Genomic DNA, 224,067 nt, shown 5'->3' with positions numbered 1-224,067 from the left:
ACCACTGGTCCTCGGCGAACAACGCCGCATCCCAACGTTCCAGATTCGCTTTATTGATGGCGCGGGCCGGGTTCTCGGTTTTCTGTAAACGGTACTGGGCGCCCACCGTCATTACATGGCGATCAAACGGCAATACCGTGGAGGTATTGGCGGTGGTGCGTTCGTACAGCGCGCTCTGAGTACGGTTCAGCATCTCCTCATGCTGCACATAGCTCTTGGTGGTGAAATCGTTGCCCCAGGCGAAATCGTGGGACAGCGCCTGATGGCGCCGCACCGTGTTCAATTCGCTGTCGCTGCCGGTGCGCGCCGCCGTACCGACAATATCCTGGGTGGCATACCCGGCCTCCAGTTGCAGGGACTGGCGCTCACTCGGAGTCCAGCCCAGCCGCACCGTGGTGTTGTCACGATCCAGGTCGCGATATCCGCTGGGAATATCGTCTTCGTCCCGCACATAGCGGGAGCCGAACACAGTGAACGACAACCGATCCTGAACCAGCGGCCCACTCAGATAGTAGCGGTTCTGATGGTAATCACCGGCATCGTGGCTTTCCTGCATGACCCGATCCAGCGTTACCGAACCGCTCCACTGGTCCGGTGTTTTTCTGGTGATGACGTTGATGACGCCCCCCAAGGCGTCGGAGCCGTACAGTGAGGACATGGGCCCGCGAATCACTTCGATACGTTCGATGGCGGAAACCGGCGGCAGCCAGCCGTACTCGGCACCGGCGCCGAAACCATTGTAATAGCCCTGTCCCGACCCCTGTGGTTTGCCGTCCACCAGGATCAGGGTGTACTTGGAATCCATGCCGCGAATGGAAATTTCTTCCGTGCCGCCCTTGCCGGACGGGCCGTCATCCACGTACACGCCGGGTACCGCCTGCAGCGCCTCGGTAATGTCGCGATACGCCTTGCCTTCCAGTTCCTCGCGGGTGATCACCGAAATACTGGCCGGGGCGTTGGTCACATCCACCGCCTGCCCGGACGCGGAGGCGGACGTGACGGTGACTTTTTCCAGCGTATGAGGAGAGCCGGACCGCGGCGGACGCGCCCGCAGACGATAGCTGCCATTCCTCTGGGCCACCGCCTCCAGCCCGGAACCGGCCAGCAGCACCCTCAACCCTTCCAGTGGCGAGTACTGACCGCTCAATCCGGCGCTATGCTTGCCCTCGGTAAGACGGCCATCGATCACCAGGGTCAGGCCGGCGGCACCGGCGAATTCAGCCAGGGCGCCGTCCAACGGCCCGGAAGCCACCTGGTAGAGGCGGCTACCGGCGCTTTCCTTGGCCATCGCGGGCGCACCAACCATGGCCGCCCCGGCCACCACGCCACACAGGGACAGCGTCAGCGGCAGGTGTCGAAAACGGGAAAAACACGTCATGTTCCGATCCTTAACAGGGTGTATTACCTGTTATCCCGAACGGGAGCCGGAAAAGTGCTACCCCGAGTTGGATTTTTTTCGGATCCCGATTCGTGCACGCCATTGGATGGCCGAAACGCTAAACCGCCCCCACGCGCACCAGCCAGGGGGTGCGGTAATGAATCGCCACCGGCAGCGCCCGGGCCAGGGATTCCAGCACATAGTCGGTATCCCTGACCGGGTAAGCGCCGGAAACGATCAGATCCGCCACTTCATCGTCGCAATAAAGCACGCCGTTGCGGTAACGGCTCAGCTCATCGAGAAAATCCGCCAGCCGCCAACGGTCCGCCTGCAATACGCCCCGGGTCCAGCCCAGCGCCCGCTGCCGGGACAACGGCGTCACCGACAGCCCGCCCGGATCAAAATGAACCTGCTGGCCGGCATTCAGAGTGATGGCGCCCTGCCGCGGATAGGCGGTAACCAGTTGCGCTCCGCCGGCCAGCACAGCCACCGTGCCGGCCCCCTGCCCCAGGTCACGCGCGGTCAACCAGGCGTTTTGCAAGCTCAGCAATGCCGCCGGCAAAGCCAGCGACAACGGGCCGGTGTCATGCAGGGCGGAGGGACGCGTATCCAGGGCTATTTCACTTTCCGGCACCAGGGAGATCCGCCGCCGGCCATGGCCAAAATCCACCGACACGGCGCTGGCGGTATTCAGTATCAATGACGAACCATCTTCCAGCCGGAACCGCTGCTGCTCACCACGGGCGCAACGGTAATCCGCCATCGCTCTTTGCCAGAGCCCGCCCCCCGTCCCGGCGAACATCAGCATTGAGCCCAATCCCGCCAGCGCCAGGGTACCCAGCACCCGGCGCCGGCCGGCCGAGGAGGGCTGCTTCAGAGTATGGCGCGCCACCCGCGGACTCAGCGCCCCCAAGGTGCCCGCCATTCGCGCCACCGCGTCCCAGGCGTGACGATGTTCCGCTTTGGCGTTGAGCCAGCGGTGCCAGCGCTCCTGGTCCGCTGGCTGCTGCTCCCCGGACCAGAACAACACCTGCCAGTCCAGAGCGGCTTGCAGGCTGTCGACGTCCAGGCCATGGCGGTCGGCGTACTGGCGCAGGGAACCAGGTAAAGCGTCGCTCATACCGGTTCTAATTCGTTCAGCGCCAGCAGACAGGACCGGGCGGCACGCAGCATGTACTTGCGAACGGACCCATGGGAGACGCCCAACCGCTCGGCGATGCGGCTATAGGTCAGCCCCTCGAAACGGGAACAAAGAAACGCCTCACGCACCTTGGATGGCAGACCGTCCAGGGCCTGATCAACGCGGGTCAGGGTTTCCAGGGTCACGGCACGCTGCTCGGCGGAAGGCGCGCTTTCTTCCGGCAGTGCCGCCAGGGCTTCCCGGTAGGCAAGCTCCAGCCGGCGCCGGCGATGCATATCGATCATCAGGCCATTGGCGATGCGGGCCAGGAACGCTCGCGACTGCTCTGGCGCGGGAAAGCGGCCGGAGACCATCAACCGGACATAGGTATCCTGGACCAGATCGGCGGCATCAGCGCCGTCACCACCCAGGCGCCGGCGCAGCCAGCCCTGTAACCAATGGGCGTGATCGCGATACAGCGAACCGATGTCGGTTTGCATGGCGTTCGTCATCATCAGCGGGTCATCGTCCGGACATGGCAGCAAATAGAATCGAATAACGGATAGTAATAATTATCAATAACGAATGAAGTCTAGGGACCGATTCTCACAGGGGCAAGCCCTGCCCTGCACATTTCTTACACATTCTCGATATTGATTTACCGATAGCAACAATTATCATTCACTAGCCAAAACGGCACCAATCTCCGCCGATCCGACTAGAGAAACACCATGTCCCAATTAAAGAACGCCACCCGGCTGTCGGTGGCGTCGCGCGTCATCGCCGCGGTGCTGGGGGGATACGCGCTGAGCGCCGCCGCCACCGCCGCGCTCAGCCTGGGGCTGCCGATGCCCCGTGTGGATGCGGTGATCACCGCCTCGGTGCTGTCGTTTCTCATCTACAGTGCGGCGGTGATCTGGGCCTTCGCCTGTGCCACCACCGCCCGCGCCTGGGCCGGCATCGCCATCCCCGCCCTGCTGTGCGGTGCTCTGGTCTGGCTGCTGGGGCCGGCATCATGAACGGGTCCCTGCGGCAGTCCATGGCCTGGCTGCATACCTGGAGCGGGCTGTTGCTGGGCTGGCTGTTGGTGGCCGTGTTCGTGACCGGCACCAGCGCCTACTACCGCGAGGAAATTTCCCTGTGGATGGAACCGGAACTGCACCAGTCCGTTCGCTCCGGCGACACCGTGGATCTGGCCTGGCAAACGCTGGGGCGGATCGCCGCCGATGCCCGTTCCTGGGATATATCCCTGCCGGATGCCCGCAATCCGGCGGTACAACTGCGATGGCAGCCCGCCGGAGAGGAGCAGCCGCGTCAGGGCGGGGGCCGTAACCGTGGCGAGCAGGTGTGGATGGACGCCGGCAACGGCGAAGTGCTCACGCCGCGAGAAACCCGCGGCGGCCATTTCCTCTACCGCTTCCACTTCGAACTTTACGGCGTGCCACGTCTATGGGCGCGCTGGCTGATTTGTATCGCCACCATGTTCATGCTGGTGGCGATCATCAGCGGGGTGATCACCCACAAGAAGATCTTCAAGGATTTCTTCACCTTCCGCCCGGGCAAGGGACAGCGATCCTGGCTCGACGCCCATAACGCCAGCGCCGTTCTGGCGCTGCCGTTTCACTTCATGATCACCTACTCGGGGCTGCTGCTGTTCATGGTGATGCTGATGCCGTGGGGTATCGACGCCGCCTACGATGGCGACCGCCGCGCCTTCTTCGATGAGGCGTTTCCGCGCTCCACCGAGGCGCCCGGGCCGGCCGGCGAACCGGCGGACATGGTTGCTATCGGACCGCTGGCCGAGGCCACCGCCGCCCGCTTCGAGCGCCCGGTGAGCCGTATCGAGGTGCAGCACCCCAACCGCGAAAACGCGCGGATTCGCATCAGCGTCGAGCAGGACGTGGCCATTAGCGGACGGCGGCGCGGCGGCTCGCCCACCCAGGTATTCCAGGGCTCCAGCGGCGATCTGCTGGAAACCATCGAGCCATCGCAAGCGCCGGCTCCGCTGATGGGCAAGGTCTACAATGTTATGACCAACCTTCACCTGGTGCGTTTCGCCGACCCGGTGGTGCGGCTGTTGTTCTTCTTCTCCGGGCTGGCCGGCTCGGCCATGGTGGCCACCGGCATGTTGCTCTGGGTGTCGAAACGCACCCAGCAACTGCGCCGGCAACAGCCGGGCGCCGCGCTGAAACTGGTTAACGGTCTCAACATGGCGTCGATCACCGGCCTTCTGGCTGCCATCGGCGCCTACTTCGCCGCCAACCGGCTGCTACCGACGGCCCTGGCTGAGCGCTCCTCCTGGGAGATCCGGGTGTTTTTCCTGGTCTGGCTGGTGAGTCTGGTGCATGGCCTGCTGCGCCCGCATCGTCGCGGCTGGATCGAGCAACTGGCGGTCATCACGGTGTTGTGGCTGGCCCTGCCGTTCGTGGATATGGCCACCACCGACAGCCACCTATTCAGTGCCGCCGCCTGGCGCCTGGGCGCTCTGGCCGGCTTCGATCTGATCTGCCTGTTGCTCGGCGCCCTGTGGGGCTACACGCTTTGGCAGGTGGCGCGGCCCAAACCGGATAAACGGAAACCAGCGCGTGCCCGCCAACCGGCTCTGGCGGAGGGCAACACATGACGATCCTGCTGGCTCTCGCTCTCGGTTATACCGGTCTCACCTGTCTTGCGCTGGGCATGAAGCGTCACCACCAGGAACTGCTTGGACGCAAACCCACCGAAGCACGGCTGCGGTTGTTCAAGGCCATCGGCTGGCTGTTGCTCCTGGCCACCACGGCTGCCTGCCTGATGCTTTGGCCGCTGGGGCTGGCTTTGTCCATGGTGCCCATTCTGGTGACCCTGGTGGGGCTGCCGCTGATCTTTCTGTTGCCCTACCGGCCAGCGCTGGCACGCCATCTGGCCTGGGCGCTGCCGCTGGTTGCCGGCGGCCTGGCGGTGGGCGGCCTGGGCTGAATCATGACAGTGCCCTGCCCACTGTATAGACTGGTCTAGATTATTCGTTGACGGACCACGCCATGGCTGCCCGCCCCAAACATCGCGACCGCCTGATCCACAGCGCCGTGACCCTGTTCCGCAAACAGGGTTACGCCGCCACCGGCATCAACGACATACTGGCCGCCGCCGGCGCCCCCAAAGGCTCGTTTTACCATTACTTTCCCAACGGCAAGGAGCAGCTTGGCGAAGCCGCCGTGCGCCACGCCGGGGAGCGGGTACTGGATACATTGCGTGACCTGCGCCGCCAGCATGGCAATAGCGCCGACGCTTTACGTGCCTATGGTGAGCTGCTGGCCGGCTGGATGGCGCAGTCCGGTTTCGCTGATGGCTGTCCGCTGGCCACCACCCTGCTGGAAACCACCCCTGCTTCCCGCCTGATCACCGACGCCGGCCGCGAAGCCATACAAAACTGGCGCCGGGAATGGGAAGCCCTGTTGATCGACGATGGTATCCAGGCCGACCGGGCCCGCCCCCTGGCATCGTTGATCCTCTCCGCTCTGGAAGGCGCCCTGGTCCAGGCCCGGGTGGAATGCCACGGCCAGGCCATCGCCGACGCCTGCGCCAGCCTGGCGGACCAGATCAAGGCCCTGCGCCCCTGATGCCCCCCTTCGATGTTCATGCAAGGCTTGTCGTCGCCTCAAAATTATATAGACTGGTCTAATTAAAAATAATTGGAGACCTGTCATGTCCGACCTCGCCGTTCCCGCTGGTTATCAGCGGCACCGCCGCGCCAGCGGGCTCACCGCGCCCTGGGAGCCGATTTTCATCCGCCATCATGATCACGGGCTCAGCCTCGCCATCCGCGCCGACCAGCCCCATGCCAACAGCCGGGGCTTTGTTCATGGCGGCCTGATCTCAGCACTGGCGGACAACGCCATGGGGCTCAGTTGCGCCGACCGGCTGGGAGGTATTTCCGGCCTCGTCACGGTGAGCATGACGCTGGATTTCCTGGGCAGCGCCCGCCTCGGCCAGTGGGTGGAAATCCGCGCCGAGGCCACCCGGACCGGACCTTCCCTGAACTTCGCCGCCGCCCAGGTATGGGCGGACGATACCCTGTGCGCCCGCGCCACCGCCGTCTTCAAGGCGTTGGCACCGCGCCCTTCAGCGGAGACCTCAGCATGAGCGACACCCCAGAGATACTGGAACGCATCCGCGACCTTTCCCGTCTGGCGCCCTTCAATAACTGGCTCAATCTCGAGGTATACCGAATCGAATCCGGTGAGGCGGAGCTGCACTTGAGATGGCGCGACGAGTTCGCCCAATACAGTGGTTTTTTGCATGCCGCTCTGATTGGCGGTCTGATCGATACCGCCTGCGGCTTCGCCGCCGCGTCACAAGTCGGCAACGTCACCGCTTCACAATTTTCCGTGCGCTGCCTGAGACCGGCGGTGGCGGAGACTTTCGTGGTACGTGCCCGGGTGCTCAAGGCCGGCCGTCGGCAGGTGTTCGTGAATGCCGAGTTGGGGGATCTGGCCGACACCGATGAAACACCGTTCGCGGTCGGCGAGGCCTTGATGGTACCCATCCCGTCCTGACCCCCTCAGGTCGCCTGTCGCCGTCTTCCTGCCGCTTTCGACATGCGGGTTTTCCACCGGAATCCGCTACAGTAGAGAGCGAACCTCAACGGAGACACGACAGATGCGGGATGAACAACTGGCCGGCAAGGTCATTCTGATCACCGGTGCCGGCGGCGGTATCGGCCGGGTCACGGCGGAAAGCCTGGGCGCGGCGGGAGCACGATTGATGCTGTCCGATATCGACGCACACGCGGTGGAGTCCACCGCCGCCGCCATCCGCGAAGCCGGCGGCACCGCCAGAGCCATGGCCGTGGATGTCACCCGCGCGGATCAGGTGTCCGCCCTGGTGCAGGCCACGCTGGAGGCCTATGAACGTCTGGATGGCGCTTTCAACAACGCCGGCGTGGAGGAAGAAAACGCCAAGATCGTGGCCGTGGAAGAGAGCCTGTTCGACCGCATCATCGATATCAATGTCAAAGGCGTGTGGCTGTGCATGAAATACCAGATCGCCGCCATGGCCAAACAGGGTGACGGTGGCAGCATCGTCAATACCGCGTCCATCGCCGGCCTGGTGGGCGCTCCCAAGCGCGCCGCCTACGCCGCCAGCAAACACGCGGTGGTGGGATTGACCAAGAGCGTGGCGGCGGAATACGCCCGTCAGAACATTCGCGTCAACGCGGTCTGTCCAGGCATCATCCGTACCGCCATGATGGAGCGTGCCATCTCTCAGGTGGAGCGCGACGACGGCATCGACGCCGAACAGCAACGGCGCCTGCACGCGGCGCTGCATCCCATGGGCCGTGTCGGTGAAGCAACGGAAGTGGCGCAGGCGGTTCAGTGGTTGCTGTCGGACGCGTCCTCTTTCGTCACCGGTCATCAACTGTCGGTGGACGGTGGCCTGACCGCGCTATAAAAACGGACTGTTCAGGAGAACAACAATGCTCAAACTGCATGGCTTCAGTGCCAGCAACTACGTCAACATGGTGAAGTTCGCGCTGCTGGAAAAAGGCATGGCCTTCGAGCAGGTCAACGACTACCCGTCCCAGGAAGCCTCCTTTCTCGACATCAGCCCCATGGGCAAGGTGCCGGTGCTGGAAACCGACCAGGGCTTTCTCGCCGAAACCAACGTGATCCTGGAATACATCGATGAAACCGGCGAGGGCCCGGCGCTGTATCCCGCCGATCCGTTCCAGCGCGCCCAGGTCAAGGAGTTGGCCAAGCTGATCGAGTTGTATATCGAACTGCCGGCCCGCCGCTGCTATCCGGAGGTGTTCTTCGGCGGCAAGGTCAGCGACGAAACCAAGCAACAGACACGGGACGCGCTGATCAAAGGCGCCGCCGCCCTGAAGCGGGTGGCGAAGTTCGATCCGTTCGTGGCCGGCGCCCAACTTACCGCCGCCGACGCCGTCCTGCTCTACAGTCTGGATCTGGCCGCCGGTATCGCCGGCAAGCTATTTGATCTGGACCTGCTGGCGGAGATCCCCGGCAGCAAGGCGCTGCTTGATCAACTCAACCAAAGAGACAGCGCGCGCCAGGTGGACGAGGAACGCAAAGCCGGCATGGCCGAGTTTATGGCTCATGTGCGCGGCGGCAAGTAAGGCGTTGTAAGAACTTGGTCAGGGCGGCGGGCCGCCGCAAGCGGCTCGTTTCCCAAGGATTCGCTTGCAGGACAAGCTCCCACGGCGTCCTTGTAGCGATCTCTGAATTCATGTCCGAAACTCCAGGGCGGCAGCGGTTCACGGACCGCGACACCGGCACTTTTTTGCCGCCCTCCATCCCGCTAAGCTGACCGGGCCTTTCAGCCAGGACTCTCCGTCATGCTGCTCCGCTCTTGCTTGGCGCTTCCCCTCGTTGCTCTGTTGAGCGGCTGCGCCGACGCCACCTCCCCCATTACCCCGGAAAACGGGCCACCACTCACCGTCACCGTTCTCGCTGAAGGGCTTGAGCATCCCTGGTCCCTGGCCTTTCTGCCCGGAGGCGAGGTTCTGATTACCGAAAGGGGCGGTACCCTGCGCCGTTTCCATGATGGTGTACTGGTGGAAGAACCGGTTCCCGGTGTTCCCGCCGTGGTGGCCCGGGGCCAGGGCGGCCTGTTCGATGTGCTGCCTCACCCCCGCTTCGAGGATAACCGGCGGCTGTATCTGAGCTACGCCAAAGCCTGTGACGGCGGCGCCACCACCGCGGTGGGCCACGGTGAATATCGTGACGGCGAACTACATGGCTTCCGCGATGTGTTGGTGGCCGACGCCTGCAGTGATACCGGCCAGCACTTTGGCGGACGGCTGCTGTTCGATGACGACGGCCATCTGTTTCTCACCATCGGCGACCGGGGACAACGGCAGCGGGCCCAGGACACCGGCGATCACGCGGGCAGTGTGTTGCGTCTGGATCAGGACGGCGCCGCCGCCAGCGGTAATCCGTTCGCCAACGGCGGCAACGGCCGCGCGGAAATCTGGAGTTGGGGGCATCGAAACCCCCAGGGCCTGGCGTTACACCCCGACACCCGCCAGCCCTGGCTCAACGAGCATGGCCCGCGCGGCGGCGATGAAATCAACGCGGTGAAACCGGGAGTGAACTACGGCTGGCCGGAAATCACCTACGGCCGCGAATATTACGGCCCCGCCATCGGCGAGACCCACCAGGAAGGCTTGGCCCAACCACTGCATTATTGGGTACCCTCCATTGCCCCTTCCGGTTTCGCTTTCGTCGGGGGCGACCGGTATCCGCAATGGCGGGGCGATGCGTTATCCGGCGCGCTTAAACTGACGCATCTGAACCGGGTGCGATTCGAGGGTGAGACACCGAAGCAGGAAGTGCGTTATCTGCGGCAGCGCGAGCAACGTATCCGCGATGTGCGCCAGGGCCCGGAGGGTTACCTGTATTTGCTCACCGACAGCAATGACGGGCAACTGCTGCGGGTGGAGCCGGATTGAACGCCGCCCTGGATCCCGGCCTCGCGCCAACCGGTCAGTTCAAGGCTTCGGAATGGACCAGGTGGAAACGGACGCCACCAATGCTGACCTGGCTTTGATCCACCGGCAGGCCCCGTTCAAGAGCACGCTCCTTGATCGCCTCCAGGTCATTCACCAGAATATCCACGCCACTCAGCCCTTCACCACGTCCATCCCGATCGGCGACGAAATGCAGATAGGCGTTATCCAGCGTCACCTGATGACCGCCGCCACCGCTTTCTCCACTATTCTCCAGGGGGCGGCGCAACAGGCTTCCCCAACGGCTCGCCATGGCCTCCGGCTCTTCGCCCTGCAACTCCACACCGACCATGCGTTCCACCCGGTCGGTGTTAACGAAACTCTGCCAGTCCGGCCCCGCCGGGTTATAGGGACCGTCCAGAGATTCACCGTAACGGGTGTGATTGATTTCCAGCAAAGTGCCACCAAGATCCTTGGGGTGCAGCTGCATGCCCCGATAGTCACCGTGGCCGAGAAAAGCCGCCACCCGCACGCCCTGCGCATCCACATGGGGGCCCCAGCGGTCCACATCATCGGTATCGAGAATCACCATGTAACCGCTGTCACCGCCCCGGCGTTGCAGGAAGCGGCCGGCGGTGGTGTCCTCGCGAACCGGCGCCACCACCTCGATGAAGGTATTGCCCACCGGCAGCAGCGCATTGTGCAGACCGAACGCCCGCACCGCCGGATCCCGATGACAAACCTGGATGCCGAAAACCTCGGCCAGATCCTCCACCACCGGTTCCAACTGGCGGGCCACCAAACACAACTGACGGAAGCGAAGATAGGTCATTCATTATTCTCCTTGATCCGCGGGCTACGGCGCCCCAAAGCCTGAGAGCCTGTTGAGGATCTCTACGCCGATAAGGCCCGCGCCAGCGCGCGTACACCGACCTCAATGTCCTCATCATCAATCATACCGAAGCCGATCAGCAGTCCCTTCGTCCCTTCGGACGAAGCGTGAAAGTCGCTCAGATCTTCCGCGTTGATGCCGGCCCCTAGCAATCGGGCTTCCAGCTTGTCCACCGATTGCCGGAATGCCAGCGCCAGATGAATGCCGGCCACCTGCGGCAGACACTCCCACAGATCCGGCCGCTGCGCCAGCGCCGCCAGCAGCCGTTGCCTGCGCCGCTGATAGAGCCTCTGCATGCGGCGCAAGTGCCGGGCGAAAGCGCCCTCCTGGATCAGATTGGCCAGGGCTTTTTGCATCAGATTGGGGGCACGCCCGTCGGTCAGGCTCTTGGCCTGGCGCAGCGCCGGTTGCAGCCCCTTCGGCATGATCATATAGCCGAGTCTCAGATCCGCGTGCAGCACTTTGGAGAACGAGCCGAGATACGCTACCTGCTGGTGCCGGTCCAGACTCTTGAGCGCTTCCAGGGATCGGCCATCGAAGCGGAACTCACCATCGTAATCGTCCTCCACGATCAACACGTCACGGCCGTGAACGAAGTCCAGCAGTTGCAGCCGCCGTTCCAGGGTCATCGGCATACCCAGGGGAAACTGGTGGGATGGCGTCACATAGATCATCGAGGCCGACTCCGGCACCTGATCCACGCACAGCCCCTGCTCATCCACCGGTACTCCCACCACGCGCGCGCCATGGGACTCAAACACCCAGCGCGCCGGTGGATAGCCCGGCTCCTCCACCGCCACCACCGCTCCCGGCTCGATGCGCACCCGGGACAGCAAATCCATCCCCTGCATGGCGCCCTGAGTGACCATCACCTCGCCCGCCGCGCACGGTAAACCGCGGCTGTAGCCCAGATAATGGGAGATGCCTTCGCGCAAACCGATGTACCCCTGGCACTCACCCTGCAGAGTGCGGTCCTGGGCTTCCTCACGTAGTGCACGCATCACCGCCCGGCGCCAATCCGTCATTGGCAGCAGGCGCCGATCAGTCACGCCCCCAGCGAAGTTATAGCGCCTCGGCGCCTCCCGGTCCCCCCACACGGATAACGGACGCCAGTGGCGGCCCGGACCTACTCCCGGTTCCGCCGATTCGCCGTCCACCACCGGCGGCAGCCGGCGGACAAAGGTTCCGGCCCCCCGGCGCGCTTCAAAGAAGCCCTCGGCGACCAAACGCTCATAGGTATCCACCACCGCCTGCCGGGCGATACCCAGCTCCGCCGCCAGCGCGCGGCTGGGCGGCAACCGCTCGCCGGGGGTCAGACGCCCCTCCGCCAGAGCCGAACGCAGGTCGCGGTAGAGCCGCTGGGGTACCGTGCCGGTGCCATTCAGCGGTAGATGGATTTGCAAATTGGTCTCCCAAAATCATTCAAATTGGATCTGCCAGGCCTTCCAATTCAGCCCTAATCTGAACCGGCTTTTCAACCTCTTTGCCACCTGGCCTGTTCAACAGGCCCGCTTGTTTAACAGGAGCAACCATGAAAGCCCGTATCAACTTCTTCACCGCTTCGCCGGACACCATGAAAGCCATGCTCGGTACCTCGGAAGTGATCGAGAACACCGGCCTGGATCACCGTCTGTTGGAACTGATCAAGATACGAGCGTCGCAGATCAACGGCTGCGCCTTCTGTCTCCACATGCATGCCCGGGATGCCCGCGCCGCCGGCGTGCCCAATGAAGTCCTCGATACCGTGTCCGGCTGGCGTGAAGCCCCCTGGTTCAGTGAACGGGAACGGGCCGCTCTGGCCTGGACCGAATGCCTCACTCGCCTCGGCGAAGGCCATCGTGACGACGAGGCGGAATACGACCAGTTGGCCGCCCACTTCAGCGAAAAAGAACGCACCGATCTGACCTACGCCATCGGCGTCATCAACATGTGGAACCGGTTCAACGTTGGCTTCCGTCACGAGCCGGAATAACTTTCTTGTTGAAGGAGATAAAGATGAAAGCCCGCTTCGATTTCTACAGCGCCTCACCGGACACCATGAAGGCGGTGTTCGCCACGCAAAAAGTCATCGATGCCACCGGTCTGGAACAGCGCCTGGTGGAGCTGGTGAAACTGCGCGCTTCGCAGATCAACGGCTGCCTGTTCTGTATGTCCATGCACGCGGCGGATGCCCGTAACCGGGGCATTCCCGACGAAGTGCTGGATACTCTGCCAGGCTGGCACGAAGCGCCCTGGTTCAGCCAGCGGGAAAGGGCCGCCCTGGCCTGGACCGATCACCTGACCCGCCTCAGCGACGCCGGCCACGACGACGAGGCGCTTTACCAGGCGCTTGCGGATCAGTTCACCGAGAAGGAATGCACCGATCTCACTTATGTGATCGGCGTGATCAACATGCTCAACCGCTTCGGCGTGGGGTTCCGGCGCGCGCCGGATTGAGAAAACAACGTGGCCCTTCCTTTCATGGCAAGGACCACCGGTGTCCACCATTCGCGGGCATGTCGGAACGTTAATCGCCGTCGGTCACCGCTCCCAGGGAGGCCGACCCCACGGTGCGGGCGTACTTGGCCAGCACCCCGCGGGTATAGCGGGGTGCCGGTGCCTGCCAGCGGGCATGGCGTTCGATCATCGTCTGCTCGGAAACCTTCAGGGTGATGGTGTTGCTCTCCGCGTCGATGACGATTTCGTCACCGTCCTCCACCAAGGCGATGGGACCGCCTTCCTGCGCCTCGGGAGTAATGTGGCCCACCACGAAGCCGTGGCTGCCACCGGAAAAACGGCCATCGGTGATCAGCGCCACGTCCTTGCCCAGACCACGTCCCATGATCGCAGAAGTGGGTGTCAGCATTTCACGCATGCCCGGACCGCCGCGCGGGCCTTCGTAGCGGATCACCACCACGTCGCCGGCCACCACGGCACCTTCCATGATGCCGACGGTGGCGTCTTCCTCGGAGGAAAACACCCGTGCCTTGCCACTGAAGTGGGTGCCCTCATGGCCGGTGATCTTGGCCACCGCGCCGGTCGGCGCCAGGTTGCCGTAGAGAATACGCAGATGGCTGTCTTTCTTGATCGGGTTATCCAGCGCGCGGATGATGTTCTGCTCGTCGGGATAAGGCGCCACCTTGGCCAGATTCTCCGCCAGCGTACGACCGGTGACGGTCAGGCAATCGCCGTGCAGCAAGCCTTCCTCCAGCAGTGTTTTCATCAGTGGCTGAATGCCGCCAATGGCCACCAGTTCACTCATCAGGTAATGCCCGCTGGGGCGCACGTCCGCCAGCACCGGCACCCTTTTACCGATGCGGGTGAAGTCTTCCAGGCTCAACGGCACGCCAATGGTATGGGCCATGGCCATCAGATGGAGCACGGCATTGGTGGAGCCGGCCAGGGCGATGACCACGGTGATGGCGTTCTCGAACGCTTCCCGGGTCAGAATATCGCTGGGCTTGATGTCCCGTTCCAGCAGATCCAGCACGGCGGCCCCGGCCGCCCGGCAGTCGGCCAGCTTGTCCTCGGATTCCGCGTTCTGCGCAGAGCTGCCCGGCAGGCTCATACCCAGTGCCTCGATGGCGCTGGCCATGGTGTTGGCGGTGTACATGCCGCCACAGGAACCCGGGCCGGGCACCGCCACTTTTTCCACCTGCTCCACCTCGATCAGGCGCTTGTCGCCCTTGGTGTAGGCCCCCACCGCCTCGAACACGGAAATCAGGTCCGTATGCCCGGGGCCGGGCTTGATGGTGCCGCCATAAACGAACACCGACGGCCGGTTAAGCCGTGCCAGCCCCATCAGACAACCGGGCATGTTCTTGTCGCAACCGCCAATGGCCACCAGCCCGTCGAAGCCTTCGCAACCGGCCACGGTTTCAATGGAGTCGGCGATCACCTCACGGGAAACCAGGGAATACTTCATGCCCTCGGTGCCATTGGCGATGCCATCGGAAATGGTGATGGTGTTGAAGATCACGCTCTTGCCGCCGGCGGCGTCGGCGCCCTCGCCGGCCTCGCGGGCGAGCCCGTCGATATGCATGTTGCAGGGCGTCACCCGGCTCCAGGTGGAGGCGATGCCGACCTGCGGTTTCTGGAAATCTTCGTCGGTAAACCCGGTGGCACGCAACATGGCCCGACTCGGCGCCTTGGCAATACCGTCCACCACCGGCGCGGAATAACGGCGGCGTTTGTCTTCAGTCATCGTTGTTCTCCTGATCACGGGCAGGTTCCAGCATAACGCTTTTACCGCCACGTCACAGAGCCGTAAACAATCGGAAAGAAGTGGCGCCCGCCGCCCATCAGCGTCCTAAACAAAATCTTTTCTTTTGTTTAGGAACCAATCTGTCAAAATAGGCGTCTTCCCATACCTCATTCCCGGCCGCCGGCTTCTCCGGCGGCTTTTTGTTTGCCGCGGCAGCGAGGAGCGCGCATGTCCGTCCAGCAACCCAAGGCCGCCATGGCCCGACACCCCCGTATCGCCGAACTGGCCCTGGCGCTGGGGGGCTTTGGGATCGGCACCGGGGAATTCGTGATCATGGGCCTGCTCAACCGGGTCGCGCTGGATCTTCAGGTGGATCCGCAGGATGTGGGCTATGCCATCAGCAGCTATGCCATGGGGGTGGTGGTGGGCGCGCCGATCATCTCCACCCTGGCGGCCCGGGTACCACGCCGCGCCTTGTTGATCGTACTGATGCTGGTGTTCGCAGTGGGTAATCTGGCCAGCGCCCTGGCCCCCGGCTTCTGGTCCTTCGTGGCGTTACGGTTCATCGCCGGTCTGCCTCACGGGGCCTATTTCGGCGTCGCCGCTCTGGTCGCCGCCTCGGCGGTGCCGTTTCATCAACGGGCCAGAGCAGTAGCCCGGGTGATGACCGGCCTGACCGTGGCGATCCTGTTGGGCGCCCCTCTGGGCACCTGGGCCGGCAATCAGTTCGGCTGGCCGGTGGCGTTCGCCGGGGTCGGCGCCATCGCTCTGCTCACCGCGCTGATGGTGCGGATTTTCGTGCCGATGCAACCGGTGGATCCCCACGCCAGCCCGCTGCGTGAACTGTCCGCGCTGCTCAAGCACCGGGTGTTGTTCACCCTGGGCATCGCCAGCATCGGCTTCGGCGGCATGTTCGCGGTGTTCAGCTATGTGATGCCCACGCTCACCGAACAGGCCGGTATGGACGAATCCCTGGGCCCGCTGGTGCTGGCCATCTTCGGTATCGGCACCATTCTCGGCACCCTGGCCGGCGCCCGTGCCGCCGACGGCAATCTGATGAAGGCCATCCCCGGCATTCTGATCTGGTGCGCGGTGATCCAGGGCCTGTTCTTCGTTGCCGCCAATTCCATGTGGTGGGGATTGCTGTTCGTGGGCTTGGTGGGCACCAGCATGGCGCTCGGTCCGGCGCTGCAGACACGGCTGATGGATGTGGCCGGCGACGGCCAGACCATGGCCGCGTCCCTCAATCATGCCGCCTTCAACCTGGCCAACGCCCTCGGCGCCTGGCTGGCCGGCGTCGCCACCCGCGGCGACCTGCCCTGGTCCACCACCGGGCTGGTGGGCACCGCTCTGGCCCTGGGTGGCCTGCTGGTGTTCTTCGCCGGCCGGGCGGTGGAGCGGGCCACGGCCACGCCCGACCGCTAGCGCACCCCGGCGGAGAGTGTCTCCGGCTGTACCAATTGGCCGGTGACCGGGAAGCGGATGCGCACTTGCAAGCCGCCATCCGGGTGGTTGTCCAGCGCCATCTGGCCGTGGTGCATGTCGACGATGCGCTTGACGATGGCCAGGCCCAGGCCGCTGCCGCTGAGCGTGCGCGCTTTCTCCCCGCGAGAGAATGGCTGCAACAGCATGGGAATGTCCTCCTCGCGCACGCCCCGGCCATGGTCGCGGACAATCAGCAACACCGCGTTGTCATCCACCATGGTGTGGATCTCCACCGGCGCGGCGCCGTATTTGAGCGCATTGGTGATCAGATTGGTGAGCATGCGCTTGGCGGTGAGCCGCTTGAGCATCAGGCGCGGCACCTCAGCCAGAGCGACACGGAGCTGCTCCGCCGGGTATTTGCCGCACACTTCCTCGATCAGCGCGTTGAGGCTTTCATAGGAAGGCTGCTCGTCGGCGCCGTCGCGAATGAAGGCAATGAACTGTTCGAGGATCGCGTCCATGTCCTCGATATCGGCGATGATGCCCTGGGACAGCTCCTCGTCATCGAGAAACTCAGCGGACAACCGCAACCGGGTCAGCGGCGTGCGCAAATCATGGGACACCCCCGCCAGCAGCAACGCACGGTCACGCTGCGCCTGTTGCAGATCCCGGGTCATGCGATTGAAGGCGCGGTTCACCGCCTGGATCTCGGTGGGACCGATGGTGTCGTCCAGCACCGGCACCGCTTCCCCCCGGCCGACTTTAAGGGCGACCCGCGCCAGCCGGCGCAGCGGCCGGTTCAGGCTGCGGGCAATCAGCAAGCCGCCGATCACCGCCAACAGCGGCACGGTGACACCCCAGCCCAATAGCAGGTAACGATCATAGTCGCGGAAGAACACCATCGGCACGCGCAGCCAGGTGCCCTCGAACGACGGCGCGTTGACCCACAGCACCGGTTGGCGGGCGTCCTCCAGACGGACAATCACAGGCTCGTCCAGCAGTTCCGCCAGTTCATCACCGAATTGATTCACCACCGGCCGTGTCAGCAACAGGCTGTCCGGCTCGCGCAGATTTGGGGGTGTCCCCACGCCAATACCGGTGGTGGCGCCCAGACGTTCTTCCAGAAAGTCGCTGTCGGCGCCCTCCTCGAAGATCAATTCCGCTTGCAGGGCGGTAAGCCGGGCGTACTCGCGGATACCCGGAAGATAGGCGTTACGGGCGAAAAACCACAGAGTGATGGCCTGGCTCAAGCCGATCACCAGCCCGACGATCAGGGCAGCGCGGAAAAAGGCGGTACGGGGGTAAAGTTTGGGCATAGGTTCTCATTCCAGCGCGCTGCCAGGGCGGTGTTCACGAAGGGCCACGAAGCCGCTGCAGGCGCTTGGTCCGGGCGGCGGGCCGCTGCAAGCGAATTATTTCAGTCCGGCACGAACACATAACCCACGCCCCATACGGTCTGGATATAGCGGGGCTTGGAGGGATCCTCCTCCAACAGGCGGCGCAACCGCGACACCTGCACGTCAATGGAACGCTCCATGGCGGACCATTCACGCCCCCGGGCCAGGCTCATCAGCTTATCCCGGGTCAGCGGCTCCCGCTGATGCTGGATCAGCGCTTTGAGCACGGCGAACTCACCGGTGGTCAGCGCCTGCGGCTCACCGTCGCGGCTCAGCGTGCGGCTGGACAGGTCCAGCGTCCAGGGCCCGAAGTCCACGCTGCCCTCCGCCTTGCTCGGCGCCCCCGGCACTTCACGCACGTGACGGCGCAACACCGCGCGGATGCGGGCGCTCAGTTCCTTCGGATTGAACGGCTTGGGCAGATAATCGTCGGCACCTGCATCCAGCCCTTCGATGCGTTCGGCGTCATCGCCCTTGGCGGTGAGCATGATGATCGGCAGGTCGTTCTCGCTCTCGCGCAGACGCCGGCAGATCGACAAGCCGTCCTCACCGGGCAGCATCAGGTCCAGCACCATCAGCGAGTAGATCTCCCGGGACAAGGCCCGATCCATCTGCTCGGCGTCCGCCACCGCTTTCACCGCGTAGCCCTGCTCCTCGAGGAACCGTTGCAGCAGGCCGCGCAGGCGGGCGTCGTCGTCCACCACCAGAATCTTGTCCACTTGTTCGCTCATGAGGCTTCCCGAATCGTTTTTAACTGCCAGATGCCCCCGTCTCATACCCGTCACTGTGACGGCGGGCAAGTTTTACGATGATTAAGATTGTATATAAAGATTACTGTCGGTACCTGGTATCCCGACCTCCGGCCTGACCGGAAACGGCACCCGGCTGACGTTTTTCATCAGCTTACCTTTGCCGGACGGGCTGCTATCATTTCGTCAAAATGCCGTTTTCAGGGGGGATAATACGCATGGCCAAGATACTGGTGGTGGACGATTCACCCACCCAGCTCACCAATCTGGCGAAGATCGTTGAGGGGCAGGGGCATCAGGTGATCACCGCGGTGAACGGCGTGGAGGGCATTGAACGGGCGCGCAGCGAACGCCCGGACCTGATTCTGATGGACGTGGTGATGCCGGAACTGAATGGTTTCCAGGCCACCCGCAAGATTACCCGGGACGCGGAGCTGGGGGGCATTCCGGTGATCCTGGTGACCACCAAGGATCAGGAGACCGACAAAGTCTGGGGCGAGCGCCAGGGCGCCTCCGGCTACATCGTCAAGCCTCCCAGGGAAGCGGAGCTACTGGCGGAAATCGACCGGGTATTGCGCTGATCCGCGGCGATAACCACAGCCATCCGGGCAAGTCAATCTATGAACGGCCGGAGTCATTCCCTATGATTCCGGTCGTTTCTTATATACGTGCCGGAAACGCCGGCGTGATGCGGATCAGCGTGCAATCCAGGAATACCCATGCAGAGCATCGAACAGATCATCGCCCAGGAACTCAACGCCCAGCCGCAACAGGTGACCGCCGCCGTCGCCCTGCTGGACGAAGGAGCCACCGTGCCGTTTATCGCCCGTTATCGGAAAGAGGCCACCGGCGGGCTGGATGACACCCAGTTGCGGACCCTGGAAGAGCGACTGCGCTACCTGCGCGAGCTGGAGGAGCGCCGCGAAGCGATCCTCAAGAGCATCGACGAGCAGGAGAAGCTGACCCCGGAGCTGGAGAAGGCGATCCGCGAGGCGGACACCAAGACCCGGCTCGAGGATCTGTATCTGCCGTACAAGCCCAAGCGCCGCACCCGCGCGCAAATGGCCCGCGAAGCCGGCCTGGAGCCGCTGGCGGACGCCCTGCTGAACGACCCCGGCCTGGATCCGGAGAGCGAGGCCGCCGGCTACCTCAACGAGGAGCACAAGATCGCTTCCGCCAAGGATGCCCTGGACGGCGCCAAGCAGATCCTGATGGAGCGCTTCGCCGAAAACGCCGAGCTGCTCACCCGCATGCGCACCTTCCTTTGGGAACGGGCCCAGATCCAGTCCAGGGTGGCCGATGGCAAGGAAGAAGAGGGCGCCAAGTTCCGCGACTATTTCGAGCATCAGGAAGCCCTCAAGAGCATCCCCAGCCACCGTGCCCTGGCTTTGTTTCGCGGCCGCAACGAAGGCGTGCTGCACGTCGCCATGGTACTGCCGGAAGAATTGGAAAACGCCGAGCCCCATCCCTGCGTGGCCATGGTCCGCGAAGTGGCCGGCTGGCGTGATCAGGGCCGCGGCGCCGATAACTGGCTCGGCGAAGTGATGCGCTGGACCTGGAAGATCAAACTCAACACCCACCTGGAAACCGAACTGCTCGGCCGCGTGCGCGAACTGGCCGAGGAAGAGGCGATCCAGGTGTTCGCCCGCAACCTCAAGAGCCTGCTGATGGCCTCCCCGGCGGGCCCGAAAGCCACCATGGGCCTGGACCCGGGGCTGCGTACCGGGGTCAAGGTGGTGGTGGTGGACGCCACCGGCAAGCTGCTGGAACACACCACGGTTTTCCCGCACCAGCCGAAGAACCAGTGGGCGCAGTCCCTGGCGGTGCTGACCAAGCTGAGCATCAAGCATCAAGTGGATCTGGTGGCGATCGGCAACGGCACCGCCAGCCGCGAAACCGACAAGCTCGCCGGAGAACTGGTCAAGGCGCTCAAGGACAAACAGCAGATCCAGAAGATCATGGTGTCAGAGGCCGGCGCCTCGGTGTACTCGGCCTCCGAGCTGGCGGCGCGGGAATTCCCGGAACTGGATGTGTCCTTCCGCGGTGCCGTGTCCATCGCCCGCCGTCTGCAGGATCCGCTGGCGGAGTTGGTCAAGATCGACCCGAAATCCATCGGCGTCGGCCAGTACCAGCACGACGTCAGCCAGGTGAAGCTGTCGCGCTCCCTGGATGCGGTGGTGGAAGACTGCGTGAACGCCGTCGGCGTGGACGTGAACACCGCCAGCGCGCCGCTGCTGGCCCGCATCGCCGGCCTCAACAGCACCATCGCCGGCAACATTGTCAGCTTTCGCGAGAAGAACGGCGCCTTCAACAATCGTGACGCTCTTAAGCAGGTGCCGCGTCTTGGGGAAAAAACCTTCGAACAGGCCGCCGGCTTCCTGCGGGTCATGAACGGTGAGAACCCGCTGGATGGTTCCGCCGTGCACCCGGAGGCCTACCCGGTGGTGGAACGGATCGCCAAGAAACACGACCGCCCGATCAAGGATCTGATCGGCGACATCCCGTTTCTGAAGAGCGTCAAACCGGCCGAATTCACCGACGAGCATTTCGGTCTGCCCACCGTTACCGACATCCTCGGAGAGCTGGAAAAACCGGGCCGCGACCCGCGACCGGAATTCAAGGCGGCGGAGTTCAAGGAAGGGGTGGAAACCCTGGCCGACCTGAAGCCGGGCATGATCCTGGAAGGCGCGGTGACCAACGTCACCAACTTTGGCGCCTTCGTCGACATCGGCGTGCATCAGGACGGTCTGGTGCACGTGTCGGCGCTGGCCGACAAATTCGTCGAGGATCCCCATGATGTGGTCAACCCCGGCGACATCGTCAAAGTGAAGGTGCTGGAGGTGGATCAGGCGCGCAAACGCATCAGCCTGACCATGCGTATGGACGATCGCCATCAGGAGCGTCAGGCTGGTCAAAGCCAGGGCGCACCGGCGGGCAAGGGCCGGCGTGGCGGCGGCCAGGGCCAGCGTCAGCGTGGCGGCGGCAACAAACCGGCGGCGGCACCGCAAGGCGCTCTGGGAGCGGCTTTCGCCAAGGCTCTGGAGCAACAGAAGAAGCGCGGCTAACCTTCCGCCAAGCAGCCAGCGGGCAGCGTGCCGGCCAAAGCGGCGGCACGCCGCCGGTAAAGGATCATCAACACGGGCGGCGGACCGACACCGCCCCGATCACCGCCCAAGAATGGGACAGCCCCATGACCGACTTGCTCAGTCAACGCATTCAGGCCCTCCTGGACTCCGACGCCGCCAGCACCCTGGTGGGAATTCGCCGGGGCATCGAAAAAGAAAGCCTGCGTATCAGCACCGATGGCAACCTGGCGCAAACCGGCCACCCCGAGGCGCTCGGCTCAGCCCTGACCCATCCCTACATCACCACCGACTACTCCGAAGCGTTGCTGGAGTTCATCACGCCCGCCAGCAGCGATCTGCACAGCCCGCTGGAATTTCTCGATCAACTGCACCGCTACACCTACCGCCATATCGGTGACGAGTTGCTGTGGGTCAATTCCATGCCCTGCCGGGTGAAAGAGGACAGCGAAGTGCCGGTGGCCCGCTACGGCAGCTCCAATGTGGGCCGCATGAAGCACATCTACCGCATCGGTCTGGGCCACCGCTACGGCCGCAAAATGCAGACCATCGCCGGCATTCACTACAACTTTTCCTTCCCGGAATCATTCTGGCAACTGCATCAGGCCCAGGAGGGCAGCGAGGAGCCGCTGCAGGATTTCATTTCCCGGCGCTACTTCGATCTGACCCGTAACTTCCAGCGTTATTCCTGGCTGCTGGTGTACCTGTTCGGCGCTTCGCCGGCATTGTGCGCGTCGTTCCTGGCCGGCCGCGAGCACCACCTGCTGGAGCGCTTCGACCACAGTCTCTACCGGCCCCATGCCACCAGCCTGCGGATGAGCGATCTGGGCTACCAGAACAATGCCCAGTCGTCCCTGGCGATCAGCTACAACAACCTCGACGAATACGTGGAGACGCTGACCCACGCCATCAAAACACCGGAACCGGCCTACGACGCCATCGGCGTACTGGATGCCAAAGGCGACTATCAACAGCTCAACGCCAACATCCTGCAAATCGAAAACGAGTACTACTCCTCGATCCGGCCCAAACGGACCATCAACAAAGGAGAGCGCCCCACCCTGGCGCTCAAGCGTCGCGGCGTCGAGTACATCGAGATCCGCGCTCTGGATCTCAATCCGTTCGAACCGGTGGGCATCAATCAGCAGGAAATCCGCTTCCTCGACCTGTTCGCCACCTATTGCCTGCTGCGCACCTCGCCGCAGTTGGAAAGCTGTGATCTGAACGCCAGCAAGGACAACCTGCGCCAGGTGGTCTACAACGGCCGGGACACCTCCGTGGCCCTGAATAACTGGGGTGAGAGCGTGACACTGAAACAGTGGGCGCTGGAGAAGCTGGACCAGATGGTGCCGATCGCCGAATTGTTCGACCGCTGTCACGGCGGCAACAACTATTGCGACGCCTTGAAGCGTCAACGCTTGAAGGTGGAAGAACCGGACGCCACGCCATCCGGGCAGATCATGGATAAGCTGGAAAGCCGCGACCAGACCTTCTTCCAGTTCGCCATGAACCAGGCTCTGGCCCACAGGGACCACTTCCGCTCCCGGCCGCTGGACGCCGACCGCGAGGCGCAACTGGCCACGCTGGCTCGCCACAGCCTGACCGAACAGGCCGCCTGGGAAGCGGCGGACGACATGGATTTCGAAAGCTATCTGGAGACCTATTTCAAGGACTGATGGTTGCAAGGGCTGACGGCAATGGCGCGGGGAACCATTGTGTCCGTCCCGCACTCCATACCATCATGTCCCTGAAGTTGAAGGGGGGGAATCGCGGTCCGTGGACAGTATTCGCTGCCAAGGCAGCTTCCCACAGAGAGGGGCTACAGAGCCGCTGTGGGAGCAAGCTTGCTCGCGAATCAGCATGCCAGCGATTCGAAAAAATAAACCAGGCCCCGCCTGAGCCGGAAAGGAATCAAATCGATGTGGTCCAAACTGCCTTCGCCCCGGGCCCTTAACGGGCTCGCCCTGCTGGCCTGCGTTATCGCCATGGCCAGCGCCCTGTATTTGCAGCACGTGGATGGCCTGGAGCCCTGCCCGCTGTGTATCTTCCAACGCATCGCCGTGTTCGCGGCGATGGCCATTCTGCTGGTGGCGTTCCTGCACGGTCCGCGCGGTATCGGCGTGCGTATCTATGCCGTGCTCACCGCTCTCGCCGCCCTGGTGGGAGGCGGCATCGCCATCCGCCATCTATGGCTGCAAAGCCTGCCGCCGGATCAGGTGCCCGGCTGCGGTCCCGGCCTGGATTACATGCTCGACGTGTTCCCGCTCCATGACGTCCTGGCGCAGGTGCTGTCCGGCTCCGGCGAGTGCGCCGAGATCAGTTGGACCTTTCTTGGCCTGAGTATCCCCGGCTGGTCGCTGGTGGTGTTTACCGGACTGTTGCTGTTCGCCCTGGTACAATTGTTCCGTCCGTTACGCGCCTGACCGGTTGTCGCCGGCGGCCCTTTTCGCTGGCCGCCGGCTTCATGCCTCCGGGCCAGGCGCCACGACGCTGCAGGGAGGCACTCGACGCGGGCCTTTCGGGCCTGATTCAGGCCGTTCCGCCGATTCCCCCATTCCACCACTTCAGGTCCGCAGCGCCGTGATTCCGGGCTTTGTCCAGAGGTAGGGACTTCCGGGAGATCCTGATGATTGATGGCCTGCTGATTCTGTTGTTGTTTCAATTTCTTGGCGAGGTGCTGATCCACCTCACCGGCCTGCCCCTGCCGGCACCGGTGGTGGGCATGATCCTGCTGCTGTTCGCGCTGATGCTGGGCGCACCGGGGATGGATAAAGTCTCCGAGGCCGCCGGGGCCCTGATTCGCCATATCACCTTGCTGATCTTTCCTCTCGGCGTCGGCATCGTGCTGCAATGGCACCGCTACCAGGACAATGCCCTGGCCCTGGCGGTGTCGGTGGTGTTCGGCACTCTGATCGCCCTGGTACTGGTGACTCTGCTGCTGAAGGTGCTGCTGCGGCGCTCTTCCCATGGCAGCGGTGGAGGAGACTCGCACCATGGCTGAGTTGATGCACACTCCTCTGCTCGGTGAGCTGCTGCACACCCCTTTGTTCGGATTACTGCTGACGCTGGCCAGCTACCGTTTCGCCCAATGGGCCTACGCCAAATCCAACAGCCTGGCGCTGTTTCACCCGTTCATCGTCGCCGCCATTCCGGTCATTATCGTGCTGCCGCTGGTGGGCGTGCCTTACGAGGAATACCGTGAGCAGACCGCTCTGATTTCCTTCCTGCTCGGTCCCGCCACCGTGGCCCTGGCCTGGCCACTGTATCGTCAGCTGCATACCGTGCGCAGCGTCTGGCGGCCATTGCTGATCACCGTGGTGATCGGCGCGGCTCTGGCCTCCGGGCTGGCGGTGGGCCTGGCCTGGTGGCTGGGCGCGCCGGAAACCGTGGTCGGCTCCCTGGCGCCCAAATCCATCACCACGCCTATCGCCATCGAGGTGGCGAGGGTCACCAATGGGGATGTTTCCCTGGCCGCCGGCGCGGTGGCGATCACTGGCATCGTCGGCGCCCTGGCCGCCGGCCCGGTATTCCGGCTGTTGCGGGTGGAGGATGACCGCATCCGCGGCTTCGCCCTCGGCTTGGTGGCCCACGCCATCGGCACCGCCCGCGCCTTCGAGTTCAGCGAAAAGGCGGGTGCCTTCGGTGGTCTGGCGCTGGGCCTGACCGGCCTGCTGACCGCCCTGGCCCTGCCCTGGATCTGGCCGTGGGTTTCCTCGTTGATGGGATGAGCATCGCGGCCCTCCGGTGCAAGGGCCGCGACAAGTGGGGAAGCCTGGAGGGTTATTGCACCGACAGATCCGCCGGCACTACGTAGAGCCGGTTGCCGTCGATGGTGTTGCTGTCCAAGCGCTTCTGGACCAGCTCGCCGTCAACGGACCAGGTGGCGAAATCATCGTCGTTGAGTACGCCCAGGGTTTCACTGTCGATCACCCACAGCCCTTCCATCTTGTCGTGGGGATAGCTCACCTGGGCCACCATATCCACCACCAGGCTCTTTTCCACCGGCACGATGTTATGCGCGGCCAATGCCTGCCAGCCCTGGTTCATCACCACCTGCTCCAGGGTCTCACCGTTGATGGTCAACCCCAAGGCGTCGTCCTGGACCAGATCGCCGCCCACCGCCAGATCTTCCAGGTTGGTGCCGGTAGTCAGATCGATACGGTAGACATGCTTCTGGGCATCCGGAGTCGCGGCGTCAACGCCGTCGGGGCCGCCGTAGAGAAACTTGCCGTCCCGTTCCAGCACCAGAAACTGGTTCTCGCTCAGCGCCGCCAACTCCGAATTGGAGTTCTGCGCTTTCTGCTGCTTGTAGAGATACTGGCCGACCCGGCCGCTTTCCAGATCAACGGTAACGATACGGGTGATATCCAGCGCCCGCACATCCTTGCTGGGCAGATCCATGGTGGACTGCATGATACCCACCAGAGTCTTCTCATCCGGAGTAATCGTCAGCCCTTCCATGCCGCGATTGGCGCGCCGGTGGCCAAACTCCGCCGGCAGCGCATGGGCGTTGCGTGAGTCCGCGACAAACGGATTGATGCGTTCAATCTCCTTGCCGTCAGCATCGAAGTGCACCATGTGCGGGCCATACTCGTCGCTGACCCAGAAAGTGCCGTCACTGAGCGCCACCAGCCCTTCACCGTCCAGACCATAATCATCCAGGCGCAGGGGGTTGCTCTCTTCGTCATAGGGCGAGCTGGGGTCAACCAGAATTGGCGAACCGTCGGAGTTATAAGGTGTTTCACCAGTGCCGCCGAGACCGTCGCTGTTGGGCAAGCCTGTGATCAGGGTTCCGTCCGGACGTTTCAACAGAATTTCGTTCAGCAATACCACTTCACCGTCGTCGGTGACTTCGAAATGGCCGATACGCGGGGTGTATTCCGGCGTGGGGAATTTCTTGCCCTTGCCATAATTGCCGGTATAGGTGGCGTTGGGACCACGGTCGGTCAGCGCATAGAAACGCCGGTCCGCTTCCGGATCCGCGGTCATGGCGGAACCAAACCCCCCGTTACGTACTTCGAAAGGTTGCTGGTCGCTGGCGTCGATCAGATCGGAGCGCAGCACCGAGTATGGCAGTAACGCGCCCTCCGCCGGCACGATGTCCGCCAGGGAGGACGGATTGGCGGGCGCCGGGTCATTGTCGGAGTCGCTACCGCATCCCGCCAGTAACGAGGACGCCACCAGAGTGGCAAGCAAAGTTTTTTTGAACATGGGAAGATCCTTGGTGTTGTTGTTTCAGGGCTGACAAAAAGCGCTGTCGTACTGGTAGACGAAACCGGTCTTGGTCTGCCCGTCCGCTTCCACCCATTGCTCCAGGCCGCGCAGGGCATCAAAGGCCTGGCGGGCCCGGTTCACCACTTTGCGTGTGTAGTCCGCGGACGGGTCTTCGTATTTGAAGGACAGCTCCGCCACTACCGGTGACTGGCTGCCCGAAGGTGTGCCCTGATACCAGAGCGTGACGCTGATTTCGGCGTCGTGCTGGCCCAGATCAATATCCACGTTCCGGTACGCTCTCTCCCGTATGGTCAGCCCCCCGACCAGGGACAGAGTGAGGTTGTCATCCAGGCCGTAGTCGGACTGGAAACCGGGAAAATGGGCATGAATATCGTCCATGCGATTGAGCGTGCGAGTATTGGGCGCCTTGGTGGAGTGGCTATAAACCACCTTGAAAGGAATCGCGCTGGTGGCGCCGACATCCGCTTCCAGCTTGCTCTCCGCGCCATTGGTGGAGGACGACACATCCTCGAAGTCCGCGATGTACCGATCCGGACTGCGGAATTTCAGAGTGACCTCGGACTCGCCGTTTTCCACTCGCTCACGAAAGCTGTAGCCCAATTCCCTAAGCCGGCACGTCGAGGCGGTGTCATAAAAACGCACCTGGCGGTCGTGATCCAGGCTGATGGCCCCGCTGACATCGCGGCCAATGGCATTCTCGATGGCCGGTTTCACCGCTTGCATCAGGGCCAGCACATCACCCGATTCGGTTTGCGATTGAAACCGGCTGGCATCCAGAATCAATTTGTATTCCCGGGAAATAACATCGGGGTTGGCTTGCGCCTGCAAGGCCAGCGAACCCAACACCGCGATCAGCAATCGTCGCACGAGACCTCCTTATCCGGATTCTGGGGTGGGAAAACCCTGCAGACCCTAGAAGGTGGCCGTGACACTTTAATGACCCGGAGCCAATAACCTCTGGTATTTCAAGGCCATAGCCAGGGCTCTCCGTGGGACTTATAAGAGAGCGGGAGGGTTATGAAGAAATCATCTTTTGCAGCAACTCACTGATGGCGCGTGCTTTTTCCCCTCCACCCCGATCGTGTCCCATTCTCACCCGTTGCCAGTGGCCGCTCGCCGGCTCTAGTCTCGACTTCCCCCAAGGAAAAAAATCTGTCAGCCATGCCCGAAAAAGGAGAGCGAACAATGGCAAGTTCCAGTTCCACAGCATTGGCCCAATGGCAGCATATTGAGGCACTGGTACAAGCCTGGCTGGAGGAGCGGCGGCAATTGATCGTGCTCCTTTGCCAGGTACAAGGCATCGACCACACGCCGTCGCGGGAAGAACCGGACACCCCCGTCCATCAACGCATCCAGGACCTCTGTCAGGTATTGATGGACTATCTCAGCGCCGGTTATTTCGAGGTGTACAACGCCCTGGTGCGAGCGGCGCGCCATTACGGCAGCGGGCCACCACAGTGGGCGGAACAATTGATCCAGAGGCTGGATGCCTCCACCGAGGAAGCACTGGCATTCAATGAGGATTACGACAGCCCGACCCACTGCATGACGCGGCTGACGGAATTACCGGAACGGGTGGCGCGCTTGATGGTGGCGCTGGAGGAGCGGTTCGCGCTGGAAGATCAGTTGATAGTGAGTCTTTACCAGGAACCGTCGCCGGCGGCGCGAGCCGAGCAAAGGTAGCGGTTTCCGGCCGGCCCATCGGCGCCGGCCGGAACGGCGGTATTATTCGGCATCGTCCGCTGCGGATTCTTCCGCGGCCTGGTCATCGGCGGCGTCATCGCCCTGACCCTGAATGCCCAGCAACTCCACTTCGAAGATCAGCACTTCATTGGGACCGATGTCACCACCGGCGCCCTGCTTGCCGTAGCCCAGTTCCGCCGGCAGATAGAGCTTCCACTTATCACCGACTTTCATCATCGGCAGCGCTTCCTGCCAACCCGGGATAATGTGGGCCAGACCGAACGTGGCCGGCTGGTCCCGCTCGATGGAGCTGTCGAATACTTCACCATCGGTGGTGCTGCCTTCGTAATGGACAGTAACGGTGTCCTCCACGGTGGGGGACGGCGCGCCTTCCTCGCCGGACTTCAGCACTTCGTACTGCAGCCCGCTGTCGGTGGTGGTAACACCATCGCGCTTACCGTTCTCGGCCAGGAATTCCTCGCCTTTCTTCAGGTTGTCCTCGGCTTCCTGTTCCAGTTTGGCCTGGCGCTTTTCCACCAGACGCATCTGGAAGTCCTGGATCAGCTGGTTCAGGTCCTCATCCCCAAGGCGGGAATCCGTGCCAGTGTGACCGTCGCGGATACCGGCAATCATCGCTTCGGTATCCAGTCCCTCCATGGCACTCATCTGCTCGGCGCTGCGATAACCCAGCGCGTAGGACGCTTTCTGGTCGTCCGTTTTGATCTCCACCTTGGCGGCATCCTCACCGCCGTCCTGTTGACCGCAAGCCGCCACCAGGACGGTACCGGCCAGCACGATTCCCAACTTTTTCATTCTGCCTCCATTGGCCTGTGGTTATTTCCCGCTCGCCCGCCGAAGTAACGGCCGCGCCCCAGCACCCGGCGGCGGAATCTGGCCATACTGCCAGTTTCCCGCCCCCTCGCGCCAGCGCTAAACCGTGAACGCCGACAAGGGTCGGGGGTCGCCATGGTCCAACGGAACCGAAAACACCCCGACCAACAGGAGAAACAAAGATGTAACGTCTGAAGCTGACCGGCATTTCCCCCAAGAGTTCCAGTCAGCCTTCATTCTGCCCGTGGCGAAACGGCTGTCAAAACCCTGGCGCGGAAAACCGTGTCAATGTCGTGCAATAACAAGCATTTGGCAGGAAAAGCGGGTAGTGGGCGACGCGTAAGCACAAGAGGGGGCATGAATCAGAGTGCTCCACCGCCAATCGCGAGCCTTGGAGACATGAATTCAAAGATGGCCACGAAGCCACTGTGGGAGCTTGCTTGCAAGCGAATGGAGCTTTCGGCCCCCCAAATTCGCTTGCAAGCAAGCTCCCACAGCGGCTTCGTAGTCCGATTTGAGGGAAAGCGGCCACACGGCATCCTTAACCCTGCTGGTAATAGGCCTCGTGCTCGGAGCGAATCATGTGCTTTTGCACTTTGCCGGTTCCAGTGCGTGGAAATTCTTCCGTGAACAGCACCGCCTTGGGCACCTTGAAGCCCGCCAGCCGTTCCCGGCAGTGCTCCAGCACTCCTTCTTCGTCCGCGCGCGCGCCGGGTTTGAGGATCACCACCGCGGTAATCGCCTCTCCCCAGTGTTCATGGGGCAGCCCCACCACCGCGGCTTCCGCCACGGTTTCATGCTCCATCAGGCAGCGTTCCACTTCGATCGACGCCACGTTTTCACCACCGGTCTTGATCACGTCCTTCTTGCGATCGGTGAACCAGATGGCGCCGTCTTCGTCCATCCAGGCAATGTCGCCACTGTGAAACCAGCCGTGCTGAAAGCTCTCGCGGGTCTTGTCCGGCTGATTCAGATAACCGTTCATGGTCTGCGGGCCGCGATAGACGATTTCCCCCGGCTCGCCACGGGGCAACAGGCGGCCGTGATCGTCCATGATCGCCACCCGCGTCATGGCGGTGGCGGTGCCCCAGGTGGCGGCCTTGCTCCATTGATGCTCCGGGCGCTGCATGCAGGTGGCCGGAGTGAATTCGGTCTGGCCGGAACCGAGCACCACATCGGCATTGGGAAACAGGTCGTGCAGAGCGCGCAGCCGTTCATCCGGCATCGGCGCCATGGCATAGACCGCCCGTGTCACCGAGGTAAGGTCATGGTTGCCGCGCGCCGCGGCGTCCAGCAGCTGCCCGTACATCATCGGCAGAAACATGATCACATTGGCCTGGTGCTTTTCGATCAGAGCCAGCATGTTTTCCGGTGTATCGAACCCTGGCGCCAGAATCACCCGAGCCCCCACCGTGAACATGGGCACGGTCATGGAATTGAGCATGGCGCAATGGAACAGCGGCAGCACCACCAGTGCCTTGGTATTGTGATCGGCTTGATGGGCAAGCGCCCCGGACAACCCGGCCATGGTCACCGCCAGATGGCTGGTGAGCACGCCCTTGGGCAAAGCGGTGGTGCCGCTGGTGTAGAGCAATTGCACCGCGTCACGATCAAACACCGGCACCTGCAGTTCGGCATCGTCGCCCTGCTCCAGCAACCCGTCGAACGAACCGGCGTCCTTGGGCAGGGCCTCCGGCGCCCGCGCGCCGGTCCAATAAACACCCTGAAGCTCAGGCAACGACGGCACCAGTTCCTTCGCCACCGCCAGCAATTGGTCCTGCACGATCAGCACCTTCGCCGCGGAATCCTGGAAGCAATAGGCGATTTCCGAGGGACGCAGCCCCAGATTGGCCGGCGCGCAGATCAACCCGGCCTTGGCACAGGCCAGATAAGTGATCAGGATTTCCAGGCAGTTGCCGGCCATCACCCCGACCACGTCCTGATGCTTCAAACCCAGGCCGAGCAAGGCACTGCCCAGACGGTTCGCGCGCCGATCCAGTTCACCGTAAGTAAGGCTTTGCTCGCCACAAACCAGCGCCACTCTGTCAGGAAACAGGTCCGCGGCCCGGGTGCTCATGTCACCGACACAGACCCGGTCCACCATATGCCGGCCGAAAGCTTCTTCGTCGAGATTCACTGTCATGATACGGCTCTCCTGTTGTTGTGCTTATGGGAAGGGCGGCCAGCCCGGATATCTCACCAGTTGGTGGGATATCCGGGCTACCGCCCGGGCCAATCCGGCGCGCGCTTCTCATTGAACGCGGCCAGGCCCTCCTTGGCATCCTCGGTAAGCGCCAGGGTGGCGATCTGGGTTTCGGTGTAGGCGATGGCCTGATCGAAGGACATTGCCTCGATGGCACGTAACGCGTACTTGCCCCGGCGAATAGCGGTGGGGGATTTGTCCACCAGGCGGTCAATCAACCACTCGACCTTGGCGTCCAATTCCGCCGCTGGCGCCAAATGATTGACCAGCCCCGCCTGCAGCGCTTCGTCGGCGGCGAAAGGCTCACCGGTGAAGCACCATTCACGCAGCACCCGCTGCGGCACCAGCCGTTGCAACAAACTCAACACCTGCATCGGGAAGACCCCGACCTTCACTTCCGGCAAGCCGAAGCGCACTGTGTCCACCGCCACCGCCATATCGGTCATGCACAACAGTCCCATGCCTCCAGCCATGCAGACCCCGTTCACCCGGGCGATACTCGGCACCGTACTGTTGCTGGCGAGACGCATCAGATCGGCGTAGTCGGCATTGGGTTTGGCGTAATCGAAGACAAACCCCTCTCCGGGACGCAGATCGGCGCCTGCGCAAAAGGCCTTGTCACCACTGCCGGTGAGCACGATCACACGCACTCTCGGATCCGCCTGGGCCTGCTCATAACCCTGGCGGATACCGTCGATCACCGCCTGATTGATGGCGTTGCGTTTGTCCGGCCGGTTCACCGTGATCCACAGCGCCCGGCCGCGTTTTTCCAGTAGTACCGCTTGTTCCGTACTCATTCCGGTTTGCTCTCCTCACTGGCATCCGCTTCGATTTCCACCAGCACCCGGCCGGCGGCCACCTGATCTCCTTCGGCGGCGCTGATCACCGAGACCACACCGCCGACACCGGCCCGGTGCACGTGCTCCATCTTCATCGCTTCCAAGGTGAGGACCGCTTCGCCGGCTTCCACCCGCTGACCTTCGCTAACCGCCACCGATACCAGGCGGCCGTTCATGGACGCCCGTACCCGGCCGTCGCCACCATCGGCGGCACCCTGGGCGGCGGCGGCATAGGTGCGGTCCGTAACCGAATAACCTTCGCCGCCATGGAGGAAGTGCAGCACGTCACCGCGCCGCGCCAGCGGCACCGTCTCCACCACGCCGCCGCGCTCCAGTCGCACCCCGTCAGCGGTGAAACCGAGCAGCCCGAACTCCGTGACGACATCCTCGACGACCACTTGCAAACGATCCGCCCGCAAGCGGGTCAAGGTCGCGGCGCCGTCTTCATCACGCAGTTGATAGCGCACGATCAGCGGCAACCGGGAAGACAAACCGGATCTGGCGCTGCCGGCCCCACTGTCGGTGAGATACAACAAAGCGGCGGCCAGCGCCCGCAGTTGCTGCCCGTGTTCCTCATCCTGGTGCAGCAACCCGGCCTGCCGCTGTTCCACGAAAGCGGTAGTCGCTTCGCCGGCGGCGAACACCGGGTCGCGCAGGCAGCGCGCCAGAAAGCCCTGGTTGGTTTCGACCCCCAGCGCCACCAGTTCTTCCAGCCCCGTGGCCAGACGGCGGCGGGCTTCGTCGCGGTTCTCGCCCCAGGCGATCAACTTGGCCACCATGGAGTCATAGAACGGCGGCACCTCGGCGCCGTCCCGCAAGGCACTGTCCACCCGCAGAGTTCGCGGCGCGCGCCAGCGCACCAGAGTGCCGCTTTGCGGCATGAAGCCCTGGCGCGGACTTTCCGCGCAGAGACGTACTTCGATCGCGTGCCCCCGGAAGCGGATGTCATCCTGTTCCAAAGCCAGGGCCTCCCCGGCGGCCACCCGCAATTGCAGGGCCACCAGGTCCACACCAGTGATCGCCTCGGTAACCGGGTGTTCCACCTGCAGGCGCGTGTTCATTTCCATGAAGTAGAAGCGCCCCTCGCCATCCAGCAGGAATTCCAGGGTGCCGGCGCCTTCATAGCCGATGGCCCGCACCGCCCGCACGGCGGTCTCGCCCATCTGCTCACGCAGCGCCTGATCCACGGCCGGAGATGGCGCTTCTTCCACCACTTTCTGATGACGGCGCTGCACCGAACAATCCCGCTCACCGAAATGCAGCGCCTTGCCGTGACGATCCGCCACTACCTGGATTTCCACATGCCTCGGTTCGACAATGGCTTTCTCCAGAATCACTTCCGGATCGCCAAAAGCGCTTTGCGCCTCCGAACGGGCGCTGGCCAATGCCTCCAGAAAAGTGTCCGTGCTTTCCACCAGACGCATGCCGCGTCCGCCACCACCGGCGGTGGCTTTGATCATCACCGGGTAACCGATGTCATCCGCTTCCCGATGCAGCCGTTGTTCGCTTTGGTCCTGGCCCTGATAACCGGGCACGCAGGGCACGCCGGCCTGCTCCATCAACTGTTTGGCGCGGGCCTTGTGCCCCATGGCTTCGATGGCCTCGGCGGAGGGGCCGATGAACACCAGGCCGGCGTCGGCGCAGGCCTTGGCCAGCGCAGGATTCTCCGCCAAAAAACCATAGCCGGGATGCACCGCGTCGGCGCCAGCGCGTCTGGCGGCGTCAACGATGCGGTCGATATTCAGATAGGACTGCGCCGGCAAAGCCTCACCGATGCAAACCGCCTGATCCGCCTCCAGGACGTGGCGGGCATCGCGGTCGGCACTGGAATAAACCGCCACCGTTCGGTAGCCCAGCTCCCTGGCGCTACGTTGGATGCGCAGGGCGATTTCGCCACGGTTGGCGATCAGAATCTTGCTGAAAGGGGTCGCTTTACTCATATCGTTACCGCTCGGATCAGGGACGGGCCACGGAGAACTGCATCGGCTGGGTTTGCCGCTGCTCCGCTTCGCGGCAGATGGACAGCACATAGGCGATCACGCCGCGGGTATCGCGCGGATCGATGACACCATCGTCCAGCAGGCGGCCGCTGGTGGCGAACACGTCCATTTGCTTTTCAAAGGTCTCGATAATGCGCCCTTCCAGATCCTCCAGGGCGGCGCGATCCACTTCCTGGCCACGGCGTTTGGCCGCCGATTCGGTGACGATACTCATGGTGCGGGCGGCCTGTTCCCCGCCCATTACCGCGGTCTTGGCGTTGGGCCAGGAGAAACAGAAACGCGGGTGAAAACCCCGGCCGCACATGCCGTAATTACCGGCGCCGAAGGAAGCACCGCAGTACAGGGTGATTTGCGGCACGGTGGCGTTGGTCACCGCCTGGATCATCTTGGAGCCATGCTTGATGATGCCGGCCTGCTCATAGTCCTTGCCGACGATAAAACCGGTGGTGTTGTTCAGATACAGGATCGGTGTGCGCGACTGGCAACAGGCCTGAATGAAATGGGTGGCCTTGGTCGCCCCGGCGGGGTCGATCGGCCCGTTATTGGTAATGATGCCCAGCGCCATGCCTTCGATGCGCGCCTGCCCGCAGACGGTGGCGGGGCCGTAGTTGGCACCGAACTCGAGGAAGTCGGAATCGTCGACGATGCGCGCGATCACTTCCTTCATATCCACCGGTCTTTTGTGGTCCATGGGCATGATGCCGAGCAGTTCCTCGCCGTCGTAACGAGGCGGTGGAGCCGGTTCAGCGGGCGCCGCCGGGATATCCCGATTCCAGTCCAGCTTGCCCATGATGTCGCGTACCAGACGCAGGGCATCGCGATCATCCTCGGCCAGGTAGTCCCCCAGGCCGGATAAGGTGGTGTGCATCTCGGCCCCGCCCAGTTCCTCATCGGTGGCTTCTTCACCGGTGGCCGCCTTCAGCAACGGCGGACCGGCCAGGAAGGCCTTGGAGCGGCCGCGCACCATGATGATGTAGTCCGACAGTCCGGTCTGGTATGCGCCGCCGGCGGTGGAGGAGCCGTGGGTGACGGTCACCACCGGCAGACCGGCGGCGGACAGACGCGCCAGGTTGCGGAACGAGGAGCCGCCCAGGATGAACTCCTCGACCCGGTACTTGAGCAGGTTGGCCCCGGCGCTTTCCACCAGTTGCACGTACGGCAGCTTGTTTTCCAGTGCCAGCTCCTGCACCCGCAGCACCTTGTCCAGCCCCATGGGCTGGGCGGCACCGGCGTCGATACCGGAATCGGTGGCGAGGATCATGCAGCGCACGCCGCGGACATAGCCGATGCCGGCGATATTGCCGCCGCCGGGGATGGTTTTCTCCGGATCCGGGTTGTCCATGCCGTAACCGGCCAGGGTAGCCAGTTCCAGAAAAGGGGCGCCGGGGTCCAGCACCAGCGCCACACGCTCACGCGGCAGCAGTTGCCCGCGCTTTTCAAAGCGCCCCTTGGCGGCGGCGGACTTGTCCCGGGTCCGTTGCTCCACCGAGCGCAAACGCGTCAGCAGCGCCTCCATACCGGCCCGGTTTTCCCGGAAAGTGGTGTCCGCGGAGGACACTTGGGTTTCGAGTACTGCCATGAAAAGGGCTTCCCAGTCTGTCGGCACCGGGGATCACCGGCGCCTTGGTGTTAAAACAGTGCTGGTAGCCTACGCAGCGGCAAAGCGGCGGGTCTTGCGAAAAATAGCTATGGGGGGAAGGAAAGTTGACGGTGAATAGTGAACAGGTAACAGCGGAAATCAAAAGCGAATGATCTTTAGCCGCTGTGGGAGCTTGTCCGGGCGGCGGGCCGCTGCAAGCGAATGGGATCCCGGCCCTCAAGAAATTCGCTTGCAGGCAAGCTCCCACAGCGGCTGATAACGGGCTGTTTTGTCTCTTCGTTCTGCGCCGTCAGATCGTCATTGGCTCACCACCCGCATGGCGTGAGTCAGTTGCCTCAGTTGCTCCGGCTCGATGATGAACGGGGGCATGATGTAAAGCAGTTTACCGAACGGGCGAATCCAGACCCCCAGGTCCACCAGTTGCTTCTGCACCTGGCCCACATCGCAAGGCTGTTTGAGTTCCACCACGCCGATGGCGCCGAGCACGCGCACATCCTCCACTTTGTCGGATTCCAGGCAGGGCGTCAGTTCCGTCCATAACTGCGCTTCGATGGCCTGAACGCGCTGCTGCCAGGGGCTTTCCAACAGCAGGTCGATGCTGGCGTTGGCTACCGCGCAGGCGAGCGGGTTGCCCATGAAAGTAGGGCCATGCATCAGGACGCCGGCCTGACCGTCGCAAATGCCGGCCGCCACGCGATCATTGCAGAGGGTGGCGGCGAGGGTCATGTAGCCGCCGGTAATGGCCTTGCCAAGGCAGAGGATATCCGGCACCACATCAGCGTGCTCCAGGGCGAACAACTTGCCGCTGCGGCCGAAACCGGTGGCGATCTCATCGAAAATCAGCAGCACGCCATGCTCGTCGCACAGACGGCGGCAACCTTTCAGGAATTCCGGGTGGTACAGCCGCATACCGCCGGCCCCCTGCACCACTGGCTCCAGAATCAGCGCGGCGATCTCGTCCGCGTGCTGCTCCAGTTGCGTGCGCACGGAGTCCAGAGCGCCATCGTCCCAGACGCCGTCGAACCGCACCGAGGGCGCCTCGGCGAAGTAATGCCGCGGCAGAATGCCGCTGAACAGATCGTGCATGCCGTTGACCGGATCGCACACCGCCATGGCCCCGAAGGTGTCGCCATGATAGCCGTTGCGCAGCGCCAGCAACCGGTGTTTGCCGGTCTTGCCCTGGCTCATCCAGTATTGCAGCGCCATCTTGATCGCCACTTCCACCGACACCGAACCGCTGTCCGCCAGGAATACCTTGGTCAATTCGGCGGGCGTCAACGCCACCAGCCGCTTGCCCAGTTCCACCGCCGGCTCGTGAGTGATGCCGCCGAACATCACGTGGGCCATGCGTTCGGTCTGGTCACGCAGGGCCTGATTCAGACGCGGGTGGTTATAGCCGTGGATCGCCGCCCACCAGGACGACATGCCGTCCACCAGCCGGCGCCCGTCTTCCAGCTCCAGGTAGACGCCTTCGGCGGCGCGTACCGGGTACACCGGCAAGGGCCGGGAGGTGGAGGTGTAAGGATGCCAGAGATGGTCGCGGTCGAAATCGAGGTCGATGGAGGCCATGGGACTACCTATTTAAGAGGACGGCTGTTTACGGGGACAGCGGTTTACAGGGAAAGCCCGAGCACCATGCCAAGACCGGCGCCAATGCTCAAGCGTCGCCGTCCACCGGCTTCCAATCCAGGGTTTCCTGATCCAGCAGCCAGGTGCGCCAGCGGCCGTCGCTGTCCTGCACCCGGTAGCGATAGTCGCCGTCCCGGGTGACCTTGCGCTCGGAGATCTGATTCTTCAGGCAGCTGTCCAGCGCCAGCTTACGCCAGTCCAGCAGCCGCCATTGCGTGTCCAACCGCACGCGTACCAGGCCGCTCTCGTCGCCGGCGCCACACATGCCCAACGCATAGGGGCGGGATGGGTGTTGATAACCCAGCAAGACCACCAGACCCTGCTCGTCCTCACGCCAGTCCAGCACCTGGTTACCCGCCGTCGGCATATCGAACGCGGTCAGGTCCAGCTCCCTCTCGCGGTCGCCGTCTTCCAGATGCAGAAAAGAATACCGGCGGTATACCGACAGATCCGGGTTATACAGGCGCAAGGGGGCACTGTCGTCTTCGTCACGCCAAATCCCCACGCCCTCCTGATTCACCTCGAACCGTTCAGTCCAGCCGGTCAGCGCACGGTAGTAGGCAATGCTGTCCCAAAAGCGGCTGCCCTCGTAGGTGAAATCCAGCAACTCCCGCCCTGGCAGCGGACTGTCGAAGCGATAAAGCACCCAGCCATCGGTGTCATGCAGCCCCACCACGGGCACCCAGGTGCGCGAATCTCCACGGCGATAGGCCCCGCTGAGAGAGTAGATATCACGGTGACCAGGCGAGAATTCATGCACTCTCAGCATCAACGTCAGCGGCTGGTCTCTTTGCTCACCCCGATAAAGCCGCTCCCGGGTATCCCATTCCCGCACCAGTATCCGCGGCTGCGCCACCGATACCGCCGTCAGCAGCAACATCAGCAAGGCGATGACGCTTCGTCCTCGGGTATTCACTCTTTACGCTCCGCCGGCAATCCGCTCGCATCAGACAAGGGGCGTATTTTAAACAGTCTGGCGCGCTGTCGGGGGCGCTTTGTCGGACATTAAGGTGAACTTTTGTGAATGGCTTTTTGGGGGTCATCGCGGTTTAGAGAGAACCAGCCTTATCCTCCATCAAGGACAGCGGAGCCGCCTTGTAGACATAAATTCGGGGGCCGCTGTGGGAGCCCTTTCTGTGCTGGAGGTCCACGTTTTTGGAGCCCGCAAAGGCTTCCAGGAGATCACAGGCCGGCGTTGACCAGGGCGTCCGGCGCGCCAACCCGGCTCTGCAACAGGATCGCCAGTTTGCGCGACCCGACCAGGATGTCCTTGGGTGTCAGGCCGTAGAACTGCCGAATGGAATGACTGAAGTGGGTGGAATCCGGATAGCCCACATCCAGGGCGATGTCGGTAAGGGTGTCACGACGATTAACGTGGTAAAGCAGGCTTCGGGCGCGCTTCCAGGCGCGGAACTTGCGGAAAGTGATACCCAGGTCTTCCTTGAACAGATGAAGGAAACGGGAAAACGACAGACCGCTGAGCAGCGCCGCCTCCTCCGCAGGACAATGGCGGGAGGGATCCTCTCTCAGATACGCCAGCACTCGAGCCACGCGAGGGTCCAGTTCGCGGCGCGGCAACGTCTGCCCGAGAAACAGCGGGTCCACTTCCACGCGAGGATCAGCCCCGTCTTCCGCCAGGGCCTGAATGCGGGCGAAGCCACGTCTCAGGGTTTGCAGCAGCTCATCACGGTCGCCACAATAATCGCTGCGTAACATGGGGGGCAACGCCCCCATATTCACGGTTTCCGGCTCCACCATCACCGAGCCGAGCAAACGCTCACCGGTTTCTACCCAGTGCGGCAAATAGGGGGGCACCACCGCCACCGCGGTTTCCTGCCAATTGCGGCCGTCAATGCTGAAACGGAATGGCTGGTCCGGGCCGCAATAGACGGTCAAGGAACCAAAACTGCGCAGACGTGGCCGTCCCAGCAGACCCAGGTAGCAGACCCGCTCGGGCCCGAGCAGCATGACCCGTCCACGACGCCGACGGGAACTTGTCTTTGTTGTCATCATTGCCTCCTCCGGTGACAACGTCACCGCAGGGCCCGTATCCACACAGGCCTGCGAGGAATATAAGAAAAAGGATTTACCCTTATTCCCACACAGCCGATTGGCGAAAAAGATCAAAAACCATCGGCCAAAAATATAAATCCCGCGCCATGAAGGCGTGTTCGAACTTAAACCAAACGATCGGCTAAATGCAACGACCACTGGACCTGGTCTTTGAAAGGTTGCATCGGCTCACGGCCGCACCCTTCCGCGCCGCCCCGGCAGGGGTTCCCGACCCGCATACCCAGGCAGGACCGGCACGCTGCAATCCTTCAGCATAGTCACTGCCCCGGTCATGGACTTGTGCCAACTGGCTAATCCTTACTTTATTTCTCTTTTTTTGTTTTTCGCTTTTTTAACGCTTGATTCCCGTGTTTTTTATAGCCATACCATCATGTCGATTGCGCGCATGCGTCGTCACATCAACAGCCGCGCCGCGAATCCAAATAACAGGAGAATTTGAAAATGCTGTTCACTAACGAGCACCGGGCGCTGTCGGAATCGGTGAAGAAGTTTGTCGCCACGCAGATTAACCCCTACGTGGATGAATGGGAGAAGGAGGGTATTTTCCCCGCCCATGAGTTGTTCAAGAAAATGGGAGACAAGGGTTTTCTTGGCATTGCCAAACCGGAACAGTTTGGCGGCATGGGCCTGGATTGGAGCTACAACCTGGCCTTCTGCGAAGCCATGGGCGAAGTCAACGGCGGCTCCATTCCAATGGCGGTGGGCGTGCAAACCGATATGGCCACTCCCGCCCTGGCCAAACAGGGCTCCGATGCCCTGCGTGAAGAATTTCTGGTACCGGCCATCGCCGGCGATTACGTGGCCTGCATCGGCGTATCCGAACCGGGAGCCGGCTCCGACGTAGCGTCCATCCGCACCCACGCCCGCAAGGATGGCGACGATTACATCATCAACGGCGGCAAGATGTGGATCACCAATGGCACCCAGGCGGACTTCATGTGCCTGCTCGCCAACACCGGTGATGGCCCGGTGCACAAGAACAAATCCCTGATTGTGCTGCCACTGAAAAGCAAAGGTGTCACCATCGCCCGTAAGCTCGACAAACTCGGCATGCGCGCTTCCGACACCGCCGAAATCTGGTTCGAGGATGTGCGCGTGCCGCAGCGCTACCGTATTGGCGAAGAAGGCATGGGCTTCATTTACCAGATGCAGCAGTTCCAGGAAGAGCGACTGTGGGGAGCGGCCTGCAATCTGCGTTACATGGATATCGCGGTACAGGACGTCATCACCTACACCCGCGACCGCCAGGCCTTTGGCAAGTCACTGCTGGACAATCAGGTGGTGCATTTCCGCCTGGCGGAATTGCAAACGGAAATCGAAGCGCTGCGTTCCATGGTGTATCGCGCCGTCGAACAGATGATCAATGGCGAGGACGTCACCTATCTCGCGTCCATGGCGAAGCTGAAGACTGGCCGGCTGTGCCGCGAAGTCGCCGACAGCTGCCTGCAGTACTACGGCGGCATGGGTTTCATGAATGAAACGCCAATCACGCGCATGTATCGGGATACCCGTCTGACCTCCATCGGCGGCGGCGCCGATGAAGTGATGCTCGGCATCATCGCCAAATTCATGGGTACTTTTCCGGACAAACGCTAACAGCCCGTTCACCACCTCCACACCCATTTTGCTCGCTAATGGCCGCGCCGAAGTCTCCGCGCGACCAACCGATAAGGAGAATAAAATGAAACGATTCACCACGCTTCTGGCCAGCGCCGCGCTGGCCGGTGTGACCGCTTTGACGTCGACGGCCCAGGCCGAATCTCTGCGATTCGCCGTGGGCTTCCCTTCCGCTTCCGCCAACGTGGATGCCGCCAAGGCTTACGCCAAGGCGGTGGCGGACTATTCCGGCGGCGATCTGGAAATAAAAATCTACGAACTTTCCCTGCTCAACCTGGCCGAGATGAGCGGCGGGCTCAAGCAGGGCATTGCCGACGTGGGCTACCTGCTGACGCCCTACTTCCCGGCCGAATACCCCAATATCAACATGGCGGCGGAGCTGTCCATGCTGCTGGCGCTGAATGACCCCACCGGAAACGAAGGGCTGGCCTACGCCGGCGCCATGAGCGAATACATCATGCTGCACTGCGACGACTGCGTGGCGGAGTTGAAGCAGCAAAACCAGGTCTTTACCGGTGGCGGCGCCAGCCCTCAGTACGGTCTTCTGTGCACCACACCGGTCACCACCGCCGCCGATCTTAAAGGCAAGCGCCTGCGTGCCGGCGGCGCGCAATGGGCACGCTGGGCCAAGCATTTCGAGGCCTCTCCGGTGTCACTGCCCGGTAACGAGATTTTCGAGGCTCTGAATCAGGGCGTGGTGGACTGTACCATTCAATCGGCGGCCGAACTGAGCGGTTTGGGGCTGATGGACGCGGTCAGCGATATCACCATGTCGGTGCCCGGCGGCGTGTTCGGTGGTTCCGGGCCCGCCAATATCAACCAAAAAGTCTGGCAGGATCTCGATGCTGATCAACGCAAAGCGCTTCTGCATGCCGGTACCGTTATGTCCGCCAACGCCGCTGTTCTCTACCGGGACTATGGAGAGCGGGATCTGAAAGCCGCCGAGCAACGGGGCGCCAAACGGCATGAGGCCAGCGAGGCGCTGATCGCCGCCTCCCGTGACTTTGTTCGCCAGGATGCGAAAAACATCGTTCAGTATTATGAAGAAAAACACCAGGTCCGCGACGCGGCCGGCAAGATCGAGGTGATGCGGCCACTGGTGAAGAAATGGCTGGAACTCACCGCCGATATCGATAGCACCGAGGCCCTTGCCGATCTGTACTGGCAAGAGGTGCAATCCAAGGTCGATGTCGACCGTTACGGGCTATAGCTGTCCAATGGTTTCCGGGCGCCCCGCTGGCAGCCCCATATGCTGATTGCTCTCCCTCCATGAGAGCTACGGAGCCCCTGCAGGAGTCTGCCCTGCAAGCGAATGGGCACGGCCTCAAGAAATTCGCTTGCAGGGCAAGCTCCTACAGCGGCCTTGCAGCGGCCGTTTGACTCATGTCTCCAAGACCAGCCAGTTAACACAAGACCAGCACCGTGGCCGTTGCTAGCGTTCCTTTCTACAAAGGCGTCTTCCCGGGCGCCGCCCCATACCGATAACAACACTCGCTCAGGAGACACCAAGGTGACCCAACCCTCCTCCTTCCCAATCCACCAGGATGTGCACTATCTGGGTGGGGTCGGCGACTGGATAACCCATCACGCCACCCAGGATCCGCAACGCATGGCGCTGGTGTTCGGCGATCTGAGATTGACCTACTCGGAGCTGAACCAGCGCATCAATCGGCTCGCCAACGCCCTTACCGATCTCGGCGTCGGCAAGGGCGACCGTGTCGCCTTGCTGATGCTCAACGGCAACCACTTCATCGAGAGCTTTTTCGCCTGCGCCAAGCTGGGCGCCATCGCCCTGCCTCTGAACTACCGCCTCAGTGCCGAGGAAATCGGCTTCATCCTCGGCGACGCCGGCGCCACCGTGTTGCTCTACCAGCCGGCCCTGGCGGACCTGTTCCGCCCGATTCGCCAGAGCTCCGCCCTGCGTCACGGCATCGCCACCGAAGGCGAGGCGGAACCGGGAGATCACCACTATGATGCCCTGCTCGACGCCGCGCCCGCCAGCGAGCCCGGGGTGCCGTTGAATCAGAACGATCCACTGATGATGATGTACACCTCCGGCACCACCGGCAAACCCAAGGGCGCCCTGCTCAGCCACGGCAATCCGACCTGGCTGACCGCCGACATGGTCGCCAGCGACGCGGCCATCAGCCGTGACAGCGTGATCCTGACGATCGCCCCGCTGTTTCATATCGGCGGGCTCGCCGTGCATACCCTGCCGGCCTTGAATATCGGCGCCCAGGTGGTGCTGCACGCGCAGTTCGATCCACGACACACGCTAGCCACGGTACAGGAGGAACGAATCACGGAACTGTTCCTGCTGCCGGCCATGTGGCAGGCACTGAGTCAGTTACCCAACGTCGACGACTACGATTTGTCTTCCCTGCGCAGCCTGCTTTCCGGCGGCGCGCCTTGCCCCATACCGGTGATCGAGTTCTTCCAAAAACGGGGCCTGGCCTTTCAGGAAGGGTTCGGCATGACCGAGACCTGCGCCGGTGCCTGCATCCTCGGCAGCGCCGACGCGGTGCGCAAAAACGGCTCGGTGGGCAAGCCCCTGGTGTACGTGCAGATGCGCATCGTCGACGAAAACGACCAGGATGTGGCGACCGGCGAGGTGGGCGAACTGATCCTGCGCGGCCCGACCATGTTCCTGGGCTATTGGGGGCGACCGGACGCCACCGAGGAGGCCTGCCGCAACGGCTGGTTCCACTCCGGTGACCTGGCCCGCCGTGACGAGGAAGGCTTCTATTACATCGTCGACCGGAAGAAGGACATGCTGATTTCCGGTGGCGAAAACGTCTACCCCACCGAAGTGGAGCAGGTGCTCTACAAACACGAGCAGGTGCTGGAAGTGGCTGTGATCGGCGTCCCCGATGACAAATGGGGCGAAGTGCCCATGGCGGTGGTGGTCCCCAGGGACGGCCAGACGCCGACACTGGAATCCCTGCGTGACTTCTGCGACGGCAAACTGGGCCGTTTCAAGATTCCCAAACACCTGGCTCTGGTGGACGAACTGCCCCGCAACGCCACTGGAAAAATACTTAAACGCACCCTGCGCGACCGGTTCACCGGCGCCTGATCCCGGACGCCGTCTCGCGCCGTCCCAAGCCTGGAGTAAGTAATGAACGCAGTCAGCAGTCCGTTCTATACCGAAGAGCACGAAGCCTACCGCGACACGCTGCGCGCCTTCGTCGGCAAGGAACTGGAACCCCACGCGGCGCAATGGGATGAGGAAGGCACCTTTCCCCGTGAGCTGTACCGCAAAGCCGCCGAGGTCGGCCTGTTCGCGGCCGGTTATCCGGAGCAGTACGGCGGTCTGGATCTGGATTTGTTCTACATGTTGATCAATGCCCAGGAACTGGCCCGCGCCGGTGTCGGTGGCCTGCACGCCAGCCTGATGAGCCACCACATCGGCCTGCCGCCGATCATCCGCGCCGGCCTCCCGGCGTTAAAGGACAAATGGGTGCCGGCGGTGATTCGCGGTGACAAGATCAGCGCCCTGGCGATTACCGAGCCGGGCGGCGGCTCGGACGTGGCGGCGTTGACCACCACCGCCCGACGTGACGGCGACCATTATGTCGTCAACGGCAGCAAAACCTTTATTACCTCGGGGATGCGCGCCGATATTTATACCGTGGCGGTGCGCACTGGCGAGCCAGGCCACAAAGGCATTTCCCTGCTTGCCATCGAGCGCGACACACCCGGATTCACCCGCACTCAGTTGGAGAAAAAAATGGGCTGGTGGTGCTCCGACACCGCCACCCTGTATTTCGATAATTGCCGGGTGCCGGTGGATAACCTGCTGGGCGAGGAGAACCAGGGTTCCAAACTGATCATGCAGAATTTCAATAGCGAGCGGCTGTTCATGGCCGCCGCCTGTACCGCCTACGCGCGAGTCTGTCTGGAGGAGATGATCGAGTACGGCCAGCAGCGCAGGACCTTCGGCAAAGCCCTGATGGAACATCAGGTGATCCGCCATAAAGTGGCGGACATGTGCATGCGCATCAACGCCACTCAGGCCTATCTGGAACAACTGACGTGGCGGGTGCAGAACGGTCAGAACCCGGTGGCGGACGTCTGTCTGCTGAAAAACCAGGCGACCCAGACCATGGAATACTGCGCCCGCGAAGCGGTGCAAACCCTCGGCGGCGCCGGTTATCTACGCGGCTGCAAGTCGGAAAGAATCTACCGCGAGGTCCGCGTCAACGCCATCGGTGGTGGCGCCGAGGAAATCATGCGCGACCTGGCCGTGCGGCAAATGGGACTGTAGTAATGGGTGAAAGACCATGAGCAAAACGATCCGTATCGGCGGCGCTTCCGGCTACTGGGGCGATACCGCCATTGGCCCCGTGCAGTTGATTCGCCAGGGACAGGTGGACTACCTGATCTTCGACTATCTCGCTGAAATCACCATGTCGATTCTGGCCAAGGCCCAGGCCCGCGACCCGGCCCTGGGCTATGCCACCGATTTCATTGAACGGGTGATGGCGCCCTTGCTGCCGGAGATCCACCGCCAGGGCATCAAGGTGATCGCCAACGCCGGCGGCGTGAATCTGACCGCCTGCCGTCAGGCTTTGGAGAAGGTGGCGGCAGATGCCGGCCTGCCTTTGCGCATCGGCACCGTGGAAGGCGACAACCTGCTCCCTCAAGTGGAATCGGTACGTGCTCTTGGTCCCACCGAACTGGACACCGGCGCCCCGTTACCCGCCAAACTGATGAGCATGAACGCCTATCTGGGCGCTTTCCCGATCGCCGCCGCCCTCGATGCCGGCGCCGACATCGTGCTCACCGGCCGTTGCGTGGACAGTGCCCTGGCGGTGGGCCCGCTGATCCACGAATTCGGCTGGCGGCCGGACGAGTATGACCGGCTCGCCGCCGGCGCCCTGGTGGGCCACGTGATCGAGTGCGGCGCCCAGGCCACCGGCGGCAACTACAGCGACTGGCCGGATACCGTGGACGGCTGGGACGACACCGGCTTCCCCATCGCCGAGGTCTCCGCCAACGGCGCTTTCGTACTGACCAAACCCCGTGATACCGGCGGCACCGTCACCCCGTTCACCGCCGGCGAACAGATGCTCTATGAGATCGGCGATCCGGGCGCCTATGTGCTGCCGGACGTGATCGCGGATTTCCGCCAGGTGACCCTGGAACAGGACGGACCGGACCGGGTCCGCATCGAGGGCGCCCGGGGCCATGCCCCCACCGATACCTACAAGGTCAGTGCCACCTACGCCGACGGCTTCGGTTGCGTCGGCACCTTTGTTATCGCCGGACGCGACGCCGCCACCAAGGCCCGCCGGCAAGGTGAAGCGGTGCTGAAAAAAGTCCGCCGTCTGCTGGATCAGTCGGAATTGGGCGACTTCAGCAAAACCGCGATGCAACTGGTTGGCGCGGAAAGCAGCTACGGCGATCACGCCAGCGACAGTGCCCGGCAAGTGCGGGAAGTGGTACTGCGTCTGGGCGTGCACCATCCACGCCGGGAAGGGGTGGAACTGTTCTCCAAGGAATTCGTCGGTGCCGGCCTGTCCATGGCGCCGGGCATCACCGGCCTCAGCCCCGGGCGGCCGCGCCCCACGCCGATCGTGCGGCTGTTCTCGTTCCTGATCGACAAGGAGCGGGTGCCGGTACAGGTGGCGGTGGATGGGGAACCGGTATCTTTGGCTCAGGCAGCGGAGCGCGGCGGCGGCCGACCGGTGGCCAGCCAGTCCGATCCGGCGCCGGCACTGGAAGATAGCGCGGTCAAGGTGCCACTGTATCGCCTGGCCGTGGCACGCAGCGGCGATAAAGGCGACCACGCCAATATCGGAGTCATCGCCCGGCGGCCGGAATATCTGCCGGCACTGCGCGCGGCGCTCACCGAGGACGCGGTCGCCGAACGCTTCTCCCATACTCTCAAGGGCAAGGTGGAGCGCTTCGATCTGCCCGGCAGCCACGCCATGAACTTTCTGTTGCGCCACGCTCTGGACGGCGGCGGTGTCGCCTCCCTGCACCTGGACGCGCAGGCCAAGACCTACGCCCAGGTGTTACTGGATATGGAAATCCCGGTACCCGAAGGACTGCTGTCCGGCAGCTGACCAGCAGCACAGAGCCGCTGTGGGAGCTTTGTCCGGGGCTTTCAGGCGTCAAGCTCCCAGCCTCAGGCGGTCCGCGGGCCAAGCAGAATAATGCCGGCGCCGGCCAGGCAAACCGCCGCGCCGATCAGATCCCAACGATCCGGCGCGCGCTGCTCCACCACCCACAGCCACAACAGCGACGTCGCGATATAGACACCGCCATAGGCGGCGTAGGCACGCCCGGCGTAGTCGGCGTCCACCAAACTCAGCAACCAGGCAAACGCCGCCAGACTGAGCATCCCCGGCACCAACCAGAGCACCGAGCGATCCAGCCGCCACCAGGCCCAGAATGAGAAGCACCCGGCGATCTCCGCCAGTGCCGCCGCCAGGTATACCAGCGGTGTCACCGCGCCAACTCCGCCGCCTCGCACAACGCCTCCAGGGTGGCCTGCAAACCCTGGCAAACGCCGGCTTCCGGCGCCACCATCAACAACCAGGACAATGCCGATACCGGCTGATCCGTGGGCGGCGCCCCCTGGGCCATATCCGCCAGTTGATTCAATAGCAGGCGCTCCGCCTCCAGTTCCGCCTCCTGGATCTGCCGTTTCAGTTCCCGCGCCCAGCTCTCGGCGGCGGCCCGGCGGCGAACCTCGCGCAGCGGTCGCAGATAATCTTTTTCCATGATCTCCGCCCGCGCCAGCAAGCGCCGGCCCAGAGCCGCGTCCGCCGGGCTGGGGCGGCGGCTCAGCCACAATGCCGCCAGCACCGCCGCCACCGGTACCTGATACTCATCCTGCAGGCGCAGGCACTGGCGCTCCACATCCGCTCGTCGCCACAAACGCAGCGCGAAAGTCCAAAGCGTGTCCTCGGTCATCGGCAGTCCTTCAGTTGCGCGCGGCCATACCCTACACTGCGCCGGTTTCCACTCCATTGTCGCTGAGTCAAGAGCCTGTGTATGATCTTTACGCCACCGCGCCGGAGTTCCCTGTTCACCCGGGAAAGAGGTCGTCAGGCCGTGATTCCGATTGTGCGGTGTGGTCCTTCCACATAAACAAGCGTAATCGCGGCCTGGCGGACTCTCCACCTAAAGAAAGTGGAGCCCGGCCCTTCGGGTTGCGCAGGAAAAGGCGCCATGCTGCGTTGTGGTCTTTGCCCTTGGCCCGCCAAGGCCTTCAGCCCACGCCTTGCTTGGCGTCTTTTCCTGCGGCAACGCGGTGGCGTAAAGATCATACACAGGCTCTTATACCATGCTCTCCCTGGAACACATCAACCTGCGCCGTGGCGCCAGCCTGCTGCTGGAAGACGCCAATTTCACTCTGCATCAGGGTCAGAGAGTCGGATTGGTGGGCAAGAACGGCAGCGGCAAAAGTTCCCTGTTCAAGTTGATCAGCGGCGAGCTGGACACCGACGCCGGCCAGTTATTCCGCCCCGCCGACTGGCGTCTGGCGATGATGGCCCAGGAAGTCCCGGCCCTGCCCCAACCGGCCATCGACTATGTTCTGGACGGCCACCAGGAGCTGCGCGACGCCGAGCGGGAGCTGGCCCGCGCCCAGGACAACGACGACAGCCACGCCATGGCCCATGCCCATGCCCGCCTGGACACCCTCCGTGCCTGGGAGCAGCCGGCCCGCGCCGCTACCCTGCTGGCCGGGCTGGGCTTCAGTGAAGCGCAACAGCAACAGCCGGTCAGCGCCTTTTCCGGCGGCTGGCGCATGCGTCTGAATCTGGCCCAGGTGCTGCTCGCCAATGCCGATCTGGTGCTGCTCGATGAGCCCACCAACCACCTGGATCTGGATGCCATTCTCTGGTTGCAGCAATGGCTGGTGCAGCAGCCCGGCGCCTTGATGGTGATTTCCCACGACCGCGCTTTTCTCGACGCCACCGTGGGCGAGATCCTGCACATCGACCAGGGGCGGCTCAAGCGCTATACCGGCACCTATTCGGACTTCGAACGGCAACGGGCGGAACAGCTCTCGCAACAGCAAAAGCTGTACGAGAAGCAGCAGACCCAGATTGCTCATTTGCAGAAATTCGTGGACCGCTTCAAGGCCAAGGCATCCAAGGCGAAACAGGCGCAGAGCCGGGTAAAAGCGCTGGAAAAGCTGGAGCGTATTGCCCCGGCCCATGTGGATTCCGCGTTCCGTTTCTCGTTCCACACGCCCAAGCGGCTGCCGGATCCGATGATCGACCTGGAAGGGGTCGGCTGCGGTTACGACGGTCAGCCAGTGCTCACCAATGTCACCCTGAATCTGCGCCCGGAATCCCGGCTCGGCCTGCTTGGCCAGAATGGCGCCGGCAAGTCCACCCTGATCCGCACCCTGGTGGGCGAGCTGCCGGCCATCGGCGGCCATCTGTTGCACGGCCCGGACCTGGTAATCGGTTACTTCCATCAACAACAGGTGGACCGGCTGGACGCCAAGGACACCCCTTACCAGCTGCTCAACCGCGAGTATCCGCAATGGAGCGAACAGCAGATTCGTAATGAGCTGGGCGGCTTCGGTTTTCATGGCGACGAGGTATTCGCCCCGATCGGCCGTTTTTCCGGCGGCGAGAAGGCGCGTTTGGCGCTGTCACTGATCGTGCAGCGGAAACCGTCGCTGCTGCTGCTCGACGAACCCGCCAACCACCTGGATCTGGATATGCGCGAAGCGCTGACCATGGCGCTGCAGGACTTCGCCGGCGCCGTGGTACTGGTTTCCCACGACCGCCATCTGCTGGAAACCACCGTCGACGAGTTTCTGCTGGTGGCGGACGGCGGCGTGCGCCCCTTCGATGGCGACCTGGATGACTACGCCCGCTGGCTGCAACAGGCCCGCCGCGATGAGCAGGCCGAAGCGAAAGCGGACGACACCCGGGCACCGGTACGCGATGACGCCAAACAACGGCGCCAGGAGGCGGCCCGCCGCCGCGAACAGCTGCGGCCGTTGAAGAAAACGGTGGAGAAATGCGAGCAGCGGCTGGAAGTCGCTGGCCGGGAACTGGCCGAGGTGGAAATGCTGCTGGGTGATGAGGGCTTGTATACCGACAGCGCACGCAAACAGGAGCTGGCCGATCTGCTCGCCCGCCAGGGGCAACTGCGCAACGAGAAGGAAGAACAGGAAATGGCGCTGCTGGAGGCGATGGAAGCCTTGGAAGAGGCGGAAAAGGCAGTGAACAGTTAACAAGGAATAGTGAATAGCAGGCGCTCGCTGCCAACAGCTTCACACAGAGGAGATTCTACTAATCCCCTGCAGGAAATCTCTGTGGGAAGCTTGCTTGCAAGCGAATGGGCTCTCCCCTAAAAAGATTCGCTTGCAAGCAAGCTTCCCACAGCGGCTCTGTAGTTATCTTTGAATGCATGCTCCGAAGGCCCAATACACACCGTCAGGCGAACAAGGCGCCGGGGCGGCCCTCCTGAATCAGGGCTTCACCGAGCATGGCCAACCAGGCATCCTCGTCCCCGCCGGAAGACAGCGTCCACAACCAACGCCCCTCCGAGTCGAGCGCTTCCAGCGCTGTCAGCACCCGGCCCGGTCCCGGGCGGCGCAGACGCCACACCGATGCCACCCGTCCCATATCGAGGCTGATCAGGGTGCCGTTATGGGCCAGATGACATTGCCCTTGCTGCCAGCGTGGCGAAGACCAGGGCGCGCTAAGGCACAACCTGACGCCACGGTTACCGGTACACACCGTCAATGGCGTGGCGCGCTCGGCGGCCAGAGACAATAGTGACGGTACCGTTTCACTGCGTATCGGACAGGCGAACTTGTCCCGCACCGCCTGATACAACACCTGCCGGCGATCCCCCACCTGGCGCAGTAGTTCCTCGAACGCGTCCTCGTCGCTTTGCGACCAGCGTCGTTCCCAATCCATGAGCGAGCCTGTCGGGCGGTGCGGCGCACGAACAGCGAGCGGGCAGCCCAATTGCTGCTGATCCGGATGCAGCATGGCGCAGACCAGTTCCTCGAAGGCCAGGCCGCCGCTTTCCGGCGCCACCGCCATTTGTTGTACCGGCTCACCGTAGTCGTCGAAAAACAGCAGGCTGCGTGCCGGCAGATCCGCCACCGGTGCCAGTACCGCCAGCACCGAGCGCCATTGGCGAACGTCCAGTTCCTGACGCATGCGGCACTGCTCACCGCGGCAGTCCAGCCCAGGGCTGGAACCGGTCAGGGCCGGATAGCGTATTGACTGGGAGACCCGGCCGCCGCTGGCGAAAGTGGTTACCACCAGGGAACCAAGCCGATAGAGCCCTTTGAGAATCGCCATGGGCTCTTCCTGGAGCCTCAGTACGCGATCACCCAGGGCGGCACGACAATGTCGCAGGGTCGCCGACTGGGCAGTGCCGCCTATGGCCATTACCGTCACGATCCTACCTCCAAGGTACGCGAAGAAATTAGGGTGTGGGCAGCTGGCGGCGGCTGGCTTTCCACAGTCAGGGAGAACTGTCGGGGCCACGGGCGTGGCCGGCATTCTGGTTAGTCAGAATCAAGCTACTTGGTCAGAATCAAGCGGTCATTGGCGGTGCGCCGTAACAGGTAACGCTCGCCGCCGTGCTCGATCCAGAGTTTGCCATCGGCGTTGAGCAAGGCACGGCTGGCGACGCTGTCTTCCTGTACGGCGATGCGTCGACCACTGCGAGTGGCGATGGTCACCGGTTTTTTCCATTGCGACATGGCGGGCTCCTGTTCGCTCATCCTTTAACTGAGAATGATTATCATCACACCTCAGTAGTGCCGTCAACCTTTGTTTACAAGAAATCCGACCCTCATCATCTCGCCGCGCCGTTCGATCCTGGTTACACTCGAAATCATGATGACATCGATAGCTGCTTCCGCCATTCGTACGCCGCAAGAAAAACTGGCTGCCATCCTCGACAGCCACCAACCCCGTCGCCTGCTCACCGTCAGCCTTAACCCGGTCCCGGTCGCCGAACACTGGTGCGACGATCATGATTGCGAGTTGATCCGCATCCAGGAACAAAACCCTTTCGAGGCTCTGGATCACATCGACCGGGTGGACATGGCGATCGTCGCCGATCAGCTGGAATACATGAGTCAGCGTGACGGTGAATCCTTGATCGGCCTGCTGCGCAACCTGCACACCGATTCCCTGGTGGCGGTCTACCAACCGCACCTGGCACCGGAAAAACTGCGCTGGCCCAGCAACGGCTTCCTCGCTCTGGGGTGCCGGGAGGAAGGTCATTTCGCTCACGATCAAAGAGAACTTCTGCTCTATAGCTACGACCTGGATTCGTACAATTTCAAACGCGCCTGGAATAATCCGCGCTTCTGGGCCAATCCGGAGAACTGGGGCAAGTATTGGTGGTGATCGCGACGGCTGAGCCAGTGCGCCATTCGCCGCCAAGGCAACTTTCCACAGGAAGGGACCGCGATTTATTCCCGGCCGGTAGCCAAGACCGCGCGCCTCAAGTAAGGTGACGCGCGACCCGTCCAGACATGCAGACCGATGATCTTCGAGCGCCTCAAGGAAGCCCTTTATTTCTGGCGACGCCACCTGGCCGCCCTGTTTCTGATCAGTGCCCCTTTCGCCCTGCTCGGTGAAGCCGCGCAGTGGGTGATGGGCCCGTTTCTGATGTTCGACGGGGATCAACTGACCGGCATCAATCTGAGCGTGGGTCTGGTCATGCTGCTGATCCGGCCATTGGCGGAGGGCGCGCTGATCATGCAGCTGGCGTCGATACACCAGGGCCGTGCCCAGGGTGTGATCGCATGTACCCTGCCCGCGCTGATGCTGTACCCGGCACTGGTGCTGACCTACTTTCTGATCGGTATCGGCGTCACTCTGGGCTGGACGCTGCTGTTCTTCCCGGCTCTGTGGGTTTACACCCGCCTGTGCTTCGCCCCCTTCCGGGTCGTGCTGCACCGGCAGTCCCCAATCGCCGCCTTGCGCGGCGCCTTCCAGTACAGCGGCCCTTGCCAGTGGCCGCTGCTGGGCGCCATCCTCCTCACCGGGCTGATCATGTTCGGCCTGATCGGCCTGACCAATACCCTGTTCGTCGGTCTGCTTGGTGAAAGCGCCGGGGTCGGCCTGGTGATCAACGTGCTGGCCTCCCTGATCACCACTCTGATCAACGTCGTGGTATTCCGTTTCTGGCTCCTGAACGATCCCGGCACTCAGCAAACCTGACCCTCAGCGGCCCTGCGGCACCCAGCGCAGGGCCCGGAACCCCTGGTTCACCAAAGCATCCCGCTCCAATACCCGCCGCACCCGTTCGCGGGTCAGCTCGGCGATGGTGGGCCAGCGAGCATCGCCGGTGGGTTCGCTGCCCTGCACCAGGACGAAGCGGCGGCGGCTGCGCTGATCCCGGTTCAATTCCAACACCGCCTGCCCAGTGGTGCCGCTGCCGGCAAAGAAGTCCAGCACCAGATCCCTGGGGCCGGTGGCGATCTCGAGCAGAAAGCGGATCAAGCGGGTGGGCTTGGGATAGGAGAACGGCGCCTGACCGCCGAACAGGGCCTGCAGCTCCTGGGTACCGGAGCGCGCGGTGCCGTAGTGGTGCCCATCCAGCCAGGTCACCGGCACCTCGCCAAAAGGCGCTTTCTCGCGCAGGAATACTTTCAGTTGCGGCCGTCCCCTCCCGCGCCGCCCGAACAGGATGCGCTTCTGCCCGTTCAGCTCCTTGAACCGTTCCTCACCGGTACGCCAGCATCGTCCCTCCGGCGGCCAGAATGTTTCGCCGGTGTTTGGATTGGTGATCGCGTAGGTCAGCCCCGGGCGGCGGTTGGGCGCGTCGAAGGGGTCCAGCTTCCAGGGGCCGCGCGGATCGTCATCCGGATTGCTGTAGCGGTCATCGATCAACGGGCCGGGGCGCACCGCGAACCCCGGCAAACGATCCCATACTTCCTGATTACTGGCGGTCAGACGCCGCTGCTGGCGCCGCCGCGTCCGGGCATAGGCAAGGATGTATTCGTGCTGCACGCTGAGATCGGTGTCGTTTTGCCGTGAGGTGCGCGACTGCCAGGGAAAAGTGGCGACGAAATTGTCCGGGCCGAAGATCTCGTCGAGAATCAGGCGCAGAGTGTGCACCTCGTGATCATCGATGCTGACGAACAGTACCCCGTCATCACGCAACAGCTCCCGCGCCAGCAGCAGCCGCGGGTACATCATGTTCAGCCAGCGGGCATGCAGGCGGCCACTGTCATCGTTCTCGCCGATGTCACCGGCCAGGGCCAGATAGGCGGCCACGGAATGGCGATAATTGTCCGGATACAGAAAGCCCCGGCCGGTATTATAGGGCGGGTCGATGTAGATCATTTTCACCTGGCCGCGCAGTTCCGGCTGCAGATGATGGAGCACCGCCAGGTTGTCGCCCTCGATGATACGGTGAGGAGTCGCTCCGGTGGTCAGCGGCTGCCCCAGGCGTTCCAGGCGACCAGCGGGCACCCGGGCCAACTCGGCAAGCATGGCCTCCTTGCCTGGCCAGTAAAGGCCGAAACCACCATTGTCACGGGGGTCGTTGAGGGAAAATCCGGTTTGCGAATTTGCAAAATCATTCTTACTGGAAGGTCCATAGTAAAAATCACGAACAGTAGCCCCATCCATATCCATCAGTGCTCACTTCGCTCTTTAATTACCGACTTTTCCACGGCCCTCCGTGGAGTAACCGTAGCACGAAGCAGAGCATTTTGGTTTGCATAAACGCAATATGGAAATAAATTAGAGCGACCGATAAGTCATCGCCTTGCAGTTCAACAAATGTGACGCAGCTCTCTTTGCTCAATTGCAAATGTCGCTCTTTGCGATGTTGCAATTATGTCATTGCGCCCCGGACATCGGACTATGAAACTTTCGTCATGGATATCGGGGCACTACTCAAGGAACGGCGCGAGCGCCGCAAAGAAACTCTGGAAGAGGTGGCGTTTCGCGCGGGCACCGATCCGGGCAATTTGTCCCGCATCGAGCGCAACCGGCAGGATCTTTCCGTCAATCGTCTGATCAAACTGTGTGAAGCCCTGGAAATAAGCCTTTCCGAGTTCTTCGCGGAGTTGGAGAAACGAGACGGCGGCAACCGGCTCAGCGATCCCACCGCGGCTTTCGACAAGGAAACCCGCTGGCTGCTGAAGACGATCAAGACCGTCCCGCCGACCCGGCGGCGCCTGATTCTGGAAATCACCGAGACCATCGCCAAAAGCGGCCGGCTGGCTTGAGCACGATTTCCCTTGCGCAATGGCAAGAGCATCTGCTCTATTATTGCGTAAATGCAAATTCGCTCTTTTGCATTCTTGCAAATAGGTCATGGCGGGCAAAAGAGCGCTTCCCGACACTTATTCCATGGACACGGATATCGGCGGCATCTTGAAAAGGCGGCGGCTTAGCCGCAACGAAACTCTCGAGGACGTGGCGTTCCGGGCGGACACCGACGCGGGCAATCTGTCGCGCATCGAGCGCAATCGGCAGGACGTCACGGTACAGCGGCTGGGGCGGCTTTGCGACGCCCTGGAAATGACGCTGGCGGACTTCTTTCAGGAACTGCAAGGCCGCAGCGGCACTGCCTTGAGCGATCCCGCAGCGGCCTTCGACAAACATACCCGGGAATTACTGTCGGTGGTGGGCACCATGAGCCCGGCGGACCGTATCACGCTGGTGGAAATGGCCCGGGTCCTGGCCAAACGCACGCCCGCTGCCCGCCGCCGTCAGCGGCGGTCAAAAACCACGAAGTCGTAATCGTAAGGGTTCGGCCCTTCCGCCTTGAAGGATTCCCTTCCCCGCTCCACCCACTGCGACCGGTCCCACCGCGGGAACCAGGCATCCCCGTCCACGTCCGCCTGCACTTCGGTGATGTAGAGCCGGTCCGCCCGGGGCAGCGCCAGGGCATAGATCTGCGCGCCACCCAGAATCATCACTTCGTCCTGACCGTCGATGAACGCCACGTTCTCCGCCAGCGCCAAAGCCTGATCCAGATCCGCCACCACCCTGGCGCCCTCGGCCTGGTAGTGTGGATCCCGGCTGATGACGATATTGGTGCGGCCCGGCAGCGGCCGCCCCAGGGATTCCCAGGTCAGCCGCCCCATCACCACCGGCTTGCCCAGGGTGGTGCGCTTGAAGTACTTGAGATCGTTGGGCAAATACCAGGGCAGTTTGTTGTCGCGGCCGATCACCCGATTACGGGCCATGGCCACGATCATCGCCACTCGCACGCCTTGTTCATTGCTTGCCTTCATACCGCGATCGGCGCCTTGATCAGGGGGTGGGGGTCATAGCCTTCCAGGGTGAAGTCCTCATAACGGAAGGCGAACAGATCACGCACCCGCGGATTGAGATGCATGGTGGGCAGAGCGCGGGGCTCCCGCGCCAATTGCGTATCCGCCTGTTCCAGGTGATTGCTGTAGAGATGGGCGTCGCCCAGGGTGTGCACGAACACCCCCGGCTGCAGATCACAGACCTGGGCCATCATCAGGGTCAGCAGTGCATAGGAAGCGATGTTGAAGGGCACGCCCAGGAACACGTCGCCACTGCGCTGATAAAGCTGGCAACTGAGCCGGCCGTCGGACACGTAGAACTGGAACAGGCAATGGCAGGGCGGCAGCGCCTGCCGGCCTTGCGCCGCGTTCTGATCCGGAGACACCGCCGGATCCGGCAACACCGCCGGATTCCAGGCGCTCACGATCAGCCGCCGGGAATCCGGATTGCGGCGGATCTCGTCCACCACTTCACTGATCTGGTCGATGACACGGCCGTCCGGCGTCGCCCAGGAGCGCCACTGCGCCCCGTACACCGGCCCCAGGTCACCCTCTTCGGTGGCCCACTCATCCCAGATCGACACCCCGTTGTCCTTCAAATAGCCAATGTTGGTATCACCGGCCAGGAACCACAGCAACTCATGGATGATGGACTTGAGATGCACCTTCTTGGTGGTCAGCAACGGGAAACCATCACGCAGATCGAAGCGCATCTGATAACCGAACAGGGATAAGGTACCGGTGCCGGTACGATCCCCTTTCTGAACGCCCTGCTCGCGCACTTCGCGCAACAGATCGAGATATTGCTTCATGCCGCCGCTCTCCGTTGATCATGTCGATACGCCCAGACCACCATGGCGGCGCCGATCAGCACCATGGGGAGGCTCAACAGCATGCCCATGGTCAGCCAGCCGCCGGCCAGGTAACCGATGTGTGCATCCGGCTCGCGGAAGAATTCCACCAGTATCCGCGAAAGCCCGTAGCCAATGCCAAACAAGCCGGTGACCGAACCCGCCGGTCGCGGTTTGGCGGAGTAGATCCACAGCACCAGGAACAACACCACGCCTTCCAGAAAAAACTCATAGAGCTGGGAAGGATGGCGCGGCACGCCCATGGGGTCGGAGGGGAAGACCATGGCCCAGGGCATGTCCGAGGCACGCCCCCACAGTTCGCCGTTGATGAAGTTACCGAAACGACCGGCACCCAGACCGATGGGCACCACCGGCACGGCGAAATCCGCCACCTGGAAATAGCGCTTGCCGGTGCGACGGGCGAACAGCCAGAACGCGAACAGCACGCCCAGGGCGCCGCCATGGAAGCTCATGCCGCCGGTCCAGATCTGGAACAACCACAGCGGGTTGTCGAGAAACCGGTCGAAACCATAGAACAGAACGTAGCCCACGCGGCCGCCGAGGATCACACCCAGCGCCGCGTAGAACAGCAGGTCACTGACCTGCTGCCGGGTCCAGCCGCTGCCGGGCCGGTCCGCTCGCGTCTTCGCCAGCCACCAGCCGCCGGCGAAGCCGATCATGTACATCACCCCGTACCAGTGAATCTGCAACGGCCCCAGGGAGACCAGCACGGGATCGATTTGCGGGAAGGTCATCAAAGGCTCCCTAACCAAGCATCAGTTCAGTGCCGATCACGATCAGCACCACGGCGAAAATACGCTTCAGAGTGGCGGAGGGCAGGCGGTGACTGAGCCGCGCGCCCACCCGTGCCATCGGAAAACTGGTGACGACGATGGCCAGCGCCGCCGGAAAATACACATAGCCCAGTGCCCATTCCGGCAATTCCGGCTTGCCCCAGCCGGTGACCATGAAGCCCAGCGTGCCGGCCAGCGCGATGGGCAGCCCGCAGGCGGCGGAGATCGCCACCGCATTTTGCATCGGCAACCGGCACCAGGACAAAAACGGGACGGTCAGCGAACCGCCACCGATACCAAATAGACTGGAGATGGTGCCGATCACACCGCCGGCCCCGGCAAGACCGGCGCTTCCCGGCACCCGTTCCTCGCCCTGTTGCTGCTTGCGGCGGCCGCTGAGCAGCATCTGCAACGCCACCAGTACCGCGAACACGCCGAACAACCGGGTCAGCATCGGGCCGGACAGGCGGTCGGCGATGACCGCGCCGATCAGCGCTCCCACCACGATACCGACACCGAGCCGAAACGCCACCGGCCAGCGCACGAAGCCGGCCCGGTGGTGGGTGTGCACGGAACTGATCGAGGTGACGATGATAGTGCAAAGCGAGGTACCCACCGCCAATTGGGCCACCACCTGAGGGTCGATGCCCATGGCGTGATAAAGGTAAATCAGCGGCGGCACGATCACCACACCACCGCCGAGCCCCAGGGCGCCGCCCAACAGGCCGGCGAACACACCGATCAGGGCACAGATCAAAAACAGGGTCATGGTGGGCCCATTCCTCTGGTAAACAGGTCAGGCAAACAGATAAAGCGCCGCGCCACCGACCGCTTTCGCCAGGTACGCGCCGAGCCGGTATGCTAGCAGCTAGGGCCTGTTCACACTATTTCCATCGCGCCTGCTGGATGCCCTTTTTGCCGCAACAGGCGCGATGGAAATAGTGCGAACAGGCCCTAAGCGGACCGTTTTCCCGATTCCGTTTTCCGACCCAGAAAGAGACGCCCATGTGTATTGTTTTGTTCCGCTGGCAGCCCGGCGATGCCTACCCTCTGGCGGTTTCCGCCAATCGTGACGAATTCCACCAGCGCCCGGCGGAGCCGGCCCGCTGGCGCGGTGATGTGTTCTGCGGCCTGGATTTGCGGGCCGGCGGCACCTGGCTGGGCATCCACCGCGACGGCCGTTTCGCGGTAGTCACCAATTACCGCGAGCCGGTGGCCGAACGCACTGTCGGCGAGCTGTCCCGGGGGTTGTTGCCACAGGCCTTCCTGGAGAGCCATCAGAGCCCGGAACTGTTTTGCCTTTCGCTGGAAGCGGAGGAGCATCGTTACTCCGGTTTCAATCTGCTGGTGGGCGACCGTGAAAGCCTGTGGTACCTGAGTAACCGGGGGCCGGCGGCGCAGCCGGTGAAGCCGGGCCTGCACGGCCTTTCCAACGGCATCCTGGACGATCCCTGGCCCAAGGTGGAACGGGGCAAACAGCGGCTGGCCCGGGTGCTGGACGGCGCCGCTTCCAATCCCCCGTCTCTCCGCGATCTACTCGGCGTGGTGGTGGACCCTTACCAGCCGCCGGAAGAAGACCTGCCGGATACCGGCGTGGAGCGGGAGCTGGAGCGACTGGTGGCGCCGATCTTCATTCAGTCGCAACAGTACGGCACCCGCGCCAGTTCGGCGGTGCTGCTGCCCCGGGAAGGGGCTCCGATGATGCGCGAGCAGTGCTGGCGGGCGGATGGCGAGGCGGACGGGGCGCCCACGGACAGTTGAGCGGCAATGGATCATAAGGATTCGCCAGCAGGCTGGCTCCCACAGATTATGCGACGAAGCCGCTGTGGGAGCTTGTAGCGATCTCCGGGTTCATGTTCCCAAGCCTTCCCCCTACGCCGCCGCGGGGGCGCGATGGCGGATCAGATCGCCCAGGCCGACCTTGGTCAGTTGCAGATCCATGTAGGCGGTGATCACTTCACCGTTGTCCATGGCCAGCACCTCATTGAGCAGACGGCGCAGGAAGCCCATGTTGACCTGACGCACCGCCGCCTTGACCCGTAACAGGTTGGAAGCGTTCATGGACAGCGCGTCGAAGCCCATCGCCATCAGCAGCAGAGCGGACGCCGGATCGCCGGCCATTTCCCCGCACACCGACACCGGTTTGCCCTCGGCATGGGCCTGCTCCACCACATGCAGCAGCGCATGCAGCACCGACGGATGGAACGAGTTGTACAGGTCCGACACCTGGCGGTTGTTGCGATCCACCGCCAGCAGATACTGGGTCAGGTCGTTGGTGCCCACGGACAGGAAATCCACCCGCTGGGCCAGCGCCCGGGCCTGATAGATGGTAGCCGGCACTTCGATCATCACGCCCACCGGCGGCATTTCCACGTCCACGTTCTCTTCGCGCACCTCCAGCCAGGCGCGATGAATCAGGTGCTGGGCCTCCTCGGCCTCGAACACATTGGTGATCATCGGCAGCATGATGCGCAGATTGTTCAGGCCGGCGGCGGCCTTGAGCATGGCCCGTACCTGGACGATGAAAATTTCCGGGTGGTCCAGAGTGACCCGGATACCGCGCCAGCCGAGGAACGGGTTGTCCTCCTCAATGGGGAAATAGCTCAGTGACTTGTCGCCCCCCACGTCCAGCGTGCGCATGGTCACCGGCAGCGGCGCGAACGCCTGCAACTGCTCCCGGTACAACACACGCTGCTCTTCCTCGGAGGGGAAGCGGTCACGGATCATGAACGGAATTTCGCTGCGGTACAGCCCCACGCCCTGAGCGCCGCGCTCCAGGGAGCGGTTGATGTCGGTCATCAGACCGGTGTTCACCTGCAATTGAACACTGACCCCGTCCTCGGTTTCCGCCGGCAGATCGCGCAGCTTCTCCAGCCCTTCCAGCAGACTCTGCTCTTCGGCGATCAATTCCTCGAACTGATGTTTCAGCTCCGGAGTGGCGTTGGCCACCACCCGGCCGCGAAAACCGTCGACGATCAGCTCCTTGCCGTCCAGTTTCTTCAGCGGCAGGTTGGCCACCCCCACCACGGTGGGAATGCTCATGGCCCGGGCCACGATGGCCATATGCGAGTTACGCGAGCCGCGCGTGGTGACGATGCCGGCAATGCGCTCCTGCGGCAGCTCCATCAGCATCGGCGCGGAAATATCCTCGCCAAGCAGAATGCAGTGGTCGGGAAACTCCAGCTCACGCCGGTTGTAGCTTTGCAGTTGCGCCAGCACCCGGCGCCCCAGATCACGAACGTCCGCCGCCCGCTCACGCAGGTAAGGATCATCCATCATCTCGAAATTGTGCACATGGGCGTCCACCACGATGCGCAAGGCACCCTGCGCCCAGTGGCCTTCGCGAATCTTGGCCACTACTTCCGCCGGCAGGGCATGGCGGTCAAGCATGCGTAAATAGACATCGAACAGGGCCTGCTCCTCGGCCCCGAGGCTTGCCTTGGCGCGCTCGGCCAGGTCACGGATTTCCTTGCGCACCCGTACCAGCGCATCGTCCAGGCGGGCGATCTCGGCGCTGATGTCCTCCGCTTCCCGGTCCGGCACCGCCGACAAGTCGGCCGCCGGAAACAGCAGTTTGGCGATGCCGATGGCGGCACCGGAGGAGCCGGGCTGGCCGTCGTACATGCTGGCCTGCCGCTCGCGGGTTTCCAGTTGCTCGAACAGAATGCCGGACGCATGGGCATGAGCGATCACCGCCGACAATTGGGCGGAGATGGTGACCAGAAACGCCTCTTCGCTTTGATCGAAGCGGCGGGCATCGCGCTGCTGCACCACCAGCACGCCCAGCACCTCGCCGTGGTGCATCACCGGCACGCCGAGGAAGGCGTGGAACGGATCCTCGCCGGTCTCGGCCAGATAATGGAATTTCGGGTGGGCGAAGGCATCTTCCAGGTTGATCGGTTCCTCGCGCTGCCCCACCTGTCCCACCAGCCCCTCGGACAGGCCCAGGCTGACCCGGCCCACCGCTTCGCGCTTGAGGCCCTCGGAAGCCATCAGCACGTAGCGTTCCCGGTCGTTGTCCCGCAAGTAAATGGAGCACACCTCGGTGCCCATGGCATCGCGCACCCGCTGGGCCATAAGATCCAGGGCCGAGCGGATGTCCGGCGCGTTATTCACTTCCTGCACAATGCGGCGCAGGGTATCAAGCATGTTTGCTCCTCTTGGGTAGGGCGGGGGCCAGCTCTCTCAGGGCCCGCGCATAGACCGCGCGCTTGAAATGCACCACCTTGCGAATCGGGTACCAGTAGTTTACCCAACGCCAGTCCTGAAACTCCGGCTCCGGCCCCAGAGTCAGGTCGATGGCTGCTTCCTCCGCGTTAAGCCGCAGCAGGAACCATTTTTGCCGCTGGCCGATACAGCGGGGCCGGTTGCGTGGAGGCCGCAGGAAGCGGCGCGGCAGGCGGTAGGTCAGCCAGCCTTCGGTGTGGGCGAGAATGCTGACGTGCTCCTGGCGCAGTCCCACCTCTTCTTCCAGTTCCCGGAACAGGGTCTCTTCCGGCGTCTCCCCCGGCATCATGCCGCCCTGGGGAAACTGCCAGGCATCCCGGTTACCGACGCGGCGCCCCCAGAACACCCGGCCATCGGGCCCCGCGATCACGATACCGACATTCAGCCGGTACCCCTGTTCATCAATAATGCCAGTCATGGTCTTCCAAACCCGGGGGAGCCAGCGACATCCGGCCCGCCGGGGCCGGAGGGGCACACACAGGGCGTGCCGCGCCATGGCCATCATGGCGGCTCCGATACTCACTCATTAAACCTTGTCCCGGTAGCCTCGATCAATCGGCTGCCGAACGGATCGGCCTTTGCTATGCTCCTCGCGCCAACCTTTCTCTCTATTTCATGGGATCCAGCATGACTCTGGCCATCTTTGACCTGGACAACACCCTCATTGCCGGCGACTCCGACCATCAGTGGGGGGAATGGCTGGTAAGCCAGTCCCTGGTGGACGCCGCCGCCTACCAGGCCGCCAATGACCGCTTTTATCAGGACTACCTGGACGGCACTCTGGACATCATCGCCTACCAGGAATTCGTGCTCGGCGAGCTGGCGGGCCGTCCTCTGGAGCAGCTCCACGCCTGGCGCGAGCAATACATGAAGGAGGTGATCCAAGGCCTGTGGCTGCCGGCGGCCGAAGCGTTGTTGCAAAAGCACCGCGACCAGGGCCATACCCTGATGATCATTACCGCCACCAACGATTTCATCACCGCCCCCATCGCCGAACGGCTGGGCGTGCCGCATCTGCTGGCCACCCGGGCGGAAATGACCAGCCAGGGTTACACCGGCAGGGTGGCGGGAATCCCCTGCTATCAGGACGGCAAGGTCAAGCGCCTGCATCAATGGCTGGAGGAGCACGACGAGTCCCTGGACGGCAGCTGGTTCTACAGCGATTCCCACAATGACCTGCCCCTGCTGGGCGAGGTCGCCCATCCGGTGGCCGTGGACCCGGACGACAAGCTGGCGGCGGCGGCCCGTGAACGGGACTGGCCGATCATCTCGCTGCGGCGGAGCCAATGAGAAAAGCGGCTCTGCTGATGCTGACGGCGCTGTCCCTGGCCGGCTGCAACGAGCCGTCGAAACAGGAGGCGGAACCGGCACGCGTCCCTCTGGTGGAAACCCTGGACAGCCAGGCGGACCAGGCGCTGGCACCGGCTCTCGAGGATTGGCGACAGGCCCTGGAAGCCTTCACCAGCGGCGCCGACGACCAGACCCTCGCCACGCTGATCGAGCAGTGGCGGGCGCTGTACCGCACCACCAACCAGTTCTGGCTGGTGCTGGCCACCCGCGCCTGCGGCCGGGACCAGGTGGCCTCCCTGGAACGCGTGGACGACTGGCCGCTCTACCCGGCTTACGTGGATGCCACGCCAAGCTGGCCGGAGTCCGGCATCGTCAACGACCAGGCCCTGCCGATCCGCCGCGATACCTTGCTGGAGCAGCACCGGATGGCCGCGCCCGGCGAAGTAAGCCTGGGATTTCAGCCGCTATGGCTATTACTGCATAACAGTGACGGCTCGCCCCGGGCGGCCTCCGAATTCGATACCGGCAGCCCGATCACTCAGCGCCGCCACGATTATGTGCGCGTGGCCGGCACCCTGCTGATGGACGATCTGACGCCATTACGGGACGCTAACGGTGTCAGCGCGGCGGAGTTACGCTGCGGCTTGCGGCTGCTGGATCGGCGATTGCGTCAGGCGCGACGCTGGGCGGCGGATTCGAAAGGGGAGACAGCGGAAGGGGACCGGATGGTGCCCGGGGAAAGTCTGGCGATAGTGCACGAGACCTTACCGGATGCCGCTTTGGCACAGCTGAACGGCGACGATCTCGCCCCCTTGCGGGCGGCACTGGAAAAACAAAAACAGGGGTTCAAGAAGGCCTTGCAACAGGCCAGTGAAAGCGGGCAGTGGGCGCCGATCAGCAATTGGCTGAACAACGATCAGGGCGGGCCCTAGGGATTTTCCCGAATAGGGACCGCGGTCCCTTCGACCTGATTACGAAGCCGCTGCGGGAGCTTGCCTGCAAGCGAATGGGTTTCGATCCCAAAAGATTCGCTTGCAGGCAAGCTCCCACAGCGGCTTCGTAGCCTCCTCGGTGAGAAAGCGATATCAGCGTGCTGCTTAGAAGTTATAGCGACCGAAAACGCCGAAGGTATCCACATCATCGGCGAGGGTGATGCGGGCCCCCACATCCACCGCCGGGGTGATATTCAGCAGGCCTTGGCCATAGACACCGAACTGGTCGTCATAAATGTCCTCGTAAACCACGCCACCGGACAGCTCCACCATGTCCAGGGTACGGTGACGCAGACCCGCGCGCAGGGCATAACCCATTTCATCGTCGAAGTCGTTGTCGTCGTAAATCACATCACCCATCAGTTCCAGATCCAGACCCCGGTTCAGCGGGGTATGCATGCCGGCACCGATGTACATGCGATGGCCATCCACGTCGTCGTCCCAATGGGAGCGGTTGTAGTCACCGTCATAGAAGCTCACGCCACCACGCAGGAAGACGTGCTCATCCAGAGCGAAGGCCCCTTCCGCGGTCAGTGCGTCGACGTCCAGGCCATTGTCATAATCCCAACGATCGTAGCCGAGCTGGCCGTAGGTATAGGAAAAACCGTTATCGCGCACCGGCGCGTTCTGGGCCAGCGCATTGCCGGTCAGAGTGGCAGCGGCAAGCGCGGAAAACATCAACGTCTTTTTCATGATTCAGGTCCTCTTTAACCGGTCGAACAACGCGGGCGCCGCCTGATACAGGTTGGCCCGTCACCCAGCCTAAATAGTGCGCCCATGGTGCACCCGGGGCCGCTGCCCCGCCATGGGGCAGTCGTTGTTTTATGACGCTTTTATAAAAGTTTGCGATTTAAATCCGGCGTGCTATGCCGCTGTGAGGAAAAAGGCTGTCGGCTCGAAGCGTTTCCTTCTTGACCCTGGGGTTACCCCAAGCTTGGATAGTGCTGTCCATGGAGGACTATCCCATGAATGAACAGACTCTGCCGATTCAGGGCGCTACCTGTCAGGGCTGCGCCCGCAAGATCCGTACCGCCCTGCTGGCGGTACCCGGGGTCTCCGGCGCCGAGGTTGATCTGGAGCAACAAACGGTGACTGTCAGCGGTGACGCCGACGGCGATGCCCTGCGCGAGGCGCTGCTGGAAAGCGGCTACGGGGTGGAAGCCCCCTCTCCCTCACCGGAACAATCCGCGCCTGAGTGTCATATCGAAGCCCCGCGCCAGCCGGCGCAAGGCAGCGGCGACCACCACCATGGCGGCACCGCGGGACACGGGGACACCACCCAGGGCACCAGCGAGCATCTGCTGGCGATCACCGGCGCCACCTGCGCCTCCTGTGTGCGCACCATCGAGTCCGCGCTGAACGGGGTGGCCGGCGTTGACGAGGCCAGTATGAACCTGGCTGATCGCACTGCCCGGGTGGCCGGTGACGCCGATACCGAGGCCCTGATAGAAGCCGTAAAAGCCGCCGGCTATGGCGCCAGCGTGATCGACGATGAGCAACAGGCCGATCAGCAGCGTGATGAGCAGGAACAAGCGCATTACCGCGAGTTGATCCGCCACACCGTGATCGGCCTGGCGGTGGGTATCCCGCTGATGGCATGGGGGCTGGCCGGCGGCACCATGATGGTGACGGCGGGCACCGCCAGCCAGTGGGGCTGGCTGGCGGTGGGCCTGGTCACCCTCGGCGTGCTGGCTTGGTCCGGGCGGCATTTCTTCATCGGCGCCTGGAAAGCGGGCCGCCACCACAATGCCAACATGGACACCCTGATCGCCCTGGGCACCGGCGCGGCCTGGGCCTATTCCATGGTGGTGGTGCTGTTCCCGGACTGGCTGCCGGAGGCGGCGCGCCACGTTTATTTCGAGGCCAGCGCCATGATCATCGGCCTGATCAACCTGGGCCAGGCCCTGGAGATGCGCGCCCGCGGCAAGACCAGCGAGGCGGTCCGCCGGCTTCTGGACCTGGGCGCCCGCACCGCCCGGGTGATCCGTGACGGCGAGGAACGGGACATACCGGTGGAATCGGTACAGGCCGGCGACCTGCTGCGCGTCCGCCCCGGCGAGAAAATCGCCGTGGACGGCGAAGTGGAGGAAGGCGAAAGCCGCCTGGACGAGTCCATGCTCACCGGGGAACCAATGCCAGTGAGCAAGGGCCCCGGCGACAGCGTCGCCGCCGGCACCGTCAACGACAGCGGCACCCTGATCTATCGCGCCACCCGGGTGGGACGGGATACCGCCCTGGCGCAGATCATCGCCCTGGTAAAAAAAGCCCAGGGCGCCAAGCCGCCCATCGGACGCCTGGCGGACCGTATCTCGGCGGTGTTCGTGCCCACCATCCTGCTGATCGCGGTGGCCTCGGCTCTGGCCTGGTACAACCTGGGACCGGACCCGCGCATCGTGCACATGATGGTAGCCGCCACCACCGTGCTGATCATTGCCTGCCCCTGCGCCCTGGGGCTGGCCACGCCGATGTCGGTGATGGTCGGCGTCGGCAAGGCGGCGGAGGCCGGCATCCTGATCCGCCAGGGCGAGGCCCTGCAAACCGCCGGGGACCTGGACACCATTGTGCTGGATAAAACCGGCACCATCACCGAGGGGCATCCGGCGGTGACCGGCGTACACGCCATCGACGGCGAAAGCGAGGCCACCTTGCTGACGCTGGCGGCGTCCCTGGAAACGGGATCGGAACATCCACTGGCACGGGCCATCCTTGCCGCCGCCGAGGAACGCGGCCTGCGAACCGAAGCGGTCACCGATTTCCAGGCTCACAACGGCAAGGGCGTCAGCGCCCGCCTGGACGGCGCCCTGCTCCGGCTCGGCAACCGCCGCTGGCTGGACCGGGAAGGCGTGGCCGGCGGCCTGCAAGAGCAGGCGGAAGCGTTGGGCCGGGATGGCGCCACGCCGCTGTTCCTGGCACGGGATCAGCAACTGCTGGGCGTGATCGGCGTCGCCGACCCGATCAAGCAGGACTCCCGCGCCGCCATTCAACGCCTGCACGACCTGGGTCTCACCGTGGTGATGATCACCGGGGACGTGCGCACCAGCGCCGAGGCCATTGCCCGCCAGGCCGGGGTGGACAAGGTGCTGGCCGAGGTGCTGCCCGAGGACAAGGCCCGCGAGGTCGAGCGTCTGCAGGGCGAAGGCCGCAAGGTGGCCATGGTCGGCGACGGCATCAACGACGCTCCGGCACTGGCCCAGGCGGACGTGGGCTTCGCCATCGGTACCGGCACCGATGTGGCCATCGAGTCCGCCGCCATCACTCTGATGGGCGGCTCGCTGCACGGCGTGGCGGATGCCATGGCGATTTCCCGGGCCACCGTGCGCAACATCAAGCAGAATCTGTTCGGCGCCTTTGCCTATAACACGCTCGGCGTACCGGTGGCGGCGGGCATTCTTTATCCCTTCACCGGCTGGCTGCTCAGCCCGGTGATCGCCGGCGCCGCCATGTCACTGAGCTCGGTGACGGTGGTCACCAACGCCAACCGGCTGCGTCTGTTTCGGCCCCGTGCCGCATCCCGCGGCAACAAGGAGACCCGTGGTGAATCCTGAACAACTGGCGGCGCAACTGCGCTGCCCCCACGACGACGACGGACTCAAGGTGGCCTCCAGCATGGACCAGCGCAACGCCGAAGTGATCGAGGCGGCTTATGCCGCCCTCGATTGCCGCGCCGGCCAGCGAGTACTGGAAATCGGCCCCGGCGGCGGCGGTCATGTGGCCACCTTGCTGCGGGACCGGCCGGGGCTCGATTACACCGGCCTGGACCTGTCCCCGTTGATGGTCCGTGAAGCACGGGCCGCCAATCATGACTGGGTGGAGAAAGGCCGCGCCCGTTTCCTGCTCGGCGATCTGCTGGCCCCGCCCCTGGCGGACGGCGGCATGGACCGGATAGTGGCGGTGAACGTGGTTTATTTCTGGCAACCGCTGGCGCCAGCACTGGAACGTATCCATGCGCTGCTCGCTCCCGGCGGGCGCTGCGCCCTGGGTCTGCGCAGCCGCGCCAGCATGCGGGAACTGCCGGTATTCGAACATGGTTTCGCCCTGTATGACGGCCCCGATCTGGTCGCCGCCCTGGAAGCAGCGGGGTTCCACTCCGTGCGCCTGGAGCAGGCCCGGGAGGAGACCGTCAACGTACTCGGCCAGATGATGGATAAGGAGCGTCTGGTGGTGGTGGGCGATAAAGCGGAGACAAGCGAATGACAACCTGGCTAATCAATCTCGGCGGGCTGTTGCTGATGGCCCTGATCGTCTGGTGGTTCTGGCTATCCGGTCGCGGCCCGGCCAAGCGCGCCGGTGACGCGCCGCTGGATATTGTGGTGGACAACGGTGTCTACGAGCCGTCGGTGATTCAGGCCCGGGCCGGGCAGCCACTGACGCTGCGCTTCCTGCGCCGGGACCCGAGTCCGTGCGCGGAGCAAGTGATCTTCCATGAGCTCGGCGTCTCCGAATTTCTCGACACCGGCAAAGCCACCACCGTAACGCTGACCCCGGAGCGGCCGGGCGAGTACCGTTTCACCTGCCAGATGCAGATGTACCAGGGTACATTGATCGTCAACGAATAATTTTTTTTGAGAAAAGGAACCGCACCATGAAAAAACTACTGCTGGGCGCCGCCCTTACTCTGGCCAGCATGGCCGCCTCCGCCGCCAGCCTGGAGGTGTACAAATCCCCCACCTGCGGCTGTTGCATCAAGTGGGTGGAGCACATGCGCGAAAATGGTTTCGACGTGAAGGTACACGAAACCCAAAACCTGCAACCGATCAAGGAAAAAGCCGGGCTGCGGGCGGGACTGGGTTCCTGCCACACCGCCTTTATCGATGGCTATACCATCGAGGGCCATGTGCCGGCCAAGGAAGTAAAACGCCTGCTGGAAGAGCGGCCCGAGGCCGTTGGCCTGACCGTGCCGGCCATGCCGATCGGCTCTCCCGGCATGGAAATGGGCGACCGCCAGGATCCCTATCAGGTGCTGCTGTTCGATGACAAAGGTACCAAGGTCTACGCGCAATATTGACGGCAAGGCCCCGGCGCACTGAAATGCCCTCTTTGCCATGGGGGCCGATAGCATGTTGGATCTTCATTCCTGGCTGATTCTCGCGGCGGTGTGTCTGTTCGGCGCGATGACGCCGGGCGCCAGTCTGGCGGTGGTGACCCGCCACACGGTGCTGAGCGGTGCGCGCGGCGGGGTCGCCGCCGGTCTGGCCCACGCCGGCGGCATCGCCGTCTACGCCGCGGCCTCGGTGGCGGGACTGGCGGCGCTGCTGCACCGCTTCCCCTGGCTGGAAACCCTGATCTCGGCGGCCGGGGCGCTGTTCCTGTTGTGGCTGGCCTGGAAAAGTTGGCGCGCCGCCGCCGGACCGGCTCCCGAAGCCGAGGTACAAGCCACTCACGGTGCCGCCCGCGACGGTTTCCTCATTGCGTTGCTGAACCCCAAGGTGGCTCTGTTCTTCCTGGCGTTATTCAGCCAGTTCATCGAGGCGGATATGGGCACCCCGGCGCGGATCCAGATGGCCACCACCGCCGTGGTCATCGACGGTGCCTGGTACAGTCTGTTCGCGTTGGTCCTGGCGCGAGGGCCAGCGCCGGCCTGGCTGGCGCGGCATCACGACTGGCTGGAAAGAGGAACCGCGCTGATTCTGGCGGGACTGGCCTTGGCGGTGCTGGCGCGGATTGCTTTATGACGTGGGACGCCAGTGGGAGCCAGCCTGCTGGCGAATACGGCCCTCCGGCGTTGGGCATTCGCTTGCAGGCAAGCTCCCACAGCGGCTTCGTGGCAGGGCCTGTGGGAGCCAGCTTGCTGGCGAATTCGCCCTCCGACGTTTGGGACATTCGCTTGCAAGCAAGCTTCCCACAGCGGCTTCGTGGCAACATGTGAATTCATGCGCCGGTCGGTATGTCCGGCCTCAGACCTTGAACAGCACCCGGCTGAACCAGCTCTTCAGGTAAGCGGTTTCCGGTATCGACGGGTGGATCGGGTGATCCGGCCCCTGCCCTTCATAGCCAATCACCTGTAGACGCCGGTCAATGTGGCGGGCGCTGGCGCGCACCACATCCAGCAGCTTCTCCGCTGGCAGCAACATGGAACAGGACGCCGATACGAAGTAACCACCGGGTTTCACCAGCCGCACCGCCAGCTCATTGATGGCGTGATAGCCGGCCAGACCGTTCTTGAAATCCTTGCGCCGCTTGACGAATGCCGGCGGGTCCAGCACCACCAGATCGAACTTTTCGCCGTCGCTCACGAGTTGCTTCATGGCGGCGGTGGCATCGCCTTCCAGGGTCCGCATTTTATCCGCCACACCGTTGCGCTCGGCATTGGCGTGCACGAAATCCAGCGCCGTGGAGGAGCTGTCTATACAGGTCACTTCTCCAGCCCCGGCCACCGCCGCCTGCACGCCCCAGCCACCGCAGTAGGAAAAGACATCCAGCACCCGCGCGCCCTTCGCCAGTGGCGCCATGCGCGCCCGGGCGGCACGGTGATCGAAGAACCAACCGGTTTTCTGCCCTTCCGCCAGTGGCGCCTGAAAGTCCACCCCGTTCTCGCGCAGCGACAAAACCGTCGGCAGTTCGCCCTTTTCCGCCCGCACATAAATGGGCAGACCCTCGAGGGCGCGCACGGAGGCGTCGTTTTTGACAACGATGCAAGCCGGTTCCAGTACCGCGTCCAGGGCTTCCACCAGCAAAGGCAGATACGCTTCCATGCCGGCGGTGCCGCACTGCAGCACCAGGGTATCGCCGAAACGATCCACCACCAGCCCCGGAAGGCCGTCGGCCTCGCCGTAGATCAGCCGATAGAAAGGTTCAGCAAACAGGGTGTCGCGCATCGCCAGAGCTTCGGCAATGCGCTTCTTGAAGAAACTCTTACTGGGTTCCTGACGGACATCGCGGCTGTACAGGCGCGCGGCGATCAGGGAGTTGGGGCTGAGCAATGCCCGCCCCAGCACTTTGCCACGATGGTCTTCCACCACACAGGCGCCACCGGCGGGCAGGGTTTTCAGCGGCTGCTCGCGAGTGTCGATCTCATTGGCGTAAATCCACTCGTGCCCGGCCTTGAGCCGGCGTTCCTCGTTTTTCTTCAACCGGATCACCGGGGTCGATTCACTCATGACAGCACCTTAAAGAAATGGACCGCAAATCAGTCTTGGGAACGGGGTTTGCGCTTGAGGGTGGCATGGCCGCCCTTGAGTTCCTGGGCGGCGGGTTTTGCCTTACGGCGGAGGTTGGCGGTTTTCTTTGCGCCTTTCGCCGCTTTCGTTCCTTTCACGCCGCTTTTGGCGGCGGCCTTGCGTTTCAGCTTTTTGCTTTTGCTGCCCACCGCACGGCCATCGGCGCGCCGTTTCTTCGGCCCTTGATAGCGGGCCTTGAGCGGTTCGATGATGCGAAACTCGAACTGCTGATCGAGATAACGCTGGATGCTCGCCATCAGATTCCATTCGCTGGCACTCACCAGCGATACCGCCACCCCCTCGCCGCCGAGCCGGCCAGTACGGCCAATGCGATGGACGTAATCGTCACCGCTGCGCGGCATGTCAAAATTGATCACCAGATCCAGACCGGAAACATCCAGACCACGGGCGGCCACGTCAGTGGCCACCAGGATATCCACATCACCATTGCGTAAACGGTCCATGGCCTGTTTGCGTTCTTTCTGCGCTTTCTCTCCATGCAACACATAAACCTTGTTGCGGGCGGTGGCGCGCAGCACCCCGCCGAGACGATCCGCCTGCACCCGGGTATTGGTGAACACCATGGCCTTGGCATAGGTTTCGTGGGCCAGCAACCATTGGGTCAGGCGCTCCTTGTGCGCCGCGTCGTCGGCGGTAATCACCTGCTGGCGAATGCCATGGTGGATTTCACGGACGGTGTGCAACGCCAGAACCCGGGGTTCACGCAGCACGCCGCGCACCAGGCGCTCCATGTTGGCATCTCCCGGGGTGGCGGAGAACAGCCAGGTGTGGCGCTGTTCCGGACAGGCCGCGGCCAGACGGCTGACATCCTCGCCAAAGCCGAGATCGAGCATGCGGTCGGCTTCATCGATCACCAGCACCGCCAGATCCGCCAGGGCCAGATTACCCGCTTCCAGATGTTCCAGCAGGCGCCCCGGTGTCCCCACCAGGATTTCCGGATTCTTGCGAATGCGGGCCGCCTGGACTTTGAAATCCTCGCCACCCGTGACCACTTCCGACTGAATGAAAGTGAATCCCGCCAGCGCCTGCACCTGTTTCTGCAACTGGCTGGCCAGCTCCCGGGTGGGAGACAGGATCAAAGCACGGGTACCAGCCAGCGGCTTGGGCTCCAGCAACAGATGTTGCAGCAAAGGCAGCGCGAAGGCGGCGGTCTTGCCACTGCCGGTGCGGGCGGTGACACGCAGATCGTGTCCGGCCAACGCCTGTGGAATCGCCTCGCTTTGCACTTCCGTGGGCGTCTCCATCGAGCACGCCTCTATGCCCTTAAGCAAGCGCTCATGCAGCCCCAGTTCGGCGAACCCCGTCATGCCATTCTCTCCTCGCATCGTTACCCACCCGCCAGCGGTCGGGCCAAGAGGCGTAGTGTAACGGATTTGCGCCCGCTTTAAGGGGGTTTTACCGTGTCCGCGAGAGCCGGCCCCGCCAGCGCCGGATTTTCCCGGAGCGCGGCGTTACAATAGACGCTGTTTTCGGGCGAGACTGTTTATACAAGGGGGCGGGCATAGCCATGAGATGGTGGGTCAAAAGCGCCCCGGACCAACACGCTTTCGACGGTCTGGACGCCGTGTTTCAACTCCAGGGCCAGGTGGTCTCCGATGGCCCCATGGGAGACGTGGTGCGCCTGCGCCGTGGCGAGCGAACCTTCTTCGTCAAACGGTACCGTAACGGCGGCGGCCATCTGCACAACTGGATCGGCACCCCACGAGTGCAGCGGGAATGGCGCAACCTGGACCTGTTCCGTCGCTGGGGACTGCCGGTACCGGACGTGGTCGGCGCCGGTTTCCGCCGGCGCCGGGGCCGCTTTCATCAGGGCGCCCTGATCACCGTGGGTATCCCCGACAGCACCGATCTCGCCACTCTGGCCCGCTCCGGCGCGGGCTGCCTGCGGGACCGGGCCTGGGTGGCCGCGGTATCCGATCAGGTCGCCGACGGCCTGCGTGTCATGCATGCCCGGGGCTTCTGCCATGGCGACATGAAGTGGCGCAATATTCTGGTTACCGGTACCCCGCCCCGGGTGTTCTTCATTGATTGCCCCGCCGGACGCTTCTGGTTCGGCCCGTTCCTGCGCTACCGCGTGATCAAGGATCTCGCCTGCCTGGACAAAGTCGCCAAGCACACTCTCAGCCGCACGCAACGTCTGCGCTTTTATCTGCGCTATACCGGCCGCTCCCGGCTCAATGACGCAGACCGTCGCAGAATCCGCAAGGTGCTCCGTTTCTTCCAGGGCCGGGAATAAGCCCGCCTTGGCTTCCCACAAACCGCACTACGAAGCCGCTGTAGGAGCTTGCCCTGCAAGCGAATCGGGTTCCAGGACCCAAAAATTCGCTTGCAGGCAAGCGCCTACAGCGGCCTTGTGGCGACTTCCGACTTTATAGACCATCAAACCAACCAGTATGCCCACCACCACTTGTTGAGCTACACTCAAATGCAGCCAATATGGCAAGCGCCTTGATCCGTCTTCCCCGACCGGAGGTGACGAACCGGGAGCACGAATAAAAACATCAGATCAATCCGAGGCCACCATGCCGTTTTTCCGCCGCCGCCCGCCCTTTGTCTTGATGGTGATCAACGGGGCTTTATGCACCATCGCCATCCTGGTATTTGCCCGCCTCAGCTATGGTCTGGTGCTGCCGGCCATGCGCGACGGGCTGGGGCTGAGCAACGCCCAGGCGGCGAACCTGAGCACGGTGAACGCCCTCGGTTATTTGCTGCTGGTGATGGTGGCCGGCGTGTTCGCCGCCCGCTTCGGCGGCCAGACTTCGGTGGTACTCGGACTCATGCTGGTGACCGGCGGCTTCTTCGGCCTCGCCCACGCCAGTGACTTCGTGCCGATCCTGCTGTTGATGCTGGTATTGGGGATGGGCACGGCCTTCGGCTACACCCCTTTGATCTCGCTGCTGGCCAACACTTTCCCGCACCGGCGCGGCGCGGTGATCGGCTTCGCCAACAGTGGCGTGGGGCTGGGCATGCTGCTGGTCGGACTGATCGTTCCGGCCATGACCGAACGCAGCGCCGAGCAGGGCTGGCGCGATGTCTGGCTGCTGTTCGCCACCGGCGGGTTGGCGGTGCTGATTATGTCAGTGCTGATTCTGCGCAACCCTCTGGGCCATTCCAACGCCGCCAGACCCAAGCTCCGCACCAAGGATTTGCCGGTGTTCCGCAATCCCCATGTGATCACGGTGGGACTGGTGTACGGCGTACAGGGTCTTACCTACATCGTGCAGACCACGTTCATGTACAGTTATGCCCTGGAATCGGAAGTGCCGGCGCTGACCACCGGCCATCTGGTGTCAATGATGGGCATCATGTCCGTGTTCACCGGTCCGCTGTGGGGCGGCCTGGCGGACCGGCTGGGCTATTCCAACAGTCTGGTGCTGGCAATGACGCTGTCGCTGGTGGGCACCGCCCTGCCGGTGCTGTGGCCGGTACAGCCCATGTTCGTCGCCCACTTCCTGATTCTGGGCCTGTGCATCTCCGGCCTGTTCACGTCCATCCTGGCCGCCTCCACCGAAACCGTGGCGCCCCATCAGGCCGCCGTGGCGGTGAGTTTCGTCACCCTGTTCTACGCCGTCGGCCAGTTGATCGGCCCGGCCGCCGCCTCGTTGATCATTGAGTGGAGCGGCGGCTTTCGGGCCACTTTCGCCGCCACCTCGGTGGTGTTGGCCCTGGGTGTCTACCTGGGGCATCGCAGCCGCCGTTACCAGCGACCGCCCCCGCAAACCTGCGCCGGCCTGGCCGACTGAATCCGGCTTATTGCCCGGGAATCGCCGACGGGTCCATCCAGAACGCCTCCCAGACATGGCCGTCCGGGTCCGCCAGGTTGCGGTTGTACATGAACCCCAGATCCTGGACCGGATTGATGTCGGCGGTGCCGCCATGGGCGGCGGCGGTGTCGTTCATGGCATCCACCGCCTCGCGATCATCAAGGCTGAGCGCCAGCATCACTTCACTGGCGGTGGCGGGCGGAATCGGCCTCTGGGTGAATGAGCGCCATTTGTCATGGGTGAGCAGCATGACGTGGATCGACTCGCTCCAGACCATGCACGCGGCGGTGTCATCGGTGAAATGCGGATTGTTCTCGAAGCCGAGCGCGGCATAGAACGCCATGGACGCAGGCAAATCCGCCACGGGCAGGTTGACGAAAATCATTTTGGACATGTTCGGGACCTCTCAAGGTGGTGGTCAAAAAGATGGCCGGAGCCGCTGTTCCCGGTTAGTCGTCTCACCGCCTCGGATTTCGACAAAAACAAAACCCATGCCGTGGCGCTGTCCCTCTACTGACAGCCGCTGTCACTGGAGTTGAGCATATTGGCGGTACCACGACAGCAGGAGCCAGACCATGCCCCCTTCGTACAGCACACCACGGACCCCGCCGGCCGACATGCCCTTCCCGCCAAGTGCCCGACTGCTCGGATGGACACTGGAGCACTTTGACGACAACACCGGCTTATTACGCGTCCGCTTCGATGGCAAACCGGATTTTCTCAATCCCGCCGGCATGATCCAGGGCGGCATTCAGGCCGCCATGCTCGACGACACTCTGGGCCCGGCGCTCTGGCTCACCAGCCGAGGCAGATTGTACGCCCCGACCATCGACATGAATGTGAGCTTCCTGCACCCGGCGGCCCCGGGCCCGCTGTTCGGGGAAGGCCGGGTGGTCAAACTCGGCCGCACCATCGCCTTTCTGGAAGGGTGCCTGTACGACAAGGCCGGCACGGCCCTGACCCGGGCCACGGCAACCGCTCGTGTACAACAGTTTGATGCCTCGCGGAGCTGATCCGCGCCGATCAGAACAAAGTGCCGGTACCCGGCCCGCCGCCCTCCAGTGCCAGCAGCCGGGCCTTGCGGTCGATGCCGCCAGCATAGCCGGTCAGGCTGCCATTCGCTCCCAGCACCCGGTGACATGGGATAATCACCGAGCAGGGGTTGCGGCCCACCGCGGCCCCCACCGCCCGTACCGCCCGGGGCCGGCCGAGCCGGTGCGCCAATTCGCCATAGGTGGAGGTGTTCCCGCAACGGATTTCCCTCAGAGCGCCCCAAACTTGGCGCTGAAATTCGGTCCCGCGTGGCGCCAGCGGCAAATCGAAATCGCGGCGCTCCCCGCTGAAGTAGGCGCGCACCTGATTCGCGGCGGTCACCAGCAGTGGATGAGCCGGATTGTGCCGCCAGGGACGCGGGTCAGGATGGTATTTCTGCCCTTCGAACCAAGCGCCCACCAGGGCGTCGTCTTCCGCCGCCAGCAACAGGGCGCCCAGGGATGTGGGTAAAGCGTGATATTCGATCATGGGGTCTTGTTCTCCTGGCCACCGAACCAAAGATGCATCACCGCATAAGCGCGCCACGGACGCCAGGCCTCCGCCCGCCGTCTCACCGCCACCGCCGAAGTCTCCCCCAACGCCTTGAGCACGCCAAGGTCGGCGGCGGGAAACGCATCCGGCCAGGACAGCGCCCGCATCGCCAGATATTGGGCGGTCCAGTCACCAATGCCGGGCAGAGCCTTGAGCTCGGTCAGGGTACGCTCCACATCCGCCGCCGGCGACAGCAGCATGGGATCCTCGGCACAGGCAGCGGCCAGCGCCTGGATCGCCTTCACCCGGGCGCGAATGATGCCCAGCAATCCCAGCGTCTCCGCCTCGGCGGCGGCCACCACGGCGGCCTCCGGGAAGGTGGTGGTCAGATCCTCGAACGGCGTGTCCAGCGGCTCGCCCAGTGACGCCGCCACCCGGCCGGCCAGAGTTCGCGCCGCCTTGACCGTGATCTGTTGTCCCAGCACCGCGCGCACCGCCGCTTCGAAACCATCGAAGGCCCCCGGCACCCGCAGCCCCGGCCGCGCCGCCGCCAGCGAACCCAGCCGTTGCGCCACCAGCGCTGGCTGGGCGTCCAGATCGAACAGCCGGCGCAAGCGAACCAACACCTCCGGCACCACCGGTGCCAGAGACTCGGACAACGTCACCGTGAGTCCGTTGCGAGGCCCCGGCGCCACGGTCAGCCAGCCACGGTGAACTTTGTCGCCACGCCGGATCAACGCGGTACGCCGGTATTGTCCCCGCTCCATGCCTTCCACTCCGGGAATGGCCCGGGCGGCGAGAAAATCGCGCAGCGCCTCCCAATCAAAGGGCGGCCGATAGCTCAAATGAAAGACCAATTCGCCGTCGCTGGTGCGACGCCCTGACGCGGCCCGTCGCCATGCCGAGGGCGGCTGCCCATAACGCCCCCGGAACAGGGTGTTGAAGCGCCGCAAACTGTTGAAACCGGCGGCCAGCGCCACCTCGGTAATGGTCAGGCCGGTGTCGCGCAACAGACGCCGGGCCAGCAATAAGCGCCGGGTTTGCACGTATTCCACCGGCGCCACGCCGAACTCGGAGTGGAAAACCCTTCGTAAATGGCGATCGGTGACGCCAAGGCGTTCGGCCAGAGCCGCCAGCGATTCCCCATCGCCCGCCCCGGCATCCAGATATTCCGCCGCCTGTCTGGCCAGGCGCCGGTTCGCGTCCACGCTGGCATCCCCCGGCGCCAGTTCCGGCCGGCAGCGCAAACAAGGACGGTAGCCCTCGGATTCCGCCGCCGCGGCGCTGGCGAAGAAGCGGCAGTTTTCCCGCTTCGGCAGACGCGCCGGACACACCGGCCGACAGTACACGCCGGTGGAGGACACCGCCACGAAAAAGCGCCCGTCGAAACGAACATCGCGGGTGCGCAGGGCCTGATAACACTGATCATCGTCAATCCACATGGCATCGATCATACCCCGCCGCGGCGTCCGCTACTCGCCCTTTTCGGACCTCGAGATTTTTGTTTTTTATTCAGAAAAACTAAATTCCAAAATGACACCAAAAGAGAGAAACTCCCTTTTTTGGAAGAACAGCAATCCAATCTTTCTCAAGCATTCCACATAGGAAAACTAAATCATGAGTGCGGTTCTGCCGTTACTGGCCCTACGCGCCTTCACTGAAATCGGACGCCATGGCAGCGTCAAGCGCGCCGCCGGGGTGATGGGTTAGAGCCTGTTCACGATCTTTACGCCGCCGCGCCGGAGTTCATTTTATCGTCAGGTCGTGATTCCGATTGTGCGGTGTAGTCAATCTACATAAACAAGCGTAATCGCGGCCTGGCGGTAAAAGGGGCCCGGCCCTTCGGGTTGCGCTGGAAAAGCCGCCAGACGACGCCCCGGCCTTTGACTTTGGAACCACCAAAGCCTGCAGTCCGCGACGCCGCCTGGCGGCTTTTCCAGCAGCAACGCGGTGGCGTAAAGATCGTGAACAGGCTCTTACGCCCGGCGCGGTCAGTCAGCAACTGAAACAGCTCGAAGAGCGGATCGGGGCCCCTCTGTTTATCCGAACCCGCCAGGGCATGCAGCTCACCGAAGCCGGCGAACAGGTTTATCCCGCCCTGCTCCAGGCCTTCGAACAGATCGAACGCAGCCTGGGCAGCCTGGAAGCCCGGAACGCCCGGCAAACACTGACCGTGAGCACCACGCCGTCCTTTGCCGCCTCCTGGCTGGTGCCCCGTCTCGGCCGCTTCACCGAGCGTCACCCGGATATCGATGTTCGCGTGGAGGCCTCATCCGATCTGATCCACTTTCAGCGCGACCGGGTGGATGTGGCGATCCGTCATGGCCTGGGCGATTATCCCGGGCTGGCGTGCCAGAGACTGATGGCTTCGGTGCTGGTGCCGGTGGCCAGCCCCGCCCTGTTGGCCCAGGGCCCACCGATCCGGGAACCCGCCGACTGTCTGGCCTTTCCATTACTGCAAAACAGCAACCGGGCGGACTGGGTACTGTGGCTGAAGGCACTGGGAATAAACGAACCGGCTCATGCCGACCGGGGGCCCGCCTTCAATGACGAGCTGCTGCTGATCCGGGCGGCGGAGGCCGGGCAGGGTCTCGCTTTGATCCGGGACGTGCATGCCCGGGCGGAAATTGATGCCGGCCGGCTGGTACTGGCTCTGGATCAGCCCTGGCCATCGGATTTCGCCTATTATCTGGTGTGGCCGTCTTCGGTACAGGAAAAGCCGGCCATGACACTCTTCAGAGAATGGCTGGCACAGGAGGCATCGTGCGGCGAGGACTGATCACAACAAACTCCGCTGCGGCAGCGCGCGCTCCAGCTCAAGCAAAGCCTGCTTGCGTTCGATCCCGCCGGCGTAGCCGGTAAGGCTGCCGTCGGCACCGATCACCCGGTGGCAGGGGACAATAATGGCGATCGGATTGACCGCATTGGCACGGCCAATAGCCCGCGCCGAAGTAGGCCGGGGCAGCCGTGTTGCCAACTCGCCATAGGAGATGGTGGTGCCGTAGGGCACTCGCCGCAGATGGCGCCAGGCCTCTTGCAGAAAAGCGTTACCCAGGGGCGCCAGCGGCACGTCGAAATCCGTCAATTGCTCAGCGAAATAAGCGTCCAGTTGCTCCGCCACAGGACGGACAGCCGCCGCATCCCGAACATAGGACAGGCCGCGCCAATGCACACTGGCCGGATGGTGCTGCCCATCAACGAACTCCAGACGCACCAGAGCCCCTTGCTGATCAACCAGGGCGATCATCGGCCCCAGCGGCGTGGTTAACACATCAGCCCTGTACGTCATACCCGATTCACCTTGGAATCTGTTCTTGATTTTTATAGGTGGCGTCACGGCTCGGTGGCCGGTGCCGGCAGCATCACGCCACGCCCTACCGCCGGCCGCCGCGCCACGGCATCATGCCAGCGTGTCAAATGGCGATGGTGCTCGAATCCGAAGCCGCAAATCACGGCGATATGCGTCCAGCCGAAGGTGGCGATATCGGCGATGGAATAGCTGTCGCCAGCCAGAAAGACCCGGCTACTCAGATGACGGTCCAGCGTGGCGAAGGCTTCCTCGCTCAAGCTCCGGTAACGATCAATAGCCTCGCGCAACCGGGTCGGCGCGAACAACTCGAAATGCACGCGCTGCCCCAGTATCGGCCCCATGCTGGCGGAATGAAACTGCAGCCATTTGATGGCTTCCCAACGGGCCGTCAACGCCTCCGGCAGCAGGCGCCCGGTTTTTTCCGCCAGATACAACAGGATCGCCGAGGACTCAAAAAGCGTCACTCCGGTTTGCTCATCACGCAGGACGGGAATCCGGCCATGGGGGTTGATTGCCAGGAACGACGACTGGCGCTGCTCGCCAGCATGAAGATTGATCTGTTCCAGTGTATAAGGCAGCCCCAGCTCTTCAAGGGCAATAGTGACCTTGAAGCCGTTGGGGGAAGAATCCGTGAATACGGTGATCATGGGCCCGGCTCGCTTCTCTGTCAGAAAAACCAGAATCGCAAGGTAGCCGGACCACGGGCTCGGGGAAAACGATATGTACTGAGCTCAGAGTATAGAAAGGCTAAAGCGGCCCGTGGACCATGGATGTCCCACCGCTGAGGGCGGGCACGCCTACACGCCGGTCGCTGCCAAGGCAGCTTCCACAGCGGCTCCGTAGCGCTCATTCTGTGGGAAGCGGCCTTGGCAGCGCATCCTGTGTCAGCGGGGTGCGCGAAAATAGCGCCACAGCCACATCAGTACACCGATCAGAAACAGCGCCCCCAAGACATAAAACTCGTAGCGTTTCAGATGACCAAGCAGCCCTTCCAGCAAGGTACCGAAATGGAAGGCGGCGAAGCCCAGCGCCGTCGCCCAGATCGCGGCGCCCAGAGCGTTGAAAAGCAAATACCGGCGCGGCGGGTAGCCGGACAAGCCAATCACCACCGGCATTACGGTTCGCAGGCCATAGACGAAACGGAAACCGAGCACCCACAAATCAGGGTGACGCCGCACCAGCCTCAAAGCCTTTTCGCCCGTCGCTTCCCAGCGGGGTTTACGTCGCAACAACCGCCGGCCATGGTGGCGCCCGAGCAGAAACCAGAGCTGGTCCCCGCAAAAAGCACCGGCGAAAGCGGTGAATATCACCAGATCCAGACGCAGATAGTCATGGAACGCCAGGAACCCCGCCAGCACCAGAATCGTCTCGCCTTCCAGAAAGGTCCCCACGAACAGGGCGGGATAGCCAAAGTGTTCCAGGAAGTGTTGAAGCATGGTGAAGGCCGGCAGGGGGAAGCCGGCAGCCTACCCCGATTGCCGACACCGCACAATTGACGCCCCCTTCCGGAAAAGCACCAAAACGGACCCGGCGCCCTGCACCATAATGGCGCCACGCGTGCGGCCCGGCCCTTGATCACCCCTACCAACAAAAATAAAAACTTATTTTATATCAACAACTTAAAAACTCACTCGCGCTCCTGGTGCGGTTCTTGCTGACCCTCTCCATAGCAATAGAACGACGCTTTTAAGGGCCTTCCGCAAACATTGATGATCCAGAGAGTGCGACCATGTCTTACTTAGTGCCTTCCGAATTCGTCACCAAGATGGTGGATGCCGGTGAATCGAAGATTTACATGGCGACCCGCGACACTTTGATCCGTGCCTACATGGCCGGCGCCATCCTCGCCCTGGCGGCGGCCATGGCGGTGACCATCACGGTACAAACCGGCAATCCCCTGATCGGTGCCCTGCTGTTTCCGGTGGGATTCTGCATGCTGTATCTGATGGGGTTCGATCTCCTGACCGGCGTGTTCATGCTGACCCCGCTGGCGCTGTTGGACCGGCGCCCGGGAGTGACCACCAATCGTGTCCTGAAGAATTGGGGCCTTGTGTTCCTGGGCAATTTCGCCGGCGCGCTCACCGTGGCGTTCATGATGTCTTTCATCCTTACCTACGGCTTCAACACCGAGCCGGGAACCGTGGGCGAAAAGCTGGCAGCCATTGGTGAATCCCGTACGCTGGGCTATGCCGAGTTCGGCCTGGCTGGCTGGATCACCATTTTCATCCGCGGCATGTTGTGCAACTGGATGGTGTCCATGGGCGTGGTGGGCGCGATGATTTCCACCACGGTTTCCGGCAAGGTGATCGCCATGTGGATGCCGATCTTCCTGTTCTTCTACATGGGCTTCGAGCACTCGGTGGTGAACATGTTCCTGTTCCCCTGCGCCATGCTCATGGGCGGCGATTTCTCCGTGGCCGACTACTTTATCTGGAACGAGATCCCCACCGCGCTGGGCAACCTGGTGGGCGGCCTCGCCTTCACTGGTCTGACCCTCTATACCACCCATGTGCGCACCGCGCCGAAACGTTCCCTGTAATCCAAGGAACGAAAACCAACAGGAACGTGCTCCGGTCATGGCCGGAGCACCCAACGCCATGCCTTCCTCCCTTCAGGTATCCCTGGGACAGTACTCCGACAAAGGCCGCAAAGCCGTCAATCAGGATTTCCACGGCGCCCTGATTCCCGAAGGGATGGCGCTGATCAGCAAGGGGCTGGTGCTGGCGCTGGCCGATGGCATCGGCAGCAGCAACGTCAGCCACATCGCTTCGGAAACCGCGGTCAGCAGCTTTCTCGAAGACTACTTCAGCACCCCGGAAACCTGGTCGGTACGGCAGTCCGCGCAACGGGTGATCAACGCCACCAATGCCTGGCTGCACGCGCAAACCCGCCAAAGCCAATACCGTTATGACCTGGACCGGGGCTACGTATGCACGTTTACCGCTCTGGTCATCAAGGGGGACAGCGCCCATTGCTTCCATCTGGGTGATGCCCGTCTGTATCGGCTGAGTAACGGCGTCCTGGAACAGCTCACCGAAGACCACCGGTTATGGGTGTCACGGGAACAGAGTTACCTGAGCCGGGCACTGGGCATGAACGCCCGCGCGGAAATCGATCATCTCAGCATGCCGGTGACGGAAGGGGACTGGTTCGTGCTGGCCACCGACGGCGTCCACGAGTATCTGGATACCGACACCCTGACCAGCACTCTGGCCTCGCAAACCGATCCGCGCCAGGCGGCGCGGACCCTGGCGGCGCTGGCCTACGAACGCGGCAGTGAGGATAACCTGACCGTGCAGGTCCTGCGCGTCGACCGGTTGCCGCGGGATGAATCTTCCGCCTTGTCCGGCCGTCTTGACGATCTGCCGCTACCGCCGGAGCTGCATGCGCGCATGGAATTCGACGGCTTCCGCATCCTGCGGGAGTTGCATGCGAGCAGCCGCAGCCACGTCTACCTGGCGGAAGATCTGGACAGCGGCGCCACCGTGGTGCTGAAAACCCCGGCCATCGACCGCGCCGATGATCGCGCCTTTCTGGAACGGTTCATGATGGAGGAGTGGATCGCCCACCGCATTGACCATCCCCATGTTCTCAAGGCGCCGCCACGGCAACGGCAACGTCGTTACCTGTACACGGTGACGGACTATGTGGAGGGGGAAACCCTGACTCAGTGGATGCGCGACCACCCCAACCCTTCGCTGGAAACCGTTCGGGATCTGGTGGAACAGATCGCCCGCGCGCTGTACGCCTTTCATCGGCGCGAGATCCTGCACCAGGACCTGCGCCCGGAGAACGTGATGGTCGACGCCAACGGCACCATCACCCTGATCGACTTCGGCGCCGCCCGCGTGGCCGGATTGGCGGAGCTGGCCCCGCCCCGGGACCGGGAAGCGCCGCAAGGCACCCTGCCCTACATGGCACCGGAATACTTTCTCGGAGAACCGGGCAATACCGCCTCTGATCTGTTTTCCCTCGGTGTCATTGCCTATCAACTGCTGACCGGGGATTTGCCCTACGGTACCGCCGTGTCCCAGTGCCGGACCCGGTCCGCGCAGAACCGGCTCCGCTATCGCAGCGCCTTGCGCGATGACCGCGATCTGCCGGCCTGGGTGGACGGAGCGCTGCGCAAGGCGGTGCATCCCCACCCGGACAAGCGCTACCGGGAGTTATCGGAATTTATCCATGATCTGCGCCACCCTGGTCCGGGTCTGGCGCACCCCATCCGGCCGCCGCTGATGGAACGCCATCCGGTGCGTTTCTGGCAGAGCGTCAGTGCCGTGCTGGCCCTGCTGGTGGTACTGCTCGCCGTGCGTCTCTATGGCGCATAAGCGCGCAGGAACATGGCCACCACATCGGTGATATGGGCTTCCGCCTCCTCCGCCGTCATCGGCTCGCCGCAACCGATCAGCACCTGCATCTCATGGCAACCCTTGATCAGGGAAAAGAAATGATCGGCGGCGCGATCCGGCGCCGCCACCCGCAATAATCCGCGCCGGCCCAGTTCCGCCAGCAGCCGCTCCATATCCAGCAGCGTCTTCTGCGGCCCCACTTCGAAGAACAACCGGGCCATGGTCTGGTCCTGGCCGGCCTGAGCCGCCATCAGCCGCATCAGATTGACCGCGTCGTCCTGGGTCACCAGTTCATGGAAGGAGCGGGCGATGCGCAGCAACACCTGTTCCACCGACTGGCTCTGATCGAAATGGAAGATCGGCAAGGGCATCTGTCCCTGGCATTTGATCTCCACCGCGGCGGCGAACAGCGCCTCCTTGTCCTTGAAGTGGCTGTAAACCGTGAGCTTGGAGACACCGGCGGCGGCGGCGATGGCATCCATGCTGGTGCCGGAATACCCCTGTTCCAGAAACAGGGTGGTGGCGGCGGCCAGGATGGCGTCGCGTTTGGCGGGGTCTTTGGGGCGGCCCGGGCCGCTGCGGGTCAGATTGTTCGACATGATCTCAACAAATGGTGGACTGGCGAGTTCACTAATTTTACTATACCGGCGAGTTTACCATTCAACCGACAAAATAACGACGTTGTTGTTGCTGCTATCCGCAGGCGCTCTTTCCCGCCCGGGGGTACCAACAAGGGATAAGGTGTTCCATGACTCGCCGCAACCGATCCACATCGCATTTACCCACTCATCGCGTGGGCGCTTCCGGCCTGCCTCTGTTGTTTCTCGGCGCCCTGCTTGCCAGCGCGCTTGGCGGCTGCAGCGGTGATGCCGCCACCACCGAGCACACCATCAGTACTGCTTTGGTGGTCCAGCCGGACAGTACCCACGCCGGCCATGACAGCTTCGCCGGCGAGGTCCGCGCCCGCTATGAGCCCGATCTGGCGTTCCAGGTCGGTGGCAAGGTGATCGAGCGTTTGGTGGAAGTCGGAGACCGGGTGGAGAAGGGACAGCCGCTGGCCCGTATCGACCCTCGCGACGTGCGCCTGCGGCTGGATGCTTCCCGGGCCCGGGTGGCCGCCGCCAAGGCCGACCATGATCTGGCGCTCAGTGAGCAGAAACGCTACCAGACCCTGCTGGAACGCAAGGTGATCAGCCAGTCCCAGTACGATTCGGTGAGCAGCCAGCTCGAAGCCGCCGCGGCGCAATTGCGCCAGGCCCGCGCCGATCTGGAAGTAGCCCGGAACCAGGCCGGTTACGCCGAACTGCGTGCGCCCCGGAACGGGGTCATCATGAGCCGCCAGGTCGAAGTCGGGCAGGTGGTGGCGGCCGGTCAGACCGTGTTCACGCTGGCCGCCGACGGCGATCGTGAAGTGCTGATCCATCTCCCGGAAAACCGCGTCAATCAGGTTTCTCTCCAGCAGGACGTCAAAGTGGAGCTGTGGTCGCGGCCCGGTGACCACTATGACGGCCGGGTCCGCGAGATCGCCCCCTCCGCCGATCCGCAATTGCGCACCTACGCGACGCGGGTGGCTTTCACCAGTGGCGACGTACCCGCCGATCTGGGACAAAGTGCCCGGGTATTCTTCCCTCAGGGTGGCACCCGCATGAGCATCCCGCTTAGCGCGCTCACCGCCGAGGACGGCGCCCCTTATGTCTGGAAAGTGAATCCCGCGGACCAGACCCTGGTGAAGACCCCCGTCCGCGTGGGGCCTTACCAGGAAGACCAGGTACCGGTGCTGGCCGGCCTGCAAGCCGGTGACTGGATCGTCGCCGCCGGTACCCAGTTATTTCGCGAAGGCCAGACCGTGAAACCGGTGGACCGGCGCAATCGCCAGGTGGACTTCGGCGACGGGGGACACTGAGGATGCGTTTCAATCTGTCCGAATGGGCGCTGCACAACCGCTCCCTGGTGCTCTACGCGATGATCCTCCTGGGCGCCCTCGGCGCGCTTTCCTACAGCCAGCTTGGACAAAGCGAGGACCCGCCGTTCACTTTCAAGGTCATGGTGGTGAATACGCTGTGGCCCGGCGCCAGCGCCGAGGACGTCTCCCGCCAGGTCACCGAGCGTATTGAAAAGAAGCTGATGGAGACCGGGGACTATGACCGCATCACGTCCTTCTCCCGCCCCGGTCAGTCCCAGGTCATGTTCATGGCGCGGGACGATATGCACTCCGACGACATTCCCGATCTCTGGTATCAGGTGCGCAAGAAGGTGGGCGATATCCGCCACACCCTGCCCCAGGGTATCCAGGGCCCGTTCTTCAATGACGAGTTCGGCACCACCTACGGCAATATCTACGCGCTCACCGGTGACGGCTTCGATTACGCGCTGAAGAAAGACTACGCCGACCGCCTGCAACTGGCCCTGCAACGGGTCGAGGACGTGGGCAAGGTGGAGCTGCTTGGCCTGCAGGACGAGAAAATCTGGGTGGAGCTGTCCAATACCAAGCTGGCCGCCCTGGGCATCCCGCTCGGCGCGGTGCAGCAGGCCCTGCAACAACAGAACGCGGTTTCCGACGCCGGTTATTTTGAGACCCCTACCGACCGCGTGCGCCTGCGTGCCTCCGGTAATTTTCAAAGCGTGGAGGAGATCCGCCGCTTCCCCATCCGGTTCGAGGGCCGCACCCTGCGTCTGGCGGACATCGCCAAGGTTTACCGTGGCTTTGACGACCCGCCGGCACCACGCATGCGCTTCATGGGCGAGGACGCCATCGGCCTGGCGGTCTCCATGAAGGCCGGCGGCGACATTCTCGCCCTCGGTGAAAACCTGGAAAAGGAATTCGCGCGCCTGCAGGAGACTCTGCCGGCCGGCCTGTCACTGCATAAGGTCTCCGACCAGCCAGCGGCGGTACGCGCCAGCGTTGGCGACTTTGTGCGGGTGCTGGTGGAGGCCCTGGTGATCGTGCTGCTGGTGAGTTTTTTCTCGCTGGGACTGCGCACTGGTCTGGTGGTGGCGTTATCCATTCCCCTGGTCCTGGCGATGACCTTCGCGCTGATGAATTACTTCGACATCGGCCTGCACAAGATTTCGCTGGGGGCGCTGGTGCTGGCGCTGGGGCTGATGGTGGACGACGCCATCATCGCGGTGGAGATGATGGCGATCAAGATGGAACAAGGGCTCAGCCGGATCAAGGCGGCCAGTTTCGCCTGGACCAGTACCGCCTTCCCCATGCTCACCGGCACCCTGATCACCGCGGCCGGTTTTCTACCGATCGCCACGGCTCAGTCCGGCACCGGCGAATACACCCGCTCCATTTTCCAGGTGGTGACGTTGTCATTGCTGGTGTCCTGGATTACCGCCGTGGTGTTCGTGCCTTACCTGGGCGACAAACTGCTACCCAATCTGGCCCGCCGCGATGATGCCGGTGAAGTTCACGACCCCTACCAGAAGCCGTTTTATCGCCGTTTCCGCGCGCTGGTGAGCTGGTGCGTTTACCACCGCAAAACCGTGATCGTGATGACGGTGGCGATCTTCATTGGCGCGGTGGCGCTGTTCCGTTTCGTGCCGCAACAGTTCTTCCCGCCATCCGCGCGGCTGGAACTGATGGTGGACCTGAAGCTGAGCGAAGGCAGCTCACTGGAAGCCAGCCAGGCCCAGGCGGAGCGGCTGGAGGCGTTGCTGGCGGAAAATGACCAGGTGGAGAACTACGTGGCGTATGTCGGCACCGGCTCTCCCCGCTTCTATCTGCCTCTGGACCAGCAACTGCCGGCGGCGAGCTTCGCCCAGTTCGTTGTACTGACCCGCAATATCGAGGAGCGGGAAGAAGTACGCTCCTGGCTGATCGACACGCTGGCGGCGGAGTTCCCCACCGTGCGTTCGCGGGTGTCGCGTCTGGAGAACGGCCCGCCGGTGGGCTACCCGATCCAGTTCCGGGTATCCGGGGAACACATCGGCGAAGTTCGTGATCTGGCCAGGCAGGTGGCGGAACGGATACGCGAGCAACCACAGGTCAGCAACGTGCACCTGGACTGGGAAGAACCCAGCAAGGTGGTGCGCCTGAACATCGACCAGGACCGTGCCCGGGCGCTCGGCGTCAACACCGCCGATCTGTCCCAGGCGCTGCAAAGTTCGTTGTCCGGGGTGGCGGTCAGCCAGTACCGGGAAGACAACGAGTTGATCGATGTGGAAGTCCGTGGTGATGCCCGCGAGCGCGAGGCGCTGGGGCTGTTGCCGAGTCTGGCGGTGCAGAACGAGGACGGCCGCAGTGTGCCACTGTCCCAGATCGCCACCCTGGAATACGGCTTCGAGGAAGGCGTCATCTGGCACCGCAATCGGTTGCCCACGGTGACCGTCCGCGCGGATATCTACGGCGACGAACAGCCGGCCACGCTGGTCAACAAGATCCAGCCCACCTTGCAGGATATCCGTGATGCACTGCCGCCGGGCTATCTGCTGGAAGTGGGCGGCACCGTGGAGGAATCCGCCCGCGGCCAGAAATCGGTGAACGCCGGCATGCCGCTGTTCGTGCTGGTGGTGTTGACGCTGCTGATGCTGCAGCTGCGCAGCTTCTCACTGACGGTGATGGTGTTCCTGACCGCGCCCCTGGGACTGATCGGCGTCACCCTGTTCCTGCTGTTCTTCGGCCAACCGTTCGGTTTCGTCGCCATGCTGGGCACCATCGCGCTGGCCGGCATGATCATGCGCAACTCGGTGATCCTGGTGGATCAGATCGGCCAGGATCTGGCCCAGGGCCGTGGCCAACATGAAGCCATCATCGAGTCCACGGTGCGACGCTTCCGGCCTATCGCGCTCACCGCGCTCACCGCGGTGCTGGCGATGATTCCGTTGTCCCGCAGTGATTTCTTCGGACCGATGGCCGTGGCGATCATGGGCGGACTGATCGTCGCCACCGCTCTGACACTGCTGTTTCTGCCCGCGCTGTACGCCGCCTGGTTCAGGGTTCCTCGTCCGGCCCGCTAATCCAGGCAAAGGGTGGTCCATATGGGGGGCGCAAGCCCCCCTTTTTTTGGTTCAGGAAATGGGCGTCTCCATCGAGGGCACGGGTCTGCACGGAGGCCTTCCGGGTTCCGACAACGACAGCCGCTGACACAGAAGGGGCTACGAAGCCGCTGTGGGAGCTTGCCTGCAAGCGAATATTACAAACCGCCCGAGCTAGCCCCATTCGCTTGCAGGCAAGCTCCCACAGCGGCGTTGTAGCGGCCACCGAAGCTAGAAGAACACCAGTGTTTGCCGGTTACCTCGAAGCGGGGCTGTGTTAGGCCTTTGTGGGACCCTGTCGAACAGGGACGTTCGACCGGGAGCTTACAGGGATGTATTTACGGCGTTCCCGCAAAGGCCTAACACAGCCCCGCTGCCCTCAATGGAGGGTAATCCTGTTTCCCTCTAAACCGCGACGAACCCTTTTGCTTCAACCCGCAAACGTATCGCAGGCGCTGATATCGCCGCTATCAAATCCGCGCCGGAACCATTCTATCCGCTGGGCCGAGCTGCCATGGGTGAAGCTGTCCGGCACCGCGGCGCGCCCCGCCTGCTTCTGCAACGTATCGTCACCGATGGCGTTGGCGGCGGTCAGGGCTTCTTCCAGGTCCCCTTCCTCCAACAGCTGCTTTTGCCCGGCATCATGTCCCCATACCCCGGCAAAGCAATCCGCCTGTAATTCCTGCCGCACCGACAGGGCATTGGCGTCGGCTTGGGAAAGGCCGGACTGGGCCTGGCGCACCCGCTGGCTGATGCCCAGCAGGGTCTGCACATGATGGCCCACCTCGTGGGCGATCACATAGGCCTGGGCGAAATCGCCGGGCGCGCCATGGCGCCGGCGCAGCTCGTTAAAGAAGGTCAGATCCAGATAAAGCTTCTGGTCGCCGGGGCAATAGAAAGGGCCGACCGCGGAACTGGCGGTGCCGCAGGCGGATCGCACCCCATTACTGAACAACACCAGAGTCGGTTCGCGGTATTGTTTCCCCATACCGGCGAAGATACGCCGCCAGGTGTCTTCCGTTTCCGCCAGCACCACGGCGGAGAATTCCGCCAGTTCCTGCTGCTCGGCGGACAATGGCTGCCCGCGCTCCGCCGTCATGCTTCCCTGCCCCATCGACAGCACGTCAATTCCCAGCAAACGGGCTCCGACATATCCCACCGCGCCCACCAGAAGCAGCACCCGGCCGGTCTTGCTGCGCAACAGCCAGGGCACCACCCGGAGCAGTAACAGAGCCGCGCCGCCACCGCCACTGCCGGCGCTGAGCGGCTGGCCCCGGCGATCCTCCACATTGCTGCTTTGCCGTCTTCCTCGCCAACGCATGATGGCACCCACCTGGTCTCTGAATAAGTATGACGACGTCTGCTGGAACATCGTCATACTTATTCAGGGACGTCCCATTCGCACTTACGCTTCAATCACGCTGGTAGGGCTTTCCTTCCAGCCACAGGGTGTGGCCGTCGAAACGGCACGGCAAAGCCACCTCACTGATACCGGTACGATGCAGGACCTGTCCGCTCTCCACATGAATGTAACTGCCCTCCCCGTACTTCACATCCAACCGCTCGGGCTGCGCCTGGTATTCGAACGCGGAATAAAAACGGAACCGGCGGCTGCCGGAGTACTGCTCAAACTCCCCTTCGCCACCGGGTCCCAGCAACAACCGGCTGCGGCCGAGGCCACGGCTGAAATGGCCCTGGGCCAGCTGGCACCCGGCGGCGGGGCCGGAGGAGGAGGTCTGGCGGCTGGCCAGGCGCCGTTTCAAATCCGCTTCCGAGGACAGGCGCTGGCCATCCAGGTAATGGCATTGGCGGCTGCCACCACTACTCCGTCCACAAGGCACGGTTCCGGTAAGGGTAAGCAAATCACTGCCCGCCGGTAATTCCAGCCAGCTGCCATCGCGACGCTTGAGCACACCCGGCCCCCTCGGCATCAACAACTCCACCGAGCCGTACCAGAGATCGCCGTCGGGCAATTGCAATTTGCCCTGATCCGGCTGCAGCCCCCGGTAAGCCCCTTCGAAGCGGCGGCCGTCGGACCATTCGGACACGGTACCATCGGGAAACGAGAAGGCGCCGTTCAGCGCCTGATCCACTTTACGCTCGTCCTTGAAACGCAACTCACCGATGATCTCGTTGGCGGCGATGCGCGCCTGCTCCATGGTGGCCAGCGTGGCGCCATTCTGGATGAACTCGAGCCGCCCCGGGCCAGCCAGTTCGCCACGGTATTGGGGCCCATCAAAAATCACCCGCAGACCGTCACCGGCATGCACGGTAAACGGCTGATAGTTGCTGGAAAGGTCGCGTATCCGGGAAGGCTTGCCATACAGGCGACCGCGAGCTTCCGCGCCCACATGGGGGGTAACGGTACTCCGCAGAAAGCTCAGTTTCACCGAGATCAGCGTATCGCCACCAGCGGACACCGGCACCCATTCCTGAAACCGCACCCGCCCCAAATGCAACACCCGCACCTGATATCGATCCGCCCAAAGCTGCGCGTCCAGGCGCTCACCCGCTTCCATTGGCCGCGAGGTGAATGAGATGAAGCCCTTGTTATACTCGGCGGCGGCCACTTCCACCTGCCAGCCGTAATAGGATCCGGTATGCCCAGGCGAAATCTGGAAATGCAGGGTACCAGGCTGATCCCGCCCGGCATCGCCGGCAACGCCCGGTTCGGGCAGCGGCTCCCGCGGTAACAGCTGGCACCCGCTCAGCGTCAGTGACCACAACGCCAGCAGCGCCGTGAGCCAGCCCTCCAGCCTTCCTTGTCCCGACACCACCATCAATAACGCCCTCAATCGTCCACGCCGGAGGCCCCGGCGACGCCGCACCATCCTGTCCCTTTCCGCGATGGTAACGCAGATCATGCTGCAACATAGTGACGGCCATCGCCAGCCCCCCATCGACCGGGGTAAAGTAGGCCCTCGCCAGGAAGGGACATCGTGGAATTAGACCTCTCCATATTGCTGATATTGGCGGCGGTGTCGCTGCTCGCCGGTTTCATCGACACCCTGGCCGGCGGCGGCGGCTTGCTGACCTTGCCCGCCTTGATGCTGGCCGGCCTATCGCCCGTGCAGGCACTGGCCACCAATAAGCTGCAGGGCACTTTCGGCTCCGGCATGGCCGCGTTCACGTTGTGGCGCCGGCGACGCTTTCGCATTGCCGAGGTGCGCCGGGCCTTCCTCGCCTCTCTGATTGGCAGCGCCCTCGGCACTGTCCTGGTGCAGGTCATGCACACCGACATTCTGGAGATTCTGGTGCCGGTGGTGTTGGTGATCATCGCCCTCTATTTTTTGTTCTCAAAGGGCGCCGGCCAGGTGGAACGGGCGCCCCGGGTCAGCGACAGGATCTACGAGCGCACCCTGGTGCCGGGCATCGGCTTTTATGACGGTTTCTTCGGCCCCGGCACCGGTTCCTTTTTCGCCCTGGTGGAAGTGGCATTGCGCGGCCGCGACCTGATTACCGCCACCGCCCGCGCCAAGGCGCTCAACTTCGCCAGCAATATCGCCTCGCTCGCGCTGTTCATCGCCGGCGGCAAGGTACTCTGGGCCACCGGCGCGGTGATGGTGGCCGGCCAGTTGCTGGGCGCGCGCCTCGGTGCTCACGCGGTGATCGGCGGCGGCGCCCGGCTGATCCGGCCTTTGATCGTGGTGGTCTGCGTCGCCATGCTGGCTCGCTATCTGGCGACCACACTGGGCGGCGGCGCTTGACCCGGGAGGGCTGCGCTCCAGGGCCTGTTCACCCTATTTGCATCCCGCCTGCCGGATGCAAATAGGGTGAACAGGCCCTAAACTGACCCCTGTCATTCCCACCAGTAGGTACGGCCCTCACTATGCGTGACTACCGACGCCCGGACGGCGAAACTCTCTATTGGCCTCTCGGCCCGTTTAAACTGCGTCTGCCTTTTATCCACTATCGTTTTGAGTGGCCCGATTATCTGCAAGGGTTGTTGATGTGCGCGGTGGATCTGGCGGCCATTCCGCTGATGACCGAGCTGCTCGGCATGCCCTTCGAGGCGGCCCTCGCCGTGGTACTGCTCAACGGCATTCTGTATCTGACTCACCACCTGCTGGGCGACCCGGTGGTGCCGGGCTGGATCACTCCGGCGATCCCATTGCTGATGGCCTATTGCGGCGGCTTCCCGGAAGGCCCGGAGCGGGTGCACGCGCTGATCGCCTTCCAGCTGTTACTGGGAGGATTTTGTATTTTCCTGGGCCTCACCGGCCTGTCCCGCAAGGTGGTCAATGTGGTGCCGCCGGCCATCAAGGCCGGCATCATCATGGGTGCCGGCATCGCCGCGGTGATCACCGTGTTCAAGGTCGGCGGCCGCTTTGAAAGCTTCCCCTGGACCATCTCCATTGCCATCGGTATCGCCTTCTATCTGATCTTTTCCCGCCACTTCAATGTCCTGAAGAAACGCAATGCGTTCTGGGCCACACTCGGGAAACTGGGCATTTTTCCGATCATCGCTCTGGCCATCGTGGTGGCGCCGATCTTTGGTGAAGCGCCCTGGCCGACCATCGAATGGGGCTTCACCAAACCGGACTTCGCCACGCTCTGGAATGAGTACACCGTGTTCGGCCTGGGACTGCCCTCGGCGGGTATGTTCCTGCAGGCGATCCCGACCATGCTGGCGGCTTATATCGTGCTGTTCGGCGATGTGCTGCAGGGCAAGGCGCTGCTCACCGAGGCGGACGAAGCCCGCAAGGACGAGAAGATCGACTACGACCCCAACCGGGCGCATATGATTTTTGGCGGCCGCAATGCCACCATGAGCATCATCGGCCCGGATGTGGCCATGTGCGGCCCGCTGTGGGCGGCCATGCACGTGGTCATTACCGAGCGTTTCAAGGAAGGCCGCAAGGCCATGGACTCTATTTTCGGTGGCGCCGGCTCGTTCCGCTGGGGCACCAACACCGGCCTGCTGCTGATGCCCATCGTCAGCCTGGTGGAACCGATTCTTGGCGTGGCGCTGGCGCTGACCCTGCTGATCCAGGGTTATGTCAGCGTGCGCATTGGCATTCTGGAGGCCCGCAGTCAGCGGGATCTGGGTATCGCCGGCGTTACCGCCGCGGTCCTTGCCACCCAGGGTGCCACCTGGGCCTTCGCCGTTGGCGTGGCCCTGTGTGTTTTGATTTACGGCCGCCAGTTCTTTACTGGTGAAAACGATCAGACCTTCACGAAGGATCTGGAGCAAAAGGCTCCGGAAGAGTAAGGGGAGAGCGATGAAAACACGTGCCGCGGTATTGCGCGAAATGGGCGCCCAGCGCCCCTACAAAACATCCCAGCCGCTGAAGATCGAAGAGCTGGAACTGGATGCCCCCGGACACGGCGAGATTCTGGTGCGGGTACGCGCCGCCGGCCTGTGCCACTCGGATCTGTCAGTGATCGACGGCAACCGTCCGCGCCCTCTGCCCATGGCCCTGGGTCACGAAGCCGCCGGCGAAGTGATGGAAGTGGGTGATGGCGTCACCGATCTGGAGGTCGGCGATCATGTGGTGTTCTCCTTCGTCCCCAGCTGCGGCACCTGCGATTATTGCCTCGATGGCCGTGCCGCTCTGTGCGCGCCGGGCGCCGCCGCCAACAACGAAGGCACCCTGCTCGGCGGCGGCATGCGCCTGCACCAGAACGAGCACACCGTGAATCACCACCTGGGCGTATCCGGCTTCGCCGAGTACGCGGTGACCTCACGGCGCTCCGCGGTGAAGGTCAATAAGGACCTGCCGTTCGATATCGCCGCCGTCTTCGGCTGCGCCGTGCTCACCGGGGTCGGTGCGGTGGTGCACACCGCCGGTCTGCGCGCCGGCCAGTCCGTGCTGGTGGTGGGCCTCGGCGGTGTCGGGTTGTCAGCGGTACTGGGAGCGGTGGCCGGCGGCGCCCGTCAGATCATCGCCGCCGATATCGCCCAGGACAAACTGGACATGGCCAAGTCCCTGGGCGCCACTCATGTGGTGAATTCCAGAGACGAGGACGCGGTGGAACAGGTCAAGGCGATCAGCGGCGGCGGCGTGGACATCGCCGCGGAGTTCGCCGGGGTCGGCCCGGCGCTTGAGTTCGCTTTCGCCGCCACCGGCAAGGGCGGCAAAACGGTGACCGCCGGCTTGCCGCACCCCAGCACTCGCATGGCGGTGAGCCCGGTGCAGTTGGTGGCGGAAGAGCGCAGTCTGCTGGGCTCTTATTTGGGCGGCCATGTGCCGGCCCTGGATATTCCCGAGTACGTGGCCCTATACCTGGCCGGCCGTCTGCCGGTGGACAAGCTGCTCACCCATCGGTTGAAACTGGAAGACATCAATGAAGGCTTCGACCGTCTGGCCGATGGCGAAGCGATCCGCCAGGTGATTCTGTTCGACTAAACCCCGCATCAGGCTCTGACGCCGGCCTTCCGGCGTCAGACGCTTCTATCCTATTTCAGCTTCTCCAGCATCGCCGCCATCATCTGGTGGATCTTGTTCACCGCCTTCAATGGGCGGACCATCACCTTGAAGTCATCGATACGGCCCTGATCATCGCAGTGGATCATGTCGATGCCATTGATGTGGATCCCTTCCAGATTGGTGGTGAATTCCAGCACCGCGTTATTACCGTCAAGAATCTCCCGTTCATAACGGAAGTGCTCATTATTCAGGGTACGCAGAGCGGCGGTCAGGTACAGGGAGGTGATCGCCTTGCCTTCCTGGGGGGTATGCACCACCGGCGAATGGAATACCACGTTGTCGGCCAGAATCGCATCCAGCCCGGCGGCATCCCTAGCCTCCACCAGCTTATGCCATTCGGCGATGGTTTTTTCTATCACGGCCAGTTCCTCTCGTTGGATTTTATCGTCAGGAATTATCTTCGCGCTTTATTGTTTACGCCGTAAACATAACAGAGGCCAACAATAGCACACTGACGCGCGCTGTCACCATCGAAGGGAAAGGTTCGCCGCGGAAACCTTTCCATCGGGGCACGAAGGCCTTCCGGGCCGCAACAGCATTTGTGGGAGATTGCCTTCAAGCGAATAGGCTTCCGGCCCCCCACTATTCGCTTGCAGGCAAGCTCCCACAGCGGCGTTGGAGCGGCCTCCGGATCTATGTTTCCAAGGCCCGCGACAGGCTTGGGACTTAACGTCACGGCGATTGTGGGATACCACTGGTGGTTTGATCGCTGTCGAATTCTGCTTTCCCCGGACGATTACTCAAGGACAGCCGGGCGGGAAACGGGAGCGCCGATGAAGTACCTGTGTCTGATTTACGTGAACGAAGACGCACTGGAACGCCTGCCGGCGGATGAGCGGCGGGCGTTGCATGACAGCGCCCGGGCGTTACGCCAGCAATTGCGCCAGCATCAAAGACTGCACGCCAGCGGCACGGTGGCCTCCACACTTACCGCCACCACCCTGCGATACCGTAATGAACGGCGGCAGATCGAACCGGGGCCGGCCACGGAAGGCCCGGTGCAGCTGGCCGGCTGGCTGGTGCTGGAGGCGGCCCATTTGGATGAAGCCCTGGCCCTGGCAGCCCATCTGCCCGCCTGCCGGCTTGGCGCGGTGGAGGTGCGGCCGGTCACGACAGCGGAGGAAACCCCATGATGCGATCGGCGGTTGTTGTTAGCATGAAGACCACCCCAAAGCCCCGGCAAGCCCAGGAGCGACGCATGGACAGCCCCGCCTCACCGGCGCTGCAACGTCAGGTGGCCTCTCTGTATCAGGCGGAGTCCCGCCGGGTGCTGGCCACGCTCATCCGTCTGCTGGGCGATTTCGACTTGGCCGAGGAGGCTCTGCAGGACGCCTTCATCGCCGCCATGGAGCAATGGCCACGGGACGGTATTCCCGAGCAACCCCGGGCCTGGCTGGTCTCCACCGGCCGCTTCAAGGCCATCGACACCCTGCGCCGACGGGCCCGCTTCGACGCCTCCCAGGAGGAGATCGCCCGGCGCCTGGAAAAGGACGTGCCGCCGCCCGGCGAGGAAGAAGAGCTGGAAGATGACCGCCTGCGGCTGATCTTCACCTGCTGCCACCCGGCGCTGCCCGCCGACGCCCGGGTGGCGCTGACCCTGCGGGAAGTGTGCGACCTCACCACCGAGGAAATCGCTAGCGCCTATCTGGTGGCCACGCCGACCATGGCGCAACGCATCGTGCGCGCCAAGAACAAGATCCGCCAGGCCGGCATTCCCTATCAAGTGCCGGAACGGCAGGAGCTCAACGAACGGCTCGACTCCGTACTGCAGGTGATTTATCTGGTCTTTAATGAGGGGTATTTCGCCTCTTCCGGCGAGAACCTGACGCGTCCGGATCTGTCCCGCGAGGCCATCCGGCTCGGCGCCTTGCTGGTGGAATTGCTGCCCGAATCCGAAGCCCGTGGCCTGCTGGCGCTGATGCTGTTGATCGAGGCCCGGCGCCCGGCGCGCCTGGATCATCAGGGCGATCTGATCTTGCTGGAAGACCAGGACCGATCATTGTGGGACCAGGAGCTGATTCAACAGGGCACCGCCCTGGTGGAGCACGCTCTGGGCGAAGGCCGGTTCGGTGCCTATACATTGCAGGCCGCCATCGCCGCGGTGCACGGCGAAGCCGCCAGCGCCGACCAGACCGACTGGCCGCAGATCGTCGGCCTCTACGACGTTTTGTTGCGCACCAGCCCGTCACCGGTGATCGAATTGAACCGGGCGGTGGCGGTGGCCATGCGGGATGGCTGGGAAGCCGGCCTGAAACTGGTGGATGAGCTGCTCGCCGATGGTCAACTGGACGGCTATCTGCCAGCCCGGGCCGCCCGCGCCGATCTGCTGCGGCGGCTGGGCCGCCACCAGGATGCGCTGCGGGTCTACCAGGAGGCTCTGACACTGAGCCGCCAGGGAGCGGAGCGGCGCTTGTTGGAAAAACGGGTGGCGGAACTGTCCTCTGCCCCCCCATCTTCGTTATAACGCCCTGTTGAGGATCAATCGATGAAATACCTGTGCCTGGTCTACTGCGAGGAAGAAAAACTGCACGGCCTGCCGGAAAGCCCGGAAGACGCTGAATGCGAGGCGTACTGCGAGACCGTGGAGGCCAGCGGCCAGTTGGTGGCCGCCGAAGCCCTGGAACCGGTCAATACCGCGGTCACCGTGCGCATGCATCAAGGCACCACCTCGGTGACCGACGGCCCCTTCGCTGAAACCAAGGAGCAACTGGCGGGGTTCTACCTGATCGACGCCCGCGACCTGAATCAAGCGATCCAGCTCGCGGCACGGATTCCCGCGGCGCGGGTGGGTTGCGTGGAGGTGCGGCCGGTACGGCAGCTGCAACCCTGATTAAAGCCGCAGCCGGCTCAGACCGCGCTCGATGCCGCGTTGCAGCCCGGCCTTGATAAGCGGCCCCACCAGCGGCAATTTGCCCTGGAAAGTGATCACGTAATGCAGGCGGCTGCCGCCGTCCGGTTGCGCGGAGAAACTCATCACACCCTGGTGGTTCTTCAGCGGGCTGCCCTTGCTGATGCGGTAGGCGATCCGCTCATTGGGCACCACTTCGGTCACGGTTTCCTCGAACGGCGGCGCCAGCAGGATACGCATACGGCGCACGGAACCGACACCGTTGGGAGTGTCCTCGCCATCCTTGATCCGCCGGATTCTGGCCGGCGCGAAAATCAGCTCCAGGTTTTCGTGATCACTGAGGAAGTCGAACAGTTTCTCCACCGGAAACGGAAAGCTCCGGTTAATCTCTATACGTTGCATGGCACCCACCCGTAAGAAGAAGTCCCCGAGGGCGACGGCATGGGTGCCGTCGCCCTGGTTCAAGGCGTTCCATTGTTGTGACCCCACGCGGGTAATCACAGGTCCGCTCGGGCCATTGCGGGCGCCGTATCAGGCCGCGTCGGCTTTTACCTGAAAGTATTGGTAGATGCCGTCCAGCAAATTGCGCAAGGCATTACCCTGCAAACTGATGCGTGCCATCAGCTCCGCCACCGCATCGTCCGCCTCCATGCCGTCCAGATTCTCCTGGAACTGATCCAGCGCCTTGATGCGTTTCAGGTCCAGGCCGTCGGTCAGATCGAACTCCAGTTGATCATTCCAGGACAGGTTCACCCGCACCGGCACCATGTCGGTGTCCAGATGAGCCAGGATCTCCTCGCGGCCCAGATCCACCGCGGTGAAACGCACGCTGGCCCCCTCGCCTTTCACATCCTTCAGCTCGCAGCGGTCACCAAGCCCAAAGTCCTCCGGCAATTGCCGGTGGTCCCGTAACCAGCCCGCGAACGCGGTGGTCGGCGCGCTTTCGCCACCGGCATGGGTCACCGGCAGCGATCCCAGCGCCTCACGCAGCGCCGACACCACCTGCTCGGCACGGGTGGAGGAGGAACTGTCCACCAGAATCCGGCCGCGCTCCAGATCGATCAACACGCCGGTGCGGCGGGAGCGGGTGAACGCCCTCGGCAGCAGCTCAAAGGTAATCTGTTCCTTGAGTTCCGCCCGCTCCTTGCGGCCCACGCGACGATCATCACGCTCCTGGATCTGCTCCACCCGTTCGTCCAGTTCCTCCTTGATCACCGGGCCGGGCAGCAAACGGGTGATTTCCTGGTGCACGCAGTAGACGAACCCTTCCACCGCGAACACCATCCGTTCCTCACCCTTCAGCGGCGGCACGAAGCCCTCGCTGCTCGGGGACTGGCTACCGCAGGGTTGACAACGGGCGTTCTCCAGCTGGGCCTCCAGCTCCGACACCGGCCAGGTAAAAGGGTCCTTGGCACTAAACACCGTCAGATTCTTGATCCACATAACGTTCTACTCTCGGGGCGATCCTTGGGGGAAACCGGCAACACTAACCAAGGGAAGCCAAGGCCTCAAGCACGGATAGTCGCCGGCGAGACATCAGCCCGCCCCGGCCGCCAGCAAGTCCGCCACCCGCCGCTCCAAAGCCGGGTGATCCGGGAGCCGCAAACCGATTTCCTGCTCCAGTACCGCCAGCACTTCCGCCACGCTGCTCAGCGTCCGCCGCTGACGCTCTCCCCCTGGCGGGTAGATCGACAGGCGCTGGTTATTCAGGTTCCGGCGGCCGTCCGCATCCGCCCGGCAGGCCACCAGGTTGGTGACGAAATGGGATTGCGGGTGGTGCGACAGATACCAGCTGGCCATTTCGTAGTCCGCCTGCCACAGCTCTCGCAAATCGAACCGGTACAGGGTTTTCCAGCCATTCCCCGCGTAGGCCTCGAGCAGGAAATGATCATTCAGGTGCAGCACGCGATAGGGCTCGTGGGCGGTCTCCTGCGGTCCTACACGGTCCAGGCGCAGAGGCGCGGTGGGGGTCAGGGCGCCGAATCCGGTGTCCACCAGATAATCCACCTCGTCCAGGGTGACCCGCAGCAGCATATGGGACACCGCCGGCCGCGCCGTGTAGGGCTGCTCCCACAGTACTCGCGCCCCCAGACCGCTGACCTGAAACCCCAACTGTTCGAGGATGTTCTTGAACAGCAGGTTGTGCTCGTAACAATAACCGCCCCGTTTCTGGTCAATCAGCTTGCGCTCCAGCCCCCGCGGGGACAACTCCACCTCCAGACCGAGAAACGGTGACAAGTTCTCGAAGGGGATGGTGGCGATGTGCCGCCGTTGCAGCTCCGCCAGCAGCGACAGCCCCGGCGTGCGCGGGCCGCGATAGTCGATTCGCTCCAGATAGGCATTGAGATCCACCCGATTGGTCATTGCGTCCACTCCTTCCTCTTGGTCTGATAGGGCATCAAGGTATCGAGGGGCCAAGGCTAGGACCTCAACCGTGCTTAAGGTAAAGCGGCGGATGGCTGGTTTTGCCTATCGCCACGAAAGGTCAACCCGGCTTATTCAAATAAAGGGCCAAATCGCGCCTAAATGCCTGCGCCCCGACGCAACCCATTGTCGAAGAACCAACCAACCGTAAAAACAACAAGCCAGCTCCGGGAGAACAACAATGCTTGGCCAAATGATGCAACAGCCGCTGCTGATCAGCAGCCAGATCACCCATGCCGCCCGTTACCATGGCGACGCCGAGATCGTCTCGGTGGAGACCACTGGCGGCGTGCACCGCACCACCTGGGGCGAAGTGGAACAACGTTCACGTCAGTTGGCTTCCGCGCTGCTGCAACTGGGACTGGACCATTGCGACCGGGCCGCCACCCTGGCCTGGAATAACTATCGCCACCTGGAAGTCTATTTTGGTGTCTCCGGCGCCGGCCTGGTCTGCCATACCATCAATCCCCGGCTGTTCCCTGAGCAGCTGGTGTATATCTTCAATCACGCCGAGGACAAGGTCCTGTTCATCGACAAGACCTTCCTGCCGCTGATCGCCGCCATCCGCGACAAGCTGGATCACCTGAAACATATCGTGTTGATGGGGCCGGTGGACGAGGAAGCGGAAAAGCAGGTTCCCGGCATCATCGGCTATGACGACCTGGTGGCCCGGGGCGAGCGGAATTTCCGCTGGCCGGAGTTCGATGAGAACACCGCTTCCAGCCTGTGCTATACCTCCGGCACCACCGGCAACCCCAAAGGCGCGCTCTATTCGCACCGCTCCACGGTGCTGCATTCCTACGCCGTGGTGATGCCCGACAGCCTGGGACTCAGCGGGCGGGACTGCATCATGCCGGTGGTTCCGATGTTCCATGTGAACGCCTGGGGAATCCCCTATGCCGCCGCCATGGTCGGCGCCAAACTGGTGCTGCCCGGGCCGAACCTGGATGGCGACAGCCTGAAAAACCTGATCAACGAGCATCAGGTGACCCTGGCCGCCGGTGTGCCGACCCTGTGGCAGGGCCTGATCGGCTCACTGAAGAAGAGCGGCGAGAAAGTCCCCAGTCTGAACCGCACCGTGATCGGCGGCTCCGCCTGCCCGCCTTCGATGATCGCCACGTTCCGCGACGACTACGACGTCGACACCCTGCACGCCTGGGGCATGACCGAGATGAGCCCGATCGGCTCGGTCAGCACTCTGCTGCACAAGCACCTGAGCCTGTCGGCGGACGAGCAGGCCGCGGTGCGCGCCAAGCAGGGCCGTCCGCCATTCGGCGTGGCGTTGAAAATCATGGACGACGACGGCAACGACCTGCCCAACGACGGCGAGGCCCAGGGCAATCTGTACGCTCAGGGACACTGGGTCATTGATGCCTATTTCAACGTCGACACCCCGGCGCCGCACCGCGATGGCTGGTTCCCCACCGGGGACATCGCCACCCTCGACGGTAACGGTATTCTCACCATCAAGGACCGCTCCAAGGACGTGATCAAATCCGGCGGCGAGTGGATCAGTTCGGTGGAACTGGAGAACCTGGCCATGGGCATGGACGAACTGGCCGACGCCGCGGTGATCGCCGCCCGCCACGCCAAATGGGATGAGCGCCCCTTGCTGATCGCGGTCAAGGCGGAAGGCCAGAACCCCTCGGAGCAGGACATCCTGGCCGGCTTCGAAGGCAAGGTGGCCTCCTGGCAGATCCCCGATGCGGTGGTGTTCGTGGAACAACTGCCCCGTAATGCCACCGGCAAGGTGCTTAAGAACAAGCTCCGTGATGAGTTTGGCGATACCCTTCTGAACCAGGGCTGAACAGGCCCTAATCCCGCCGGGGCGGCAGCACCTGCCACTCCGGCTCCTCGAACTCACCGATCACGGTGATCTCACAGGTACGGGCGTGTTTTTCCAGGATACCGCGCACGATCTCGCTGCGCCGGTCATCCTTGGCGTCCCGGTGGGCCTTGGATTCCCAATGGGCAATGGCCAGCAAGGTGTCCGGCTCACCGATCTTGCGGTGCAAGTAGGTGCCGCGGGCTCCGGGAGCCTGCTGGATAATTTCACTGGCCTCGATCCACGCCTCGGCGTACTCCGCCACCGTATAACCCGGCTTCATTCTCACTTCGAAAATAAACTTCATGGTTGCTCCCTCCCTCACAGGAGATCCGCTCCCCGTGATTCCCGTCGCCGTGCCGGCCGGTTCGCGCGCACGGTATTCACCGCACTTTCTGACTTCCGTTCAAGTTCCGTTCAGGAAGGCGACAGGCTCGGTTCAGGATGACCTCTTTATGCTGACTTCATCGTTAAACAGTGTCAGCAACAAAGGATCAAAGCCATGAAAACATTCGGGAAACTGGTATTGGGCAGCACACTGGTCGGTGCTATCGGTCTGGCTCAGGCCGCCGACCATTTCGGCGGTGTCACCTGGGGTGAAACCAGTAACAACATGCAGAAATCCCACTCACTGAACGCGCAGTTGAATGATCCTGACCTGGACGGCGCCATCAAAAACAGCGGCACCTGGGGCGTGCGTCTGGGCACCGTCGAAGATAACGCCCGCTTCTACGTCACCTATGACTATGCCTCCGATACCCGGCACCAGTACAAACTGCGTCAGCAGAACCTGTTGGGCAGCTATGACGCCCTGCTGCCAGTGGGCGACCACGGCACCCAGCTGTTCGGCGGCGTAAGCGCCGGTCTGGTCAGCCTGGAACAGGAAAGCCGTGGTTTCCACCGGGATCGTGACGTGGGCCTGGCCGGCGGTGTGCAGGCCGGTATTATTCAGAATCTCGGCTACAACGTGGCGCTGGAAGGCGGCTACCGCTACCTGCGCACCAGCGCCGACGTGCAACTGAAGGAACGCGGCGTGGGCAATGCCGGTCGTGCCGATCTGCACAGCAGCGAACAGTTCTATGTCGGCGTAAACTATCGGTTCTGATCGACATCGAACACCGGGGCAATGCCCCCTGAAGGGCGGCACCGCTCGCTGCCGTGCCGCCCAGTACCCCCTCTCGCCGGCCCCGCGCCGGCGAGGCATTATCGGAGGCCCCATGAAACTGCTGGTGGTGGAAGACGAGGCGTTACTGCGCCACCATCTGTACAGCCGTCTGGGCGAGCAGGGTCACGTGGTGGATGCGGTGGCCGACGCCGAAGAGGCGCTGTACCGGGCCAGGGAATACCATCATGACCTGGCCATCGTCGATCTCGGATTGCCCGGCATGGGTGGTCTGGACCTGATTCGCGAGATTCGCCATCAGGGCTGGAATTTCCCCATTCTGATTCTTACCGCCCGCGGCAACTGGCAGGACAAGGTGGAAGGGCTGGCCGCCGGCGCCGACGATTACGTGGTCAAACCCTTCCAGTTCGAGGAGCTGGAAGCACGTCTGAACGCATTGTTGCGCCGCGCTTCCGGGTTCGTGCAATCGACCATCGAGGCCGGCCCGTTGGTGCTGGATCTGAATCGGCGCCAGGCTCGTGTCGGCGAACACAGCCTGGCGCTGACCGCCTACGAATACCGTATCCTCGAGTATCTGATGCGCCATCATCAACAAGTGGTCAGCAAGGACCGGCTGATGGAACAGTTATACCCCGACGATCAGGACCGTGACCCCAATGTGATCGAAGTGCTGGTCGGGCGCCTGCGCCGCAAGCTGGACCAGTCCGGAGACTTCCGCCCGATCGAAACGGTGCGCGGCCAGGGGTACCTGTTCATCGAGCGTTGCCGGTGAAACGGTCGCTGCGCCTGCGATTGATGCTCGGCGCCGCCACCCTGGCGGTGCTGTTCATCATCGCTCTGCAACAGGCTCTGCAGCAGGCGTTCAGCCTGGCACTGGAAGACACCATCGAACAGCGCCTGGCCGCGGACGTCAGCACCCTTATTTCCGCCGCCCGGGTGGAAGATGGCCGCTTGCACATGCCGGATCATTTACCCGACGAGGAATTCACCCTCCTCGACAACAAGCTGTTTGGCTTTATCTACGACCGCGACGGCCATCTGCTTTGGCGCTCCGCCTCCACCCACGATCTGAACATCGATTATCTGCCCCGCTATGATGGCGACAAGAACCGGGAGTTGCACCGCGTTCGTGACGCCAACGGCGTCAAGCTGTTCGTCTACGATATGGAAATCGATCTGCTGCGGGGCGAGGATGCCGCTTACAGTATCGTCACCGTGCAACCGTCCCGGGACTACGACGCCATGCTGTCCGGCTTGCGCAAGCAGCTTTACGTCTGGCTCGGCGGTGGCCTGCTGGTATTGCTGGTGTTGCTGTGGCTGGGCCTGACCTGGGGTTTCCGTACTCTGCGCGGTATGAAAGAGGAATTGGACCAGGTGGAAAGCGGCGAACGGGAGCGGCTCAGCGAGGACCACCCCCGGGAACTGCTGCGTCTGACCCGTTCACTGAACCGCTTGCTCGACAGCGAACGGCTGCAACGGGAGCGCTACCGGGATTCCCTGGCGGATCTGGCCCACGGCCTGAAAACACCACTGAGCCTGCTCCAGGCGGTGGGCGAAACGCTGTCCTCCCGTCAGCAAAACCGGGAGCAGGTGGAAATCATGGGCAATCAGATCGAGCGCATGAATCAACAGATCGGTTTTCAGCTGCAGCGGGCCTCGCTGCGCCGCAGCGGTCTGATTCGTCATCAGGTGGTGCTGGCGCCATTACTGGATACCCTGGAAACCGCGCTGGACAAGGTGCACCACGGCAAACAGGTCACTCTGGAACGAACCCTTCCCGATCACTTCACTCTGCCCCTGGAGCAAGGCGCCTTGCTGGAAGTCCTCGGCAATCTTCTGGAAAACGGCTATCGCCTCTGTCTCAGCCGGGTACGCGTCAGCGCCCGGCGGCTCAGCGACGGCGACATCCTGGTGGTGGAAGACGACGGCCCCGGCGTCGCCGAGGACCAGCGCGAACGTATCCTGCGACGGGGCGAGCGGCTGGATACCCGCCATCCCGGGCAAGGGCTGGGCCTGGCGGTGGTCAAGGACATTCTCGACAGTTACTCGGCGACCCTGACCCTGGACGACTCACCGCTCGGCGGCGCCCGCTTCACGTTGTTCTTTCCTCGCTAACCGCAAGCCGGGAACCACGCTCTTACGGCGTCCATGATTATGTCCGCGCACCGCTCCGGCCTCGCCTGAAGAATAAAGTGAGGTCCGCCGATTTCGACAACGTCCAGATTTGCAAAGGATGCCCTGAACTGCGCCGTCACGTCGCTTACCAGAACATCATTTCGAGGCCGAAGGTACAGCGCCGGCACCGTGAACCGGTGCCTTTCAAAGCGCATGCCCGCTATCTGCCCGAGCCTTTGCCCAAGCACCTTTCGCGGTACCGGCCTTACCGCCTGCCGGAACCGCGTAATCGTTTCATCGGACGCCTGCCGCCCCATCAGGAACCAGCGGATCGCCAACGACGAAGCGGGTAACGCCAGCAGTGCTTTGATCGGCAAGGCAGCCGCCAGCCTGGGGAGCAGCCAGCCGGGCCTGGAAAGAAAAGACGCCACGAAAATAACCGCCTTGAGATTGGGATCCCCCCGCAACAGGAGGGTTTCCGCGATCTTCCCGGAAAAGGACTCCGCCAGCATTACATAGTCGCTTTGGGGCAGCCGCGAGGCGACATGCCGGGCAAGGCGGTCGATATCCTGCGGCCCGGCGTGCGGCAGCGGAATCACCTCGCATTCCAACGAGGTCAGATGCGCCAGTACGTCGCGAAAAAGCAGACCGGTTCCATCCATGCCCGGCAACAGCACCAGCTTCATTTCCGGTTACCGTGCGTCTTCCGCCACTTCCCGGGCCAATCTCTGGAATAACGCCATGTCCTCCCAGGCGCGATGGTCGCCCTTGGCATAAGCGCGGGCATTGTGGTGATAGGCCAGGGCGTTGACCCGATTGGCGATGCGATTATCACGCTGGCGGCGCACTTCACCGGGAGAGCCCATGACAATCGAATTATCGGGAATCACGGTGCCTTCCTTGAGGAAGGTATGGCCGGCAATGATGCAGTTATCGCCGATCACGCAACCGTCCATGATGGTGCTGTTGATACCGATCAGACAGTTATCACCAATGGTGCAGCCATGCAGCGTCACATGGTGGGTAATGGAACAGTACTCACCCACCCGGGTACCACAGCCGCTGCCAATGTGAATCATGACGAAATCCTGAATGTTGCTGTAACGGCCGATGTGGATGTCATAGGCTTCCGCCCGCGCCGCCGCGTTGATCCACACCGATGCCCCTTCGGCGATGGTGATGTCGCCATACAGGTAAGCGGATTCGTGAACGTAGGCGCTGTCGTGAATGTTGGCGCGGGAATCGATGAACCCCATGGCTTGTTCTCCTTATGTGGATTGCGGTTTCATACTATTCGGAATTTCGTAACGTTCATGGGCCTGTTCACCCTATTTTCATCCCGCCTGTTGCGGCTAAAACGCCACCAATCCAGGCACGAGGAGAGAAGTTTGGTCATTCCAAATGAACGACGAGTAACGCGGAGTGGCGACGTTTTAGCCGCAACCCGAAGGGCTGGAACCCTTTTTACCTCCCGCGTCGTTGTCGGTTGCTCATTTGGAATAACCAAACCGCGCGCCCTCCGCCTGGCTGGAGGCAAACAGGGTATCCAGCAGACGGGATGAAAATAGGGTGAACAGGCCCTAGCATCATCAAAGGGGTCGGACAGGCCGGCCCGACAGGGAGCATAGCATGGGACAGTTCATTGATATCGAAGCCCGCGACGGCGGCCATTTCCGCGCCTATCTGGCCGTACCGGAAGGGGGCAAGGGGCCCGGGCTGGTGCTGGGTCAGGAGATTTTCGGTGTCAACGGCACCATGCGCGAGCTGGCGGAGTATTACGCCGAGGAAGGCTATGTCACCCTGGTTCCGGATTTGTTCTGGCGCATCGAACCCGGTATCGAACTGGGCTACACCGAACAGGATTTCGGTCGCGCTTTCGAACTGTTTCAGACCATTGATCTGGATCTGGCCATCGACGACATCGCCGCCACGCTGGATGCCCTGCGGCAACGGCCGGAGGTGAGCGGAGACGGTTTGGGCTTCGTCGGCTATTGCCTGGGCGGCAAGCTGGCCTATCTGACCGCCTGCCGCACCGATGTGGCGTGCAGCGTCGGCTACTACGGAGTCGGTATCGAGAACCATCTGCAAGAGGCCGGGTCGATCCGGGGGCGGCTGGTGCTGCATTTCGCCGAGTTGGACGGCTTCTGCGACGACGCGGCCCGCAACCGCATCATCACCACCCTGGGCGGCACCGTGTCACGCCTGGAAACCTTCGTCTATCCCGGAGTGGATCATGCCTTTGCCCGGCCCAAGGGCGACCACTATCACAAACCCTCCGCGCAGATGGCGCATGAACGCACCATCACCGCCCTGAAAAGGGAGATCGGCCCCGAATACGATTTGTCCGCCCTGTGGGAAGAGCACGTGCGCTACGAATTCGAGGCGCGCGATGTCCCGGCGACCATGGCCACCATGGTGTCCGAACCCTATGTGAACCACATTCCCACCATGACCGGCGGCGTCGGTTATCAACAGCTGAGCCGCTTCTACCAGCACCACTTCGTCCACGGTAATCCCGAGGACATGATGCTGACACCGATCTCCCGCACCATCGGCGCCTGCCAGATCGTCGACGAGTTCGTGCTCAGCTTCACCCACGACCGGGAAATCGACTGGCTGCTGCCCGGCGTGGCCGCCACCGGCAGGAAAGTGGAAATTCCCATGCTCGGCGTGGTGCGCTTCCGTGGTGACAAGCTGTGCCACGAACACATCTATTGGGACCAGGCCAGTGTGCTGGTGCAGATCGGCCTGCTGGACCCGGAAGGCCTGCCGGTGGCCGGCGTGGAGACGGCCCGCAAGCTGCTGGATGAATCACTGCCTTCCAACACGCTGATGGCGCGCTGGAAGGAGAGCGAAGGCCGGGACTGAGCAAGGGCCGCCGGCCGCCTTTATTCCGGGCAGCCGGCCTCCGGGTTGGGGCAATTCACCATCCAGGGGATGCCGAAGCGATCCGTGGCCATGCCGAAGCGCAACGCCCAGAACGTCTCCTCCATGGGCATGGTCACACTGCCGCCGCTGCACAGCGCCTCGAAGATTTTCTCGGCCTGCCCCGGATCGTTCACCTCCAGCGATACTGACAACCCGATGGGCGCCTGATACCGGTCCGGAGGGCTGTCCGAGCCCATCAGCACGGTGCCGTCCAGTTTCACACAGCCGTGCATGATCCAGTCCTGCTTCGCCCCGGGCATATCCTGACAGCCCTCTGGGCCGTACGGCAGCAGTGCCAGGATCTCGCCGCCCAGCAGGTCGGCGTAGAAGCGCAATGCCTCCTCGCACTGTCCTTGGAAGAAAAGATAGGGATTTACGTTCACGGGTGACTCTCCTTGTGGGTTAACGTCACCAGAGAGTCGATCGGGAAGAGGATAATTCGACAAGCCCCCGGCATTCCGTCATCGGACGGGGCCGGGAGCCAGTCGGGAGCCGCCGTCAGAACAGGGCTTTGGGCAGGTAAGTGGCGATTTCCGGGAAGATCATGATCAGCGCCAGACCAACGATCTCCACGAGCACGAACGGAATCACCGAGGAGTAGATGTCACGCATGCTCACATCCGGCGGCGCCACCCCTTTCAGATAGAAGAGGTTGAAACCGAACGGCGGAGTCATATAGCCGATTTCCATGTTGATCACGAACAGAATGCCGAACCAGATTGGATCAAAGCCCAGGCTCTGCACGATCGGCATGAACACCGGCAGCGTGATCAGCATGATGCCCACCGGGTCCAGCACCATCGCCAGCAGGAACACAATCACCATCATGGAAATAATGATCGCCCAGGGGCCACCGGGGATAGACGTCATCAGACCTTCGATCAAGGCCTGGGCACCCATGCTCTGATAAGCGGCGCTGAAGGCGTGAGCGGCAAACAGAATCCACATGATCATGCCGGTGAGCTTGAAGGTACGCAGGGACGCTTCACGCATCAAACCCCAGGTCAGCTTGCGATAGACGATGGCGGAAAGCAGGGAGCCGAGCACACCAACGGCGGCCGCTTCGGTGGGGGTGGTGATACCCTTGATGATGGAGCCCAGCACCATCACCACGATCAGAATCGGCAGGATCACCGCCCGCAGCGCGCGCATCTTCTCCGCCATGTTGCCCCGTTCTTCCTTGGGCAAGGCCGGCGCCAGATTCGGCTGGAAGGCGCACCGCACGACGATGTACAGCACCGTCAGCACCATCAACAACACGCCCGGCAACACCCCGGCGGCAAACATCTGGCCCACCGAAACGCCGGTGATCAGCGAGTAGAGGATCATCAGGATGCTGGGCGGGATCAGAATCCCCCAACCGCCGCCGGTGTTGATGACCCCCAGCGCCAGTTTCTTGTCGTAGCCGCGTTCCAGCATCGATGGCAAGGCAATGGTGCCCATGGCCACCACCGCGGCACCGCTGATACCGCACATGGCCGCGAACAGCGCGCAGATACCAAGAGTGCCGATGGCCAGACCGCCGCGCAGGCCGCCCCACCACAGGTGCATCATATGATAGAGATCCTTGGCCACCCCGGTGCGTTCCAGCACCATGGCCATGAACACGAACAGCGGGATCGCCACCAGGGTGGAACTTTCCATCGTGCCCCAGATCTGCGAGGCGACCATATAGAAAGCGTCGGCTCCCCAGGTGAAATACAGGAACACTACCGAGACACCGCCCAGTACGAACGTCAGCGGCACACCCAGAAAAACGAAAAGCAGCAGGGTGCCGAAGAACAGCAAGGTGAGCATTTCGATACTCATAGGTGGTCTTCCTCCTCGTCACCCAGAGTCTTGATCTCCGACGGATCGATCAGATTGAAGGCCACGCCCAGGTCCTGCAGCAACTTGGCCAGACCCTGCAACAGCAGCAACAAGGCCCCCAGCGGGATACAGGCCTTGATCGGCCAGATCGGCGGGTTCCAGGCGGAATAGGAGGTTTCCAGACCCTCGATCGATTCCAATGCCATGGAGCTGCCGAAATACAGCAGTGCCCCGACGAAAATAAAGAACACCGCGGAGGTGATCACATCCAGGCCGGCGCGCACCCGTACCGGCAACGCGGAATGGAACAGGTCCACGTTGACGTGGCCTTTATGCGCCATGACATAACCGCCGGCGAGCACGCCGTAGATCCCGAAGAGCATCTGCGTCAGCTCGTTGGTCCATACGGTGGGCGCACCGAACACGTAGCGGAGGAACACCTCCAGTATCAGGAACGCGAACATCGCGAACACCAGATAGGAAACCCAGCGGCCGACATGGTCGTTCAGCCAGGTGATCCCATTAATAAACGCTCGAACCGCGGACATGGGATTCCTCCAATAGGTCGAGTGAAGGGCGGGAACGAGAAAAGGGCGCCACGATGGGCGCCCTCATCATCCTGACGGTCATCCGTTACAGGTAACCGAGGTCCTTCAGGAAGCCACGCAGTTCTTCCACGATGGCTTTCGCCTCGGGGCTGCGCTCGGCTTCTTTATCCCAAGTCTTCTGGGCGGTGGCGGTCAGGCGCTTTTGTACGTCGTCGGGCAGCGTGTTGATCTGCACGCCTTCGTCACGCATTGCCGTGGCCAGGGAAACCCGCTCCTGGTACAGATACTCGTTGGTGCGCAGCCAGAACTGTTCTTCCAACGCATCCTTGACGATTTTGGCCATGCCGTCCGGCAGTTTGTCCAGGGCTTTCTGGCTGACGATGAAGACGTCGGTGCCGGCGATGTTCAGAGCCGGTTTGACGTGGTACTTGGCTACTTCATACAGGCCCATGCTCTTCGCACCCTGGGAGGCGCCCCAGTGAGCACCGTCGACCACGCCGGTGGACAGCGCCTGATACAGCTCACCGCCGGGGATATAGGAGCCAGCGGCACCGGCTTCGGTGAGGAATTTCTGCAACGCGCCGGAAGAGCGGATCTTCAGCTTGGTGAAGTCGTCCCAGCTTTCCACCGGCTTCTTGATCACCATTTCAGTGGGGTAGATCTTGTCGGTGGAGTAGTACACGCCGTACTTGGCGGCTTCCGCCCGCAGCTTGTCCTCGAACCCCATGTTTTTGTGGAAGTACACCGCTTCCCACACGTTGTGGAAGGCGAAGGGCAGACCGGAGGCAATGCCGCCCAGGCTCAGCTTGTCCTGGGCGTAACCCGGGGAGATGGTACCCATTTGAATGATGCCACGGCTGACCGCGTTGAAGGTCTCGTTGGGCTTAAACAGGGCGCCGGACTCAAACAATTGCAGTTGCAGACGGCCATCGGTGCGTTCTTCAAGCACCCGCTTGATGCGTTCCAGACTGTCCTTGTAGGAGCTGCTGGCACCAGGCCAGTGGGACTGAACCTTCCATTTGATGACATCGTCGGCGGAGGCCAGGGAGGGCAAAACAACGCTGGTCGCCACCGCCACCGCGGCGGCGGCCGTGACCAGATGCTTACGGAGTTGTGCTAATAGAACCATTCTAGTTCTCCTGCTTTTTCTTCTCGGGTGGTGAGCGCCACCGGTTTGGGTCAAAGCGACACCTATTTCGCATAGCGAAATAGGTGATCAAAATAATGAGATTCCGCGCAAATTTAACACAGGATCCCTCATCGCCATACCCACTTTTGTCTTATTTCGTTTCCACGACTACTGGGTCATTTTTAATGGAACCAGGCCGGTTTAGCCGCCCAAAGGCGGTTCTGGCAAGGCTTCCAGCCGTTCCTGCAGCAACCGGGCGAAACGCAGCACGGTACGATCCTCCAGGTAGGGGCCGATGATCTGCACGGCCAGCGGCAATCCCTCCGCGGAAACGCCGATGGGCAGCGTCGCCGCCGGCAAATAGACCGCCCCGGCCAACCCCACCCAGACCAGGATGTCCATATAAGGCTGGTCCACTCCGTTCACCGTCAGCGTACGCTGATCCGGGCCCGGCGTCTGCCGGTGGCTGAACGGCAACGTCTGTACCACCGGACACAGCAACACGTCGTGGTCCTGGAAGAACTGACGCCATTGACGCCGCATCACCGTCCTCCGCTCATTGGCGCGCAGCCAGTCCGCATGGCTCTGAGTGGTGCCACGAGCGAAGCGGGCCCGGTAACCCTGATCATCCGGAGCGGCCTCGGCGGCCCCTTCTTCCATCTGCTGGTACAGCGACGGCGGCAACCCCACCCCCATGGTGCCGGCAAGCAACTGATAGTAAACATCGTATGCCTCGGACAGACCGATCCCCTCGGGCCGCGCCTCATGGTCCACCGCCACGCCCCATTGGCCCAATTGTCCGGTCAATTGCTCCAGGGCCTCGACGATACGCCGGTCCACCGGGCAACGGGGGTCATCCAGCCAGGCCGCCACCCGGAACGACTCGAGCTGCTGGTGGCGCGGTTCCGGCAGTTGCAAGCGCCAGCCGGTACCTTCGTCCTGATCCGGACCCGCCAGAATTTCCATGGCCAGTTCCAAGTCCTCCACGTGCCGTGACATCGGGCCGGCCACGGAGATGTCCCGGGTGGACAGGGCGCCTGGTGGTCCGGGGATATGACCACGGGTGGGAATCAGCCGCCAGCTCGGCTTCAGACCCGCCACACCGCAGAACGCCGCCGGGGTACGAATGGAGCCGCCGATATCACTGCCCAGTTCCAGCGGCGTCATGCCGGCGGCCAGCGCGGCGGCGGCACCGCCAGAGGAGCCGCCCGGAGTCAATTCCGGGTTCCACGGATTGTTGGTGGTGCCATAGATCTCGTTGAAGCTCTGCAGATCGCCGGCGTAGGCCGGTATGTTGGTCTTGCCGAACAGTACCGCGCCGGCGGCGCGCAACCGCTCAATGGCATCGGCGTCCTGCCGTGGAACATGTCCGGCCAGATCCGTCACCCCGGCGGTGGTGGGCCAGCCGGCCACTTCGAAGGTTTCCTTCACCGTCATTGGCACCCCGTGCAACGGACCCCAGTGTTCGCCCCGGGCCAGCGCCTCATCCGCCTCCCGTGCCCGCTGCCGCGCCTCGTCGAAGCGCCGCACCACCACCGCGTTAAGCGGCGGATCCAGCTTCTCCACACGGGCTATGAAGTATTCCAGCGCCTCACTGGAAGTCAGTTCGCCCTCACGGATACGCCGGGCCAGTTCGGTGGTGCTCAGACGATGCAACGCCATCACAGCTTCTCCCTATCATTTGTTATGGAATCTGGTTTCATTTTCATAATCGAACCCCCTCCATGCCGCCGGGTCAAGCGATGGCGCATCCCGACCTCTTCCCTGGAGCCCGCGGGGCCGCCGTGACAAAATGGGCGCCCTGCCTGCAAAAGTGTCCTGATTCACGGAGACCAGCCAATGAAATACCTGCACACCATGGTCCGCGTCACTGACCTGGATGCCTCCCTGCGTTTCTATTGCGAGGGACTGGGACTGAAGGAAGTCCGCCGCAAGGAAGTGCCCGCCGGGCGTTTCACCCTGGTGTTCCTGGCCGCGCCGGAAAGCCCGGAAGCGGAAGTCGAATTGACCTGGAATTGGGACCCGGAAGAGGACATGGGCTCGGCGCGCAACTTTGGCCACCTGGCCTTCCGGGTGGATGACATTTATGCGTTATGCCAACACCTCCAGGACATGGGCTACACCATCAACCGCCCGCCCCGGGACGGCCACATGGCGTTCGTCCGCTCACCGGACCTGATTTCGGTGGAATTGCTGCAAAAAGGCGATGCTCTGCCGGCACGGGAACCCTGGGCCTCCATGGAGAACACCGGCAGCTGGTAAGGACAGCTGGATACCGCTGACCCCAAGCAAGGTCACATCTTCAGCGCCGGGGGGTTGCCCTCCACCGTGGTTGAGGTCTTAGCATGGGCTCAACGCCAACCCTGGAGCGCCAAGATGAAACAGATCGCCGACGACCTGTGGGAGACGGAGCCGGAATACCCTGCTCCCGGCTTGCAGACCCACGCCTACCTCTACGCCCATCCGGCGGGTAATGTGTTGTTCTACAACACCAGTCATGATGATGAGTTATCCGCTTTCGCCGATCACGGCGGCGTGCATCGCCAGTATCTGAGTCACCGCGACGAAGTCGGCGCCAGCCTGGCGGTGATCCGGACCCGTTTCAACAGTCAGTTGTGCGGGCATCGGAGCGAGCTGGAAGACATTGAAAAATACTGCCCGGTGGATGTGATACTGGCGCAACGGGAGCATCATCCGCGCGACATCGAAATCCTGCCCACCCCCGGGCACACCCCCGGCAGCACCTGTTTTCTGGTGCAATCCCCCACCGGCGACCGCTATCTCTTCACGGGTGACACTCTGTACTTCGATGAAGGCGGCCAGGGCCGCAACGGTTTCCTGCCTTCAATGAGCGACCACGAAGCCTTGATCAAGAGTTTGATTTTCCTGCGCACTCTGTCTCCGGACCTGGTGATCTCCAGCGCTTTCGGCGCTGGCGGCGGCTATCGCCGTTTCGAGGACGCGCAAAGCTGGCAAGACTGTGTGGACGAGGCACTGGCACCATTACGGGATGCGGTGGATTAGAGTCCCGGCGGGCCGTGGCGCGCTAACGGTCCGCTACCCCACAGGCATCACCGCGAAATGCAGCATGACATGGACCTGGACCTCCCCCACCAGGAAGCCCAGCAGAGCGCCCACCGCGATCAGAATCCACTCGTCCTGCTGGAAAGCCGGCCGCAACAGACCCTCGAATTCCTCTTCGGTCAGTTCCTGCATCTTGGTGACCAGCAGATTCTTCAGGTCCATGGCTTCCTGCGCATAAGCCTCCACATGACCAAGCGCCTCCGGCAACGCCGCCATGACCTTTTCCGCCACGGTTTTTTTCATCTGCTGGTAACGGCTGGTGCCCACCGCGAACACCACCAGGGGCTTGGCCAGCCCGGCCTGTTCGTCCAGGGTGCGTTGCACTTGGCGCTGAACCAGCGCGAACAGACGGTCCGATAACGGCCCCTTGAGGATTTCCTCGATGATCGCCTGCGGGGTGACGATTTCCTGGGCCACCAGTTCGCCATAACGGGCCGCCACCTGCTTGCGCCGGCGCAGAAACAACCCCTGCCATTCGAAAATACCGAAGTAGCGCACTGGCTGCTTCGGGTTGAAGATCATCTTCAGCGCCAGCCAATCGGTGAACCAGCCGGTGAACAGACCGAACAGGGGGATCACCCAGACGTTGTGGGTCAGCGCCCAGACCACCGCCTGAACACAGCCGATGGCGAAGCCAAAATAAATACCGGAGCGGGCAATGAACTTGAACTCCACATGGCCGGCCTCCAGGAACACCCGGTTGAGCAGTTCCTTGTCCCGCACCAGCGCGTTCACCACCATGTGCTTGAGATCGAACACCCGATGGATGTTGGATTTGATGTCCTCCATGATCTGCTCGACCATGTGCGGCGCTTCTTTCTGAATGCGCTGGATCACCCGCCGCTTGATCCCTTCAGGCAGGGTTTCCCATAGGCCGGGCTGATATTCCGAAGCCACCTCCCGGGTAATGTCTTCCACCACGTCGATAAGCGGATCGCGGATTTCCGCCGCCACCCGCTGCGGGTCCAGACGGTCGAACACATCCTCCGGCTTCAACAGCCGTTCCATCATCAGATCACAAGCGATGCTGGCCATGGTGGCGGCCCGGCGCGGCACGATCCCCTGCCAGCCCAGCAACGGCGGTTTACCGACGAACTCCAGCGGCTGGAACATCATACGAATCGCCACCAGCTTGGTGACATAGCCGATCAAGGCCGCCACCACCGGCATGGAGAGATAGAGAATCCAGTTGGCGCGTACGTCGGCAAGGATCAGGGACCAATCCATCTCACCTTTCCTCCTCACCCAGTTGCATCACCGCATCCCAGAGGCGCTGGCCCGCGGGGCTGATCACCAGAGTCTCGCGACAGCTCCTCAGCGGCGGCCGCTCCCCGTCCCAGCGGCGCAGCGCTTCCCGGAACGTGGCATCGCCCTCGCACAGCTCGTAATCCATTCGCAGCGACGCCCGTTCCGGCAACGCCGCCGCCAGACCATTATTGATCAGACGGGCCAGATACAGCGGCACGTATTCCTGAGCGTACACGCCGGCACTGCGGCCGATACTGGAATAGCGGTGCAGCGCTTCCCCGCTGTCACGCCAGCGGGCGCGGCGCAGGGTCAGCATTGGATAACCGGAACCGTCGGACAGCGCCGCCAGCAGACGCCATTCATCGGAAACCAGATGGCCGGCGAGGCCCTGGACGATCTCCAGCTCAAGGGTGCCGGTATCCTGCTCCAGGCTGACGGCCAGGCGGTTCTGGAACGATTCGGCATGACGGGAGGCCCCGGGATCCAGGGCATCCATCCGCTCCCTGAGACCACGAAGCACCTCTTCTTCCACATGCTGAAAACGGGCTTCGGCACGGCGTACCGGCGGCAGGCGCCGCAGTATCGCCAATACGCGGGCCCCCACCGGGGGCTGAGGCTCGGACCGGTTAGGCAAGTTGCTGCATCCTTATTCTTGTCGTGATTCTTCGGATTCGCCGGCCCCTGGCTGACGGGGAACCGGCTCGGTTATGGATTCAGCAATACCCAATTCACCGGAGGCTGTCCACAGCAGACGCGTGACAGCACGTTGCTTTTATTATGCGGCCCATATCATGCCGAGCCGCCAGCCGCGATCACGTTCCTGTCCAGAAGCGCCTGGCATTGTTCCGGCGTAAAACCGATCTGCGCCAGAACCTCCAGGGTATGTTCCCCCAGTTCGGGCAACGTATAGGGTTTCTCCATCTCACCGGCGTCGGCGAAAGTGAAAGGCAGCCCGGGGATCTCCACCTCCTGGCCCCGGCCGTCGTTCACGCGCTTGAAGATACCGGTCGCCTGGACATCGGCACTGGCCCGGACCTGACGGTAATCCCGCACCACCCCACAGACCACACCGAACTTCTCCAGTTGGGCACGCGCCTCTTCACCTTTGTAGTCACCCAGAGCGGTACTCAGAATATCGATCATCGCCGGCCGGTTTCTGACACGGTCGTTGCTGGTGGCGAAACGCTCGTCCCGGGCCAGGTCCGGCAGCTCCACGGCACGGCACAGCCGTTGCCAGTGATCCTCCATATAGGCGGAGATGACAATGTAACCGTCCTGCACGGCGATCAGATCCGCCGCTGGCGCCACCAGTGGCTGAGCATTGCCGGCCCTCTGCGGCAAACTGCCGGAGCAGGCGTACTCCGCCCAGATCTGTGACTGCAATCCGATTGCCGTGGCCAGCAGGGAGGCTTCGATGGTTTCTCCTTCGCCGGTCCGGGCAAAACGGAACAAGGCGGCGAGCACGGCGTTGGCGGTGGCCGTGGCGGTGGCCGCGTCGACCACGGCGAACCCGGTTTTCAGCGGTGTGCCTCCCGGCTCACCGGTCAGCGACATCATGCCGCTTTCCGCTTGCGCGGCGATATCCAGCCCGGGGCGCTCCCGGGAAGGGCCGCCAGTGCCGAATCCGGAAATGGAAGCGTAGATCAGGCCCGGCTTTTCAGCGCGCAGCGTGGCCGCGTCCAGACCGATACTTTCCATCACGCCCACACGAGTGTTTTGCACCACCACATCGGCCCGCAGGGCCAGCTTGCGGGCGATTTCCACGCCTTCGGGGTTGCGCAGATCCAGGGTTATGGATTTCTTGCCACGGTTATAGGCCATGAACATGCCACTGCGATAACCGCTTTTCTCACTGACACCGAACTTCCGGCTGTTATCGCCGTTGAAGCTTTCAATCTTGATCACGTCGGCGCCCAGATCCGCCAGAATCTGGGTGGCGCCGGGGCCCGCGATGAACTGGCCGAACTCCACCACCCGGACACCATCCAGCGCTTTTTTATTCTCCGTCATAGCCATTATTCTCCCTGTACTTCCTGATTAATTCGAATTAGTTGACGGCTGCCCCTTCCGCCGTTGCAGCACACGCCGCTGAATAAGCCGAATCGCAGGCCACAACAGAAACAGCGTGGTCAAAGCAAACAGCACCGCGGCAATCGGGCTGGCGGCGAAAGCGACGAAATTGCCCTGATTCAGAATCAGACCCTGCCGCAGGCTTTGCTCAATCATCGGGCTCAGCACGAACCCGATCACCATCGGTGCCAGAGGGAAGCCGTTGTAGCGCAGCAGGAAACCGGCGATGCCGGCAATCAGAACCACCAGCAAATCAAAAGGGTTGGCATTGATGCTGTAAGTACCGGTGGCGACCAGCACCACCACGCAGGCCATCAGTAGCGGCTCGGGGAGACGCAGAATCCGCGAAAACAATGGCGACATCAGCATCCCGCCGAGAAACATGCAGATATTCGCCACGAACAGCATCATGAAGATGAACAGCACCAGCGACTGATTCTCGAGGAACAAACGAGGGCCCGGTGTGACGCCTTGCAGCACCAAGGCACCGAGCATCACCGCGGTGATCGGATCACCGGGCACACCGAGAGACAAGGTCGGCACCATGGCACCTGAGCTGACCGCGTTATTGGCCGCCTCGGAAGCAATCAGGCCATCTGGCTCACCGGTGCCAAATTTGTCCTTGTTCGGTGAGCTTCGCTTGGCTTCCGCATAGCTGACCATGGAAGCGGAGGCGGCCCCGACACCCGGCAAAGTACCAATCCAGGTTCCGATCAGTGATGACTTGATCAGCACCGAGGCACGCTGGCGCAGATCCAGCAGTGTCGGCAGTTGGAAGGCGGAGCGGATAACCGGTCCGATTTCCTCCTTTTTCTCCGCCGCGCGCCAGAACACCTCGGACAAGGCGAACAAGCCAACCAGAAACGGCACCAGACCGATACCGGCGGAGAGGTCGAAGACACCAAAGTCATAACGCAGATAGCCGGTCACGGGATCCTGCCCCACCACCGCCACGAACAAGCCCAGCAGACCGGCGAGCAGCCCCTTCACCAGGTTGTCCCGTGACACCGTCACGATACAGGTCAACGCGAACAGGCCCAGCGCGAAATATTCCACCGGCCCGAAGCGAATGCCGATCTTCGCCAGCAACGGCGAGGCCACCGCCAGAATGATCGTGGCCAGGATACCGCCAAAGGCGGACGCCGTGGTCGACCAGCCCAATGCCAAACCGGCATCGCCACGCCGCGCCATGGGAAAGCCATCCAGCACCGTCGCCGCGGACTGCGGCGTACCGGGTGTATTGATGAGAATCGCGGATAGCGAGCCGCCGTAGATCGATCCACAGTAAATGCCGAGCAGTAACGCGATACTGGCGCCTTGCCCCAGGACAAAGGTCAATGGCAGGGCCATGGTGATCGCCAGCAACGATCCCAGGCCGGGCAAGGCGCCGATGATGATACCCACCAGCGTACCCGCCACCACGGCCAACAGGGCATCCATCGAGGTGAGCATACTGAGGGCGCTTAAAAAGGCATCCATTTCGATAGCCTCCGGTTATCCGGTATGTATTTTTTTGGAAAAATTATTGGAACAGTGAACTCAAGGAAGGCAACGCTGGCCCCGGGGGCGTCCGATTCAACAAATCGGCGAAGCCGTACCAGATCATCGCGGTGAACAATACCGAGATAACCACCAGCCATAGTGGGCGCCGGAACCCCAGCACCCCGCTCATCACCAACATCAGAGCCAGGGTGCTGGGCACGAAGCCCAGCGCCTCATAGGCCAGCAGGTAAGCGCCGCTGATCATCGCCGTTGCCGCCAAGGCCCGCCACTGAATGCTCGAGGGCGGCGTCCCGGAACGCCCCAACGCGCTCTTCACCAGCAGCCACACCGAACACACGCCGATCAAGACCAGCAGCACCTTCGGATACCAGAACGGATCATTGGCCACCTGCTGCACGCTGTCGTCGCCACCGCCGGCGAAATACACCGCCAATGCCGCGACCAGCACGGCAACGCCATAGCCAGCGTCAAGGACACGTGCTTTCATAATTACCGGCCTCCGCCTTTTTTGATCACATCATTGATCAAGCGGCCATTCACCTCGGACGTATGCTCCACCAACTGACGGAACTCATCCGGGCCCTGATAGCGAGCCTCGAAGCCGACACGGGCCAGTACCTTTTTCAGCTCTTCGGATTCAGTGGCCTGCTCACAGCCCTTTACCAACTTCTGTTTAATGTCCTGCGGCAGCCCTTTGGGGGCGACCAGGCCGCCGGAAACGGAAGCGGTCATGTTGTGGCCCTGTTCCATCACGGTCTTGATACCGGGCAGGGAGGCCATAGGTTCATCACTGAATACCGCCACCGCATCAAGATTGCGGTCGGTAACCGTGTTCGGCATCGCCATATACAGATCCACATGTCCACCCATCAACGCGGTCAAACCCGGGCCGTCGCCGGCAAAGGGAACGTGGGTCAGCTCGATACCCGCCACCTGCTGGAATCTGAGCATGTCCAGGTGCGGCAAAGTGCCCGGCCCAGGGCTGCCAAAGGACAACTTGCCGGGATGGGCCTTGGCGTAATCGATCACCTCGTTCAGAGTGTTGAACGGCGAATCCGGTTTCACTACCAGGACTTCAGGGCCGTAGTAGAACTGGCACAAGTAGTCAAACGATTCCGTGTTGTAGGGAGTGCGATGCATGTGAGGCTGATTGGCGATGGTGCCTATTGGTGCCACGCCGATGGTGTAGCCGTCCGTCCGGGCCCGGGCCAGAGCGCTGATGCCGACGCTGCCACCACCACCGGAACGGTTATCGACAACCACGTTGACACCAAGATGATCGGCAAGGGCATTGGCGAGAGCCCGACCGGCCAAATCACTACTGCCACCGGCGGGATACGGCACGATTTCCGTTATTGGTCTGGTGGGAAAATCCTCCGCCAACGCCAATGGGGACACCAGCAGAGACGGCAGAGCGGCGGTCAGAGCAAGAGACAATAGTTTTGTTATCTTCATGTTGTTCTCCTGAATATCAGATAAGCGCGGTTTGGCCCCGATTTCCGGAGCCATCGGATTACTGTTGTTTCTTGAGCACCTTATCGATCAACCGTCCGTTGGTTTCCGAGATGCGGTTTACTTGCTTGAGAAAGTCACCTGAGCCCAGATAGGCAGCCTGGGTCCCCAGTCGCCCCAGGACCTGATCAAGGCGCTCGGACTCCGTGGCTTTTTGGCAGGCTTTTTCCAGCGTATTCCGGGCCTCGTCGGGGATGCCCTTGGGTGCGATCACCCCTCCCCACCAGGACGCGGTCAAGTCGTAGCCCTGGCTTATCGCCGTTTCCACGCCGGGCAGAGTGTCCAAGGGCGCCTCACTGAAAATGCCAATGGCCTTCAGTTCCCGATCGGCGATCACATTGGACATGGTCATGTACATGTCCACGTGCCCGCCCATCAAAGCGGTGACACCGGGGCCGTCGCCGGCGAACGGGACATGAGTGACTTTTACACCGGCCTTTTCCAGGAATTGTTCCATGGACAGATTCGGCAGAGAACCCGGACCGGGGCTGCCATAGGTAAGCTCTCCGGGATGCGCCTTGGCGTAAGCCACCATCTCATCAAGGCTGGAGAATGGCGATTGCGGCTTTACCGCCAGCGCCTGCGGGCTCAGAAAGAACTGGCAAATATAGTCAAAAGAATCGAGGTTATAAGGCGTGCGCCGCATATGCGGCTGATTCACCAGCGGAGCGGCCGGGACCACGCCGATGGTATATCCGTCCTTGCGAGCACGGGCCAAAGCGGCCATTCCCACCGTGCCGGCCCCGCCGGCACGATTGTCCACCACCACATTGGTACCGAGAGAATCGGTCAGTTCCCTGGCGATGGCGCGGGCCATCAGGTCGGTGCTGCCGCCAGCGGGAAACGGCACCATGGCGGTGAGTGGGTGCTCGGGATAGTCGGCCGCCTGAGACAACGATGTCGCCGCCATCATCAGCGCGGGCGCGATCAGTTTCAGGATTCGACGTGTGGTTGTTGTAAGCATGTCGTCTTTCCTTTCGGGTCAATGAATGTCAAAGGTTTTCAAGAAGCCGCGCGTAAAGTCAGCTTGGCGATATTCAACTGATGGATCTGGCTGGTACCTTCATACAGGCGGAACAGGCGGGCATCGCGATAGAGCCTCTCGATGCAACTGTAATCGGCCACGTAACCGGCACCGCCGAAAATCTGTACCGCCTTGTCCGCCACCCGACCACACATCTCCGACGCGAAGTATTTACACATCGATGCCTCCAGCTTTATGTCCTCTCCATGGTCACGCTTGCGAGCAGTTTCCATAATGAGTGCGCGGGCCGCGTGGATCTCCGTCTGGATGTCGGCGATCATTGCCTGCACCAGTTGAAAATCCGCGATCGGCTGACCGAATTGGCGACGCTTCAGTGCATGGGCCAGAGCCTCGTCACGCATACGCATGGCCGGCCCGGTACACAAGGCACTCAGATGCAGACGCTGCTTGTTCAGCACCTTCATGGCGGTAACGAACCCCTTGCCTTCCACCCCGCCGATCAGATTGGCCGCGGGCACCCGGCAATCCTGGAAATACACCTCCGACACCGGCGATCCGGCCTGGCCCATTTTTTTATAGGCCTTGCCCACCGACAGTCCCGGCGTGTCCCCTTCCACCACGAAGGCGCTGATTCCTTTGGCTGAGAGATCGTCCGCGTCGGTTCTTGCCATGACGGTGAACAGCCCGGCTATAGGGGCATTGGTAATAAAGCACTTGGTGCCGTTGAGTAGGTAGTCGTCACCATCACGTACCGCGCTGGTACGTAAGGCGGTGGCGTCGGAGCCGGCATCCGGCTCGGTCAGTGCGAAGCAGCCGGTCACCTCCCCCCGGGCCAAAGCCGGAAGATATTTTGCTTTCTGCTCGTCCGTGCCATCGGCCACCAAAGCTTCGGAGCCGATACCGGTGTTGGTGCCTACCCGGGCGCGGAAGGCGGTGGCGCTTTGCGACAGCTCCATGGCCGCCAGCACCAGTTCCTCGGTGGTCAGGCCCGCGCCGCCGAACTGCTCAGGAATGCTCCAGCCGAAAAAGCCACGGCGTCGCATTTCCTCCACCAGTTCCTCGGGAATCTCATCGGCGGCTTCCACCCGCTCCTCGGCGGGGATCGCCACTTCCTTCACCCACTGTCGGGTTTCATTCAGGAACGCCTGAAAACCCTCTGGGTCACGAATCATCTTGTTCTCCTTATGCCGGTTGCCCGGCCATTCATCTTTGATCTAGTTAGCGTTGGAGCACGAGCTTTGCGGCTGTACCGGGGGTATCCGCAACAGATTGAGTTCCTTCACCAGCCGCTCACCGAGACCATGCAGTTCGCCGTCGGAAGTGCGGAAGCTGGGCATCATCAGACCCAGCACCGCGACCGGGTAACCGTCCTCGCGCCGTACCGGCACAGCCGCGGCGCTGGCGCCTTCCACCCTTTCGCCATTGGAAATGGCATAACCTCTACGGCGAATGGTTTTGAGTTCCTTTCGTAAGGCACCGGTTTTGGGGACATAGCGGGTCAGAGCGGTGATCTGGTGGTTCCTGATCAACGCTTCCGCCTCGGACTCCGGCAGAAAAGCCATCATCGCCTTACCCGCGGCACCCAGATAAAGCGGAAGGGTGCTACCCATATCCAGCGCATAGCGGACCGGGTGAGGGCTGGGCAGCACGGAGGTGACAACCTGGCTGTCACCGGCCCGGTGAAACAGAGACACGGTTTCCCTGGTATCGGCATGGAGCCGCTCCATCAGAGGGCGGATACGTAACAGCGTATCGTCGCGGTTCAGAAAAGGCCGGCTCAATGCCATCACCGTATGGGACAGGTGCCATTGATCGCTGCCATCTTCCTGCTGAACCCAACCTTTTTCTCTCAGCGGAATCAAAATCTCTTCGGTCACTCTCGAATCCAGCCCCACTCGCCGCGCCAGCTGCTCCGCCGGCGCCCCTCCGGGCACGTTTTCGGCCGCCGCCAGCAGCAAATCCACCGCCCGGGACACCGCTCCTGCTCCGGTGGAACGTCCGGTGTAGCTGTATCGCTTATCCTCCGGTCGGCGGTAGAGATAGCCCCTGTTTTCAAGGGTGTGCAGGATTCGATAAACAATGGCGGTCGCTTCCCCCAGGACCTCGGCGATCTCCGTCAGAGACATCGGCTTGGAAGTCCGCTCCAGCAGCTCCAGGACATCCAGGGCCCGGGCCAGTGTTTGTAGTTGGTAGCTGTTCGCCATTTTTCTTTCTCCGAAAGTCTTTTCTATTTAAGAAAAACAACGGCACGGCGTCAAGCTTCGTGACCCATTAGTCCGAAACCACGAAACGAGAAATGAAATAAAATGCACATCGGCGAAACGCCGGCTTTCAGCGGATCACTGACGACGACAGGGTGAGAACAGAGGAGGAATCACCGGGCCGGGAGGCCCGGTGAGGGGCACCGCTTAAGCCCCGTGAGGGCGCGCCCGCTGTACGTTGCGGACCAGAAGCCAGGCGACAATCAGCGCCGGCAGAGTGAGGGCGAGACTGAGCATGAATAATTCACCATGATCCAGCGGCATGGCGCCCCCGCCAGGGATAGCGAAGGCCAGACCGCCGATGACCAGCATCACCCGGATCGGCCATTGCAACGCCCGGTGCACGGTCAGGTCTCCAATGCCGATCAGATAGCCCTGCATGGCACCGGCGATCAGCACCACACCCACCAACGCCTGGCATAGCACAATCACGATATCCTGCCACTGGCCCTGCAGAATCAGCGCCGGATTGAGCACGAACAGGAACGGGATGAAGTAAATCACGCTACCCAGCCGCATCGCCTTCAAGCCGGTTTCCATCGGCCTCGCACCGGCCACGGTGGCTGCGGCGAAAGCGCCCAAAGCCACCGGTGGCGTGATGAAACTGAGCATGCCCCAATAGAGAATGAACAGGTGCACCGCCAGAGGATTCATACCGCCGCCCTGCACCAGAGCCGGGGCCAATGCCACCGCCAGGAAGATATAAGCGGCGGTCACCGTCATGCCGATACCGAGAATAAAGCTGGTTACCGCCCCCATGATCAACAATACCAGCGGATTACCGCCGGCGATGTAGATCAGATCGTTGGCGATGGTGCCGGACAGGCCGGTTACCGACAACGCGCCCACCAACAGCCCGACCCCGGCCAGGATCGTGATCAGTTCGGCGAACAACTTACCGGCGCTGGAAAAGAAGTCCTTGCATTCGGCCCAGCCCCAGCGCTGATACGGCAGGATCTGATTGATCACCAGCAGCAGAGCGGTGGCATAAAACGGGGCGATGGCTTCACGGCGCAGATAAAACAGCATCCAGATCAGCAGCACGAAAACAAAGATGAAATACCAGCCTTCCTTCAAGGTCTGGCGCAGGGATGGCAACTCTTCCTGGGGCAATCCCTTGAGCTGATACTTGGCGGCGTAGGCGTCGATCTGCACGAACAGGCCCAGATAAAACAGCAACGACGGCACCACCGCCGCCAACGCGATGGTAGCGTAGGGAATATTCAGAAAGCTGGCCATCACGAACGCCGTGGCCCCCATCACCGGCGGCATCAAAACCCCTCCGGTGGAAGCGCACGCCTCCACACCCGCCGCATAGGATCGGCCAATGCCGACCCGGCGCATGGCCGGAATAGTCAGAACCCCGGTGGTGAGCACGTTGGTGATGACACTGCCGCTCATGGAACCCATCAGGCCGCTGGAAAAGATCGACACCTTGGCCGGACCACCACGAACATGACCTAGCAGAGCAAAAGCCAGATTGATGAAGAACTTGCCGCCACCGGTTTTCTGCAATGCCACCCCGAACAGCAAAAAGCCGATCACCAGGTTGGCGAACGCCTGCAAGGGAATCCCCAACATGCTTTCCCGGCTCATGGCGTGATAAATCGCGGTCTGATCCGGTGACGATGGAAAGCCCTGAATCGGGCCCGGCATCTTGTCCGCCACTATCGGGTAGATACTGGCGAGACCGCAGATCAGAGCCAGAGGCCAGCCGCCGGCGCGCCGCACCGCCTCCACCACGATCCCCCATAGCAAGAAGCTCATCACCATGGCGGTTTGCGGCGCGGCGTACTCCCAACCGTTATCGAGAATCCGCTCCGCGTTATAGACAAAATATCCGCAAACCGCCGCCGCCAATAGAAACAGCAGCAGGTCATACCAGGGTACACGCTTGGAAGCGATATCGGCTTTGATCGGCCAGAGGATGAAGACCAGAGGTAACATCAACGCCACCACGGTGTAGAGGAACTGGCTTTCCACCGCGGTGATCAGTTTGAAAAACCCGAGATTAAGGACGTAATCCAGGGTCAGAAGAGTCAGAACCAGTGTCGCCAGTCGCGGTAGCCAGGGCCACTGCCCTGGCAAGTCCCGCACACCGGATACCTGGCCCGTGGAGGGTTCGGTTTCCGCTTCGAATTTCACCGTTTACTACCTATGCGTCGGTTAACGGAATACCGGGTTCATGCCTGCCGCTTCCAATGCCTTGGCCCGGGCTTCCATCCATCCTTTGCGGAACGCATCATCGTCTTCCGGCGGGTTGCCGCCTTTATATTCCTTCCAGGCTTTCTGCAGCACATCCTGACGTTGCACCAGTTGATCCTGATGCGCTTGCATTTCATCGGTCCAGTGACCAATTTTCTTATAGTAGGCCACCACCTCATCGTGGAACGGAATCACCCACTGGGTATTTTGCTGTTCCAGGGCATAACCGGCGTTGCCCGGCGCCGCATCCTTGAACTTGTCGTAATCCTCGATCAGAACCTTGATCAGGCCATCGGCAAGACCGGACTTTTCGTTAGCGTTGATCACCAGAATCGGATAGGGATAAGTAGCGCCCTGCCAGGCGCTTCCCTTCTCGATCCCGGCGGCGGAGGTCACATTATGAGGTTGGAAATAAGGCGCCACCGCTTGCAGCCGCTTCCAGCCTTCCTTGTTGTTCGGGTCCAGGGTCGGCCAGGTAATACCACGCGGGCTCGCCGCCAGTTGCTGCGCCGGTGGCGCGACGCTCATGGTGAAGCCGGTATCGCTTTGCCCGGCAATGACCCCATCGAAGGAACGGCCATAACCGGGAAACTCCACTTTCTCGACGTCATCCCAGGTCAGGCCGCCAAAAGCCAGGAATGCCTCGGTGCCGATATTGAGCGCATCATCACCGCGCACATAGGAAACCCGTTTTCCCTTCAGATCGGCCGGTGTTTTCACATCCAGGTCACCGGCCACCGCTACCCCCAGTCCGAAACTGGCGGTGGACGTGGCGATCACCCGGATCGGCTGCGGCCCCCACTCCTTGCCGGCGAACATCAGCACGCCTTCGGAGCCGTAATAGCTGGCGATGCCACAGGCACACATCGGTACCCGTCCGGTACGCAACGGTGTCATACGTGAGACATCGTTTTCACCGGGCAGGATACGAACGGACACACCGTACTCGTTCTGCAACAGATTGCCGATCGACACCATCTGGGTGTAGCCGGCGGAACCGGTACCGTAGGCGGTCATGGCGATGGTTTTGGGCAGGTTGACATCCTCGGCGGCCAGGGCACTGCCGGATATCGTCAAGGAACCTGTGATGAGGGCGGAAAAAAGAATGGAGGTCGACTTCAAAACACCCATCAGTGTGCTCTCCCGTTTCGCTGTTGTTGTAATAAAACGGCTTATGCATTCCGCATAGCGAAATAGCATTCAAGTTTTGTCCGTCCAGCTTATACCGAGAACCCGGGCTCGGCAAAATTCAATCGCGGACAAACCTCATGGTATGTCGGGTCAGTTGACCCAAACCATTTCGCTGCCCGGCAGCGGGCTCGCCGGCGGCTCATATGCGCACGATAGGCCCGAAATAACTGACGGCTCCGATGACCATCGTTCTATCATCCGCCAACGGAACCCAATCGGAGTGAATCCATGAGTCTCACCATCACCGCTCTCTACACCGGGCTGTTTATATTGTTACTACTGGCCCTGGCCGCGAACGTGGTTCGCAACCGGCTAAGCGGCCACGTCTCACTTGGTGATGGCGGCAACCCGTCACTCCAGAAGGCGGTTCGCGCCCATGGCAATGCCACTGAGTATGTTCCCATTGTTCTGATTGGCCTGGCTGTTCTGGAGAATCTGGGCACCAGCGCCACACTCCTGCACCTCTATGGATCCGGCCTATTCATCGGACGTCTGCTTCACGCCTGGGGCCTGGCGCGCCCTTCCACCGTCAACCTGGGCCGCCAGAGCGGCATCGTCATCACCTGGGTGGTGATGCTGACAATGGGATTGCAATTGATCTGGCGGTCGCTGGTGCATTGATCGACCGCCCAGAGAAGCGGCTCAGCCGCCAGCCGTGACCTTCTCCACCCAGGCCGCCAGCTCCGGCTGGCGGTCCCGCCCGAGCCCGGAGATCACGCCTTTCTGGTTCTCCTCCGGCTGGTTCTGACTGAGCTTCCATTTGCCCTCGATCTCCCGTACCTCCAGACGCACACCGACAGTGGCCGCAATCATCCGCGCCAAATAATCCTCCGGTGCATCCTGCAATCGCCAGGGGGTGTCGAATCCCGATTCCATATGATCGGTCAGCTGATTCAACAGGGCCCTCAGCCAGCGCGGATCGTGCTCCAGTGTCAGTGTGCCGCGCACATGCACCACCGCGTAATTCCATGTTGGCACTGCCCGGCCATCCCGGGCCTTGCTGGGATACCAATTGGGAGAGATATAGCCTTGTGGGCCATGAAAGATAGCCAGAGCCGATACTGGTTCGAATCCTTCGTCGCACATAGGATTGGCTCGAGCCAGATGCCCCACCAGTGTGGCCCGGCCGTCACCACGTCGCCGCAACAGCAGTGGCAGATGATTGGCGGCCAGCCCCTCTTGTTCAATCACCAGAGTAGCGAACGGAAAGTCCCGGATAAGATCGTCCAGGGCGGTGGCGTCTGTCTGTCGAAAGGCACGGGGCTGATACACTTTTGGGGCCTCTTCACGAATCAAGGACAAGGGGGGTTGCGTCGCCGCCCAGGCGGCGTATTATTCGCATCCTCATTGCTATCAACCCGACATTAACAGGGAGGCCCCATGAAATCACAGCTTAAGAGCTCACAGCGCTAAAACGCCTTCCTGAGACCACTGGAAGGCGCGACAACGTCTTCCAGCGGCCTGCCGAAAACCCTGGTGGACCCTGTTCATCAGGGTTTTTTCGTTATGGCATGGTGGAAGACGCAACAAGGAAGCGGACACGGACCGCGAAGCAATACCGGAAGGACACCATGCCAGTCAAACAAGTGATCAACAAAGGCCGGGTGCCGATCAAGATCTACACCGATCAGATCGAACACGGAGCCTTGAACCAATTAATCAACATCGCGCAGCTGCCGATCATTCACCACCACGTGGCCGCCATGCCCGACGTGCACGCCGGCATCGGCGCCACCGTGGGTTCGGTGATCCCCACCGCCGGGGCCATCATTCCCGCGGCCGTTGGCGTGGACATCGGCTGCGGTATGAACGCGGTGCGTCTGACATTGAAAGCCGCCGACCTGCCGGATGACCTTCGCCGGCTGCGCAGCGCCGTTGAGCAGGCGGTGCCGGTGGGCTTCAATCATCACGACAAGCCCACCGTGCAGCGTAAGGCGGTGAATCAACTCGATGCGGGGCTGGACCGAATCATCGGCCGGCACCCGGGCATCGCCAAGATGCAGAAGCCTCATGTCTGGGCACGCCAATTGGGCACCCTGGGCGGCGGCAACCACTTCATCGAACTCTGCCTGGATGAAAATCAGGCGGTGTGGGTGATGCTGCACTCCGGCAGCCGGGGCATCGGCAATGTAATCGGCCGCTACTTCATCAGCCTGGCGCGCAAGGACGCGCAACGGCACCAGCTGCATTTGCCGGATCGAGACCTGGCCTACTTTCAGGAGAGCGCGGAGCATTTCGATGACTACGTGCACGCAGTGGAATGGGCACAGGATTATGCGCTGGCCAACCGCCGGGAGATGATGCGGCTGGTGGTGGAAGCGCTGCGCCCTTTGCTGCCGCCATTTCAGGTCAGCAAGGAGGCGATTAATTGCCACCATAATTATGTGGCGCGGGAGACGCATTTCGGTCAGGACCTGTTCCTGACCCGCAAAGGCGCCATTGCCGCCGCTCGGGATCAGCTCGGGATCATTCCGGGCAGCATGGGCACCCGCTCCTATATTGTTCGTGGCAAGGGCAATGCCGAATCGTTCTGCTCCTGCTCCCATGGTGCCGGTCGCACCATGAGCCGGAGCGAGGCGAAGCGGCGATTCAACCGCTCCGACCTGGAAGCCCAGACTCGGGGCGTGGAATGCCGCAAGGACAAAGGCGTGCTGGATGAGATCCCCGGCGCCTACAAGGACATCGATCAGGTCATGGCGGATCAAACCGACCTGGTCGACATCGTGCACACGCTGAAACAAGTGCTGTGTGTAAAAGGCTGAAACCCGCGACAGGAGAACGATATGAAGAAGATGCGTAAACCGATGCGCAATCCGGCGGCCTGCAATCCGCTGATGCGCAAGGGCGGTCCCCACCAGCCCGGCCGGCAGACGATGCGCCCGCGCCTGGACTGGCGGGATGCCCTGGAGGACTACGACGATTGGCAACAGGAAGAGGAGAACAAAGAGGGGCCCGATGGCCCCTCTTTTTTTAAGCTCATCGCGGTTTAGCGGGAAACGGCCTTACCCTCCATCAGGGACAGCAGAGCCGTGTTACGCCTTTGCGGGAACGCCGTGAAGCAGGGTCCCGCAAAGGCGTAACACGGCTCCGCTTCGAGGTGACCTACAGCCGTTTCTGGAAAGGAAAAGGATGTCCTTTCGACCGCGACCATACCACCACACCGGGATGGAGGGCATCCTCTCCCCTCTCCAGAAAGGTTCGTCGTTGTTGGAACCCGGAACGCTGCGGTTCACTCGAAGCGGGTCTGTACGGAGGCCTTCCGGGACCCTGTTTGACAGGGACGTCAAACCGGGAGCCTACAGGGATGTATTCACGGCGATCCCGGAAGGCCTCCGTGCAGACCCGTGCCCCCGATGGAGACTCTCATTCCCGTCATTCCGCGATGAACCTTTTTTGAATGTTATCTTTAAGTATGTGTTGCCGCGGCCTATGGCAAACAGCACTACCGTTGTCATAGTAGCCATTCGATCGGCAGCCAGGACAGCAACGACACTCCCCAGCGTTTGATCGCCCCGGCCCCGGGCTCCTTGCGATAAAGCCTTTCACCGTCCGCTAATTTTTCCACCCAGTACAGATCACCGCTTTGGTCCAGTTTGACCTGGTAGGCGCCTTCCGGAACCCGCGTTGCAAAGGCGTGTGCCACTGCTTTGGCCAGAACCGGACTTTCAATGACAAATCCCAACTCGGTGTTGAGATTGGCGGAGCGCGGATCGAAGTTAAATGAGCCAACGAACACCCGCTCCTGGTCCACGGCGAAGGTCTTGGCATGCAGGCTGGAGCCGGAGCTGCCAAACGGGCCCGCGCTTTTATTGCGTTCCACACTGTCCGCGGTGGCCCGCATTTCATACAACTGGATACCGGCGGACAATAGATCCTTGCGTCTCTTTGCGTACCCGGCGTGCACCGCCGATACGTCCGTGGCTTCCAGAGAGTTGGTGAGCACCCGGATATCAACGCCACTCTCGGCCAGAGCGGTAAACGCCTCTACCCCGGCGGCGGTCGGCACGAAATACGGTGAAACCAGTTCCAGGCTGGCAGCGGGTGTGCCAATGATCTCCGACAGTTGCGCCATCAGCAGCCCTTCCGGCGCCGCCTCACCCAGACCCTTGGCGGGATCGTCCGAGACCATCCGGGTTGCCGCCCACTCGAACGGCAGGTTGCCATTACGCAGTTGAGTAACCAGCTCGGATTGCTTCAAGACGCGCATGTAGGCGTCGGCCTTACGGGTTTGTTCCATGCGCGATGCCGACGCCGCCAACGCCTGCAGGTCGGGGGCCGACTTATCCGGCAGAATACGGTCGGCGGGATAGGAGGAACGGCTGGCCCAGTAGCGATCAAAGTCAACGGAAACATCGTCTACCACCGGCCCGATGGCGAGCACATCCAGATCCGCGAACAGCGGACCGTCGGTGGCACCGAAGTACTCGTCCCCCACATTGCGCCCGCCCACCACCGTCACCTGATTGTCCACCGTGAAGGACTTGTTATGCATGCGCCGGTTGGCCCTGGAGAAGTCCGTAATAAAACCGAAGGCCCGCGGCCAACGCAACACAAAGGGGTTGAACAGCCGCACCTCGATGTTGGGATGGGCATCCAGAGCCGACAAAATCTCATCCAGGCCGACCGTGTTATTGTCATCCAGCAGTAACCGGACCCGCACGCCACGATCGGCGGCCCGGTGCAGCGCCTCGAACAGCAGTGTCCCGGTGATGTCGGCGTGCCATATGTAATACTGGATATCCAGAGTGTGCTCGGCGGCGTCCGCCAGCAGCATGCGGGCGGCAAAGGCCTCCCGCGCATCAACCAGAGCATGGATACCGCTCTTGCCAGGGTGGGCATCCGCCAGCGGCGTCACAACCTTCCCCATGGCGGAAGTTCGCGCATATTCCGATGACAGCGCCACGGTGGCGGTGCGCCCTTCCAGGGAAGGCAAACCGGCACACCCGCTCAGGGCCAACAGCATAGTGATCAGCATCAGGCCCCGTAGCCGATGACCCACCATCACTCCGGGCCCCGTAAATCTGGTCAAAGGTCATTCTCCTCGCATCACAATCGGCCGGACGCCATCAAGCAGGATCAGGCAACGATTCCCCATAAAGGCACATTCAAAGACCAACGTCTCTCGTCTAACCTGGAAAGCCTTCCTTTTTTACCTTTCACCGCCCGCCAGCGGCGGGCGTGCTCCCAATCAACGGGACGACGACACACAGGCCAAGGAGTCACTCCATGCAAACGCTTGCTTTTGAGAACGGCGATACCCTGCCGATTATCGGTCTGGGCACCTGGAAGTCCCAGCCCGGAGAGGTCCATCAAGCGGTACGCGAAGCCATCCGTGCCGGTTATCGCCATATCGATTGTGCCCATATCTACGGCAATGAAAAAGAAGTGGGCCAGGCACTGAACGAGGCGCTGAGCGCCGGCGAAGTGCGCCGCGAGGAATTATGGATCACCTCGAAATTATGGAACAGCGCCCATGCTCCGGAAGAAGTGGCGCCGGCGTTGCGGCAAACACTGTCCGACCTGGGGTTGGATTATCTTGACCTGTATCTGATCCACTGGCCGGTAGCGCATAAACCCGGTGTGGTTTTCCCCAATAGCGGAGAAGATCTGTTGTCGCTGGAAGAGCGCCCGATAGCCGCCACCTGGGCTGCCCTGGAGACCCTGGTCGATGAGGGCCTGACCCGTCACATCGGCGTGTCCAATTTCAGCATAAGGAAGCTGCAAGCGCTGCTGGAAACGGCGCGGATCAAACCGGCCATGAACCAGATTGAACTGCACCCCTACCTGCAGCAGAACAGCATGCTGGCGTTTTGCCACGCCAACGGTGTTCATCTGACCGCCTATTCGCCATTGGGCTCCTTTGACCGGCCGGAGGCCTTCAAGGCCGCCGATGAACCGGTGTTGCTGGAAGATCCGGTGATTGTGGAGATCGCCGAACGGCATCAGGCCAGCCCCGCTCAGGTGTTGATTCGCTGGGCCACGCAACGGGGCACCGCGGTGATTCCCAAATCAGTGAATCCCGAACGCCTGCGCCAGAACCTGGCCGCCGCCGACCTGGAACTCGACGACGGTGATATGGATCGCATCGCCGCCCTGGATAAACACCGCCGTTACGTATCCGGCGCCAATTGGGCACAGCCGGGCAGTCCCTACACCCTGGAGAATCTCTGGGACGAGTAGTATCGCGGCGCACCCGGGGCTTTCCAGACAGCTTCCCACGGAGGGGCTACGATGTTGCTGTAGGAGTTTTCCTGCAAGTTGGGGGCGTTCCCCAAACATTCGCTTGCAGGCAAGCTCCTTGTATGTTGCCCCGGAAGATATTGATAGGGTTTAACACGGTTACCGGGGAGGCCGTTCGCTCCTGGAAGCAGCGTGGTCTGACTTCGTCTGTAGAGCGGCTCCCCGCCTCATTGCTCACTCCGAAGGGTATCCCGAAGCCCACCAAGGGACTTCGTATCCACAAGGTCGGTAGTGGCAAGCAGTGCGAGGTCGGGGAACCGGTGCCCATTGTCTCTAATCAATGACCTGGGGTGAAGTGACGTGTCAGTTAATGTGGGCTTGGATATCAGTGCTTACAGCGTGGATGCCGTGATTCGGCAAGGCGACAAGGCCTCTCAGCCCAAGCAGTACAAACAGACCGTGGAGGGGCACGCGGCTCTGATCTCACAGCTGAAGAAGGCCAAGCCGGCCCTGATCGTGATGGAAGCCACGGGCATCTATTATTTCGATCTGGCGGTGGCACTGGCCGACGCGGGCCTGCCGGTCGCGGTGATCAACCCCAAGAGTTTCCGCCATTTCGCTGAGTTGAAGCTGCAGACCAGTAAATCCGACGGCATCGATGCGGATCTGTTGGCCGAATACGGCCAGCGTATGGCCCCGGCGCTGTGGACGCCGCCCGATCAGCAGCACCAGGCGCTGAGAAGCTTGGGACGACAGATCAACCGGCTGGTGGGCAGCCGGGCTCAGGCTAAGAACCGGTTGCATGCTCTGAAGGCCACCCGCTCCACTCCGGCTCTGCTGATCGAGGATGAGCAGGACGGCATCGCCACTCTGGAGAGCCGTATTGAGCGGCTTCGCCAGGCCGCCCTGGAGCTGATGGCCGAGGCTCCCGTACTGCAGCGTCAGTATGAGCATCTGTTGGCGGCCAAGGGTGTTGGAGAGGCGACAGCCTTGTCGGTCCTGGCGGAGTTGTGCGTGCTGCCACGGGATCTGAAGTCCAGTCAGGTCAGTCGGCATGCGGGGTTGGATGTGCGTCAGCACCAGTCTGGAACCAGTGTGAACCGGCCTGGACGCATCAGTAAGGCGGGCAATGTTTACCTACGCTCCGCCTTGTATATGCCGGCGCTATCGGCGGTGCGCTATGATCCCAACGCCAAGGCGTTCTATGAGGCTCTGGTGGCGCGGGGCAAGAAGAAGATCCAGGCTCTGGTAGCGGTGATGCGTAAATACCTCACCGGCCTGTGGGCCTGTTTGAAGACCGATACCCCATTCGATTCATCGCGTTTATTTCAGCCTCAAGGGCTTCAAAACGCTTGATATCGAACAGGGTATCTACAGCGACTTCGTAGCCATCGCTGAATTCACAAGTCGGCAATGGACCATCCCGGATTCACAGACCAAGCGCCAGAGTCACCAAGATCCGCAAGTCACCGCCGCTCTTTACCTCCCAGGTAATCGCCTCCATCCCTCGAACCGGCTTAACCTTGCTTCGCATACTGACAAATGGTGAGGCGATGGCGGTACAGCAACATTTCATTACCGTTGGCGGTCTCCGGCTGCACTATCTGGAGCGCGGTCAGGGTGAACCTTTGCTGCTTTTGCACGGCTACCCGCAGAATCATCGTTGCTGGCGACACCAGATTGCGGAACTGGCGCGGTACTACCGGGTAGTGGCGCCGGATTGGTTTGGTTGGGGGCAATCCGAACGCTCTTCGAATCATCAAGCCGATTACCACGCCGAGGTGGAGCGCCTCCAACAGCTGACGCAGACGCTGGGGTTCGATCACTTTAATCTGGCCGGCCACGACTATGGCGGCTTCCTGGCCCTGGGCTTCGCTCAACGCTATCCACGAAACCTGAAACGACTGGCGATCATCAATTCCCGGGCACACCGGTCGTTCACACCGGCCTTCTATCGGCTCACCGCCTTTCAATGCTATTGCGCGCGCCGCGCCCTTCTCGCGCTCCTGTTCACCTATGGACCGCTGTACCACTTGCATCGCCGGACACTGCGGAACTATGTGCCTGGCTGTTTCAATGAGGCGGAACTGGAAGATTACATCGGCTGGCTTCGGCATCGCTCAGGACGGCGCTGGTGGACAAGCTTCTTCCGCCACTATGAGGTCGCGCCACGCCGGGAACTGGAGGAAGGACTGGCGAACCTGCGTCTGCCCACGGCAGTGATCTGGGGGGACGCAGACCGCTTCTGCGATACCACCATTGCCCGGGATCTGGCGGCACGAATTCCCAATGCCGAATTGACGATCCTGCCCGGAGTCGGCCATTTCTCCGTGGAGGAAGCACCGGACGCCGTGCTTCGGGCCCTTGAACAATGGCTGGCCCGCCCGAAGACCGGCCAGCCATACCACGACATCTAGAACCAGGTCAGACCAATACTGATCAGTGCCCCGGTAATGATCAGTTGCACCAGACAGAAGCCCATGATGTCCTTCGCCTTGAGACCGGCGATGGCCAGCACCGGCAATGCCCAGAACGGCTGCAGCAGATTGGTCCAGGCATCCCCCCAGCCCACCGCCATGGCCACCCTGGGCAGATCGGCGCCCAGTTCCTGGGCGGCGGGGATCATCACCGGCGCCTGTACCGCCCACTGCCCGCCGCCGGAAGGCACGAAAATATTCACCACGCCGGCGCTGATAAAGCTCCAGAACGGCAGGGAGTCGGCGCTGGCGATGGAAACGAAGCCGTTGGAGATGGTGGCGGCCAGCCCGGATTGCGTCATGACCGCCATGATGCCGGCGTAAAACGGGAACTGAATGACGATGCCGGCACCGCCTTTGATCGCTTCCTGGAGGCTGTTGAGCAGGCGTCGCGGTGTCTGGTGCAATACGATAGCCAGGAACAGGAACATGAAGTTGACAATATTCAGGTTGAGACCACCGCCACCGGCGAAGTAGTTGATGGCATAGGCAATACCGCTGAAGCCGATCAGCCAGGCCAGGATCCGGCTGTTTTCCAGATGCTCGGCCGGCCGCGTCACCGCCACGTCCACCTCGGTACCATCCTTCAGGGTTTCAGCGTCGACGTAATGGCTGTCCTCCTCCGGCGGCAACATCCATCGATTGACCAGCGGTACGGCGATAAACAACATCACCACGATCGCCAGATTGAAGAAGGAGAAAATCGTCTGCCCGGTGCCGATGATACCGATCTGCTCCTGGGTGAAGTGCCCTTCGGTGGCGATGGTCAGGGGAATGGAGCCCGCCAGCCCACCATGCCAGACGATAAAGCCGGAATAGGCGGCGGCAATCAACAACGGGTAATGCACCCGCACCTGCCGGGCTAATGCCTTGGCGAACAATCCACCCACCACCAGGCCAAAGCCCCAGTTGATCCAACTGGCCGCCAAGGCCACGTAGGTCACCAACAAGATAGCCTGCCCCGGTGTGCGGGCCAGTGATGCCAATCGATTGAGAATGCCTTTTACCAGAGGGGTACTGGCGAGCATGAAGCCGGTGACCAGCACCAGCAACATCTGCATGGAGAACGTCAGCAGGCCCCAGAAACCGTCTCCCCACATCACCATAACGGCATGCGGGGAGTTGCCTTCAACCAGCATCGCGGCGGCAAACGCCACCAGCGTCAGAATCAGTACAAATATATAAGGGTCCGGCAGATAGCGTTCCACCAGACGCACGAAGGGTTTGGCGATGGTATTCAACATGAGGGTCTCCCAGTTGTTATCGTTATTCCGCCAATGGCGGATTAAACAACAGAATAGGGAACCGCCAAACGACCGCCTACCTCAATTCGACCTTTGACTAAAAAAACGGAAACACCCCCCTGGGCGGAGGGTGTAAACAAAGAAATCAGACTTTCTTGACGAACGCGGACTTCAGTTTCATTGCCCCGATGCCATCGATCTTGCAATCGATATTGTGATCACCGTCCACCAGGCGGATATTCTTCACCTTGGTACCGACCTTCACCACCGAGGAGGAGCCTTTGATCTTGAGATCCTTGATCACGGTCACGGTGTCACCATCCTCAAGGACCGTTCCATTGGCGTCCCGGACCATAGATTCGCTATCCGCGCTTTCGCTCTCGGTATTCCATTCATAAGCGCACTCCGGACAGACAAAAAACGCACCGTCCTCGTACGTGTATTCGGAGCCACATTGCGGGCAGGAAGGTAAAGTACTCACTGGTGCATCCTGTTCAGTCTGAAGGGAAGTAAGGGACCGCGGGTCATGGTCAGCCGGCATGCTTCCCGGGAGGGCCATCATACTCCGATCACCATGAAACGGCATGCCGGTTCCAAAACCGCGGACGCCCCTTATGAATTGGGCATGGCCTCCAGCCAGCGCGCCACCGCCTGCCCGATCTCCACCGGCGAGTCTTCCTGAAGAAAGTGATTGCCGCGCACCGTCACCTCGGTTTGGTTCGGCCAGGTGCGGCAAAACTCACGCTGCCGGCCAATTAAAATGGAGCCCGGATCCGCGTTGACGAACAGCTTCGGCAGCGGCGATGCCGCCAGCCAGTCGGCGTAATCCCGCACCACTCGAACCATTTCCGCGGGTTCGCCATCAATAGGAATGTCCCGGGGCCAGTTCAGGGTCGGCTGACGATCTTCCGGTTTCTGGAACGGACGCCGGTATTCCGCCATTTCCGCTTCACTCAGATCACGAATTACCGAGCCCGGCAATACCGCCTCGACAAACATGTTCCGATTGAGGATCAGATCCTCGCCCTTGTCGGAGCGAAAACCCTTGAAGATGCCCCGTGCCGCCTCCGGCCAATCCTCCCAGGTCACCGGCATGACGATGGCTTCCATATAAGCAATGCCTTTCACCGCATCCGGATGACAACGGGCCCAATGAAACCCCAGCGCACTGCCCCAATCGTGCACCACCAACGTGACCCGCTGATGACATCCCAGCGCCTCCAGCAGGCCTTCCAGATAATGGTAAGCGGTATCGAAGCCGTAGGCTTCGGCCCCTTCTCCGGCGGGCAGCTTTTCCGAGTCACCCTGCCCGATCAGATCCGGGGCGATCAGGCGGCCCTGTCCGGCCAATTCCGGCATGACATTACGCCAGAGAAAGGATGATGTGGGGTTACCGTGGAGGAAAACAATCGGATCGCCCTCGCCTTCATCCACATAGGCCAGGCGTTTGCCGTGGATAACCTTCTCATGTTTTGGATAAGGGAGCTGTTCTCTGAGCATGATGTCCTCCTGTTATGGTTATTGATGACAACGGCCCCACATTCTCCTCCGCCCTCCCAAGGTACTCAACCCGTTATGCCCGCTATCCCCTGCCGCGCCAGCAACGCCTCGCGAACATCTCTACCGGCGCGATGTAACTCACGGATATCGTTATGGAAAAAGCTCTTGGCGATCACAGTCTGGATCACCAGCACACCGATCAGTTGATCGTCATTGCGCAAAGGGATCCCCAGGTAACTCTTGAAGCGCTCCTCGCCGGAGTTGGCCACATGATGATAGTCCGGATGATCGGCTACCTGCCTTGCCACCACCGGCTGACCAGTACGCGCCACCTTGCCGGTCAACCCCTGTGAAAACGTCATCCGTGCCCCCATAGCCTCCGGGTCCAACCCACTGCTGGCCACCAATTCCAGCTCTCCCGTTTCCGGCAAAGCCAGATACAGGCTACAGACGTCCACCGCCAACGCCAGGCGAACCGCTTCAACCCTTTCCTGCATGGTACTTTGATATCCCATCTCCCCCCCTTTCGTTGAGCGCCATTGTCCAAAGCATGAATCAGTGGAGGCAAGTTGCATGCCAGTAGCGCCGGAGACATCGGCACTCTTGTCTTCATCCATCGCCGTCACACCATTTCAACACCGCGATGCTTTGCGCCTATCGCCACAAGAGATCGAACCTTCCTTGATCTAAACCTTGCTTTAGGTTTTAGAGTCACAACCACGATTTCATCACACCAGCTGACTGGAGTAACAACATGGCCAAACCAATCCGTATTGCCTTGATTTACGGCAGCACCCGGGAAGGCCGATTCTGCGATACGATCATCCGCTGGGCGGCCCGCGAGATCGATGGCCACGAAGCCTTCGAGCTGGACGTCATCGATCCCTCGCCCTTGTTTCCGAACCCTGCCAATGAGCCTCCGAGCGACTCCGCCGCCAATGATTTGCAGCAACGCCTGGATCGCGCCGACGCCTTCGTGGTCGCCACGCCGGAGTACAATCACAGCTTCAGCGCGCCCCTGAAGCACCTGTTGGACAGTATTTATGGCGTCTGGCAGGCCAAACCGGTGGCTTTCATCAGCTACGGAGGCGTGTCCGGCGGGTTGCGGGCCGTGGAGCAATTGCGGCTGGTGTTCGCCGAACTTCACGCCGCCACCATTCGGCAGGTGGTGAGCTTCCCCAATGCACCCGAGCAATTCGACGAACAGGGATATCCGCGGGATCCGGAGCGGACCTCACGGAATCTCACCAAACTGCTGGCACAGTTGTGGTGGTGGGCGAACGCCCTGCGGCAAGCAAGGCAGGAAGAGGCGTATGCGGGCGTGTCGTGACAGTGAGACTGGATTACGAAGCCGTCGTGGGAGCTTGTCCGGGCCGCTGCAAGCGAATACCCGACACCATACACCGCATTCGCCAGCAGGCTGGCTCCCACAGCGGCCTTGTAGCAACTTCTGAATTCATTTCTCCAAGGCCCGCAAACAGGCTTGGGGAACCGCCCGGACGGCGGGCAACCGAGAACTAGTGCGTCTTCTCATTCTCCTCCTCATCCAGCAACTCCAGGATGAGCTTCTCTCCCCGGTTCATGAACGGTCCCAGTCGTTCCACGAAAAGAACCATTAATTCCCGGTCGCATTCGATCACTGTTCCCACCCACATTTTGAACAGGGCAAAAGCGTAGGAAGCAAAGCGGTCCGTTTCCGCGTATTCATCCTCGCGCTGATTCAGTTCCTCGATATAGCCCATCTTCACGTCTTCCGAGGCCATCATGAACTCATCCATGGTGCCAAAGCGGCTGAAGAACAAACCGGAAGCACGCGCCAGGTGGAAACTCACCGCCTCCTGCGCCACGTCATTGGCCTTTTCCAGACGGGTAATGGCTTCTTCAATCTCCGTTTTGAAATCGTCGCGGGTATAGGGGTCTTGCCCATCACTGAATTCCATGGTTCTCATCCCTTAGTTATTCTGTTGTTCCATCATTAAGAAACAGACTGTTTCCCCTTCCCCTTTTAAGCAGCCGCCAGGCTGGTGTCAACAATCGGAAGGGGAACGACGTCTCGTCAGAAAAAGGGGACATACACTATTTGCGCCGTCCCTGTCATGAGCGATGACTATGGCTCCGGCGCGTCCGTCAGGAAACACTGCCAGTACCCGACATCGATCCAGCGCTCGAATTTTCGGCCCACCGCACGCAGACCGCCGCTTTGCCGGAACCCGACTTTCTCGTGCAACGCCACACTGGCGGCGTTCGGCAAGGCAATAACCGCCATCACCGTATGCAGCCCCTGATGACGAAGTTGTGACAGCAAAGACAGATACAGACGCTCGCCCAGACCCTGACCAACCGCCCCGGCATCAATGTACACCGTGGATTCAACACTGAACCGGTAGGCATGGCGATCATGCCAACGGGTCGCGTAGGCGTATCCGGATAATTCGCCCGCCGTTTCCGCCACCCGCCAGGGCAATGACGACGCCTTGACTTTCTGGATGCGCCGGGCCATTTCCACCGCCGCTACCGGTTCCGTTTCAAAGGTCGCGATGCTTCGGTGGACGTAATGGTTATACAAAGGCGCCATGGCTTCGGCATCAGCGAGGCAAGCATCTCGGATCACGGTCTCCGGCATTGTCTCCATCCTTCAATGATGACTAGACTGATGCTCCTGATTTTTGCCTTTTTGACCGGAGCGCGCCATGGCACAGGCAATCACTCCTTTTTTAATGTTCCAGGGCAACGCCGAAGCGGCGTTGCGCTTTTATGTCTCTCTGATCGAGGATAGCGAGATCATCAGCCTGTCACATTATGACGAGACACAGCCGGAGGCCGCCGGAAGGGTGTATCAGGCCATGTTTCGCCTGGGGCAGCAGAGGGTTCGTTGCATCGACTCACCAGTTCCCCATGATTTCGATTTCACGCCGTCGTTTTCCTTCTTCATCGACTGTGACAGCGAAGAAGAGCTGACCTCCCTTTATAACCGTTTGTCCGAACAAGGGGAGGTCATGATGCCTTTGGACGATTATGGATTCAGTACTCGTTTTGCCTGGGTAGCCGACCGTTTCGGTGTGTCCTGGCAACTCAATCTGCCATGACCGGTCGGTTATAGGCCCAGATCGGATAAACCGGGGTGGTCGTCGGGGCGCCGTCCCAATGGCCAGTGGAATTTACGCTCCTGCTCGCCAATCGGCAGGTCGTTGATACTGGAGTATCGATGGCGCATCAGACCATCATCGTCAAACTCCCAATTCTCGTTACCGTAGGATCTGAACCAGTTGCCGGAATCATCCCGCCATTCATAGGCATAGCGCACGGCGATGCGATTCTCCGAGAACGCCCATAGCTCCTTGATCAGACGGTATTCCAGCTCCTTGTTCCATTTGCGTTCAAGGAAGGCGCGGGCCTCGTCCCGGCCTTGCACGAACTCGGCCCGATTCCGCCAACGGGTATCCAGGCTATAGGCCATCGCGACCTTATCGGCATCCCGGCTGTTCCAGCCATCTTCCGCCAAACGCACCTTCTCAAGGGCGCTGTCACGGGTAAAGGGGGGCAATGGTGGGCGTGGTGCGGTGGTCATGATCGGTCTCCAGTGGCTTATAAAACGTCTCAATCCTGAATCAACTGGCGCGCCATGCGCGCGGCCCGTTGCGCCGCCCGGTAATCTCCCCCGACCCGGGCGCAGGTAATCGCGCCGTCGAGCAGAATCAACAGGTCCGCGGACGCTGTTTCCACGTCGCTCACCCCGCACTCCGCCAGCACCGAACAAAGATAATCCCGCAATCGGCGCTTGTGGGCCCGGGCCACGTCATGAATGGGGCCAGCGGCGACTTCGCCGGCGGCGTTAATGAAAGCACAGCCATTGAAATCATCCCGGGCAAACCAGTCCGCCAGCGCTTCGAAGATCGCCTGCAAGCGTGGCGGCCCCGGCGGCGCCGCTTCGCATTCCGAGACGAGCCAGCGCATCCAACGCTCGTCCCGCTCACGCAGCGCCTCCGCCACCAGCGCTTCCTTGGTGGGGAAGTACCGGTAAATACTTTTCCTGGCCACGCCGGATTCACGCACGATGCGATCCATGCCTGTGGCGTGAATGCCACCGCTATAGATCAGCTGTTCGGTGACAGCGAGCAGCTTTGCTCTCACTGTTTGCGGAGACTCCGTGGCGGATTGTCGTGCTGAAGTGATCATGATCAAGAGAGTAGAACGATCGTTCTCAATCGTCAACCCGCTCCTCTCATGACAACCATCATCCGATCCGTCGCTTTCGCGAAACCGGTGGGAATGTTTTAGATTGGTTTGGCCCGGCGGCATGCCGCCCATAATCATGACAACCACTCCGGGAGACGCTCGTGCTTGACCTGTACTACTGGCCCACCCCCAATGGCTGGAAAATCACCATCATGCTGGAGGAGTGCGGGCTGCCTTACCGCATCGTGCCGGTCAATATCGGCGCGGGAGAGCAATTCGATCCCACGTTTCTCGCCCTCAGCCCCAATGGCCGGATGCCGGCACTGGTGGATCACGCTCCGGAGGATGGCGGCGAGCCGGTTTCCCTTTTCGAAAGCGGAGCCATCCTGGAGTATCTGGCCGAGAAGAGTGGCCGCTTCCTGCCCGCGGACCTGCGTGGACGCTATCGGGTCAAACAGTGGCTGATGTGGCAAATGGGCGGCTTGGGCCCGATGCTGGGTCAAAACGGTCATTTCCTGTTATACGCACCGGAAAAAGTCCCCTATGCCATTGACCGCTACGGCCGCGAAGCCCGACGCCTCTACGGCGTGCTGGATCACGCTCTTTCTGACACTCCTTGCGTGGCCGGCGACTATTCCATAGCCGACATGGCTATCTTTCCCTGGGTGATGACCCACAAAGCCCAGGGCATCACGCTGGACGACTTTCCCAACGTAGCACGCTGGTTCTCACAGTTGCGGGGCCGCGAAGCCCTGCAAAAAGGCCTGGCGGTGGGCAAGACGCTGCGCCAGAGCACCATGTCCGACGACGCCAAACGAGTCCTGTTCGGCCAGAACCAAACCGCGACCAACGAATAACACCATAAGGATTTCGCCATGATCGAGTTTTACTTCGACTGCTCCAGCCCCTGGACTTATCTGGGCTTCGAGAGTATTCAAAACGTCGCCAAGGACACCGGCACCAGCATCGAATGGAAACCCATTCTGGTGGGCGGCATCTTCAATACCATCAATCCCTCCGTGTACGCTTCGCGGGAAAAACCAGTACCGCAGAAAGCGAGCTATATGCGCAAGGATCTGCGGGACTGGGCGCGCTATCAGGGGCTGGAGATCAATTGGCCGGAGGTGTTTCCGGTGAACAGCGTCAAGGCCATGCGCGGCTGTCTCTGGCTCGCCCCTCAGGGCAAGCTGGTGCCATTCGCCCGGGCGGTGTTCCAGAGCTATTGGCGCGATGGCAAGGACATCGCCCAGGACGACCAGTTGATCCCGATTCTGGAACAGCTGGGCGTGGACCGGGATGCTTTCTTCGCCGGCATCCAGGAACCCGGGATCAAGGACCAGTTGCGCGAGAATACGGAGACCGTCATGCGACGGGGCGGTTTCGGTTCACCCACTATTTTTATCGACGGCGATGACATGTACTTCGGCAATGACCGGATGCCGTTGATTCAGGCCGCCATTGAACGGCGGCAGGGCCGCTGAGACAACATATCAATGGGCATCGACAGGCGATGCCTGCCGGCTGGGAGGCCGGATATAACGGTAGTGCCCGGTGATGGGATAAGAGAACAGCAGATCCTCCAATTGCGGTCCGCGCCCGATGTTGTGAACGATCAAGGGGCGGCCGCTGTCGGTGGAACGTTGCCCGGTCACCACGCCGATATGCGGAAGATTACCGGGCAGCATCCAGGTGACCAGATCACCGGGGCGGTAGGCATCGGCCTGGTCGGAGACTGGCAGCGCCGCCCCCTGGCGTTCGAAGAACGTTTGCAGATTGGGCACTCGCCGGTGATCGATATTGGGATCGGGGCGGCGCAACCCCCAGTGGTTCGGATAGGCGCCGAAGGCTAGCGTCATGTCCTCATGCACCAGACGCTGCAGATCCACCCCGGCCTTGCGATAGGAGCGAATCACCACGTCCGTGCATACACCGATATTGTCGGGCACATCACCGTTGGGGTAGCCAATACGGCGATAGCCGCCGTCATAGGTGACGGACACCCGGGTGCGTGCCATGGCGGCATCGACCAGGGCGGCCACGAAGGCGGACTCCGTCGAGGGTTGAGCCACCAGCGGCAACGGCATCGCCCCCAACAGGGCACTGACAATGATGGCAACGGTTTTCATGGGCGCCAGCATAGCACGGCGCCGATGATGCGGAAGGCCCGCTGCCACCGCCTTGAATCAGCGCCGGGATTCCCTTTTACTGGCCACTCCCCGCTACCAGGAACCGCCCGGCATGCTGACCACGCTGGCCATTGGCAACTACCGTTCCGTTCTGAATCTGACCGTGCCGCTGGGGCCCCTGAATGTGGTCACCGGCGCCAACGGCAGCGGCAAATCCAATCTGTACCGCGCCCTGCGGTTGCTGGCCGCCACCGCGCGTGACGACGTGATCGCCGCCCTGGCCGCCGAAGGCGGGCTGGAATCCACGTTCTGGGCCGGACCGGAGACCCTCACCAAAGGCATGCGCAACGGCTCGGTGCCGGTGCAGGGCGGGCCTCGCCAGCACAGCCGCCGCCTGCGTCTCGGATTCAACGATGAGGACTATGGCTATCTGATCGAGCTGGGTCTGCCGAAACCGGACGCCACCACCGCCTTCAATCTGGACCCGGAGATAAAACGGGAACTGATCTGGGCCGGCTCCGGCTATCGTCCGGCCACGACGCTGGTGGATCGCCGCGGCCCGCTGGTGAAAATCCGGGGAGAAGGCCCCTGGCAGGTTATCAGCGAACACCTCAACAGCTTCGACAGCCTGTTCAGTCAGGTGGCCGACGCCCGCACCACACCAGAGGTGGTCCCCCTGCGCGAGCGGATTCGCGGTTGGCGCTTCTACGACCACTTTCGCACCGATCAGGACGCCCCCGCCCGGCAGGTCCAGCTGGGCACCCGTACCCCCGTGCTGCATCACGACGGGCGCGATCTGGCGGCGGCCCTGCAAACCATTCGGGAAATCGGCGATGCCCGGGCGCTCGACAGTGCCATCGAGGATGCCTTTCCCGGCGCGCGCCTGGCCATCGTTCCCCTGGACGACGGCCGGCTCAAGATCGCCTTCCACCAGTACGGCCTGCTCCGTCCGCTGACAGCGGCGGAGCTGTCCGATGGCACACTGCGTTATCTGCTTCTGATCGCGGCCTTGCTGACACCACGGCCGCCCTCACTGATGGTTCTGAACGAACCGGAAAACAGCCTGCATCCGGATCTGCTCCCGGCCCTGGCGCGATTGATTGCCCGCGCCAGCCGCCACAGTCAGGTGTGGGTGATCAGCCATGCCAGCCGCCTGGTGGCGGCTCTCAATCAGGCACCGGACTGCCATGGCGTGGAATTGGAAAAAGAACTTGGGGAAACCCGCATCATGGGCCAGGGATTGCTGAATACCCCCATATGGAACTGGCCCTAGTTCAGCACACCGGCCCACTCACCAACCGATGCCCAGGCCAAGACTGTAATCGGTTTCATCCAGGTCCTCGGAGAAATCCTTCACCAGATCGGTTTCCACTTTCATGCTCAGCGAAGCCCAGTCGGTGAGCCGGTAGCGCACCCCGAATTCCGCATCCACGGAATACCCCTCCACACCACTCAGAGCCTTGCCGACACTGCCGCGGCTGAACAATTCGAAGGTTTTGCCCACCAGATACCGGTTGTAATCCCATTGCATGCCCAACGCGTAGAAGGCCTTGTCACTCCTCTCCGCGTAGGAGAACTGGTTGTAACTGAGCAACCACGCCAGGGAAAAAGCCCCCAGTTCATTGTCCCAGAACTGGTAACCTGGTCCCGCTCCCAGGGAACGGCGCCGACGGACATTCTCGAACCAGTCGCGCTGGTATTCGTAGCGGGTCTGCCAGAACCGGCTCTCGGTGACGAAGCGGTCCAGCGCGTACTTGGCGCTCCAGTCCTGCTCGATACGCACATCGTCACGGAACTTGCGGTTGTAGTCCGCCTGCAGGTTATGCCGCCAGGGCCCGTGCCGGGCTTGATTGTTCAGGGCCAGGTCGAAGTCGTCGGTGTCCCGCTCAGCCCGCTCATAATTGATGTCGAATTCCAGATCCCCGGTCCATTCCAGATCCTGAAGGAAGGGCTTGGGGCGCAACATACGGGTAACACTGGCCAGTTCCACCGCGGTTTTTTCTCCGTTGCTGACCACGATCCGGCCAGGCTGTCCCGCCGCCACTGTCTTACTGACTTCGCCATTGCCCCCTGGCCACTTCACCAGCAGCTCGTGGTCACTCTGCAGCGTGCTGATCATCTCCCGGTCAATGGGCACCGAGCCCGCGTAAGGTGTTTCCAACAGCAGCTTGGTACTGTCCATCAGCACGATCTCGCCAGTGAGCCGGTCACCATTCTTCAACCAGACGGTGTCGCCCACGGCGCCGGTGCTGAATGCGAGCAGGAAAACACAAAAAGAAAGTCTGAAGGGCATGAGGGCGACGTCGAGTGATCCAGCGGACAGGGCGATTGTCCTTGGGCCAGAGCCGCTATTCAAGCCGTCAGCGCATCCAGGGGCGCGCCGTGCCGGAGCGCCACCAGCCCGGCCAGGTCTTGGGCGTGGCCAGGATGTGAAGCATCAGTGGCGTTGGATCAAAATAGGTATCCCGACGACAAGCCTTGTCTTCCCTCAACTGAAAGTGATCCACCGCCGGCCATGTCAAAGGCTTTCCTCCCACCGTCGCGGACACCTGAATCCGGATCAGCAGCGAGGCATCATGCATACCCCAATCTCGTACCTCGGCGCGCAGATCGGGCAGCCATCGAAATAATCGCCGAAATTCCTCCCGCGCCGCTTCCAGCCCTTGCATGGGTTTCGCCAACGGCTGAGTCAAAACGGCATCCGGGGTCAGGAGGCTCGCCATTGCTTCCGGGCTTGGAGAACGCCAGAAAGTGGCGAAACGATCAACGAAGTCATTCCCATAGTGCTGGATCATTGGTGGCCTCTCCGGTTGCTGAAAAGTTCCACTCTAGCCACGCCACCAGCACACCGCGATTACCTCCCAGGTCATATCCGCCCGGCCATCAGCGATCACCGGGGTGATTACCTTCATCACGGTAATCACGCCCCGGGCATCATGCATGCGGCATCGATAATCCAATAGTTGCATGGCATGAGGCGCCGCCGTCACGAGACAATCACAAAATAGTGTTGAATTACGGTAAGAAAAGATCACCCGGCATGGTGTTTGCCGTGCCAATAGGGAAATAATCAATCCCTGGCCCCGAGCCTGACCCACCTTAATGTATGAGGAATGCAACATGGATCTGTTCAGCTTTGCGAAAAACATCGGTAAGAAACTGTTCGGTAGCGATGACACGGACGCGGCCGAGAAAATCAAAGCACACATTCTGGAAGACAATCCCGGCGTGTCGAACCTGGAGGTGAAATTCGCCGACGGCTGCGCCACGCTCAGTGGCGATTGCGAAAACCAGGCCGCCAAGGAAAAAACCGTACTGTTGGCCGGCAACGTTGAAAACGTGGAAAAAGTGGAAGGTGACGCCCTCACTCTGCCGGCGGAAGCCGCGGTTGAAGAAGTGGAGTACTACGAAATTCAGAAAGGCGACACTTTGTGGAAAGTGGCCAGCCAGTTTTACGGTGACGGCAACAAATACACCGCTATCTTTGAAGCCAACCGCGAAGTCATCAAGGACCCTGACCTGATCTACCCGGGCCAGAAAATCCGTATTCCCAAATAAATACCGGCAAGGAGACAAGGCCATGGACCTGATCAACCAACTGGTATCCACTCTCGGGGTCAGTGGCCAGCAAGCCGAAGGCGGTACCGGCCTGCTGATGAAGCTGGTGAAGGACAACCTCTCCGGCACCGACTTCGGCCGCATTCTGGGCGCCGAACCCAAGCTGGAAGGGATGATGTCGCAAGCCCCGGAAAGTGGCGGTGACTCCCTGCTGGGCATGGCCGGAGGCCTGCTTTCCAGCATGGGCAGTGACAAGCTGGCCGGGCTGACACAGATCGCCGGCGGCATGCAAAAGCTGGGGCTGGACAAGGATACTCTGGTGCAGTTTATCCCGGTGATCCTGCAGTATTTCCAGAAACAAGGGCAAGGCGATATCGCCAGTCTGATTCAGAAAGCACTGCCGTTCTGAGACAACAGGCTCCGGTAATAAACACGCCTTCGTTAAAGGGCCATTACGGCCCATAAAACGGGACTACGAAGCCCGCCGTGGGAGCTTCCCTTGCAAGGCAAGCTCCCGCTGCGGCCTTCCACACCACCGGCGCTACAACATTCCCGCGAAGCGGTTACGCATGGCGTGCCGAGTGGCATCCTTGATACCCAGGGAGTCCTCGCCAATCAGCACCCGCTGCACGTTCTCGGATCCCTCTCCCACCGTCAGCATGTCAATGTAAGCGTTGATCTTCTTGACCGGGTATTCCGCGGTCAAGGCATTGCCTCCCAGGACTTCCCGTGCCACATCCCCAGCCAAGCGCGCCGCCTGAGTGGCGAAGTATTTGGCACGGGACGCCACCCGGGTCGACACCCTCCCCTGGTCCATGGTCCAACCCACCCGATGCGACATCAGACGCGCCGCCTCCACCGCCACCGTGGCATCGGCGATGCGCTCCTGAATCAACTGGAAGCGGGCGATCGGCTTACCGCCAATGATGCGCTCGTTGGCGTAATTTCGCGCCACATCCAGAGCGGACTGCGCCAGACCGGTCAACCGGCCGCTGACGGTCAGACGGCCGTACTCCAGAGCGTTCATGGCGATGCGGAACCCCTCACCCTCCTCACCCAGGCGATTCTCCACCGGCACCACGAAGTCATCCAGAAACACGGTGCAACTGCGCAGCGATCTGGACAGGCCCGGCAATTCGATGGGTTGCGCGCTGTAGCCCTCGAATAGCTTCGGCTGCACGATGAACGCGGTAATCCCGGTATGCGCCGGATCGGCGTGCGGGTCGGTTTTGGCAAACAACACCCCCACATCAGTGGCATGGGAAAAAGTAATCCACATTTTCGAACCGTTCAGGCGGTACACGTCGCCATCGCGCCTGGCCACGGTGCGCATGGAACCGGCCGGATCGGAGCCACTGCCTTCTTCGGACAGGGCGAACATGCCAATCTGTTCACCAGCAATCAATCCCGGCACGAATCGCCGCGCCTGCTCTTCCGTGCCCCAGTTGTAGATGGTGTAGGGGCAGGTCATCGATTGCATGTTCATGGCGTAACCGAATTCCGGCGCCAGCCGGGAAATTTCCTCGGCGATCACCGACACCGCCAGAAAGCCGGCGGCACTACCGCCCAACTCTTCCGGAAAAGGTGCGCCGAACAGGCCGGCCTTTCCCATCTCCCGAATCAACGGATAGGCGAATTCCTCACGCTCCTCAAAACCCTTGATGCCGGGAATCAGGTGCTTTTCACAAACATCGGTGACCGCATCACGCAGTGTCACCAGTTCTTCAGGCAGATCGAAATTCATGGTGTCTTCCTATATTAAATCGTCATACGCACAATGACGGTCAGCCATCAGCTTCAGCCTCGATGGCGTTGTTCTATATCCCGGGCGGCGGCGGTAAGCAGCGGAACGTATTTCTGCTCCAGTTCCGTCAGAGACATGACTTGGGCGGGCACAATGATGTTGAAGCAGCACACCACCTGATCGTCATGCCGTACCGGTACCGCCGCCGCCCGAATGGTTTTCATCAACTCCTGATTACTGGTGGCGTAGCCTTGTTTACGCACCTTTTTAATCAGCTTTTCCAGCTTGTCACGGCTGTCCGCCAGAGCCTCATCCGGCTCCTGCAGCGGGGCCAGGAGATCGAGAATCGCCGCTCTCTCCGCATCCGGACAGAACGCCAGATAGGCCCGCCCCAGAGCAGTACTGGTCATCGGTACCCGTGACCCCACCGAACGGTTGATCGAGAACGTACCGGGCTGACGATTGGTGTCGGCGATCACCATCTTGCCGTGCTGATAAAGGGCCAGATCCGAAGGCCAGCCGGTTTTTTCCCGCAATGTCTTCAGAACCGGCGCGGCCACCGCCAACAACGCCTGATCAGGGCGGAAGTTGTTGGACAGGGACAATACCCGCGCGGTAACGATGTAACGCCGAGCGTCGTTCATTACCGAGATGTAGCCGGCATGCACCAGGGTTTCCAGCAACCGTACCGTGGATGCCTTTGGCAATCCGGTGGCCTCGGTAATCTCTCGCAGACTCGCCGGTCCCAACCGGTTGACCGCTTCCAACACTTTCAACCCTTTCAGAACCGCGGACACCGGTGCGTATGCCATCTTCCTCTCTCATGGTTTCCTTGCAGGTTCACCAGATGAACCTTTGATTCAAAATAGCGTTGCACAAAGAAGCAGCACCATGCAAGACTGAAAAAACAAGATCGTCGGCGCCCGGCGCCGTGCCGTAAGGAGATCTCATGTTCGAATTACTGAAGGGCATCCGGGTGCTGGATCTGAGCACCGTGGTACTCGGCCCGTTCGCTTCCCATCTTCTTGCCGACCTGGGCGCCGACGTGATCAAGGTGGAGGCACCGGAAGGAGACATCTTTCGCGCCGCGGCGCCAGCCCGGCACACTGGTATGGGCGCCGGCTTTCTCAATCTGAATCGCAACAAACGTTCTCTGGTCATTGATCTGAAAACCACCGAAGGCCAGGCCACACTGCACAAACTGATCAAGGGCGCCGACGTGCTGCTTCACAACGTGCGCCCGGCCGCCGCACAAAAACTGGGCATCGACGACGCCACCGTACGGAGCCTGAATCCCCGACTGGTGTACTGCGCGGCGGTGGGCTTCGGCGGTGATGGGCCTTATGCCGATGACCCGGCCTATGACGACATCATGCAAGCCATCAGCGGACTGGCCTCCCTCAACCATACCCCCGATTCACCCCCGGCCTTCGCCCCCACTGTCCTGGCCGATAAAGTAGCCGGCCTTTACGCCACCATCGGCATCGCCGCCGCGCTGCTGCACCGCGAGCGCACCGGCCAGGGTGGATCGGTGGAAGCGCCCATGTTCGAGAGTCTGGTGTCTTTTCTATTGGCGGAGCACCTCAGCGGCCACGTGTTCCAGCCTCCGCTAGGGTCATTGCGCTACGACCGCCTGATGACGCCCTACCGGCGCCCCTATCAAACCGCCGACGGCTATCTCGCCGTGCTGCCCTACACCTCACGTCACTGGCAGCGCTTCCTCGGCCTGGTCGGCCGTCATGATCTGGCGAACGCGGACTGGGTGCTGGATCCCTCACGTCGCAGCGAGCGCATTGGCGAACTGTATCAAGTGGCGGCGGAATGCATGCCCGCACAGACCACCGCCTACTGGCTTGCCGCGCTCAAGGAGCAGGACATTCCCTGTGGCCCGGTGAACACCTTGGAGGATTTGCTCGACGATCCACATCTGCAGGCGGTGGATTTCTTTCAGGAAATCGATCACCCCAGCGAAGGCAAACTACTGGGTACCCGGCACCCGTTGCGCTTCATCGGGGCCGTCACCCACCCCGACCGGCCGGCGCCGCGGCTCGGGGAAGACAGTCAAAGTGTGCTGGCCGACGCCGGATTCAGTGACGCTGAGATCCGTGCTTTGCGGGCCAGAGCCGTGGTCAGCATGCCCGCCGCCAACGATCCCGGCTGACCGTCAAACCGACTCAGGCATCCGCAGGATTGGTGGGGCCGCCGCAGTTGATTAGAATGGGCGGTTTCCCGTCGCATCAGGCGACGGCATGGTCATACCTTTTTCCTAGCCACGGCGCCCCATGAGCAACAACACGCACAGGACGCAAAAAAAAGCGCAACCGGCCCCTCCCAGCGCCAGATTGGTACAGCTGGTGGCCGCACTGGGCAACGGCACCGGCCTTGGTACTCACGCCTGCTTCGCGGAGCGCATGGGCCGGTTGTTCGATCTGTCCGATACCATTGCGCTGGACGCCGCCTATAAGTACCAGTCCATGGGGCCATTCCGCCCCGAAGAAGGTCTGACGGAGCGTCTGCGGGCGGACTTCAACCAGACCCGTGACACGCTCCTCAACGGCATCACGCTGAGTTTCGACCCCGGCGACGCCAAGGTGAAGCTGCGACTGCCGGAGACCATCGAAACGCCACCGGTGTTCAAACCCTATGAACGTTTTTACCTGTCTCATCAGAGACAGCTGATCACCGCCATCCAGTATCTGCGGCAACGCCTGCGTGACGGCTTCGCCGCCCAGAATCACACTCTCGCCCAGCTCGCCGTGCTCGACACGGTGTTCGACAACACTCTGGCCAGCTATGGCCGTTACTGCTTCGCCGCCATACCGATGGTGCTGGGCAAACGCTTTCGCTCTCTTTGGCGGGCGCACCGCAATCAACAACCGGAAGATCAGCCCGATCCGGCCGACGCCTGGGTGGCGCCGGGGGGCTGGTTACACCAGTTTCGACAGGAAATGCAGACGTTGCTGCTGGCCGAGCTGGAAACCCGGTTGGAACCGGTGCAAGGCCTGCTGGACGCATTGAATCACGAGGAACCACTCCCGCAATGACACGTTTTCTTTTCGCGCTGACCTTCATTCTGGGCGCCATCACGGTGATCTGGGTGGGCCTGGGCTTTCTCGGCACCGACCTGGTGGCGCTGACCGCCACCTTGCTGATCGCGCTGGTCTATGGGCTGGGCTTTCTGGAACTGCGACAGTTTCGCCGCGCCACCGATCAAATGCGCCAGAGCCTGGGGCAACTGCCGGGCAGCCCGGAAAGCCTGGGTCAGTGGCTCGCCGGCCTGCCGGCCTCCCTGCGCGGCACGGTACGCCGCCGGGTGGAAGGGGAACCGGCTGCCCTGCCCGGCCCGATGCTGACCCCTTACCTCTCCGGGCTGCTGGTCATGCTCGGCCTGCTCGGCACCTTCATCGGCATGATCGTGACTCTGCGCGGTGCCGTTACCGCCCTGGAAGGCGGCAGCGAGCTGCACGCCATCCGTAATGCGCTGGCCGCGCCGATCAGCGGCATGAGTCTGGCGTTCGGCACTTCCATCGCCGGTGTCGCCAGCTCCGCCATGCTGGGTCTGGCCGCCGCCCTGAGCCGCCGTGACCGGATTGTGGCCGGCCGCGAGCTGGACGGTCATATCGCCACGGAACTGCGTGCCTTCTCGATCGGCCAGCAACAGCGCGACACTTACCAGGCGTTGCGGGAGCAGTCCGCCGCCTTCCCCGAAGTGGTCGCCCAACTGGGTCATCTTGCCGAACGCATGGAACACATGAGCGAGCAGGTCAGCGGTGCCTTGACGCAAAACCAGCAGCAATTCCACGACAATGTCAGCGGCCACTACCAACAACTGGCCCGTTCGGTCAGCGAGACCCTGAAACAAAGTCTGGCGGACAGCGGCCGCATCGCGGCGGAGAGCACCCGCCCGATCGTGGAAGCGGCCATGGCCCGCCTTGGGCAGCAGGCGGAAAGCACCCACCAAGCGCTCAGCGAGATCAGCGAGCGCCAACTCGGCGCCCTGGCGGAACGCTTCCAGAGCACCACCGAACAAGCCGCCTTGCATTGGCGCCAGGGGCTTGCCGAGCAACAACAGACCAGCGCCAAACTGGCCGCCGATATCGACGCCGCGCTCAAGGCGCACAACAGCCGCTTCGAACAACACAGCAGCGAACTGCTGGCACAGACGCGAGAGCACCATCAGCAACTGCGCGAAACGGGCAAGCAACAATTATCGGAACTGGCCGAACACTTCCAGGCCACCACCGAGCAGGCCGCCCGGGTCTGGCAATCCGGTCTTGGCGAACAGCAACAACACAGCCGCCAGTTGACGGAACAAGTAGCCGAAGCGCTGCGGGCGCATAGCGAACGCTTCCGTGAACAAAGCGAACTTCTGCTGGCTCAGGCGAAAGAGCATCATCAGCATTTGCAGCGGGCCAGTGAGACGCAATTGACGGCGCTGGCCGAGCGCTTCCAGACCACCACCGAGCAAGCGGCGGAACTGTGGCGAGATGGCCTGAACCAGCAACAGCAAACCAACGCCCACCTGGCGGAGACCCTTGGCGCCACCCTGAAGGACCACAACGACACTTTCCACCAACATAGCACTGCATTGCTGGAGCAGACTCGCGAGCACCACCAGCAGCTGCAAAGCACCGGCGAGCAGCAGTTGGCGACACTGGCCGAGCGCTTCCAGGCCACCACCGAGCAAACCGCCGAACATTGGCGCCACGGCCTGGATCAACAGCAGCGTTCCGCCGCGGGCCTGATTGAGAACATCACCCAGACACTGCAAAGCCACAATGCGCAATTCCAGAACGCCGCCGAGACGCTTATAGCGCAACAGCGCGGCGGCCTGGAGGAACTGATAGCGGATACTGGCGAGGCCCTGTCCGCGCTGCGCGATGAAGAAGCCCGGCGCGGCGAAACCGCCACCGCGCGGCTAGCCGAACTGGAAACCACGGTTACCCGCCATCTCGGCGACCTGGGCGCGGCTCTGGAAGCGCCCATGACGAGACTGATCGAAACCGCTTCGGAGACGCCCAAGGCCGCCGCCGAAGTGATCCGCCAGCTGCGCGAGGAGATGGCCCGCGGCAGTGAACGCGACAACGAAATGCTGGAGGAGCGCCGGCGTATCATGGCGGAGCTGGAAACCCTGCTGGCCGCCCAGCGTGAAACCGCCGCCGCCCAACGCGAGGCGGTGGAAAGCCTGATCCGCGATTCCGGAGATATCCTCAAAACCGTCAGCGACGCCTTTTCGCAGCAGGTGGACGAACAAAGCCGCAAGCTGGATGAAGTGACGTCGGACGTCACCGGCGGCGCCCATGAAGTGGCCAGCCTCAGCGAGGCGTTCTCCGTCGCCGTGCAGCTGTTCAGCGACGCCAATGACAAGCTGGTGGATCATCTTCAGCGGGTGGAAACCGCGCTGGAACAGGCCACCGCACGCAGCGACGAACAACTGGCTTACTATGTGGAGCAAGCCCGTGAAGTCATCGACCTGAGCATGACCTCGCAGAAGGATGTGCTTGAGGCGCTTGGCGCCGTGCGCCAGCAGTCGGCCACCAACGGCAACGGAGCCGGCTGATGGACGAGCTGCACGACAGCCAGGCCCAGGCCACGCCGGTATGGGCCATCTTCTCCGATCTGATGGCGGCACTGGTGGGCATCTTTGTGCTGATCACGGTGTGGGTGATCGGCATCCAGCTGGAGCTGAGCCAGTCCCTGCAACAGGAAAAAGCCCGCCGCCAAGTGGAGGAACAGCGCCGTATCGCCCTGGAAGACGCCCTGCGGGATCCCCTCTCCAGCGGTCGCATCACTTTCCATAACGGCCGCATCGGCATCAGCGGAAGTGTGCTGTTCGCGCTCAATTCCGATGTCCTGCAACCCAAGGGCGAAAAATTGCTGAGCAGCCTGGTGGAACCGCTGCGGAATTATCTCAGCGAGCATGATGAGTTGCTGATGGTGAGCGGCTTCACCGACGACCTGGCAATCCAGAAAGGAAATCCGCGTTATCAGGACAACTGGGGACTCTCAGCACAGAGAGCGCTCACCGTCACCCGCACCCTGATCGCCCAGGGCATGCCGGCGGATCGCATCTTCGCCGCCGCTTTCGGCGATAACCAGCCGGTGGTTCCAAACCAGAGCGAGGCTTCCCGCGCCCAGAACCGCCGGGTGGAGATCACCACCGTACCGCGCCAGAGCAATCAGGCAGAGAACGATGAGTGACGTCAATTCGGCCCCCACGCCTCTGGACCGCCTTGCCCGGTTACGTGACGACCACGCCGACCGCTACGATCCGGTGCGCTTCCGTTATCTGGAAGCGCTGGCGCGACGGCTGGCGGAAAGCCCGCGCGCGCCAACACCGGCTCAGCAGGACAAATTGCAGCAAGCACTGACGGACTATCAAACACGCTTCGAAGAAGCGCGGGAGGCGGCCCGGGCACGACGCGCCGCTTTGCCTTATGACACTCTCGACGACACGACACAGGCACAGCTGGATCATCTGTTCGAAAGCGGTGACCTGCGCGCCTTCCAGCGCCTCGCCGAGCAGCAGGTACGGAGATCACCGTCACCGCTGGTGGCATTGCTGGAGGCACTGCAAAACAACGATATCGACGACGAAGACGCCGACAACACCCCTTTGGATTCCCTGCTAAGAGACCATCCCAACCTGTTTCAGAAGGTCGCCGGCAAGGGGCCTCGCGACATCCGTCCCCTGACATCGCCGCGGGAACTCAAGGCCCTGCGCCAGCTGCGCGCCACCCGCGCCCGCCTGCATACCCAAAAACGCATCGACCACGCCATCGCCCAGACACCCGGCGACGCCGGCCCGCTCAACGCACACCGCCTGGTTACCCGCAGCGTCGAAACCCTGCGCGGCCTGTCACCGGACTATCTGAGCCACTTCGTCAGTTACATGGATACCCTGCTGGCGCTGGAGAAAGTGGCGAAGAAGGGCTGACGCCCCGTCCGGCAACACTGCTGCCATTATCTGACAGGAGACACTCTTACACTCCTCTTCCAATCAATAACGACACGGAGAGGATTGCATGAGTCAGGATCTGGTTTTCTATACCAATCCCATGTCTCGGGCGCGGGTGGCGCGGTGGATGCTTGAAGAAGTAAATCAGCCCTACCGCACTCATGTTTTGTCGTTCGGTTTGGGGATGAGAGACGCGGACTATCTGGCGATCAACCCGATGGGGAAGGTACCCGCCCTGGTGCACGGCGACACCGTTGTCACCGAAGTCTCGGCGATCTGCACCTATCTGGCCGATGCCTTCCCGCAAGCCGGACTGGCACCGGCTCCGACCAGCCGGGAGCGGGGCGCTTACTATCGTTGGCTGTTTTTCATCGCCGGCCCGTTCGATGCCGCCTGCACCAACCATGTGCTGGGTTTCGAGATCGGCAACGATGCCAAGAAGGCGGCCACCGCCGGATACGGCACGCTGGACCGGGTACTGAATACGCTGGAAAACGAACTACGCTGGCGCGATTACCTGGTTGGAAAGCGATTCACCGCCGCCGACCTGCTCGCTGGCGCTTACCTGGGTTACGAGATGGCTGTCGGCGCCATTGAAAAGCGGCCGGTATTCGAACGCTACTGCGCCAATCTGATGGAGCGCCCCGCGGCCATCAAGGCACGGCAAATCGATAATGATCTGGCCTCCCACGCAGTCTGATTCAGACCGCCCCTCTCGACGGAGACAGGATTCCAACGGCGAGGGGCATTCCCGATACCGGCATGGGTGTGGCACAGTATGAACTCTGTTCGCCCCTCGCCAAGGAGACCGCAATGGCCAAGGTATCGGTATACAGCGACACCCACTACCAGCAGCATATCCACGCCCGCCACCATCGCCTTCAGGCCGATGAGGGCGCCGATCTGGGTGGAGAGGACAGCGGCCCCAATCCCTACGAACTGCTGCTCTCCGGCCTGGGTGCCTGTACCTCCATTACCCTGCGCATGTACGCCGATCGCAAGGGCTGGGATCTGGGAGAAATCAGCGTGCATCTGCACTTCCGTCGCGACGAAGACGGCAACGAGTTCATCGACCGGACCCTGTCCTGCAGCAGAGAGCTGACCGACGAGCAACGGCAGCGGCTACTGGAGATCGCCGCCAAAACCCCGGTGACCAAGACCGTGGGACGGGGCACCCCCATCGAAAGCAAATGGCATTAACGCGCCAATACCGGAGGCGGCGATGCACAGTCAGTGGTTCATGGGGTGCCCCGTGTGTTCCGATGCATAGCCGCGAAATTCCCTGTAAAGCGCCAACTGCTTAGGCCCCAGCATTTCAAGTTGCGCCAGGTGCGCTTGCAGATGAACTTGGCGCAGCCGAGCCTCGATCCGGGCGATGCTGTCAAGATGGCGGGTTAGAGTATCCGGCGTAGCCTCCGCCCTGGCGAACAGATCATCCAGCGCCTGCTCCGCATCGACCAAACTCCGCCCCAGGCTCTTTGCTGATGCCAGCATCTCTTCGAAAAGCCGCTCCGTTTTTTCCTTTTGCTGCCTGGACAGTCGCAGCTCCACGGCCAGCTCGAGCACATGGGCCGGACCGGGTATGCCGTTAAGTTCCGCCGCCTTGGCGTAACCCATCCCCTTTCCCGCCAATAGCCCGTCAATCTCCTCTTGTGAGAGAGACTTTATCTTCCGGTGCTCTTGCCCAAGGTACGGGGAAGTTTCACCCACCGCCAAACCGGGTAGTGACAGCACGGATAAGCAGATCAGGACGGCTCTTATCATCGATTTACCTTTTATTATCTCAGCGATCATTCTCAGCCGTGTCTGGAAGTACGCCACGCCTTATCGCCATTTCCAGTCCATATCGGGAATGAAGATGCGGTGAGCGAAGGTACCATCCCATTGCACATTCAGGCCGGCTTTGGTGAGCTCTTCCACAATCAGGGCACCCACCACCGGCCCCTCCGTTTCTTCATGCAGCGGATCCATGGGGCCAAAGGCCAGATATAGACCGCCGCCGGACACCACGCATTCCAGATCCTGACCGTGATAAAAGCAATAGCCGCTAACGCTGTCCTGCTCAGAGTGTTCGGCGAACACTTCCTGAACGTCGGCATAGCCGTCATCCTGCGTGTACCCGGCATTGTGCAAGGCAATCACACCCCGCTTATTGAGCGCCAGGAACGCCTGCTCCAAACGGTCGCAATCCGTTACCGTCGGCCATTGACGTTTTTCATGCTCCAATTCACTGAAAGCAGCGTCCACGGCCTGCTCCACCGCCTGCTCGTCCAGTTCTCCCGGTTCATACATCTCCTCACACAGGATTCCGATGATGTCATCACGCTCATCGAACCCACCGCGCACCAGGGCCCGTATTTCACCCAGCGTATTCACTGAAAGAGACATATCCGTTCCCTCCTGGGGAGCGACTGACCACGCCAAGCGGCGTGGGGATTGGATTTTTTACCTTGCCAGGGTCACGCATGCCCCTTTCAATCCAGTGAACGATCATCCCATTTGACGATAAACGGCCTGTCCACCTCGTTGTTGTCCACGATAATATGCGCCTTTTCCATGGGATGACATCGCTGCCTGTAAAAAGCCTGCCCATCCGTATAGCGGCGGTTCAGGGGGTGATCCGGGGAACAGGGGCCGCTATCCCGCTGCTGTAAACGGGATACGGAAGTATCACTGCGGATATCCAGATAGAGGGATAGGTCCCAATACCCGCGCAGCTCCGGCCGCTGCAGGAAAATACCATCAAAGAGAAGCACATCCCCCCGGTTCGCCTCTCGCGGGGAAACAACCACCGGTCTATCCATGACATGATTGAATACAGCAGTGGTGTAAACTCCGCTTCCGGCAGGCGCCAAGGGATCCAGAAGAAGCCGCTTTAGTGCCTCGTAATCATAGGAATCATGATAAAAGCCTTCCGGGGAATAACGTCCTTTACGATAGCGAATGATCTTAGGGTTATGGAAGCCATCCAGGGATGCGCGGATTATCCTGACCCCCTCTCCGCACAGCATCACCCACAACTCATCCGCAAAGGTGCTCTTGCCCGCGCCGTCCACACCGTCAATGGCCACACGCAAAGTTGCGCTGTTGACCTTATTTGCAATGGCCGTTGCGATTCGCTGGAGCAATCTCTTTCGTTGTTCCATGCCCGCAATGCTCTTTGCAATGGACTTTATGGCAGCGCGGTTTTCAAAATCTCCGCGGCTCTGGCCAACGGATACTCACAACCACCAACGGCCATCGTTCCGGCATCTGGATACAAAAGCAGCCCGTATTCTTTATTACCATCCGGATAATGCGCCAGTGTCAGCAGGATAGCCCGCCCTTCCTCCTTCGCGCCTCGTAGGTCCCAAAGACTGTCGCCGAGATCCAGCAGGACCTCGGACGTCTCCGTATCAATGAGCACCGGAGCATGGACCCAGTGAGACATTCTCATCTCACGGGGAACAGTATCCAGCCTGTACCTTCCGTTATGAAAGAGTGCACTCATCCCTGCTCATGCCCTCCGTGATCAGGACGCCTCAAGCTTATCCTGGGTGCGCGTATCGAAATCGCTGGCGTCATGACGCTCTCGGAGCTGGGTTTCGGGCTTGCCAAAAGTCCGGTTCACCATACGGCCACGGCTCACCGCCGGGCGAGCGTCAATTTCGTTGGCCCAACGGGTCACATTCTTGTAGGACGTCACATCCAGGAATTCAGCGGCGTCGTACAAACGTCCCAATACCAACTGTCCGTACCAGGGCCAGGTGGCCACATCAGCGATGGAATATTCATCACCGGCCAGATAAGTGTTCTCCGCCAGGTGGCGATCCAACACGTCGAGCTGGCGTTTCACTTCCATGGTGTAGCGATCGATGGGATAGCGATACTTCTCCGGGGCATAGGCATAAAAGTGGCCAAAACCACCGCCCAGGAAAGGCGCCGCGCCCTGCTGCCAGAACAGCCAGTTCATACACTCGGTGCGGGCCCCGTGCTCCTTGGGTATCAGAGCGCCGAATTTCTCCGCCAAATACAGGACAATGGAGGCGGTTTCAAAAACACGCTGCGGCGGGTCCACGCTGTGATCCACCATGGCGGGAATCTTGGAATTCGGATTGATTTCCACGAAGCCGCTGCCGAATTGATCGCCTTCACCGATATTGATCAACCAGGCGTCATACTCAGCCCCGGTATGGCCAAGAGCCAGCAATTCCTCCAGCATTACCGTGACCTTGACGCCATTGGGCGTGGCCAGGGAGTAAAGCTGTAATGGGTGCTTGCCCACCGGCAGTTCTTTGTCATGGGTGGCGCCGGCGATGGGCCGGTTGATGTTGGCGAACTTACCGCCGTTGCCGGGCTCCCATTGCCAGACTTTCGGAGGTGTATAGGTGTCGTCGGTCATTGGAACGCTCTCACGATTAGCCAAGGTCAGTTGACGTGTAGCATGCCAACATAAACCCAGGCGAACGGCAAGGCATCCCCCTTGCCTGATCCTGCCCGATGCTTTGCCGTGCCAACGCCACCAGACATCATCGCTCCCGCTCCGGCCATCGCTGATCTCCATCTAGAGCACATGGATCTCTTCCAGAATGACACTCAGCGCGTCATCGACGCTTTCCAGACGAAAGCTCGCGGCCAGGTCCGTCCCCGCCATTCAACGGCAGATCGTAGTACAGGAAGCCGATGAGTCGCTCATATCCGCAAATCGGCGCGATAAGGGACAAAGCCGTCTCGGAAGTGCACGAATCTCTGGATCGCAGCCAGGCCGACTAAGCCAATTCCATGTGTAATAGTGGGTAGGGTTTACCCTGCCCATCCAAAGGCGAGCGACCCACTACCGAAAAACCGATGCGCTTATAGAAACCCAGAGCCTGGTCGTTCTGTTCATTAACGTCTACTTTTGTGGCACCTTGCCACTCCACGGCTTGCGCCACCAGTAAAGACCCGACACCGGTTCCGCGTGCCTCCGGTGTGATGAACAGCATCTCTATGTTTCCTTCGCTCACGCCACAGAATCCCTTAATCTCGCCGGATTCATCCCGGGCACAGGTAAGCTCAACCGCGTCAAAGTATTGCTCAAGTATAAGTGGCCTGAGCACCTCTATATCTTCTTCCATTAGAAAGTCATGAGTTGCCCTGACGGACGCTTCCCATATTTCTATCAAACGACCATGGTCGCTCTTCTTGACACTTTCAATCCGCATATCTCACCCTACTACCCAGACCGTGGAACTGTTCGTATGCGGCCGCCTCCAACTCACCGTTGCCGGCAAGTGTGTTCCCCTGTTCGTCCCGGATCGTATACGCCTCCTGGATACCCCCGATGCCCGCACTACCATCCAAACCAAGAAGCAGCGTGTAGAAGACGTCCGTCAACGCCACATCCATAGCTGCCCAAAGTTTCGCTTGCTGGTCGGTAGAAAGCCCTATTTCCCTGATTCGCTGCGCGGCCAGCCCTTGCCCTTCTCGAAGCAGCCTCAGAGTCGAGTCCTTCTCGGATTTCCAGCGTGCTGCAAATTCTTTGGCGTCCAAAGTTCACAATCTCCTTATAACTCAGCGGCGAAGCAGGTTTCCTGTATATATCTTCATCTATCGGTGACTAACCTTGTAATGCCGCTCCGCTCTTGCGGAAACCTTCCCCCACTTTGATTGCCGCACTCGCGTCTGGTGAGCTTCAAAAGCGCCATTATCCGAAAATACCTCATGGACATTGAATCTGTACGGATTAGACACATCCTGGGACACCTCAAACAAGAGGCAGCCGGGCTCTCTCAAAGTGGAATCAATATGCTTAGCCAGCTCGGCCTTGACGGCTTCAAGATCGGGCTCGGGTACCACGATGTACCCTTTCAATATCACTTTCGACACCGCCAAACTCCCTTACTGACTCTGTTATCCCGGATCTCTTCTGACTATCCGTCCAGTTTTGATATTGCAGCCGCCAGATTTTTCCTGGCCTGCTGCTCGCGCTCCGTCAGGAAAGGCTCGTTCTGAAAGATCCTGGGGCGATCAAGAAAGCCCTTGAGCACTTCCACTCTCTTCTTTTTATATAAAGGCCATGGCACCATCTTGTACTCGCTGCGCACGCCTTCTTCGAAGATCTGGTAAATTGCGGGTTCCGCGCCCAATACAGCCAGATCGATATCCACTAGCAGCGATTCATCACTCGTCTTCGCAGGAGCATTGTGCTCGGTCACCATAATGAGACGGTGCACCCTATCGGCGATATCTCTGGATGCTCCATTCTCCAGCACGAAAGATTGTGCCCAGTCAGCACTCTTCTTCTCGTTCTTTCCTGAAAGCGGCTCATAGATGGCATCATGAAACCATAAGGCCAATTCTACTTCACGGGGGGACTGTATCTCCGAAACGCATCTATCCAGATGTCGAAGACAAGCGGAAACATGTTCTCGCGAATGGTAGTAACGGCCCTTCCCTGAGTAGGAAGACACCAGGGAGCGATACGTCTCGGTATTGTCGCCGAAGTCCCACAGCGTCATAAGTCGGGCCCAGCGCTCCGGATTCATCTCTGATTCATCAAGCATCGTGTCATTATCCCTGCAGGATTGATTTTCCGTCCCGCTCGCTGACTTGCCCCACTCCCGCGGCGATCAACTTGTCCAGCAGCGCACCCCGACCGTTCCCCATGAACCATTCCATCTCGTCATCGGTTATAACGGTGGCGACAAGAAGATCCATTCGCCCGTTGGGCGGGTCGACTCCCAAAGGCAGAGGCTGCCGTGCCTCGCTGATCAGCACTATGACAAAGTCATCTTCGGCGACCTGAACTTCCTGAACCGTGAGACCGTTGTAATCCTCCAGCCATTTCAGGATGCCCAATCTTCCGGGGTTTTCCTGGCGGGAAAGGCTTCATCAGGGCTTCTCGTGCCTGATTTCAAACCGAACAACTTCCTTAAAATCCTTTTCATTGGCCATATCCTTCACTCTTGCAGGAAAGAACTCACCCTATCACTTCTCAACGCCCATTCGGAACCGTCATCCTTTTGAAACCTCGTTGGGTAATGCCAGAAATTCAGGAGGTGGTCCAATCAGCCGTTTGATCGCCCGCTCCCGCCAGAGCGACAAGTACGGCCCGAACGACTCTTCGACCGCCTGCCGGCAGTAACCATCTAAGCCACGCCGGTATTCGGCAAAGACTCCGTCGTTCTTTCCTCTTATCACTCTGTACTAACTGCCAGGTTCCAGCTGTCGGACTCCTAAATCACACAATGTATACTTCACGCCGGACCCATCGGCCGGGAGAACCCGGGCCGGTGACGAAGGCTATTGAACGGATGGAGAAGGTATGACAACGCTTGTCTTGAACAGTTGGCGCCAACGGCTGGGAGAGTGGATCGAATCAGCGCCAGTGCGGCACTTCATTACCGCCCTGATCCTCCTCAATGCCATCGTTCTGGGGGTGGAGACTTCCGCCGCCGCGGAAGAAGCCGCCGGCGGGTTACTGGCACTGCTCAACAGCGTCATCCTGGCGGTGTTCGTGGCGGAGATCCTGATCAAGCTGACCGCCTTCGGCCCCCGCTTCTTCCGCTCCGGCTGGAATCTTTTCGATTTTCTCATCGTCGGCCTCTCCCTGGCTCCCACCTCCGGTCAGTTGGCGATCCTGCGCAGCCTTCGCATCCTCCGGGTACTGCGGCTCCTGTCCACGGTAAAACGGCTGCGCATGCTGGTGGAATCCCTTATGCACTCGCTGCCCGGCATCGGCTGGACCGCGGCCTTGCTGTTGATGATGTTCTACATCTTCGGAGTAATGGGTACGGAACTGTTCGGCGAGGCATTCCCGGAATGGTTTGGCACTCTGGGCGCCAGTATCTATACCCTGTTTCAGATCATGACCCTGGAAAGCTGGTCCATGGGGATCGCCCGTCCGGTGATCGAGCAATTCCCCCATGCCTGGATCTTCTTTGTCCCCTTCATTCTTATCTCCAGTTTCATGGTGCTGAACCTGTTCATCGCCATCATTGTCAACGCCACCCAGGAGGTACACGACATGGAACTGCGGGAGGAAAGGGAGCGGGAGAACCAGCGCGCTCATGATGAACGGCAGGAGATGCTGGACCTTCTAAGAACAATGGAAAAACGCCTGGGCACGCTGGAAGAACGGCTATCGGAGCGACAGGGCGGGTAAAGGACTCCGCTCTTTTTACTCCACTAGGCCCAGCTCCCTCTGCTTCTTCTTGGTTAGTCCCGAGGCAACAATACGGTGGGATTCCTTGATGTAGTACCTGAGCTGCTCATCCGACTCGGCGGGAGCATCGTATTGCTGTATCCACTTCATGCCGCGGGAAGCCAGATAGGGCGCCGGCCGGAACCCGGGCTCCTCGCTCAGGATATGAAAGTTCAGCTCCGAAGCCTTGAAAGTAAAGGCCGGCTGGCCGTCCTTTTGCCACCCTCCGATAGCGAAAACCTTGCCTCCCACCTTCCAGACATGGGAACCGCCCCACTGGACGACATGGGAAGTCGCCGGCAGAGAGCGGCAGAACGCATTGAATTCCTCGTAGTTCATATCAACGGCTTCCTGGCGATGATAAAAACTGACTCCCTGGTTACCCGCCATTCGTGATCGATGTGGAATCCCGCATCGGTCAGTTGGGTCACCAGTCCCTTCTCACTCAGCGGGCTCACATAGGGAGCCAATCCCAGACGCTGCATTACCGGAATGACCCATCGCCAATAGAACGCCATCTCGGCAACCAGCGCGGTGCTGGAAACGAAAATGCCTCCCGGTTTGAGCAGAGTATGAACACAACGGACCGCACCCGGAACGTCCTCCAGCAAATGCAGGATATTCAGTCCCAACACCGCATCGAAACTGGATGACGCCAGCTCCAGGGTTTCCAGGCTGCCCTCCTGAAAACGGATATTGGTAATTCCCGCCTCACGAACCTTCCCTTCCGCGATCTCCAGCATTCTGGGAGAAACATCCGTGGCCAGAATCCGGCCCACATGAGCGGCATGTTGGATGGCGGTACTGCCGGTACCACAGCCAAACTCCAACACCGACCAATCGCGTTGGAGATAGCTCTGGGTTATCGACAGCTTCTTCCGGTAGGTTTCTTCGTCCTTGACCGGGCTCTTGGCGTAACGAGGCGCCGCCTTGTCCCAGAAGACTTTCGCGCTTTTCATCCTCGTAACTCCTGACAGGTGTCTAACTGGACTTACCGGCAAGCGCCGGAGACTCAGCCGGTACAGGGGGACGTTGCAACAGATTCACACAGGCGGCAATAGCCAATAGTAACGGAGATACCCAAAAGCCGGCTTCGATGCTGCCCATCACATCGGATATGGCGCCTGCCAGGATCGGGCCGATGGTCTGGCCAAACGCGAAGCCCACGGTCAGCAATCACACCCACCAGGGCCCCACGGCGAAGAGGGTTTTCCAAAGGACAGATCGCGGAAACCAAGCCAGCGCCGAGAATGAAAGTAATCGCCGTGGAAACGCCACCGACGGTTCGTAACAGGATGAGAGCAGACAGGCTGGCCGTCATTGCCGTTAAAAGCAGGACCAGAACACTCACCGAGAAACCCGCCAGGAACGCTCGCGCCGTTCCCCATCGCCGCGCCAACCAGGCCGCCACCAGCGCGCCGAAGATATAACCCGCCCCATTCGCGGTATTCAGCGCACCGGCTTCAACGTAGGTCCATTGCAGATCCGCTTGCATCGGAGGCAGCAGCAAACCGTAGGCGAATCGAGACAATCCCAAGGCAACCGCGGCACCGGTGGATAAGCCCAGAGCGGTGAAGATATCCCGCCAGAGGTCGCCTCTTTCGTCCGTGGTCTTTTTCATTGTACTTATCGGCATCCGTCTTTTCCTTATGATGGCGCCTGTCTAATAGCCAGTTCCCCTAACGGCTTCGTCTATGGATACAGCTCCGCCACTGGAACATCGGCAGTCAATCGGCCAATCAGGCCGGGCAGGTCCCGTACTTTCAGAGGAAGATGCTCACCAAGCTCACGCAGGAATGGGCTCCATCCCGCTATATCACTTCGAACTTCCAGGTTGTAGCCCGACTCAGTGGCAAGAACAACAAAGGTCAGCGAGGAAGCCGGGATTTCCAGGACATAGGCGTGAATGCCCACCACATCCTCAAAAGCAACGGAAATGATGTTTCCGGAAATGCTGATTTCAACGGAGTCTGTGTTTATGCAAACAGAATCAACCAATGTTCTCTCCCTGAAACCAGGCGTTCAAAGTTTGAAAGTAGTCTTCATCAGGGCTCATCAGAAACTGGCCCGGACGGCCCTTCTTCGGCGACGCCAATCACCACCTTACCCCGACAGCGCCCGGTGCGGCTACGCTGGTAGGCCTGCTCGATATCGGCAAGATCAAATTCACTGTCGATCACCGGCCTGAGTTTTCCTTCATCAACCAGGGCCGACAGGATTTCCAGATCCTTGCGCCGGGGAGCCACCATGATGTTCGCCGCGTTCCGGCCCAACATACGGTATATCGATGTCCCCAGCATCGACCGGGCATGACCTCCGGTGGAAATGAACCAGCCGCCGGGCGCGATCAGATCAACGCAACCGCGAGGGGATTCATTGGCGGCCACATCAAAGACCAGATCGAAGGTCCCGGCGCCGTGGCGGTAATCTCCAAGGGTATAATCGATCACCTCATCGGCGCCGAGGTTACGAACGAAATCCGTATTTCTTCCGCTACACACCCCGGTCACCCGGACACCGAGCGCCCGGGCAATCTGTACCGCGAAAGTTCCCACCCCGCCGGAGGCGCCGATGATCAGCACTTTACCGCCAGCCCGTGCCCGCCCCTTGCGTAATCCTTGCAATGCGGTAAGCGCCGCCAACGGCATGGCCGCGGCTTGACGAAACGACAACGAGGCCGGTTTCCTGGCAATACACGTCTGCTTGATACGTGTCCGCTCCGCCAGGGACGCGGTACGCAGATTCATGTCCATGCCATAAACCGCGTCACCAACTTCAAAGTCGGAGACATTGCGCCCGGTGGCGATCACCGTCCCCGCCAGGTCATCGCCAAACAGTGGCGGGAGTCGCCGGCTCAGCATGGGAGTCGCCAGCAGGGCGAGGTGATAATTGAGCTTCCAGTCCTTGGGATTAACGGAAGCCGCCCGCACTTGTACCACCACGTCATCCGGCCCCGGCTCACCGGGCTCCGGCATCTCCCGGACCACCAAGCGAGGGTTACGTCCCCAACCTGAAATCATCACCGCCTTCATACCGATGCTCCCTCAACATCACCTTGAAACAGCTTAACAAGCCAGGCGCATCATTGTGCGCCGTTTCGGCAACGAAACTCGAAGCGTCGGATGCGTCTTTTGGCCAGACGCCCCGGCCGAGAAAATCATATTCTTATCCTTCCTCGTAATCGGTAAAGCAATCATTTCCCCATCTTCTGATGCAAAAGTTTCTTATCTCCGAATAATGACACAAGGACAAAATCTCATTTCCCTGATAGGCCAAAGTGGAAGAAGCGACTCCGAACTGAAGAACAATCACATCCCGATTTTCCGAACCTCGATTAGGATAGCCTCCATGTAGTATCTGAGAATGCAGTGCCAAGCCAGACCCGGGGCTCACCCTCGGGAAGATCGCATCAGTTGAGGAGCATCCCTGAGAGGCTTCATGAGAGCCAGGAATCAGAGCCGTACCGCCATTGTCTTCTGACATAAGTTGCAGCGGAAGCAGGAAGCGAACGGTCTTATCGTCAGTTGTGGAAAAATAGGTATTACTTGCATCCCTATGCCAGCCGATGGCAGGCCCAACTCCCGCGGGCTTACGTGTCAGATTCGAATGGTGAAAAACCACATCTTGTAAAGAGCAGCCAAGTAAAAAGGAGGTACATTTCCAGAGAGAAGGCAAGGCTATGACTTGAGCAAACCGCACATCACGGGCAACCAAATCACCAATAATGAACGGCTCGGCTTCCCAACGCGCCGCGTCCACACCAGGATTACGCTCTGGATGCCGTAATGTCACGTCTGCCACGCTAATCGCATCTCGGGTTACCAGCCGCTCCCCCGCCCGATACCGCTCGATCAGGTCGCGTGATAGCCGCGCCGCCAGCCCCAACTGCCGTCCGGTAAGCAGACCGGGAACGACGGCGTAACCGTCTGCAGCGAAAGCACTTTTGATACCTTCCTCATTCACTATATGACCGCCATCCATTGCTGAACCGCCCTCTCCTGTTTCGGTCTATTTGGCCCTTCCGCCATCCGAACCTGATATTTCCATACCAGTTTATTTTGCCGGAGCCCTAACCACTCCGGAAGTGGACGGGGGAGCCGTGGGCCGTGAGTACATGGACGTCAGATACGCCGACAACGCCGGGAAGTCCTTAAGCATCTTCTCTTCGTTGGCCCAGTCCAGCGTGTAAGCGGCGTTAAAGTCGGCCACGCTGAGCCGGTCGGCAACCATGAAATCACGCCTCTTCATGTGCTGTTCGAGCACGGCCAGCATCTCCAGGCACTCCTGCCTGGCCAGATCCACGTCCTGGGGCAGCTGCTTCTCTTTGGGGTACAGGAAGGTATGACGCGTGATGCGCCATAGCGGCTGTTCGATTTCGGTAGCCAGGAAAAAGATCCAACGGTACATCTTCGCCCTGTCTTCCACGGCCTCCGGGATAAAACCGGCCTGGGAGTATTTGTCAGCGAGGTAAAGCTGGATTGCGGACGACTCGGTGATCACCAAATCGCCGTCCACCAGAACAGGGACTTTGCCGGCGGGGTTAAGGGCGAGAAAGCCCGCTTCCCGGGTCTCGCCCTTCAGAATATCAACCGGAAGCATCTGGTACTCCAGGCCCAGTTCATTGAGCAACCAGATAACACGCAGAGCACGGGTCGGGGGTGTTCCGTACAGCTTGATCATTGTCATCTCCATCGATTCGCACAACCTGTTGTCCAGGTGAGTCGAATGGCGCTGATGGAGTTCGACATGCCGTCAGCCAGGCATCGATTCATGGGCCAAAGGCATATTCTCCCCTTAGCCCCACACTCAGGTGGCCTGCGACAGCGCGCTCTCCCATCTGGCCGCCCGCGCCGCATGCAGTTTTTTATAGCTCTCGATCAGGCGCAGGTGTTTGTCCAGGCCATCCAGCTGCATGTTGGTGGGCGTCAAGCCAGGGAAGCGCACGGAACCATCCACGGCGCCGACCACGGTACTCATGGTGTCCTCGCCATACATACGCCGCAGGCTCACCAGGAAGTGGTCCAATTCCAGCTCCTCGTCCAGAGTGATCTCCAGCACGGCACTAACTGCTCGGTAGAACAGATTGCGCTCCACCGTATTGTCGTTGTACTGCAGGAACGCCTCCACTCGCTCCAGGGCATCCTCGTGCTGTCCCAGCGCCAGGTTGATCAGCAACTTCAGTTCCAGAACCGTGAGCTGTCCCCAGACGGTATTTTCGTCAAACTCGATGCCGATCAGGGTGATGATGTCGGTGTAGTCGTCGATCTGACTTTCTTCCAAGCGCCACACCAGATCGGCCAGTTGATCGTCATTCAGGCTATGCAGATTCAGGATATCTTCCCGATAGTCCAGGGCCTTGTTGGTGTTGTCCCAGATCAAATCGTCCACCGGGTACACCTCGGAGTAACCGGGCACCAGAATCCGGCAAACCGGCGCGCCCAGGTCTTCGTATACCGCCGTGTACACTTCATGACCCATATCTTCGAGAATCCGGAACAGGCCAGTCGCCTCTTCTTCATTGTTGTTTGAAGCACTGCCGGAAAAGTCCCATTCGTGGAAGTCGTAATCCGCCTTGGCGCTGAAGAAACGCCAGGACACCACACCAGTGGAATCGATGAAGTGCTCCACGTAATTGTTGGGCTCGGTTACCGCCAGACTGTTGAACGTGGGCGGCGGCACATCGTTGAGCCCCTCGAAACTGCGGCCTTGCAGTAATTCGGTAAGACTGCGCTCCAGTGCCACAGCCATGCTCGGATGCGCGCCGAAAGAAACGAATACGCCGCCGGTGCGTGGATTCATCAGCGCCACGCAGGCCACCGGGAATTGGCCGCCCAGGGAAGCGTCCTTGACCAGCACCGGGAAGCCCTGGGCTTCCAATGCCTCGACACCCTCCACCAGATTCGGATACTTCGCCAGTACCTCTGGCGGCACGTCCGGCAGGGCCAGCTCTTCCTCGATGATCTGCTTCTTCACCGCCCGCTCGAAGATCTCCGACAAACACTGCACCTGCGCTTCGGGCAAGGTATTGCCGGCGCTCATGCCGTTACTGAGAAACAAGTTCTCGATCAGATTGGAGGGGAACCAGACCGTCTCGCCATCCGAACGGCGCTGAAATGGCAGCGAACAAATTCCCCGCTCCACCTTGCCGGAATTGGTGTCAATCAGATTGGAGCCGCGCAGTTCACCTTCGGGGTCATAGATGGCCAGGCAGTGCTCATCCAGAATGCCTTCGGGCAGTTCGTCATCAGGCCCGGGCTGGAACCAGCGCTCGTTCGGGTAATGCACGAAGGCGCTGTTGGCGATCTCCTCACCGAAGAACTGATCATTGTAGAAAAAGTTGCAGTTCAGCCGCTCGATGAACTCCCCCAGCGCCGAGCACAACGCGCTCTCCTTGGTGGCGCCCTTGCCGTTGGTGAAGCACATCGGCGAGGCCGCGTCACGGATGTGCAGCGACCACACATGGGGCACGATATTGCGCCACGAGGCGATCTCGATCTTCATGCCCAGCGCCTCGAGGATGCCGGTCATGGTGGCGATGGTTTCCTCCAATGGGCGGTCCTTGCCCTCGATATAAGTGCGCGCCTCCCCTTCGGGCGCGCCCATCAGCAACGCCTGGGCATCCTCGTCCAGATTCTCCACTGTCTCGATCTGGAACTCCGGCCCAGTCTGTACCACCTTCTTCACCGTACAGCGGTCGATGGAGCGCAGAATACCCTGCCGGTCCTTGTCGGAGATGTCCTCCGGCAGCTCCACCTGAATACGGAAGATCTGGTTATAGCGGTTCTCCGGGTCGACGATGTTGTTCTGCGACAAGCGGATATTGTCCGTGGGGATATCCCGCGCCTTGCAGTACACCTTGACGAAGTAAGCCGCGCACAGTGCCGACGATGCCAGGAAGTAGTCGAACGGGCTCGGCGCCGAGCCGTCACCCTTGTAGCGGATCGGCTGATCCGTGACGACGGTGAAGTCGTCGAACTTGGCTTCCAGGCGAAGGTTGTCGAGGAAGTTGACCTTGATTTCCATGGAGAGAGTCCGGGTTGGAGAGTTTGGCGCGCAGGGGCATGGCTGGGCGCCATTATCCTGATTTTGCAGGGGTTCGTCTTGGCGGGCTCGAGGGTGTGCAAAAGCACGCCCGGTTGCAGCCTTTTCGCCTTTAATTGATAATCACTCTCAATTTAAAGGCACAGTATCGGAACTCATGACCGGGACAGCCACCAACCCACAGCCCTTGCCTCCTCGCTCCCAAGGCGAGATCGGCGCTTTGTATGAGGCGCATCACGGCTGGCTGACCCACTGGCTGCATCGTCGCCTGCGCTGCCCCCAGGACGCCGCGGATCTGAGTCACGACACCTTTCTGCGCCTGATTCTCGGCGATCAACCCCTGGAGGCACTACGCGAGCCGCGTGCTTATCTTCTGGTCATCGCCAGCCGCCTGCTGATCAACCGCCACCACCGCAAACAGGTGGAGGAGGAAGCCCTGCGCCAGGTCGCCACCTTGCTGGAAACCCAGGACAATCGGGGCCCGGCGGAGATCGCGGCGGCCCGGGATCTGTTGGTCAGTGTCATCAAGCTGCTGGTTGACGAGTTACCGGAAAAGCCCCGCCGCGCCTTCCTCATGGCACGCCTTGAAGGACTCAGTTACCGGCAGATCGGACGCCGGCTGTCGGTCTCCGAAAGCAGCGTCAAACAATACCTGGCCCGGGCGCTGACCCATTGCCACGCCCGGCTCTATGACAGCCTGGACCCGCCGTGTCGGACTTGAACCGTATCCGCCAGCAAGCCGCCGAATGGGTGGTGGCCTTGCAGGAGGCCGGTTCCGATGAGCGCGCGCGGCTGCAAGCCGAGTGCGAAATCTGGCAGGCGGAGGATCCTCGGCGACGCCAGGTGCTCGAGCAGATCCAGCGAATATGGCAGGCTCCCGAACCAGCCCTCGAACGACGCCGCAAACGCCGGCGTCAACTGACCGGCCTGGGCTCGCTGCTACTGCTGGCCTGGTCCGGCACCCAGCTTCCCTGGGCCTATTGGGGCGCGGACTATCGCACCGCCGCCGGCGAGATCCGCACCGTGCCCCTGCCCGACGGCAGCCAGATCGTGCTTAACAGCAACAGCGCCATGGATCTGGACTACACCGAAGGGGCCCGCACCGTGAAACTGGTGCGCGGCGAACTGCTCGCCACCGTGGCCAAGGGGCGGGATGCGCCTTTCCAGGTAGAGACGCGGGACATCAGCGCCACCGCCTTGGGCACCCAATACACGGTGAAACTGGCGGACACCTACAGCCGGGTGGCGGTGCAGGAATCCACCGTGGTCGTGACCTCCCACAACGGCGGCGGCGCCCTCCGCCTGACGTCCGGGCAACAAGCCGATCTGAACCGCGATGGATTGATCACCCAGAGTACCGCCCCCACCCATCGGCCGGATTGGGCGAACGGTCAATTGGTCTTCAACAGCACCCCCCTGCCGCGGGTGATCGAGCGCCTGGGCCACCACCGTGCCGGCATTCTAGCGCTGGACGAAGCCCTGGGCGCCAGCCAGCCCCCACCCCACTTTACCGGCGTGCTGCCCGCCGACGACAGCGACGCGGCCCTGGCGCTACTGAGCGACGCCCTGGACCTGGAGGTAAAGCACTTCACTCCCTGGTACGTGATCTTGAGCCGGAAATAAAAAATTGCCGGGAGTCATTTTTCACGTTGCTCTGCGACGACCCGAAGGGTGGCCGCCATGGACGGCGGCCATAAAGAATAGCTGTTTGAACTGCCCGATTGGCTTCCAGCTTTGTCTTCATCAGTAGAGACACCGCGAAAATAACGCTGGAGCCAATAATGATCCTGAAGACCGGAACGACATCCCCCAAGGCGCTGCTGCTGCTCGGCTTGCTGGCCCCCTTGCTGATCACTCACCCGGGCGCCGCGTGGGCCCAACAGCCGCTCTCCATCCATTTGCCCGCCCAACCACTGGATCAGGCGATCATCGAGCTGGCCCGCCAGACCGGCCTGAGCATCGGCGGTGACGCCTCCCTGCTTCAGGGCAAACAGGCTCCCGCGCTCAGCGGCGAGTACACCCCGGAAGCGGCGCTGCATGCGCTGCTGGCCGGCAGCGGCATCACCGTGACTCGCGGTGCCAGCGGCTACAAACTGGAAAGGATCCCCCAGCAGGAAAATACGCTGGAGGCGGTGTCCGTCTATGGCCGCCAGAAGAACGATACCGTGGCGGCCATCCCGCAGAGCGTAAACGTCTACACCCGGGAAAACTTCGAGCTGGCGGGGGCTCAAACCGTGGGCGAGGTAATCCGCCTTACCCCCAGTGCCAACCGCTCGGGATCAGGCCGGGATATGTTCGCCGATGACTTCCTGATCCGTGGCTTCAACGCCGAACAGTCGGTGAACGGCCTGGGCTTCCGGCAGACCGACCACCCCACCGACCTGGCCAACGTGGAGCGCCTGGAAGTACTGAAAGGACCGGCCTCGGTCCTCTACGGACAAATGGAGCCGGGCGGCACCATCAACGTGGTGACCAAACAACCGCTGTCGTACTACCAGGCGGAAGCCACGGCGGAATACGGCCGCTACGATTACCGCCGCACGACCCTGGACGTGACCGGCCCGCTCAACGACCGGGTACGGGCTCGCCTCAACCTGGCCTACCAGGACAGCGATGCCTCCATGGACTTCTGGGAGTACGAGCGCGTGTTCGTCGCCCCCAACGTCACCGTGGACCTGACGGACACCACCAACCTGACCGTCGAAGGCAGCTATTCCGGCAATGAGTGGACCGCCATTCCCGGCGGCGCGCCGGCGGAAGGCGCTTTCCTGCCCAATCCCAACGGCCACTACGCCGATGACTTCAACACCGCCTGGAAGGACAGCTTCACCGAACGGGATTCCTTCTACATCAACAGCCGCCTCACCCAGGCCATCACCGATACCATCGATGCCCGTATCAGCTATGCCTATACCCGCAATGACGCCGACTGGCAGGAATACGCGCCTTTCGGCCTGAATGCCGATGAGCGGACCCTGAACCGTATCATCTTCGCCGGAGACGATACTTATAAGAAGGATCACGAGATCATCCTCGACCTCAGCGGCGAGTTCAGCAGTGGCCCGCTTACGCACAAGTTCATTGCCGGTGTGAACTACCGGGAATCGGATGCCTCGCGCCCCACGCGCATTTATCTCGCCGATGCCATCGATCTCTACTCCCCGGTCTACGGCCCGGCCGACCTGAGCGCCGACAACCTGATCCGGGACCGGGGTTTCGATCAGAGCGACAGGATCCTGGCCGGCTTCGTGCAGGACCGCATTACCGTCGCCGACAAGTGGCACGTCCTCGCCGGGCTGCGTTACACCGACGCGGAGCAATCGCAAAAAACCATCGACTTCCTGGACAACAACAGCGTCACCCGCGCCGAGCTCGGTGAATCCGCCTGGACCACCCAGTTCGGCCTGGTCTACGACCTGACCGACACCGCCTCGCTCTATGCCAGCCGCAATGAAGCCTTCGTCCCGCAACAGGGCACCACATCGGGAAAACAGCCGCTGGATGCCGAGGAAAGTGTGCAATACGAAACCGGCGTGCGCTTCACTGCCGGGCGCCTGAACATCAATGCCGCCGGCTTCATCATCGAGAAAGACAACATCGCCATCGCCGATCCGCTCGACGACGACTTCGAGGTGGCCAGGGGCCGCGCCCGCTCCAAAGGCGCGGAACTGACCATCGACGGCTACGCCAGTGCCAACCTGTACCTGAGCGCCGGCTACGGCTACACCGATACCGAAGTGTTGCGCAGTGATGACGAAGCCCTGGAAGGCAACCGCTTTATCAACGTTCCGCTGCACACCGCCTCATTACAGGGACGCTACTTCCTTGATACCGTCACCGGCCTGAGCCTCGGCGGCACCGTCAGCTATGTGGACCAGCGCCCCGGCGACAGCGAAAACACCTTCACCCTGCCCAGCCATACCCGCGTGGACCTGGGCGCTTACTACGCCGTCACCGACGCCCTGCAACTGGACCTGCTGGTGAACAACGCCCTCGACGAGGAGATCTTTTCTCCCGGTTCCTTCGACGGCGTGATCCGCGAGGAAGGCCGTACCTGGCTGGCTCGCGTGAAGTATCTCTTTTAGATGACGGTCCGTCGGCGGTTCGTTGTCCTGCACCGCTATATCGGGCTGGTGATGTCGGGTTTCCTGATCATCGCTGGCCTGACCGGCGCTCTGCTGGTGTGGTATTACGAACTGGATGCCCTGATCAACCCTCAGTGGCTGCGGGTCGAGCCTCCGGCGACGCATAGTGAACCGCTCTCGCCTTTCGTGCTGAGGGAGAAGGTCGACGAGGCCTTTCCCACCGCCGCGGTAAACTGGATGATGCTGACGTCACCGGATGCCCACAGTCCGGTACGCTTTTTTATCGCCCCGGAACCCGGCACCGCGGCTCTCCCCATCGATGAAGTGTTCGTCGACCCGTACAGCGGCAACATACTGGGAGGCCGCCTGTGGGGTGACATTACCCAGGGCGTCACCAATCTCATGCCCTTCGTCCACCGCCTGCATCACTCACTGGCGCTGGGTACCCTCGGCACCTGGGCGTTCGGCATTGTCAGTCTGCTGTGGATCCTGGATTGCTTCATTGGTGCCTGGCTCACCTTCCCGCCTCGGCAAAGCCGTAACGGCCCACCACGCCCTCGCCGTTTCTGGAAGCGCTGGATTCCGGCTTGGAAAGTTCGCTGGCACGCTACCCCCCACAAACGCCACTTCGATCTCCATCGCGCCGGCGGCCTGTGGCCCTGGGCTCTGCTGCTGGTGTTCGCCTGGAGCAGCGTGGCCATGAACCTCCATGCGGAGATCTATCGCCCCACCACCGAGACGTTCCTGGCTTTCCAGGAAGACCCTCTCATTCACGTCCCGGTACGGGAGCTCCCCTCCCGCCATCCGCAAATCGGCTGGGAGCAGGGCTTCCGGATCGCGCGGCAAAGATTGGAAACCTTGGCGGCGGAGCGTGACTTTTCCATCGAGGCCGTGGAACGCTTCGCCTATCTCCCGGACAAGAACGCACTCAAACTGATGGCCCGCACCGGCAGAGACGTCAATCAACGCTTTGGTGAAACCTGGGTCTACGTGGACGCCACCACCGGCTCCCCGCTCGGGCACTACCTGCCAACCGGTGAAGCCTCGGGGGACACCCTCACCACCTGGCTGACCACCCTGCACATCGCCACGGTAGGCGGGCCGCCCTACCGCTTAGTGGTCACCCTGCTCGGGCTGGTGGTCGCGATGCTCAGCGTCACCGGTGTGATGATCTGGTGGAGAAAACGGAAGGCGCGGCGGTAGGGGAAAGCAGGCTCTGCATGTAATATCACAGTACCCTTCCAATGGGCTGGTCAACGCAGCCATGAAGTATCATAAAGCCCTTCATACCTCCCCATCCTGGTAAAAACAGAAAGAAGCGGGCCTTTCCCTCTAATCCACCGCAAAATGCGCCATCTGATCCGCGTGGGCCTTCACAAAGGCGGGGCGGGCCCTGGCACGGGCCACATAGTCACGGCACGCGGGGTGCTCCGTCAGACCATCAAACCGGTCGACCAGGCGCAGCACATCGGCCATGAGGATATCCGCGATGGAGAACCGGCCAGCCAGCCATTCGCGTCCGGCCAGGACGGCTTCCATATGTCGTAGCCGGGACGCGAGGAAATCATCCAGATACTGGCGGCCCGGAGTCTGTTCCTTATCGCCGGAAAACTGAAACAAGAACCAAGGCAGGCTGGCCATCTCAACGGAATTGAGCGCCGCGAACAGCCATTGAATCACCTCACTACGGGCACGCGGATCGGCGGGCATAAGAGCCTCACTGCGCTCCCCCAAATGAAGCAGAATCGCGCCGCTCTCGAAGATGGAGAGATCGCCGTCCGTCAACCACGGCACTTGCCCGAAAGGTTGGCGAGAGAAATGATCGGCACCGCGATCATGAAAAGGCACACTCTCTACCCGATAAGGCAGGCCCGCCTCTTCCATCGCCCAGCGTGCCCGCAGGTCACGCACATAGCCCCGTGGCAGTTCGGGAACCCAGTCGTAAGTCGTCAGGACCAAATCCGCCATACTCCCCTCCCATCAAGCCCTTACCTGGTTTTCCTTGGCATACTCACTGATCAGCTCTCCATAAGCCTCGAAAGGCGGAAACTGCTCGAAACTGTGTTTGGCGGGGGTCGATGCCCAAGGCAGCTTTTCGCTGGTAAACGTCTCGATGAAAGGCTTACTCCAAACAGGTTGATCGAGTATTCCCGGGCGAATGTTCACAAACTCCTCGACCCCCTCGGGCCGGGTAAACATCCAGCTCATGCAATGCGGGCAAAAATAATGGCGGGATGCGCCGTGTAGCCCTCCGATCACCGGCTCGCCTTTTATCACCGAGAAACCCGGGCTGGGGATGGCGGCACTTAACGAATAGGCGCCGGCACTCATCTTCTGACATCCCGTACAGTGGCAGGCCATGGTAAGCAGCGGCTGAGCTTCGATGCGCACTCTGACCTGACCGCATCGGCAGCTACCCTCAATCGGCAACGCCTTTTCCGTCATACTCCTCTCCTGCTAATTTCCTGTGATACCCGCCCTTGAACCGCCTCTCAGGCGATACGCTTCGGGGCTCTGCTTTTCTCCAGGCGGATGGCGATCAGCTTGGAGGTCGGTGTAAAGCTGCCGTCGCCATAGCTGTCCATGGGCACCAGCGGATTGGTTTCCGGGTAATAGGCGGCGGCCTGGCCGGCGGGGACATCGTACTCCAGCAGCGTGAAATCGCTGACCCGCCGTTCCTCGCTGTCACGCCATAGAGAAACAACATCGACCTTGTCGCCATGCTGGAATCCCAGACGTTCGAGATCGGCACGATTGATGAACACCACCTTGCGGCCGCCGTGCACGCCCCGGTAACGGTCATGCAGGCCGTAGATGGTGGTGTTGTACTGGTCATGGGAGCGCAGCGTCTGCAGCACCAGATCCGGTTTGGCGCCAGAAGCCAGTGTCTCCGCATCCACCAGGGTGGCCGGTAGTGCGTGGCTGACCAATTGGGCACGGCCGGATTCCGTGTGCCATTGGCGGTCGCGGGCGGGATTGCCCAGGTAGAAGCCGCCCGGCGTCTTGAGCCGCGCGTTGAAGTCGTCAAAACCGGGAATGGTGTCCTGGATAAGATCGCGAATACGGTCGTAGTTCTCCACCAGGGCGCTCCAATCCACCGGCGTTTTGCCCAGAGTGGCTTCGGCGATACCGGCGATGATCGCCGGCTCGGACCGCATCTGCTTCGACAAAGGCCGCAGCTGCCCATGGGACAGGTGCACCATGCTGAACGAGTCCTCCACGGTGACGCCCTGCGGGCCGTCCGCTTGCTCATCAATGTCGGTGCGCCCCAGGCATGGCAGGATCAACGCCTCGTTGCCGCATATCAGATGACTGCGGTTGAGCTTGGTACTGATCTGGACGGTCAGTTCGCAGCTCCCCAGCGCCTCATGCGTGCGCGCCGTATCCGGCGTGGCCTGGGCGAAATTGCCGCCCAGCGCCAGAAACACCTTGATCTTGCCCGCCGCCATCGCCTGCAGCGTGGTGATCACGTTGTATCCGGGCTCACGCGGCGGAGTAAAACCGAACCGTTTTTCCAGAGCATCGAGCAAGGCCGCCGGTGGTTCGTCGGCAATGCCCACGGTACGATCCCCTTGCACATTGGAATGGCCGCGCACCGGACATAAGCCGGCACCCTCGCCGAACTGGCCGCGTAGCAATTGCAGGTTGGCGATTTCCTGGACGGTGGCCACTGAATGCTTGTGCTGGGTAATGCCCATGGCCCAGCAGATAATCACCCTTTTACTGTCGCGATGAATGCGCGCGGCCTGTTCCAGAACGTCGCGGCTGATCCCTGATTGGGCCTCGATCCGTTCCCAGCTGGTGGCATCCACCATCGCCAGGTACTGCTCCACGCCATCGGTGTGTTGGGCAATGAAGTCATGATCGAACACCGCTTCGCCGCCGCTGGCCAGGGCTTCCCGGTCCCACTGCAGCAACCACTTCACCATGCCTCGCACCGCCGCCATGTCACCGCCCAGAGCCGGGCGGAAGTACGCGGTGTTCAGTGGTGAAGAGGTCTGAGTCAGCATTTCCAGCGGATCCTGGGGCGCCTGGAACCGCTCCAGCCCCCGCTCTTTCAGCGGGTTGAACACCGCCACCTGGGCACCACGTTTCACCGCATCGCGGATCGGCTCGAGCATACGCGGATGATTGGTGCCCGGGTTCTGACCAAACAGGAACAACGCGTCGGCTTTGTCGAAATCAGCGAAGGTGACGGTGCCCTTGCCAGTGCCAATGCTTTCGATCAGGGCCACGCCGCTGGCCTCGTGGCACATATTCGAGCAATCCGGGAAGTTATTGGTACCAAACGCACGTACGAACAACTGGTACAAATAGGCCGCCTCGTTACTGGCACGCCCGGAGGTATAGAAGCTGGCCTGGTTGGGGCTTGCCAGACCATTGAGATGGCGCGCGATCAACGCGAAGGCGTCCTCCCAATCAATCGGCTTGTAGTGGTCGGTCCGCCGGTCATACACCATCGGCTCGGTGATCCGGCCCTGGAACTCCAGCCAGTAGTCATCCTGTTGCAACAATTCGGTAACGCTGTATTTCTCGAAAAAGGCGGCGTCCACGCGACGGCTGGTGGCTTCCCAGTTAACCGCCTTGGCACCGTTCTCGCAGAAGTTGATCATGCCGCTTTCGGGGGATTCGCCCCAGGCGCAGCCCGGACAATCGAAACCGTTGCTCTGGTTGGTCTTGACCATGGCATAGAGGTTCTTGAACGGCTGCTTGCTCTCGAACCAATGGTCGGTGACGGCGCGCAGGGCGCCCCAGCCAGCGGCCGGGCCCTTGTACGGCTTGAAGCGCAGACGGTCGTCGGGGGGAAGAGTGTCGCTCATGGTGCGTCTCCGATGTCCGGACGGGCTCAGGGGCTCCGCGAAGGAGCTGATGGTCCACACTGTAGCGTCACCGCGGAGAGGAAGCGGCGGCAAGACGAGGTTCAGGATAGGACGATTTTGACGATGGGGCAAAGTGGAGAAAGGAAGAGCCTGGCCGCCCTCTCCCCCAGGCATTCAGTCAGTTCCCGGGAGGCCCCATGGAGCAGAGAGTCAATCCCCCTTATTGAGCGGTTAGCCCTGGGCATTGAAAGCCGCATGATAGGCAACCACCCCACGCGGCAACGATGGCCCCAATGGCAGCACCTGAAAGTACTCAGCGGGAACGTCAGGCAGAATCAGGCCCGCCTCCGGCTTGAAGCCAAAACGGGAGTAGTAAGCCGGATCCCCGAGGAGCACACAGCCCGCCGCATCAATCTCCTTCAGCGCATTCAACGCCGCCTTCATAAGCGCACTGCCAATACCGCGTCCCTGGCGCTCCGGGCTAACCGAGATGGGACCCAGCCCATACCAACCCGACGCGCCATCCGAAATTGAAACCGGTGATAGCGACACCTGGCCGATCACCCTGCCCATCTCCACCGCCACCAACGATACGGTGAGAACGCCCGCCTCTCGCAAGGCGTCAACGATGAACTGCTCGGTATGATCCGTGTGCGGCGCATTCAGGAACGCGGCCGCCGTTACATCATGGATGGCCGCAATGTCGGACGCGGCTTCCGCTCGAATTTCGAAGTTCATTCAGAGATCCAGGTTCACCTTTGCCCAAACAACGCTTGATAGAACCTACAGTATAGCGCCCGAACACACCGGCACGAGCTAGATCTTTTTCCTGTCCGCAGGGTGATTGACACCGTCATTCGTTGGCACACCCTCTATCTTCAACGGGTTAATGCCTTCCAGACAGGCAACATTGAAACCATACTGTGAGGGATTGGAGCGTCTTTGATGGTGAGTATAAATCCCGCAACGACCGCAAAAGAAATGCTTCGCCGTCATCGTGTTGAACTGATACAGCCTGAGAACATCGTCGCCTTTCAATATCCGGATACCAGACAGGGGCACCGAGGCCACTATCGCTCCCCTTCGTCGACATAGAGAGCAATCACACCTACGCACTTCAACCAGCCCGTCGGGGAGATCAAATTCAATCTCCACCGCTCCACAATGGCATGTCGCCTTGTGTTTTGGCCGAATCGGCACACCGTCCACTTCATGGAGGTTATCCATCATAGCTCAATCCTTACACCCCACTTTAGACAGCGATCAAATAGCCCGCCGGCAAAAGGCGGGCCTGTCCCTCTTATTTACCGGGACGCTCCATCGGCCAGATAGTCAGCCCCAAGAGGACCAACCCTCCCACAAAAACACCTTGTAACGCCGCGACCACAGGAACCATAAAAACCATAAGCACGGTATGCAAGGAGGCCTCAAGTCTCACAAACGTCCACAGAAGAATAAACGGCACAAAGGTGACCGTCATGCCGACAAACCAGCCTCGCCAAATCGACTTGAAAAGATAGCCTTTATCCATAAGACACCACTCGCGATCTATTCATAAAGCCTGGAAAGATCAGCGCCATGCTCCAGCGCCAGCTGATAATAGCCCTTCCCCAGGTCCACTCCGACCATGGCGGCGACATCATGTAAAACCGAACCTTCGGAGAACCTCAGATCCGAACGTTCCAAGAAGCTCGCTGGCATGAAGTAGTCCTTACGGACAAGGTCATCCCGGCCCATGTAGTGCAGAGCGTTGACGACTGCCTGAGAGTTAGTGGCATGGACGGTTTTCCTTATGTCGATACCTTTTTCTATGGGAATGCTGATTTCTCCGTATTCGAAGTAAAATCTCTCGGCATTGGTGATAACCATGGGAAATTCCACCGTCTTGGGATTGACTTCCCGATGATCCAAGTACCGCCAAGCGGGCTTGTAGAGTTTCTTATAAAACGAGCTCTTGAAAATGTAGAGCCCTGGGATCAGAACCTTCAGATGCGCCAGATCCCTCGAGTCGATACGGCTGTATATCCCCTCGTAGACCTGTATGACGTAACAGTCCTGAACGAAGTTGAAATTGCCGTAATTTCCTTCCTTGGCCTTTCTCTGCTCCGGATCAAACGTTATCCGCCCGACAATGAACTTGCCTCCGGCGAGTTCCAGACCAAAATAATCACCTACACGCAGCTTTTTACTCATGGCTCCACAACATCCCGGTCATACCCTTCCTTTTTATTTCCAATCAGAACGCCATACAAGCAATGCCCAGACAGCAATAGCGATTTCCAGCGCGAACGACCAATGCAGAACAAGGTTCAGCCACCAGGGTTGGTAAACAGCCGGGACCGTGAAAAGCGCATAGGGCTTGTCGATAAACGGCGCCAACCACCAGATATCGCCCACTATAGTGTCCAGCAACATATGGATAAAGCCGCTGATGAAAAAGATAAGCGCCAGGGCCGCGCCGGCTTTCTGGCGGGCCAGCTTGAACCACAGGTCAGCCAATAAAAGCAACGAGATCCACAGAATAGGATAGTGCGGCCAATAGGTGTGATGATGGCTTTGCCGGTTATCCACCAGATAGAAGTAGAACATGTCCAGGTCCGGAGCGATGGAGCCCAGAATACCCGCCAGAACAAAAGCTGTGGTGGCCACCCCCGTATCCGCGAATCGTCTGAAGAGCAACTTCGCTGACACATAACCCGCCGGCAAATGACCGATGAACATCTGGACCTCAACATTACGTAGCCCCGAACGATCTTACCGGCAACGGACAGCCGTGCAACGTCGCACCCGGACAAATTCACGCCTCACTGCCGCGCTCGCGCCATTTATGAGTATAAGGAAGCGCGAACAGGTACAACCCGGTGAGCAACATCAAGGCAAGCGGGAGTAACGGGGAGTAGGTAATCCAGGCCGGCGGCTCACCCCGCGCCATGGCGACAAAGTTGGCAACGACAGTCAGCGTGAAGAGGATGGAAAGCCAGCGATGGCATTGCCGGATCCTTCTACTGAATGAAGAGCTTCGCGGAGTATTTGGTAAAGTGCTCATGCTTGTCCCTCCTCAACCCCGCGTCTGTATCATCTTCCAGCCATTGCCCGACGGATCACGAAATCCGGCGTCCACGGTGCCGTAGCGGTCCACAGGCTCCTGCGTGAACTCCACGCCCAGGGCACGCATCCGCTCATAGGCGGCACGGCAATCGTCCACCTCCAGTACCAGGGCCGGCATCGCGCCTTTGGCCACCATCGCGTGCAGCGCCTGCGCCGTTGCCTCATCGTGTACCGGCGGCCCCGGCAAGAGCAGCCCAAGCTGGAACGACGGCTGATCCGGGTGCCGCACGGTGAGCCAGCGATAATCACCATTGCGCACATCGGTGTGGACCTGAAATCCGAGCTTATCGACATAGAAAGCGAGCGCCTCATCCTGGTCTCGCACATATATGCCGGCTACCTGAACACCTTGAGTCATAGGACCTCCTTTGGTTGGGCCCCTTTTTTACCGTCAGCCGGACGGCGCCGCTTCTCCAAAACTGCGGTTCTGAGATCGGGCCGGTGGGCGGCTCCCAGGATGCAGGCGGGCACACTCTCGAGCCCGCGCCGAGCAGCCCTTTCCTGAACCCGAACCTCCCCAGGGCTCTTACCCGTGATATCGCGAAAGGTACGCCCGAACGTCCCCAGACTCCTCCAGCCAGTGCGGAAGGCGATATCGGTGATAGGCAGGTCGGTGTCCCGCAACAGCGCCGTCGCGCGCTCAATGCGCCGTGTCAGCAGGTAACGGTGCGGCGGAACGCCGAAGGCCTCCTTGAAGGATCTGGCAAAATGGGCCTCGGAGACACAACTCACACTCGCCAGACGGGAAACAGGCCAATCCTCGTTCGAGGCCGCATCCATCCGATCCTTGGCACGCAGCAGGCGGCGTAGCAGTTCAGGATTCTGGATGGCGGTGTTTCTATTCATATTCGCTCCATCCACGAAGCAAAGCGCTTGGGTTCCCTACCTATCAATCAAGTCCCGCTCCAAGGCCATTCGCAACTCGTCAGGCAGCGGAACCGGGCGCTTGGTGTCAGGCGATACACAGACCTGCGTCAGGGAAGCACGGAAGGTCTCGGTCTGCTCGGTGTTCTGCGCGACGAACAGCAACGAGAAAGAATGGGCGCCGATCTCCTTGATCGACACCTCTATGTCGATCTTCTGATCCCAGGTCATCGGATGCAAGAACTCGATGGACAGCGCCCGGGCGGGAGGAAGAACACCCATTGAGAAGATGCGCCGCGCCGCGGGGCCTCCAAGCAGGGACGACAAGAACTCCAGCCCGGCTTCAACCACGAAATGGCTGATCCTGGGTGTGTAGACGACCCCGCCGGGATCGCAGTCTCCAAAGAGAATGGTGCGGTTGATTGTTAACGGCATGGCTGGCCCTGCGTGGAGTATTGGGTAATGGTATCTGGCAAGGCAAAACCAAGGCCTGCCCCGCACATACTCGTAAATGATTGGCTAGAGCTCAACCTCGACATCCACGAACCCGGCGGCCTGAAGGACATCCATGACTTTGCCAACAATAGGATCCTGGGGAGTAGTCTTGTTTTTGCCGAGAACTTTCTGTATCAACGTGCGGTCCCGCTCAAGCATCACATGCCACTCACCGTAGTTGAGATGACCAGAGTCCTCCTCCGAGTTGCCCGCCACACACATGAGGTAGGAAATACCCTGGTACTCGGCCCGGTTGGCCCAGCCAAAGTCTTCCATACAGATAACCTCCGCATCAACACCAGCCTCAGATAGCGCCACTACGAGCCATCTTGAGAAGTCCTCACCAAAACAGCAGTCGTTAATGAAATCTGATCCGACAACAGACAGATTGAAGCGATCTGTTTTACAGGTGATATCTACAATCACGAAGCCCCCAATAAACCCCAACGCAGCGGTACAAAGTACCTTTCGAATTAAGCCTTACTTTTTTCCGTGGAACCAGGACTGGAGGAGTTAAGGGCCTTGCTAAAACTGATGACTCTCCATCGCCCGCATGAACTCTTTCAAATCTCCAGCATCCGGTGATGCTTCATGACCGATGTAGCCCAGCTCCGAACCAAGGTGTTTTTTCAGCTTTATCAACAGCTTTTGAGCAAAGGCATCATCACTAGCGTCAGTGGACAGGCCATAGATTACGTGGCCATCCTTGAGGTAGAAAACCATTCCATACTCTGGCTTTCCCTGATTTACAGCTCTCCAATATACGGCGTACTCCGCACTCCGGTTTGAACTGCAATACTTCACCAGCTCCTCTGCCTTCGAATATACGATATCAGGGGAGGTTGAGAACTGTGGTACTTCATATTCGTCAGCGCTTTCTTCTCTTTCTGGGAGGAAGCCATTCAGGAAGTTTTCCACTGTCTTTTCATCTCTTTTATCGGAGATGACATATATATCCGAGTACTCTGGCATATGGTTGCCTTAACGCATTTGTTCGCAGGGCAAGTCAAAGTCGACATGGTAATGCTCATCGTGGCGCACCCAGGACCGCCTGGTGGAAAACTGTATGTTGCCACGCAAGTACTCCGCGTACTTGGTCTTACGAAGGTTCGGCTGTAACTCAGGGTCGAAGATGACCCGCCACACCCCATAGCCCCGCGACGTCGCTTGCCGATGCAATGCCACGATATGAGCGGCCATGGCCTCATAGTCAATTCGCAAGCCGTCGTAGGTGCTATTGCTATCAAACTCGATGTCATAGCCGAATCGGTTAAGCGGGCTGGTCGGCAAATGAACGGATTGCCCCTCGGAATCCACGACCGGAACCATGAAATCCACCGACAGCCCGTTCATGTGAGTCTTATGAGGCTCGAACCGGCCACCCTCCTTGAATCCGGTCTCCGCGTACTTGTAGACCTTCTCCGGTTGCTCTTTCTCCAGATCCTTGTAAGCGGACACCACAATGTCTCTTACTCCGGAATGGACATAGGTTCGTCCCGCGGAATGAGCCATAGTGCTGTAGCTTTCAAAATTGTTACCGCTCAATGGCAACTGGACACCATCAGCGAGACTCCCCTTTGACGTCGTTCCATAGCAGGTGCTTTCCTTTGCCATCGCCAATACAGGAAGAAGTAGAAAAACAGCTGTAATCCTTCGCATGGGCATCCTCTGCACTAACGCCAATAACTCTCACCATCGTGCAAACAGGGAAAAGGCACAACCCGACGCGCAGTTCTATCCCCGTTCATGCAATAGTCAGGAGGAGCCTGTTCGGTAGGCCTCCAGGCATAGCGCCTCTGCAAGCCGGTCCGCCACGGCTGGGGCATTAAGACGCTCGATGGCCTGCATCTCAAGTCTCTCCATGTGCTCGGAGGGATCGGTACTACCCACATCAAGCAGTGTGGTCGCCGCAAAGACGCCATCCTTTCGACAGTCAATGAGTGCCCGCACAAGCAACTCGAACCTCTGGTCCCGAGCCGCGCCCCAATCCTGTGAATTGGCGTACGCCATATCCGTCAATTCGCGGAATCTATTGCTTATTGAGACGAACGCCTCATCATCCCCCGCTTGCTCCCAATCAGTGAAGACGAAGCCAATTTCGGGATAGTCCACCTTATTTGATTCAACCCAGGACTCGCTGGCAGCAATGTGATAAACCCCACGCACGTCATCGTCAGTGCCCAGAGCAAACCCGAATAACGGATCATCGCCCAGCGACGCGTCCAGCTGCTTCTTTACTGCACGAATGGCTTCATAAATTTCGCGCTGCAACTCTGCAATATCCGCCATCATCGATTTCGCCTACTCAGAACTTACTCTCCCAACACCGGCAGCACGCTCGGCCAGGCAATACAATTTGGCATTACACATTCACTTTATACTTAAGATCCTTTGCCTCGTCGCCCGTCATACCTCGAAAGCCCCACTGATAGGGTTGTTGTTCCTTGAGAGTGATCTCGACATCCACGGGAGGAAGCCCCAGTTGGCTTTCCAGTTCCCGAAAGATGGCCTTGATGAGTGCCTTCTGGGTCTCCGGCTTGCGGCCCGCCATCATATTGATCTCAATGACGGTGTAGGCATCACTTCGGCCTCCGGGATAATAGAAGTCGTCTCGCTCCAAAGGCACAAACCGATGCGCACGCTTATCCTCCGGCATGCCCAGGACAGATTGCATACAACCGTGAATGACATCCGACAGCTGGCTCTTTATCGGATTAAGCCTTTCCTTTATTCCATAAACCACGATCATAATTATTTCTTCACACTATATAAAAAGGGGCAAGAGGGATCCCTCTTGCCGAATCCGATAGCCTACCGCGTTCCTGCAAGCGGAAACAGCCAGAGTATCCAAGTGCGTCTGGGTCCGGCGAAGGAGTAAAAAAAAGGGAGGGAGGAAGGTGATCTATTGTGCGTGACGGCAGTCAGGGAGACTTGAAGCCCTGGCCTTTCGCCAGGGCACGTCCAGCATTGACAGGGAAAGGCGAGATCTTCCCGGATCGCCACCTATTCTCAGCTGATTCGAGGCTGAACAATGATTTTCACCGCCGATTCATTGTTATGAATCAGGGTATCGAATCCCTTTGAAACCAAATCGTCCAATTGGATGCGCTGGGTAATGAACGGCTCCAGGTCGATCTTGCCCTCCTCTACCAGCCTGATCGTTTCCTGGTGGTCATTGCAGTACGCAATGGTCCCACGCACGTCGAGCTCCTTCATCACCACGCTATGTACATTGACGGTGGCCGGATGACTCCAGATGGACACAATCACCACCACGCCGGCGGAGGTGGTCGAAGCCACCAGGGTATCCAGGACTTTGTTCACACTGGAACATTCAAACGCCACATCCACGCCCCTGCCATCGGTGATCTTCATTACTTCCTCGACCACATCCACTTCGGAGGGATCCAGAATGTGGTCGGCGACACCGGACTCGGCGGCTTTTTGCTTACGTGCGCTGCTCAGCTCCGTGACGATAACGCTCAGCCCCTTGGCTTTCAAAATCGCTGACAGCAGTAAGCCAATAGGGCCCGCCCCACCAACCAGTGCCACATCGCCAGCCTTGGCGCCGCTGCGAGTGAAGGCATGATGGCCCACCGACAGGGGCTCGATCAAGGCAGCCTGGTCCAGCGGAATGTCGTTTGAAATCGGGTGCACCCAACGACGTTTAACCGCGATTTTCTCGGACAGGCCGCCGCCCCGACCACCCAGGCCGATGAAGTTCATGTTCTTGGACAAATGATACTTATCGCCGGGCCCGGTGGGCACCTCATCCGCCACGATGTAAGGCTCCACCACCACATGCTGACCGACTTCGATGTCGCGCACTCCCTCGCCCACGGCATACACCACACCAGAAAACTCATGGCCCATGGTAACGGGGGCTGACTCCTTGGAGATGGGATGCGGATGGCCACAGGGAGGAATAAAGATCGGCCCTTCCATGAACTCATGTAAATCCGTACCGCAAATACCGCACCATGCCACCTCGATACCCACCGTTCCGGGCTCCACCACGGGCTCCGGTATGTCCTCGATACGGATATCGCCACGGTCATAAAAACGTGCTGCCTTCATTATTGTGCTCCTTACGTTTTTGTTAGCGATATCCAGCAAAATACGCACCAACATTGCTGTCGGCCGTCAGGAGCATGAAGTCACGGGATCATCCATGGAGTAAGGGAAGGGACATGCCGTATCAGGCATCACGGTTTTTACAGGTGTAACGTACCAACTGTCACGGCCATTACAGATGTTCCGTGTATTGGAGTTCGCCAGAGTCCGGGGGCGGAAGACAGCTAACACCGGCGTACCCGAAGGTACACACCCATTACTAGAACACTTTCTTGGCCACCAAATCCGGTGCCATGGCATCCAAACGCCTTGCAAGAATATCGAGCTTACAAGTAGGCACCACCGGAAAGAGATGATGTTCAACATGGAAGAACATGTTGTAGGTGAGAAGAGCCTTGAGCCTGCCTCGAATGGTACGTGCCTTTAACCTCTCCGTTTCACAATCGTGATGCACGGTCCACACGGCAAAGAAGGCCGTAAGGCACTGCCCAATCGCCATGGCCAGCACGTGATACTCAAGCCATTTAACCTCAAGCACGCCGAAAACGAGACCCACCCAGGCCGCATTTGCCACCAGTTCCGCGAGTATCCAACCTCGCTGGCGTCGACTGCCTACTTCGATGGCTTTCAGATGCAGGCGCAGCGGAAAGAGTGGACCGATGAGGACGGCCTGCCATCCGGGCAGTCGCGCACTCATCGCCTCAACATCCTCCTCCTCCATACAATAGCGATGGTGGCGAAGATGATTAATCTGAATCGCATGCATGGAGCCGAGCATGAGGATGCTCAGGCCAAACATCACCCACTCCGTCAGGCGACGCGAAATGCCAAGCGCATAATGATAGGCATTGTGAACTTGCCGTAGACCGGTGAGAAAAAACATGAACGAGCAGATAAGCGCGATCAGATACTGATCATACGAGGCTGCCACCCAGGAGCCGACCAGCCACGGAAGGGAAATGCTTAGCTCGTTCAGAATCTCCAGGCGATCAAGGGACAGTAGATCCTTCCACTCGATTGTGCGTAGAAGGTCTATTTCGTCCTTGTGCATTCCTTCTCCTTTTGCGGATAACGCCTGTCACACGTAGCTGAAACAGCACAGCTATTGGGGCTTAGATTTTTTCCAAGCGGACCATTCCCTGCTTTCTCCCCAACTCAATCAACCTTAGCCTTAAAGGGGCAAAACGCAAGGCCTACCCCCCTTGATCACCAGATGACGAGAAAGCTCACTCTCCTCCCTAGAAAGTTCCAGCTCCAAAAAATGCGAAGACTAAAGACACCAACAGAAACAGAAGCGCTATACGCAGATTTCGTCGCGCTCTCAAAAGGGTCACGCTCTTTGTCCGGTCTAGCGCCGAACCATAAACTGCTGTCAGATACATGCCGAAGTTATAGAATAAATTTGGACTTCCCCATCGACGATACGATTCCGGTTCATCTCTGCGCCAATCCCTTAGAAATTTAGCAGCAGTAATAACCGATACTATGACCAAGAAAGCCATCCAAGCGATGATAATTTCGTCCATTTCTTTTCCAGTCCCCAAATCAGGGTCACTTCACTCCTTATACCCCGAAGTGGCCAGTAATGATTTTCAAAAATGGCATATCGAGTTAAAATTCATACCTTTACTTCTCGACATACTCCGCTGAGATGGGCGGAAGACAAGAGCTGTCTCAAAGCTGCTATCTTGTGACTGGGCCAGGCAAAAGCGTTTTCTCCATAAATGCGCTCAGTGGGTCATGGCGGTAGCGGCCAAACGGAGTACGTTTAACATATCCACGATTTCGATAAAGCGATAGAGCCTCTGGCTGGTTTATGCCCACCTCAAGCCTGACTGCTTGGACACCACGCGCAACAAGATATTGCTCGACCTTCTCCATCAAAGCATTTGAAATTCCACGCCGCCGATAGGCCGATGCGACAAAAAGCCGCTTGATTTCTCCATAACGCATCTCTTCATCTTCAAGCAACTTCACCGCACTACAGCCCGCCAGGGCGCCATCGACAAAGCACCCAAACAAGGTAACGTTTGGCTGGCTCAGATCCGTTACGCTCTCCAGATGATTGCTCTCCGCTGGGTATAACGCAGCCATATACCGGTCAGATTGCTCCAGCAATGTCGCAACCTCAGGTAATCCAGGGTCTATAGGCGCGATCTTCACAGACTTCCTCCCAATGGCAAGCATGGGCGCCCACGTCGGCCAGCACGAGAGCTAGAGCCGCAGCGAACCGGCGGGCTCAGGGCTCGGCGGCAAAGCCCGGACTATGTCACCAACCCCACCGGCACGCCTTGGCCGCGCGGCCCGGGGCCCGGGCCGGACCTGACAACGCAACACACCCCTCGCTAAAGGCCGCCCCGGAGGCGTTCCCCCAACCCGGAAAGTAACGGCCAACCCGGCCCGCCATCCGCAAAGAGCAACCACCCCAGCGCCACCAGATTGGCCGCCACCGCCAGGTAGAACACCACCCGGAACGACGTCTTGCGGGTCTTGTGGCGGAACACCCGCTGCGCCAGCAAAGCGCCAGGCCAGCCACCCAGCAGCTCGACCAGATGCAGCCGCGCCTCGGGCGTGCGCCAACCACCACGCACCGAAGCCCGCTTATCCAAGCCATAAAGTGAAAAACTCAGCGCGCTCATCAGCGCGTAGAAACCGACGAACCATCGCCATTCAAGCTCGGGGGCGAGAATCGCCAGCCCGGCGAAAAACGCCACCACGACCAGCAAGGTAGGAAGGAGCCAGTTCACACGGACAAGGGATGATCGCTTCGCCGAAGATGCTTTAGGTTTCATTGTCCATGAACCCAACCTTTCACGTTACGGTAAGCGGGATTCCCCCCCGAGGAGCGCTAACAGGAAGCTTCCACTCCAAGGCCGTAACCGACTGGATTTCCAGAGCATTGCCATCCGGCGGGAAGGAAACCCGCCAAGGTTATCACGCCGTGGGCTTTAAGGGCCGGACCTTGCGTTTTGTTTATCTGGACCTGATTTTCCGAAAAGGCAAAACGAAAGACCTAACCTCGCCTTCCCAGCTCTCACTCGCCTCGATTATCTGGCACGTTAATAATCATCTGTATTGGCTTATCATAACGTATTGATTTAAAAATAGACTCCATTCTTATTCCCAACCAAAAAGAGAGGCTTAGCCCAAACAGCAAATAGAAATACGATACAAGCCAAGCTATCGAAGTTGGCAGATAGTCTCTGCTTAGCAAGATTATCAAGGGCTCGCTGAGCAAAACAATCATTAATGCAGTCATTTTTTTTGTAAGCATTGTCCATAGGTGGATATTATTTGAATCCAAAGGACTTATGACTATTTCTGTTAGAAAATGGTAGCAAGCTCCTCCCCCCAACAACATAAAGGAAAATAATATAAAAGACTCAAACACTTCTCCATACCCAGGATGACTAGAAAGCCCCTTATCTTGGGCTAGGCTAAAAATCCACAAAAACAAACATGAAGATATAGCCCAAGCAACTGCACTTATGACTTTTCGTTTCATACAAACAGCTCCTTTTAAACCATGGTTATCTCTAGTGAGTGAGCCAGAGGGTCAAGTCTTGACTTTTCCCCTAGGAGGAAGCGTCTCACAAAGGCAAACGGCAAGACCTAACCCCGCACCCTGCTATATGCTTTCAGATGTCATCATTTCACTCAAATTTAACGCCGGGCTGACGCGCCGATTTGGAGCCGAAAAGCAGCGAAAAATCGGTCGCTGTGTAGGCGATTGTTAAGAATTTTCGTTCGCTTGGTTGCCGTCAACTTCTGTCTTACGATCTGGGGGAAGGAGGTCCGCTGCTGAGGGGTAAGAGGCACGAGTTACTCTCTCCACTGCACCATCTAGCCTCAAACTCATTAATGCGATCACTGCTCGGAATTGATTTCCAACGCTATGGTCATCCCCAAAATTCTTCTCTAAAATATTTGGAACTGCCCAGTTCTGAGCAAAAGGAGCAACCAGCTCTTTTATTCTATCTCTGTGTGGACCGCTGCTGAGAGATACCCCAGATACTTCATGCGCAAAACTGTTCCGGATTTTTCGGACCAGATGGAGCGCCCTCGCGAACTCTGCATCTATCAACCCGAGTCTGTAACAGATATTGATTCGCGAGCTAAATGTGGCGAGTGGGCTGTCCCCGTCTAAAAGTTCATCCTTTCCAGATGGATTGGGCAATAAATGCCCCTCAAGCATCTGATAGAGAAGAATATCAAGCTGTGATGCGCCAAGAATTACAGCTGCCCGATCGCTTTCATTCTTGAATTCCTCGGTAAACCTCTCGAATTCTTCAACTGTGATGCGGTAATTGATGCTTTTCCCTTTCGGCTTCGCCAAAATTGACTCCTCTTATTAACGCCTCAATAACCGGCGCAGCTATGCTGCGTCCGGCGCCGTATGCGCGAAGTTAATTGACTTGTTAAGTGCTGACTAAGTATTGAAGAACTGAACACCAGATAGAGGGGACCAAGACAAGGATTTCAAGGCTTTAACCCTCTTGACTTCCTTAACACCTTTCACCGGCTTCACATACTTAACACCTTTAACCGGCTTAACCTGTTTAACAGGCTTTACTGGACCGCCCTGAGCATCTTCAGAAAACAGTGCGCAGCCACCTCGTGTATCTCTAAGCCAGCCATCTTCAAACCAGCAGGGGACTTTGGGGTCAGGTCTTGCGTTTTGCTTATCCAGACTTGATGTGCCGAGAAGGCAAAACGCAAGGCCTGCCCCCACATTTCCTCCACATTTCGCCTTTAATGGCAGTGATAGTCGCCCGTCTTGTGATTCTTATGACAGCCCTGGGAGTTAGTGCCGCCAGAGTGAGCGAGCACAGCACCAGAGACAAGAGTGAGCAACAGCAACGTGATGACCTTCTTCTTCATTTTTCTACTCCTACCGATTAGTGTTCGTGATGGGAATACCCGTAGCGTTAGCAATACACCGCTTAGCATTTCTTTTTGCTTTCTTTAGTGGATTCATCTCCCCCTCCTTGAGAACCAGAGGCTCTAGGACAACTCTAGTTCTTACATCTGTTCTTATCGCACGTGATCCGTTCCGATGAGTTCACCCAATGCTCCGGTTTTTCTTTAGTGTCGAAGCCACAACCTGTTTTTCCACCTTTCGTGCCTTGGTGGACAATGCCAGTAGGAGTGTGTTTTACGGCCATAGTGAGTCCTTCCTTTCTTATTTGATGTTATTTCCCCAAATGCTGCGTTCCGGGACGCACGTTCAATAAATAAACGTGACATACATCACAAGTCAAGGTTCACCAGAGCCACGTTTCGCTTATGTCGCAGAAGGACAAAAGGGGACAGATTGGGTTTTGGGTGTGAGGTGAGGCTGCGGGGAGGAAAAAGGGCGGGAATGGAGAAAAGAGAGCCCCCCCTGGCATGGGGCTCTCTAGGCTGTTTCACCCTCTCCCTGTCCCTCTCCCCTCAAGGGAGAGGGGACCGAATTGTGCAGCCCGGCAACATAGGTAACAGATCAAACCGGGAACATGGGTTACACAAGTTAGGGTATGGGCAAGGAGGATCCGCCCATGCCGAGGACTTTGGGGTCAGGTCTTGTCTTTTTCTTATCTAGGCTTGGTTTGCCGAGTAGGCAAAACGCAAGACCTGGCCCCGCATCCTGTTCACTTTGATTGGATCACGAAGCGCGCGGCTTTCCCTTTTTGACGTACCGCCAAAGTCAAAGCTCTAGCCCCATGAAATTAAAATCGTGATCGCCTTCACAGTCAATTTTGTGCCCTTCTGTCGCGCAGGCACAAAAAAGGCGCCAAGTAAGACCCCTTAAAATAGTAAGAACTAACTAACCCTTAAAACCGCACCATCACTCACTCCAAACCAAATCCAACTCCTTCGCTGCCTTCACCTCATCCAGCCGGCGCACGGGCTGGGTGAACGGCGCTTCGGTGACGGTCTCGGGGTTGGTGTTGGCTTCTTCCAGGATCTTGGCCATGGCGTCGATGAAATAGTCTATGGCTTCCTTGGTTTCGGTTTCGGTGGGCTCGATCAGGAAGCACTCAGGCGCCAGCAGCGGGAAGTAGATGGTGGGGACATGCTGGTTGTAGTCGAGCAGTCGCTTGGCGATGTTGAGTGCGATGACGTTCCGCCCCTGTTTGGGTTCACTAGGAGCGGACGGCACCAACCTTATAACCAACTCACCCAGCTCACCCAATTAGCGTCTTATACGTGCGGAGCCCTTTTTCTTGCATCACACGATCTAAAAGTCTCATTTGTTATTATTATCATCATTATTATTTAGTTCAGAAGCCGCTTCAGCTGCCGACTTCGCATCATCCATTTTACCAATAATATTGGATACAGAAGGCGCTCTCGGCTCATCATAAGCTTCTAGATGTTTCCCATGATCCATGGGTATTCGGTTAGCCTCTAATAGATGCCGGGATTTAAGAAGCTTAACTGCCTTCGGACTTCTCAGAGCACAACTTTTAGCTGCACCGACGAGCAGCACCGTAGCGATTATCACAACCAGAATATCAGTCTTTCCTTTCGGCTTCTGGTGACTCATTTCTCCTCTTTTACATACACGGCAAGATATGTCGTTGTACCTTGCCCGATACCTAAGCATCCTGGCTGAGATACCTGGAAGACCGAATGAAAGTTATATCCTTCGGAAGCCCTTTGCCGAAGCCGCTGGTATAGAGCAGATATGGATTTCTTAGAAAACTCAGCACCTATCGGCTCTACTTTATATTCCAATTTCCCATCTCCTTTTCGACGAAAGAGAAGTCAATGCCACCTGCGCCCTTTCTGCATCTGCGCAACCTCATCGCCGTGAGCATCATCGCCTTACAAGGTCTGTATTGACGAAACGTTTCAGCTTTGGGGTCAGGTCTTGCGTTTTGCTTATTTAGAGCTGGTTTCCCGAGAAGGCAAAACGCAAGACCTGACCCCGAACCTCTACGAACCTCTACGAACCTCTACGTTGTTAGCGCCTTTTTTTGTCTGGTCGCTGTGTCAGTGCTGAACCAGAAGACGTCTTTGCAGATTTACTTGCTCCAGGGCTCCGCAATGCCTTTGATGCAGCGGTACCAGCCTTGGAGCCAGTTACTCGCCTGGGAGCTCCAGTTTGGCTGAGTGCTGATCCCGCCGCAGATCTTGCGGCCTTGCTTGAGCTCTTACTGCGAAGCACCTTTGATGCAGCAGAAGCAGCCTTTTTACCAGTAACTTCTTTCTTAGCCATTTTTAATCACCTCTGCTTTATCTCTGAGAGCCTTGCCAACTTCCACCGGGGAGACATCATGCAAAACAATAAAAGCGACGATTGCAAGTATGAATGCAAACAGAAACGTGCTAAAAAAGCCACCGGCAACATTAACACCAAACTGGGGCCAAAACTTTTTAACCCCTCTTATTTCATTTAATAGCACTCCATCTCGAAACTCCATTTCATAATCATCCATGTAAGTTAAAATCGCATTCTCACCATAGTTACGAAGCCTTGCCTCTGCCGTATCTTTTGCTCTTAGCAAAACACCAGCAGGAAGTTTTTGATACCATTGCCTGATCTCCTCATCGGGCGGCACACCACCGTTATGTTCTGCCTGATGCCTAATCCACTCAATTTTTTGCTCTTCTACTACAGCGAATGCGACTAAGCCCAGCAACCATTCCTCATCCTCCGGGACATCTTCTACTAACTCTTTGTAGATACCTTCTGAGCCTGAAAATTTTCCCATCACTTATCCCCAATGAAGAGAATTGTCAGTTAATCAAACTATTTTTTCCTTCTATCTCTTTGGTTTATATACTACCCCACAATTTAGATAATCACCCTGCTTTTCCAGATAGATCATGCATTATCGGATACCCACCCTCTTCCTATCACAAGGCTTTCTCGAAGAACGCCATTAAGCCCTTACTCACATGCCCTCGATTCATACCGGAAATTAAACACAGGCATCGAGCAGCCTTTAGGTCAGATCTTGCCTTTTACATGATCTCACTTCAGCCTCTTCTCAATCCGCCTCAGTTCTGGACAGATAGGAAACAAGACTTAGCCCCATTCCCAAGTTACCCTTTATGGCCAGTCCTCTCCCCCGTATGGAGGCTTACATCTAACTAGCCTGGAAACTGTCAGCTTCCACCCCTTGAAAAAACCATACTTCTTTAAAACAAGAATTGCGTACTCAGAACATGTAGGCGTAAACCGACAGCTCCCCCTCAACCTCTTTGAGGCTAATCTTTGGTAAAGCCGAACCAAGAGGATAGAAATAGTGACCACCTTACGGGCCCAGTCGACGGAAAGTGATTACATGGTATGTTGTTCCTTCCGATCTTTGCCCGAACAGACCCGCTAAACAACCTGGCTGAACCTCAACACCAATGGAGTCCACCCGATAGAACTCCCACCCTTCTGTGGCTTCAGTATTAACAACGTGTTGTAGGTATGCGGCCGCCTCATTACCTTTGTGAGATTTGGCCTGAACGGAAATATTTGGTGGAATCTGGATCATCTTGTATTCGTGTGTCACTTATCCAACCCTCTTATCGATCTGAAATCATGCCCCAAAAATAACAATTGCTTTCTCTGGTCTTTGAAAATCCGAACTATAAAAATTCACAAACCAATCAATTTATCGACCCCTCATTTATCATCGACCTTCGTAATGATGTAGTGAACCTCATAACCACGCCCTGTTGGCCAGTCATCTCTTTTTACTTCATGGTGAATACCATCAATAATCTCTTCGGCCGGTTCACCCAACGATATCGCCTTCGAAATCAATTCCGGAATTTCCTTGCCCGTTGCCTTGATAGCCAAAGATTCTGCCTCAGAAACTAACACTTCGGTTGCCGAAGCCGAACGACTTGGTTGATTGTAGTTAAGAACAAGCTTCAGGGTTTCGGCAACGCTACGTTTTCCAACACTGTAGTAAGCTAGATTATTGGGCAAGCCCGTAGACGCTTTGCCTATGTCTTTGTACGGAGAGGAGCAGTGATATTCATCTCCATATCCCTTCTTGTAACCACGGGTGCTTAGTGATGGCTTCAAATACGAGCACGCCTCGTCGGGAGACCAGCCTTTGATATCCACCTGAGAGCTCTTGGGCTGTCCAGCCCCAGACATGTTCTCTGCTGGATGCTGGTTACTAACTTGGTCACACGCCGCAAGAACCAAGACGGCAGATACGGACACAGCAAACAGGATAAGCCGTGATCCAGTCAGAGTGGATTCTCTCCCCATGTCGAAATCCCTTCTTTGATGTTATTTCCCCAAGTGCGCCTTTTCGGGACGCACGTTCAATAAATAAACGTGACGCACATCACAAGTCAAGGTTCGTTGGGGCCGTGTTGTGTCTGTGTCGCGGGAGGACAAAAAGGGACAGATTGGGATTTGGGAGGGGTGAAGCCGTGCAGGCAGGGAGCGAGTGCAACAGATGGAGGAAAAGAATTCGCGGGCAGGCCCGCTCCCACAGGGAAAAAAGGGTTGGAATGGAGAAAAGAGAGCCCCCTGGTAAGAGGCTCTCTAGGCTGTTTCACCCTCTCCCTGTCCCTGTCCCCTCAAGGGAGAGGGGACCGAGTAGACGGGGGTTGGAGCAAAGTTACTCGCTCCAGGCCAGGTCGAGTTCCCGGGCGGCTTTGACGTCGTCTAGGCGGCGCACCGGTTGCGTGAACGGCGCTTCCTTGACCATGTCCGGGTCGGTCTTGGCTTCGTGGAGGATCGCTTCCATGGCGGCGATGAAATCGTCCATGGCTTCCTTGCTTTCGGTTTCGGTGGGCTCGATGAGCAGGCACTCCGGCACCAGCAGGGGGAAGTAGGTGGTGGGGGCGTGCTGGTTGTAGTCGAGCAGGCGCTTGGCCACGTCCATGGCGGTGACGTTGAGTTCTTTGGCTTCCTTGGCCAGGGTAAGGATGAACTCGTGGCTGGCGCGGCGTTCCGGGTAGGCGGCGGTGTAGCCGACCTGCTGGAGGCGCTTGAGCAGGTAGTTGGCGGCGAGGGTGGAGTATTCGCCAACACGGATCATTCCTTCGCGGCCGAGCACCATGGCGTAGAAGTAGGCGCGCAGGAGGACGCCGGCGTTGCCCATGAAGGCGCTCAGGTGGCCGATGCTGGTGGGCAGGGTGTCGGTGTCGATCCAGTTGTACTCGCCAGAGTCTTCGTCCAGGCCCGCCATGGGGGTGGGCAGGTACGGCAGCAGGCGTTGGGAGACGCCCACCGGGCCGGCGCCGGGGCCACCGCCGCCGTGGGGGGTGGCGAAGGTTTTGTGCAGGTTCATGTGGATGACGTCGAAGCCCATGTCGCCGGGGCGCACCTTGCCGAGGATGGCGTTGAGGTTGGCGCCGTCGTAGTAGAGCAGGCCGCCGGCGTCGTGGACGGTTTTGGCGATGGCTTCGATTTGCCGTTCGAACACGCCGCAGGTGGACGGGTTGGTCATCATCAGGCCGGCGGTTTGCGGGCCGCAGGCTTCTTTCAGGGCTTCCAGGTCGACGTCGCCGTCCTTGCCGACAGGCACTTCGCGGACCTTATAGCCGCACATGACGGCGGTGGCCGGGTTGGTGCCGTGGGCGGCTTCCGGGATCAGGATCTCGGTGCGGCCGTCGTCGTTACGGGCGTCGTGGTAGGCGCGGATCATGGCGACGCCGGCGAATTCACCCTGGGCGCCGGCCATGGGGGCGAGGGAGACGCCTTTCATGCCGGTGACTTCCTTGAGGAAGTTCTGCAGGTCGTACAGGCAGGCCAGGTAGCCCTGGCTGTGGCTGGCCGGGGCCAGCGGGTGGCGGGCCAGGAAGCCGGGCAGCATGGCGGCGCGGTTGGCGCCGCGCGGGTTGTACTTCATGGTGCAGGAGCCCAGCGGGTAGAACTGCTTGTCGATGGCGAAGTTCTTGCTGGAGAGGTTGGTGTAGTGGCGCACCACGTCCAGTTCGCTGACTTCCGGCAGGCCGGGTTTCTGTTTGCGGCGCAGGTTGGCGGGAATCGCCGAGAGCTGGTCCTCACTCACCGGCTTGGGGGCTTGGGCGTTGGCGCCGCGACCGGGCCGGGAATGTTGGAAGATCAATTTGGTTTCGTTCATGTCATGTCTCCCTTCAGGCCAGCACGTCTTTGAGGGCGGCGGCGAACAGGTCCAGGTCGCCTTCGGTGTGGATCTCGGTGGCGTTCACCAGAATCGCGTTCTGCATACCGTAGTCCTTGGCCAGGCTGAGGCCTCCGAGGATGTCCTTCTCCGCCAGTTTCGCGAGCACGGTGTCCGCGTCCTGGGGCAGGAACAGCACCACTTCGTGGAAGGTGGGCGCGGTGAAGGCACGTTCCACGCCGTCGATGGCGGTGAGTTTGTCCGCCAGTTTCTGGGTGTTGGCGTGGCAGTGGCCGGCGACGCTGGCCAGGCCGTCCGGGCCGATCAGGGACATATAGATGGTGGCGGCGGTCATCGCCAGGCCCTGGTTGGTGCAGATGTTACTGGTGGCCTTGGAGCGGCGGATGTGCTGCTCACGGGCTTGCAGAGTGAGGGTGAAACCCTGCTTGCCTTCCAGGTCCACGGTGCGGCCGATGATACGGCCGGGCATTTGCCGCACGTGCTTCTGTTTGCAGGCCATGAAGCCGAAGTACGGGCCGCCGGAGCTGAGCGGGATGCCCAGAGGTTGGCCTTCGCCGACGACGATGTCGGCGCCCTGCTCTTTTTCTTGCGCGCCCCCGCCCCACTCGCCCGGCGGCGTGAGCAGCGCCAGGGAGGTCGGGTTGACCACGGCGATCACCAGCATGCCGTTGGCGTGGGCCCAGTCGGTGAGGACGTCCACGTCTTCCAGGCTGCCGAAGTAGTTGGGCTGGCTGATCACCAGGGCGGCGTAGTCCTGGCCTTCGTATTTGCTCAGGCTGTCCACCAGGGTCTGGCCGGCCTGACCGCAGAACGGCACGGTGTCCAGGGCCACGTCCTGGTTACGGACGATGGCGTCGCAGGCGCTGCGGTAGCGCGGGTTCAGGGCTTCCGGCACCAGCACCCGGTTGCTCTTGGACTTGCGGTTGGCACGCAGGGCCATGAGCACCGCTTCGGCGAGGCCGGAGGCGCCGTCGTAGACCGAGGCGTTGGCCACGTCCATGCCGGTGAGCCGGGCAATCAGGGTCTGGTATTCGTAGATCACCTGCAGGGTGCCCTGGCTGGCTTCCGCCTGGTACGGGGTGTAGGCGGTGTAGAACTCCCCGCGGGTGGCGATTTCCCATACCGCCGCCGGAATGTGGTGCTGGTAGGCACCGCCGCCGAGGAAGCTCAGGGCGTAGCGGTCCTGTTCGGCGCGCTCGGCCATCAGCCGGGTCACTTCCATCTCGCCGCGGCCTTCGGGCAGGGCGTCGAGGCTGCTGCCGGCTTTCAGGTGGGCGGGAATCTCGTCGAACAGGTCCTCGATGCGTTCGGCGCCGATGGCGTCGAGCATGGCGGAGACATCGTCCGGGGTATGGGGGATGTAGGGCATGGTTGGCGTTACCGGGTGGGTTGGGTGGTAATCGGAGACGTTACGGCGGTTGGCTGAGGGGCCGGACGCCTGACGCTGGACGCCAGACGCTTAGGACGGCGGGTGTTGCGTCCGGCGTCAGGCGTCCAGCGTCAGGCGACGCGGCCCAGGCCGCGTCTATTCGCTGTCCAGCTGTTCCTGGTATTGGTCGGCGGTGAGCATTTCCTTGAGCTCTCCGCTGTCGGCCATTTTGATCTTGAACAGCCAGCCGTTTCCGTAAGGCTCGTTGTTCACCAGCTCCGGCTCGTCTTCCAGGGCGTCGTTGACGGCCACGATTTCACCGGATACCGGGGCGTAGATGTCGGAGGCGGCTTTCACCGATTCCACCACGCCGGCTTCTTCGCCGGTGGCCAGTACCTGGCCCACTTCCGGCAGTTCCACGTAGACCAGGTCGCCCATGGCGTCCTGGGCGTGGTCGGTGATGCCCACCACGGCCACGTCGTCTTCCACGCGTACCCATTCGTGGCTGGTGCGATAGCGCAACTCGGCAGGAATCTCGCTCATTGATGTTCCCCTATTTCACAGATCGGTCAGTCGATCGATTTATAAACCGTTTTGCCGTTGCGCACGAACGGCGGCCGTACCACCTGCGCGGGCAGGTGCTTGTTGCGGATTTCCACCCGCACCAAGCCTTTGGTGCCGGCGGGCACCCGGGCCAGGGCAATGGATTTGCCCAGGGTCGGCGAGAAAGTACCGCTGGTGATTTCACCCTCGAACTCCGCTCCTTCGCCGTCCCCAGTGATGACTTTCTGGTGGGCGCGCAGCACGCCCTTGCCTTCCAGCACCAGACCCACCAGCCGGTGGTGGCCTTTTTCCTTCTGGCGCTCCAGCGCGTCCCGGCCGATGAAATCACGGCCTTCGTTGAACTTCACGGTCCAGCCCATGGCGGCTTCCAGCGGCGAAACCGTGCCGTCCATGTCGTTACCGTAGAGGTTCATGCCTGCTTCCAGACGCAGGGTGTCCCGGGCGCCGAGGCCGGCCGGGCGCACGCCGGCGTCCGCCAATTGCTTCCACAGCGCCACCGCGTGGTGGCCGGGCAGGATGATCTCCACGCCGTCTTCGCCGGTATAACCGGTGCGGGCGATGGTCCAGTCGCCGCAATCGGCGAAGGCGAACACGCCCAGATTCTCCACCGCGTCGCGGCGTTCACCGTCCAGCAGGGCGGCTAGTTTGGCCCGGGCCTGGGGGCCCTGCACGGCGATCATGGCCAGTTCCGGACGCTCGCGGATATCCACGGCGAAGCCGCCGGCCTGCTGCTCCATCCATTCCAGGTCGGTGTCGCGGGTGGCGCAATTTACCACCAGCCGGTAATCCTTGTCGCCCTTGTAGACGATCAAATCATCGATCACGCCACCGCCTTCGTTGAGCATGCCGGAGTACAGGGCGCGGCCGGTCTCGATGCTGTCGACGTCGTTGGCGAGCAGGCGGCGCAGGTAATCACGGGCGCCGGTGCCGGAGACGTCCACCACGGTCATGTGGGAGACGTCGAACATGCCGGCGTCCTGGCGCACGGCGTGGTGCTCCTCGATCTGGGAGCCGTAGTGGATGGGCATGTCCCAGCCGCCGAAATCCACCATTTTGCCGCCAGCGGCGACGTGTTCGTCATAAAGCGGTGTGCGATGACCCATGTTGAAGCCACTCAGTAAGGGAAAGTGAAGGATAACGAACCTGGCCGGGAACGCCTAGGACGGCAGCGCCCGGGGGCGGTTGTTTTTTGAGCTATCGAGCGCTTTGCGAAGGCTGGGAGTAACGGCCATTCGCGGGCAAGCCCGCTCCCACAGCGGCTTCGAACAGAAGGGAGGCGGTCATAAAAAGGCCGGCCCCGAGGGGCCGGCGGAGGGTGCACAGAGGTGATGCACAAAGGAAGGGTTATTGCTTGATGGGCTCGCTGAGGTAGTTGAGGAAAGTGTCGCCGGCGGGGATGCCCACATAAATGGAAGCAGGCAAGTTCAGGGGCAACCCTCCCAGCTCAACGCCAAGAGCAAGCTTATTCTGGCTGATCTGCTCGATTTGCAGGCGGCCATCATCCAGGAAGGTAACGTCACCGGCTAGTTGCAAGCCATCCAGCAGATAACTATGCAGATTGTGCGTCAAGGTGAAGGTCCCGAGCAGAGGGATGCTGACGGTTGGCGACAATTTCGGCGCGTCCAGATACAGGTCCAGATTGGTCAGGAAACGAGGGTTATTCTCCCCTTTCACAATCCAGCCTCGTACCCGCCCCATATCCGGCTCCGAGCAGGGGTTGTCCGTACTGGTCGCATCACAGGTGTAGCGGATACGCATGAATTGCGGCCCAGTGGCGGCCGGCGGCGCATCGCCCAATACCGGCTCGGAATATACCGTAGCGCTCGACACGACCAGCTGAGTCGGCATGATATAGACCAGCACCCCGCCATTATCCAAGGCTTCCTGCGGTGTGCTGCCATCATCCATGGCCTTAACTTCATCGGCGGTTCTGAAACCTACCACCTCCACATCCAAATTGCCGCTGATGTAGCTGAACTTGTCGTCCGGACAACTCTCCCCGACGGCACAGCCCACTTCAGCATCGGTCACCGCCCCGGAGCCGGCGGAACCATCACCGTCTTTGTTGGACTCCGGGTCGCGCACGATTCGCGCGCTGTTCCGTTTCGCCTCCTCATCCTGGGACGGCGGCACTTCACCACTGTCCCAAACAAAGTTCGCGTTCACATCCGAGGTGGGTAGGTTACGCAGCGGCTGCAGGGTCGCGGTGGTGTTGGGCGCGCCACGGAAGAAAATTTCCAGGTTGGGGCCGCCGTCGGTGGCCGCCGGGGCGTCATCCGGGTTTTGCGCCAACATTTGCGTTTGCAGTGGCAGGCCACGGACGTCACAGATTCCGTTCGTCGCGCAACTGGCGGCGTCCACGCTGCCTTCCTGGGAGGGCAGCGTATACCGGTACAGCACGCCCTCTTCCCAAGGCTGGTCGGGTTCGAAAACGATCTTGCGACCCATATAGGTCAGCTTGCCCTCGACAACCTCCAAGGTGCTGCCGGCATCATCCACGCTTTCCACAATGAAATGGTCGCGAACGGACTGTTCATCCATTTCCTGGGAAAAAGTCACCGCGACAGGTCGGTTGGCCGGCAAGGCCATGATCGGCAGGTGGTCGTCATCGTCCTTGCCACCGGCACAACGGCCGGCATCGTTGGCGGCCAGATTGCGATCAGTGGTCACGCAGGGGAAACCCGGGTAGGCGGTCAACACCACCGGGGATTGTTCCGGCACGGGAGGGGTCTCCGGATCGCCATCATCCAGCACATATTCCGGCAGCCGGAAATCCAGGGTTTGCGGTTGCGCCGGGTTGCCGGCCACGTCGGTGAGGCGGTCGTCAAACAACACCTGGTAATCGGTGTTGTGCTGCAACGGCGTTTCCGGTCGGATCACGATGGAGGAACCGTCCACCACATAATCGAACTCCACCGGCGTATTCGCACCGAGTAATTGCAAGCTCACGTCCTTCTCAACGGACTGAGGATCCAGCGGATGATCAAATGTCAGGATCACCGGGTCACCGGGGCGGTGTTTGTTGGTGTGGTCACCAGGCACCCAGGAGCTCAGCACCGGCCCATCCATATCCGGTTCCGGTTCGCGCGGAATGGTCTGGTCGGAGTAGGACTCCATATGGAAGCTGAGCACGCCGTAGGCGTTCTCCACGCCCAGCACGCGCGGCTCCACCACGCCGATGGCATCGACCACCAGGCGGTCGCCCTCGACGATGGCGGTGCCCACCAGTTCCACTTGCATCAGGTCCTGGTTGAAGGCGCCGTTGGCGCGGGAGTCGGCGGTATCGAACGCCACGTCCATGGTCAGCACCAGGCGCCGGGGCGCATTGGGGTCCGTGCTGTAAGGGGCGTTCATCAAGTACCCATTGGCGTCCGACAGGATGGTCACGGTGACGTCACCGGAATCGAAACCCGCCGGCACCTGGCCGCCGATCAGCACGTCCAAAGGCTCACCGTGCAGCAGCGAGCCGCGCGGCAGGCGCAGTGGCGTGGTGTCCGGGAAGTTGGGGGCGAACGCCAGCTCGGCGAAGACATCGCCGGAGAGCATGGAGACGGTGGTGTCACCCAGCAAATTTGACTTCACCGGCACGCAGTTGATGCTCTCATTGTTAAGCGGCGACCGGATGGTGCCGTCCGCCAGGCAACCCGCCGCGGGGTCACCCGCCTGGGCCGCTTCCTGCACCATTACCGAACGGGGCTTGGTATCCAGCGGAGTGAAGCTGCGGTTAATGGCGGTCAGTTGTTCACCGAACAGGCTTTGCACGCCGCCGGTGACCTCCAGGGTGACCTCCTCACCGGCTTTCAGGGCGTCCACGGTATTGCCGTCGGCGTCCTCGCTGTCGGTGGGGTCCACGGTCAGGAAGCGTCCATTGGCCAGCACGGTGGCCGGCACCAGTTCGCCGCCCTGGGTCAGGCGCACGGTCTCGCCATACTTCACCGTGGTCGGATCAATGGGCTGGGACAGGGTCAGTTGCACCGAGGAGAAATCCAGGAACGGCAGATCGTCACCATTGGGAATGATGCGTTCCAACTGGAAAGCCGCCGCGCTACTGCGCTCTTCCTTTGCCCCTTCCAATGCCGGCCGGGTGGAGAAAGCCAGTTGGCCGCCGGGCAGCAGTTCCTTATCACCGTCCTCGCCGATCCCGTTCAGGGTCAGGGTGTATTCACTGTTCACCGCCAACGGCGCGGCCGGCGTCAGCACCACGCTCTTGTTGCCATTGACCTGTTCCAGGGTCAGTTGGACGGCGCCATCCGGGCCCCGCAGGGAGAACTGATCCGCGCTCAGTTGCGGCACGGCTTCGGAAAACGCCAGTACCAGCGGTGCATTCGGGGACACACCGGCCTGAGCGTTATAGGGGTAGCTGTAGTACAGCGTGATCTGTTCCCAGGGACTGAAGTCCACGGACTGACTGCTGCCGCCACCGCCGCCGCAGGCGGCCAGCAACGTGGCGCCACACAGCGCCAACACGATACGCATGCTCATGGGAGGCCTCCGTTAGAACTTCAGGGTTACCGAACCGGCGAAGACGTGAACGTCACCTTCCGCTTCCACCCGCTCGTAGGACTGCGGGTAGCTGGGCGAATTGGTGGCGTACAGGTCGAAGTCCCGCGGCCGCAACTTCTGATACTGGTAGGCCAGGTCGAAGCGCACCGGGAAGGCGAAGAAGTGGGGATCATCGAACTGGGCGGTGAGCCCGAGACCGACGATCAGCTTGTCGGCATCCAGGTAATTCACGTCCAGTGAGGCGTCGGAGTCCAGCGGCGATTTGCTGTAGGCGACCCCGCCGGTGAGGGTGTAGTTCGGCGATACCTTGAACTCGGCGCCGATGCGCGGAATAACAATGTCCTTGAATTCGAGCACGCCAATGCCGTCCTCAACGGCCTGATCCTTGATGGTGTCGCCTTCGAATTCCTCTTCCAGATCGGACCAGCGCTGCAGTTCCACGCCAACGCCGACGCGGAAGCGTTCCTTACCGTAAAGCATGCCCAACGCAAAGATATCCGGCTGGTAGGAGTCCAGGGTGGTCACCGCCAGGGACAGGCCGGGTTCGCCGATGGTGCCGGGAATCACCGTGTTGGCGTCGACGGTGGTCTTGGTGTTGGAGTAGCCGCGATAGGACAACGCGGTTTCCAGGCCGTTGTACCAGCACCCGCCATCGGGGCAGAAGCTCTCACCCCAGTCCATGTTCATGCTGAGAATCGGACGGATCGAGGGTTTGGCGGAAACGTTCAGGGACTCATAGGTGGTCTCACCACCCAGGGTGGTGGTGGCGCGCAGTTCCGCATCGGAATGCAGGGTCAGACGGGCGGAGGCGCCGGCGTCCAGACCACGCCAGATCTGAGTGGCGCCGCCGAGCACCAGGAACAGCGGCTGGCGGCCATATTCGAAGTACTGCCCTTCGTTGGAGGTGGCGGACTCGAACGCCATCATCTCCTCACCGTATTTTTCCACACCCAGCATCACCCCCATGTAGATCGGGTGTTTGAAACGGGTCATGGAACTCAGATCGGTTTTCATCCCCACCAGAACGTGCTGGGACGGGGAATCCTGCAGCACATCCCCGTTGCGGATCGGCGGCGCGGCGCCACCCAGGCTGTTGGCGCGCAGCTCGTGCTCCGCGTGCAGCAAGCCGAAGGTCAATTCACCACGGGGATCCTTGGCGAGATAAGCCGGGTTGTAGTAGACGGCGGAAACCTGGGTATTGAACAGGGAAAGCCCTTGAGCGGAAGCGATGTCGGACGGCAGCACGCCATAGGTCGTTCCGATGTTGCCCATGCTCGCCGTGGCCTGACCACCGAGCACGCCCATGGAAGCCACCAGGGCAGCTCCCTGAAGCACCTTGTTCTTTTTCATGGGTACATCTCCATACAGCCGTTCGGGAAACGGCAAGACGCTTGTTATTCGAGGTAAAGGGATACCTGGAGGGGGTAACAATCTGCCAAGTATCGTCTACAGGATAACGAGCGAAAGAAGCTCTTGGCGACCTTTAGTTTCCATTTGTTAACTCATCCTTGAATTTACTACTTTGGATCCGGTCATATAGGGCCATCTCATTATTTAGGATTAGAAAAAGCGGCAAAATTTCGGAAATTTTCGGGAACAGTGATGCATTTGTTACTCATTATTTTTATATGAAAATTTAAATAATCATCATGTGTTCACCGAATTTTCCGACTATCCCAGCTATACATTTTGCGCACATTCGTTACCGGAAGTTACATGTTGGTTACTGGCAGTACAGGAGGAGGCTCCATGGTGTCTGCAACGCGAATGCGTCCCCGGCATTGCCATATTCGCTTGCAAGCAAGCTTCCCACAGCGGCTTCGTAGCAGAAACTGTGGGAGCTAGCTTGCTGGCGAATTACGGGCCTCTGGCATTGGCACATTCGCTTGCAGGCAAACTCCCACAGCGGCTCCGTAGCAAAAACTGTGGGAGCTAGCTTGCTGGCGAATTACGGGCCTCTGGCATTGACACATTCGCTTGCAGGCAAACTCCCACAGCGGCTCCGTAGCAGAAACTGTGGGAGCTAGCTTGCTGGCGAATTACGGGCCTCTGGCATTGACACATTCGCTTGCAGGCAAACTCCCACAGCGGCTCCGTAGCAGAAACTGTGGGAGCTAGCTTGCTGGCGAATTACGGGCCGTCCAGCGTAGGGAAATTCGCTTGCAGGGCAAGCTCCCACAGCGGCTTCGTGGCAACCCGTGGATTGCGGTCAGGAATGGCGTAGCCGGCGGACCAGCAGATAGACCGGCAGCAGGCCTACCGCCACCAGGGCCAGGGACGGGAGAGCGGCGCGTTGCCACTCTCCTTCCGCGGTGAGTTCATAGATGCGCACGGCCAGTGTGTCCCAGCCGAAGGGACGAAGCAGAAGCGTAGCCGGCATTTCCTTCATTATGTCGATGCCCACCAGCAACAAAGCCGTGATCAGCCCCGGCGCCACCATCGGCAGCAACACCCGCCTTGCCGCTTCCAGAGGCTGGGCGCCGAGAGTCCGGGCGGCTTCCAGCAAAGCCGGGCGGACCCGCTCCAGGGCGCTTTCCACCGGGCCAAAGGCCACCGCCATGAAGCGAATGATATAGGCCAGGAACAGCGCCCCAAGACTGCCCACCAGCAGTTGCCGCCAACCGAACCACTGCCCCAGCTGACGGTCGATGGCGGCGAAGCCGATGACGATCCCCACCGCCAGCACCGAGCCGGGCAGTGCATACCCCATCGTCGCCGTGCGCACCAGCGCTCGCATCAACCGGTGTGGGCGCAGGCGCTGCAGCCAGGCCAGCACCGAAGCCAGCCCCACCACCAGCACGCCGGCGCTGATGCCCAGCGTCAGCGTGCGCAGCGCCAGGGACATAAACCGCGCATCCAGGCCGCGAGCCACGTCGTCCAGGGTCCAATACAGCAGACGGCCCGCCGGCAATACAAAGGCCAGCACCACCACCAGCCCGGCGTAGCAGGTCATCAGCCAGGCCCAGCGCGAACGCACCGCCACCATCGGCCGGCCACCGCGGTCCCCATAGCGGGCCCGCCCCCGGCCGCGCCGTTCCAGCCATAGCGCCAACAAGACGAACAGCAGCAGCAATGACGCCAGCTGAGCGGCGGCGGCCAGATTGAACAGGCCGTACCAGCTCTTATAAATGGCGGTGGTGAAGGTGTCGAAATTGAAGACGGAAACGGCGCCGAAGTCCGCCAGCGTTTCCATCAGCGCCAACGCCAGGCCGGCGGCGATGGCCGGACGGGCCATCGGCAACGCCACCTGGAAGAACGCCGCCCAGGGACCACGGCCAAGCAGCCGGGCCTGTTCCATCACGGCACGGCCCTGAGTCAGAAAGGCCAGCCGCGCCAGCATGTAAACATAGGGGTAGAACACCAGGGACAGGGTGGCGATCACCCAGAACGGATGACGTGCGCTGAAGCCGGAAAACCCCGGCCACCACTGGCGCAACACGGTTTGCACCGGGCCGGCGTAATCCAGCCCCTGCACCACGACGAAGGCCAGCACATAGGATGGCATCGCCAGCGGCAGCAACAGAGCCCAATCGAGCACACGGCGGCCGGGAAAATCCTGCGTGGCCACCAGCCAGGCCAGACTGACGCCCAGCAGCAGTACACCAATGCCCACGCCGATCACCAGCCAGGCGGTGTGCCCCAGCAAACGCCAGAGCACGGTGTCCACCAGATGGCGCCAGGTTTCCGATTCGTCGCCGCGCCATGCGGACAACAGCACGGAAACCGGTAACAGCACCGCCAGGGCCAGCGCCCCGGCGATAATCAGATAGCGATCCGGACGGCGATCAGCGGTAACCGGCACGGTCCATCAGCTTCACGGCTTCCACCTGGCGGCTGCCCGCCACACTGACATTGAGGTCGTCGGCCTTGAAGTCTCCCCAGGCTTTGACCTGCTCCGCCGCTTCCACGCCGGAGCTGGCCGGGTACTCCAGGTTGCCGTCGGCGAGCAGCTTCTGCGCCTCCGGCTTGCTCATCCACTCCAGCAACGCCACAGCGGCTTCCCGGTTGGGCGCGTTCTTGGTGACACCGCCACCGGAAATGTTCACATGGGTGCCGCTGCTGTCCTGGTTGGCCCAGAACAATTTCAGTGGCAGTTGGGGATTGTCACGCTGCAAACGGCCGAAGTAGTAAGTGTTGACGATGCCGACGTCACACTGGCCGGCAATGATGGCTTCCATCACCGCGTTGTCGTTGGCGAACACGTCGGTGGCCAGGTTATCGACCCAGCCGCGCACCACGCGCTCCGCTTCCTCTTCACCAAGCCGCTCGATCATGGTGGCGACCAGGGACTGGTTGTAAACCTTCTTGGAGGTGCGCAGACACAAACGGCCCTTCCATTGCTCATCGGCCAGCGCTTCATAGCTGGACAGTTCCGACGGCCGCACCCGTTCGGTGGAGTAAACGATGGTGCGCGCACGCTGGGTCAGACCGAACCAGCGGCCCTGCTCGTCGCGCAGATGTTCCGGCACATTGCCTTCCAGTACGGTGGATTCCACCGGTTGCAGCAAGTTCTCCTGGGTTGCCTGCCACAGGTTGCCGGCGTCCACGGTGACCAGCAGATCCGCCGGGGACTGTTCTCCCTCGGCTTTGAGGCGGGCCGCCAGAGCACCGGCGTTGTCGGTGATATAGCGAATGGAAACACCGGTTTGCGCGGTGTAAGCGTCGAAGACCGGCTTGATCAGCTCGTCGTTACGAGAGGTGTAGACCACCACCTCGTCTTTCGGCTCGGGTTGCTCGGAACAGGCGGCGACGAGAAGGGCGAGCGCAGGCAGGGCCAAACGGCGCAGGACAGTCATGGGGCATGGCTCCATAAACGAAAATGATTCGCGATTATCAAGGCTCCATAATCGATTGGCAAGGACGTGCCAATTGTGGCAAATCCCCGGCCCGGCCCAGGGCATGCTCAATGAACAGACGCCGCGCCGGCGGCAGTTTGTCCACCATGCCAAGGCCGGTATTGCGCAGCCAGCGCAACGCTGGCTCCCGCCGTTCGAACAACATCTTGAAGCCGCGCATGGCCTGCTGCATAAGCAGGTTATCGGCGCGCCGACGGCGCTCGTAACGGGCCAGCGCGGCGGGATCGGCCAGCGGCAATCCGGCCTGCCGAACCCGGGCCAGCTCTTCCGCCAGCACACCGACATCCAGGAAGCCCAGATTGATACCCTGCCCGGCCAGCGGGTGAATCACATGGGCGGCGTCGCCGACCAGCGCCAGACCCGGCGCCCGATAGCTGCTGGCGTGCCGCTCCTGAATCGGAAACACCCGCCGCGGGCTCACCGGCCGGGCCGGGCCGAGCACTTCGGCGGTGGCCTGGTTCAGGGCACGGGCGAAGGCGTCATCGTCTTCCGCCAGGCGCTCTTCGATAAACCCGGGCCAGCCGGACCAGACAATGGAGCAGTGCCGGCCATCACCGGCCCCTTCTTCTGTATCAGCGGCGGTGTTGAACAACGGCAGCAGAGCCAGAGGGCCGGACTCCAGGAACACCTGCCGGGCGCAACCACCATGCGGTCGCTCGGTTTCAATAGTGGCCACCAGGGCATGGTGCCCGGTATCACGGGGGCCGCCGGGAATGCCCGCCGCCTCGCGCACCAGCGAGCGGGCACCGTCGGCGCCCACCACCAGGTCAGCGCTGTAGTCCCCGTCTCCGGCACTCACCCGCCAGCCCTCAGGGGTACGCCGGACGGCGGCGACCCGCGCGCCGCATTGCCAATCCAGGCGCTCGCGGTCGGTACCGGCGCGATACAGAGCGGCGACGATATGGTCGTTCTCCAGCAACCAGCCCAGCGCCTCCGCTCCGGCCTCGGTCACATCGAAATTCACTTCGCCGGTGCCGTCATGGTCCCACACCCGCATGTGACGATATGGCTGCACCCTTCGCTGATTCAGGTATTGCCAGGCGCCGGCGTGCTTGAGCAGCCAGTAGCTGGCTTCGTTCAACGTGGAGACGCGCAGGGCCGGCGCGCCTTCGGGCCAGACCGGTTCGGCGGCGCCATCCAGCACCCGCACCGTCAATCCCTGATCGGCCAGCAGCAGCGCCAGCAGGCCCCCGGCCATGCCACCGCCAACAATCAGAACGTCACTGTGAAGAGAGGGAGTCTTGGTCATTGCAGTCCCATGGCACGGCGGGCGAAGTCCCGGCGCGGGCCGGGCAGCAGATCCAGGGCCAGCAGGCCCAGTTGGCGGCTGTGGGCGAACAGCGGTTGGCGCACCCGGAACCATTCCGGCAATTGGCGCGAAGCCCGGGTTACCCAGGCCTGATCGGCACGCCGCGCTTGCTGCCATTGCGATAAGCGCGCCAGTTCGCCCGGCTGCGCGGCGCCGCCCACCGCTTCGGCCAGCGCCGCCAGGTCGCGCACGCTCAGATTGAAGCCCTGGCCCGCCACCGGATGCAAAGTATGGGCGGCATTTCCCACCACCGCGCCGAACGGCACCGCCTGGGCACAGGCTTCGGTGAGCACCAGCGGATAACGGTGACGCTCGCCGATGGCGGTCAGCGCCGGCGGTGCCGCGCCCATGCGTTGATGCAGGGCGCCCAGGGCCTGTTCGTCGTCCATGGCCATCCAGGCGTCCACTTGATCACGGGGGCCGGTCCACACCAGCGCCATGCGTTGATCCGGCAACGGCAGCAACGCCATGGGTCCGTCATCGAGAAAACGTTCGAAGGCCCTGCCCTTATGCGGCTCCGCCACCGCCACGTTGGCGATCAGCGCGTCATGGCCAATGTCCTGTTGCCGTGCCGTGATGCCGAGCCAGTCCCGGGTGCGCGAGTTGGCACCGTCGGCGGCGATCAGCAAGGGCGTGTGACGCTCGCCGCCGTCGTTGAACTTGGCGATATAGCCGTCGGACACCCGGCGGGCGACCTCGACACCATCCGGCGCCCGTACTTCGATGGCGTCATCCCGGTACAGCGCGTTCACCAGCAAATAGCCCAGCCAGCGGTTCTCCACCACCGCGCCCAGGCGCGGCAGGCGATGTTCTTCGGCGAGCATGCGGGTCAGGCCAAGACGCCCCTGGCGGGACACATGAACCTCGTTGATGGAGGCCGCCCGCTCCAGCAAGGGCGCCAGCAACCCCAGTTGTTCCAGCACCCGCAGGCTGCCGGCGGACAGCGCGGTACTGCGGGCGTCGAAACTGGGCGTTTCCGGTGGCGCCTCGGTGGGCAGCGGATGGCTTTCCACCAGCGTCACCGAAGGGCAGCCGTGATGGCGCAGCAGCAATGCCAGCAAGGCGCCGGCCATGCCGCCGCCGACGATCAGCGGCCCGTCCGGGGTCATGCCCGTGCCTCTCGCATCAAAGCCTCGATGTCCTCGACGGCCTTCGGCACCTCGTGGGTCAGCACTTCGCAGCCGTCCGCGGTCACCAGGACATCGTCCTCGATGCGGATGCCAATGCCGCGCCAGCGCGCCTCCACGGTGTCGTCATCCGGCGCCACATAAAGCCCCGGCTCCACCGTGAGCACCATGCCCGGTTCCAGTTGCCGCCAGGCGCCGCCGATGCGGTAATCGCCGACATCATGCACATCAAGGCCGAGCCAGTGGCCGGTGCGGTGCATGTAGAAGCGGCGATAGGCTTCGGTTTCCACCAGTTCCGCCGGATCCCCTTTCAGCAGGCCGAGTTCCAGCAACCCTTCGGTGAGCACCCGCACGGCTTCCTCGTGGGGATAATTCCAGTGGTGGTCCGGGTGAGTGACGTCGATGGCCGCCAGTTGAGCTTTCAACACCACCTCGTAAAGCGCCCGCTGCTCGGCGGAGAAAGTACCGCTCACCGGGAAGGTGCGGGTGATATCGGAGGCGTAACAGTCCAGCTCACAGCCGGCGTCCACCAAGACCAGATCGCCCTCTTTCAGTTGGTCGCTGTTTTCCACGTAATGAAGAATGCAGCCGTTGGCGCCGCCGCCGACGATACTCGGGTAGGCCGGGCTGCGGGCGCCGTGGCGCATGAATTCGTGCAGGTATTCCGCTTCCAGCTGGTACTCATGCATCCCCGGCCGCACCGACTGCATGGCGCGCACATGGGCGCCGGCGGAAATGGAAGCGGCGCGGCGCATCACAGCCTGCTCTTCCTTGCTCTTGAACAGACGCATGTCATGCAACAAATGAGACAGCGCGACGAACTCCCCCGGCGGCTGCGCGCCGGTGCGCACACGCTCACGGATAGCGTTGACCCAGCTCATCAATTGCCGGTCAAAATCGTCGTCGCGGCCAATGTCGTAATAGACCCGGTTACGGCCTTCGATCAGGCCCGGCAGGATGTCGTCGATGTCGTTGATCGGGAAGGCGTCGTCGGCCTGGTAATTGGCCACCGCCCCTTCCGGGCCGGCGCGATAGCCGTTCCAGATTTCCATGGCGCGGTCGCGCTCGCGGCAGAACAGAACGAATTCGCCATGCTCGCGCCCCGGCAACAGCACCATCACCGCTTCCGGTTCCGGGAAGCCGCTCAGATACCAGAAATCACTGTCCTGGCGATAGGGGTGTTCCACATCCCGGTTGCGGGTGCGCTCAGGCGCCGCCGGCAGAATGGCGATGCTGTTGGGTTCCATCTGTTCCATCAGCTCGCGCCGGCGGCGCTGGAATTCCTGCGCGGAAATAGACATGAACGCGGCCTCCTCATGAGCCTTTTAAAACGTCATTAACTGGCGGTGTCGCCGCCGGGTATCAATGCTGCCGGGGCGGGGTTTCCGGTTTCGGTTCGGGCTGCCCTTTGCGTTCCGCCTTCATCACCAGCTCGGTGTAGATCATCAGCGCGGCCATGCGGCAATGCTCCGCCACCTGCTCATACATCTCCTCGCCTTCCGGATCATCGTCCTCCGGCGTCGCTACCTGGCTGATCGCCGCCAGATCGGACAGGGCTTCCTGGATGCCCATGGACAAGGCGCTGTCACTGGTACCGGCGGCACCAGTGCCGAAGCCCACCAGGAAGCCTTCGCTCCATTGTCCCAGGGCCGCCACTCTCAGGCCCAGGTCTTCTTCATCTTCCGGCAGCAATAAAGTGAGGTCGAGTCCGGTGTCGGCGAAGGCGGACAGGGCCTGGTCGCGACAGGCCAGCAGCAGGGCCGAGACGTCATTATCAAAGCCGGAAGGCAGCTCCACATGGGCGGCGAGCACACCCAGCAGTTCATCGTCGCGGCGGCCGTGGCCGGTGGCCAACAGTCCGCAGATCACGCCCTGCACTTCGCTCGGGGAGTGGGCGACACCGGCGCCGGCGAAGGCCCGCGCGCAGCTTTCGAAATCGTAGGTGTCAGACATGGGGTTCTTCACGTTACGGTTTATGAACAGGCGCTAAGTCTTGAATTCCATTGACCCTTTCCAGGGCCCTACCTATAGTACAAAAAGCCGTCATTCCCGGCGGCTGGCTCTCGATTCCGTCTACACGCGCTGTACGCGGCAGTGGGACACGGGGGCTTAACCTTAGGCGAACAGCGACCGATTTGCCATGACGACGGAACAACAACTGCGGCAACTGGAAGCCCAGGTGGACTCCCTGCTGCGTCAGTCCAACCGTTTGCGCGAAGAGAATCGCCTGCTGCGCGAGCGGGAACACCGTCTTCTCGATGAACGGGCCCGGCTCATCCGTAAAAACGACTTGGCCCGCTCCCGGGTGGAGGCGATCATAACGCGCCTGCAATCCCTGGAGCAGGAGGACTCATGAACGATAGCAGTTCGCTGGTGATTCACTTGCTGGGCAAGGAATACCGCGTGGCCTGCCCGGTCGGCGAGCAGGACAATCTGCTGCGCGCCGCCCGCTATCTCGACACCCAGATGCGTGAAGTCAAGCAGGCCAATGTGATTGGCCTGGAACGCATCGCCATCATGGCGGCCTTGAATATCAGCCACGAGTTACTGGAAGCCCGCTCCAAAGCCTCTTCCGATGAGACCGGCAGTGCCCGTATGCAGGCGCTGATCGATCGGCTGGAGGGAGAACTGCGCGCGCTTGAGGATCTCACCCCCCAGAACCGCTCTTCTGTCAAGCCCTGACCGGTTGCCCCCGCCCTGATATACTAAGCCCAAGTGTCCCCTGGTCCGTTCGCCAGCCGGGTTATGTCCCTGAGCCGATGTTGTACCAAAAGGGAACCAATATTGACCGGCCTGTGCGCATGTCCGCCATCGAGCGGAAAGCCTGATGGTCCGGTCTGCGGTTTCCGCCTTGAACCTGACGGTTCAAGGGCCACACCCGCAGCGGCGGCCCGGGGGGCACGCTTTCTCAAGAACAGTTAAGAGTTAATAGTGAACAGTGAATAACGGGGTGCCGGTGAGAGAGGCATGCTGCTATTCGGATCGGCCTTCCTTCTAAAGCTCCTCCTTTAATTCATGAATCCGTCCGAGCAAGTTGATCGCAAACAGTTGCGCCGTCAGTTACGGGCGCGGCGGCGGGCTTTGGGTGCGGGTGAGCGGCGTCTGGCGGAGAGGCGGTTCGCGCGTAATTTGCGGCGGGAACTGGGACCGCGGCGGGCTCGCCATGTGGCGGTCTACCATGTCGCCGACGGCGAATTATCGCCGCTGCCGGGGCTGGCGCAACGCCGCTTCCAGGGCACCCGCCTGTATCTGCCGGTGCTGGATCCGGTTTATCGTGGCCGTCTGCGCTTTCATCTCTGGCGCCGGGAAAAACGATTGCGCGCCAACCGTTTCGGCATCGGCGAACCACGGCGCCTGGAGCGGGCACGGGCGGACTGGGCGCTGGATGTTCTGTTGATTCCGTTGGTGGGATTCGATGATCGCGGCCATCGCCTGGGCATGGGCGGCGGCTTTTATGATCGGACTTTGGCGAATTTCGCGCGACGGCCACGCCGCCCCCGGCTGGTGGGCGTCGCTTTTGAGTGTCAACGGCTGTCCAGGGTGCCGGAAGCCCCCTGGGATCAGCCGCTGGACCTTATCGTAACGGATTCTCGCAACTGATTAGCGTGACTGGTCGGCCTTGATGCTGACGCCGGCGGACTGGGCATAACGCTCCAGATCCGGCTGATTGCCGCCGTGGGTGAGGGTGCTCACCAAAACGCCGGTGGCAAAAATGATCGCCAGGACAACCAGTGCATCTGGTCTTTTCTTCATTGTGTTTTCAATCCCCAAGAAAAAGTCATCACTCTCAAAAGGCTGTCCATGCCGAAGCATGGAATACTAATGCAAAATTTATGTAACAAAACGAGAACTGGATCGAAAAATGATCACTTGCCTCTTAAAAGTCAAGCGGTTACATCAACATGCTCACCTTTCTTAACAAAAGTACCGCTCAACTTTCACCTGGCGTGATCCGTGGTTTACGAGGTGTGTGATCGCTCACGTCCGAACCAGGGCCTGTTCACCCTATTTCCATCGCGCCTGCTGGATGCCCTTTTTGCCTCCAGCTAGGCGGAGGGCGCGCGGTTTGGTCATTCCAAATGAGCAACCGACAACGACGCTGGAGGTAAAAAGGGCTCCAGCCCTTCGGGTTGCGGCTAAGACGTCACCACTCCGCGTTACTCGTCGTTCATTTGGAATGACCAAACTTCTCTCCTCGTGCCTGGATTGGTGACGTCTTAGCCGCAACAGGCGCGATGGAAATAGGGTGAACAGGCCCTTAGTTCAAAAACAGCCGGTACGCTGGATTGTCACTCTCTTCCACCATCGGATAGGGGACTTTCTTGAGGTCCTTGCGCAGGTTGCCCCTTTCTCCGAAGGGCACCTGGAAGCCCACCAGCACCCGTCCATAGGCGGCGCCGTGGTTTCTATAGTGGAACAAGCTGATATTCCACTTGTGGCCTAGCGACATGAGGAACTTCAGCAGCGCCCCGGGGCGCTCGGGAAATTCCACCCGGAACAGCATTTCGTCCAGGTCCTGGCGCGAGGTGTGCCCACCCACCATATGGCGGATGTGCAGCTTGGCCATCTCGTTGCCGGTCATGTCCACCACCGGATAACCGGCGGCTCGCAGCTCTTCCAGCAACGGAGCAAGATCCGCGCCACCGGAGCTGGTCTGAATACCGACAAAGATATTCGCTTCGTGTTCCCCGGCGTACCGGTAATTGAACTCGGTGATGGCGCGACGCCCCACCACCTGCAGGAAATTACGGTAGGCGCCCGGCTTCTCGGGAATGGTCACCGCCAGGATCGCCTCGCGTTGCTCACCCAACTCCGCCCGCTCGGAAATATGCCGCAGGCGATCAAAGTTGACGTTGGCGCCACTCTGGATCGCCACCAGCGTTTTGTTCTCCGCTTTGGTGCGCGCCACCCACTTTTTCAGACCCGCCAGGGCCAGGGCGCCGGCGGGCTCGCACACGGTACGGGTATCCTCGAAGGTGTCCTTGATGGCCGCGCAGATCTCGTCGGTGGTGGCGGTGATCACCTCATCCACCGTGTCCTTCAATACCCGGAAGGTTTCCTTGCCGATCTGCTTCACCGCCACGCCGTCGGCGAACAAGCCCACTTCAGGCAGCGTTACCCGCCGTTTGCGTTCCAGGGCGGCCTTCAGACAAGCGGCGTCTTCCGGCTCCACGGCGATGATCTTCACGTCCGGGCGCACGTATTTGACGTAGGCGGCGATACCCGCGGCCAGGCCGCCGCCGCCCACCGGGATAAAGATGGCGTCCAGGTCCCGGCTTTGCTGGCGCAGTATTTCCATGCCCACGGTGCCCTGGCCGGCGATCACGTCCGGGTCATCGTAGGGATGGACGAAGGTCAGGCCTTCCTTCTCTTCCAGCTTGCGGGCATGGGCCAGCGCCTCGTCGAAGCTATCGCCCACCAGCACCGCCTTGCCGCCGAGCTGACGCACGGATTTGACCTTGATGTCCGGCGTGGTGCGCGGCATCACGATCACCGAGCGCACGTTCATGGAAGTGGCCGCCAGCGCCAGCCCCTGAGCGTGGTTACCGGCGGAGGCACAGATCACGCCCCGTTCGCGCTGGGCTTCGGAGAGCTGGGCCACTTTGTTATAGGCGCCGCGCAGCTTGAACGAGAATACCGGTTGCAGATCCTCGCGCTTGAGCAGCACCCGGTTGCCAATTCGCCGGGAAATCAGCGGCGCGGCGTGGATGGGTGTCTCATGGGCCACGTCATAGACGCGGGATTGCAGGATCCGTTTGACGTACTTTTCAAGCATGGAGGTTCCGAAAATCAGCGCGAGACCGCCGGACGGCGGAAAGGGGCTAGTTTACGGTTTGAGCGGGGAAGTCGTCCACCGGCAAAGAGGTTCGCGGCCTTGCGCCGCGAACCTTCTCGTCTTCACTGACCTATTTGATCGAGCCGCTCTGATAGCTCAGATTGATGCCGCGGGTGGGAATGGTCAGATTCACCTGGCCGCCGGGCAAACCGGCCAGGGTGATTTCCAGGTCCACGTTCAGCGGTTCCAGATTTTCCAGTCCGATGAACAGCCGGCCATCGGGCAGGAAGTCCAGTGGCCCCTCCAATTGCACGTTATCGATCGGCAGGCTTTTCACGTTGTGCTGCAGACCCAGCGGCAGACTCAGCTCCGGCGCGTCGAACAGCAGATCAAAGGTGATCCGGAACACCGGCCCGTCCGGGGTAGCGATGATGTGCCCCACTGGCGGCGTGGTGCGATTGCCGTCGGCATCCTCATTGTAGCGCACCCGCATGATATTCGGGCCGGTGTGGGTCTCGATCGGCACCAGCCCCAGGTTACCCACCTGACCGAGCACGGCCTCTTCCAGCCCCAGGATATCGAGGACATCCCCGAGCGTTTGCACCAGCCCGCCAAGCAGGCCGCCGACAATCGGCAGGTCCGTCAGCGAGTTGTCACCGTCGGAGGTGTCCAGATCCAACCCGATCACCGCGGTGGCATCCAGGTTGCTCAGCGCCACGGTGGTCGGATAAATCACCACCGGGACGCCGCCCGCCTCGGCATCGTAATTGAGGATCTCCGTGTTCAGGTCACCGGTGAGGTACAGAATCCGCTCGCTGTCGCAATCGATCTGATTTTCCTCGGTATAGGGCGGCGTGCCCTCGAATCCGCAACCGGTGTTGGCGGTGCTGACCAGGCCGCCGCCGCCATCGCCGTTGGGGCGGATCAGCGTGGCGTTGGCCGGCGTCGCCGGATTCGGAGTGCCCGCCGGCACCCTCGGTTCGCCTTCGTCAACGGCAAAGTTACTGTTGGCGTCGACACTCGGCAGGTTGCTCAATTCCTGGAACACCGTGGTCACGGCGCCGGCGCCGCGGAACAGAATGTCCATGTCGGGACCGCCGGCCTTGGCATCACTGCCTTCCAGCAGGGCGGTCTGCAGAGGCAGCCCGTCGCTGGAACAGATCACCTCACCGCTACAGCCGGCGCTTTGCGAAGCCAGGGTATAGCGGTACAAGGCGCCCTCTTCCCAGGGCAATTCCGGTACGAAGGTCAAAGCGCGAGTCTCCACCCGCAGTTCGCCGTCCACCACGCTCTGGCAGGTGCCATCCTCGCCGAGCCGCTCGACACGGAAAGCGCCCTGACCGCAGGCGGTGCCCAAAGTCAGGCTGTCGGCGTCCATGTTCTGGGAAAACCGTACCCGGATCGGCCGGTTCGACGGCATGCCGACGATCGGCAGCTCGTCCACTTCCACCTGCTCGGCTTCGGAACTCGATGACAGGCACACGCCCTGCACACCGGCGGCGATATCGGATGCCGTGGCGGGGCTGCTGGCGCAGGGGAAGCCCGGATAGACCACCATGGCGAACGGAGCGCGGCGCACATCCTCGCCGTCCTGCTCCACCACGTATTCCGGCATGGTGAATCCAATGGTGTTGAGGCCGGTCAGCGGATCCAGCACCTGCAGCCCATTGCCGGCCAAATCGGTCAGGCCGTTGGTGACACTGATTTCATAGGGAACGCCGAAAGCCAGCGGCGATGCCGGCTGGATCACCAGGGCGTTGCCGTCCAGGCTCCAGGAGAACGAC

229 protein-coding genes, 1 other RNA gene and 1 pseudogene (2 of these 231 only partly in view) are annotated in these 224,067 nt (G+C 61.1%); 87 read left to right on the top strand and 144 right to left on the bottom strand.

What is annotated here, in order from left to right:
• The 3 genes from RYH70_RS02515 to RYH70_RS02505 form a co-directional block, all read right to left on the bottom strand.
• Positions 1-1,378, bottom strand: partial view of a TonB-dependent receptor gene (locus RYH70_RS02515; protein WP_317009741.1) — the 5' portion only. The gene continues 866 nt to the left of window position 1, outside the view; the window shows 1,378 of its 2,244 coding nt (coding positions 1-1,378); its start codon is at positions 1,376-1,378; its stop codon lies beyond the left edge, outside the window.
• Positions 1,379-1,496: 118 nt separating this feature from the next.
• The gene (locus RYH70_RS02510) at positions 1,497-2,498 is read right to left on the bottom strand and encodes a DUF4880 domain-containing protein (protein ID WP_022996827.1); all 1,002 of its coding nucleotides are present in this window, start codon (positions 2,496-2,498) and stop codon (positions 1,497-1,499) included.
• Entirely contained in the window at positions 2,495-3,013 is a 519-nt protein-coding gene (locus tag RYH70_RS02505; protein WP_022996828.1) for a sigma-70 family RNA polymerase sigma factor, read from the bottom strand. The genes RYH70_RS02510 and RYH70_RS02505 overlap by 4 nt, the downstream gene beginning before the upstream one ends.
• A 216-nt stretch (positions 3,014-3,229) precedes the next feature.
• Here RYH70_RS02505 and RYH70_RS02500 point away from each other — a divergent pair, with 216 nt between their 5' ends.
• The 9 genes from RYH70_RS02500 (at position 3,230) to RYH70_RS02460 (ending at position 9,945) form a co-directional block, all read left to right on the top strand.
• Positions 3,230-3,517, top strand: coding sequence for a DUF3649 domain-containing protein (locus tag RYH70_RS02500; protein WP_022996829.1), 288 nt, complete (start codon positions 3,230-3,232; stop codon positions 3,515-3,517).
• Positions 3,514-5,121, top strand: a complete 1,608-nt coding sequence (locus RYH70_RS02495) for a PepSY-associated TM helix domain-containing protein (protein ID WP_317009740.1) — start codon at positions 3,514-3,516, stop codon at positions 5,119-5,121. The genes RYH70_RS02500 and RYH70_RS02495 overlap by 4 nt, the downstream gene beginning before the upstream one ends.
• A complete protein-coding gene (locus RYH70_RS02490) occupies positions 5,118-5,453 on the top strand; it encodes a DUF3325 domain-containing protein (protein ID WP_317009739.1) in 336 nt (111 codons plus the stop codon). Before RYH70_RS02495 ends, RYH70_RS02490 begins: the two co-directional genes overlap by 4 nt.
• 62 nt (positions 5,454-5,515) lie before the next feature.
• On the top strand, positions 5,516-6,094 hold the full coding sequence (locus tag RYH70_RS02485; RefSeq protein ID WP_317009738.1) for a TetR/AcrR family transcriptional regulator: 579 nt from the start codon (positions 5,516-5,518) through the stop codon (positions 6,092-6,094).
• Positions 6,095-6,179: 85 nt separating this feature from the next.
• Positions 6,180-6,617 carry a PaaI family thioesterase gene (locus RYH70_RS02480; RefSeq protein ID WP_014992883.1) on the top strand — a complete coding sequence of 146 codons (438 nt, stop codon included), beginning with the start codon at positions 6,180-6,182 and terminating at the stop codon, positions 6,615-6,617.
• On the top strand, positions 6,614-7,030 hold the full coding sequence (locus tag RYH70_RS02475) for a PaaI family thioesterase (RefSeq protein ID WP_284455204.1): 417 nt from the start codon (positions 6,614-6,616) through the stop codon (positions 7,028-7,030). The genes RYH70_RS02480 and RYH70_RS02475 overlap by 4 nt, the downstream gene beginning before the upstream one ends.
• A gap of 103 nt (positions 7,031-7,133) precedes the next feature.
• On the top strand, positions 7,134-7,925 hold the full coding sequence (locus RYH70_RS02470) for a glucose 1-dehydrogenase (protein WP_014992881.1): 792 nt from the start codon (positions 7,134-7,136) through the stop codon (positions 7,923-7,925).
• Between the two features lie 25 nt (positions 7,926-7,950).
• Positions 7,951-8,610 carry a glutathione S-transferase family protein gene (locus tag RYH70_RS02465; RefSeq protein WP_026948467.1) on the top strand — a complete coding sequence of 220 codons (660 nt, stop codon included), beginning with the start codon at positions 7,951-7,953 and terminating at the stop codon, positions 8,608-8,610.
• A gap of 219 nt (positions 8,611-8,829) precedes the next feature.
• Complete coding sequence (locus RYH70_RS02460) at positions 8,830-9,945, top strand: PQQ-dependent sugar dehydrogenase (RefSeq protein ID WP_055099341.1); 1,116 nt, start codon at positions 8,830-8,832, stop codon at positions 9,943-9,945.
• Positions 9,946-9,979: 34 nt separating this feature from the next.
• Here RYH70_RS02460 and RYH70_RS02455 read toward each other — a convergent pair whose 3' ends face one another.
• Positions 9,980-10,774: a VOC family protein gene (locus RYH70_RS02455; RefSeq protein WP_022996836.1), complete on the bottom strand. Its 795-nt coding sequence runs from the start codon at positions 10,772-10,774 to the stop codon at positions 9,980-9,982.
• A gap of 62 nt (positions 10,775-10,836) precedes the next feature.
• Positions 10,837-12,237, bottom strand: a complete 1,401-nt coding sequence (gene pdxR / locus RYH70_RS02450; RefSeq protein ID WP_022996837.1) for a MocR-like pyridoxine biosynthesis transcription factor PdxR — start codon at positions 12,235-12,237, stop codon at positions 10,837-10,839.
• Positions 12,238-12,365: 128 nt separating this feature from the next.
• Here pdxR and RYH70_RS02445 point away from each other — a divergent pair, with 128 nt between their 5' ends.
• Entirely contained in the window at positions 12,366-12,806 is a 441-nt protein-coding gene (locus RYH70_RS02445; protein ID WP_022996838.1) for a carboxymuconolactone decarboxylase family protein, read from the top strand.
• Between the two features lie 23 nt (positions 12,807-12,829).
• Positions 12,830-13,270, top strand: coding sequence for a carboxymuconolactone decarboxylase family protein (locus RYH70_RS02440; protein WP_022996839.1), 441 nt, complete (start codon positions 12,830-12,832; stop codon positions 13,268-13,270).
• A 70-nt stretch (positions 13,271-13,340) separates the two neighbouring features.
• Here RYH70_RS02440 and ilvD read toward each other — a convergent pair whose 3' ends face one another.
• Complete coding sequence (ilvD, locus tag RYH70_RS02435; protein ID WP_022996840.1) at positions 13,341-15,017, bottom strand: dihydroxy-acid dehydratase; 1,677 nt, start codon at positions 15,015-15,017, stop codon at positions 13,341-13,343.
• A 228-nt stretch (positions 15,018-15,245) separates the two neighbouring features.
• On the opposite strand from ilvD, the gene RYH70_RS02430 reads away from it, so the two are divergent.
• Positions 15,246-16,442 carry an MFS transporter gene (locus RYH70_RS02430; RefSeq protein WP_022996841.1) on the top strand — a complete coding sequence of 399 codons (1,197 nt, stop codon included), beginning with the start codon at positions 15,246-15,248 and terminating at the stop codon, positions 16,440-16,442.
• Here RYH70_RS02430 and RYH70_RS02425 read toward each other — a convergent pair.
• Both RYH70_RS02425 and ompR read right to left on the bottom strand, forming a co-directional pair.
• Entirely contained in the window at positions 16,439-17,758 is a 1,320-nt protein-coding gene (locus RYH70_RS02425; RefSeq protein WP_317009737.1) for an ATP-binding protein, read from the bottom strand. The two genes, RYH70_RS02430 and RYH70_RS02425, sit on opposite strands and share 4 nt — an antisense overlap.
• Positions 17,759-17,859: 101 nt before the next feature.
• Positions 17,860-18,570 (bottom strand): osmolarity response regulator transcription factor OmpR, encoded by a 711-nt coding sequence (gene ompR, locus RYH70_RS02420; RefSeq protein ID WP_022996843.1) that lies wholly within the window; start codon positions 18,568-18,570, stop codon positions 17,860-17,862.
• A gap of 236 nt (positions 18,571-18,806) precedes the next feature.
• Between ompR and RYH70_RS02415 the strand changes: the two genes are divergently transcribed.
• From RYH70_RS02415 to RYH70_RS02390, 6 genes are all read left to right on the top strand, one after another.
• The gene (locus RYH70_RS02415) at positions 18,807-19,169 is read left to right on the top strand and encodes a response regulator (RefSeq protein ID WP_014992868.1); all 363 of its coding nucleotides are present in this window, start codon (positions 18,807-18,809) and stop codon (positions 19,167-19,169) included.
• A 138-nt stretch (positions 19,170-19,307) separates the two neighbouring features.
• Positions 19,308-21,653 (top strand): Tex family protein, encoded by a 2,346-nt coding sequence (locus tag RYH70_RS02410; protein WP_317009736.1) that lies wholly within the window; start codon positions 19,308-19,310, stop codon positions 21,651-21,653.
• 125 nt (positions 21,654-21,778) lie between these two features.
• Complete coding sequence (gshA, locus tag RYH70_RS02405) at positions 21,779-23,347, top strand: glutamate--cysteine ligase (protein WP_080530334.1); 1,569 nt, start codon at positions 21,779-21,781, stop codon at positions 23,345-23,347.
• Positions 23,348-23,590: 243 nt separating this feature from the next.
• On the top strand, positions 23,591-24,094 hold the full coding sequence (locus RYH70_RS02400; protein WP_022996846.1) for a disulfide bond formation protein B: 504 nt from the start codon (positions 23,591-23,593) through the stop codon (positions 24,092-24,094).
• A 203-nt stretch (positions 24,095-24,297) separates the two neighbouring features.
• Entirely contained in the window at positions 24,298-24,672 is a 375-nt protein-coding gene (locus tag RYH70_RS02395; RefSeq protein ID WP_022996847.1) for a CidA/LrgA family protein, read from the top strand.
• Positions 24,665-25,399 carry an LrgB family protein gene (locus RYH70_RS02390; protein WP_022996848.1) on the top strand — a complete coding sequence of 245 codons (735 nt, stop codon included), beginning with the start codon at positions 24,665-24,667 and terminating at the stop codon, positions 25,397-25,399. The genes RYH70_RS02395 and RYH70_RS02390 overlap by 8 nt, the downstream gene beginning before the upstream one ends.
• Before the next feature lie 52 nt (positions 25,400-25,451).
• Here the strand turns inward: RYH70_RS02390 and RYH70_RS02385 are convergent, their stop codons facing one another.
• Together RYH70_RS02385 and RYH70_RS02380 are read right to left on the bottom strand one after the other, a co-directional pair.
• Positions 25,452-26,882 carry an esterase-like activity of phytase family protein gene (locus RYH70_RS02385; protein ID WP_317009735.1) on the bottom strand — a complete coding sequence of 477 codons (1,431 nt, stop codon included), beginning with the start codon at positions 26,880-26,882 and terminating at the stop codon, positions 25,452-25,454.
• Between the two features lie 24 nt (positions 26,883-26,906).
• Positions 26,907-27,773: a hypothetical protein gene (locus RYH70_RS02380; protein WP_233918031.1), complete on the bottom strand. Its 867-nt coding sequence runs from the start codon at positions 27,771-27,773 to the stop codon at positions 26,907-26,909.
• A 318-nt stretch (positions 27,774-28,091) separates the two neighbouring features.
• Here RYH70_RS02380 and rsd point away from each other — a divergent pair, with 318 nt between their 5' ends.
• The gene (gene rsd, locus RYH70_RS02375; protein WP_055099347.1) at positions 28,092-28,589 is read left to right on the top strand and encodes a sigma D regulator; all 498 of its coding nucleotides are present in this window, start codon (positions 28,092-28,094) and stop codon (positions 28,587-28,589) included.
• Between the two features lie 42 nt (positions 28,590-28,631).
• Here the strand turns inward: rsd and RYH70_RS02370 are convergent, their stop codons facing one another.
• The 8 genes from RYH70_RS02370 to RYH70_RS02335 form a co-directional block, all read right to left on the bottom strand.
• On the bottom strand, positions 28,632-29,402 hold the full coding sequence (locus RYH70_RS02370) for an FKBP-type peptidyl-prolyl cis-trans isomerase (protein ID WP_026948456.1): 771 nt from the start codon (positions 29,400-29,402) through the stop codon (positions 28,632-28,634).
• Between the two features lie 559 nt (positions 29,403-29,961).
• Entirely contained in the window at positions 29,962-31,563 is a 1,602-nt protein-coding gene (locus RYH70_RS02365; protein WP_317009734.1) for an AMP-binding protein, read from the bottom strand.
• Positions 31,564-31,640: 77 nt separating this feature from the next.
• A complete protein-coding gene (locus RYH70_RS02360) occupies positions 31,641-32,420 on the bottom strand; it encodes an enoyl-CoA hydratase/isomerase family protein (protein ID WP_316309365.1) in 780 nt (259 codons plus the stop codon).
• The gene (locus tag RYH70_RS02355) at positions 32,417-34,402 is read right to left on the bottom strand and encodes an acetyl/propionyl/methylcrotonyl-CoA carboxylase subunit alpha (protein ID WP_317009733.1); all 1,986 of its coding nucleotides are present in this window, start codon (positions 34,400-34,402) and stop codon (positions 32,417-32,419) included. The genes RYH70_RS02360 and RYH70_RS02355 overlap by 4 nt, the downstream gene beginning before the upstream one ends.
• Positions 34,403-34,418: 16 nt before the next feature.
• Positions 34,419-36,041, bottom strand: a complete 1,623-nt coding sequence (locus RYH70_RS02350) for an acyl-CoA carboxylase subunit beta (protein WP_317009732.1) — start codon at positions 36,039-36,041, stop codon at positions 34,419-34,421.
• A 318-nt stretch (positions 36,042-36,359) separates the two neighbouring features.
• Positions 36,360-37,631, bottom strand: coding sequence for an adenosylmethionine--8-amino-7-oxononanoate transaminase (bioA, locus tag RYH70_RS02345; protein WP_317009731.1), 1,272 nt, complete (start codon positions 37,629-37,631; stop codon positions 36,360-36,362).
• Positions 37,632-37,719: 88 nt separating this feature from the next.
• Positions 37,720-38,607, bottom strand: a complete 888-nt coding sequence (locus RYH70_RS02340; RefSeq protein ID WP_317009730.1) for a hypothetical protein — start codon at positions 38,605-38,607, stop codon at positions 37,720-37,722.
• Positions 38,608-38,873: 266 nt separating this feature from the next.
• Positions 38,874-39,704 carry a helix-turn-helix transcriptional regulator gene (locus RYH70_RS02335; protein ID WP_080530327.1) on the bottom strand — a complete coding sequence of 277 codons (831 nt, stop codon included), beginning with the start codon at positions 39,702-39,704 and terminating at the stop codon, positions 38,874-38,876.
• Between the two features lie 501 nt (positions 39,705-40,205).
• On the opposite strand from RYH70_RS02335, the gene RYH70_RS02330 reads away from it, so the two are divergent.
• The 5 genes from RYH70_RS02330 (at position 40,206) to RYH70_RS02310 (ending at position 47,452) form a co-directional block, all read left to right on the top strand.
• Positions 40,206-41,360 (top strand): acyl-CoA dehydrogenase family protein, encoded by a 1,155-nt coding sequence (locus RYH70_RS02330; protein WP_022996860.1) that lies wholly within the window; start codon positions 40,206-40,208, stop codon positions 41,358-41,360.
• Positions 41,361-41,445: 85 nt separating this feature from the next.
• Complete coding sequence (locus RYH70_RS02325; protein ID WP_026948451.1) at positions 41,446-42,591, top strand: C4-dicarboxylate TRAP transporter substrate-binding protein; 1,146 nt, start codon at positions 41,446-41,448, stop codon at positions 42,589-42,591.
• A 300-nt stretch (positions 42,592-42,891) separates the two neighbouring features.
• A complete protein-coding gene (locus RYH70_RS02320; RefSeq protein ID WP_022996862.1) occupies positions 42,892-44,457 on the top strand; it encodes an acyl-CoA synthetase in 1,566 nt (521 codons plus the stop codon).
• A gap of 42 nt (positions 44,458-44,499) precedes the next feature.
• Positions 44,500-45,648: an acyl-CoA dehydrogenase family protein gene (locus RYH70_RS02315; RefSeq protein ID WP_022996863.1), complete on the top strand. Its 1,149-nt coding sequence runs from the start codon at positions 44,500-44,502 to the stop codon at positions 45,646-45,648.
• 16 nt (positions 45,649-45,664) lie between these two features.
• Positions 45,665-47,452 (top strand): acyclic terpene utilization AtuA family protein, encoded by a 1,788-nt coding sequence (locus RYH70_RS02310; protein WP_026948449.1) that lies wholly within the window; start codon positions 45,665-45,667, stop codon positions 47,450-47,452.
• A gap of 62 nt (positions 47,453-47,514) precedes the next feature.
• Here the strand turns inward: RYH70_RS02310 and RYH70_RS02305 are convergent, their stop codons facing one another.
• Positions 47,515-47,838, bottom strand: coding sequence for a YnfA family protein (locus tag RYH70_RS02305; protein WP_022996865.1), 324 nt, complete (start codon positions 47,836-47,838; stop codon positions 47,515-47,517).
• A complete protein-coding gene (locus tag RYH70_RS02300; RefSeq protein ID WP_022996866.1) occupies positions 47,835-48,305 on the bottom strand; it encodes a TIGR02444 family protein in 471 nt (156 codons plus the stop codon). The genes RYH70_RS02305 and RYH70_RS02300 overlap by 4 nt, the downstream gene beginning before the upstream one ends.
• A gap of 373 nt (positions 48,306-48,678) precedes the next feature.
• Between RYH70_RS02300 and RYH70_RS02295 the strand changes: the two genes are divergently transcribed.
• Positions 48,679-50,592: an ATP-binding cassette domain-containing protein gene (locus RYH70_RS02295; protein WP_317009729.1), complete on the top strand. Its 1,914-nt coding sequence runs from the start codon at positions 48,679-48,681 to the stop codon at positions 50,590-50,592.
• Positions 50,593-50,794: 202 nt separating this feature from the next.
• Here the strand turns inward: RYH70_RS02295 and RYH70_RS02290 are convergent, their stop codons facing one another.
• Together RYH70_RS02290 and hemP are read right to left on the bottom strand one after the other, a co-directional pair.
• Complete coding sequence (locus RYH70_RS02290) at positions 50,795-51,676, bottom strand: ChuX/HutX family heme-like substrate-binding protein (RefSeq protein ID WP_317009728.1); 882 nt, start codon at positions 51,674-51,676, stop codon at positions 50,795-50,797.
• Between the two features lie 224 nt (positions 51,677-51,900).
• Positions 51,901-52,083 (bottom strand): hemin uptake protein HemP, encoded by a 183-nt coding sequence (gene hemP / locus RYH70_RS02285; protein WP_014992841.1) that lies wholly within the window; start codon positions 52,081-52,083, stop codon positions 51,901-51,903.
• A gap of 136 nt (positions 52,084-52,219) precedes the next feature.
• Here hemP and RYH70_RS02280 point away from each other — a divergent pair, with 136 nt between their 5' ends.
• Positions 52,220-52,738, top strand: a complete 519-nt coding sequence (locus tag RYH70_RS02280; RefSeq protein ID WP_026948446.1) for a DUF6231 family protein — start codon at positions 52,220-52,222, stop codon at positions 52,736-52,738.
• A gap of 138 nt (positions 52,739-52,876) precedes the next feature.
• Positions 52,877-53,557 (top strand): hypothetical protein, encoded by a 681-nt coding sequence (locus tag RYH70_RS02275; RefSeq protein ID WP_026948445.1) that lies wholly within the window; start codon positions 52,877-52,879, stop codon positions 53,555-53,557.
• A 3-nt stretch (positions 53,558-53,560) separates the two neighbouring features.
• Here RYH70_RS02275 and RYH70_RS02270 read toward each other — a convergent pair whose 3' ends face one another.
• Complete coding sequence (locus tag RYH70_RS02270; RefSeq protein WP_317009727.1) at positions 53,561-54,835, bottom strand: site-specific DNA-methyltransferase; 1,275 nt, start codon at positions 54,833-54,835, stop codon at positions 53,561-53,563.
• A 389-nt stretch (positions 54,836-55,224) separates the two neighbouring features.
• On the opposite strand from RYH70_RS02270, the gene RYH70_RS02265 reads away from it, so the two are divergent.
• Positions 55,225-55,578, top strand: coding sequence for a helix-turn-helix domain-containing protein (locus tag RYH70_RS02265; RefSeq protein WP_022996872.1), 354 nt, complete (start codon positions 55,225-55,227; stop codon positions 55,576-55,578).
• An 88-nt stretch (positions 55,579-55,666) separates the two neighbouring features.
• Positions 55,667-56,095, top strand: coding sequence for a helix-turn-helix domain-containing protein (locus RYH70_RS02260; protein ID WP_231504677.1), 429 nt, complete (start codon positions 55,667-55,669; stop codon positions 56,093-56,095).
• On the opposite strand, the gene RYH70_RS02255 is transcribed toward RYH70_RS02260, so the two are convergent.
• The 4 genes from RYH70_RS02255 to RYH70_RS02240 are packed head-to-tail and all read right to left on the bottom strand — an operon-like array spanning position 56,065 to position 59,024.
• Complete coding sequence (locus RYH70_RS02255; RefSeq protein ID WP_035450511.1) at positions 56,065-56,592, bottom strand: dihydrofolate reductase; 528 nt, start codon at positions 56,590-56,592, stop codon at positions 56,065-56,067. The two genes, RYH70_RS02260 and RYH70_RS02255, sit on opposite strands and share 31 nt — an antisense overlap.
• A complete protein-coding gene (locus RYH70_RS02250; protein WP_055099358.1) occupies positions 56,589-57,422 on the bottom strand; it encodes a thymidylate synthase in 834 nt (277 codons plus the stop codon). Before RYH70_RS02250 ends, RYH70_RS02255 begins: the two co-directional genes overlap by 4 nt.
• Positions 57,419-58,216 (bottom strand): prolipoprotein diacylglyceryl transferase, encoded by a 798-nt coding sequence (gene lgt / locus RYH70_RS02245; protein ID WP_218839877.1) that lies wholly within the window; start codon positions 58,214-58,216, stop codon positions 57,419-57,421. The genes RYH70_RS02250 and lgt overlap by 4 nt, the downstream gene beginning before the upstream one ends.
• Before the next feature lie 10 nt (positions 58,217-58,226).
• A complete protein-coding gene (locus RYH70_RS02240) occupies positions 58,227-59,024 on the bottom strand; it encodes a sulfite exporter TauE/SafE family protein (RefSeq protein WP_022996877.1) in 798 nt (265 codons plus the stop codon).
• A gap of 236 nt (positions 59,025-59,260) precedes the next feature.
• On the opposite strand from RYH70_RS02240, the gene RYH70_RS02235 reads away from it, so the two are divergent.
• On the top strand, positions 59,261-60,016 hold the full coding sequence (locus RYH70_RS02235) for an NRDE family protein (RefSeq protein WP_022996878.1): 756 nt from the start codon (positions 59,261-59,263) through the stop codon (positions 60,014-60,016).
• A gap of 111 nt (positions 60,017-60,127) precedes the next feature.
• Here the strand turns inward: RYH70_RS02235 and ptsP are convergent, their stop codons facing one another.
• The gene (gene ptsP, locus RYH70_RS02230; protein ID WP_022996879.1) at positions 60,128-62,404 is read right to left on the bottom strand and encodes a phosphoenolpyruvate--protein phosphotransferase; all 2,277 of its coding nucleotides are present in this window, start codon (positions 62,402-62,404) and stop codon (positions 60,128-60,130) included.
• Positions 62,397-62,900, bottom strand: a complete 504-nt coding sequence (locus tag RYH70_RS02225; RefSeq protein ID WP_022996880.1) for an RNA pyrophosphohydrolase — start codon at positions 62,898-62,900, stop codon at positions 62,397-62,399. Before RYH70_RS02225 ends, ptsP begins: the two co-directional genes overlap by 8 nt.
• A gap of 209 nt (positions 62,901-63,109) precedes the next feature.
• Between RYH70_RS02225 and RYH70_RS02220 the strand changes: the two genes are divergently transcribed.
• Together RYH70_RS02220 and RYH70_RS02215 are read left to right on the top strand one after the other, a co-directional pair.
• Positions 63,110-63,772 (top strand): histidinol-phosphatase, encoded by a 663-nt coding sequence (locus RYH70_RS02220; RefSeq protein ID WP_055099360.1) that lies wholly within the window; start codon positions 63,110-63,112, stop codon positions 63,770-63,772.
• Entirely contained in the window at positions 63,769-64,704 is a 936-nt protein-coding gene (locus RYH70_RS02215; protein ID WP_080530320.1) for a hypothetical protein, read from the top strand. The genes RYH70_RS02220 and RYH70_RS02215 overlap by 4 nt, the downstream gene beginning before the upstream one ends.
• A gap of 165 nt (positions 64,705-64,869) precedes the next feature.
• On the opposite strand, the gene RYH70_RS02210 is transcribed toward RYH70_RS02215, so the two are convergent.
• The gene (locus RYH70_RS02210; RefSeq protein WP_022996883.1) at positions 64,870-65,457 is read right to left on the bottom strand and encodes a hypothetical protein; all 588 of its coding nucleotides are present in this window, start codon (positions 65,455-65,457) and stop codon (positions 64,870-64,872) included.
• 272 nt (positions 65,458-65,729) lie between these two features.
• On the opposite strand from RYH70_RS02210, the gene RYH70_RS02205 reads away from it, so the two are divergent.
• Genes RYH70_RS02205 through RYH70_RS02185 form a run of 5 tightly spaced genes read left to right on the top strand, consistent with a single transcriptional unit; the run spans position 65,730 to position 70,436 of the window.
• Positions 65,730-68,309, top strand: a complete 2,580-nt coding sequence (locus RYH70_RS02205; protein ID WP_233917785.1) for a heavy metal translocating P-type ATPase — start codon at positions 65,730-65,732, stop codon at positions 68,307-68,309.
• Entirely contained in the window at positions 68,299-68,958 is a 660-nt protein-coding gene (locus RYH70_RS02200; protein WP_022996885.1) for a class I SAM-dependent methyltransferase, read from the top strand. The genes RYH70_RS02205 and RYH70_RS02200 overlap by 11 nt, the downstream gene beginning before the upstream one ends.
• Positions 68,955-69,320: a cupredoxin domain-containing protein gene (locus tag RYH70_RS02195; protein ID WP_022996886.1), complete on the top strand. Its 366-nt coding sequence runs from the start codon at positions 68,955-68,957 to the stop codon at positions 69,318-69,320. Before RYH70_RS02200 ends, RYH70_RS02195 begins: the two co-directional genes overlap by 4 nt.
• Positions 69,321-69,346: 26 nt before the next feature.
• Positions 69,347-69,769, top strand: coding sequence for a DUF411 domain-containing protein (locus RYH70_RS02190; RefSeq protein WP_022996887.1), 423 nt, complete (start codon positions 69,347-69,349; stop codon positions 69,767-69,769).
• Between the two features lie 52 nt (positions 69,770-69,821).
• Positions 69,822-70,436, top strand: a complete 615-nt coding sequence (locus RYH70_RS02185) for a LysE family translocator (protein ID WP_026948438.1) — start codon at positions 69,822-69,824, stop codon at positions 70,434-70,436.
• A 222-nt stretch (positions 70,437-70,658) separates the two neighbouring features.
• Here the strand turns inward: RYH70_RS02185 and RYH70_RS02180 are convergent, their stop codons facing one another.
• Positions 70,659-71,861, bottom strand: coding sequence for a class I SAM-dependent rRNA methyltransferase (locus tag RYH70_RS02180; RefSeq protein ID WP_022996889.1), 1,203 nt, complete (start codon positions 71,859-71,861; stop codon positions 70,659-70,661).
• A 29-nt stretch (positions 71,862-71,890) separates the two neighbouring features.
• Positions 71,891-73,249 (bottom strand): DEAD/DEAH box helicase, encoded by a 1,359-nt coding sequence (locus RYH70_RS02175; RefSeq protein WP_317009726.1) that lies wholly within the window; start codon positions 73,247-73,249, stop codon positions 71,891-71,893.
• A gap of 200 nt (positions 73,250-73,449) precedes the next feature.
• Between RYH70_RS02175 and RYH70_RS02170 the strand changes: the two genes are divergently transcribed.
• Together RYH70_RS02170 and RYH70_RS02165 are read left to right on the top strand one after the other, a co-directional pair.
• Positions 73,450-74,178 (top strand): lipopolysaccharide kinase InaA family protein, encoded by a 729-nt coding sequence (locus RYH70_RS02170; protein ID WP_026948436.1) that lies wholly within the window; start codon positions 73,450-73,452, stop codon positions 74,176-74,178.
• Between the two features lie 286 nt (positions 74,179-74,464).
• Positions 74,465-75,685 carry an MFS transporter gene (locus RYH70_RS02165; protein WP_317009725.1) on the top strand — a complete coding sequence of 407 codons (1,221 nt, stop codon included), beginning with the start codon at positions 74,465-74,467 and terminating at the stop codon, positions 75,683-75,685.
• Positions 75,686-75,692: 7 nt separating this feature from the next.
• Here the strand turns inward: RYH70_RS02165 and RYH70_RS02160 are convergent, their stop codons facing one another.
• Positions 75,693-76,100 carry a VOC family protein gene (locus RYH70_RS02160; RefSeq protein ID WP_022996893.1) on the bottom strand — a complete coding sequence of 136 codons (408 nt, stop codon included), beginning with the start codon at positions 76,098-76,100 and terminating at the stop codon, positions 75,693-75,695.
• A 181-nt stretch (positions 76,101-76,281) separates the two neighbouring features.
• Here RYH70_RS02160 and RYH70_RS02155 point away from each other — a divergent pair, with 181 nt between their 5' ends.
• Positions 76,282-76,719 carry a PaaI family thioesterase gene (locus tag RYH70_RS02155; protein WP_022996894.1) on the top strand — a complete coding sequence of 146 codons (438 nt, stop codon included), beginning with the start codon at positions 76,282-76,284 and terminating at the stop codon, positions 76,717-76,719.
• A gap of 10 nt (positions 76,720-76,729) precedes the next feature.
• Here RYH70_RS02155 and RYH70_RS02150 read toward each other — a convergent pair whose 3' ends face one another.
• On the bottom strand, positions 76,730-77,227 hold the full coding sequence (locus RYH70_RS02150; protein ID WP_317009724.1) for a methylated-DNA--[protein]-cysteine S-methyltransferase: 498 nt from the start codon (positions 77,225-77,227) through the stop codon (positions 76,730-76,732).
• Positions 77,224-78,672, bottom strand: a complete 1,449-nt coding sequence (gene alkA / locus RYH70_RS02145; RefSeq protein ID WP_317009723.1) for a DNA-3-methyladenine glycosylase 2 — start codon at positions 78,670-78,672, stop codon at positions 77,224-77,226. Before alkA ends, RYH70_RS02150 begins: the two co-directional genes overlap by 4 nt.
• Positions 78,673-79,082: 410 nt before the next feature.
• Here alkA and RYH70_RS02140 point away from each other — a divergent pair, with 410 nt between their 5' ends.
• Positions 79,083-80,009 carry a LysR substrate-binding domain-containing protein gene (locus tag RYH70_RS02140; RefSeq protein WP_317010157.1) on the top strand — a complete coding sequence of 309 codons (927 nt, stop codon included), beginning with the start codon at positions 79,083-79,085 and terminating at the stop codon, positions 80,007-80,009.
• Here the strand turns inward: RYH70_RS02140 and RYH70_RS02135 are convergent, their stop codons facing one another.
• The 3 genes from RYH70_RS02135 to RYH70_RS02125 form a co-directional block, all read right to left on the bottom strand.
• On the bottom strand, positions 80,010-80,519 hold the full coding sequence (locus RYH70_RS02135; protein WP_035450510.1) for a methylated-DNA--[protein]-cysteine S-methyltransferase: 510 nt from the start codon (positions 80,517-80,519) through the stop codon (positions 80,010-80,012).
• A 44-nt stretch (positions 80,520-80,563) separates the two neighbouring features.
• Entirely contained in the window at positions 80,564-81,187 is a 624-nt protein-coding gene (locus RYH70_RS02130) for a glutathione S-transferase family protein (protein ID WP_317009722.1), read from the bottom strand.
• Positions 81,188-81,424: 237 nt separating this feature from the next.
• Complete coding sequence (locus RYH70_RS02125; RefSeq protein ID WP_063142199.1) at positions 81,425-81,976, bottom strand: DedA family protein; 552 nt, start codon at positions 81,974-81,976, stop codon at positions 81,425-81,427.
• A 293-nt stretch (positions 81,977-82,269) separates the two neighbouring features.
• On the opposite strand from RYH70_RS02125, the gene RYH70_RS02120 reads away from it, so the two are divergent.
• Together RYH70_RS02120 and RYH70_RS02115 are read left to right on the top strand one after the other, a co-directional pair.
• Entirely contained in the window at positions 82,270-83,079 is an 810-nt protein-coding gene (locus RYH70_RS02120; protein WP_022996901.1) for a formate/nitrite transporter family protein, read from the top strand.
• A 58-nt stretch (positions 83,080-83,137) separates the two neighbouring features.
• A complete protein-coding gene (locus tag RYH70_RS02115; protein ID WP_317009721.1) occupies positions 83,138-84,868 on the top strand; it encodes a bifunctional protein-serine/threonine kinase/phosphatase in 1,731 nt (576 codons plus the stop codon).
• On the opposite strand, the gene RYH70_RS02110 is transcribed toward RYH70_RS02115, so the two are convergent.
• Positions 84,856-85,488, bottom strand: a complete 633-nt coding sequence (locus RYH70_RS02110) for a TetR/AcrR family transcriptional regulator (RefSeq protein ID WP_317009720.1) — start codon at positions 85,486-85,488, stop codon at positions 84,856-84,858. The genes RYH70_RS02115 and RYH70_RS02110 overlap by 13 nt on opposite strands.
• 149 nt (positions 85,489-85,637) lie before the next feature.
• Here RYH70_RS02110 and RYH70_RS02105 point away from each other — a divergent pair, with 149 nt between their 5' ends.
• Positions 85,638-86,792 carry an efflux RND transporter periplasmic adaptor subunit gene (locus RYH70_RS02105; RefSeq protein ID WP_231504676.1) on the top strand — a complete coding sequence of 385 codons (1,155 nt, stop codon included), beginning with the start codon at positions 85,638-85,640 and terminating at the stop codon, positions 86,790-86,792.
• Between the two features lie 2 nt (positions 86,793-86,794).
• Positions 86,795-89,851, top strand: coding sequence for an efflux RND transporter permease subunit (locus tag RYH70_RS02100; RefSeq protein WP_026948429.1), 3,057 nt, complete (start codon positions 86,795-86,797; stop codon positions 89,849-89,851).
• Positions 89,852-90,299: 448 nt separating this feature from the next.
• Here RYH70_RS02100 and ypfJ read toward each other — a convergent pair whose 3' ends face one another.
• Together ypfJ and RYH70_RS02090 are read right to left on the bottom strand one after the other, a co-directional pair.
• Complete coding sequence (gene ypfJ, locus RYH70_RS02095) at positions 90,300-91,190, bottom strand: KPN_02809 family neutral zinc metallopeptidase (protein WP_317009719.1); 891 nt, start codon at positions 91,188-91,190, stop codon at positions 90,300-90,302.
• 91 nt (positions 91,191-91,281) lie between these two features.
• Entirely contained in the window at positions 91,282-92,700 is a 1,419-nt protein-coding gene (locus RYH70_RS02090) for a hypothetical protein (protein ID WP_145953533.1), read from the bottom strand.
• Between the two features lie 108 nt (positions 92,701-92,808).
• Between RYH70_RS02090 and RYH70_RS02085 the strand changes: the two genes are divergently transcribed.
• From RYH70_RS02085 to RYH70_RS02075, 3 genes are all read left to right on the top strand, one after another.
• Positions 92,809-93,576 carry a TSUP family transporter gene (locus tag RYH70_RS02085; protein ID WP_022996908.1) on the top strand — a complete coding sequence of 256 codons (768 nt, stop codon included), beginning with the start codon at positions 92,809-92,811 and terminating at the stop codon, positions 93,574-93,576.
• 122 nt (positions 93,577-93,698) lie between these two features.
• Positions 93,699-95,081, top strand: a complete 1,383-nt coding sequence (locus tag RYH70_RS02080) for a membrane protein (RefSeq protein ID WP_022996909.1) — start codon at positions 93,699-93,701, stop codon at positions 95,079-95,081.
• Positions 95,082-95,091: 10 nt separating this feature from the next.
• Entirely contained in the window at positions 95,092-96,219 is a 1,128-nt protein-coding gene (locus tag RYH70_RS02075) for a zinc-dependent alcohol dehydrogenase family protein (RefSeq protein ID WP_022996910.1), read from the top strand.
• A gap of 50 nt (positions 96,220-96,269) precedes the next feature.
• Here RYH70_RS02075 and RYH70_RS02070 read toward each other — a convergent pair whose 3' ends face one another.
• A complete protein-coding gene (locus RYH70_RS02070; protein WP_022996911.1) occupies positions 96,270-96,659 on the bottom strand; it encodes a nuclear transport factor 2 family protein in 390 nt (129 codons plus the stop codon).
• Positions 96,660-97,073: 414 nt separating this feature from the next.
• Between RYH70_RS02070 and RYH70_RS02065 the strand changes: the two genes are divergently transcribed.
• The 3 genes from RYH70_RS02065 to RYH70_RS02055 all read left to right on the top strand — a co-directional run bounded on the left by RYH70_RS02065 (position 97,074) and on the right by RYH70_RS02055 (position 99,130).
• Complete coding sequence (locus tag RYH70_RS02065) at positions 97,074-97,433, top strand: YciI family protein (RefSeq protein WP_022996912.1); 360 nt, start codon at positions 97,074-97,076, stop codon at positions 97,431-97,433.
• Positions 97,434-97,498: 65 nt separating this feature from the next.
• Positions 97,499-98,764, top strand: coding sequence for an RNA polymerase sigma factor (locus RYH70_RS02060; RefSeq protein WP_284455150.1), 1,266 nt, complete (start codon positions 97,499-97,501; stop codon positions 98,762-98,764).
• A gap of 21 nt (positions 98,765-98,785) precedes the next feature.
• The gene (locus RYH70_RS02055; protein WP_022996914.1) at positions 98,786-99,130 is read left to right on the top strand and encodes a YciI family protein; all 345 of its coding nucleotides are present in this window, start codon (positions 98,786-98,788) and stop codon (positions 99,128-99,130) included.
• Here the strand turns inward: RYH70_RS02055 and RYH70_RS02050 are convergent, their stop codons facing one another.
• The 3 genes from RYH70_RS02050 to RYH70_RS02040 form a co-directional block, all read right to left on the bottom strand.
• Positions 99,131-99,637, bottom strand: coding sequence for an SRPBCC family protein (locus RYH70_RS02050; protein ID WP_233917793.1), 507 nt, complete (start codon positions 99,635-99,637; stop codon positions 99,131-99,133). It lies immediately after the preceding gene.
• 42 nt (positions 99,638-99,679) lie between these two features.
• A complete protein-coding gene (locus RYH70_RS02045; RefSeq protein WP_026948423.1) occupies positions 99,680-100,591 on the bottom strand; it encodes a recombination-associated protein RdgC in 912 nt (303 codons plus the stop codon).
• Positions 100,592-100,684: 93 nt separating this feature from the next.
• Complete coding sequence (locus tag RYH70_RS02040) at positions 100,685-101,512, bottom strand: arylamine N-acetyltransferase family protein (RefSeq protein ID WP_022996917.1); 828 nt, start codon at positions 101,510-101,512, stop codon at positions 100,685-100,687.
• A gap of 241 nt (positions 101,513-101,753) precedes the next feature.
• Here RYH70_RS02040 and RYH70_RS02035 point away from each other — a divergent pair, with 241 nt between their 5' ends.
• Positions 101,754-103,379 (top strand): long-chain-fatty-acid--CoA ligase, encoded by a 1,626-nt coding sequence (locus RYH70_RS02035; protein ID WP_022996918.1) that lies wholly within the window; start codon positions 101,754-101,756, stop codon positions 103,377-103,379.
• A 7-nt stretch (positions 103,380-103,386) separates the two neighbouring features.
• Here RYH70_RS02035 and RYH70_RS02030 read toward each other — a convergent pair whose 3' ends face one another.
• Positions 103,387-103,704, bottom strand: a complete 318-nt coding sequence (locus RYH70_RS02030) for an antibiotic biosynthesis monooxygenase family protein (RefSeq protein ID WP_022996919.1) — start codon at positions 103,702-103,704, stop codon at positions 103,387-103,389.
• Between the two features lie 195 nt (positions 103,705-103,899).
• Here RYH70_RS02030 and RYH70_RS02025 point away from each other — a divergent pair, with 195 nt between their 5' ends.
• The 3 genes from RYH70_RS02025 (at position 103,900) to RYH70_RS02015 (ending at position 106,635) form a co-directional block, all read left to right on the top strand.
• Positions 103,900-104,502 carry an outer membrane beta-barrel protein gene (locus tag RYH70_RS02025; protein ID WP_022996920.1) on the top strand — a complete coding sequence of 201 codons (603 nt, stop codon included), beginning with the start codon at positions 103,900-103,902 and terminating at the stop codon, positions 104,500-104,502.
• 112 nt (positions 104,503-104,614) lie between these two features.
• Positions 104,615-105,292: a response regulator gene (locus RYH70_RS02020; RefSeq protein ID WP_022996921.1), complete on the top strand. Its 678-nt coding sequence runs from the start codon at positions 104,615-104,617 to the stop codon at positions 105,290-105,292.
• Positions 105,289-106,635 carry an ATP-binding protein gene (locus tag RYH70_RS02015; protein ID WP_317009718.1) on the top strand — a complete coding sequence of 449 codons (1,347 nt, stop codon included), beginning with the start codon at positions 105,289-105,291 and terminating at the stop codon, positions 106,633-106,635. The genes RYH70_RS02020 and RYH70_RS02015 overlap by 4 nt, the downstream gene beginning before the upstream one ends.
• On the opposite strand, the gene RYH70_RS02010 is transcribed toward RYH70_RS02015, so the two are convergent.
• Positions 106,632-107,321 carry an alpha/beta fold hydrolase gene (locus tag RYH70_RS02010; RefSeq protein ID WP_317009717.1) on the bottom strand — a complete coding sequence of 230 codons (690 nt, stop codon included), beginning with the start codon at positions 107,319-107,321 and terminating at the stop codon, positions 106,632-106,634. The genes RYH70_RS02015 and RYH70_RS02010 overlap by 4 nt on opposite strands.
• A gap of 6 nt (positions 107,322-107,327) precedes the next feature.
• The gene (locus RYH70_RS02005) at positions 107,328-107,891 is read right to left on the bottom strand and encodes a gamma carbonic anhydrase family protein (protein WP_022996924.1); all 564 of its coding nucleotides are present in this window, start codon (positions 107,889-107,891) and stop codon (positions 107,328-107,330) included.
• A gap of 373 nt (positions 107,892-108,264) precedes the next feature.
• Between RYH70_RS02005 and RYH70_RS02000 the strand changes: the two genes are divergently transcribed.
• Positions 108,265-109,503, top strand: a complete 1,239-nt coding sequence (locus tag RYH70_RS02000; RefSeq protein WP_317009716.1) for a dienelactone hydrolase family protein — start codon at positions 108,265-108,267, stop codon at positions 109,501-109,503.
• 20 nt (positions 109,504-109,523) lie between these two features.
• Here the strand turns inward: RYH70_RS02000 and RYH70_RS01995 are convergent, their stop codons facing one another.
• The 5 genes from RYH70_RS01995 to RYH70_RS01975 form a co-directional block, all read right to left on the bottom strand.
• Positions 109,524-109,946: a VOC family protein gene (locus RYH70_RS01995; protein WP_063142174.1), complete on the bottom strand. Its 423-nt coding sequence runs from the start codon at positions 109,944-109,946 to the stop codon at positions 109,524-109,526.
• Between the two features lie 115 nt (positions 109,947-110,061).
• Positions 110,062-111,372, bottom strand: a complete 1,311-nt coding sequence (locus RYH70_RS01990; RefSeq protein WP_063142172.1) for a TRAP transporter large permease — start codon at positions 111,370-111,372, stop codon at positions 110,062-110,064.
• Positions 111,369-111,920: a TRAP transporter small permease subunit gene (locus tag RYH70_RS01985; RefSeq protein ID WP_022996928.1), complete on the bottom strand. Its 552-nt coding sequence runs from the start codon at positions 111,918-111,920 to the stop codon at positions 111,369-111,371. The genes RYH70_RS01990 and RYH70_RS01985 overlap by 4 nt, the downstream gene beginning before the upstream one ends.
• Positions 111,921-112,005: 85 nt before the next feature.
• Positions 112,006-113,049: a TRAP transporter substrate-binding protein DctP gene (gene dctP, locus RYH70_RS01980; protein ID WP_063142171.1), complete on the bottom strand. Its 1,044-nt coding sequence runs from the start codon at positions 113,047-113,049 to the stop codon at positions 112,006-112,008.
• A gap of 201 nt (positions 113,050-113,250) precedes the next feature.
• The gene (locus RYH70_RS01975) at positions 113,251-114,711 is read right to left on the bottom strand and encodes an amidase (RefSeq protein WP_022996930.1); all 1,461 of its coding nucleotides are present in this window, start codon (positions 114,709-114,711) and stop codon (positions 113,251-113,253) included.
• A gap of 177 nt (positions 114,712-114,888) precedes the next feature.
• Here RYH70_RS01975 and RYH70_RS01970 point away from each other — a divergent pair, with 177 nt between their 5' ends.
• Together RYH70_RS01970 and RYH70_RS01965 are read left to right on the top strand one after the other, a co-directional pair.
• Positions 114,889-115,311: a VOC family protein gene (locus RYH70_RS01970; protein ID WP_022996931.1), complete on the top strand. Its 423-nt coding sequence runs from the start codon at positions 114,889-114,891 to the stop codon at positions 115,309-115,311.
• Positions 115,312-115,425: 114 nt separating this feature from the next.
• Entirely contained in the window at positions 115,426-116,073 is a 648-nt protein-coding gene (locus tag RYH70_RS01965) for an MBL fold metallo-hydrolase (protein ID WP_063142169.1), read from the top strand.
• A gap of 33 nt (positions 116,074-116,106) precedes the next feature.
• On the opposite strand, the gene RYH70_RS01960 is transcribed toward RYH70_RS01965, so the two are convergent.
• The 11 genes from RYH70_RS01960 to RYH70_RS01910 all read right to left on the bottom strand — a co-directional run bounded on the left by RYH70_RS01960 (position 116,107) and on the right by RYH70_RS01910 (position 129,048).
• Positions 116,107-117,360, bottom strand: coding sequence for a DUF445 domain-containing protein (locus RYH70_RS01960; RefSeq protein WP_317009715.1), 1,254 nt, complete (start codon positions 117,358-117,360; stop codon positions 116,107-116,109).
• Position 117,361: 1 nt separating this feature from the next.
• A complete protein-coding gene (locus RYH70_RS01955) occupies positions 117,362-118,015 on the bottom strand; it encodes an Abi-alpha family protein (RefSeq protein WP_022996934.1) in 654 nt (217 codons plus the stop codon).
• A gap of 155 nt (positions 118,016-118,170) precedes the next feature.
• Positions 118,171-119,391 carry a CaiB/BaiF CoA transferase family protein gene (locus RYH70_RS01950; RefSeq protein WP_035450508.1) on the bottom strand — a complete coding sequence of 407 codons (1,221 nt, stop codon included), beginning with the start codon at positions 119,389-119,391 and terminating at the stop codon, positions 118,171-118,173.
• Positions 119,392-119,418: 27 nt separating this feature from the next.
• Entirely contained in the window at positions 119,419-120,930 is a 1,512-nt protein-coding gene (locus RYH70_RS01945; protein WP_317009714.1) for a tripartite tricarboxylate transporter permease, read from the bottom strand.
• Between the two features lie 43 nt (positions 120,931-120,973).
• Positions 120,974-121,441 (bottom strand): tripartite tricarboxylate transporter TctB family protein, encoded by a 468-nt coding sequence (locus tag RYH70_RS01940; RefSeq protein ID WP_063142164.1) that lies wholly within the window; start codon positions 121,439-121,441, stop codon positions 120,974-120,976.
• A gap of 2 nt (positions 121,442-121,443) precedes the next feature.
• Positions 121,444-122,409 carry a tripartite tricarboxylate transporter substrate binding protein gene (locus tag RYH70_RS01935; RefSeq protein WP_233917801.1) on the bottom strand — a complete coding sequence of 322 codons (966 nt, stop codon included), beginning with the start codon at positions 122,407-122,409 and terminating at the stop codon, positions 121,444-121,446.
• A gap of 58 nt (positions 122,410-122,467) precedes the next feature.
• Positions 122,468-123,430, bottom strand: coding sequence for a Bug family tripartite tricarboxylate transporter substrate binding protein (locus RYH70_RS01930; RefSeq protein WP_317009713.1), 963 nt, complete (start codon positions 123,428-123,430; stop codon positions 122,468-122,470).
• Between the two features lie 38 nt (positions 123,431-123,468).
• Entirely contained in the window at positions 123,469-124,623 is a 1,155-nt protein-coding gene (locus tag RYH70_RS01925; protein WP_233925764.1) for an acyl-CoA dehydrogenase family protein, read from the bottom strand.
• Between the two features lie 42 nt (positions 124,624-124,665).
• Positions 124,666-125,655, bottom strand: coding sequence for an IclR family transcriptional regulator domain-containing protein (locus RYH70_RS01920; RefSeq protein WP_233925765.1), 990 nt, complete (start codon positions 125,653-125,655; stop codon positions 124,666-124,668).
• 204 nt (positions 125,656-125,859) lie between these two features.
• Positions 125,860-127,857: a TRAP transporter permease gene (locus RYH70_RS01915; RefSeq protein ID WP_233925766.1), complete on the bottom strand. Its 1,998-nt coding sequence runs from the start codon at positions 127,855-127,857 to the stop codon at positions 125,860-125,862.
• 21 nt (positions 127,858-127,878) lie between these two features.
• The gene (locus RYH70_RS01910) at positions 127,879-129,048 is read right to left on the bottom strand and encodes a TAXI family TRAP transporter solute-binding subunit (protein WP_022996943.1); all 1,170 of its coding nucleotides are present in this window, start codon (positions 129,046-129,048) and stop codon (positions 127,879-127,881) included.
• Between the two features lie 288 nt (positions 129,049-129,336).
• Here RYH70_RS01910 and RYH70_RS01905 point away from each other — a divergent pair, with 288 nt between their 5' ends.
• Positions 129,337-129,729 (top strand): MAPEG family protein, encoded by a 393-nt coding sequence (locus RYH70_RS01905; protein ID WP_080530288.1) that lies wholly within the window; start codon positions 129,337-129,339, stop codon positions 129,727-129,729.
• Positions 129,730-129,750: 21 nt separating this feature from the next.
• Here the strand turns inward: RYH70_RS01905 and RYH70_RS01900 are convergent, their stop codons facing one another.
• Entirely contained in the window at positions 129,751-130,380 is a 630-nt protein-coding gene (locus RYH70_RS01900) for an FMN-binding negative transcriptional regulator (RefSeq protein WP_080530287.1), read from the bottom strand.
• Positions 130,381-130,679: 299 nt separating this feature from the next.
• Here RYH70_RS01900 and RYH70_RS01895 point away from each other — a divergent pair, with 299 nt between their 5' ends.
• Positions 130,680-131,870, top strand: a complete 1,191-nt coding sequence (locus tag RYH70_RS01895) for an RtcB family protein (RefSeq protein ID WP_317009712.1) — start codon at positions 130,680-130,682, stop codon at positions 131,868-131,870.
• Between the two features lie 21 nt (positions 131,871-131,891).
• Positions 131,892-132,098: a hypothetical protein gene (locus RYH70_RS01890; protein WP_063142148.1), complete on the top strand. Its 207-nt coding sequence runs from the start codon at positions 131,892-131,894 to the stop codon at positions 132,096-132,098.
• Between the two features lie 461 nt (positions 132,099-132,559).
• Here RYH70_RS01890 and RYH70_RS01885 read toward each other — a convergent pair whose 3' ends face one another.
• On the bottom strand, positions 132,560-134,137 hold the full coding sequence (locus RYH70_RS01885; protein ID WP_317009711.1) for a phospholipase D family protein: 1,578 nt from the start codon (positions 134,135-134,137) through the stop codon (positions 132,560-132,562).
• A 197-nt stretch (positions 134,138-134,334) separates the two neighbouring features.
• On the opposite strand from RYH70_RS01885, the gene RYH70_RS01880 reads away from it, so the two are divergent.
• The 3 genes from RYH70_RS01880 (at position 134,335) to RYH70_RS01870 (ending at position 137,705) form a co-directional block, all read left to right on the top strand.
• The gene (locus tag RYH70_RS01880; protein ID WP_022996948.1) at positions 134,335-135,288 is read left to right on the top strand and encodes an aldo/keto reductase; all 954 of its coding nucleotides are present in this window, start codon (positions 134,335-134,337) and stop codon (positions 135,286-135,288) included.
• Positions 135,289-135,648: 360 nt separating this feature from the next.
• Positions 135,649-136,644 carry an IS110 family RNA-guided transposase gene (locus tag RYH70_RS01875; protein ID WP_080530207.1) on the top strand — a complete coding sequence of 332 codons (996 nt, stop codon included), beginning with the start codon at positions 135,649-135,651 and terminating at the stop codon, positions 136,642-136,644.
• A gap of 197 nt (positions 136,645-136,841) precedes the next feature.
• Positions 136,842-137,705: an alpha/beta fold hydrolase gene (locus RYH70_RS01870; protein ID WP_284455161.1), complete on the top strand. Its 864-nt coding sequence runs from the start codon at positions 136,842-136,844 to the stop codon at positions 137,703-137,705.
• Here the strand turns inward: RYH70_RS01870 and RYH70_RS01865 are convergent.
• The 4 genes from RYH70_RS01865 to RYH70_RS01850 form a co-directional block, all read right to left on the bottom strand.
• The gene (locus RYH70_RS01865) at positions 137,702-139,009 is read right to left on the bottom strand and encodes a short-chain fatty acid transporter (RefSeq protein ID WP_022996951.1); all 1,308 of its coding nucleotides are present in this window, start codon (positions 139,007-139,009) and stop codon (positions 137,702-137,704) included. The genes RYH70_RS01870 and RYH70_RS01865 overlap by 4 nt on opposite strands.
• Before the next feature lie 145 nt (positions 139,010-139,154).
• Positions 139,155-139,490, bottom strand: a complete 336-nt coding sequence (locus RYH70_RS01860; RefSeq protein ID WP_031228901.1) for a zinc ribbon domain-containing protein YjdM — start codon at positions 139,488-139,490, stop codon at positions 139,155-139,157.
• A 131-nt stretch (positions 139,491-139,621) separates the two neighbouring features.
• Positions 139,622-140,509, bottom strand: coding sequence for a haloalkane dehalogenase (locus RYH70_RS01855; RefSeq protein ID WP_055099384.1), 888 nt, complete (start codon positions 140,507-140,509; stop codon positions 139,622-139,624).
• Between the two features lie 65 nt (positions 140,510-140,574).
• Complete coding sequence (locus RYH70_RS01850) at positions 140,575-141,024, bottom strand: GAF domain-containing protein (RefSeq protein ID WP_233917811.1); 450 nt, start codon at positions 141,022-141,024, stop codon at positions 140,575-140,577.
• A 239-nt stretch (positions 141,025-141,263) separates the two neighbouring features.
• Between RYH70_RS01850 and RYH70_RS01845 the strand changes: the two genes are divergently transcribed.
• Complete coding sequence (locus RYH70_RS01845; RefSeq protein ID WP_063142133.1) at positions 141,264-141,839, top strand: NADPH-dependent FMN reductase; 576 nt, start codon at positions 141,264-141,266, stop codon at positions 141,837-141,839.
• Positions 141,840-142,026: 187 nt separating this feature from the next.
• Here RYH70_RS01845 and RYH70_RS01840 read toward each other — a convergent pair whose 3' ends face one another.
• Together RYH70_RS01840 and RYH70_RS01835 are read right to left on the bottom strand one after the other, a co-directional pair.
• Positions 142,027-142,449 (bottom strand): hypothetical protein, encoded by a 423-nt coding sequence (locus RYH70_RS01840; RefSeq protein WP_317009710.1) that lies wholly within the window; start codon positions 142,447-142,449, stop codon positions 142,027-142,029.
• A gap of 167 nt (positions 142,450-142,616) precedes the next feature.
• A complete protein-coding gene (locus RYH70_RS01835) occupies positions 142,617-143,132 on the bottom strand; it encodes a GNAT family N-acetyltransferase (protein ID WP_022996957.1) in 516 nt (171 codons plus the stop codon).
• Positions 143,133-143,199: 67 nt separating this feature from the next.
• Between RYH70_RS01835 and RYH70_RS01830 the strand changes: the two genes are divergently transcribed.
• Complete coding sequence (locus RYH70_RS01830; protein WP_022996958.1) at positions 143,200-143,595, top strand: VOC family protein; 396 nt, start codon at positions 143,200-143,202, stop codon at positions 143,593-143,595.
• Positions 143,596-143,603: 8 nt separating this feature from the next.
• On the opposite strand, the gene RYH70_RS01825 is transcribed toward RYH70_RS01830, so the two are convergent.
• Entirely contained in the window at positions 143,604-144,077 is a 474-nt protein-coding gene (locus RYH70_RS01825; RefSeq protein ID WP_317009709.1) for a nuclear transport factor 2 family protein, read from the bottom strand.
• 29 nt (positions 144,078-144,106) lie between these two features.
• Entirely contained in the window at positions 144,107-144,640 is a 534-nt protein-coding gene (locus RYH70_RS01820) for a TetR/AcrR family transcriptional regulator (RefSeq protein ID WP_317009708.1), read from the bottom strand.
• A 206-nt stretch (positions 144,641-144,846) separates the two neighbouring features.
• Here RYH70_RS01820 and RYH70_RS01815 point away from each other — a divergent pair, with 206 nt between their 5' ends.
• Both RYH70_RS01815 and RYH70_RS01810 read left to right on the top strand, forming a co-directional pair.
• Positions 144,847-145,542 (top strand): glutathione S-transferase N-terminal domain-containing protein, encoded by a 696-nt coding sequence (locus tag RYH70_RS01815; RefSeq protein ID WP_317009707.1) that lies wholly within the window; start codon positions 144,847-144,849, stop codon positions 145,540-145,542.
• 18 nt (positions 145,543-145,560) lie between these two features.
• Positions 145,561-146,166 carry a 2-hydroxychromene-2-carboxylate isomerase gene (locus RYH70_RS01810; protein WP_022996962.1) on the top strand — a complete coding sequence of 202 codons (606 nt, stop codon included), beginning with the start codon at positions 145,561-145,563 and terminating at the stop codon, positions 146,164-146,166.
• Between the two features lie 9 nt (positions 146,167-146,175).
• Here the strand turns inward: RYH70_RS01810 and RYH70_RS01805 are convergent, their stop codons facing one another.
• Positions 146,176-146,811 carry a DUF1287 domain-containing protein gene (locus RYH70_RS01805; protein ID WP_317009706.1) on the bottom strand — a complete coding sequence of 212 codons (636 nt, stop codon included), beginning with the start codon at positions 146,809-146,811 and terminating at the stop codon, positions 146,176-146,178.
• A gap of 112 nt (positions 146,812-146,923) precedes the next feature.
• Here RYH70_RS01805 and RYH70_RS01800 point away from each other — a divergent pair, with 112 nt between their 5' ends.
• Complete coding sequence (locus RYH70_RS01800; RefSeq protein ID WP_317009705.1) at positions 146,924-148,084, top strand: AAA family ATPase; 1,161 nt, start codon at positions 146,924-146,926, stop codon at positions 148,082-148,084.
• Positions 148,085-148,102: 18 nt separating this feature from the next.
• Here RYH70_RS01800 and RYH70_RS01795 read toward each other — a convergent pair whose 3' ends face one another.
• From RYH70_RS01795 to RYH70_RS01785, 3 genes are all read right to left on the bottom strand, one after another.
• Complete coding sequence (locus RYH70_RS01795; protein ID WP_317009704.1) at positions 148,103-149,104, bottom strand: DUF481 domain-containing protein; 1,002 nt, start codon at positions 149,102-149,104, stop codon at positions 148,103-148,105.
• A 67-nt stretch (positions 149,105-149,171) separates the two neighbouring features.
• Entirely contained in the window at positions 149,172-149,606 is a 435-nt protein-coding gene (locus tag RYH70_RS01790; protein WP_233917816.1) for a nuclear transport factor 2 family protein, read from the bottom strand.
• Between the two features lie 33 nt (positions 149,607-149,639).
• The gene (locus RYH70_RS01785; RefSeq protein ID WP_158549002.1) at positions 149,640-149,780 is read right to left on the bottom strand and encodes a hypothetical protein; all 141 of its coding nucleotides are present in this window, start codon (positions 149,778-149,780) and stop codon (positions 149,640-149,642) included.
• Positions 149,781-149,931: 151 nt separating this feature from the next.
• Here RYH70_RS01785 and lysM point away from each other — a divergent pair, with 151 nt between their 5' ends.
• Entirely contained in the window at positions 149,932-150,369 is a 438-nt protein-coding gene (lysM, locus tag RYH70_RS01780; protein ID WP_022996968.1) for a peptidoglycan-binding protein LysM, read from the top strand.
• Between the two features lie 22 nt (positions 150,370-150,391).
• Complete coding sequence (locus RYH70_RS01775) at positions 150,392-150,778, top strand: DUF2780 domain-containing protein (RefSeq protein WP_022996969.1); 387 nt, start codon at positions 150,392-150,394, stop codon at positions 150,776-150,778.
• A 132-nt stretch (positions 150,779-150,910) separates the two neighbouring features.
• Here the strand turns inward: RYH70_RS01775 and RYH70_RS01770 are convergent, their stop codons facing one another.
• Both RYH70_RS01770 and RYH70_RS01765 read right to left on the bottom strand, forming a co-directional pair.
• Positions 150,911-152,113: an acyl-CoA dehydrogenase family protein gene (locus RYH70_RS01770; protein ID WP_317009703.1), complete on the bottom strand. Its 1,203-nt coding sequence runs from the start codon at positions 152,111-152,113 to the stop codon at positions 150,911-150,913.
• Positions 152,114-152,166: 53 nt separating this feature from the next.
• The gene (locus tag RYH70_RS01765; protein ID WP_317009702.1) at positions 152,167-152,925 is read right to left on the bottom strand and encodes an IclR family transcriptional regulator domain-containing protein; all 759 of its coding nucleotides are present in this window, start codon (positions 152,923-152,925) and stop codon (positions 152,167-152,169) included.
• Positions 152,926-153,062: 137 nt separating this feature from the next.
• On the opposite strand from RYH70_RS01765, the gene RYH70_RS01760 reads away from it, so the two are divergent.
• The 7 genes from RYH70_RS01760 (at position 153,063) to RYH70_RS01730 (ending at position 160,271) form a co-directional block, all read left to right on the top strand.
• A complete protein-coding gene (locus tag RYH70_RS01760) occupies positions 153,063-154,274 on the top strand; it encodes a CaiB/BaiF CoA transferase family protein (protein WP_317009701.1) in 1,212 nt (403 codons plus the stop codon).
• A gap of 121 nt (positions 154,275-154,395) precedes the next feature.
• Entirely contained in the window at positions 154,396-155,157 is a 762-nt protein-coding gene (locus RYH70_RS01755; protein WP_317009700.1) for a DUF3348 domain-containing protein, read from the top strand.
• Complete coding sequence (locus RYH70_RS01750; protein WP_317009699.1) at positions 155,154-157,673, top strand: DUF802 domain-containing protein; 2,520 nt, start codon at positions 155,154-155,156, stop codon at positions 157,671-157,673. The genes RYH70_RS01755 and RYH70_RS01750 overlap by 4 nt, the downstream gene beginning before the upstream one ends.
• Positions 157,673-158,314 carry an OmpA family protein gene (locus RYH70_RS01745; RefSeq protein WP_022996978.1) on the top strand — a complete coding sequence of 214 codons (642 nt, stop codon included), beginning with the start codon at positions 157,673-157,675 and terminating at the stop codon, positions 158,312-158,314. Before RYH70_RS01750 ends, RYH70_RS01745 begins: the two co-directional genes overlap by 1 nt.
• Entirely contained in the window at positions 158,307-159,050 is a 744-nt protein-coding gene (locus RYH70_RS01740) for a DUF2894 domain-containing protein (protein ID WP_317009698.1), read from the top strand. Before RYH70_RS01745 ends, RYH70_RS01740 begins: the two co-directional genes overlap by 8 nt.
• A gap of 88 nt (positions 159,051-159,138) precedes the next feature.
• A complete protein-coding gene (locus tag RYH70_RS01735; RefSeq protein WP_022996980.1) occupies positions 159,139-159,771 on the top strand; it encodes a glutathione S-transferase family protein in 633 nt (210 codons plus the stop codon).
• A gap of 113 nt (positions 159,772-159,884) precedes the next feature.
• The gene (locus RYH70_RS01730) at positions 159,885-160,271 is read left to right on the top strand and encodes an OsmC family protein (protein ID WP_022996981.1); all 387 of its coding nucleotides are present in this window, start codon (positions 159,885-159,887) and stop codon (positions 160,269-160,271) included.
• A gap of 30 nt (positions 160,272-160,301) precedes the next feature.
• On the opposite strand, the gene RYH70_RS01725 is transcribed toward RYH70_RS01730, so the two are convergent.
• The 10 genes from RYH70_RS01725 to RYH70_RS01680 all read right to left on the bottom strand — a co-directional run bounded on the left by RYH70_RS01725 (position 160,302) and on the right by RYH70_RS01680 (position 165,890).
• Entirely contained in the window at positions 160,302-160,688 is a 387-nt protein-coding gene (locus RYH70_RS01725) for a hypothetical protein (protein WP_317009697.1), read from the bottom strand.
• Between the two features lie 207 nt (positions 160,689-160,895).
• Positions 160,896-161,459 carry a DUF6891 domain-containing protein gene (locus RYH70_RS01720; protein WP_022996983.1) on the bottom strand — a complete coding sequence of 188 codons (564 nt, stop codon included), beginning with the start codon at positions 161,457-161,459 and terminating at the stop codon, positions 160,896-160,898.
• Between the two features lie 86 nt (positions 161,460-161,545).
• Positions 161,546-162,217, bottom strand: coding sequence for a nucleoside/nucleotide kinase family protein (locus tag RYH70_RS01715; protein WP_317009696.1), 672 nt, complete (start codon positions 162,215-162,217; stop codon positions 161,546-161,548).
• Positions 162,218-162,243: 26 nt separating this feature from the next.
• Positions 162,244-162,501: a hypothetical protein gene (locus RYH70_RS01710; protein WP_316309316.1), complete on the bottom strand. Its 258-nt coding sequence runs from the start codon at positions 162,499-162,501 to the stop codon at positions 162,244-162,246.
• Positions 162,502-162,582: 81 nt separating this feature from the next.
• Positions 162,583-163,452, bottom strand: coding sequence for a glutathione-dependent disulfide-bond oxidoreductase (gene yghU, locus RYH70_RS01705; RefSeq protein WP_022996986.1), 870 nt, complete (start codon positions 163,450-163,452; stop codon positions 162,583-162,585).
• A gap of 367 nt (positions 163,453-163,819) precedes the next feature.
• Complete coding sequence (locus tag RYH70_RS01700) at positions 163,820-164,254, bottom strand: acetyltransferase (RefSeq protein ID WP_022996988.1); 435 nt, start codon at positions 164,252-164,254, stop codon at positions 163,820-163,822.
• Positions 164,244-164,582 carry a hypothetical protein gene (locus RYH70_RS01695; RefSeq protein WP_022996989.1) on the bottom strand — a complete coding sequence of 113 codons (339 nt, stop codon included), beginning with the start codon at positions 164,580-164,582 and terminating at the stop codon, positions 164,244-164,246. The genes RYH70_RS01700 and RYH70_RS01695 overlap by 11 nt, the downstream gene beginning before the upstream one ends.
• 57 nt (positions 164,583-164,639) lie before the next feature.
• Positions 164,640-164,888, bottom strand: a complete 249-nt coding sequence (locus RYH70_RS01690) for a putative quinol monooxygenase (RefSeq protein WP_317010156.1) — start codon at positions 164,886-164,888, stop codon at positions 164,640-164,642.
• 74 nt (positions 164,889-164,962) lie between these two features.
• Positions 164,963-165,595 carry an HD domain-containing protein gene (locus RYH70_RS01685; RefSeq protein ID WP_317009695.1) on the bottom strand — a complete coding sequence of 211 codons (633 nt, stop codon included), beginning with the start codon at positions 165,593-165,595 and terminating at the stop codon, positions 164,963-164,965.
• Positions 165,596-165,602: 7 nt separating this feature from the next.
• Complete coding sequence (locus RYH70_RS01680) at positions 165,603-165,890, bottom strand: hypothetical protein (RefSeq protein ID WP_317009694.1); 288 nt, start codon at positions 165,888-165,890, stop codon at positions 165,603-165,605.
• A 466-nt stretch (positions 165,891-166,356) separates the two neighbouring features.
• Between RYH70_RS01680 and RYH70_RS01675 the strand changes: the two genes are divergently transcribed.
• Complete coding sequence (locus RYH70_RS01675) at positions 166,357-167,196, top strand: ion transporter (RefSeq protein ID WP_022996993.1); 840 nt, start codon at positions 166,357-166,359, stop codon at positions 167,194-167,196.
• Positions 167,197-167,211: 15 nt separating this feature from the next.
• Here the strand turns inward: RYH70_RS01675 and RYH70_RS01670 are convergent, their stop codons facing one another.
• The 9 genes and pseudogenes from RYH70_RS01670 to RYH70_RS01635 form a co-directional block, all read right to left on the bottom strand.
• Positions 167,212-167,574, bottom strand: a complete 363-nt coding sequence (locus RYH70_RS01670) for an MmcQ/YjbR family DNA-binding protein (RefSeq protein WP_022996994.1) — start codon at positions 167,572-167,574, stop codon at positions 167,212-167,214.
• A complete protein-coding gene (locus RYH70_RS01665) occupies positions 167,571-168,194 on the bottom strand; it encodes a class I SAM-dependent methyltransferase (RefSeq protein ID WP_233917829.1) in 624 nt (207 codons plus the stop codon). The genes RYH70_RS01670 and RYH70_RS01665 overlap by 4 nt, the downstream gene beginning before the upstream one ends.
• Positions 168,195-168,216: 22 nt before the next feature.
• On the bottom strand, positions 168,217-168,402 hold the full coding sequence (locus RYH70_RS20900; protein ID WP_394356115.1) for a hypothetical protein: 186 nt from the start codon (positions 168,400-168,402) through the stop codon (positions 168,217-168,219).
• A gap of 28 nt (positions 168,403-168,430) precedes the next feature.
• Positions 168,431-168,856 (bottom strand): annotated as a pseudogene (locus tag RYH70_RS01660) (YbfB/YjiJ family MFS transporter); the annotation flags it as partial.
• A gap of 71 nt (positions 168,857-168,927) precedes the next feature.
• On the bottom strand, positions 168,928-169,233 hold the full coding sequence (locus RYH70_RS01655; protein ID WP_233917831.1) for a hypothetical protein: 306 nt from the start codon (positions 169,231-169,233) through the stop codon (positions 168,928-168,930).
• Between the two features lie 47 nt (positions 169,234-169,280).
• A complete protein-coding gene (locus RYH70_RS01650; RefSeq protein ID WP_063140889.1) occupies positions 169,281-170,267 on the bottom strand; it encodes an NAD(P)-dependent alcohol dehydrogenase in 987 nt (328 codons plus the stop codon).
• Positions 170,268-170,400: 133 nt separating this feature from the next.
• The gene (locus RYH70_RS01645) at positions 170,401-171,216 is read right to left on the bottom strand and encodes a phytanoyl-CoA dioxygenase family protein (RefSeq protein WP_317009692.1); all 816 of its coding nucleotides are present in this window, start codon (positions 171,214-171,216) and stop codon (positions 170,401-170,403) included.
• A gap of 72 nt (positions 171,217-171,288) precedes the next feature.
• Positions 171,289-171,915, bottom strand: a complete 627-nt coding sequence (locus RYH70_RS01640) for a glutathione S-transferase family protein (protein WP_317009691.1) — start codon at positions 171,913-171,915, stop codon at positions 171,289-171,291.
• A 126-nt stretch (positions 171,916-172,041) separates the two neighbouring features.
• On the bottom strand, positions 172,042-174,258 hold the full coding sequence (locus tag RYH70_RS01635) for an OsmC domain/YcaO domain-containing protein (RefSeq protein ID WP_116027403.1): 2,217 nt from the start codon (positions 174,256-174,258) through the stop codon (positions 172,042-172,044).
• A gap of 175 nt (positions 174,259-174,433) precedes the next feature.
• On the opposite strand from RYH70_RS01635, the gene RYH70_RS01630 reads away from it, so the two are divergent.
• From RYH70_RS01630 to RYH70_RS01615, 4 genes are all read left to right on the top strand, one after another.
• Positions 174,434-174,997 carry a sigma-70 family RNA polymerase sigma factor gene (locus tag RYH70_RS01630; RefSeq protein ID WP_317009690.1) on the top strand — a complete coding sequence of 188 codons (564 nt, stop codon included), beginning with the start codon at positions 174,434-174,436 and terminating at the stop codon, positions 174,995-174,997.
• Positions 174,985-175,899, top strand: coding sequence for a FecR family protein (locus tag RYH70_RS01625; RefSeq protein WP_022997002.1), 915 nt, complete (start codon positions 174,985-174,987; stop codon positions 175,897-175,899). The genes RYH70_RS01630 and RYH70_RS01625 overlap by 13 nt, the downstream gene beginning before the upstream one ends.
• Positions 175,900-176,057: 158 nt before the next feature.
• Entirely contained in the window at positions 176,058-178,361 is a 2,304-nt protein-coding gene (locus RYH70_RS01620) for a TonB-dependent siderophore receptor (protein ID WP_317009689.1), read from the top strand.
• Positions 178,362-179,564, top strand: coding sequence for a PepSY-associated TM helix domain-containing protein (locus tag RYH70_RS01615; protein ID WP_317009688.1), 1,203 nt, complete (start codon positions 178,362-178,364; stop codon positions 179,562-179,564).
• 129 nt (positions 179,565-179,693) lie between these two features.
• Here the strand turns inward: RYH70_RS01615 and RYH70_RS01610 are convergent, their stop codons facing one another.
• The 42 genes from RYH70_RS01610 to RYH70_RS01410 form a co-directional block, all read right to left on the bottom strand.
• Positions 179,694-180,329 carry a glutathione S-transferase family protein gene (locus RYH70_RS01610; protein ID WP_317009687.1) on the bottom strand — a complete coding sequence of 212 codons (636 nt, stop codon included), beginning with the start codon at positions 180,327-180,329 and terminating at the stop codon, positions 179,694-179,696.
• A gap of 12 nt (positions 180,330-180,341) precedes the next feature.
• Positions 180,342-180,806, bottom strand: a complete 465-nt coding sequence (locus RYH70_RS01605) for a GFA family protein (protein ID WP_026948394.1) — start codon at positions 180,804-180,806, stop codon at positions 180,342-180,344.
• A gap of 47 nt (positions 180,807-180,853) precedes the next feature.
• On the bottom strand, positions 180,854-183,181 hold the full coding sequence (locus tag RYH70_RS01600) for an FdhF/YdeP family oxidoreductase (protein WP_317009686.1): 2,328 nt from the start codon (positions 183,179-183,181) through the stop codon (positions 180,854-180,856).
• Positions 183,182-183,412: 231 nt separating this feature from the next.
• Positions 183,413-183,919, bottom strand: coding sequence for a GNAT family N-acetyltransferase (locus RYH70_RS01595; protein ID WP_317009685.1), 507 nt, complete (start codon positions 183,917-183,919; stop codon positions 183,413-183,415).
• Between the two features lie 78 nt (positions 183,920-183,997).
• Positions 183,998-184,411 carry a GFA family protein gene (locus tag RYH70_RS01590; RefSeq protein ID WP_081586811.1) on the bottom strand — a complete coding sequence of 138 codons (414 nt, stop codon included), beginning with the start codon at positions 184,409-184,411 and terminating at the stop codon, positions 183,998-184,000.
• A 70-nt stretch (positions 184,412-184,481) separates the two neighbouring features.
• Positions 184,482-184,712, bottom strand: coding sequence for a hypothetical protein (locus RYH70_RS01585; RefSeq protein WP_022997010.1), 231 nt, complete (start codon positions 184,710-184,712; stop codon positions 184,482-184,484).
• A 17-nt stretch (positions 184,713-184,729) separates the two neighbouring features.
• Entirely contained in the window at positions 184,730-185,374 is a 645-nt protein-coding gene (locus RYH70_RS01580; protein ID WP_022997011.1) for an Imm26 family immunity protein, read from the bottom strand.
• 33 nt (positions 185,375-185,407) lie between these two features.
• Entirely contained in the window at positions 185,408-185,902 is a 495-nt protein-coding gene (locus RYH70_RS01575; protein ID WP_317009684.1) for a metal-dependent hydrolase, read from the bottom strand.
• A 76-nt stretch (positions 185,903-185,978) separates the two neighbouring features.
• Entirely contained in the window at positions 185,979-186,227 is a 249-nt protein-coding gene (locus tag RYH70_RS01570) for a hypothetical protein (protein WP_317009683.1), read from the bottom strand.
• Positions 186,228-186,239: 12 nt separating this feature from the next.
• Positions 186,240-186,647 carry a VOC family protein gene (locus RYH70_RS01565; RefSeq protein ID WP_116027407.1) on the bottom strand — a complete coding sequence of 136 codons (408 nt, stop codon included), beginning with the start codon at positions 186,645-186,647 and terminating at the stop codon, positions 186,240-186,242.
• Complete coding sequence (locus RYH70_RS01560) at positions 186,644-187,135, bottom strand: helix-turn-helix transcriptional regulator (protein WP_317009682.1); 492 nt, start codon at positions 187,133-187,135, stop codon at positions 186,644-186,646. Before RYH70_RS01560 ends, RYH70_RS01565 begins: the two co-directional genes overlap by 4 nt.
• Positions 187,136-187,171: 36 nt before the next feature.
• Positions 187,172-187,588, bottom strand: coding sequence for an acyl-CoA thioesterase (locus tag RYH70_RS01555; RefSeq protein WP_317009681.1), 417 nt, complete (start codon positions 187,586-187,588; stop codon positions 187,172-187,174).
• 84 nt (positions 187,589-187,672) lie between these two features.
• A complete protein-coding gene (locus RYH70_RS01550) occupies positions 187,673-188,074 on the bottom strand; it encodes a hypothetical protein (RefSeq protein ID WP_317009680.1) in 402 nt (133 codons plus the stop codon).
• Between the two features lie 99 nt (positions 188,075-188,173).
• Positions 188,174-188,620 (bottom strand): hypothetical protein, encoded by a 447-nt coding sequence (locus tag RYH70_RS01545; RefSeq protein WP_317009679.1) that lies wholly within the window; start codon positions 188,618-188,620, stop codon positions 188,174-188,176.
• Positions 188,621-188,629: 9 nt separating this feature from the next.
• Positions 188,630-189,262: a penicillin-insensitive murein endopeptidase gene (locus RYH70_RS01540; protein ID WP_317010155.1), complete on the bottom strand. Its 633-nt coding sequence runs from the start codon at positions 189,260-189,262 to the stop codon at positions 188,630-188,632.
• 141 nt (positions 189,263-189,403) lie between these two features.
• Entirely contained in the window at positions 189,404-189,940 is a 537-nt protein-coding gene (locus tag RYH70_RS01535; RefSeq protein WP_317009678.1) for a DUF4303 domain-containing protein, read from the bottom strand.
• A 70-nt stretch (positions 189,941-190,010) separates the two neighbouring features.
• Positions 190,011-190,397: a tautomerase family protein gene (locus RYH70_RS01530; protein WP_163127006.1), complete on the bottom strand. Its 387-nt coding sequence runs from the start codon at positions 190,395-190,397 to the stop codon at positions 190,011-190,013.
• 260 nt (positions 190,398-190,657) lie between these two features.
• A complete protein-coding gene (locus tag RYH70_RS01525) occupies positions 190,658-191,725 on the bottom strand; it encodes a 2,3-butanediol dehydrogenase (RefSeq protein ID WP_317009677.1) in 1,068 nt (355 codons plus the stop codon).
• Positions 191,726-191,981: 256 nt separating this feature from the next.
• Positions 191,982-192,773, bottom strand: coding sequence for a fatty acid desaturase family protein (locus RYH70_RS01520; protein WP_317009676.1), 792 nt, complete (start codon positions 192,771-192,773; stop codon positions 191,982-191,984).
• 632 nt (positions 192,774-193,405) lie between these two features.
• Entirely contained in the window at positions 193,406-193,885 is a 480-nt protein-coding gene (locus tag RYH70_RS01515) for a GNAT family N-acetyltransferase (protein ID WP_317009675.1), read from the bottom strand.
• 182 nt (positions 193,886-194,067) lie between these two features.
• Positions 194,068-194,469, bottom strand: a complete 402-nt coding sequence (locus RYH70_RS01510) for a DUF1294 domain-containing protein (RefSeq protein ID WP_317009674.1) — start codon at positions 194,467-194,469, stop codon at positions 194,068-194,070.
• Positions 194,470-194,756: 287 nt separating this feature from the next.
• Complete coding sequence (locus RYH70_RS01505) at positions 194,757-195,227, bottom strand: hypothetical protein (RefSeq protein ID WP_317009673.1); 471 nt, start codon at positions 195,225-195,227, stop codon at positions 194,757-194,759.
• 228 nt (positions 195,228-195,455) lie between these two features.
• Complete coding sequence (locus RYH70_RS01500; protein WP_317009672.1) at positions 195,456-196,058, bottom strand: hypothetical protein; 603 nt, start codon at positions 196,056-196,058, stop codon at positions 195,456-195,458.
• A 93-nt stretch (positions 196,059-196,151) separates the two neighbouring features.
• A complete protein-coding gene (locus tag RYH70_RS20895) occupies positions 196,152-196,454 on the bottom strand; it encodes a 4-fold beta flower protein (RefSeq protein WP_394356114.1) in 303 nt (100 codons plus the stop codon).
• A 20-nt stretch (positions 196,455-196,474) separates the two neighbouring features.
• On the bottom strand, positions 196,475-196,603 hold the full coding sequence (locus tag RYH70_RS01495) for a YHYH domain-containing protein (RefSeq protein WP_145953529.1): 129 nt from the start codon (positions 196,601-196,603) through the stop codon (positions 196,475-196,477).
• Between the two features lie 946 nt (positions 196,604-197,549).
• On the bottom strand, positions 197,550-197,864 hold the full coding sequence (locus RYH70_RS01490; protein WP_317009671.1) for a hypothetical protein: 315 nt from the start codon (positions 197,862-197,864) through the stop codon (positions 197,550-197,552).
• 87 nt (positions 197,865-197,951) lie between these two features.
• A complete protein-coding gene (locus RYH70_RS01485; protein WP_317009670.1) occupies positions 197,952-198,251 on the bottom strand; it encodes a hypothetical protein in 300 nt (99 codons plus the stop codon).
• A gap of 667 nt (positions 198,252-198,918) precedes the next feature.
• Entirely contained in the window at positions 198,919-199,422 is a 504-nt protein-coding gene (locus RYH70_RS01480; protein WP_317009669.1) for a hypothetical protein, read from the bottom strand.
• A 341-nt stretch (positions 199,423-199,763) separates the two neighbouring features.
• On the bottom strand, positions 199,764-199,967 hold the full coding sequence (gene yidD / locus RYH70_RS01475) for a membrane protein insertion efficiency factor YidD (RefSeq protein ID WP_082823882.1): 204 nt from the start codon (positions 199,965-199,967) through the stop codon (positions 199,764-199,766).
• A 363-nt stretch (positions 199,968-200,330) separates the two neighbouring features.
• Positions 200,331-200,780, bottom strand: a complete 450-nt coding sequence (locus tag RYH70_RS01470; RefSeq protein WP_317009668.1) for a hypothetical protein — start codon at positions 200,778-200,780, stop codon at positions 200,331-200,333.
• A gap of 508 nt (positions 200,781-201,288) precedes the next feature.
• A complete protein-coding gene (gcvPB, locus tag RYH70_RS01465; RefSeq protein WP_317009667.1) occupies positions 201,289-202,758 on the bottom strand; it encodes an aminomethyl-transferring glycine dehydrogenase subunit GcvPB in 1,470 nt (489 codons plus the stop codon).
• Between the two features lie 13 nt (positions 202,759-202,771).
• Positions 202,772-204,148 carry an aminomethyl-transferring glycine dehydrogenase subunit GcvPA gene (gene gcvPA, locus RYH70_RS01460; protein WP_317009666.1) on the bottom strand — a complete coding sequence of 459 codons (1,377 nt, stop codon included), beginning with the start codon at positions 204,146-204,148 and terminating at the stop codon, positions 202,772-202,774.
• A 156-nt stretch (positions 204,149-204,304) separates the two neighbouring features.
• Positions 204,305-204,691 carry a glycine cleavage system protein GcvH gene (gene gcvH, locus RYH70_RS01455; RefSeq protein WP_022997026.1) on the bottom strand — a complete coding sequence of 129 codons (387 nt, stop codon included), beginning with the start codon at positions 204,689-204,691 and terminating at the stop codon, positions 204,305-204,307.
• A gap of 26 nt (positions 204,692-204,717) precedes the next feature.
• Positions 204,718-205,815, bottom strand: coding sequence for a glycine cleavage system aminomethyltransferase GcvT (gene gcvT / locus RYH70_RS01450; RefSeq protein ID WP_317009665.1), 1,098 nt, complete (start codon positions 205,813-205,815; stop codon positions 204,718-204,720).
• A gap of 241 nt (positions 205,816-206,056) precedes the next feature.
• Entirely contained in the window at positions 206,057-209,194 is a 3,138-nt protein-coding gene (locus RYH70_RS01445) for an Ig-like domain-containing protein (RefSeq protein WP_317009664.1), read from the bottom strand.
• 12 nt (positions 209,195-209,206) lie between these two features.
• Positions 209,207-210,565: an OmpP1/FadL family transporter gene (locus RYH70_RS01440; protein WP_022997033.1), complete on the bottom strand. Its 1,359-nt coding sequence runs from the start codon at positions 210,563-210,565 to the stop codon at positions 209,207-209,209.
• 859 nt (positions 210,566-211,424) lie between these two features.
• A complete protein-coding gene (locus tag RYH70_RS01435; RefSeq protein WP_317009663.1) occupies positions 211,425-213,017 on the bottom strand; it encodes an ABC transporter permease in 1,593 nt (530 codons plus the stop codon).
• Complete coding sequence (locus RYH70_RS01430; protein ID WP_026948389.1) at positions 213,001-214,011, bottom strand: extracellular solute-binding protein; 1,011 nt, start codon at positions 214,009-214,011, stop codon at positions 213,001-213,003. Before RYH70_RS01430 ends, RYH70_RS01435 begins: the two co-directional genes overlap by 17 nt.
• A 37-nt stretch (positions 214,012-214,048) precedes the next feature.
• Positions 214,049-215,320: an FAD-dependent monooxygenase gene (locus tag RYH70_RS01425; protein WP_022997036.1), complete on the bottom strand. Its 1,272-nt coding sequence runs from the start codon at positions 215,318-215,320 to the stop codon at positions 214,049-214,051.
• Complete coding sequence (locus RYH70_RS01420) at positions 215,317-216,489, bottom strand: FAD-dependent monooxygenase (RefSeq protein ID WP_317009662.1); 1,173 nt, start codon at positions 216,487-216,489, stop codon at positions 215,317-215,319. The genes RYH70_RS01425 and RYH70_RS01420 overlap by 4 nt, the downstream gene beginning before the upstream one ends.
• On the bottom strand, positions 216,486-217,808 hold the full coding sequence (gene pepP, locus RYH70_RS01415) for a Xaa-Pro aminopeptidase (RefSeq protein ID WP_022997038.1): 1,323 nt from the start codon (positions 217,806-217,808) through the stop codon (positions 216,486-216,488). Before pepP ends, RYH70_RS01420 begins: the two co-directional genes overlap by 4 nt.
• Positions 217,809-217,869: 61 nt before the next feature.
• Complete coding sequence (locus RYH70_RS01410) at positions 217,870-218,460, bottom strand: UPF0149 family protein (RefSeq protein WP_022997039.1); 591 nt, start codon at positions 218,458-218,460, stop codon at positions 217,870-217,872.
• A gap of 187 nt (positions 218,461-218,647) precedes the next feature.
• Between RYH70_RS01410 and RYH70_RS01405 the strand changes: the two genes are divergently transcribed.
• The 4 genes from RYH70_RS01405 (at position 218,648) to RYH70_RS01390 (ending at position 220,107) form a co-directional block, all read left to right on the top strand.
• On the top strand, positions 218,648-218,863 hold the full coding sequence (locus tag RYH70_RS01405; protein ID WP_014992651.1) for a TIGR02449 family protein: 216 nt from the start codon (positions 218,648-218,650) through the stop codon (positions 218,861-218,863).
• On the top strand, positions 218,860-219,189 hold the full coding sequence (locus RYH70_RS01400; protein WP_063140172.1) for a cell division protein ZapA: 330 nt from the start codon (positions 218,860-218,862) through the stop codon (positions 219,187-219,189). Before RYH70_RS01405 ends, RYH70_RS01400 begins: the two co-directional genes overlap by 4 nt.
• 34 nt (positions 219,190-219,223) lie before the next feature.
• Positions 219,224-219,409, top strand: a non-coding RNA gene (ssrS, locus tag RYH70_RS01395) — 6S RNA.
• Between the two features lie 113 nt (positions 219,410-219,522).
• On the top strand, positions 219,523-220,107 hold the full coding sequence (locus RYH70_RS01390) for a 5-formyltetrahydrofolate cyclo-ligase (RefSeq protein WP_022997041.1): 585 nt from the start codon (positions 219,523-219,525) through the stop codon (positions 220,105-220,107).
• Here the strand turns inward: RYH70_RS01390 and RYH70_RS01385 are convergent, their stop codons facing one another.
• The 3 genes from RYH70_RS01385 to RYH70_RS01375 all read right to left on the bottom strand — a co-directional run.
• A complete protein-coding gene (locus tag RYH70_RS01385) occupies positions 220,108-220,260 on the bottom strand; it encodes a hypothetical protein (RefSeq protein ID WP_022997042.1) in 153 nt (50 codons plus the stop codon).
• 505 nt (positions 220,261-220,765) lie between these two features.
• Positions 220,766-222,283 (bottom strand): threonine ammonia-lyase, biosynthetic, encoded by a 1,518-nt coding sequence (ilvA, locus tag RYH70_RS01380; protein ID WP_022997043.1) that lies wholly within the window; start codon positions 222,281-222,283, stop codon positions 220,766-220,768.
• 130 nt (positions 222,284-222,413) lie between these two features.
• Positions 222,414-224,067: the 3' portion of an Ig-like domain-containing protein gene (locus RYH70_RS01375; protein ID WP_317009661.1), read on the bottom strand. It continues 1,574 nt past the right edge of the window; 1,654 of the gene's 3,228 nt are visible here — the last part of the coding sequence; its start codon lies off the right edge, out of view — the gene reads right to left on this strand; its stop codon occupies positions 222,414-222,416.

It is taken from the genome of Alloalcanivorax xenomutans, assembly GCF_032810065.1.
Taxonomy (GTDB): domain Bacteria; phylum Pseudomonadota; class Gammaproteobacteria; order Pseudomonadales; family Alcanivoracaceae; genus Alloalcanivorax; species Alloalcanivorax xenomutans.
Note: the sequence above shows the minus strand (reverse complement) of the source record. Positions and strands in the feature narration are given on the sequence as shown.

What these genes read in the sequence shown, in the direction of transcription:
- RYH70_RS02510 (WP_022996827.1), bottom strand. Translation starts at nt 2,498, where the DNA reads ATGAGCGACGCTTTACCTGGTTCCCTGCGCCAGTACGCCGACCGCCAT.
- RYH70_RS02505 (WP_022996828.1), bottom strand. Translation starts at nt 3,013, where the DNA reads ATGATGACGAACGCCATGCAAACCGACATCGGTTCGCTGTATCGCGAT.
- RYH70_RS02500 (WP_022996829.1), top strand. Translation starts at nt 3,230, where the DNA reads ATGTCCCAATTAAAGAACGCCACCCGGCTGTCGGTGGCGTCGCGCGTC.
- RYH70_RS02495 (WP_317009740.1), top strand. Translation starts at nt 3,514, where the DNA reads ATGAACGGGTCCCTGCGGCAGTCCATGGCCTGGCTGCATACCTGGAGC.
- RYH70_RS02490 (WP_317009739.1), top strand. Translation starts at nt 5,118, where the DNA reads ATGACGATCCTGCTGGCTCTCGCTCTCGGTTATACCGGTCTCACCTGT.
- RYH70_RS02485 (WP_317009738.1), top strand. Translation starts at nt 5,516, where the DNA reads ATGGCTGCCCGCCCCAAACATCGCGACCGCCTGATCCACAGCGCCGTG.
- RYH70_RS02480 (WP_014992883.1), top strand. Translation starts at nt 6,180, where the DNA reads ATGTCCGACCTCGCCGTTCCCGCTGGTTATCAGCGGCACCGCCGCGCC.
- RYH70_RS02475 (WP_284455204.1), top strand. Translation starts at nt 6,614, where the DNA reads ATGAGCGACACCCCAGAGATACTGGAACGCATCCGCGACCTTTCCCGT.
- RYH70_RS02470 (WP_014992881.1), top strand. Translation starts at nt 7,134, where the DNA reads ATGCGGGATGAACAACTGGCCGGCAAGGTCATTCTGATCACCGGTGCC.
- RYH70_RS02465 (WP_026948467.1), top strand. Translation starts at nt 7,951, where the DNA reads ATGCTCAAACTGCATGGCTTCAGTGCCAGCAACTACGTCAACATGGTG.
- RYH70_RS02460 (WP_055099341.1), top strand. Translation starts at nt 8,830, where the DNA reads ATGCTGCTCCGCTCTTGCTTGGCGCTTCCCCTCGTTGCTCTGTTGAGC.
- RYH70_RS02455 (WP_022996836.1), bottom strand. Translation starts at nt 10,774, where the DNA reads ATGACCTATCTTCGCTTCCGTCAGTTGTGTTTGGTGGCCCGCCAGTTG.
- RYH70_RS02445 (WP_022996838.1), top strand. Translation starts at nt 12,366, where the DNA reads ATGAAAGCCCGTATCAACTTCTTCACCGCTTCGCCGGACACCATGAAA.
- RYH70_RS02440 (WP_022996839.1), top strand. Translation starts at nt 12,830, where the DNA reads ATGAAAGCCCGCTTCGATTTCTACAGCGCCTCACCGGACACCATGAAG.
- ilvD (WP_022996840.1), bottom strand. Translation starts at nt 15,017, where the DNA reads ATGACTGAAGACAAACGCCGCCGTTATTCCGCGCCGGTGGTGGACGGT.
- RYH70_RS02430 (WP_022996841.1), top strand. Translation starts at nt 15,246, where the DNA reads ATGTCCGTCCAGCAACCCAAGGCCGCCATGGCCCGACACCCCCGTATC.
- RYH70_RS02425 (WP_317009737.1), bottom strand. Translation starts at nt 17,758, where the DNA reads ATGCCCAAACTTTACCCCCGTACCGCCTTTTTCCGCGCTGCCCTGATC.
- ompR (WP_022996843.1), bottom strand. Translation starts at nt 18,570, where the DNA reads ATGAGCGAACAAGTGGACAAGATTCTGGTGGTGGACGACGACGCCCGC.
- RYH70_RS02415 (WP_014992868.1), top strand. Translation starts at nt 18,807, where the DNA reads ATGGCCAAGATACTGGTGGTGGACGATTCACCCACCCAGCTCACCAAT.
- RYH70_RS02410 (WP_317009736.1), top strand. Translation starts at nt 19,308, where the DNA reads ATGCAGAGCATCGAACAGATCATCGCCCAGGAACTCAACGCCCAGCCG.
- gshA (WP_080530334.1), top strand. Translation starts at nt 21,779, where the DNA reads ATGACCGACTTGCTCAGTCAACGCATTCAGGCCCTCCTGGACTCCGAC.
- RYH70_RS02400 (WP_022996846.1), top strand. Translation starts at nt 23,591, where the DNA reads ATGTGGTCCAAACTGCCTTCGCCCCGGGCCCTTAACGGGCTCGCCCTG.
- RYH70_RS02395 (WP_022996847.1), top strand. Translation starts at nt 24,298, where the DNA reads ATGATTGATGGCCTGCTGATTCTGTTGTTGTTTCAATTTCTTGGCGAG.
- RYH70_RS02390 (WP_022996848.1), top strand. Translation starts at nt 24,665, where the DNA reads ATGGCTGAGTTGATGCACACTCCTCTGCTCGGTGAGCTGCTGCACACC.
- RYH70_RS02385 (WP_317009735.1), bottom strand. Translation starts at nt 26,882, where the DNA reads ATGTTCAAAAAAACTTTGCTTGCCACTCTGGTGGCGTCCTCGTTACTG.
- rsd (WP_055099347.1), top strand. Translation starts at nt 28,092, where the DNA reads ATGGCAAGTTCCAGTTCCACAGCATTGGCCCAATGGCAGCATATTGAG.
- RYH70_RS02370 (WP_026948456.1), bottom strand. Translation starts at nt 29,402, where the DNA reads ATGAAAAAGTTGGGAATCGTGCTGGCCGGTACCGTCCTGGTGGCGGCT.
- RYH70_RS02365 (WP_317009734.1), bottom strand. Translation starts at nt 31,563, where the DNA reads ATGACAGTGAATCTCGACGAAGAAGCTTTCGGCCGGCATATGGTGGAC.
- RYH70_RS02360 (WP_316309365.1), bottom strand. Translation starts at nt 32,420, where the DNA reads ATGAGTACGGAACAAGCGGTACTACTGGAAAAACGCGGCCGGGCGCTG.
- RYH70_RS02355 (WP_317009733.1), bottom strand. Translation starts at nt 34,402, where the DNA reads ATGAGTAAAGCGACCCCTTTCAGCAAGATTCTGATCGCCAACCGTGGC.
- RYH70_RS02350 (WP_317009732.1), bottom strand. Translation starts at nt 36,041, where the DNA reads ATGGCAGTACTCGAAACCCAAGTGTCCTCCGCGGACACCACTTTCCGG.
- bioA (WP_317009731.1), bottom strand. Translation starts at nt 37,631, where the DNA reads ATGGCCTCCATCGACCTCGATTTCGACCGCGACCATCTCTGGCATCCT.
- RYH70_RS02335 (WP_080530327.1), bottom strand. Translation starts at nt 39,704, where the DNA reads ATGATGACAACAAAGACAAGTTCCCGTCGGCGTCGTGGACGGGTCATG.
- RYH70_RS02330 (WP_022996860.1), top strand. Translation starts at nt 40,206, where the DNA reads ATGCTGTTCACTAACGAGCACCGGGCGCTGTCGGAATCGGTGAAGAAG.
- RYH70_RS02325 (WP_026948451.1), top strand. Translation starts at nt 41,446, where the DNA reads ATGAAACGATTCACCACGCTTCTGGCCAGCGCCGCGCTGGCCGGTGTG.
- RYH70_RS02315 (WP_022996863.1), top strand. Translation starts at nt 44,500, where the DNA reads ATGAACGCAGTCAGCAGTCCGTTCTATACCGAAGAGCACGAAGCCTAC.
- RYH70_RS02310 (WP_026948449.1), top strand. Translation starts at nt 45,665, where the DNA reads ATGAGCAAAACGATCCGTATCGGCGGCGCTTCCGGCTACTGGGGCGAT.
- RYH70_RS02300 (WP_022996866.1), bottom strand. Translation starts at nt 48,305, where the DNA reads ATGACCGAGGACACGCTTTGGACTTTCGCGCTGCGTTTGTGGCGACGA.
- RYH70_RS02295 (WP_317009729.1), top strand. Translation starts at nt 48,679, where the DNA reads ATGCTCTCCCTGGAACACATCAACCTGCGCCGTGGCGCCAGCCTGCTG.
- RYH70_RS02290 (WP_317009728.1), bottom strand. Translation starts at nt 51,676, where the DNA reads ATGGCGATTCTCAAAGGGCTCTATCGGCTTGGTTCCCTGGTGGTAACC.
- hemP (WP_014992841.1), bottom strand. Translation starts at nt 52,083, where the DNA reads ATGTCGCAATGGAAAAAACCGGTGACCATCGCCACTCGCAGTGGTCGA.
- RYH70_RS02280 (WP_026948446.1), top strand. Translation starts at nt 52,220, where the DNA reads ATGATGACATCGATAGCTGCTTCCGCCATTCGTACGCCGCAAGAAAAA.
- RYH70_RS02275 (WP_026948445.1), top strand. Translation starts at nt 52,877, where the DNA reads ATGATCTTCGAGCGCCTCAAGGAAGCCCTTTATTTCTGGCGACGCCAC.
- RYH70_RS02270 (WP_317009727.1), bottom strand. Translation starts at nt 54,835, where the DNA reads ATGCTTGCCGAGTTGGCCCGGGTGCCCGCTGGTCGCCTGGAACGCCTG.
- RYH70_RS02265 (WP_022996872.1), top strand. Translation starts at nt 55,225, where the DNA reads ATGGATATCGGGGCACTACTCAAGGAACGGCGCGAGCGCCGCAAAGAA.
- RYH70_RS02260 (WP_231504677.1), top strand. Translation starts at nt 55,667, where the DNA reads ATGGCGGGCAAAAGAGCGCTTCCCGACACTTATTCCATGGACACGGAT.
- RYH70_RS02255 (WP_035450511.1), bottom strand. Translation starts at nt 56,592, where the DNA reads ATGAAGGCAAGCAATGAACAAGGCGTGCGAGTGGCGATGATCGTGGCC.
- RYH70_RS02250 (WP_055099358.1), bottom strand. Translation starts at nt 57,422, where the DNA reads ATGAAGCAATATCTCGATCTGTTGCGCGAAGTGCGCGAGCAGGGCGTT.
- lgt (WP_218839877.1), bottom strand. Translation starts at nt 58,216, where the DNA reads ATGACCTTCCCGCAAATCGATCCCGTGCTGGTCTCCCTGGGGCCGTTG.
- RYH70_RS02240 (WP_022996877.1), bottom strand. Translation starts at nt 59,024, where the DNA reads ATGACCCTGTTTTTGATCTGTGCCCTGATCGGTGTGTTCGCCGGCCTG.
- RYH70_RS02235 (WP_022996878.1), top strand. Translation starts at nt 59,261, where the DNA reads ATGTGTATTGTTTTGTTCCGCTGGCAGCCCGGCGATGCCTACCCTCTG.
- ptsP (WP_022996879.1), bottom strand. Translation starts at nt 62,404, where the DNA reads ATGCTTGATACCCTGCGCCGCATTGTGCAGGAAGTGAATAACGCGCCG.
- RYH70_RS02225 (WP_022996880.1), bottom strand. Translation starts at nt 62,900, where the DNA reads ATGACTGGCATTATTGATGAACAGGGGTACCGGCTGAATGTCGGTATC.
- RYH70_RS02220 (WP_055099360.1), top strand. Translation starts at nt 63,110, where the DNA reads ATGACTCTGGCCATCTTTGACCTGGACAACACCCTCATTGCCGGCGAC.
- RYH70_RS02215 (WP_080530320.1), top strand. Translation starts at nt 63,769, where the DNA reads ATGAGAAAAGCGGCTCTGCTGATGCTGACGGCGCTGTCCCTGGCCGGC.
- RYH70_RS02210 (WP_022996883.1), bottom strand. Translation starts at nt 65,457, where the DNA reads ATGAAAAAGACGTTGATGTTTTCCGCGCTTGCCGCTGCCACTCTGACC.
- RYH70_RS02205 (WP_233917785.1), top strand. Translation starts at nt 65,730, where the DNA reads ATGAATGAACAGACTCTGCCGATTCAGGGCGCTACCTGTCAGGGCTGC.
- RYH70_RS02195 (WP_022996886.1), top strand. Translation starts at nt 68,955, where the DNA reads ATGACAACCTGGCTAATCAATCTCGGCGGGCTGTTGCTGATGGCCCTG.
- RYH70_RS02190 (WP_022996887.1), top strand. Translation starts at nt 69,347, where the DNA reads ATGAAAAAACTACTGCTGGGCGCCGCCCTTACTCTGGCCAGCATGGCC.
- RYH70_RS02185 (WP_026948438.1), top strand. Translation starts at nt 69,822, where the DNA reads ATGTTGGATCTTCATTCCTGGCTGATTCTCGCGGCGGTGTGTCTGTTC.
- RYH70_RS02180 (WP_022996889.1), bottom strand. Translation starts at nt 71,861, where the DNA reads ATGAGTGAATCGACCCCGGTGATCCGGTTGAAGAAAAACGAGGAACGC.
- RYH70_RS02175 (WP_317009726.1), bottom strand. Translation starts at nt 73,249, where the DNA reads ATGACGGGGTTCGCCGAACTGGGGCTGCATGAGCGCTTGCTTAAGGGC.
- RYH70_RS02170 (WP_026948436.1), top strand. Translation starts at nt 73,450, where the DNA reads ATGAGATGGTGGGTCAAAAGCGCCCCGGACCAACACGCTTTCGACGGT.
- RYH70_RS02165 (WP_317009725.1), top strand. Translation starts at nt 74,465, where the DNA reads ATGCCGTTTTTCCGCCGCCGCCCGCCCTTTGTCTTGATGGTGATCAAC.
- RYH70_RS02160 (WP_022996893.1), bottom strand. Translation starts at nt 76,100, where the DNA reads ATGTCCAAAATGATTTTCGTCAACCTGCCCGTGGCGGATTTGCCTGCG.
- RYH70_RS02155 (WP_022996894.1), top strand. Translation starts at nt 76,282, where the DNA reads ATGCCCCCTTCGTACAGCACACCACGGACCCCGCCGGCCGACATGCCC.
- RYH70_RS02150 (WP_317009724.1), bottom strand. Translation starts at nt 77,227, where the DNA reads ATGATCGAATATCACGCTTTACCCACATCCCTGGGCGCCCTGTTGCTG.
- alkA (WP_317009723.1), bottom strand. Translation starts at nt 78,672, where the DNA reads ATGTGGATTGACGATGATCAGTGTTATCAGGCCCTGCGCACCCGCGAT.
- RYH70_RS02135 (WP_035450510.1), bottom strand. Translation starts at nt 80,519, where the DNA reads ATGACGTACAGGGCTGATGTGTTAACCACGCCGCTGGGGCCGATGATC.
- RYH70_RS02130 (WP_317009722.1), bottom strand. Translation starts at nt 81,187, where the DNA reads ATGATCACCGTATTCACGGATTCTTCCCCCAACGGCTTCAAGGTCACT.
- RYH70_RS02125 (WP_063142199.1), bottom strand. Translation starts at nt 81,976, where the DNA reads ATGCTTCAACACTTCCTGGAACACTTTGGCTATCCCGCCCTGTTCGTG.
- RYH70_RS02120 (WP_022996901.1), top strand. Translation starts at nt 82,270, where the DNA reads ATGTCTTACTTAGTGCCTTCCGAATTCGTCACCAAGATGGTGGATGCC.
- RYH70_RS02115 (WP_317009721.1), top strand. Translation starts at nt 83,138, where the DNA reads ATGCCTTCCTCCCTTCAGGTATCCCTGGGACAGTACTCCGACAAAGGC.
- RYH70_RS02110 (WP_317009720.1), bottom strand. Translation starts at nt 85,488, where the DNA reads ATGTCGAACAATCTGACCCGCAGCGGCCCGGGCCGCCCCAAAGACCCC.
- RYH70_RS02105 (WP_231504676.1), top strand. Translation starts at nt 85,638, where the DNA reads ATGACTCGCCGCAACCGATCCACATCGCATTTACCCACTCATCGCGTG.
- RYH70_RS02100 (WP_026948429.1), top strand. Translation starts at nt 86,795, where the DNA reads ATGCGTTTCAATCTGTCCGAATGGGCGCTGCACAACCGCTCCCTGGTG.
- ypfJ (WP_317009719.1), bottom strand. Translation starts at nt 91,190, where the DNA reads ATGCGTTGGCGAGGAAGACGGCAAAGCAGCAATGTGGAGGATCGCCGG.
- RYH70_RS02090 (WP_145953533.1), bottom strand. Translation starts at nt 92,700, where the DNA reads ATGGTGCGGCGTCGCCGGGGCCTCCGGCGTGGACGATTGAGGGCGTTA.
- RYH70_RS02080 (WP_022996909.1), top strand. Translation starts at nt 93,699, where the DNA reads ATGCGTGACTACCGACGCCCGGACGGCGAAACTCTCTATTGGCCTCTC.
- RYH70_RS02075 (WP_022996910.1), top strand. Translation starts at nt 95,092, where the DNA reads ATGAAAACACGTGCCGCGGTATTGCGCGAAATGGGCGCCCAGCGCCCC.
- RYH70_RS02065 (WP_022996912.1), top strand. Translation starts at nt 97,074, where the DNA reads ATGAAGTACCTGTGTCTGATTTACGTGAACGAAGACGCACTGGAACGC.
- RYH70_RS02060 (WP_284455150.1), top strand. Translation starts at nt 97,499, where the DNA reads ATGGACAGCCCCGCCTCACCGGCGCTGCAACGTCAGGTGGCCTCTCTG.
- RYH70_RS02055 (WP_022996914.1), top strand. Translation starts at nt 98,786, where the DNA reads ATGAAATACCTGTGCCTGGTCTACTGCGAGGAAGAAAAACTGCACGGC.
- RYH70_RS02045 (WP_026948423.1), bottom strand. Translation starts at nt 100,591, where the DNA reads ATGTGGATCAAGAATCTGACGGTGTTTAGTGCCAAGGACCCTTTTACC.
- RYH70_RS02040 (WP_022996917.1), bottom strand. Translation starts at nt 101,512, where the DNA reads ATGACCAATCGGGTGGATCTCAATGCCTATCTGGAGCGAATCGACTAT.
- RYH70_RS02035 (WP_022996918.1), top strand. Translation starts at nt 101,754, where the DNA reads ATGCTTGGCCAAATGATGCAACAGCCGCTGCTGATCAGCAGCCAGATC.
- RYH70_RS02030 (WP_022996919.1), bottom strand. Translation starts at nt 103,704, where the DNA reads ATGAAGTTTATTTTCGAAGTGAGAATGAAGCCGGGTTATACGGTGGCG.
- RYH70_RS02025 (WP_022996920.1), top strand. Translation starts at nt 103,900, where the DNA reads ATGAAAACATTCGGGAAACTGGTATTGGGCAGCACACTGGTCGGTGCT.
- RYH70_RS02020 (WP_022996921.1), top strand. Translation starts at nt 104,615, where the DNA reads ATGAAACTGCTGGTGGTGGAAGACGAGGCGTTACTGCGCCACCATCTG.
- RYH70_RS02010 (WP_317009717.1), bottom strand. Translation starts at nt 107,321, where the DNA reads ATGAAGCTGGTGCTGTTGCCGGGCATGGATGGAACCGGTCTGCTTTTT.
- RYH70_RS02005 (WP_022996924.1), bottom strand. Translation starts at nt 107,891, where the DNA reads ATGGGGTTCATCGATTCCCGCGCCAACATTCACGACAGCGCCTACGTT.
- RYH70_RS02000 (WP_317009716.1), top strand. Translation starts at nt 108,265, where the DNA reads ATGGGACAGTTCATTGATATCGAAGCCCGCGACGGCGGCCATTTCCGC.
- RYH70_RS01990 (WP_063142172.1), bottom strand. Translation starts at nt 111,372, where the DNA reads ATGAGTATCGAAATGCTCACCTTGCTGTTCTTCGGCACCCTGCTGCTT.
- RYH70_RS01985 (WP_022996928.1), bottom strand. Translation starts at nt 111,920, where the DNA reads ATGTCCGCGGTTCGAGCGTTTATTAATGGGATCACCTGGCTGAACGAC.
- dctP (WP_063142171.1), bottom strand. Translation starts at nt 113,049, where the DNA reads ATGGTTCTATTAGCACAACTCCGTAAGCATCTGGTCACGGCCGCCGCC.
- RYH70_RS01975 (WP_022996930.1), bottom strand. Translation starts at nt 114,711, where the DNA reads ATGGCGTTGCATCGTCTGAGCACCACCGAACTGGCCCGGCGTATCCGT.
- RYH70_RS01970 (WP_022996931.1), top strand. Translation starts at nt 114,889, where the DNA reads ATGAAATACCTGCACACCATGGTCCGCGTCACTGACCTGGATGCCTCC.
- RYH70_RS01965 (WP_063142169.1), top strand. Translation starts at nt 115,426, where the DNA reads ATGAAACAGATCGCCGACGACCTGTGGGAGACGGAGCCGGAATACCCT.
- RYH70_RS01960 (WP_317009715.1), bottom strand. Translation starts at nt 117,360, where the DNA reads ATGGATTGGTCCCTGATCCTTGCCGACGTACGCGCCAACTGGATTCTC.
- RYH70_RS01950 (WP_035450508.1), bottom strand. Translation starts at nt 119,391, where the DNA reads ATGACGGAGAATAAAAAAGCGCTGGATGGTGTCCGGGTGGTGGAGTTC.
- RYH70_RS01945 (WP_317009714.1), bottom strand. Translation starts at nt 120,930, where the DNA reads ATGGATGCCTTTTTAAGCGCCCTCAGTATGCTCACCTCGATGGATGCC.
- RYH70_RS01940 (WP_063142164.1), bottom strand. Translation starts at nt 121,441, where the DNA reads ATGAAAGCACGTGTCCTTGACGCTGGCTATGGCGTTGCCGTGCTGGTC.
- RYH70_RS01935 (WP_233917801.1), bottom strand. Translation starts at nt 122,409, where the DNA reads ATGAAGATAACAAAACTATTGTCTCTTGCTCTGACCGCCGCTCTGCCG.
- RYH70_RS01930 (WP_317009713.1), bottom strand. Translation starts at nt 123,430, where the DNA reads ATGCTTACAACAACCACACGTCGAATCCTGAAACTGATCGCGCCCGCG.
- RYH70_RS01925 (WP_233925764.1), bottom strand. Translation starts at nt 124,623, where the DNA reads ATGATTCGTGACCCAGAGGGTTTTCAGGCGTTCCTGAATGAAACCCGA.
- RYH70_RS01920 (WP_233925765.1), bottom strand. Translation starts at nt 125,655, where the DNA reads ATGGCGAACAGCTACCAACTACAAACACTGGCCCGGGCCCTGGATGTC.
- RYH70_RS01910 (WP_022996943.1), bottom strand. Translation starts at nt 129,048, where the DNA reads ATGGGTGTTTTGAAGTCGACCTCCATTCTTTTTTCCGCCCTCATCACA.
- RYH70_RS01905 (WP_080530288.1), top strand. Translation starts at nt 129,337, where the DNA reads ATGAGTCTCACCATCACCGCTCTCTACACCGGGCTGTTTATATTGTTA.
- RYH70_RS01895 (WP_317009712.1), top strand. Translation starts at nt 130,680, where the DNA reads ATGCCAGTCAAACAAGTGATCAACAAAGGCCGGGTGCCGATCAAGATC.
- RYH70_RS01890 (WP_063142148.1), top strand. Translation starts at nt 131,892, where the DNA reads ATGAAGAAGATGCGTAAACCGATGCGCAATCCGGCGGCCTGCAATCCG.
- RYH70_RS01880 (WP_022996948.1), top strand. Translation starts at nt 134,335, where the DNA reads ATGCAAACGCTTGCTTTTGAGAACGGCGATACCCTGCCGATTATCGGT.
- RYH70_RS01870 (WP_284455161.1), top strand. Translation starts at nt 136,842, where the DNA reads ATGGCGGTACAGCAACATTTCATTACCGTTGGCGGTCTCCGGCTGCAC.
- RYH70_RS01865 (WP_022996951.1), bottom strand. Translation starts at nt 139,009, where the DNA reads ATGTTGAATACCATCGCCAAACCCTTCGTGCGTCTGGTGGAACGCTAT.
- RYH70_RS01855 (WP_055099384.1), bottom strand. Translation starts at nt 140,509, where the DNA reads ATGCTCAGAGAACAGCTCCCTTATCCAAAACATGAGAAGGTTATCCAC.
- RYH70_RS01850 (WP_233917811.1), bottom strand. Translation starts at nt 141,024, where the DNA reads ATGGGATATCAAAGTACCATGCAGGAAAGGGTTGAAGCGGTTCGCCTG.
- RYH70_RS01845 (WP_063142133.1), top strand. Translation starts at nt 141,264, where the DNA reads ATGGCCAAACCAATCCGTATTGCCTTGATTTACGGCAGCACCCGGGAA.
- RYH70_RS01840 (WP_317009710.1), bottom strand. Translation starts at nt 142,449, where the DNA reads ATGGAATTCAGTGATGGGCAAGACCCCTATACCCGCGACGATTTCAAA.
- RYH70_RS01835 (WP_022996957.1), bottom strand. Translation starts at nt 143,132, where the DNA reads ATGCCGGAGACCGTGATCCGAGATGCTTGCCTCGCTGATGCCGAAGCC.
- RYH70_RS01830 (WP_022996958.1), top strand. Translation starts at nt 143,200, where the DNA reads ATGGCACAGGCAATCACTCCTTTTTTAATGTTCCAGGGCAACGCCGAA.
- RYH70_RS01825 (WP_317009709.1), bottom strand. Translation starts at nt 144,077, where the DNA reads ATGACCACCGCACCACGCCCACCATTGCCCCCCTTTACCCGTGACAGC.
- RYH70_RS01810 (WP_022996962.1), top strand. Translation starts at nt 145,561, where the DNA reads ATGATCGAGTTTTACTTCGACTGCTCCAGCCCCTGGACTTATCTGGGC.
- RYH70_RS01805 (WP_317009706.1), bottom strand. Translation starts at nt 146,811, where the DNA reads ATGAAAACCGTTGCCATCATTGTCAGTGCCCTGTTGGGGGCGATGCCG.
- RYH70_RS01800 (WP_317009705.1), top strand. Translation starts at nt 146,924, where the DNA reads ATGCTGACCACGCTGGCCATTGGCAACTACCGTTCCGTTCTGAATCTG.
- RYH70_RS01795 (WP_317009704.1), bottom strand. Translation starts at nt 149,104, where the DNA reads ATGCCCTTCAGACTTTCTTTTTGTGTTTTCCTGCTCGCATTCAGCACC.
- RYH70_RS01790 (WP_233917816.1), bottom strand. Translation starts at nt 149,606, where the DNA reads ATGATCCAGCACTATGGGAATGACTTCGTTGATCGTTTCGCCACTTTC.
- RYH70_RS01785 (WP_158549002.1), bottom strand. Translation starts at nt 149,780, where the DNA reads ATGCAACTATTGGATTATCGATGCCGCATGCATGATGCCCGGGGCGTG.
- lysM (WP_022996968.1), top strand. Translation starts at nt 149,932, where the DNA reads ATGGATCTGTTCAGCTTTGCGAAAAACATCGGTAAGAAACTGTTCGGT.
- RYH70_RS01775 (WP_022996969.1), top strand. Translation starts at nt 150,392, where the DNA reads ATGGACCTGATCAACCAACTGGTATCCACTCTCGGGGTCAGTGGCCAG.
- RYH70_RS01770 (WP_317009703.1), bottom strand. Translation starts at nt 152,113, where the DNA reads ATGAATTTCGATCTGCCTGAAGAACTGGTGACACTGCGTGATGCGGTC.
- RYH70_RS01765 (WP_317009702.1), bottom strand. Translation starts at nt 152,925, where the DNA reads ATGGCATACGCACCGGTGTCCGCGGTTCTGAAAGGGTTGAAAGTGTTG.
- RYH70_RS01760 (WP_317009701.1), top strand. Translation starts at nt 153,063, where the DNA reads ATGTTCGAATTACTGAAGGGCATCCGGGTGCTGGATCTGAGCACCGTG.
- RYH70_RS01755 (WP_317009700.1), top strand. Translation starts at nt 154,396, where the DNA reads ATGAGCAACAACACGCACAGGACGCAAAAAAAAGCGCAACCGGCCCCT.
- RYH70_RS01750 (WP_317009699.1), top strand. Translation starts at nt 155,154, where the DNA reads ATGACACGTTTTCTTTTCGCGCTGACCTTCATTCTGGGCGCCATCACG.
- RYH70_RS01745 (WP_022996978.1), top strand. Translation starts at nt 157,673, where the DNA reads ATGGACGAGCTGCACGACAGCCAGGCCCAGGCCACGCCGGTATGGGCC.
- RYH70_RS01740 (WP_317009698.1), top strand. Translation starts at nt 158,307, where the DNA reads ATGAGTGACGTCAATTCGGCCCCCACGCCTCTGGACCGCCTTGCCCGG.
- RYH70_RS01735 (WP_022996980.1), top strand. Translation starts at nt 159,139, where the DNA reads ATGAGTCAGGATCTGGTTTTCTATACCAATCCCATGTCTCGGGCGCGG.
- RYH70_RS01730 (WP_022996981.1), top strand. Translation starts at nt 159,885, where the DNA reads ATGGCCAAGGTATCGGTATACAGCGACACCCACTACCAGCAGCATATC.
- RYH70_RS01725 (WP_317009697.1), bottom strand. Translation starts at nt 160,688, where the DNA reads ATGGGTTACGCCAAGGCGGCGGAACTTAACGGCATACCCGGTCCGGCC.
- RYH70_RS01720 (WP_022996983.1), bottom strand. Translation starts at nt 161,459, where the DNA reads ATGTCTCTTTCAGTGAATACGCTGGGTGAAATACGGGCCCTGGTGCGC.
- RYH70_RS01715 (WP_317009696.1), bottom strand. Translation starts at nt 162,217, where the DNA reads ATGGAACAACGAAAGAGATTGCTCCAGCGAATCGCAACGGCCATTGCA.
- RYH70_RS01710 (WP_316309316.1), bottom strand. Translation starts at nt 162,501, where the DNA reads ATGTCTCACTGGGTCCATGCTCCGGTGCTCATTGATACGGAGACGTCC.
- yghU (WP_022996986.1), bottom strand. Translation starts at nt 163,452, where the DNA reads ATGACCGACGACACCTATACACCTCCGAAAGTCTGGCAATGGGAGCCC.
- RYH70_RS01700 (WP_022996988.1), bottom strand. Translation starts at nt 164,254, where the DNA reads ATGCGGATTGAAAGTGTCAAGAAGAGCGACCATGGTCGTTTGATAGAA.
- RYH70_RS01685 (WP_317009695.1), bottom strand. Translation starts at nt 165,595, where the DNA reads ATGCTTGATGAATCAGAGATGAATCCGGAGCGCTGGGCCCGACTTATG.
- RYH70_RS01675 (WP_022996993.1), top strand. Translation starts at nt 166,357, where the DNA reads ATGACAACGCTTGTCTTGAACAGTTGGCGCCAACGGCTGGGAGAGTGG.
- RYH70_RS01670 (WP_022996994.1), bottom strand. Translation starts at nt 167,574, where the DNA reads ATGAACTACGAGGAATTCAATGCGTTCTGCCGCTCTCTGCCGGCGACT.
- RYH70_RS01665 (WP_233917829.1), bottom strand. Translation starts at nt 168,194, where the DNA reads ATGAAAAGCGCGAAAGTCTTCTGGGACAAGGCGGCGCCTCGTTACGCC.
- RYH70_RS01650 (WP_063140889.1), bottom strand. Translation starts at nt 170,267, where the DNA reads ATGAAGGCGGTGATGATTTCAGGTTGGGGACGTAACCCTCGCTTGGTG.
- RYH70_RS01645 (WP_317009692.1), bottom strand. Translation starts at nt 171,216, where the DNA reads ATGGATGGCGGTCATATAGTGAATGAGGAAGGTATCAAAAGTGCTTTC.
- RYH70_RS01640 (WP_317009691.1), bottom strand. Translation starts at nt 171,915, where the DNA reads ATGATCAAGCTGTACGGAACACCCCCGACCCGTGCTCTGCGTGTTATC.
- RYH70_RS01635 (WP_116027403.1), bottom strand. Translation starts at nt 174,258, where the DNA reads ATGGAAATCAAGGTCAACTTCCTCGACAACCTTCGCCTGGAAGCCAAG.
- RYH70_RS01630 (WP_317009690.1), top strand. Translation starts at nt 174,434, where the DNA reads ATGACCGGGACAGCCACCAACCCACAGCCCTTGCCTCCTCGCTCCCAA.
- RYH70_RS01620 (WP_317009689.1), top strand. Translation starts at nt 176,058, where the DNA reads ATGATCCTGAAGACCGGAACGACATCCCCCAAGGCGCTGCTGCTGCTC.
- RYH70_RS01615 (WP_317009688.1), top strand. Translation starts at nt 178,362, where the DNA reads ATGACGGTCCGTCGGCGGTTCGTTGTCCTGCACCGCTATATCGGGCTG.
- RYH70_RS01610 (WP_317009687.1), bottom strand. Translation starts at nt 180,329, where the DNA reads ATGGCGGATTTGGTCCTGACGACTTACGACTGGGTTCCCGAACTGCCA.
- RYH70_RS01605 (WP_026948394.1), bottom strand. Translation starts at nt 180,806, where the DNA reads ATGACGGAAAAGGCGTTGCCGATTGAGGGTAGCTGCCGATGCGGTCAG.
- RYH70_RS01600 (WP_317009686.1), bottom strand. Translation starts at nt 183,181, where the DNA reads ATGAGCGACACTCTTCCCCCCGACGACCGTCTGCGCTTCAAGCCGTAC.
- RYH70_RS01595 (WP_317009685.1), bottom strand. Translation starts at nt 183,919, where the DNA reads ATGAACTTCGAAATTCGAGCGGAAGCCGCGTCCGACATTGCGGCCATC.
- RYH70_RS01590 (WP_081586811.1), bottom strand. Translation starts at nt 184,411, where the DNA reads ATGATGGATAACCTCCATGAAGTGGACGGTGTGCCGATTCGGCCAAAA.
- RYH70_RS01585 (WP_022997010.1), bottom strand. Translation starts at nt 184,712, where the DNA reads ATGGATAAAGGCTATCTTTTCAAGTCGATTTGGCGAGGCTGGTTTGTC.
- RYH70_RS01580 (WP_022997011.1), bottom strand. Translation starts at nt 185,374, where the DNA reads ATGAGTAAAAAGCTGCGTGTAGGTGATTATTTTGGTCTGGAACTCGCC.
- RYH70_RS01575 (WP_317009684.1), bottom strand. Translation starts at nt 185,902, where the DNA reads ATGTTCATCGGTCATTTGCCGGCGGGTTATGTGTCAGCGAAGTTGCTC.
- RYH70_RS01570 (WP_317009683.1), bottom strand. Translation starts at nt 186,227, where the DNA reads ATGAGCACTTTACCAAATACTCCGCGAAGCTCTTCATTCAGTAGAAGG.
- RYH70_RS01565 (WP_116027407.1), bottom strand. Translation starts at nt 186,647, where the DNA reads ATGACTCAAGGTGTTCAGGTAGCCGGCATATATGTGCGAGACCAGGAT.
- RYH70_RS01560 (WP_317009682.1), bottom strand. Translation starts at nt 187,135, where the DNA reads ATGAATAGAAACACCGCCATCCAGAATCCTGAACTGCTACGCCGCCTG.
- RYH70_RS01555 (WP_317009681.1), bottom strand. Translation starts at nt 187,588, where the DNA reads ATGCCGTTAACAATCAACCGCACCATTCTCTTTGGAGACTGCGATCCC.
- RYH70_RS01545 (WP_317009679.1), bottom strand. Translation starts at nt 188,620, where the DNA reads ATGCCAGAGTACTCGGATATATATGTCATCTCCGATAAAAGAGATGAA.
- RYH70_RS01540 (WP_317010155.1), bottom strand. Translation starts at nt 189,262, where the DNA reads ATGGCAAAGGAAAGCACCTGCTATGGAACGACGTCAAAGGGGAGTCTC.
- RYH70_RS01535 (WP_317009678.1), bottom strand. Translation starts at nt 189,940, where the DNA reads ATGATGGCGGATATTGCAGAGTTGCAGCGCGAAATTTATGAAGCCATT.
- RYH70_RS01530 (WP_163127006.1), bottom strand. Translation starts at nt 190,397, where the DNA reads ATGATCGTGGTTTATGGAATAAAGGAAAGGCTTAATCCGATAAAGAGC.
- RYH70_RS01525 (WP_317009677.1), bottom strand. Translation starts at nt 191,725, where the DNA reads ATGAAGGCAGCACGTTTTTATGACCGTGGCGATATCCGTATCGAGGAC.
- RYH70_RS01520 (WP_317009676.1), bottom strand. Translation starts at nt 192,773, where the DNA reads ATGCACAAGGACGAAATAGACCTTCTACGCACAATCGAGTGGAAGGAT.
- RYH70_RS01505 (WP_317009673.1), bottom strand. Translation starts at nt 195,227, where the DNA reads ATGAAACGAAAAGTCATAAGTGCAGTTGCTTGGGCTATATCTTCATGT.
- RYH70_RS01495 (WP_145953529.1), bottom strand. Translation starts at nt 196,603, where the DNA reads ATGAAGAAGAAGGTCATCACGTTGCTGTTGCTCACTCTTGTCTCTGGT.
- RYH70_RS01485 (WP_317009670.1), bottom strand. Translation starts at nt 198,251, where the DNA reads ATGAGTCACCAGAAGCCGAAAGGAAAGACTGATATTCTGGTTGTGATA.
- RYH70_RS01480 (WP_317009669.1), bottom strand. Translation starts at nt 199,422, where the DNA reads ATGGGAAAATTTTCAGGCTCAGAAGGTATCTACAAAGAGTTAGTAGAA.
- gcvPB (WP_317009667.1), bottom strand. Translation starts at nt 202,758, where the DNA reads ATGAACGAAACCAAATTGATCTTCCAACATTCCCGGCCCGGTCGCGGC.
- gcvPA (WP_317009666.1), bottom strand. Translation starts at nt 204,148, where the DNA reads ATGCCCTACATCCCCCATACCCCGGACGATGTCTCCGCCATGCTCGAC.
- gcvH (WP_022997026.1), bottom strand. Translation starts at nt 204,691, where the DNA reads ATGAGCGAGATTCCTGCCGAGTTGCGCTATCGCACCAGCCACGAATGG.
- gcvT (WP_317009665.1), bottom strand. Translation starts at nt 205,815, where the DNA reads ATGGGTCATCGCACACCGCTTTATGACGAACACGTCGCCGCTGGCGGC.
- RYH70_RS01445 (WP_317009664.1), bottom strand. Translation starts at nt 209,194, where the DNA reads ATGAGCATGCGTATCGTGTTGGCGCTGTGTGGCGCCACGTTGCTGGCC.
- RYH70_RS01440 (WP_022997033.1), bottom strand. Translation starts at nt 210,565, where the DNA reads ATGAAAAAGAACAAGGTGCTTCAGGGAGCTGCCCTGGTGGCTTCCATG.
- RYH70_RS01430 (WP_026948389.1), bottom strand. Translation starts at nt 214,011, where the DNA reads ATGACTGTCCTGCGCCGTTTGGCCCTGCCTGCGCTCGCCCTTCTCGTC.
- RYH70_RS01425 (WP_022997036.1), bottom strand. Translation starts at nt 215,320, where the DNA reads ATGACCAAGACTCCCTCTCTTCACAGTGACGTTCTGATTGTTGGCGGT.
- RYH70_RS01420 (WP_317009662.1), bottom strand. Translation starts at nt 216,489, where the DNA reads ATGACCCCGGACGGGCCGCTGATCGTCGGCGGCGGCATGGCCGGCGCC.
- pepP (WP_022997038.1), bottom strand. Translation starts at nt 217,808, where the DNA reads ATGTCTATTTCCGCGCAGGAATTCCAGCGCCGCCGGCGCGAGCTGATG.
- RYH70_RS01410 (WP_022997039.1), bottom strand. Translation starts at nt 218,460, where the DNA reads ATGTCTGACACCTACGATTTCGAAAGCTGCGCGCGGGCCTTCGCCGGC.
- RYH70_RS01405 (WP_014992651.1), top strand. Translation starts at nt 218,648, where the DNA reads ATGACGACGGAACAACAACTGCGGCAACTGGAAGCCCAGGTGGACTCC.
- RYH70_RS01400 (WP_063140172.1), top strand. Translation starts at nt 218,860, where the DNA reads ATGAACGATAGCAGTTCGCTGGTGATTCACTTGCTGGGCAAGGAATAC.
- RYH70_RS01390 (WP_022997041.1), top strand. Translation starts at nt 219,523, where the DNA reads ATGAATCCGTCCGAGCAAGTTGATCGCAAACAGTTGCGCCGTCAGTTA.
- RYH70_RS01385 (WP_022997042.1), bottom strand. Translation starts at nt 220,260, where the DNA reads ATGAAGAAAAGACCAGATGCACTGGTTGTCCTGGCGATCATTTTTGCC.
- ilvA (WP_022997043.1), bottom strand. Translation starts at nt 222,283, where the DNA reads ATGCTTGAAAAGTACGTCAAACGGATCCTGCAATCCCGCGTCTATGAC.